At 68.3% G+C, this 215,445-nt stretch carries 238 protein-coding genes, 8 tRNA genes and 3 pseudogenes (2 of these 249 cut by a window edge); 117 read left to right on the plus strand and 132 right to left on the minus strand.

Features of this window, described 5'->3' with window-relative positions:
* Both NDI79_RS10470 and NDI79_RS10475 read left to right on the plus strand, forming a co-directional pair.
* A protein-coding gene (locus NDI79_RS10470; protein WP_310928410.1) for an acyl-CoA carboxylase subunit beta crosses the window boundary here: on the plus strand, positions 1–325 show its final stretch. The gene continues 1,220 nt to the left of window position 1, outside the view; 325 of the gene's 1,545 nt are visible here — the last part of the coding sequence; its start codon lies off the left edge, out of view; its stop codon occupies positions 323–325.
* Positions 322–591 carry a DUF8022 family protein gene (locus NDI79_RS10475; RefSeq protein ID WP_310928411.1) on the plus strand — a complete coding sequence of 90 codons (270 nt, stop codon included), beginning with the start codon at positions 322–324 and terminating at the stop codon, positions 589–591. The genes NDI79_RS10470 and NDI79_RS10475 overlap by 4 nt, the downstream gene beginning before the upstream one ends.
* A 35-nt stretch (positions 592–626) precedes the next feature.
* Here NDI79_RS10475 and NDI79_RS10480 read toward each other — a convergent pair whose 3' ends face one another.
* Positions 627–755 carry a hypothetical protein gene (locus NDI79_RS10480; RefSeq protein ID WP_310928412.1) on the minus strand — a complete coding sequence of 43 codons (129 nt, stop codon included), beginning with the start codon at positions 753–755 and terminating at the stop codon, positions 627–629.
* A 116-nt stretch (positions 756–871) separates the two neighbouring features.
* Between NDI79_RS10480 and NDI79_RS10485 the strand changes: the two genes are divergently transcribed.
* Positions 872–1,156 carry an amphi-Trp domain-containing protein gene (locus NDI79_RS10485; protein WP_310928413.1) on the plus strand — a complete coding sequence of 95 codons (285 nt, stop codon included), beginning with the start codon at positions 872–874 and terminating at the stop codon, positions 1,154–1,156.
* A gap of 55 nt (positions 1,157–1,211) precedes the next feature.
* Here the strand turns inward: NDI79_RS10485 and NDI79_RS10490 are convergent, their stop codons facing one another.
* The 5 genes from NDI79_RS10490 to cofD form a co-directional block, all read right to left on the minus strand.
* Positions 1,212–1,406 carry a 30S ribosomal protein S17e gene (locus NDI79_RS10490; protein WP_310928414.1) on the minus strand — a complete coding sequence of 65 codons (195 nt, stop codon included), beginning with the start codon at positions 1,404–1,406 and terminating at the stop codon, positions 1,212–1,214.
* A 113-nt stretch (positions 1,407–1,519) separates the two neighbouring features.
* Positions 1,520–2,134, minus strand: coding sequence for a DUF447 domain-containing protein (locus NDI79_RS10495; protein WP_310928415.1), 615 nt, complete (start codon positions 2,132–2,134; stop codon positions 1,520–1,522).
* Entirely contained in the window at positions 2,131–2,988 is an 858-nt protein-coding gene (locus tag NDI79_RS10500; RefSeq protein ID WP_310928416.1) for a triphosphoribosyl-dephospho-CoA synthase, read from the minus strand. The genes NDI79_RS10495 and NDI79_RS10500 overlap by 4 nt, the downstream gene beginning before the upstream one ends.
* Positions 2,985–3,794 (minus strand): tRNA-dihydrouridine synthase, encoded by an 810-nt coding sequence (locus NDI79_RS10505; protein WP_310928417.1) that lies wholly within the window; start codon positions 3,792–3,794, stop codon positions 2,985–2,987. Before NDI79_RS10505 ends, NDI79_RS10500 begins: the two co-directional genes overlap by 4 nt.
* Positions 3,791–4,798, minus strand: coding sequence for a 2-phospho-L-lactate transferase (gene cofD, locus NDI79_RS10510; RefSeq protein ID WP_310928418.1), 1,008 nt, complete (start codon positions 4,796–4,798; stop codon positions 3,791–3,793). Before cofD ends, NDI79_RS10505 begins: the two co-directional genes overlap by 4 nt.
* Positions 4,799–4,890: 92 nt before the next feature.
* On the opposite strand from cofD, the gene NDI79_RS10515 reads away from it, so the two are divergent.
* The 5 genes from NDI79_RS10515 to NDI79_RS10535 all read left to right on the plus strand — a co-directional run bounded on the left by NDI79_RS10515 (position 4,891) and on the right by NDI79_RS10535 (position 9,092).
* Positions 4,891–5,574 (plus strand): hypothetical protein, encoded by a 684-nt coding sequence (locus tag NDI79_RS10515; protein WP_310928419.1) that lies wholly within the window; start codon positions 4,891–4,893, stop codon positions 5,572–5,574.
* A 106-nt stretch (positions 5,575–5,680) separates the two neighbouring features.
* Positions 5,681–6,073 (plus strand): DUF5518 domain-containing protein, encoded by a 393-nt coding sequence (locus NDI79_RS10520; protein ID WP_310928420.1) that lies wholly within the window; start codon positions 5,681–5,683, stop codon positions 6,071–6,073.
* Positions 6,074–6,153: 80 nt separating this feature from the next.
* Complete coding sequence (locus NDI79_RS10525) at positions 6,154–7,380, plus strand: HD domain-containing protein (RefSeq protein ID WP_310928421.1); 1,227 nt, start codon at positions 6,154–6,156, stop codon at positions 7,378–7,380.
* A gap of 60 nt (positions 7,381–7,440) precedes the next feature.
* Entirely contained in the window at positions 7,441–8,454 is a 1,014-nt protein-coding gene (locus NDI79_RS10530; protein WP_310928422.1) for an amidohydrolase family protein, read from the plus strand.
* A gap of 98 nt (positions 8,455–8,552) precedes the next feature.
* A complete protein-coding gene (locus tag NDI79_RS10535) occupies positions 8,553–9,092 on the plus strand; it encodes a universal stress protein (protein WP_310928423.1) in 540 nt (179 codons plus the stop codon).
* A 1-nt stretch (position 9,093) separates the two neighbouring features.
* On the opposite strand, the gene NDI79_RS10540 is transcribed toward NDI79_RS10535, so the two are convergent.
* Entirely contained in the window at positions 9,094–10,113 is a 1,020-nt protein-coding gene (locus NDI79_RS10540; protein WP_310928424.1) for a biotin--[acetyl-CoA-carboxylase] ligase, read from the minus strand.
* 89 nt (positions 10,114–10,202) lie between these two features.
* Between NDI79_RS10540 and NDI79_RS10545 the strand changes: the two genes are divergently transcribed.
* Positions 10,203–10,775, plus strand: a complete 573-nt coding sequence (locus tag NDI79_RS10545) for a sugar O-acetyltransferase (RefSeq protein ID WP_310928425.1) — start codon at positions 10,203–10,205, stop codon at positions 10,773–10,775.
* Between the two features lie 50 nt (positions 10,776–10,825).
* Entirely contained in the window at positions 10,826–11,032 is a 207-nt protein-coding gene (locus tag NDI79_RS10550) for a hypothetical protein (protein ID WP_310928426.1), read from the plus strand.
* Between the two features lie 28 nt (positions 11,033–11,060).
* On the opposite strand, the gene NDI79_RS10555 is transcribed toward NDI79_RS10550, so the two are convergent.
* Positions 11,061–12,866, minus strand: a complete 1,806-nt coding sequence (locus NDI79_RS10555) for an acetyl-CoA carboxylase biotin carboxylase subunit (protein WP_310928427.1) — start codon at positions 12,864–12,866, stop codon at positions 11,061–11,063.
* Between the two features lie 198 nt (positions 12,867–13,064).
* Here NDI79_RS10555 and asd point away from each other — a divergent pair, with 198 nt between their 5' ends.
* Complete coding sequence (gene asd, locus NDI79_RS10560; protein ID WP_310928428.1) at positions 13,065–14,102, plus strand: aspartate-semialdehyde dehydrogenase; 1,038 nt, start codon at positions 13,065–13,067, stop codon at positions 14,100–14,102.
* A 254-nt stretch (positions 14,103–14,356) separates the two neighbouring features.
* Positions 14,357–15,601: an ABC transporter substrate-binding protein gene (locus tag NDI79_RS10565; RefSeq protein WP_310928429.1), complete on the plus strand. Its 1,245-nt coding sequence runs from the start codon at positions 14,357–14,359 to the stop codon at positions 15,599–15,601.
* A 149-nt stretch (positions 15,602–15,750) separates the two neighbouring features.
* On the opposite strand, the gene NDI79_RS10570 is transcribed toward NDI79_RS10565, so the two are convergent.
* Positions 15,751–16,716 carry a D-2-hydroxyacid dehydrogenase gene (locus NDI79_RS10570; RefSeq protein ID WP_310928430.1) on the minus strand — a complete coding sequence of 322 codons (966 nt, stop codon included), beginning with the start codon at positions 16,714–16,716 and terminating at the stop codon, positions 15,751–15,753.
* A gap of 138 nt (positions 16,717–16,854) precedes the next feature.
* Between NDI79_RS10570 and NDI79_RS10575 the strand changes: the two genes are divergently transcribed.
* The 3 genes from NDI79_RS10575 (at position 16,855) to NDI79_RS10585 (ending at position 21,723) form a co-directional block, all read left to right on the plus strand.
* Positions 16,855–18,600 (plus strand): sensor histidine kinase, encoded by a 1,746-nt coding sequence (locus NDI79_RS10575; protein WP_310928431.1) that lies wholly within the window; start codon positions 16,855–16,857, stop codon positions 18,598–18,600.
* A 54-nt stretch (positions 18,601–18,654) separates the two neighbouring features.
* A complete protein-coding gene (locus NDI79_RS10580) occupies positions 18,655–20,040 on the plus strand; it encodes an NAD(P)/FAD-dependent oxidoreductase (RefSeq protein WP_310928432.1) in 1,386 nt (461 codons plus the stop codon).
* A gap of 495 nt (positions 20,041–20,535) precedes the next feature.
* A complete protein-coding gene (locus NDI79_RS10585; protein WP_310928433.1) occupies positions 20,536–21,723 on the plus strand; it encodes an acetamidase/formamidase family protein in 1,188 nt (395 codons plus the stop codon).
* A gap of 15 nt (positions 21,724–21,738) precedes the next feature.
* Here the strand turns inward: NDI79_RS10585 and NDI79_RS10590 are convergent, their stop codons facing one another.
* From NDI79_RS10590 to pdhA, 5 genes are all read right to left on the minus strand, one after another.
* The gene (locus tag NDI79_RS10590; protein ID WP_310928434.1) at positions 21,739–24,138 is read right to left on the minus strand and encodes a xanthine dehydrogenase family protein molybdopterin-binding subunit; all 2,400 of its coding nucleotides are present in this window, start codon (positions 24,136–24,138) and stop codon (positions 21,739–21,741) included.
* Entirely contained in the window at positions 24,135–25,094 is a 960-nt protein-coding gene (locus tag NDI79_RS10595) for an FAD binding domain-containing protein (RefSeq protein WP_310928435.1), read from the minus strand. The genes NDI79_RS10590 and NDI79_RS10595 overlap by 4 nt, the downstream gene beginning before the upstream one ends.
* Before the next feature lies 1 nt (position 25,095).
* Positions 25,096–25,626 (minus strand): (2Fe-2S)-binding protein, encoded by a 531-nt coding sequence (locus NDI79_RS10600; RefSeq protein ID WP_310928436.1) that lies wholly within the window; start codon positions 25,624–25,626, stop codon positions 25,096–25,098.
* Positions 25,627–25,823: 197 nt separating this feature from the next.
* A complete protein-coding gene (locus tag NDI79_RS10605) occupies positions 25,824–26,792 on the minus strand; it encodes an alpha-ketoacid dehydrogenase subunit beta (protein ID WP_310928437.1) in 969 nt (322 codons plus the stop codon).
* Complete coding sequence (gene pdhA / locus NDI79_RS10610) at positions 26,782–27,861, minus strand: pyruvate dehydrogenase (acetyl-transferring) E1 component subunit alpha (RefSeq protein ID WP_310928438.1); 1,080 nt, start codon at positions 27,859–27,861, stop codon at positions 26,782–26,784. Before pdhA ends, NDI79_RS10605 begins: the two co-directional genes overlap by 11 nt.
* Positions 27,862–27,979: 118 nt before the next feature.
* On the opposite strand from pdhA, the gene NDI79_RS10615 reads away from it, so the two are divergent.
* Positions 27,980–28,393, plus strand: coding sequence for a hypothetical protein (locus NDI79_RS10615; RefSeq protein ID WP_310928439.1), 414 nt, complete (start codon positions 27,980–27,982; stop codon positions 28,391–28,393).
* Positions 28,394–28,469: 76 nt separating this feature from the next.
* A complete protein-coding gene (locus tag NDI79_RS10620; RefSeq protein WP_310928440.1) occupies positions 28,470–28,958 on the plus strand; it encodes a YciE/YciF ferroxidase family protein in 489 nt (162 codons plus the stop codon).
* A gap of 28 nt (positions 28,959–28,986) precedes the next feature.
* Here NDI79_RS10620 and NDI79_RS10625 read toward each other — a convergent pair whose 3' ends face one another.
* Entirely contained in the window at positions 28,987–29,664 is a 678-nt protein-coding gene (locus NDI79_RS10625) for a helix-turn-helix domain-containing protein (protein ID WP_310928441.1), read from the minus strand.
* 85 nt (positions 29,665–29,749) lie between these two features.
* On the opposite strand from NDI79_RS10625, the gene NDI79_RS10630 reads away from it, so the two are divergent.
* Positions 29,750–30,706: an alpha/beta fold hydrolase gene (locus NDI79_RS10630; RefSeq protein ID WP_310928442.1), complete on the plus strand. Its 957-nt coding sequence runs from the start codon at positions 29,750–29,752 to the stop codon at positions 30,704–30,706.
* Between the two features lie 41 nt (positions 30,707–30,747).
* Here NDI79_RS10630 and NDI79_RS10635 read toward each other — a convergent pair whose 3' ends face one another.
* On the minus strand, positions 30,748–31,452 hold the full coding sequence (locus NDI79_RS10635; RefSeq protein WP_310928443.1) for a YqjF family protein: 705 nt from the start codon (positions 31,450–31,452) through the stop codon (positions 30,748–30,750).
* 98 nt (positions 31,453–31,550) lie between these two features.
* On the opposite strand from NDI79_RS10635, the gene NDI79_RS10640 reads away from it, so the two are divergent.
* From NDI79_RS10640 to NDI79_RS10660, 5 genes are all read left to right on the plus strand, one after another.
* Positions 31,551–32,267, plus strand: coding sequence for a ferredoxin--NADP reductase (locus NDI79_RS10640; RefSeq protein ID WP_310928444.1), 717 nt, complete (start codon positions 31,551–31,553; stop codon positions 32,265–32,267).
* 143 nt (positions 32,268–32,410) lie between these two features.
* Complete coding sequence (locus NDI79_RS10645) at positions 32,411–33,112, plus strand: DUF998 domain-containing protein (protein WP_310928445.1); 702 nt, start codon at positions 32,411–32,413, stop codon at positions 33,110–33,112.
* Positions 33,113–33,344: 232 nt separating this feature from the next.
* Positions 33,345–33,539: a cold-shock protein gene (locus NDI79_RS10650; protein WP_310928446.1), complete on the plus strand. Its 195-nt coding sequence runs from the start codon at positions 33,345–33,347 to the stop codon at positions 33,537–33,539.
* A 125-nt stretch (positions 33,540–33,664) separates the two neighbouring features.
* On the plus strand, positions 33,665–34,093 hold the full coding sequence (locus NDI79_RS10655; RefSeq protein ID WP_310928447.1) for a DUF6069 family protein: 429 nt from the start codon (positions 33,665–33,667) through the stop codon (positions 34,091–34,093).
* 176 nt (positions 34,094–34,269) lie between these two features.
* A complete protein-coding gene (locus NDI79_RS10660) occupies positions 34,270–35,520 on the plus strand; it encodes an NAD(P)/FAD-dependent oxidoreductase (RefSeq protein ID WP_310928448.1) in 1,251 nt (416 codons plus the stop codon).
* A gap of 44 nt (positions 35,521–35,564) precedes the next feature.
* On the opposite strand, the gene NDI79_RS10665 is transcribed toward NDI79_RS10660, so the two are convergent.
* Complete coding sequence (locus NDI79_RS10665) at positions 35,565–36,347, minus strand: endonuclease/exonuclease/phosphatase family protein (protein WP_310928449.1); 783 nt, start codon at positions 36,345–36,347, stop codon at positions 35,565–35,567.
* Between the two features lie 138 nt (positions 36,348–36,485).
* Here NDI79_RS10665 and hisD point away from each other — a divergent pair, with 138 nt between their 5' ends.
* The 10 genes from hisD (at position 36,486) to NDI79_RS10715 (ending at position 43,523) form a co-directional block, all read left to right on the plus strand.
* A complete protein-coding gene (gene hisD, locus NDI79_RS10670; protein WP_310928450.1) occupies positions 36,486–37,799 on the plus strand; it encodes a histidinol dehydrogenase in 1,314 nt (437 codons plus the stop codon).
* A 6-nt stretch (positions 37,800–37,805) separates the two neighbouring features.
* Positions 37,806–38,588, plus strand: a complete 783-nt coding sequence (locus tag NDI79_RS10675) for a class I SAM-dependent methyltransferase (RefSeq protein ID WP_310928451.1) — start codon at positions 37,806–37,808, stop codon at positions 38,586–38,588.
* A gap of 105 nt (positions 38,589–38,693) precedes the next feature.
* On the plus strand, positions 38,694–39,059 hold the full coding sequence (locus tag NDI79_RS10680; protein WP_310928452.1) for a HesB/IscA family protein: 366 nt from the start codon (positions 38,694–38,696) through the stop codon (positions 39,057–39,059).
* 42 nt (positions 39,060–39,101) lie between these two features.
* Complete coding sequence (locus NDI79_RS10685) at positions 39,102–39,353, plus strand: DUF5816 domain-containing protein (RefSeq protein ID WP_310928453.1); 252 nt, start codon at positions 39,102–39,104, stop codon at positions 39,351–39,353.
* A 117-nt stretch (positions 39,354–39,470) separates the two neighbouring features.
* Positions 39,471–39,815 (plus strand): DUF7116 family protein, encoded by a 345-nt coding sequence (locus tag NDI79_RS10690; RefSeq protein ID WP_310928454.1) that lies wholly within the window; start codon positions 39,471–39,473, stop codon positions 39,813–39,815.
* Between the two features lie 97 nt (positions 39,816–39,912).
* Complete coding sequence (locus NDI79_RS10695; protein ID WP_310928455.1) at positions 39,913–40,599, plus strand: hypothetical protein; 687 nt, start codon at positions 39,913–39,915, stop codon at positions 40,597–40,599.
* Positions 40,596–41,252: a DUF2238 domain-containing protein gene (locus NDI79_RS10700; protein WP_310928456.1), complete on the plus strand. Its 657-nt coding sequence runs from the start codon at positions 40,596–40,598 to the stop codon at positions 41,250–41,252. The genes NDI79_RS10695 and NDI79_RS10700 overlap by 4 nt, the downstream gene beginning before the upstream one ends.
* 106 nt (positions 41,253–41,358) lie before the next feature.
* Entirely contained in the window at positions 41,359–41,565 is a 207-nt protein-coding gene (locus NDI79_RS10705) for a dodecin (protein WP_310928457.1), read from the plus strand.
* A gap of 47 nt (positions 41,566–41,612) precedes the next feature.
* Positions 41,613–42,998, plus strand: a complete 1,386-nt coding sequence (locus tag NDI79_RS10710; RefSeq protein ID WP_310928458.1) for a bifunctional metallophosphatase/5'-nucleotidase — start codon at positions 41,613–41,615, stop codon at positions 42,996–42,998.
* A gap of 105 nt (positions 42,999–43,103) precedes the next feature.
* Positions 43,104–43,523 (plus strand): universal stress protein, encoded by a 420-nt coding sequence (locus NDI79_RS10715; protein WP_310924154.1) that lies wholly within the window; start codon positions 43,104–43,106, stop codon positions 43,521–43,523.
* 42 nt (positions 43,524–43,565) lie between these two features.
* On the opposite strand, the gene NDI79_RS10720 is transcribed toward NDI79_RS10715, so the two are convergent.
* Positions 43,566–44,555 carry a mechanosensitive ion channel family protein gene (locus tag NDI79_RS10720; RefSeq protein WP_310928459.1) on the minus strand — a complete coding sequence of 330 codons (990 nt, stop codon included), beginning with the start codon at positions 44,553–44,555 and terminating at the stop codon, positions 43,566–43,568.
* A 104-nt stretch (positions 44,556–44,659) separates the two neighbouring features.
* Here NDI79_RS10720 and NDI79_RS10725 point away from each other — a divergent pair, with 104 nt between their 5' ends.
* On the plus strand, positions 44,660–45,400 hold the full coding sequence (locus tag NDI79_RS10725; protein ID WP_310928460.1) for a proteasome assembly chaperone family protein: 741 nt from the start codon (positions 44,660–44,662) through the stop codon (positions 45,398–45,400).
* A gap of 269 nt (positions 45,401–45,669) precedes the next feature.
* Positions 45,670–46,731 (plus strand): HTH-type sugar sensing transcriptional regulator TrmB, encoded by a 1,062-nt coding sequence (gene trmB / locus NDI79_RS10730; RefSeq protein WP_310928461.1) that lies wholly within the window; start codon positions 45,670–45,672, stop codon positions 46,729–46,731.
* Positions 46,732–46,735: 4 nt separating this feature from the next.
* Here trmB and NDI79_RS10735 read toward each other — a convergent pair whose 3' ends face one another.
* From NDI79_RS10735 to NDI79_RS10765, 7 genes and pseudogenes are all read right to left on the minus strand, one after another.
* Positions 46,736–47,602, minus strand: a complete 867-nt coding sequence (locus NDI79_RS10735; RefSeq protein WP_310928462.1) for a DUF8054 domain-containing protein — start codon at positions 47,600–47,602, stop codon at positions 46,736–46,738.
* A gap of 99 nt (positions 47,603–47,701) precedes the next feature.
* A pseudogene (locus NDI79_RS10740) lies at positions 47,702–48,844 on the minus strand (Gfo/Idh/MocA family protein); the annotation flags it as partial.
* A gap of 33 nt (positions 48,845–48,877) precedes the next feature.
* On the minus strand, positions 48,878–49,081 hold the full coding sequence (locus NDI79_RS10745) for a DUF8005 family protein (protein WP_310928463.1): 204 nt from the start codon (positions 49,079–49,081) through the stop codon (positions 48,878–48,880).
* An 82-nt stretch (positions 49,082–49,163) separates the two neighbouring features.
* Entirely contained in the window at positions 49,164–50,354 is a 1,191-nt protein-coding gene (locus NDI79_RS10750; RefSeq protein WP_310928464.1) for an ABC transporter ATP-binding protein, read from the minus strand.
* A gap of 4 nt (positions 50,355–50,358) precedes the next feature.
* Positions 50,359–51,327: a carbohydrate ABC transporter permease gene (locus tag NDI79_RS10755; RefSeq protein ID WP_310928727.1), complete on the minus strand. Its 969-nt coding sequence runs from the start codon at positions 51,325–51,327 to the stop codon at positions 50,359–50,361.
* Positions 51,328–51,343: 16 nt separating this feature from the next.
* Complete coding sequence (locus NDI79_RS10760) at positions 51,344–52,297, minus strand: carbohydrate ABC transporter permease (RefSeq protein WP_310928728.1); 954 nt, start codon at positions 52,295–52,297, stop codon at positions 51,344–51,346.
* A 119-nt stretch (positions 52,298–52,416) separates the two neighbouring features.
* On the minus strand, positions 52,417–53,967 hold the full coding sequence (locus tag NDI79_RS10765) for a substrate-binding domain-containing protein (protein WP_310928465.1): 1,551 nt from the start codon (positions 53,965–53,967) through the stop codon (positions 52,417–52,419).
* A gap of 318 nt (positions 53,968–54,285) precedes the next feature.
* Here NDI79_RS10765 and priS point away from each other — a divergent pair, with 318 nt between their 5' ends.
* From priS to bcp, 3 genes are all read left to right on the plus strand, one after another.
* Positions 54,286–55,440, plus strand: coding sequence for a DNA primase small subunit PriS (gene priS / locus NDI79_RS10770; protein WP_310928466.1), 1,155 nt, complete (start codon positions 54,286–54,288; stop codon positions 55,438–55,440).
* Positions 55,440–56,462: a DNA replication complex subunit Gins51 gene (locus NDI79_RS10775; RefSeq protein ID WP_310928467.1), complete on the plus strand. Its 1,023-nt coding sequence runs from the start codon at positions 55,440–55,442 to the stop codon at positions 56,460–56,462. Before priS ends, NDI79_RS10775 begins: the two co-directional genes overlap by 1 nt.
* Before the next feature lie 101 nt (positions 56,463–56,563).
* The gene (bcp, locus tag NDI79_RS10780) at positions 56,564–57,031 is read left to right on the plus strand and encodes a thioredoxin-dependent thiol peroxidase (RefSeq protein ID WP_310928468.1); all 468 of its coding nucleotides are present in this window, start codon (positions 56,564–56,566) and stop codon (positions 57,029–57,031) included.
* A gap of 271 nt (positions 57,032–57,302) precedes the next feature.
* Here the strand turns inward: bcp and NDI79_RS10785 are convergent, their stop codons facing one another.
* Positions 57,303–59,567: a CDC48 family AAA ATPase gene (locus tag NDI79_RS10785; protein ID WP_310928469.1), complete on the minus strand. Its 2,265-nt coding sequence runs from the start codon at positions 59,565–59,567 to the stop codon at positions 57,303–57,305.
* The gene (locus NDI79_RS10790) at positions 59,564–59,812 is read right to left on the minus strand and encodes an Hsp20/alpha crystallin family protein (protein ID WP_310928470.1); all 249 of its coding nucleotides are present in this window, start codon (positions 59,810–59,812) and stop codon (positions 59,564–59,566) included. The genes NDI79_RS10785 and NDI79_RS10790 overlap by 4 nt, the downstream gene beginning before the upstream one ends.
* Positions 59,813–59,976: 164 nt before the next feature.
* On the opposite strand from NDI79_RS10790, the gene NDI79_RS10795 reads away from it, so the two are divergent.
* Entirely contained in the window at positions 59,977–60,753 is a 777-nt protein-coding gene (locus NDI79_RS10795) for an alpha/beta fold hydrolase (RefSeq protein WP_310928471.1), read from the plus strand.
* Between the two features lie 4 nt (positions 60,754–60,757).
* Here the strand turns inward: NDI79_RS10795 and panB are convergent, their stop codons facing one another.
* Entirely contained in the window at positions 60,758–61,567 is an 810-nt protein-coding gene (gene panB / locus NDI79_RS10800; RefSeq protein ID WP_310928472.1) for a 3-methyl-2-oxobutanoate hydroxymethyltransferase, read from the minus strand.
* Between the two features lie 90 nt (positions 61,568–61,657).
* Between panB and NDI79_RS10805 the strand changes: the two genes are divergently transcribed.
* From NDI79_RS10805 to NDI79_RS10820, 4 genes are all read left to right on the plus strand, one after another.
* Entirely contained in the window at positions 61,658–61,903 is a 246-nt protein-coding gene (locus NDI79_RS10805; RefSeq protein WP_310928473.1) for a type IV pilin domain-containing protein, read from the plus strand.
* Positions 61,904–61,951: 48 nt separating this feature from the next.
* Positions 61,952–62,227, plus strand: a complete 276-nt coding sequence (locus NDI79_RS10810) for a DUF5822 domain-containing protein (protein ID WP_310924138.1) — start codon at positions 61,952–61,954, stop codon at positions 62,225–62,227.
* 76 nt (positions 62,228–62,303) lie between these two features.
* Positions 62,304–63,158 (plus strand): eIF2B alpha/beta/delta subunit family protein, encoded by an 855-nt coding sequence (locus NDI79_RS10815; protein WP_310928474.1) that lies wholly within the window; start codon positions 62,304–62,306, stop codon positions 63,156–63,158.
* Positions 63,159–63,221: 63 nt separating this feature from the next.
* Positions 63,222–63,608 carry a DUF7522 family protein gene (locus tag NDI79_RS10820; protein WP_310928475.1) on the plus strand — a complete coding sequence of 129 codons (387 nt, stop codon included), beginning with the start codon at positions 63,222–63,224 and terminating at the stop codon, positions 63,606–63,608.
* A 16-nt stretch (positions 63,609–63,624) separates the two neighbouring features.
* On the opposite strand, the gene NDI79_RS10825 is transcribed toward NDI79_RS10820, so the two are convergent.
* Both NDI79_RS10825 and NDI79_RS10830 read right to left on the minus strand, forming a co-directional pair.
* Positions 63,625–64,734 (minus strand): Gfo/Idh/MocA family protein, encoded by a 1,110-nt coding sequence (locus NDI79_RS10825; protein ID WP_310928476.1) that lies wholly within the window; start codon positions 64,732–64,734, stop codon positions 63,625–63,627.
* Between the two features lie 68 nt (positions 64,735–64,802).
* The gene (locus tag NDI79_RS10830) at positions 64,803–65,771 is read right to left on the minus strand and encodes a sugar phosphate isomerase/epimerase family protein (RefSeq protein WP_310928477.1); all 969 of its coding nucleotides are present in this window, start codon (positions 65,769–65,771) and stop codon (positions 64,803–64,805) included.
* 104 nt (positions 65,772–65,875) lie between these two features.
* Here NDI79_RS10830 and NDI79_RS10835 point away from each other — a divergent pair, with 104 nt between their 5' ends.
* Positions 65,876–66,163, plus strand: a complete 288-nt coding sequence (locus NDI79_RS10835; protein WP_310928478.1) for a GYD domain-containing protein — start codon at positions 65,876–65,878, stop codon at positions 66,161–66,163.
* 2 nt (positions 66,164–66,165) lie between these two features.
* Here NDI79_RS10835 and NDI79_RS10840 read toward each other — a convergent pair whose 3' ends face one another.
* Entirely contained in the window at positions 66,166–66,642 is a 477-nt protein-coding gene (locus tag NDI79_RS10840; protein ID WP_310928479.1) for a GNAT family N-acetyltransferase, read from the minus strand.
* A 143-nt stretch (positions 66,643–66,785) separates the two neighbouring features.
* Here NDI79_RS10840 and NDI79_RS10845 point away from each other — a divergent pair, with 143 nt between their 5' ends.
* The 4 genes and pseudogenes from NDI79_RS10845 (at position 66,786) to NDI79_RS10855 (ending at position 71,360) form a co-directional block, all read left to right on the plus strand.
* Positions 66,786–67,970: a DUF502 domain-containing protein gene (locus NDI79_RS10845; RefSeq protein ID WP_310928480.1), complete on the plus strand. Its 1,185-nt coding sequence runs from the start codon at positions 66,786–66,788 to the stop codon at positions 67,968–67,970.
* Complete coding sequence (locus NDI79_RS10850) at positions 67,967–68,380, plus strand: archease (RefSeq protein WP_310928481.1); 414 nt, start codon at positions 67,967–67,969, stop codon at positions 68,378–68,380. The genes NDI79_RS10845 and NDI79_RS10850 overlap by 4 nt, the downstream gene beginning before the upstream one ends.
* Positions 68,381–68,465: 85 nt before the next feature.
* Positions 68,466–68,783 (plus strand): annotated as a pseudogene (locus tag NDI79_RS23535) (RtcB family protein); the annotation flags it as partial.
* Positions 68,763–71,360, plus strand: a complete 2,598-nt coding sequence (locus NDI79_RS10855) for an RtcB family protein (protein WP_343218171.1) — start codon at positions 68,763–68,765, stop codon at positions 71,358–71,360. The pseudogene NDI79_RS23535 and the gene NDI79_RS10855, both read left to right, overlap by 21 nt.
* 27 nt (positions 71,361–71,387) lie before the next feature.
* Here NDI79_RS10855 and NDI79_RS10860 read toward each other — a convergent pair whose 3' ends face one another.
* The 3 genes from NDI79_RS10860 to NDI79_RS10870 form a co-directional block, all read right to left on the minus strand.
* Entirely contained in the window at positions 71,388–71,750 is a 363-nt protein-coding gene (locus tag NDI79_RS10860) for a hypothetical protein (protein WP_310928482.1), read from the minus strand.
* A gap of 58 nt (positions 71,751–71,808) precedes the next feature.
* Positions 71,809–72,216 (minus strand): DUF7969 family protein, encoded by a 408-nt coding sequence (locus NDI79_RS10865; protein WP_310928483.1) that lies wholly within the window; start codon positions 72,214–72,216, stop codon positions 71,809–71,811.
* Positions 72,217–72,299: 83 nt separating this feature from the next.
* Entirely contained in the window at positions 72,300–72,866 is a 567-nt protein-coding gene (locus tag NDI79_RS10870) for an HAD family hydrolase (RefSeq protein ID WP_310928484.1), read from the minus strand.
* Positions 72,867–73,095: 229 nt separating this feature from the next.
* On the opposite strand from NDI79_RS10870, the pseudogene cysE reads away from it, so the two are divergent.
* Positions 73,096–73,656: pseudogene (gene cysE, locus NDI79_RS10875) on the plus strand (serine O-acetyltransferase); the annotation flags it as partial.
* Between the two features lie 241 nt (positions 73,657–73,897).
* On the opposite strand, the gene NDI79_RS10880 reads toward cysE, so the two are convergent.
* Positions 73,898–75,043 (minus strand): acyl-CoA dehydrogenase family protein, encoded by a 1,146-nt coding sequence (locus NDI79_RS10880; RefSeq protein WP_310928486.1) that lies wholly within the window; start codon positions 75,041–75,043, stop codon positions 73,898–73,900.
* A 303-nt stretch (positions 75,044–75,346) separates the two neighbouring features.
* On the opposite strand from NDI79_RS10880, the gene NDI79_RS10885 reads away from it, so the two are divergent.
* On the plus strand, positions 75,347–75,709 hold the full coding sequence (locus NDI79_RS10885) for an avidin-fold protein (protein ID WP_310928487.1): 363 nt from the start codon (positions 75,347–75,349) through the stop codon (positions 75,707–75,709).
* A gap of 48 nt (positions 75,710–75,757) precedes the next feature.
* Here NDI79_RS10885 and NDI79_RS10890 read toward each other — a convergent pair whose 3' ends face one another.
* The 3 genes from NDI79_RS10890 to NDI79_RS10900 form a co-directional block, all read right to left on the minus strand.
* The gene (locus NDI79_RS10890) at positions 75,758–76,966 is read right to left on the minus strand and encodes an alanyl-tRNA editing protein (protein WP_310928488.1); all 1,209 of its coding nucleotides are present in this window, start codon (positions 76,964–76,966) and stop codon (positions 75,758–75,760) included.
* 68 nt (positions 76,967–77,034) lie between these two features.
* Positions 77,035–77,553, minus strand: coding sequence for a multiprotein-bridging factor 1 family protein (locus NDI79_RS10895; protein WP_310928489.1), 519 nt, complete (start codon positions 77,551–77,553; stop codon positions 77,035–77,037).
* A 201-nt stretch (positions 77,554–77,754) separates the two neighbouring features.
* Positions 77,755–77,839 (minus strand) — tRNA-Leu (locus NDI79_RS10900).
* Between the two features lie 133 nt (positions 77,840–77,972).
* On the opposite strand from NDI79_RS10900, the gene NDI79_RS10905 reads away from it, so the two are divergent.
* A complete protein-coding gene (locus NDI79_RS10905; protein ID WP_310928490.1) occupies positions 77,973–78,533 on the plus strand; it encodes a DUF420 domain-containing protein in 561 nt (186 codons plus the stop codon).
* 68 nt (positions 78,534–78,601) lie between these two features.
* Here the strand turns inward: NDI79_RS10905 and NDI79_RS10910 are convergent, their stop codons facing one another.
* From NDI79_RS10910 to NDI79_RS10930, 5 genes are all read right to left on the minus strand, one after another.
* Positions 78,602–79,105, minus strand: a complete 504-nt coding sequence (locus NDI79_RS10910; RefSeq protein ID WP_310928491.1) for a YciE/YciF ferroxidase family protein — start codon at positions 79,103–79,105, stop codon at positions 78,602–78,604.
* A 143-nt stretch (positions 79,106–79,248) separates the two neighbouring features.
* Positions 79,249–80,802: an amidophosphoribosyltransferase gene (gene purF / locus NDI79_RS10915; RefSeq protein WP_310928492.1), complete on the minus strand. Its 1,554-nt coding sequence runs from the start codon at positions 80,800–80,802 to the stop codon at positions 79,249–79,251.
* Positions 80,803–80,998: 196 nt separating this feature from the next.
* Entirely contained in the window at positions 80,999–81,181 is a 183-nt protein-coding gene (locus NDI79_RS10920; RefSeq protein WP_310928493.1) for a 50S ribosomal protein L37e, read from the minus strand.
* A complete protein-coding gene (locus NDI79_RS10925; protein WP_310928494.1) occupies positions 81,178–81,411 on the minus strand; it encodes an LSM domain-containing protein in 234 nt (77 codons plus the stop codon). The genes NDI79_RS10920 and NDI79_RS10925 overlap by 4 nt, the downstream gene beginning before the upstream one ends.
* A 54-nt stretch (positions 81,412–81,465) precedes the next feature.
* Positions 81,466–82,518, minus strand: coding sequence for a sensor histidine kinase (locus NDI79_RS10930; protein ID WP_310928495.1), 1,053 nt, complete (start codon positions 82,516–82,518; stop codon positions 81,466–81,468).
* Between the two features lie 343 nt (positions 82,519–82,861).
* Between NDI79_RS10930 and NDI79_RS10935 the strand changes: the two genes are divergently transcribed.
* From NDI79_RS10935 to NDI79_RS10950, 4 genes are all read left to right on the plus strand, one after another.
* A complete protein-coding gene (locus NDI79_RS10935; protein WP_310928496.1) occupies positions 82,862–84,214 on the plus strand; it encodes an RNase J family beta-CASP ribonuclease in 1,353 nt (450 codons plus the stop codon).
* Between the two features lies 1 nt (position 84,215).
* The gene (gene idsA3 / locus NDI79_RS10940) at positions 84,216–85,262 is read left to right on the plus strand and encodes a geranylfarnesyl diphosphate synthase (RefSeq protein WP_310928497.1); all 1,047 of its coding nucleotides are present in this window, start codon (positions 84,216–84,218) and stop codon (positions 85,260–85,262) included.
* Positions 85,263–85,546: 284 nt separating this feature from the next.
* Complete coding sequence (locus tag NDI79_RS10945; RefSeq protein ID WP_310928498.1) at positions 85,547–87,262, plus strand: glutamate--tRNA ligase; 1,716 nt, start codon at positions 85,547–85,549, stop codon at positions 87,260–87,262.
* Between the two features lie 11 nt (positions 87,263–87,273).
* A complete protein-coding gene (locus tag NDI79_RS10950; RefSeq protein ID WP_310928499.1) occupies positions 87,274–87,906 on the plus strand; it encodes a cyclase family protein in 633 nt (210 codons plus the stop codon).
* On the opposite strand, the gene NDI79_RS10955 is transcribed toward NDI79_RS10950, so the two are convergent.
* Positions 87,907–88,068, minus strand: a complete 162-nt coding sequence (locus tag NDI79_RS10955) for a hypothetical protein (protein WP_310928500.1) — start codon at positions 88,066–88,068, stop codon at positions 87,907–87,909.
* Positions 88,069–88,142: 74 nt separating this feature from the next.
* Positions 88,143–88,622 (minus strand): DUF456 domain-containing protein, encoded by a 480-nt coding sequence (locus tag NDI79_RS10960; protein WP_310928501.1) that lies wholly within the window; start codon positions 88,620–88,622, stop codon positions 88,143–88,145.
* Between the two features lie 114 nt (positions 88,623–88,736).
* On the opposite strand from NDI79_RS10960, the gene NDI79_RS10965 reads away from it, so the two are divergent.
* The 6 genes from NDI79_RS10965 to NDI79_RS10990 all read left to right on the plus strand — a co-directional run bounded on the left by NDI79_RS10965 (position 88,737) and on the right by NDI79_RS10990 (position 94,735).
* Positions 88,737–89,066 carry a 4Fe-4S dicluster domain-containing protein gene (locus NDI79_RS10965; RefSeq protein ID WP_310928502.1) on the plus strand — a complete coding sequence of 110 codons (330 nt, stop codon included), beginning with the start codon at positions 88,737–88,739 and terminating at the stop codon, positions 89,064–89,066.
* Positions 89,067–89,141: 75 nt separating this feature from the next.
* Positions 89,142–90,020: an electron transfer flavoprotein subunit beta/FixA family protein gene (locus tag NDI79_RS10970; RefSeq protein ID WP_310928503.1), complete on the plus strand. Its 879-nt coding sequence runs from the start codon at positions 89,142–89,144 to the stop codon at positions 90,018–90,020.
* Positions 90,021–90,022: 2 nt separating this feature from the next.
* On the plus strand, positions 90,023–91,783 hold the full coding sequence (locus tag NDI79_RS10975) for an electron transfer flavoprotein subunit alpha/FixB family protein (RefSeq protein ID WP_310928504.1): 1,761 nt from the start codon (positions 90,023–90,025) through the stop codon (positions 91,781–91,783).
* Complete coding sequence (locus NDI79_RS10980) at positions 91,780–93,447, plus strand: FAD-dependent monooxygenase (protein ID WP_310928505.1); 1,668 nt, start codon at positions 91,780–91,782, stop codon at positions 93,445–93,447. Before NDI79_RS10975 ends, NDI79_RS10980 begins: the two co-directional genes overlap by 4 nt.
* Positions 93,444–93,860 carry a DUF8055 family protein gene (locus tag NDI79_RS10985; protein WP_310928506.1) on the plus strand — a complete coding sequence of 139 codons (417 nt, stop codon included), beginning with the start codon at positions 93,444–93,446 and terminating at the stop codon, positions 93,858–93,860. Before NDI79_RS10980 ends, NDI79_RS10985 begins: the two co-directional genes overlap by 4 nt.
* 137 nt (positions 93,861–93,997) lie before the next feature.
* On the plus strand, positions 93,998–94,735 hold the full coding sequence (locus NDI79_RS10990) for a GNAT family N-acetyltransferase (protein WP_310928507.1): 738 nt from the start codon (positions 93,998–94,000) through the stop codon (positions 94,733–94,735).
* A 16-nt stretch (positions 94,736–94,751) separates the two neighbouring features.
* On the opposite strand, the gene NDI79_RS10995 is transcribed toward NDI79_RS10990, so the two are convergent.
* Together NDI79_RS10995 and tmcA are read right to left on the minus strand one after the other, a co-directional pair.
* Entirely contained in the window at positions 94,752–94,916 is a 165-nt protein-coding gene (locus tag NDI79_RS10995) for a DUF8014 family protein (RefSeq protein WP_310928508.1), read from the minus strand.
* A 53-nt stretch (positions 94,917–94,969) separates the two neighbouring features.
* On the minus strand, positions 94,970–97,243 hold the full coding sequence (gene tmcA / locus NDI79_RS11000) for a tRNA(Met) cytidine acetyltransferase TmcA (protein ID WP_310928509.1): 2,274 nt from the start codon (positions 97,241–97,243) through the stop codon (positions 94,970–94,972).
* Between the two features lie 262 nt (positions 97,244–97,505).
* On the opposite strand from tmcA, the gene rpl7ae reads away from it, so the two are divergent.
* The 5 genes from rpl7ae (at position 97,506) to NDI79_RS11025 (ending at position 99,452) form a co-directional block, all read left to right on the plus strand.
* Positions 97,506–97,868, plus strand: a complete 363-nt coding sequence (gene rpl7ae / locus NDI79_RS11005; protein ID WP_310924101.1) for a 50S ribosomal protein L7Ae — start codon at positions 97,506–97,508, stop codon at positions 97,866–97,868.
* A 6-nt stretch (positions 97,869–97,874) separates the two neighbouring features.
* On the plus strand, positions 97,875–98,099 hold the full coding sequence (locus NDI79_RS11010) for a 30S ribosomal protein S28e (RefSeq protein WP_021052342.1): 225 nt from the start codon (positions 97,875–97,877) through the stop codon (positions 98,097–98,099).
* Between the two features lie 3 nt (positions 98,100–98,102).
* On the plus strand, positions 98,103–98,309 hold the full coding sequence (locus tag NDI79_RS11015; protein WP_310928510.1) for a 50S ribosomal protein L24e: 207 nt from the start codon (positions 98,103–98,105) through the stop codon (positions 98,307–98,309).
* Entirely contained in the window at positions 98,306–98,785 is a 480-nt protein-coding gene (gene ndk / locus NDI79_RS11020; protein ID WP_310924097.1) for a nucleoside-diphosphate kinase, read from the plus strand. Before NDI79_RS11015 ends, ndk begins: the two co-directional genes overlap by 4 nt.
* 100 nt (positions 98,786–98,885) lie before the next feature.
* The gene (locus NDI79_RS11025) at positions 98,886–99,452 is read left to right on the plus strand and encodes a hypothetical protein (protein WP_310928511.1); all 567 of its coding nucleotides are present in this window, start codon (positions 98,886–98,888) and stop codon (positions 99,450–99,452) included.
* 34 nt (positions 99,453–99,486) lie between these two features.
* Here the strand turns inward: NDI79_RS11025 and NDI79_RS11030 are convergent, their stop codons facing one another.
* The 10 genes from NDI79_RS11030 to NDI79_RS11075 all read right to left on the minus strand — a co-directional run bounded on the left by NDI79_RS11030 (position 99,487) and on the right by NDI79_RS11075 (position 106,795).
* A complete protein-coding gene (locus NDI79_RS11030; protein WP_310928512.1) occupies positions 99,487–99,909 on the minus strand; it encodes a dCTP deaminase/dUTPase family protein in 423 nt (140 codons plus the stop codon).
* A gap of 71 nt (positions 99,910–99,980) precedes the next feature.
* Complete coding sequence (locus NDI79_RS11035; protein ID WP_310928513.1) at positions 99,981–100,370, minus strand: DUF8147 domain-containing protein; 390 nt, start codon at positions 100,368–100,370, stop codon at positions 99,981–99,983.
* A gap of 59 nt (positions 100,371–100,429) precedes the next feature.
* Positions 100,430–101,503 carry a methionine synthase gene (locus tag NDI79_RS11040; RefSeq protein ID WP_310928514.1) on the minus strand — a complete coding sequence of 358 codons (1,074 nt, stop codon included), beginning with the start codon at positions 101,501–101,503 and terminating at the stop codon, positions 100,430–100,432.
* Positions 101,503–102,510, minus strand: a complete 1,008-nt coding sequence (locus NDI79_RS11045) for a 5-methyltetrahydropteroyltriglutamate--homocysteine methyltransferase (RefSeq protein ID WP_310928515.1) — start codon at positions 102,508–102,510, stop codon at positions 101,503–101,505. The genes NDI79_RS11040 and NDI79_RS11045 overlap by 1 nt, the downstream gene beginning before the upstream one ends.
* 59 nt (positions 102,511–102,569) lie before the next feature.
* Positions 102,570–103,142, minus strand: a complete 573-nt coding sequence (locus tag NDI79_RS11050) for a HemK2/MTQ2 family protein methyltransferase (protein ID WP_310928730.1) — start codon at positions 103,140–103,142, stop codon at positions 102,570–102,572.
* Positions 103,143–103,171: 29 nt separating this feature from the next.
* Complete coding sequence (locus NDI79_RS11055; RefSeq protein WP_310928516.1) at positions 103,172–104,461, minus strand: mechanosensitive ion channel family protein; 1,290 nt, start codon at positions 104,459–104,461, stop codon at positions 103,172–103,174.
* Entirely contained in the window at positions 104,462–105,331 is an 870-nt protein-coding gene (locus tag NDI79_RS11060) for a 16S ribosomal RNA methyltransferase A (RefSeq protein ID WP_310928517.1), read from the minus strand. It abuts the gene before it with no gap.
* Between the two features lie 55 nt (positions 105,332–105,386).
* A complete protein-coding gene (locus tag NDI79_RS11065; protein ID WP_310928518.1) occupies positions 105,387–106,019 on the minus strand; it encodes a DUF655 domain-containing protein in 633 nt (210 codons plus the stop codon).
* Between the two features lie 118 nt (positions 106,020–106,137).
* Positions 106,138–106,494 (minus strand): RNA polymerase Rpb4 family protein, encoded by a 357-nt coding sequence (locus NDI79_RS11070; RefSeq protein WP_310928519.1) that lies wholly within the window; start codon positions 106,492–106,494, stop codon positions 106,138–106,140.
* 10 nt (positions 106,495–106,504) lie between these two features.
* Entirely contained in the window at positions 106,505–106,795 is a 291-nt protein-coding gene (locus NDI79_RS11075) for a 50S ribosomal protein L21e (RefSeq protein WP_310928520.1), read from the minus strand.
* A gap of 134 nt (positions 106,796–106,929) precedes the next feature.
* Here NDI79_RS11075 and NDI79_RS11080 point away from each other — a divergent pair, with 134 nt between their 5' ends.
* Positions 106,930–108,093 carry a cystathionine gamma-synthase gene (locus tag NDI79_RS11080; RefSeq protein ID WP_310928521.1) on the plus strand — a complete coding sequence of 388 codons (1,164 nt, stop codon included), beginning with the start codon at positions 106,930–106,932 and terminating at the stop codon, positions 108,091–108,093.
* Between the two features lie 74 nt (positions 108,094–108,167).
* The gene (locus tag NDI79_RS11085) at positions 108,168–108,455 is read left to right on the plus strand and encodes a glycine zipper domain-containing protein (protein WP_310928522.1); all 288 of its coding nucleotides are present in this window, start codon (positions 108,168–108,170) and stop codon (positions 108,453–108,455) included.
* Positions 108,456–108,482: 27 nt separating this feature from the next.
* Here the strand turns inward: NDI79_RS11085 and NDI79_RS11090 are convergent, their stop codons facing one another.
* The 3 genes from NDI79_RS11090 to NDI79_RS11100 are packed head-to-tail and all read right to left on the minus strand — an operon-like array spanning position 108,483 to position 110,282.
* Positions 108,483–108,749, minus strand: a complete 267-nt coding sequence (locus tag NDI79_RS11090; protein ID WP_310928523.1) for an elongation factor 1-beta — start codon at positions 108,747–108,749, stop codon at positions 108,483–108,485.
* A 2-nt stretch (positions 108,750–108,751) separates the two neighbouring features.
* Positions 108,752–108,937: an HVO_2753 family zinc finger protein gene (locus NDI79_RS11095; protein ID WP_008383064.1), complete on the minus strand. Its 186-nt coding sequence runs from the start codon at positions 108,935–108,937 to the stop codon at positions 108,752–108,754.
* A 46-nt stretch (positions 108,938–108,983) separates the two neighbouring features.
* Positions 108,984–110,282, minus strand: a complete 1,299-nt coding sequence (locus NDI79_RS11100; protein WP_310928524.1) for a tripartite tricarboxylate transporter permease — start codon at positions 110,280–110,282, stop codon at positions 108,984–108,986.
* A 224-nt stretch (positions 110,283–110,506) separates the two neighbouring features.
* Here NDI79_RS11100 and NDI79_RS11105 point away from each other — a divergent pair, with 224 nt between their 5' ends.
* Together NDI79_RS11105 and NDI79_RS11110 are read left to right on the plus strand one after the other, a co-directional pair.
* Positions 110,507–110,902 carry a cupin domain-containing protein gene (locus tag NDI79_RS11105; RefSeq protein WP_310928525.1) on the plus strand — a complete coding sequence of 132 codons (396 nt, stop codon included), beginning with the start codon at positions 110,507–110,509 and terminating at the stop codon, positions 110,900–110,902.
* A gap of 54 nt (positions 110,903–110,956) precedes the next feature.
* On the plus strand, positions 110,957–111,799 hold the full coding sequence (locus NDI79_RS11110; RefSeq protein ID WP_310928526.1) for a helix-turn-helix transcriptional regulator: 843 nt from the start codon (positions 110,957–110,959) through the stop codon (positions 111,797–111,799).
* An 85-nt stretch (positions 111,800–111,884) separates the two neighbouring features.
* Here the strand turns inward: NDI79_RS11110 and rpl12p are convergent, their stop codons facing one another.
* From rpl12p to NDI79_RS11135, 5 genes are all read right to left on the minus strand, one after another.
* On the minus strand, positions 111,885–112,223 hold the full coding sequence (rpl12p, locus tag NDI79_RS11115; protein ID WP_310928527.1) for a 50S ribosomal protein P1: 339 nt from the start codon (positions 112,221–112,223) through the stop codon (positions 111,885–111,887).
* 18 nt (positions 112,224–112,241) lie between these two features.
* Entirely contained in the window at positions 112,242–113,300 is a 1,059-nt protein-coding gene (locus NDI79_RS11120) for a 50S ribosomal protein L10 (RefSeq protein ID WP_310928528.1), read from the minus strand.
* The gene (locus NDI79_RS11125) at positions 113,297–113,935 is read right to left on the minus strand and encodes a 50S ribosomal protein L1 (protein ID WP_310928529.1); all 639 of its coding nucleotides are present in this window, start codon (positions 113,933–113,935) and stop codon (positions 113,297–113,299) included. The genes NDI79_RS11120 and NDI79_RS11125 overlap by 4 nt, the downstream gene beginning before the upstream one ends.
* Positions 113,936–114,205: 270 nt before the next feature.
* Entirely contained in the window at positions 114,206–114,682 is a 477-nt protein-coding gene (locus NDI79_RS11130) for a 50S ribosomal protein L11 (RefSeq protein ID WP_310928530.1), read from the minus strand.
* A gap of 119 nt (positions 114,683–114,801) precedes the next feature.
* The gene (locus NDI79_RS11135) at positions 114,802–115,866 is read right to left on the minus strand and encodes a M20/M25/M40 family metallo-hydrolase (RefSeq protein WP_310928731.1); all 1,065 of its coding nucleotides are present in this window, start codon (positions 115,864–115,866) and stop codon (positions 114,802–114,804) included.
* A gap of 180 nt (positions 115,867–116,046) precedes the next feature.
* Between NDI79_RS11135 and NDI79_RS11140 the strand changes: the two genes are divergently transcribed.
* From NDI79_RS11140 to NDI79_RS11150, 3 genes are all read left to right on the plus strand, one after another.
* Positions 116,047–116,811 carry a hypothetical protein gene (locus NDI79_RS11140; RefSeq protein WP_310928531.1) on the plus strand — a complete coding sequence of 255 codons (765 nt, stop codon included), beginning with the start codon at positions 116,047–116,049 and terminating at the stop codon, positions 116,809–116,811.
* 102 nt (positions 116,812–116,913) lie between these two features.
* Positions 116,914–117,930 (plus strand): mevalonate kinase, encoded by a 1,017-nt coding sequence (gene mvk / locus NDI79_RS11145; RefSeq protein WP_310928532.1) that lies wholly within the window; start codon positions 116,914–116,916, stop codon positions 117,928–117,930.
* Between the two features lie 4 nt (positions 117,931–117,934).
* Positions 117,935–118,702 carry an isopentenyl phosphate kinase gene (locus NDI79_RS11150; protein WP_310928533.1) on the plus strand — a complete coding sequence of 256 codons (768 nt, stop codon included), beginning with the start codon at positions 117,935–117,937 and terminating at the stop codon, positions 118,700–118,702.
* A 16-nt stretch (positions 118,703–118,718) separates the two neighbouring features.
* Here NDI79_RS11150 and NDI79_RS11155 read toward each other — a convergent pair whose 3' ends face one another.
* Positions 118,719–119,492 (minus strand): MBL fold metallo-hydrolase, encoded by a 774-nt coding sequence (locus NDI79_RS11155; RefSeq protein WP_310928534.1) that lies wholly within the window; start codon positions 119,490–119,492, stop codon positions 118,719–118,721.
* 145 nt (positions 119,493–119,637) lie between these two features.
* On the opposite strand from NDI79_RS11155, the gene NDI79_RS11160 reads away from it, so the two are divergent.
* Positions 119,638–122,442 carry an ATP-dependent helicase gene (locus tag NDI79_RS11160; RefSeq protein ID WP_310928535.1) on the plus strand — a complete coding sequence of 935 codons (2,805 nt, stop codon included), beginning with the start codon at positions 119,638–119,640 and terminating at the stop codon, positions 122,440–122,442.
* Here NDI79_RS11160 and NDI79_RS11165 read toward each other — a convergent pair.
* Positions 122,439–122,624 (minus strand): hypothetical protein, encoded by a 186-nt coding sequence (locus NDI79_RS11165; protein WP_310928536.1) that lies wholly within the window; start codon positions 122,622–122,624, stop codon positions 122,439–122,441. The genes NDI79_RS11160 and NDI79_RS11165 overlap by 4 nt on opposite strands.
* A gap of 92 nt (positions 122,625–122,716) precedes the next feature.
* On the opposite strand from NDI79_RS11165, the gene NDI79_RS11170 reads away from it, so the two are divergent.
* Together NDI79_RS11170 and NDI79_RS11175 are read left to right on the plus strand one after the other, a co-directional pair.
* Positions 122,717–122,962, plus strand: coding sequence for a hypothetical protein (locus tag NDI79_RS11170; RefSeq protein ID WP_310928537.1), 246 nt, complete (start codon positions 122,717–122,719; stop codon positions 122,960–122,962).
* 84 nt (positions 122,963–123,046) lie between these two features.
* On the plus strand, positions 123,047–124,738 hold the full coding sequence (locus NDI79_RS11175; RefSeq protein WP_310928538.1) for an SLC13 family permease: 1,692 nt from the start codon (positions 123,047–123,049) through the stop codon (positions 124,736–124,738).
* Between the two features lie 19 nt (positions 124,739–124,757).
* On the opposite strand, the gene NDI79_RS11180 is transcribed toward NDI79_RS11175, so the two are convergent.
* The 3 genes from NDI79_RS11180 to NDI79_RS11190 all read right to left on the minus strand — a co-directional run bounded on the left by NDI79_RS11180 (position 124,758) and on the right by NDI79_RS11190 (position 128,418).
* A complete protein-coding gene (locus NDI79_RS11180; RefSeq protein ID WP_310928539.1) occupies positions 124,758–125,159 on the minus strand; it encodes a tautomerase family protein in 402 nt (133 codons plus the stop codon).
* Complete coding sequence (locus NDI79_RS11185; RefSeq protein WP_310928540.1) at positions 125,159–125,647, minus strand: DUF6789 family protein; 489 nt, start codon at positions 125,645–125,647, stop codon at positions 125,159–125,161. Before NDI79_RS11185 ends, NDI79_RS11180 begins: the two co-directional genes overlap by 1 nt.
* A gap of 107 nt (positions 125,648–125,754) precedes the next feature.
* Entirely contained in the window at positions 125,755–128,418 is a 2,664-nt protein-coding gene (locus tag NDI79_RS11190; RefSeq protein WP_310928541.1) for an AAA domain-containing protein, read from the minus strand.
* Positions 128,419–128,660: 242 nt separating this feature from the next.
* Between NDI79_RS11190 and NDI79_RS11195 the strand changes: the two genes are divergently transcribed.
* From NDI79_RS11195 to NDI79_RS11210, 4 genes are all read left to right on the plus strand, one after another.
* A complete protein-coding gene (locus tag NDI79_RS11195; RefSeq protein WP_310928542.1) occupies positions 128,661–129,221 on the plus strand; it encodes a hypothetical protein in 561 nt (186 codons plus the stop codon).
* Between the two features lie 73 nt (positions 129,222–129,294).
* Positions 129,295–129,711: a nuclear transport factor 2 family protein gene (locus NDI79_RS11200; RefSeq protein WP_310928543.1), complete on the plus strand. Its 417-nt coding sequence runs from the start codon at positions 129,295–129,297 to the stop codon at positions 129,709–129,711.
* Positions 129,712–129,951 carry a hypothetical protein gene (locus NDI79_RS11205; RefSeq protein ID WP_310928544.1) on the plus strand — a complete coding sequence of 80 codons (240 nt, stop codon included), beginning with the start codon at positions 129,712–129,714 and terminating at the stop codon, positions 129,949–129,951.
* A gap of 216 nt (positions 129,952–130,167) precedes the next feature.
* Positions 130,168–132,570 (plus strand): response regulator, encoded by a 2,403-nt coding sequence (locus NDI79_RS11210; RefSeq protein ID WP_310928545.1) that lies wholly within the window; start codon positions 130,168–130,170, stop codon positions 132,568–132,570.
* 10 nt (positions 132,571–132,580) lie between these two features.
* Here NDI79_RS11210 and NDI79_RS11215 read toward each other — a convergent pair whose 3' ends face one another.
* Complete coding sequence (locus NDI79_RS11215) at positions 132,581–133,561, minus strand: zinc-dependent metalloprotease (protein ID WP_310928546.1); 981 nt, start codon at positions 133,559–133,561, stop codon at positions 132,581–132,583.
* Between the two features lie 137 nt (positions 133,562–133,698).
* On the opposite strand from NDI79_RS11215, the gene NDI79_RS11220 reads away from it, so the two are divergent.
* On the plus strand, positions 133,699–134,538 hold the full coding sequence (locus NDI79_RS11220) for a VOC family protein (protein ID WP_310928547.1): 840 nt from the start codon (positions 133,699–133,701) through the stop codon (positions 134,536–134,538).
* Between the two features lie 72 nt (positions 134,539–134,610).
* On the opposite strand, the gene rpsB is transcribed toward NDI79_RS11220, so the two are convergent.
* The 14 genes from rpsB to NDI79_RS11290 form a co-directional block, all read right to left on the minus strand.
* Complete coding sequence (rpsB, locus tag NDI79_RS11225) at positions 134,611–135,456, minus strand: 30S ribosomal protein S2 (RefSeq protein WP_310928548.1); 846 nt, start codon at positions 135,454–135,456, stop codon at positions 134,611–134,613.
* Positions 135,453–136,658 carry a phosphopyruvate hydratase gene (gene eno, locus NDI79_RS11230; protein ID WP_310928549.1) on the minus strand — a complete coding sequence of 402 codons (1,206 nt, stop codon included), beginning with the start codon at positions 136,656–136,658 and terminating at the stop codon, positions 135,453–135,455. The genes rpsB and eno overlap by 4 nt, the downstream gene beginning before the upstream one ends.
* 2 nt (positions 136,659–136,660) lie before the next feature.
* Positions 136,661–136,840 (minus strand): DNA-directed RNA polymerase subunit K, encoded by a 180-nt coding sequence (locus tag NDI79_RS11235; RefSeq protein WP_310928732.1) that lies wholly within the window; start codon positions 136,838–136,840, stop codon positions 136,661–136,663.
* A complete protein-coding gene (locus NDI79_RS11240; RefSeq protein WP_310924053.1) occupies positions 136,837–137,031 on the minus strand; it encodes a DNA-directed RNA polymerase subunit N in 195 nt (64 codons plus the stop codon). Before NDI79_RS11240 ends, NDI79_RS11235 begins: the two co-directional genes overlap by 4 nt.
* An 11-nt stretch (positions 137,032–137,042) precedes the next feature.
* Complete coding sequence (locus NDI79_RS11245) at positions 137,043–137,441, minus strand: 30S ribosomal protein S9 (protein WP_310924052.1); 399 nt, start codon at positions 137,439–137,441, stop codon at positions 137,043–137,045.
* The gene (locus NDI79_RS11250; protein WP_310928550.1) at positions 137,435–137,872 is read right to left on the minus strand and encodes a 50S ribosomal protein L13; all 438 of its coding nucleotides are present in this window, start codon (positions 137,870–137,872) and stop codon (positions 137,435–137,437) included. The genes NDI79_RS11245 and NDI79_RS11250 overlap by 7 nt, the downstream gene beginning before the upstream one ends.
* The gene (locus NDI79_RS11255) at positions 137,869–138,219 is read right to left on the minus strand and encodes a 50S ribosomal protein L18e (RefSeq protein ID WP_310924050.1); all 351 of its coding nucleotides are present in this window, start codon (positions 138,217–138,219) and stop codon (positions 137,869–137,871) included. The genes NDI79_RS11250 and NDI79_RS11255 overlap by 4 nt, the downstream gene beginning before the upstream one ends.
* A gap of 26 nt (positions 138,220–138,245) precedes the next feature.
* Positions 138,246–138,330, minus strand: a tRNA-Leu gene (locus tag NDI79_RS11260).
* Positions 138,331–138,491: 161 nt separating this feature from the next.
* The gene (locus NDI79_RS11265; protein WP_310928551.1) at positions 138,492–139,274 is read right to left on the minus strand and encodes a DNA-directed RNA polymerase subunit D; all 783 of its coding nucleotides are present in this window, start codon (positions 139,272–139,274) and stop codon (positions 138,492–138,494) included.
* A 9-nt stretch (positions 139,275–139,283) separates the two neighbouring features.
* Positions 139,284–139,679: a 30S ribosomal protein S11 gene (locus tag NDI79_RS11270; protein WP_310928552.1), complete on the minus strand. Its 396-nt coding sequence runs from the start codon at positions 139,677–139,679 to the stop codon at positions 139,284–139,286.
* A 6-nt stretch (positions 139,680–139,685) separates the two neighbouring features.
* On the minus strand, positions 139,686–140,213 hold the full coding sequence (locus NDI79_RS11275) for a 30S ribosomal protein S4 (protein ID WP_310928553.1): 528 nt from the start codon (positions 140,211–140,213) through the stop codon (positions 139,686–139,688).
* Positions 140,213–140,734 carry a 30S ribosomal protein S13 gene (locus NDI79_RS11280; RefSeq protein WP_310928554.1) on the minus strand — a complete coding sequence of 174 codons (522 nt, stop codon included), beginning with the start codon at positions 140,732–140,734 and terminating at the stop codon, positions 140,213–140,215. The genes NDI79_RS11275 and NDI79_RS11280 overlap by 1 nt, the downstream gene beginning before the upstream one ends.
* A gap of 20 nt (positions 140,735–140,754) precedes the next feature.
* A tRNA-Ser gene (locus NDI79_RS11285) sits at positions 140,755–140,839 on the minus strand.
* Positions 140,840–141,003: 164 nt separating this feature from the next.
* Positions 141,004–141,864, minus strand: coding sequence for an SDR family oxidoreductase (locus NDI79_RS11290; protein WP_310928555.1), 861 nt, complete (start codon positions 141,862–141,864; stop codon positions 141,004–141,006).
* Between the two features lie 111 nt (positions 141,865–141,975).
* Here NDI79_RS11290 and NDI79_RS11295 point away from each other — a divergent pair, with 111 nt between their 5' ends.
* A complete protein-coding gene (locus NDI79_RS11295) occupies positions 141,976–142,338 on the plus strand; it encodes a thioredoxin family protein (RefSeq protein WP_310928556.1) in 363 nt (120 codons plus the stop codon).
* On the opposite strand, the gene NDI79_RS11300 is transcribed toward NDI79_RS11295, so the two are convergent.
* Positions 142,335–143,234, minus strand: coding sequence for a universal stress protein (locus tag NDI79_RS11300; RefSeq protein ID WP_310928557.1), 900 nt, complete (start codon positions 143,232–143,234; stop codon positions 142,335–142,337). The two genes, NDI79_RS11295 and NDI79_RS11300, sit on opposite strands and share 4 nt — an antisense overlap.
* 65 nt (positions 143,235–143,299) lie before the next feature.
* Positions 143,300–144,307: a GTP 3',8-cyclase MoaA gene (gene moaA, locus NDI79_RS11305; protein ID WP_310928558.1), complete on the minus strand. Its 1,008-nt coding sequence runs from the start codon at positions 144,305–144,307 to the stop codon at positions 143,300–143,302.
* 169 nt (positions 144,308–144,476) lie between these two features.
* Between moaA and NDI79_RS11310 the strand changes: the two genes are divergently transcribed.
* From NDI79_RS11310 to NDI79_RS11320, 3 genes are all read left to right on the plus strand, one after another.
* Positions 144,477–145,523: an Mrp/NBP35 family ATP-binding protein gene (locus tag NDI79_RS11310; protein WP_310928559.1), complete on the plus strand. Its 1,047-nt coding sequence runs from the start codon at positions 144,477–144,479 to the stop codon at positions 145,521–145,523.
* Entirely contained in the window at positions 145,520–145,849 is a 330-nt protein-coding gene (locus NDI79_RS11315) for a DUF7976 family protein (protein WP_425499597.1), read from the plus strand. The genes NDI79_RS11310 and NDI79_RS11315 overlap by 4 nt, the downstream gene beginning before the upstream one ends.
* A gap of 209 nt (positions 145,850–146,058) precedes the next feature.
* Complete coding sequence (locus tag NDI79_RS11320; protein WP_425499598.1) at positions 146,059–146,691, plus strand: uracil-DNA glycosylase; 633 nt, start codon at positions 146,059–146,061, stop codon at positions 146,689–146,691.
* 33 nt (positions 146,692–146,724) lie between these two features.
* Here the strand turns inward: NDI79_RS11320 and NDI79_RS11325 are convergent, their stop codons facing one another.
* Positions 146,725–146,994 (minus strand): hypothetical protein, encoded by a 270-nt coding sequence (locus NDI79_RS11325; RefSeq protein ID WP_310928561.1) that lies wholly within the window; start codon positions 146,992–146,994, stop codon positions 146,725–146,727.
* Between the two features lie 72 nt (positions 146,995–147,066).
* Here NDI79_RS11325 and NDI79_RS11330 point away from each other — a divergent pair, with 72 nt between their 5' ends.
* Together NDI79_RS11330 and NDI79_RS11335 are read left to right on the plus strand one after the other, a co-directional pair.
* Complete coding sequence (locus tag NDI79_RS11330) at positions 147,067–147,828, plus strand: DUF2064 domain-containing protein (protein WP_310928562.1); 762 nt, start codon at positions 147,067–147,069, stop codon at positions 147,826–147,828.
* A 41-nt stretch (positions 147,829–147,869) separates the two neighbouring features.
* Positions 147,870–147,952 (plus strand) — tRNA-Ser (locus NDI79_RS11335).
* Between the two features lie 338 nt (positions 147,953–148,290).
* Here NDI79_RS11335 and NDI79_RS11340 read toward each other — a convergent pair.
* On the minus strand, positions 148,291–148,530 hold the full coding sequence (locus NDI79_RS11340) for a hypothetical protein (protein WP_310928563.1): 240 nt from the start codon (positions 148,528–148,530) through the stop codon (positions 148,291–148,293).
* Between the two features lie 90 nt (positions 148,531–148,620).
* Between NDI79_RS11340 and NDI79_RS11345 the strand changes: the two genes are divergently transcribed.
* Positions 148,621–148,944 (plus strand): DUF5785 family protein, encoded by a 324-nt coding sequence (locus NDI79_RS11345; protein ID WP_310928564.1) that lies wholly within the window; start codon positions 148,621–148,623, stop codon positions 148,942–148,944.
* A gap of 12 nt (positions 148,945–148,956) precedes the next feature.
* Here NDI79_RS11345 and udk read toward each other — a convergent pair whose 3' ends face one another.
* On the minus strand, positions 148,957–149,613 hold the full coding sequence (gene udk, locus NDI79_RS11350; RefSeq protein WP_310928565.1) for a uridine kinase: 657 nt from the start codon (positions 149,611–149,613) through the stop codon (positions 148,957–148,959).
* 179 nt (positions 149,614–149,792) lie between these two features.
* Between udk and NDI79_RS11355 the strand changes: the two genes are divergently transcribed.
* Together NDI79_RS11355 and NDI79_RS11360 are read left to right on the plus strand one after the other, a co-directional pair.
* Entirely contained in the window at positions 149,793–151,208 is a 1,416-nt protein-coding gene (locus NDI79_RS11355) for an ABC transporter substrate-binding protein (protein WP_310928566.1), read from the plus strand.
* Positions 151,209–151,326: 118 nt separating this feature from the next.
* The gene (locus NDI79_RS11360; protein WP_310928567.1) at positions 151,327–152,445 is read left to right on the plus strand and encodes an Ig-like domain-containing protein; all 1,119 of its coding nucleotides are present in this window, start codon (positions 151,327–151,329) and stop codon (positions 152,443–152,445) included.
* A 32-nt stretch (positions 152,446–152,477) separates the two neighbouring features.
* On the opposite strand, the gene NDI79_RS11365 is transcribed toward NDI79_RS11360, so the two are convergent.
* From NDI79_RS11365 to NDI79_RS11380, 4 genes are read right to left on the minus strand one after another with little or no spacing between them, the layout of a single operon-like run.
* Positions 152,478–153,287, minus strand: a complete 810-nt coding sequence (locus NDI79_RS11365; protein ID WP_310928568.1) for an ABC transporter ATP-binding protein — start codon at positions 153,285–153,287, stop codon at positions 152,478–152,480.
* Positions 153,284–154,171 carry an ABC transporter ATP-binding protein gene (locus NDI79_RS11370; protein WP_310928569.1) on the minus strand — a complete coding sequence of 296 codons (888 nt, stop codon included), beginning with the start codon at positions 154,169–154,171 and terminating at the stop codon, positions 153,284–153,286. Before NDI79_RS11370 ends, NDI79_RS11365 begins: the two co-directional genes overlap by 4 nt.
* Entirely contained in the window at positions 154,164–155,510 is a 1,347-nt protein-coding gene (locus NDI79_RS11375) for a branched-chain amino acid ABC transporter permease (RefSeq protein ID WP_310928570.1), read from the minus strand. Before NDI79_RS11375 ends, NDI79_RS11370 begins: the two co-directional genes overlap by 8 nt.
* Positions 155,507–156,613 carry a branched-chain amino acid ABC transporter permease gene (locus NDI79_RS11380; RefSeq protein ID WP_310928571.1) on the minus strand — a complete coding sequence of 369 codons (1,107 nt, stop codon included), beginning with the start codon at positions 156,611–156,613 and terminating at the stop codon, positions 155,507–155,509. Before NDI79_RS11380 ends, NDI79_RS11375 begins: the two co-directional genes overlap by 4 nt.
* A 198-nt stretch (positions 156,614–156,811) precedes the next feature.
* Between NDI79_RS11380 and NDI79_RS11385 the strand changes: the two genes are divergently transcribed.
* Both NDI79_RS11385 and NDI79_RS11390 read left to right on the plus strand, forming a co-directional pair.
* Positions 156,812–157,315, plus strand: coding sequence for a GNAT family N-acetyltransferase (locus tag NDI79_RS11385; RefSeq protein WP_310928572.1), 504 nt, complete (start codon positions 156,812–156,814; stop codon positions 157,313–157,315).
* 14 nt (positions 157,316–157,329) lie between these two features.
* Positions 157,330–157,403: transfer RNA gene (locus NDI79_RS11390), tRNA-Thr, on the plus strand.
* A gap of 37 nt (positions 157,404–157,440) precedes the next feature.
* On the opposite strand, the gene NDI79_RS11395 is transcribed toward NDI79_RS11390, so the two are convergent.
* On the minus strand, positions 157,441–157,767 hold the full coding sequence (locus NDI79_RS11395; protein ID WP_310928573.1) for a hypothetical protein: 327 nt from the start codon (positions 157,765–157,767) through the stop codon (positions 157,441–157,443).
* A gap of 251 nt (positions 157,768–158,018) precedes the next feature.
* Here NDI79_RS11395 and NDI79_RS11400 point away from each other — a divergent pair, with 251 nt between their 5' ends.
* Entirely contained in the window at positions 158,019–158,243 is a 225-nt protein-coding gene (locus NDI79_RS11400) for a HalOD1 output domain-containing protein (protein ID WP_310928574.1), read from the plus strand.
* A 36-nt stretch (positions 158,244–158,279) separates the two neighbouring features.
* On the opposite strand, the gene NDI79_RS11405 is transcribed toward NDI79_RS11400, so the two are convergent.
* The 4 genes from NDI79_RS11405 to NDI79_RS11420 form a co-directional block, all read right to left on the minus strand.
* On the minus strand, positions 158,280–158,585 hold the full coding sequence (locus NDI79_RS11405) for a phage repressor protein (protein ID WP_310928575.1): 306 nt from the start codon (positions 158,583–158,585) through the stop codon (positions 158,280–158,282).
* Between the two features lie 465 nt (positions 158,586–159,050).
* Positions 159,051–159,473: a DUF8133 family membrane protein gene (locus tag NDI79_RS11410; RefSeq protein ID WP_310928576.1), complete on the minus strand. Its 423-nt coding sequence runs from the start codon at positions 159,471–159,473 to the stop codon at positions 159,051–159,053.
* Between the two features lie 105 nt (positions 159,474–159,578).
* The gene (locus NDI79_RS11415; protein WP_310928577.1) at positions 159,579–161,384 is read right to left on the minus strand and encodes a hypothetical protein; all 1,806 of its coding nucleotides are present in this window, start codon (positions 161,382–161,384) and stop codon (positions 159,579–159,581) included.
* Positions 161,385–161,530: 146 nt separating this feature from the next.
* Positions 161,531–162,802, minus strand: a complete 1,272-nt coding sequence (locus NDI79_RS11420) for a DUF7345 domain-containing protein (protein WP_310928578.1) — start codon at positions 162,800–162,802, stop codon at positions 161,531–161,533.
* A 236-nt stretch (positions 162,803–163,038) separates the two neighbouring features.
* Between NDI79_RS11420 and NDI79_RS11425 the strand changes: the two genes are divergently transcribed.
* Positions 163,039–163,197 (plus strand): DUF7563 family protein, encoded by a 159-nt coding sequence (locus NDI79_RS11425; RefSeq protein WP_310928579.1) that lies wholly within the window; start codon positions 163,039–163,041, stop codon positions 163,195–163,197.
* Positions 163,198–163,206: 9 nt separating this feature from the next.
* On the opposite strand, the gene NDI79_RS11430 is transcribed toward NDI79_RS11425, so the two are convergent.
* The 7 genes from NDI79_RS11430 to NDI79_RS11460 form a co-directional block, all read right to left on the minus strand.
* Entirely contained in the window at positions 163,207–163,455 is a 249-nt protein-coding gene (locus NDI79_RS11430; protein WP_310928580.1) for a TrmB family transcriptional regulator, read from the minus strand.
* A gap of 215 nt (positions 163,456–163,670) precedes the next feature.
* Positions 163,671–163,767, minus strand: a tRNA-OTHER gene (locus NDI79_RS11435).
* Positions 163,768–163,862: 95 nt separating this feature from the next.
* The gene (locus NDI79_RS11440; protein WP_310928581.1) at positions 163,863–165,719 is read right to left on the minus strand and encodes an FAD-binding protein; all 1,857 of its coding nucleotides are present in this window, start codon (positions 165,717–165,719) and stop codon (positions 163,863–163,865) included.
* Between the two features lie 50 nt (positions 165,720–165,769).
* On the minus strand, positions 165,770–166,660 hold the full coding sequence (locus tag NDI79_RS11445; protein WP_310928582.1) for a succinate dehydrogenase/fumarate reductase iron-sulfur subunit: 891 nt from the start codon (positions 166,658–166,660) through the stop codon (positions 165,770–165,772).
* Position 166,661: 1 nt separating this feature from the next.
* Positions 166,662–167,039 carry a succinate dehydrogenase/fumarate reductase transmembrane subunit gene (locus NDI79_RS11450; protein WP_310928583.1) on the minus strand — a complete coding sequence of 126 codons (378 nt, stop codon included), beginning with the start codon at positions 167,037–167,039 and terminating at the stop codon, positions 166,662–166,664.
* Between the two features lie 2 nt (positions 167,040–167,041).
* Positions 167,042–167,434 (minus strand): succinate dehydrogenase, cytochrome b556 subunit, encoded by a 393-nt coding sequence (sdhC, locus tag NDI79_RS11455; protein WP_008383170.1) that lies wholly within the window; start codon positions 167,432–167,434, stop codon positions 167,042–167,044.
* A 184-nt stretch (positions 167,435–167,618) separates the two neighbouring features.
* A complete protein-coding gene (locus NDI79_RS11460) occupies positions 167,619–168,647 on the minus strand; it encodes a succinylglutamate desuccinylase/aspartoacylase family protein (RefSeq protein ID WP_310928584.1) in 1,029 nt (342 codons plus the stop codon).
* 120 nt (positions 168,648–168,767) lie between these two features.
* Between NDI79_RS11460 and NDI79_RS11465 the strand changes: the two genes are divergently transcribed.
* On the plus strand, positions 168,768–170,123 hold the full coding sequence (locus tag NDI79_RS11465) for a putative ATP-dependent zinc protease (RefSeq protein WP_310928585.1): 1,356 nt from the start codon (positions 168,768–168,770) through the stop codon (positions 170,121–170,123).
* A 59-nt stretch (positions 170,124–170,182) separates the two neighbouring features.
* A complete protein-coding gene (locus tag NDI79_RS11470) occupies positions 170,183–170,746 on the plus strand; it encodes a DNA-3-methyladenine glycosylase family protein (RefSeq protein WP_310928586.1) in 564 nt (187 codons plus the stop codon).
* Positions 170,747–170,763: 17 nt separating this feature from the next.
* Here NDI79_RS11470 and NDI79_RS11475 read toward each other — a convergent pair whose 3' ends face one another.
* The gene (locus tag NDI79_RS11475; RefSeq protein WP_425499599.1) at positions 170,764–171,378 is read right to left on the minus strand and encodes a DNA-3-methyladenine glycosylase family protein; all 615 of its coding nucleotides are present in this window, start codon (positions 171,376–171,378) and stop codon (positions 170,764–170,766) included.
* Positions 171,379–171,751: 373 nt separating this feature from the next.
* Between NDI79_RS11475 and NDI79_RS11480 the strand changes: the two genes are divergently transcribed.
* Together NDI79_RS11480 and NDI79_RS11485 are read left to right on the plus strand one after the other, a co-directional pair.
* Complete coding sequence (locus NDI79_RS11480) at positions 171,752–173,197, plus strand: chymotrypsin family serine protease (RefSeq protein ID WP_310928588.1); 1,446 nt, start codon at positions 171,752–171,754, stop codon at positions 173,195–173,197.
* An 8-nt stretch (positions 173,198–173,205) separates the two neighbouring features.
* Complete coding sequence (locus NDI79_RS11485) at positions 173,206–174,021, plus strand: hypothetical protein (RefSeq protein ID WP_310928589.1); 816 nt, start codon at positions 173,206–173,208, stop codon at positions 174,019–174,021.
* Between the two features lie 186 nt (positions 174,022–174,207).
* Here NDI79_RS11485 and NDI79_RS11490 read toward each other — a convergent pair whose 3' ends face one another.
* Entirely contained in the window at positions 174,208–174,726 is a 519-nt protein-coding gene (locus NDI79_RS11490) for a hypothetical protein (RefSeq protein ID WP_310928590.1), read from the minus strand.
* Between the two features lie 211 nt (positions 174,727–174,937).
* Positions 174,938–175,099 (minus strand): hypothetical protein, encoded by a 162-nt coding sequence (locus tag NDI79_RS11495; protein WP_310928591.1) that lies wholly within the window; start codon positions 175,097–175,099, stop codon positions 174,938–174,940.
* Between the two features lie 388 nt (positions 175,100–175,487).
* Here NDI79_RS11495 and NDI79_RS11500 point away from each other — a divergent pair, with 388 nt between their 5' ends.
* Both NDI79_RS11500 and NDI79_RS11505 read left to right on the plus strand, forming a co-directional pair.
* The gene (locus tag NDI79_RS11500) at positions 175,488–177,470 is read left to right on the plus strand and encodes a 3-hydroxyacyl-CoA dehydrogenase/enoyl-CoA hydratase family protein (protein WP_310928592.1); all 1,983 of its coding nucleotides are present in this window, start codon (positions 175,488–175,490) and stop codon (positions 177,468–177,470) included.
* A gap of 69 nt (positions 177,471–177,539) precedes the next feature.
* Positions 177,540–177,614, plus strand: a tRNA-Glu gene (locus NDI79_RS11505).
* A 201-nt stretch (positions 177,615–177,815) separates the two neighbouring features.
* On the opposite strand, the gene NDI79_RS11510 is transcribed toward NDI79_RS11505, so the two are convergent.
* Positions 177,816–177,977 (minus strand): hypothetical protein, encoded by a 162-nt coding sequence (locus NDI79_RS11510; protein ID WP_310928593.1) that lies wholly within the window; start codon positions 177,975–177,977, stop codon positions 177,816–177,818.
* On the opposite strand from NDI79_RS11510, the gene NDI79_RS11515 reads away from it, so the two are divergent.
* The 3 genes from NDI79_RS11515 to NDI79_RS11525 all read left to right on the plus strand — a co-directional run bounded on the left by NDI79_RS11515 (position 177,955) and on the right by NDI79_RS11525 (position 179,994).
* Positions 177,955–178,692 (plus strand): hypothetical protein, encoded by a 738-nt coding sequence (locus NDI79_RS11515; RefSeq protein ID WP_310928594.1) that lies wholly within the window; start codon positions 177,955–177,957, stop codon positions 178,690–178,692. The genes NDI79_RS11510 and NDI79_RS11515 overlap by 23 nt on opposite strands.
* A gap of 218 nt (positions 178,693–178,910) precedes the next feature.
* Positions 178,911–179,519, plus strand: a complete 609-nt coding sequence (locus NDI79_RS11520; protein WP_310928595.1) for a DUF7344 domain-containing protein — start codon at positions 178,911–178,913, stop codon at positions 179,517–179,519.
* Between the two features lie 43 nt (positions 179,520–179,562).
* The gene (locus tag NDI79_RS11525) at positions 179,563–179,994 is read left to right on the plus strand and encodes a disulfide bond formation protein B (RefSeq protein WP_310928596.1); all 432 of its coding nucleotides are present in this window, start codon (positions 179,563–179,565) and stop codon (positions 179,992–179,994) included.
* 7 nt (positions 179,995–180,001) lie between these two features.
* Here NDI79_RS11525 and NDI79_RS11530 read toward each other — a convergent pair whose 3' ends face one another.
* The 6 genes from NDI79_RS11530 to NDI79_RS11555 form a co-directional block, all read right to left on the minus strand.
* Positions 180,002–181,453, minus strand: a complete 1,452-nt coding sequence (locus NDI79_RS11530) for a DASH family cryptochrome (RefSeq protein WP_310928598.1) — start codon at positions 181,451–181,453, stop codon at positions 180,002–180,004.
* 70 nt (positions 181,454–181,523) lie between these two features.
* Entirely contained in the window at positions 181,524–182,129 is a 606-nt protein-coding gene (locus tag NDI79_RS11535; protein ID WP_310928599.1) for a DUF7344 domain-containing protein, read from the minus strand.
* Positions 182,130–182,215: 86 nt separating this feature from the next.
* A complete protein-coding gene (locus NDI79_RS11540; RefSeq protein WP_310928600.1) occupies positions 182,216–184,219 on the minus strand; it encodes a SpoVR family protein in 2,004 nt (667 codons plus the stop codon).
* Entirely contained in the window at positions 184,216–185,544 is a 1,329-nt protein-coding gene (locus tag NDI79_RS11545; protein ID WP_310928601.1) for a YeaH/YhbH family protein, read from the minus strand. The genes NDI79_RS11540 and NDI79_RS11545 overlap by 4 nt, the downstream gene beginning before the upstream one ends.
* The gene (locus NDI79_RS11550; protein ID WP_310928602.1) at positions 185,535–187,814 is read right to left on the minus strand and encodes a PrkA family serine protein kinase; all 2,280 of its coding nucleotides are present in this window, start codon (positions 187,812–187,814) and stop codon (positions 185,535–185,537) included. The genes NDI79_RS11545 and NDI79_RS11550 overlap by 10 nt, the downstream gene beginning before the upstream one ends.
* A 6-nt stretch (positions 187,815–187,820) precedes the next feature.
* On the minus strand, positions 187,821–189,893 hold the full coding sequence (locus NDI79_RS11555; RefSeq protein WP_310928603.1) for a PrkA family serine protein kinase: 2,073 nt from the start codon (positions 189,891–189,893) through the stop codon (positions 187,821–187,823).
* 520 nt (positions 189,894–190,413) lie between these two features.
* Between NDI79_RS11555 and NDI79_RS11560 the strand changes: the two genes are divergently transcribed.
* Both NDI79_RS11560 and NDI79_RS11565 read left to right on the plus strand, forming a co-directional pair.
* The gene (locus NDI79_RS11560; protein WP_310928604.1) at positions 190,414–190,881 is read left to right on the plus strand and encodes a DUF5820 family protein; all 468 of its coding nucleotides are present in this window, start codon (positions 190,414–190,416) and stop codon (positions 190,879–190,881) included.
* A gap of 33 nt (positions 190,882–190,914) precedes the next feature.
* The gene (locus NDI79_RS11565) at positions 190,915–191,364 is read left to right on the plus strand and encodes a UPF0179 family protein (protein ID WP_310928605.1); all 450 of its coding nucleotides are present in this window, start codon (positions 190,915–190,917) and stop codon (positions 191,362–191,364) included.
* Positions 191,365–191,392: 28 nt separating this feature from the next.
* Here the strand turns inward: NDI79_RS11565 and NDI79_RS11570 are convergent, their stop codons facing one another.
* The gene (locus NDI79_RS11570; protein WP_310928606.1) at positions 191,393–192,208 is read right to left on the minus strand and encodes a M14 family metallopeptidase; all 816 of its coding nucleotides are present in this window, start codon (positions 192,206–192,208) and stop codon (positions 191,393–191,395) included.
* 52 nt (positions 192,209–192,260) lie between these two features.
* Positions 192,261–192,746: a DUF309 domain-containing protein gene (locus tag NDI79_RS11575; RefSeq protein WP_310928607.1), complete on the minus strand. Its 486-nt coding sequence runs from the start codon at positions 192,744–192,746 to the stop codon at positions 192,261–192,263.
* 99 nt (positions 192,747–192,845) lie between these two features.
* On the opposite strand from NDI79_RS11575, the gene NDI79_RS11580 reads away from it, so the two are divergent.
* On the plus strand, positions 192,846–193,088 hold the full coding sequence (locus NDI79_RS11580) for a hypothetical protein (protein WP_310928608.1): 243 nt from the start codon (positions 192,846–192,848) through the stop codon (positions 193,086–193,088).
* A 71-nt stretch (positions 193,089–193,159) separates the two neighbouring features.
* A tRNA-Leu gene (locus tag NDI79_RS11585) sits at positions 193,160–193,243 on the plus strand.
* Between the two features lie 309 nt (positions 193,244–193,552).
* Here NDI79_RS11585 and NDI79_RS11590 read toward each other — a convergent pair.
* The 3 genes from NDI79_RS11590 to NDI79_RS11600 all read right to left on the minus strand — a co-directional run bounded on the left by NDI79_RS11590 (position 193,553) and on the right by NDI79_RS11600 (position 195,306).
* On the minus strand, positions 193,553–193,834 hold the full coding sequence (locus NDI79_RS11590; RefSeq protein ID WP_310928609.1) for a hypothetical protein: 282 nt from the start codon (positions 193,832–193,834) through the stop codon (positions 193,553–193,555).
* Positions 193,835–193,886: 52 nt separating this feature from the next.
* A complete protein-coding gene (locus NDI79_RS11595; RefSeq protein ID WP_310928610.1) occupies positions 193,887–194,525 on the minus strand; it encodes an RNA ligase partner protein in 639 nt (212 codons plus the stop codon).
* A gap of 496 nt (positions 194,526–195,021) precedes the next feature.
* Entirely contained in the window at positions 195,022–195,306 is a 285-nt protein-coding gene (locus tag NDI79_RS11600; RefSeq protein ID WP_310928611.1) for a DUF8101 family protein, read from the minus strand.
* Between the two features lie 187 nt (positions 195,307–195,493).
* Between NDI79_RS11600 and NDI79_RS11605 the strand changes: the two genes are divergently transcribed.
* Together NDI79_RS11605 and NDI79_RS11610 are read left to right on the plus strand one after the other, a co-directional pair.
* Positions 195,494–195,943 (plus strand): Lrp/AsnC family transcriptional regulator, encoded by a 450-nt coding sequence (locus NDI79_RS11605; RefSeq protein ID WP_310928735.1) that lies wholly within the window; start codon positions 195,494–195,496, stop codon positions 195,941–195,943.
* Positions 195,944–196,018: 75 nt separating this feature from the next.
* Positions 196,019–197,158: a DUF63 family protein gene (locus NDI79_RS11610; RefSeq protein ID WP_310928612.1), complete on the plus strand. Its 1,140-nt coding sequence runs from the start codon at positions 196,019–196,021 to the stop codon at positions 197,156–197,158.
* 29 nt (positions 197,159–197,187) lie between these two features.
* Here NDI79_RS11610 and NDI79_RS23765 read toward each other — a convergent pair whose 3' ends face one another.
* The 4 genes from NDI79_RS23765 to NDI79_RS11625 form a co-directional block, all read right to left on the minus strand.
* Complete coding sequence (locus NDI79_RS23765; protein ID WP_484494543.1) at positions 197,188–197,394, minus strand: DUF7835 family putative zinc beta-ribbon protein; 207 nt, start codon at positions 197,392–197,394, stop codon at positions 197,188–197,190.
* Positions 197,395–197,822: 428 nt separating this feature from the next.
* On the minus strand, positions 197,823–199,535 hold the full coding sequence (locus NDI79_RS11615) for a YcaO-like family protein (RefSeq protein ID WP_310928613.1): 1,713 nt from the start codon (positions 199,533–199,535) through the stop codon (positions 197,823–197,825).
* Between the two features lie 91 nt (positions 199,536–199,626).
* Positions 199,627–200,451: a transcriptional regulator TbsP gene (tbsP, locus tag NDI79_RS11620; protein ID WP_310928614.1), complete on the minus strand. Its 825-nt coding sequence runs from the start codon at positions 200,449–200,451 to the stop codon at positions 199,627–199,629.
* A 231-nt stretch (positions 200,452–200,682) separates the two neighbouring features.
* Positions 200,683–202,755, minus strand: coding sequence for a hypothetical protein (locus NDI79_RS11625; protein WP_310928615.1), 2,073 nt, complete (start codon positions 202,753–202,755; stop codon positions 200,683–200,685).
* 195 nt (positions 202,756–202,950) lie between these two features.
* On the opposite strand from NDI79_RS11625, the gene glyA reads away from it, so the two are divergent.
* Positions 202,951–204,198, plus strand: a complete 1,248-nt coding sequence (gene glyA, locus NDI79_RS11630) for a serine hydroxymethyltransferase (RefSeq protein ID WP_310928616.1) — start codon at positions 202,951–202,953, stop codon at positions 204,196–204,198.
* Positions 204,199–204,314: 116 nt separating this feature from the next.
* On the plus strand, positions 204,315–205,208 hold the full coding sequence (locus NDI79_RS11635; protein WP_310928617.1) for a bifunctional methylenetetrahydrofolate dehydrogenase/methenyltetrahydrofolate cyclohydrolase: 894 nt from the start codon (positions 204,315–204,317) through the stop codon (positions 205,206–205,208).
* 35 nt (positions 205,209–205,243) lie between these two features.
* Here NDI79_RS11635 and NDI79_RS11640 read toward each other — a convergent pair whose 3' ends face one another.
* Both NDI79_RS11640 and NDI79_RS11645 read right to left on the minus strand, forming a co-directional pair.
* Positions 205,244–205,477: a DUF7385 family protein gene (locus tag NDI79_RS11640; RefSeq protein ID WP_310928618.1), complete on the minus strand. Its 234-nt coding sequence runs from the start codon at positions 205,475–205,477 to the stop codon at positions 205,244–205,246.
* Positions 205,478–205,521: 44 nt separating this feature from the next.
* The gene (locus NDI79_RS11645; protein ID WP_310928619.1) at positions 205,522–206,232 is read right to left on the minus strand and encodes a DUF7117 family protein; all 711 of its coding nucleotides are present in this window, start codon (positions 206,230–206,232) and stop codon (positions 205,522–205,524) included.
* 112 nt (positions 206,233–206,344) lie between these two features.
* On the opposite strand from NDI79_RS11645, the gene NDI79_RS11650 reads away from it, so the two are divergent.
* Entirely contained in the window at positions 206,345–206,491 is a 147-nt protein-coding gene (locus NDI79_RS11650) for a hypothetical protein (RefSeq protein WP_008383228.1), read from the plus strand.
* A 385-nt stretch (positions 206,492–206,876) separates the two neighbouring features.
* Positions 206,877–207,173, plus strand: a complete 297-nt coding sequence (locus NDI79_RS11655; protein ID WP_310928620.1) for a PadR family transcriptional regulator — start codon at positions 206,877–206,879, stop codon at positions 207,171–207,173.
* A 26-nt stretch (positions 207,174–207,199) separates the two neighbouring features.
* Here NDI79_RS11655 and NDI79_RS11660 read toward each other — a convergent pair whose 3' ends face one another.
* The gene (locus NDI79_RS11660) at positions 207,200–208,474 is read right to left on the minus strand and encodes an AI-2E family transporter (protein WP_310928621.1); all 1,275 of its coding nucleotides are present in this window, start codon (positions 208,472–208,474) and stop codon (positions 207,200–207,202) included.
* A 103-nt stretch (positions 208,475–208,577) separates the two neighbouring features.
* On the opposite strand from NDI79_RS11660, the gene NDI79_RS11665 reads away from it, so the two are divergent.
* On the plus strand, positions 208,578–209,888 hold the full coding sequence (locus tag NDI79_RS11665; RefSeq protein WP_310928622.1) for an MgtC/SapB family protein: 1,311 nt from the start codon (positions 208,578–208,580) through the stop codon (positions 209,886–209,888).
* A gap of 60 nt (positions 209,889–209,948) precedes the next feature.
* Positions 209,949–211,298: a class-III pyridoxal-phosphate-dependent aminotransferase gene (locus tag NDI79_RS11670; RefSeq protein ID WP_310928623.1), complete on the plus strand. Its 1,350-nt coding sequence runs from the start codon at positions 209,949–209,951 to the stop codon at positions 211,296–211,298.
* Between the two features lie 33 nt (positions 211,299–211,331).
* Here the strand turns inward: NDI79_RS11670 and NDI79_RS11675 are convergent, their stop codons facing one another.
* From NDI79_RS11675 to NDI79_RS11685, 3 genes are all read right to left on the minus strand, one after another.
* Positions 211,332–211,925 (minus strand): hypothetical protein, encoded by a 594-nt coding sequence (locus tag NDI79_RS11675; RefSeq protein WP_310928624.1) that lies wholly within the window; start codon positions 211,923–211,925, stop codon positions 211,332–211,334.
* Between the two features lie 141 nt (positions 211,926–212,066).
* Positions 212,067–213,047 carry a flap endonuclease-1 gene (gene fen / locus NDI79_RS11680; RefSeq protein ID WP_310928625.1) on the minus strand — a complete coding sequence of 327 codons (981 nt, stop codon included), beginning with the start codon at positions 213,045–213,047 and terminating at the stop codon, positions 212,067–212,069.
* Positions 213,048–213,074: 27 nt separating this feature from the next.
* Complete coding sequence (locus tag NDI79_RS11685; protein WP_310928626.1) at positions 213,075–213,716, minus strand: GNAT family N-acetyltransferase; 642 nt, start codon at positions 213,714–213,716, stop codon at positions 213,075–213,077.
* Positions 213,717–213,789: 73 nt separating this feature from the next.
* On the opposite strand from NDI79_RS11685, the gene NDI79_RS11690 reads away from it, so the two are divergent.
* Together NDI79_RS11690 and NDI79_RS11695 are read left to right on the plus strand one after the other, a co-directional pair.
* Positions 213,790–214,392 (plus strand): class I SAM-dependent methyltransferase, encoded by a 603-nt coding sequence (locus NDI79_RS11690; protein ID WP_310928627.1) that lies wholly within the window; start codon positions 213,790–213,792, stop codon positions 214,390–214,392.
* An 87-nt stretch (positions 214,393–214,479) separates the two neighbouring features.
* Entirely contained in the window at positions 214,480–214,902 is a 423-nt protein-coding gene (locus NDI79_RS11695; RefSeq protein WP_310928628.1) for a DUF3054 domain-containing protein, read from the plus strand.
* Positions 214,903–214,953: 51 nt separating this feature from the next.
* On the opposite strand, the gene NDI79_RS11700 is transcribed toward NDI79_RS11695, so the two are convergent.
* Positions 214,954–215,445: the 3' portion of an MFS transporter gene (locus tag NDI79_RS11700; protein WP_310928736.1), read on the minus strand. The gene runs 807 nt beyond the window's last position; the window shows 492 of its 1,299 coding nt (coding positions 808–1,299); the start codon falls outside the window, past its right edge; the stop codon is at positions 214,954–214,956.

A 215,445-nucleotide genomic window follows, 5' to 3' on the forward strand; every position in this document is an offset into this window, starting at 1 on the left:
CGTGATGGCCTCGAAGCACCTCGGCGCGGACGTCAACTACGCGTGGCCGACGGCCGAAATCGCCGTGATGGGCCCGCAGGGCGCGGTCAACATCCTCTACAGCGACGAACTCGACGCGGCGGAGGACCCCGAGGCCCGCCGCGACGAACTCATCGAAGAGTACAGGGAAGAGTTCGCCAACCCGTACACCGCAGCAGATAGGGGATTCGTCGACGCGGTTCTGGAACCGACGGAGACGCGCGCGCGCCTCGTCGAGGACCTGGAGATGCTGCGCTCGAAGCGCAAGTCACTGCCAGACAAGAAACACGGCAACATCCCGATATGACCGTCGAAGACGTGGAATTGTCGATTCCGGAGACGGCCGACGAGGAGGAAGCGGCGGCCATCGTCGCCGCCGTCGGCGCGCACCTCCGCGACCGGCGGGCGGCCGCGGCGGCCGCCGCCGCCGCTTCGGACGGCGAGGAGTCGTGGGACGGCGAGAAGTGGTCGTTCGCGGGGCGACTGGACGGCGTGGGTCGGCCCGCCGCGCGCGTCCCGGACGGCGCCCCGCGCGAGAAGTGGAGCGCCGCCGGGCGCACCGACCGCTTCTGAGCCCCCACCGCCCACCGCGTCGCGTTCCGACCCGCTCAGGCGGTGAGCAGCGCCCACGCGCCGAGTAGGAGGACGACGGCGACGACGAGGGAGAACAGCTTCCAGACGGGATGCATCCCGTCGAACGCGTCGACCATCGGCTTGCTGGTGGAGTCGTTCGTCATCGTCCTCGCTCTGGGGTCGCCGAACAAATGTGTTCTCCCGCGGCGCCGCGGGCGCGGTCGGTCACCGCCGAATCGACGGTGGTACTTATCCGCCTCCGCCTCCAGTAATCGGACGTATGCCCGAAGAGACGCTCTTCAAATCCGAAAGTACGCAGGATAGAGAAGAAATCGCGTCGTATCTGCGGAAAGTCGCGGATAACCTCGAAACCGGGAAATCGCTGACGCTGCGCGCGGGCGACCAGACGGTGACGATGGACCCGCCGCCCCGACTGACGTTCGAGGTGAAAGCAGAACGCGAGGGTCCGACGGGGAGCCCCGGCGAACTGAGCGTGGAGTTCGAGTTGGAGTGGGACGAGGACGGCGGCGACGGGGAGAGCGGCGGCAGCCTCGAAATCGAGTAGTTCCGAAGCGGACCGCTCTCGGCCCGTCGATGTCGCGTCGAGAAAGCGCCCCCGTCTACGCCGTCTGCGCCGCGCCGCCCTTCTTTCGCGTGATGTAGCCCGCGATGCGGTTTCGGACTTCCTTCGACTCGACGTTGGTCAGTTGGCTGACGCTCTCTTTGTTCGTATCGAAGTCGGCGTTGAACGCCTGCGGATACTTCTCCAGCAGCAGCTTTCCGAGCTGTTTGACGTACTTGGGTTTGATAGCCATGCCCGACGGTATCCACAGAGCGCACTAAAACGATTCGTTCCGCGCCCGCCGGCGAGAGAGGGCGTGGCACGGGTCGTTCGGACGAGGGCGGCGTCCGTCGACCCCGCCGTCGGCTACGGCCGGTCCCGCCAGCCCGATACCGCGTCTATCGTCTCGAACGCCTCCTTCTCCGCCGGGCCGCCGCACCGTTCGACGGTGTCCGCGAAGTACTCGAGCCGAGAGAGCAGTTCGTCGGTGTCGTACGCCGGCACGTCGAGGCGCGACGCCGCGACGGTGGCGTCTATCACGGCGGCGAACCCGCGGTTGATGAGGGGAACCGTCTCGGAGACGACGCGCGACTCGGCGGGCCGGAGTTCCCACTGTTCCCAGCGCGTGCCGCCGCGTTCGCCGCCGTCGACGCGCCGGGCTTCCACTTCGACCCACGCGTGCGCGGCGTCGAGGACCGGGTCGTCCTCCTCGCGGACGGTCATGGCCGCCGAGACGAACTCGCGGGGGTCCGAGACGAACTGAACGACGCCGCCGCCGCGCCGGTGGAAGTTCCGCCGCGTCCGCGTGTTCCCCCACGTCGTCGCCGTCACCACGTCTCCCGGTTCCTCGGGGGCGCGCAGGCCGAGGGCGGCGACGTTCCAGCGGTCGTTCGGACCGAGCGTCGTCACCACCGACTCGGTGACGCCGCGGAGGGCGACGGGCCACCCGTCGGCCGCCCCCTCCGGTTCCGGACCGCTCACACCGACAACCCCCGTTCGAGGGCGACGAACGCCGCCGCGCAGACGAGGTCGGCCGTCGTTCCGGGGTTGATACCCTCCGCGACGAACTCCTCGGCCAGTTCGGCCACTCTCCCCTCGTCGCCCCGGGCCTCGGCCGCCCGGCGGCGCACCTCGGCGGCCGTCTCGGGGCCGTGCTTCGTCCGCACGAGGGTGTCCCCCTCGTCGGCGAGGCGGTCGACGAACGCGCGCGCGATTCGGTCCGGCGCGGGGCCGTCGTCCGCGCGGATGGCCTCCGCCGTCTCGAACGTGCCGGCGAAGCCGTCCGTCCACTCCGCGGCGTTGCCGTCGCCCTCGCTGGCGGCCATCACCTCGGACAGGGTCAACCCTCGCTCGCGGAGCGTCGGTACCGCGTCGCTCCCGCGGCGGACGTCGAGGTCCGAGAGGTCCTCCGGCGGGTCGTCGACGGCCACGTCGACGTGCTCGAACGCCCGGTAGAAGTCCGCGGCGTCCGCGACGGTGGTCGACTCGACGATTTCGGTGACTCCGTCGGGCGAGAGGTTTCCCGCGGCCGCCGCGCGCACGAGGGGGACGAGGAGCAGCAGACAGCCGAACTGCGTGTTGCCGCCCTCCTGGTGGCGCATCCCGCGCACGGCGCGTTCGAAGGCGACGCCGACGGGGGCGCCCGCCTCGGCCCGGCGGAGGCCCTCGCCCGACCCCACGGCGCCCGCGAGGAAGTGTTCGAACCGGAGGTCCGAGAGGTCGCGCGCGCGGTCGACGTTGCCGGGTTTCGGCGTCCCGGCGACGTCCAGTAGGAGCGCGAGTTGGGCGTTCTCGGCGGGGGTGCGGGGACTCGGACGCTCGGACGCGCCGCTCACGGTCGGCCCTCCGAGGCGTCGGGGGCCGTCTTCGACCCCGACTCGCCCGCTCGCTCCCCGTCGAACCAGCCGTCGACCGCCCGCCGGACGCGACGGAGGACGCGCGGGTCGGTGCTCGGCCGGCCGACGCTCACCGCGTCCGCGCCGTGCGCGAGGTACTCGTGGACGCTCTCTCGGCCTCGCACCTCGTTGTTGGCGACGACGAACAGGGGGGTCTCGGCCACCTCGGCGACGACGTCCTCGGAGTCCATCGCGTCGACGTGTATCAGCGAGGCGCCCGCCTCGGCGAGTCGCGCCGCCGTCTCCGCGAGGTCGACGCCGTCGACTTCGGCGCGGACTTTCGCTCCGACCGTCGCCCCCTCGTCGGCGGCGGCGGCGACGTACTCGCACAGTCTGTCGGTGTCGCGCAGAAGCGTCTCGCCGCACCCGACGGCGCGGAGTTCGTCCTGCCGGCAGTGGGCGTTCACTTCGAGGACGGCGCCGCGGTCCGCGCAGAGGCGGGCGGCCTCGCGCACCGGGTCGACCGTCGCGCTTCGGACGTTGACGCCGACCCGTATCTCCGCGTCCGCGAGGGCGTCGAGTTCCCCGGTGACGAACGCGAGGGGGTCGTCGGGCAGGAACTCGTTGCGGTCGCGCGCGACGAGTTCCCGCGCCGCGTCCCTGCTCTCCTCGTCCAGACTGACACCGCCGAGGAACGCCATCCCGGCGTGAGAGGCGGCCGCCCGCGCCCACGCGGCGTCGCTCTCGCCGCTGAGGCTGGCGAGGGCGAGGCGCGGTTCGAAGTCGAAGTTCGCGTCCGAGGTCATCGGGACGCCTCCGCCCCGACGTCCGCCAGCGCCGAGTCGACGGCGCGGGCGACGCGCGCGGCGTCCTCGGGGCCGTTCATCTCCGTGTCCGTCCTGACGACGGGTCGGTCCAACTCGGTGCCGTCCGCCGAGTCGAGGACGAACGCGTCGGCGAACGGGTAGGCGTCGGCGACGCCGCGGGTGGAGGGGTCGAGACCCACGCCGTCCATCAGTTTCGCCGCCGGCCCGGAGAACACGCGGTCCTCGACGAACGGCGAGACGGCGACGACGGGCGTCGATTCGAGGGCGTTCCGGAAGGCGTCCATCGCCAGCATCGGCCCGAGGCTGGTGACGGGGTTCGACGGGCCGACGACGACGGGGTCGGCGAGGGCGTCGAGGACGGCCCCGGTGGGTTCGGCGTCGCCCGCCCCGCGGAACTCCACCTCCTCGACGGCGGGTTCGGCGCGGCGGTGGACCCAGTACGCCTGAAAGTGCATCGTCCCCTCGTCGGTGTGGACGACGGTGGCGACGGGGTCGTCCGACATCGGAAGTAACTCGATTTCGAGACCGAACGCGTCCGCGAGCGTCCGCGTCACCTCGGTGAGCGCGTCCCCCTCGTCGAGGAGGGACGTGCGGGTGACGTGGACCGCTCGGTCCCGGTCTCCGATTTCCATGAACTCGGCGACGCCGGAGAAGCGGCGCCAGCGGGCGATGTCTCTCCCGGAGACCTGCGCCTCGTCGCGGAGGTAGCGCGGGCCGTCGTCGAGGCCGGCGGCGTCGGCGAGGCGGTGGAGTTCGTCGTCCGTCGCCGTCGTGTCGCCCTCGATGCCCCACCAGCGCTCGGTGTCGAGGACGCCGCCGCCGTGGAACAGGACGGTGTCGACGTCCGGGCAGACGAGGTGTCCCCCGAGTTCGACGTCGTCGCCGGTGTTGGCGACCACCGTCGTCTCCGCGGGGTCGAACACCTCGCTCGCGCCGTCGAGCAGTTTCGGGGTGCCCGTCCCCCCGGCGAGAAACGTGACCATGTCTCCGTAGAGGCCCACGGGCGGTTTCAAGGTTGCTCACCGCCGCGCGCCGACCGACAAGGACTATCCGACGCCGGGCCCAAGGCGCGACGATGTCCGACCGCTCATCCGGCGACCGCGTCCGCGTCGCCGCGGCCGCCCTCCTCGCCGTCCTCGCAGTCGTCGCGCCGGCGTACGGCGTCCTCGTACTCGCGGACGTCTCCGCCGGGGAGTTCCGCTCCTCGACGACCGGTTCGACCACGGCGGCGTCCGCGACGACGAACGGTTCCGCCCCGGCCGTGGCGAACGCGACCGTGGTGGTCCGCGCGCCCGACTCGGTCCGACCCCGCCTCGAACGGAGCCTCCGCGAGTCGTTCGCAGAGCGCGGGTTCGACGTGACCGTCGCATCGGAGATTCCCGACGACGGGTCGCCCGTCCTCGTCGTCGCCGTCGACTCGTGGGGCGCGCGGTGGAACCCGGCGACGCCCTCCGCGACGGTGGAGTGGCGCACCGCCTTCGACGCGAACGGGCACGAAGACCACCTAACGGCGGCACTCGCGGACGAACCCATCCGCTTCGACTCGCGAAACGGTTCCGACGTCGTCGTCGCCGGCGACTACCGACTCGACGACCGCGGGACGGGAATCGTCTCGCGGCCGGCGTACGACCGTCGCCTCGCGGCCGTCGTCGGCGAGGAGACGGCACGACGGACGCTGGAGGCGGTTCGGCGCGAGACGGCGGCGAACGGGTCGACCGCCGCCGCGGTCGCGGAGCGTCGGACCCGCTCGGGGAAGTGAGAACTCGAAAGCGGCTGAATTTCCGGGCGTAACGGACGAGAACGCGGACATTCCGACGGGCCCTCGAACTCGCTTATGGACTGAGAGGATGTACAGGTAACTGCTGATGAACTACAGAGCCATCCTATACGGTCTCGCCGCGAGCATCGTCATCGGACTGTTGAGCGGGTTGGGACTGCCGTACACCGATGCGAGCCTCCCGATCATCGGAGCCGGACTCTCCGGCCTCCTCGCGGGCGGCATCGCCGGCTACGTCAACCGCGGAACGATGGGCAGCGACGCCCTGCACGGCGGCATCGCCACCGTCGTCGGCGGCATCATCGTGGCGACGTTCCTGCTCGTGTTCGGGACGCTCGTCGCGGGCGTCTTCGGCCTCGCGGCCGGCGTCGCGGCGTTCCTCGTCGTCGCCGTGACGGCCGTCCCCGGCGCCCTCGGCGGCGCCCTCGGCGGGATGCTGGCCGATACGGGCGACAGCGAACGGACCAGGCCGGCCGCCTGAGCCGGTGAGGCGACCACGACCGGGCGCGACCCGACTCTCGCCCCCGACCCCTTTTGTACGATGACGGCCGACAATCCGGTATGACGACCATCAAGGACAGCGTCCACGACCACATCGAGGTCGAGGGCGTCGCCGAGGCCCTCCTCGACACGGAGGAGGTGCAACGGCTCCGGCACATCAAGCAGTTGGGGACGGTGCAACTCGTCTACCCGTCGGCGAACCACACGCGGTTCGAGCACTCGCTGGGCGTCTACCACCTCGCCTCCCGCGCCCTCGACCACCTCGGCATCGAGGGCGTGCAGGCCGAGCGAATCCGCGCCGCCTCCCTCCTCCACGACGTGGGGCACGGCCCGTACAGCCACAACGTCGAGAGCGTCACCCACCGCCACACCGGCAAGTACCACGACGACGTGCACGAACTCATCGCCGAGGGCGCGGTGGGGCGGGTCCTCCGCGACCACGACCTGAACCCGGACACCATCGCGGACCTCGTGGCCGGCGAGGGGAAGTACGGCCAACTGGTGTCGGGGGAGTTGGACGTCGACCGGATGGACTACCTCGTCCGCGACGCCCACCACACCGGCGTCCCCTACGGCACCATCGACCACGAACGGCTGATTCGGGAACTCACCTTCGTCGACGGCGAACTCGTCCTCGACGAGGGGAACGTCCAGACCGCGGAGTCGCTCCTCCTCGCCCGCGCGCTGATGAACCCGACCGTCTACCAGCACCACGTCGCTCGCATCTCGAAGGCGATGCTCAGGCGGGCGAGCGAGCGACTCCTGCGGCAACCCGACCTCACGGCCGACAGACTCCGCCGCATGGACGACCACGACCTCGTCGCCGCCCTCCGCATGACGCCCGAGACGAGCGCGTTCGCCGAGCGTCTCGCCAGCCGCGACCTGTACAAGCGGGCGGTGTGGGCCGAGATGGACGCCGTCCCCGACGACGTTATCGACGCCGACCACACCGTCTACCGCGACTTCGAGGCGGCCGTCGCGGACCGCGTCGGAATCGACCCCGGGTCGGTCATCGTCGACGTGCCCCCGCGGCCGTCGATGACCGAGTCGACCACCCGGGTGATGGTCAGCGGCGAGATACGACGGCTCGGCAAGCAGTCGCCGCTCGTCTCCGCCCTCAGGACCGCGCAGAGCCAGCAGTGGCGCTTCGGCGTCTACGCGCCCGCGGATGAGACGGCCGCCGTCGGCCGCGCCGCCGTCGAGGAGATGGGCCTCGACATCGACGGCGCCCTCGTCTCGGACGTCCGCCACGGCGTCAACGCGACGCTGGACGAGTTCGCGGAGTGAGGCGTCGGCCGAACGGAACGGGTCGGGAGTTTCAAGCCTCGTCCGAGGTGAGTACCGACCATGATCATCGAGGGGACCATCCTCCGCGGGCGCGACTTCGAACCGGTCGAGGGACGCGTCGTCGTCGAGGACGGCGAGATTTCGGCCGTCGAGGAGGCGAGCACGGATTCCGAGAACATCGTCCTGCCGGCGTTCGTCAACGCGCACACGCACATCGGCGACTCCATCGCCAAGGAGGCGGGGTCGGGGCTGTCGCTGGACGAGTTGGTCGCGCCGCCGGACGGCCTGAAGCACCGACTGCTCCGCGCGGCGAGTCGCGAGGAGAAAGTCGAGGCGATGCGGCGGTCGCTCCGCATGATGGCGGCGACGGGAACCGCGACGTGCATCGAGTTCCGCGAGGGCGGCGTCGAGGGCGTCGAGGCCATCCGCGCGGCCGCGGACGGACTCGACATCGACCCCGTCGTCCTCGGCCGCGAGACGGCCGACGCGATGCGCGCGTCCGACGGCTTCGGCGCCTCGGGCGCCCGGGACGCCGAGTTCGCCGACCTCCGCGAGGCGACGCGCGAGGCGGGAAAGCTGTTCGGCATCCACGCCGGCGAGCGCGATTCGCTCGACATCGACCCCGCCTTGGACCTCGACCCCGACTTCGCCGTCCACATGGTCCACCCCGAACCGTCGCATCTCGATAGAATCGAAGAGAGCGGGGTGCCCATCGTCCTCTGCCCGCGGTCGAACCTCGTCACGAACGTCGGCGTCGCCCCGGTGCGCGAGTTGGCCGACCGGACCACCCTCGCCCTCGGGACGGACAACGTGATGCTCAACTCCCCCTCCATGTTCCGGGAGATGGAGTTCCTCGACAAACTCGCGGACGTCTCCGCCGCCGAAGTGTTGCGGATGGCGACGGTCAACGGCGCCGAGTTGGCGGGGAAGAACTACGGCGTCGTCGAGGCGGGCCGGGAGGCGAAACTGCTCGTCCTCGACGGCGACTCGGACAACCTCGCCGGCGTGAAAGACCCCGTCCGCGCCGTCGTCCGGCGCGCGGGGCAGGCGGACGTGCGCGACGTACTGCTCTGAGCGACCCGTCCGCCGTCGCTCGGCACGGACTTTCGATTCGTAACGGTCTTTGGGGATAGAGTTATGCCTCCGAGCCGACTATCGTGCGGTGAGTTAACATGATGTACCAGCGTATCCTCGTCCCGACCGACGGTTCGGCCGGGTCCGCGCGCGTCCTCGAACACGCCGTCGGACTCGCGGCCGTCCACGGCGCGACCGTCCACGCGCTGTACGTCATCAACAGCGGGAGCTTCGCCGGCCTCCCGATGGAGTCCTCGTGGGAGGGGTTGGACGAGATGCTGCGCTCGGACGCCGAAGCGGCGATGGAGGAGGTTCGCGCCGTCGCCGCGGACGCGGGCGTCCCCGTCGAGACGACGGTCGCCGAGGGGACGCCGAGCCGCGAGATAGTCCGGTTCGCGGAGCAGGAGGGCTGCGACCTCGTCGTGATGGGGACGCACGGTCGCGGCGGAATCGACCGCCTGCTCCTCGGCAGCGTCGCGGAGAAGGTCGTCCGCGCCTCGGAGGTGCCGGTGCTCACCGTACGGGTGGGTGATGTCTCGACGGCGGAGGGGGCGAAAGAGGACGCGGCGGCCGAGTCGGACGTCGAAACGGAGTCCGAGGCCGACGCGGACGCCGAGACGGGCGTCGAAGCGGACTAACCTACTTCCCCTCGGACCGCGCGGGCCGGAGGTGCTCGCAGTCGCCCGCGTGGACGACGCGTTCGCCCTCGTCGGTCCGTACGACGAGCGCACCGGGCGTTCGCACGTCGACGGCCTCGCCCTCGACGACGCCGCCCGGCGTCTCGACGCGCACGTACCGCCCGAGCGTCGCGGCGTGTTCGCGCCACGCCGGGAGGACGGAATCGGGGTCGGCAACCAAGTCCGCGAACGTCTCTAAGACGCGCTGGCAGAACACCCGTAAGTCCGCGTCGCCGGCCTCCTCGCGGACGCTCGTCGCCCCCGCCGGAAGGTCGGCGGCGTCGACGTTGACGTTCGCGCCGATGCCGACGACGACCCACGACACCCTGTCCGCTTCCCCCTCCATCTCGGTGAGGACGCCGGCGAGTTTGCGGCCGCCGCGGTCGGATTCGGCGTCGGCCTCGTTCGTTTCACTCACGGGGACTCCATCGGACTCGTCCGATGTGTTCTCGTTCACTTCGTTCACGAGAACGTCGTTCGGCCACTTTATCGACGCGTCCACTCCCGCCTCGCGCGCCGCCCGTGTGACGGCGACGGCGGCGGCGAGCGTGTAGAGGGGAGCGTGCGCCGGCGGAATCTCGGGTCGGAGGACGAGGCTCGCCCAGAGGCCGCCGGCGGGGGCGGTCCACTCGCGGCGGAGTCGACCCCTGCTCCCGGTCTGTTCGCCGGCGACGACGACGACGTCCGAGGCGCCTTCGGGGGCGAGTTCGCGTCCCCGGTCGTTCGTGCTGCCGATTCGGTCGTGGTACTCCACCGCGTAGGGGGCGTCGAGGCCGAACGCGAGGGCCGCCGCGCCGTACTCGGGCACGTCGGTGACGCGGTAACCCCCCTCGCCGCTCTCGACGCCGAACCCCTCCTCGCGGAGGGCCTCGACCTGCTTCCAGACGGCGGCGCGGGAGATACCCAACTCCGAGGCGAGGGCCGGCCCCGTCGTCGGCCCCCCGGCGAGGGCGTCGAGGAGGGCGCGGCGCGTCTCGTTCATGCAGGGGGTGGGGCGAGCGAGGAGAAAAGCGCCGGGGATTCCCGCGGCGGCGCGCAAGAACGAAGTCGACCGGCGACGAGAGGCGGACGATGCCCTCCGAGACGGAGACGGAGACGGAGAAAGAGAAGATGCTCGCGGGGGAGCCGTACGACCCGATGGATTCGACGTTGGTCGAAGAGCGCCGCGCGGCGCGTCGGCTGACCGAGGAGTACAACGCGACGGGCGTCGACGAGGACGAGTACCGGGAGTCAATCCTGAGAGACCTCTTCGGCGCCGTCGGCGAGAACCCGCTCGTCGAACCGACGTTCAAGTGCGACTACGGCTACAACGTCCGCGTCGGCGACCGCTTCTTCGCCAACTTCGACTGCGTGATACTCGACGTCTGCCCCGTCGAGTTCGGCGACGACTGCATGCTCGCGCCCGGCGTCCACGTCTACACCGCGACGCACCCCCTCGACGCCGCCGAACGGGTCGCCGGCGAGGAGTACGGCAAGCCCGTCACCGTCGGCGACAGAGTGTGGTTCGGCGGCCGGGCCGTCGTCAACCCCGGCGTCACTATCGGCGACGACAGCGTCGTCGCCTCGGGCGCCGTCGTCACCCGCGACGTGCCCGCGGAGGTTGTCGTGCAGGGCAACCCCGCCGAAGTCGTCAAGGAACTCTGAGTTCGACCGCGGCCGGTGGGCCTTTCCCCGTCGTGGGCGTCGAAACGCCCATGCCTGACTTCGGAAACCCGGCCGGCTTCGACATCGCGACGGTCCTGACCGGTTCGGGAATCACGCTGCTGCTCTCCGCGGGAATCATGCGCTACGGCGAGCGGTTCCAGTACACCGCCGCCGAACTGTACGGCATCGGCGGCGCGGCGCTCATCGCCGTCGGCGTCGTGTTCGGCCTGATTCTCGTCGTCGCCGGCTACCGCTGACCGCCCGAAAGAAGCCGGTTCGCGGTCGCTACTCCAAGACGACCAGCACGTCGCCCATGTCGACGCTCTCGCCCTCGCCGACGAGCACCTGCGCGACGGTGCCGCCGCGTTCGGCGACCACGTCGTTCTCCATCTTCATCGCCTCCAGGACGCAGACCACGTCGCCGCTCTCGACGTCGTCGCCCTCCTCGACGTCGACGGAGAGGATGGTGCCCTGCATCTCGGCGGTTATCTGCTCGCCGCCCTCGACGGCGACGGCCTCCTCGTCGTCCCCCTCGGCCTCGTCCGGCCGAGCGCGGGTACCGCTTCCGCCCGCGCTTCCGCCGTCCGCCGGGACCTGCACGGCGGGCGCGCCGCGTTCTTCGAGGCTGACCTCGAAGCGCTTGCCGTTGACCTCCACCGTGAAGTCGCGTTCGGTGACCTCCTCGTCCCCGTCGGAGTCGCCTTCCGACTCGGCCGGTCCCCACTTCTCGACGGCCCGCTCGATTCTCGTCCTGTCCAGTTCCTCGTCGAGGTACTTCGTCGTGTGTTCGCCCGCGCGGAACGTCTCGTCGGTGAGCATCAACCGGTGGAACGGGATGATGGTGTGGAAACCGTCTATCTGGAACTCCTCTAACGCGCGTTCGGAGCGCGCGAGACACTCCTCTCTGTCCCCGGCGGTGACGATGAGTTTCGCTATCATCGAGTCGTAATCGGTGACGAGGTCGTCGCCCTGCCGGAGGGCGTCGTCCAGTCGGACGCCGAACCCGCCCGGCGGGTCGTACGTCTCCAGTTCGCCGCCGGGCGCGGGCGCGAAGTCGTTGGCGGCGTTCTCCGCGTTGATGCGGAACTCCATCGAGTGGCCTTCTATCTCGACGTCGTCCTGCGCGAAGCCGAGTTCCTCGCCGGCGGCGACCCGCAGTTGCCACTTCACCACGTCGATGCCCGTCACCTGTTCTGTCACCGTGTGCTCGACCTGAATCCGGGTGTTCACCTCCATGAAGTAGAACTCCCCGTCCTCCACCAGAAATTCGACCGTCCCGGCGTTCGTGTAGTCGGCGGCGTCGACGCCGCGGCGCGCCGCCTCGCCGATTCGCTCACGGAGGTCGTCGTCGAGGGCCGGCGAGGGCGCCTCCTCGATGACCTTCTGGTGGCGACGCTGGAGCGAGCAGTCACGTTCCCCGAGGTGCCGGACGTTGTCGTGGTGGTCCGCGAGAATCTGCACCTCGATGTGCCGGGGCGCCTCGAGGTACTTCTCGACGTAGACGGAGGCGTTGTCGAAGTACGCCTCGCCCTCGCGCTGTGCGGTTTCGAGTTGCTCTTCGACCTCCGCCTCGTCGTGGACGACCTTCAGACCGCGGCCGCCGCCGCCGCCCTCCGCCTTGATGGCGACGGGGTAGCCGTACTCGTCGGCTATCTCCTTGACCTCGTCGGCGGACTCGACGGGTTCGGTGGTGCCGGGGACGACGGGCACGTCGGCCTCCTGCATCAGCGCGCGCGCCTTCGTCTTCTCGCCGAGTCGCTCCATTGCCGCCGCGGAGGGGCCGACCCACGTCATCTCCGACTCCTCGACTTTGGCGGCGAAGTCGGCGTTCTCCGCGAGGAAGCCGTACCCCGGATGAATCGCGTCGGCGCCGGCCTTCTCGCCGGCCTCGATGACCGCCTCGTGGTCGAGGTAGGAGTCCGCCGCGCGGGCGGGGCCGACGTTGTACGCCTCGTCGGCGTAGCGCACGTGCCCCGAGTGCTTGTCGGCGTCGCTGTAGACGGCGACGGTGCGCACGCCCAACTCCTTGCACGCCCGCATCACGCGGACGGCTATCTCTCCGCGGTTGGCGACGAGAACCTTACTGAACATTTGCGGGAGTATACCCGAACGCGGCACCTCATTCTATCGGTTCGGTGCGGTTCCGGCTTCGACGTCCGTCGAAGCAGTCGCGGCGTCGGAGTGGACGAACGTCTTCCGAGCGGAAGAATACGGGCTCGAAGGTGAACGTTCGTGAAATACGTCCCGAATCCAAACGGCCTTATGGGTGTGCCACGGAAAGCCACGGCAATGGCAGTACGAGTCGGCATCCTCGGCGCGACCGGCGCGGTCGGACAGCGATTCATCCAACTCCTCGACGACCACCCGACGTTCGAACTCGCGGCGCTGACCGCCAGCGAGGAGAGCGCGGGCAAGACGTACGCGGACGCCGCGAAGTGGCGCGTGAACGCCCCCATCCCGGACGACATCGCGGACATGGAGGTCGGTCCGACGACGCCCGACGCCGTCCTGGACGACGTGGACCTCCTGTTCTCCTCGCTCCCTTCCGGCGTCGCCACCGAGGTCGAACCCGAGTTCCTCCACGAGGGCTACGTCGTCTCCTCGAACTCCTCGAACGACCGCATGGCCCCCGACGTGCCGCTCACCATTCCGGAGATAAATCCGGACCATCTCGACCTCATCGAGGTCCAACGCGACGAACGCGGCTGGGACGGCGCCCTCGTGAAGAACCCGAACTGCTCGACCATCACGATGGTGCCGACGCTGGCCGCCCTCGACGAGTCGTTCGACCTCGAATCCGTCCGCGTCTCCACCCTCCAGGCAGTCTCCGGGGCGGGCTACTCCGGCGTCTCCTCGATGGAGATAATCGACAACGCCATCCCGCACATCGGCGGCGAGGAGAACAAGATGGAGACCGAATCGAGAAAGCTCCTCGGCGAGTTCGACGGCACCGACGTCGAACTGCACGGGATGGACGTCGCGGCCTCCTGCAACCGGATTCCGACCATCGACGGCCACCTCGAGAACGTCTTCGCGGAGACGGCCGAGGAGGCGACGGCCGAGGACGCCGCCGAGGCGATGCGCTCCTACGAGGGCGTCGACCTGCACAGCGCCCCCGAACAGTTGATTCACGTCTTCGAGGACCCCGTCCGACCCCAGCCTCGTCTGGACCGCGAACGCGGCGACGGCATGCAGATTTCCGCCGGCGGGATTCAGGAGACGGGCACGGGTCTGAAGTACAACTGCCTCGCGCACAACACGATTCGCGGCGCCGCGGGCGCGTCGCTGCTGAACGGCGAACTGCTGGTGCAGGAAGGCTGGGTCTAGACGACCCCACCGTTTCGCGGGGTCGGGGTGCGCTCCGCGCGACCGCTCTCGCGAGACGCTTTGCGTCACGTGAATATCAAAAGCGCCTCGCCGAGCGGGCGCGGGTCGAAGCGGTATTCTAACTCCGTTTAGCTGCTCCGTCGCTGATAGTTCGTTGAAACTGTGTTGAACAGAGAGCGTGCATCGGTCACTCAGGTTTCAGATACCGTTTCCATACCGAAGCAGCTTTGGTTGTTTAGGCTGGCCTAAGAATTATGTCCGAAGATATCGGTGGGCGCGGGGCACCGACGCGCAGAGACTACGTGAAGTACGGTGGGACGGTCGTCGGCGGCGGACTGCTCGCCGGGTGTTCAGGGCAGTCCGGTTCCGGATCGACGCCGGTCGAGACGAACACCGACGCTGGCACGGAGACGACGACCGACGACGGCGGTTACACGGTCGAACTGTTTCCCGTCGGCGAGGTGGCGTTCGAGTCCGTTCCGGAGTCCGTGACGACGTACAACATGGGCTGGGCGGACATGGTCGTCTCGCTTGGGCAGGCTGACAAGCTACAGACGAACAGGCTGAGCGCGCCTACGCTCTTCTACGACCCGTTGGACATCGAGTACGACAACGACTGGCCCCCACTGTGGCAGGAGGGCGGGATGCCCAAGGAGGTCTTCTACGAACACGACCCGGACGTCTTCCTCGTCGACCCCAACATGATTCAGGCGTGGGACGACAACTGGAAGGATTCCGACGTTGAGGAGATCGAAACCAACGTCGCGCCGTTTTTCGGCTGTCACAACCGCCGCATGAGCAGCGATTGGCAGGAGGAGATGGGCTACCCCGACCGGGCGCCGACGATGCTGGAGGCCTTCGACAAGGTCGGAACTGTCCTCGACGAGCGCGCCAGAACCGATGCGTGGCTCGAACTCCACGAGGAGTTGCAGTCCGAACTGCAGTCACGGCTCCCGTCCGACGACGACACGCCGTCTTACGGCCTCATCAACTCCGGCTCCAGTCCGGACACCGGGGAGTTCTACGTCATGGACATGACGGACAAGGGCTACGAGAAAAAGCCCTACCGCGACGTCGGTGTCGTCGAAGACGACGCCTTCCAGCATATCGGGGGTGGCCAGGCCAAGGTAGACTACGAAACGATGCTGGAGGTCGATCCCGACGTCATCATCGTCCACTGGGGCATCACGACCGGCTCGGTGACGTTCGACGGCGACGGCGCGTTCGACGCCGAACAGTTCCGTGAGAACTTCGTCACGCCGATGGAGGACGACGACGTCGGGAGCCAACTCACCGCGGTTCAAGAGGGGCGCGTCCTCCCCGGACCGACCGCGGAACAGGGGCCGCTCGTCAACGCCTTCCAGACCGAACTGACCGCACGGCTGTTCTATCCCGAGGTGTTTGGCGAACCCGATCTGGACGCCCCGCTCGACGTACCCGAGGAAGAGCAGTTGTTCGACCGCCAGCGCGTCCGCGACATCGTCAACGGCGACCTCTGACTGCCGCGAGGCTCTCCTCACCCAGCACGGATATCCACCAGCTTCTAACGTTTCGACAGAACGACACCCTCCACGTCGAGGTCCTCGGGCGCGGGTTCGGCGATTCACACCGTAAAACGCGAGAGAACGACCCGAAATCAGTCGACTACCTACACCTGATTCCGCAGTTCTTCTTCACCGGATTCCAACCGCTCCAGATTCTCCTCGATGATGTCGGTCATGCGCTCCCAGTACTCCGGCGTGTGACCCGCGTTGTGCGGCGTGATGAGCACGTTGTCGAAGCCCCACAGTTCGTGGTCGTCCGGGAGCGGTTCGGGGTCGGTTACGTCGAGAGCGGCGCCGCGGACGGCGTTGCCGCGCAGGGCGTCCAGCAGGGCGTCGGTGTCGACGACGGGGCCGCGGCCGACGTTTATCAGCACCGTTTCGGGGTCCATCGTCTTGAACGCGTCCGCGTCGAGGATACCCCGCGTGGTGTCGGTGAGCGGACAGGCGACGACGACGTAGTCCGAACGGGCGAGGGCGTCGTGGAATCCCGACTCGTCCTCGAAGCCGACGACTTCGTCCGTGGGGCCGCCCTTCTCCGGGGAGTAGCGCACGCCGATAGTGTCGACGCCGAACGGTTCCAGACGGTCGACGACGGCCTGTCCGATGGCGCCGAGTCCGAGCACCGTCACCGTCGAGCCCTGTAGCTCGTAGGTAGGGTACGAGCGCCACTCGTTGCGCTGTTTCTGCCGCCAGCCGACGTGGAAGCGGCGGGAGAAGGAGAGGATGCCCCCGAGCACTTGCTCGGCGATGTTCGGCCCGTGGACGCCCGAGGCGTTGGTGACGGCGACGCCGCGGTCGTCGAGCGCTTCGAGGGGGAGGTGGCCCGTTCCCGCGAACACGCAGGCGAACAGTTCGAGGTTCTCCGCCGCTTCGAGTGCGTCCTCCTCGATGGAAAAGCCGGTCGCGACAGGCACCCGTTTCAGAAGCTCCCGCTCCTCCGCCGGCGTCCGCGCGAGGGCGATATCCTTCTCGGGAAGCCGCTCTCCGAGCGTCTCCGCGTACTCCTCGGCGGACAGTCCGTGAATCTTCTGTCGGAGCACCGCGATGTCGGGGGCGTCGTCTTGACTCATCGTTGGCAGTCCCTTCCGAAAGCGGCTACAAAGGACCACCTCATCCGGCGGGCGGTGCCGTTTCCGGTGGCGTCCGTCGTGTCGCTCGGCAGACGAATCAATTAAGGACGGACGAGGTGAGAGTTCACCGACAGAGTCGTGTTCGAAGACCCGACGACGGCGTACCTGTTCGCGCACCTCCTCTCGGGTGTGGTCGCGGCGTCGGCCGCCCTGTGGGCGCTCCGTCGGACGGACGTAACCGGGTCGCGGACGTTCGCCGCGCTGATGGCCGCCGACGCCGCCTGGGTGCTGGCTTCCGGGGTCGAGGTGCTCGCCCGCCGGCCCTCGCTCGTCGTCTCGGCGGCCGTCACCCGAACGCTGCTCGCCCTGACCGTCGTCGTGGTCTGGTTCCGCTTCGCCTCCGTCTACAGCGGACGGACCCGCGTCCGCCGCGACCCCGCGATGCTCGCCGTTCTCGCCGGCTACATCGCCCTCGTCGCGGCGGTGCTGACGGCGCCGGACCCGTTCCTCCTCGCGGACGCTCCGTTCCCGCACACCGTCGCCCGCGACGACCCGTCCTCGCTCGCCGGACTCGCGTACTCCGGGGTGTGCATCTTCGCCGGTATCGCCCGCCTCGGGTCGCTGTCGCTCCGGTCGCGGCACCGCTCCTCCGGCGCCGTCGCCCTGCTGGTCGTCACCGCCGTCGTCGCGACGCTCCCGCGGGCCGCAGAGGAGGCGGGACTGGTGCCCGTCCCGACGTTCGACCACACGGCCCTCGGTGTCGGGTTCTTCGTCGTCGGCGCCGCCGTCTCGGTCTTCGGACGCGGCTTCCTCAGCGTCGACCCCGTGGCCCGCGACGTGTTGTTCGAGGAGTTGAGCGACCCCGTCGTCGTCGTCGACGGGCGCGGCCGGGTCGCGGACTACAACGCCGCGGCCGCGGCGCTCTGCGACCGACTCGCCGACGGCGACGCCGTCGGCGACCCCTACGAGACGGCCTGCGCGGAACTCGCCGCCGTGGTTCCGCTTCGACTCGACGAGGGGACGGACGCCGGCGAGACGAGCGACGACGACGACGCCGAGGAGGTCAGCCTCCGGGTGGGCGGCGACTGGCGCCACTTCGCCGTCCGCCGTTCGACCCCCTCGACGGGGGCGAGCACCGGCCGCGCCCTCGTCTTCCAGGACGTGACCGCCCTCGTCGCCTACCGGCGCGAACTGGAGCGACAGAACGAGCAACTCGACCGGTTCGCCCGGACGGTCACCCACGACCTGCGGAACCCGCTGAACGTCGCGCAGGGCTATCTCGAACTCGCCGACGGCGACGTGGACGCCGCCGCGACCGGGACCTTGGACCCCGCGCGGGCGGCGTCCCTCCGGGAGCGATTCGACACCGTCGCCGACACGCACGACCGGATGCGCGACATCGTCGACGACCTGCAGACGCTGGCGCGGAAGGGCAAATCGGTCGAGGAGACCGAACGCGTCCGCCTCGGGGAGGCGGCGGAGGCGGCGTGGAGCACCGTCCCGACGGCGGGGGCGACGCTGGCCGTCGTCGCCGACGGCGTCGTCGTCGCGGACCGCTCGCGCCTGCTCAGCGTCTTCGAAAACCTGTTTCGGAACTCGGTGGAGCACGGGTCCGGCGACGGCCGAGGCGTCCGCATCGAGGTGGCGATAACGGACGACGGCTTCGTCGTCTCCGACGACGGCGAGGGCGTCGACCCCGTCGAACGCGAGCAGGTCTTCGAGTACGGCTACACCACCTCTCGGCGGGGCACCGGCCTCGGTCTCTCCATCGTCAGGACGATGGCCGAGTCCCACGGGTGGTCGGTGCGCGTCGACGACGCGGACGGCGGCGGGGCGCGGTTCGTCTTCACCGGCGCCGCGACCGTTCCCGACGGAGGCGAGTGAGGGCGCCGTCGCCGGTTCACCGGGTTTAATATCGAACCGAGAAGCAGTATCGGCATGGAGCGATTCGACGTCGTCATCGTCGGCGGCGGCCCCGCGGGGTCGGCCGCCGCGCACGCCGCCGCGGAGTCGGGCGCGTCGGCGGTGGTGCTGGAGAAAGGGGTGCCGCGGGCGGACCGCCCGGACCGCCTCGGTCCCGACTCGACGGACGCCGCGGGCATCCTCGACTACTGGGTCGACATCATGGGCATCCACCCCGACGAGATGCCCGAGGGGGTCGTCCTCTCGACGCTGGACCGCGCGGAGTTCGTCGGGCCGAACGAGTCGATGACGATGCGGACGACCGGGTTCGACGCCTCGTACGACCACTTCGGCTTCTGCATGCACCGCGCGCGCTTCGACGACTTCCTCCGCGACAGGGCGGAGGACGCGGGCGCGGAGTACCGCGTGAAGGCCTCCGTCCGCGACGTGGACACCGAGTTGGGAGCGAGTCCGCGCCACACCGTCCGCCTCGCGAACGGCGACGACGTGGCGGGCGAGTTCCTCGTCCTCGCGGACGGTCCGCAGCGACAGGTGACCAACCGGGTGCTCGACCGCTATCTCGACTTCGACGTCACCGACCGACTGGCGACGACGAAGGTGAACCACATCGCCTACCAGGAACACCGTCGCCTGCCGGAGGAAGTCGCCCGCGAGGTGGAGGGCGCCATCAAATTCTGGTGGGGGTACATGCCCGGCCACACGGCCTATCCGTGGATATTCCCGAACGACGACAACGTCGCCCGCATCGGGTTGACGATGCCCATCGGCATCGACCTCTCGGAGGTAGAGGCCAGAGAGAAGTACAAGCTTCTGCGCGACTCCGACGAGCGAGTCCCGCAGGGCAAGGAGTACGTCCGGCGACTGCTCGAACAGGAGTACGGCGACGAGTACGACATCGAGGAGGACTTCCCGCTCGTCGAGGACCGCGGGAAGACGAAGGGAACCGAGACGTACGCGATATCGTCGACCCGGCCAATCGAATCGCCGACGGCGGCCGGTATCGCCGTCACCGGCGGCGCGATGGGCGCCACCTCGGCGTTCCACGAGGGCGGCGACCACGTCGCCGTGCGCACGGGCGCCATCGCGGGCGAACTCGCCGCCTCGGGCGACCTCTCGGCGTACAACGACCGCTGGAAGGACGCCATCGGCGACGAGGTGCGGCGCAACGTCGCTTTCGCGGACATCGTCCGGGGGTACGGCCCCGACGACTGGGACGACGCGTTCGCCGCCGCGCGGAAGATGATGGCGGCGAGTTCGCCGGGGGAACTGTTCGACCTGAGCGCGAGCACCCTCAAGATGGGCCTCACCGTCGGCCGGTTCGCCACCCGGTACAAACGGGCCAAGCGCAAGTTCCGCGGCGACCGCTACGTCCAGCTATCGGAGGAGGAGTACGCGCTCTGAGCGAGTCGGAACGCCCTTTATCCTCAGCGTCGTACCCTCGGGTGCGCGCCGTTAGTCCCCGCCCGAGTTGTCCCGTCACGGGAGCGATGAACAGGCGGAGAACCCAGGTGCGCGACAGTTCCGGACCGTCCGCGCCGCAAAGACGGACCGCCTGACACGAGGGTTTCCCGGTCGACGCGGCACGCCGCCTCGGGATGAGACCGGCCGTTAGTGTCTCGGGCGACACTTTCCGTATCCGAGCGACACCCGCGAACGCGCTCTCCGACTACTCGACGAGCAGTCGATACGCCGGAGTCACTCCCAGTCGTCGCCCTCCGAAACGCAGGTCTGGTCTCGGTTCGGAGAATTTCCCGGGAGTATGCCAACGTGTGGGAGAAAACGTATCCGTTAGTTGGCTCAGAAGTAGTCAATAGGTCGTATTATCCAGATCGGGTCGCAAAACTCGCACAAACGGGCATTTACATCCACTTCCTGACACTTCGAGAGAACGTAGCAATGAAGAGACGAACCATGATGAAGGCGGCGAGCGCGTTGGGAATCACGGGTGCCGGGGCGGCCACCTTGGGAGAGAACGTCGACGTGACGGCGGCACAGGAGACCGAAACGGCGGAGGGAACCGAAACGGCGACCGACGGGGAAGACGAGGACTCCGAGGGCACCTACGAGGCCGACTACGTCGTGGAGTCGACACCCGAGAACGTCGTCTGGGGGGCAATCGACCCGACGAAAGAGCCGGTGCAGCGGGTGTCGTCGGGTTCCACCGTTCGAATCGAGACGATTTCGCACGAGGGAATCTTGGAGGACCAACCCGACCCCGAGGAGTTCTTCACGAACCGGGGCATCCCGGAGTCGGAGATTCTGGAGGACCAGGTCCGGGTGCACGACGAGGTTCCGCACGACGGAGCGGGACCCCACGTCGTCACCGGCCCGGTGTACGTCGAGGGCGCAGAACCGGGGGACGTCTTGGAGGTGGAAGTGCTCGATATCGAATTCCGCGTCCCGTACGGTGCGAACACCTTCCGGCAGGGGAAGGGAGGGTTGCCCTCCGAGTTCACGTGGAACGACAGCGAGGTCATCGAGTTCGACATAGAGCGCGGCGTGGCGTTGCTCGGCGACGACATCGAAATCCCGCTGACCCCGTTTCAGGGAATCATGGCGGTCGGCCCGAGTCCCACGACGGGGCGGGTGAACTCCGTCCCACCGGGTCCGTTCGGCGGTAACATCGACATTCAAGGGACGGGCACCGGGACGACGCTCTACTTCCCCGTGTTCACCGAGGGTGCCCTGTTCTTCACCGGCGACGGCCACGCGCTGCAGGGGAACGGCGAGGTGGACCTCACGGCGCTGGAGACGTCGCTGACGTCGACGTTCCGGTTCACCCTTCACAAGGACGCCGAGCAGATGGACTGGCCCGTCGCGGAGACGGACGAGGACGTGCTGGTGATGGGCATCGACGAGGACCTCGACCAGGCGATGGAACAGGCCCTTCGGGAGGCTATCTCCGTCCTCGTCCACCAGAAGGGGATGACGCCGACGGAGGCCTACCGCCTGTGCAGTCTGGCGGCCGACTTCAACGTTTCACAGATAGTCGACATCAACAAGGGAATCCACGGGAAGATTCCGAAGGGCGTCTTCGAGGCCGGATTCGAGGTGGACCCGACGAGCCTCGGCGAGAGTTTCTAACGGAGCGCCGCGTCCTCACGCGCCGTCGGTCTCGCGTATCGCGTCGAGGACGTTCTCCTCGGTCAGCGGCATGTCGACGTGCCGGATTCCGAGGGGCGAGAGCGCGTCGACGACGGCGTTCACCACCGTCGGCGGCGCGGCGATGGTGCCCGCCTCGCCGATGCCCTTGACGCCGATGGGGTTGCGCGGACTCGGCGTCACCGTCGCGCGCGTCTCGATGTCCGGGACGGAGGTGGCCCGCGGCAGGGCGTACGACAGCATCGAGTCGGTCAAGAGCGTCCCGTCGTCGCCGTACGCCGCGCCCTCGGAGCGCGCCTGTCCGATGCCCTGCGCGACGCCGCCGTGCACCTGCCCCTCGACGATGGTCGGGTTGACGCGTTCGCCGCAGTCGTCGACGGCGACGTACCGCTCTACTTCCACCGCGCCCGTCTCGGCGTCGACGGCGACGCGGGCGGCGTGCGTTCCGAACGCGTACGCCGTGCCGTCCGGTTCGTAGCGCGTCGACGCCTCGAAGGCGACGGCGGCGTCGCCGTCCGCGTCGCTCCCGTTCTCGCTCCTCGCCTCCCCCTCTTCGGATTCGACGGCGGCGCGCGCGACGGCCGCGAACGACACCGAACGCTCGGGCCGGCCGACGACGCGGAACGCGCCGGCCTCCGAGACGACGTCGGCGGCGTCGACGCCCAAGCGGCCGGCCGCGACGCTCCGGGCCTCCCGCAGCACGTCTCGCGCGCTCTCGACGACGGCGCTCCCGCCCGTAATCGTGCTTCGACTGCCGAACGTGCCCGTGCCGTCGGGCGTGTCGTCGGTGTCGCCCTCGACCACCTCGACGTCGTCGTACGGGACGCCGAGTTCGTCGGCGACGAGTTGGGCGTACGTCGTCTCGTGGCCCTGTCCGTGCGAGTGGGTGCCCGCGAAGACGACGACGCTCCCGTCGGGGCGGACGCGGACGACGCCGCGTTCGAAACCGCCGCCCGTCGACTCGGTGAAGCAGGCGACGCCGACGCCGCGGTAGCGGCCGTCGTCGGCCGGTTCGCCCGCCCGGTCGCGCGCCTCGTCGTACCCGATTGCGTCCAGCGCCTCGTCCAAGGCCGTCTCGTAGTCGCCGCTGTCGTAGGAGGCGCCGACGGCCGTCTCGTACGGGAACTCCTCGGGTCCGACGAGGTTCCGCCGCCGGAGTTCGACGGGGTCGATGCCGAGTTCGTCCGCGACGACGTCCATCAGTCGCTCGGTCACGTAGATGGCTTCCGGGCGGCCCGCGCCGCGGTAGGAGTGCACCGGCGCGGTGTTCGTGAAGACGGCGCGCGTCCGGCAGTGAATCGCGGGGATGCGGTACTGACTCGACAGGAGACGGCCGTACCACGCCGGCATCGAGGCGCCGCCGCCGAGGCCGTAGCCGCCGACGGCGGCGCGCGTGTCGACGCGCAGACCCCGTACCGAACCGTCGTCGTCGACGGCCAGTTCCGCGCTCGTCCGGTGGTCGCGGGCGTGCGCCCCCTCGCGGTAGTTCTCCGAACGGGTCGCCGTCCACTTGACCGGCCGGTAGAGTTCGCGGGCGCACCACGCGGCCATCGCCTCGCCCGGGTGGTGGTGTCCCTTGTGCCCGAACCCGCCGCCGACGCGCGGAACGACGACCCGGACCCGCCCCTCGTCGACGCCGAGCGTCTCCGAAAGCTTGCGCCGGTGGCCGTGCGGCGACTGACTCGTCATCTCGACGGTGAACTGCCCCCTGTCGGCGTCGTAGCGCGCGAGGGCCGCCCGCGGTTCGAGGGCGCTGGCGATCAGGCGGTTGTTCACTAACTCCAGTTCCACCACCCGGTCGGCGGCCGCGAACGCCTCCTCGGTCGCCGCCTCGTCCCCGAGTTCGGCGTCGAGGGCGACGTTGTTCGGAACCCCGTCGTACAGCGTCGGCGCCCCCGCTTCGGTCGCCTCGGCTGGGTCGACGACGGCCGGACGCGTCTCGTATCTCACGTCCACCGCCTCGACGGCGTCGCGGGCGACGTAGCGGTCCTCGGCGACGACGGCGGCGACGGGTTGGCCCTCGTAGCGAATCCGGTCGCGGGCGAGCACCGGGTGTCCCGGTACCTCGCAGTCCAGCGACTCGGTCCGGATGGGCAGGACGCCGGGCGACGGCGAGGCGTCGATATCGTCCCACTCGTAGACGCCGAGGACGTCTCCCATCCCCTCGGCCTCGCTCGCGTCTATCGACTCGATTCGGCCGTGACCGACCGGACTCCGGACGAACGCGAGGTGCGCCGCGTCCGCCGAGAGGTCGTCGGTGTACGTCGCCCGCCCGGTGAGCAGTTCGGCGTCCTCGCGGCGGTCGATTCTCCGCCCGACGAGTCGGTCCTCCGAGGACGACCCGGCCGACACGTCGGACGCGTCACCGCCGACCCGCCCGTCGCGCGCGTCGCTCACCGGCGGTCACCTCCGTCGGCCGCGGCGGAGCGATGCGGCGGTCCGGTCGGCGTCGCCGCCGCGCCCGTCGCCCGGTCCAGCGCCGTCTCCAACGCTCGGCGAACGTGGACGGAGAGCACCTCGACGCGGTACGCGCCGGAGGCGTACGCGTCCGAGACGGCCGCCTCCGGGTCGACGCCCTCGGCCGCCCGGTCGGCGGCGGAGTCGACGCTGTCGGCGTCCGCCGACTCGCCTTCGAGGGCGCTCTCGACGGGCGCGAGTCGCCGCGGCGGGTCGGTCACGCCGTCGACGGCGACGCGGGCGTCGGTGACACGCCCGTCTTCGACGGTTACGACGGCGGCGACGCCGACCAGCGCGTACCCCGACGCGGGGTGCGTTTTCTTGACATAGGCCCCGCCGACGGCCGCCTCGCGCTTCTCGGCTCCGTCCGCGGTCGGAAGTCGAACCTCGGTCAGAATCTCCCCGTCGCGCAGGGCCGTCCCGCCACCGCCCGCGAAGAACTTCGCGGCGTCGACCTCCCGTACTCCGTCCGGACCGCGAGCGACGAGCGTCGCCTCCGAGGCGAGGGCCGCCGCGGGCGGGTCGGCCGACGGGTCGGCCTGCGCGAGGTTGCCGCCGACGGTGCCGCGGTTGCGTATCTGCACGTCGCCGACGCGCGAGACGGCCTCCGCGAACGCCGTCGCGCGGGACCACAGCGCCTCGCTCTCCACCGCGTCGGCGTACGTCGTCAGCGCCCCGACGGCGACCGCTCCGTCGCCCGCCTCGACGTACCGCAGGTCGTCGATACCGCCGATATCGACGAGCACGTCGGGGGCCTCGCGGCCGGCCTTCAGGTCCGGCAGCAGACCGTGGCCGCCGGCCAGCACCCGCACGTCCCGGTCGGAGAACTCCGCAAGGAGGTCCACCGCCTCCGCGACGCTCCCCGCCCGCCGGTAGCCGAACTGCGGCGGAAACATCTCACCGGCCTCCCGTCGGGGCATCGAGGTTCCGCAGCGAGTCGGCGGCCGACTCGACGGCGTTCACGACGTTGTGGTAGCCCGTACAGCGGCAGATGTTTCCCTTCAGCGACGCGCGAATCGCCTCGCGCGAGGGGTCCGGGTTCTCTTCGAGCACCTGCGCCGCCGTCATCACCATCCCCGGGGTGCAGTAGCCGCACTGGAGGCCGTGCTCCTCGTGGAACGCGCGCTGGATGGGGTGGAGGGCGTCCGCGGGGTCGTCGACGCCGGCGGTTCCTCCTTTCTCCCCGGCCAACCCCTCGACCGTCGTCACCTCCCCGCCGTCCGCCTGCACGGCCAAGAGCGTGCAGGACTTGACCGCCTCGCCGTCGAGGTGGACCGTGCAGACGCCGCACTTCCCGCTCTCACAACCGACGTTCGGGCCGGTGTAGTCCAGTCCGTCGCGCAGGGCGTGGACGAGCAGCGTGCGCGACTCGACCGTCAGTTCCTCCGTCGCACCGTTCACCGTCAGCGTGATGTCGTGTTCGTACATGGGAGCGTGGGGCGCGGTCCTCGTCCGCGGACGGGTCGCGGCGTCGACGGGGGCGCCCCCGCTCGGCGGCGACGACGGGCGACCCGAACCGTGCTGTCGAATCCCACGGAGGCGACTCCCATTATCGTTTGGTCGGCCGGCGAGCGACGCTGGCCGACACGCGCCGACTGTCCGACTGCCCCTCCGCCCGCGCCGCCTCAGGCCTCGACGGCCCGGCGAATCCCGGCGGCGATGCGCTCCTCGTCCGGGAGGTAGGCGTCCTCGCGGGCGAACATCGGCACCGGCACGTCGTAGCCGGTGACCCGTTCGGGCGGCGCTTCGAGGTGGTAGAACGCCGTCTCGGTGAGGCGCGAGACGATTTCGGCGCCGAAGCCGGCCGTCCCCGGCGCCTCGTGGACGACGACGCACCGTCCCGTCTTCTTCACCGACTCGGTGATGGTGTCCGTGTCGAGTGGGTAGATGGTTCGCGGGTCGACGACTTCCACGTCCGCGTCGACGTCGTCGACGGCGCTCAGCGTCCGTTGGAGCATCGACCCCCACGCGACGACGGTCACGTCCGCTCCCTCCTCGGCCACCGTCGCCTCGCCCAGCGGAACCACGTGGTCGCCGTCGGGGACGGACTCGCGGAGCGACCGGTACAGCCGCGTCGGTTCCATGAACACGACCGGGTCGGGGTCCCGAATCGACGCCGCGAGCAGGCCCTTGCCGTCGGCGGGCGAGGAGGGAATCACCACCTTCAGTCCGGGAACGTGGGCGAACCCGGCCTCGAAGCTCTCGGAGTGGTGTTCGAGCGCGTGGATGCCGCCGCCGTACGGCGTCCGAATCGTCATCGGACAGGCGAACCCGCCGCGCGAGCGACTCCGGAGGCGGGCGGCGTGCTGCTGTAACTGCGCGAACCCCTGGTAGAGGAACGACTGGAACTGTATCTCCGCGACGGGCCGCATCCCGGCGGCGGCGAGGCCGACGCCGGTGCCGACGATGCCCGATTCGCCGAGCGGGGAGTCGTACACGCGGTTCGGGAACTCGTCCAGCAGGCCGTCCGTCGCGCGGAAGACGCCGCCCGCGACGCCGACGTCCTCGCCGTAGAGGACGACCGAGTCGTCGCGCGCCATCTCCTCGCCGAGCGTCGCCTTCACCGCCTCGACCAGTCGCAGGTCACTCGCCATCGGCCTCACCTCCCTCGAACGCGGCCGCCTGACGCTTCAGCCACGGCGGCGTCTCCGCGTAGGCGTACTCGAACATGTCGGCGGGGTCGGCCTCGGCTGCCGTCCCCTTCGCGGCCGCGATAGCGTCCTCGAGTTCGGCCTCTATCTCCGCCGCGAGTTCCTCGACCCGTTCGTCGGTGAGTATCCCGCGCCCGCGGAGGTACGCCTCGAACCGGGCGATGGGGTCTCTGCGGTCCCAGTCGACCTCCTCTTCCTCCTCGCGGTACTTCCGCGGGTCGTCGGAGGTAGTGTGCATCGACCGGCGGTACGTCAGCGCCTCGACCAACACGGGGTCGCCCTCGCGCGCGCGTTCCAGCGCCAACCGCGTCGCCTCGTACACCGCCAGGGCGTCGTTGCCGTCCACCTGAATCCCGTCGATACCGGCCGCGACGGCCTTCTGCGCCAGCGTCTCCGCGCGCGTCTGGTTCTCTCTGGGCGTCGAGATGGCGTACTGGTTGTTCTGACAGAGGAAGACGGTGTGCGCGCCGTAGGCGCCCGCGGAGTTCAGCGCCTCGTACACGTCGCCCGTCGACGTGGCGCCGTCGCCGAAGTACGCGATGGCGGCGGCGTCCTCGTCGCGTATCGCCTGCGCCCAGCCGATGCCGACGGCGTGCAGCGCCTGCGACCCGACCGGAATCGCCGGCGGGAGCGCCCGGTCTTCGGCCGAACTCTCGGCGCCCTCTTCGAGCCCCATCGCGTAGGCGAGGACGTTCTCCATCGACGCGCCGCGCGTCAGCAGGGCCGCCTGCTCTCTGAACGCCGGGACGACCCAGTCGTCCTCGGCGAGGGCGGCGGCGCTGGCCACCTGCGCGGCCTCCTGTCCGACGCCGGGCGCGTACGTCCCCAACTCCCCCCGTCGCTGGAGGGCGACGGCGCGTTCGTCGAGTCGGCGCGCGCGCCGCATCGTCCGGTAGATGTCGAACAGCGTCTCCTCGGAGAGCGAGGGCTCCAACTCCTCGTCGACGCTCCCGTCGGGGGCGAGGATTTCGAGCGACTCCACGGAGAACTCGGCGATAGTCGTCCTTGGCATACGCGGGGACTCTCACCCCGTCGAGTTGAATCCTCGCCCCGACGCGGTCGGCCGCTCTCGGTCACCGGGTCGGCGGGGCCGGACGGCTATATCTGCTCGGCGAGCGAACGGAACCGGCGTGCATCCGAGATTTCTCTTCGCCCTCGCGGTCGCCGTGTCGGCGGTGTTCGCGGGCTGTCTGGGCGGACTGACGGGCGGCGACGCCGTCGAACCGCGCGAGTACCCCGAACGACCCCCGACGCTCGACGCCGAGACGGTCGGCCCGTACGCCGCCGCGCACGAGGAGGTGTACCGCCACAACGCCATCGTCGAAGAAGAGACCGAGGAGTTGCGGGAGATAGTCGTCGGCGCCGGCGTGCAGTCGGTCGAAGAACGCGGCGACGGCTACGAGGTGGTCGTCTCCGTCGGCTTCTACTACACCTTCGGCGACGACGGGAGCGGACGGCCCACCGGCATCGCCGACGGTCGCCCGTACGAGGCGACCTACTTCGTCAACGAGACGGCGACCGAACGCCTCGGAGACACGCTCTGAGCGGGAGGTTCTCGGCATTTTCGGAGGCCGCTCGGGCCACAAGCGTATTCCGGCGCACGCCACTGTACGCATCCGCATGTCTGTCGCGAACGCGGACGAACTGTTCGAGCACGAACTGCAAGACATCTACTTCGCCGCCCACGAACTCACCACCGCGTACGAGCGGATGGCGGAGTCGAGCGAGGACGAGGAAGTCGAAGAACTGTTCCGCTCGCACCTCGACGAGACGGCGACGCACATCGACCGACTGGTCGAGGTGTTCGAGGAGTCCGGCGAACCGCCGCAGACCGAGGAGTGCGAGGGAATCGAGGGTCTCCTGACCGAGTGGGAGGAGTTCCTCGAGGAGGGCGACTCCGGTCCCCTTCTGGACTACTACAACCTCGTCACCGCGACGAAGACCGAACGGTACGAGCAGTCGGCGTACGAGAGCCTCGTCGCCCTCGCCCGCGAGAGCGGCCGCGAAGACGCGGCGGAACTGCTGCAGCAGAACCTCGACGAGGACAAGGCGGCGCTGGAGGAGTTCTCCGAGGCGACGTCGAACTACGACTACGACTCGCTGTCCTGAATCCCGTTCCGGGCGGCCGACCGCTCCCCTACCGAACACACCCGTTTTCGCCCCCGTCGAGCGACTCCCGCGACGTGAACTCGTCGACCAGCGCCGCCTCCGCGCGGCGGAGCAGTTCGCCCGCGGTGCTCTTCGCGCAGTCGAGTTCGGCCGCGACGTCCGCGACGGTGCCCGTCCGAGGAACGTCGTAGTACCCGACCGCCGACGCCGCCGCCACCGCCTCGCGCCGCCGGTCGGTGAGCGCCGGCGTCGACCCGCCCCGCCGGAAGTCGCGGACGCGTTCGACCCGCACGTCGACCAACTCGTCGAGCGTCTCGTAGAACTCGCTCAGCGCCGCGCGCTCGCCGACCGCTTCGACCGTCGCCGTCCCGTCCCCGCGGAACGTCACCGGCGGGAGGAACGCCACTCGCGCCCCCGCGACGGCGGCCAACAGGGCGTCGTCGAACTCGAAGCGCGTCTGGCGGACGAAGGCGTAGGTGCCGCCGTCCTCCGCAACGAGAGCGGTCGTCGCCGCCGACTCCACCGCCGCGAGCAGTCCGCGCGTCGTCTCGGGCGAGGTGTCGAACCACGACAGCGTCGTCACCTCGTCCGTCGGCCCCCACGCGAGCAGTTCCATCCGCGAGGCGTCGTCGACCCGCGTCAGTCGGCGGTGGAGCGGGTGGATTCGCTCCGGCGGGTAGGTGACGCCGAACGCGACTCGGTTCACGCCGGAGACGCGGGAACGGGAGAGTATAAAACGCCGCACTGGTCCGGGAGTACCGACTCCCTCCTCGCGGACGAACCTCCGAGCGATGAACGAGGGTCGCGGCGGTACGGCGGACGGGGAGGCGGCGTCTCGGACGGCGACGGGACCGACGGAAACGAATTGCCCGACCGACGGCGAGTCGTCGGCGGCCGACGGGCCGGCCCCCCGGTCGGTCCGCCTGCCGGACGGTCGCCGCGTCGCGTACGCCGAGTACGGCGACCCCGAGGGCGTCCCGGTCTGTTTCCTCCACGGAACCCCCGGGTCGCGCCTCCTCGGCGGCCTGCTGGCGGACCGGGCGTCCGAGGCGGGCGTCCGCCTCCTCGCCCCCGACAGGCCGGGATACGGTCGTTCGGACGCCGAACCGGCCCGGACGCCGGCGGACGCCGGGCGAGTCGTCGCCGCGGTGGCGGACGAGGCGGGCGCCTCGCGCGTCGGCCTCGTCGGCTTCTCCGGCGGCGGCCCGCGCGCCCTCGCCGCGGCGGCGACGCGCGCCGACCGCGTGCGTCGCGTCGACGTCGTCGCCGGCGCCGTCCCCCCGTCCCTCCGTTCGTCGCCCCCGCGGACGCTCCGCCTCCTGGAGACGCTCTGCGAGCGAGCGCCGTCGCTGGCGGCGCGACTGGTCGGCGCACAGGCCCGACTCGCGCGGCGCGCCCCGCCGTCGCTCGTCGCCTCGCAGTACACCTCCGTCGACGGGGACCTCCCGAACGGCGTCGCCGACCTGGTCGCGCGCGACTTCGCGGCGGCGTTCGCCCGTCACCGGCGCGGATTCGTCGCAGAGACGCGTCTGCTCGCCCGACCGTGGGAGTTCTCACCGGAAGACGTCGCCGCGCCGGTCGGTCTGTGGCACGGGGACGAGGACGCGAACGTTTCCGTCGGCGGCGCGCGCCGCCTCGTGGCGCGGCTTCCGGACATGGACCTGACCGTCCTCGACGGCGCCGACCACCTGCGCTCGCTTCTCCGGAGTCGCGTCCCCGTCCTCGAACGGCACGCGGCGGGCAGGTGAGAGCGGAGGCGACCGATCCGCGCCGCGCCGCACCCGCCGCCTCAGAGCACCTCGGACGGATAGACGGCCACGTCCGACCCCTCCGCGAAGATGGTGTGTCTCGGCTCCGCGTCGTTCAGGAACGCCCACTTCTCGCCGTACAGGACGCCGTAGTCGAGGTCCAAGGAGACGTCCACCGGGTCGTACGTCGCCCACTGCGGGTGGTCGACGCGGTAGCGCCTCGTCGCGCCGCGGTGGCCCTCGCCGAACCCCCACTCGTGCTCTTTGAAGAAGTACGCGGGCGTGTCCTCGGACGGAACCGACGGCGAGGCGTCGTTCGTCTCGACGGTGAACGAGTGCGTCTCGCCGCCGCGTCGGATTCCGAGCCAGTACGACCGGCGGCCCTCGCCGATTCGCTCGGCGCGCTTCATCGGCGCGTAGGTGTACGGTTCGTTGTAGATGCCGCGGGCCATCCACGCGACGAGGCGCTTCGGGACGTACTCCCCGACGAAGACGACGCCGCGTTCGCCCTCGTAGCGCACGTAGAAGCGGAGGTTCAGTTCGGGGAAGTGGCGGTAGCCGGGCCACGGGACGCCGAAGACGCGGGTGTCCTCGAAGTCGAAGCCGACCAGGCTGACGAAGCTCTCGCCGTCCTGCACCTCCAGTTCGACGCCGTCCGGGCAGTGCGGTTCCAGCGTCTCCGGCGGGACGGCGTAGGTGAGGTTGAGGAGGTTGCGCCAGCGGGCGGTGAGGAACGGTCGGGGCATCGGGAGACGGTTCACGGAGGAGGCTGATAGTTCTGTGTTCGGTGACCGTCCGACGGCCCGCCAGCACGCCTTTGCGCGTTCACTCCTAAGCCGGGAATATGACGCTCACGGTCACCGTCGCGGACGTACACCGGATGACGCCGGACGTCAAACAGTTCCGCCTGGTCGCGGACGACCACGCTTTCGAGTACGACCCGGGCCAGCACACGATGGTCCACTTCGAGGCCGACGGCGAGGAGGAGGCGCGTCCCTACACGGCGGCGAACCTGCCGGGGACGAACCAACTCGTCCTCGCCATCAAGCGCTACGACGACGGCACCGGCTCCGTCTTCATGCACGAGCGAACGCCGGGCGACGAGATAGAGGTAGAGGAGGTCGACGGCAACCTCCACGTGCGCGACTTCGACCGCGACGCCGTCTTCCTCGCCACGGGAACGGGCATCACGCCGCTGTATCCGATGGTCAAGCAGTACGCCCGCGAGGGCGAGGGCGACGCCCGCCTCGTGTTCGGCGAACGCGACCAGGAGCACCTCATCTTCCGCGAGAGCCTCGACCAACTCCGCGCGGAGGAGACGAACCTCGACGTCGACTACGTTCTCTCGGACGCCGAGAGCGAGACGTGGAACGGTCTGACCGGCCACGTGCAGGACCACCTCCCGGACGCGCTTGACGAGATGGACCTCGAAGAGACGGACTTCTACGTCTGCGGCGTCCCCGAGATGGTCGTCGAGACGGAGGACCTGCTGGTCGAGGCGGGTGCCGACGAGGACCGCGTCTTCACCGAGGGATGGGAGTCCGACGCCGCCGAGGAGTAGCGTCGGAGAGATAGCCGTCCGAGGAGGTACGTTCTGCGATTCCCCGGGTGTAGAGAGTGTCTGACTTCGGTATCATTTCTCGGACGGTAGGAAGCATCGTCGACGGCTATCCGCTTTTCCCGCGTCTAGTCAACCGACCGACGATGGCTACCACGACCACACGGACAGGCGACTACGAGAACGAAACCGGAACCGAGTCCGAGTACGGCTACGACCGGCGCCGCTCCCTCGGCGGCGCCCTCCTGTTCGCCTTCGGCGTCGTCGCCCTCATGGGCATCATCACCGCCGAGGCGTTCTACCCCGGCTACAACGCCGGCGTGCAGGAGATAAGCGACCTCGGAGCGACGGTTCCGCCGGACAGCATCATCCTCCAACCCTCGGCGACCATCTTCAACGTCACCATGATGGTCTCCGGCGCGTTGGTGCTGGCGGCGACGTACCTGCTCCGACCGACCCTCCGCGACCGGGCGTTCACCGTCGCCCTCGGCCTCCTCGGACTCGGCGTCCTCGGCGTCGGCGTCTTCGACGGGAGCGAGGCGCCCATGCACGGCCTGTTCGCCCTGCTGACGTTCTTCGCGGGCGGCGTCACCGCCGCCCTCGCGTACCGCGTCGTCGAGACGCCGTTCCGGTACGTCTCCCTCGGCATCGGCGCGTTCGTCCTCGCCCTGCTGGTGAGCATCTTCGCGTTCGGCCTCGCCGGCCTCGCGCACCCGCTGGCGTTCCTCGGACTGGGTGGGATGGAGCGCTACGTCGCCTACCCCGTTCTCCTCTGGACGCTCGGGTTCGGCGGGTACCTGATGGGGGCCTCTACGACCCCCGCCGAGAACGCCGCGACGGTCGAGTGAGCGCGTCGAGCAGGAATCGCGGCCTCGTCCCCGATTCGGAACCTCGGAACCTCCGATTCGGCAGAAGTACCCGTCGGAGCGACGGTTACTGCCGTCGATACCGTCGCTGAACCGACGAATCAGAACATTTGTCAGCGTTTTCGCGCTTTCGAAAGACGTGTGTCTACGAATCCCGCGTGGTAGATGATGCCTCGGAAGTCTTATCCGTACAACTCCGTTGTGTTGAAACGCAATGGCGAAAGGAAACGTTGATTTCTTCAACGACACTGGCGGTTACGGTTTCATCTCGACGGACGACGCTGACGAAGACGTGTTCTTCCACATGGAAGACATCGGCGGCCCGGACCTCGAAGAGGGAACAGACGTAGAGTTTACCATCGAAGACGCCCCCAAGGGTCCGCGCGCGGCGAACCTGACGCGGCAGTAATTCGGTTCTCGACGCCGCATCCCGCGGCCGAACGAACGCGAATCTTCTCTCCGATTTTACGACCGAGTACGACTGGCTAGACTACGACTGACTAGATTATCTCCTCGGCGCGCGTACGAGGAGTCATGCAATTCACCACTTCCGGAGCGGTTGCGCCGACGACGGCGGGTGACCTCGCCCGACAGACCGCGTTCGGCGTTCTGACCGCCCTCGTTCTCGTGTTCGCCGCCCGACTCGTCGTCGAACTCCTCGGCGTGAACGTCGGCGCGGCGGGGGCGATGAACCCCTTCGCCGCGGCCCCGATACTCGGGAGCGTCGTCGTCGCCGGCGTACTCGCCGCCGTCGCGTACGCGGCCCTCGACCGCTTCACCGCGCGTCCGACCCGGAACTTCGCCGCCCTCGCGGCCGTCGTCTTCGCGGCGATGCTCGTCCCGGTGCTGACCGTCGCCCCGTCGATGGGCGTCACGGCCGCCGGGCAGGTCGTCCTCGCGGTCTTCCACGTCCTCGTCGCCCTTCCGTTGGTGGCGTTCGTCGCGGGCACGGTCCGCCTCTGAGACCGACCGCGCGACTTCCGCGTCTTCTCGACTCCCGGTTCGTACTGACATCCGGAGCGACCCGTTTCCGGCGGGCGCGGCCCGTCCGGCGCGTCGTCGGTCGCCATCGAATCGCGGTACACCGACCAGGTCGCCGCCTCAGTGTCCTTTTTGCGCTTTCGAGTCTACGGTCGGACATGAGCGACTTCGACGAGTCGGACCCGTTCGTCTCCCGACTCGACCCCGCGACGCTCCGCGCCGCCCGCGAACGCGGCGGGTCGGCCGCCGTCGTCGGCGGGGCGATGGCCGGACTCGCCGCCGCGCACGCCCTCCGAGCGCTGGGGTGGGAGGTAACGCTGTACGAGCGGCAGTCCTACGCCAACAAGCGCGTCAACTGCGGCGAGGCGATGACCGACGCCGGGTCGATTCCGCTGCCCAAAGAACCCGCGCACGGCTTCGTCAACGGTCCGCCCGCCTTCGAGGTGGACATCTACACCGGCGACACCGACTCGCGGATTCTCGCCGGGCGGGGAGTGTTTCCCTCCGAGGACGCCTACGTGACCGACCGAAACCTCGTCGAGCGGTCGTGGGCCGAACTGCTGGCCGAACGCGGCGTCGACGTGCGCGAGTCGACGAGCGTGACCAAAGCCGAGTTCCGCGACCTCTCGACGGAGTTCGACCTCGTGGTGGACGCGACGGGTCAGCCGTCGATGACGAGCAAGGCCGAGGGGACGACCGACGAGTACGCCGGCCGGATGACGGCGCTGAACGCCGACGTGGAGGGGGATTTCTCCGACCGCTACCCGAACGCGCACATCCTGTTCGAGAACTACCTCGGCTACGCGTGGGCGTTTCCGAAGTCGGAGACGCGCGCGAACGTCGGCATCGGATGGGCGCAGGGGAATCTCCCCGAGGACTACTACGCCTCGTTCGTCGCGGCCTGCGAGCGCAACGGCTGGCCCGTCCCCGACCGCTCGGCGGCGAACGTCTACACCATTCCGCGCGGGCCGAGCCTCGACCCGGCGCGGACGTGGGACTCGGAGACCCGAACCGCCCGCGTCGGCGACGCCGCCGGCGTCGCCAACCGCTTCACGGGCAAGGGCATCTCGCAGGCCGTCGAGTCGTCCTACTTGCTCGCCGAACTCGTCGCCGAGGGACGGGTCGGAGAGTACCCCGAGGAACTGTACGACCGGATGAAAAACGAGTACCGACTGGCCTACGTCGTCCGCGGCGCCCTGGAGGACGGCCGGCCGGACATCCTCGGCGGCGTGATGGACGCCGTCTCCGGCATCGACGTGGAGTCGGTGGACCGCGACCCGAAGCGGGCGTTCTCTCGCCTCGCGCGCCGCCCCCTCCTCCTCGCCAAACTCGCCGCGAACCCGACGATGCGTTCGCGTCTGGTCGACGCCTACGCCGACGACTGGGAGTTCCGGCGGCGGGGTGCCTGAGTCGCTCCCTTCGCTTCTCCTCGCCTCCGCTCCGCTCTCCCCCGCTACTGCGGCACCACGTCGGCCGCGATGGGGAAGTGATCCGAGGGGTAGGAGTCGTCGTCGATGCGGTCGGCGAGCGTCGCGCTCAGTTTCACGTCGCAGTCGCGGACGAACACGTAGTCGATGCGCTCCTTCGGTTCGCCCGTGAAGCGGTGCATCGTCTTGTCCGGGCCGTGGTGGCCGTGTTCGGCCACCTGTTTGGCGTCGTCGAAGTACTCCGTGAACGCGGCGATGGGGTCGGAGTCGGGCGTGTCGTTGCAGTCGCCCGCCAGAATCACGGGGTCGTCGAGTTCGCGCAGGCGTTCGCGGGCGAGTTTCGCGCCTTCGAGGCGCGCCTCCGGCCCCTTGTTGTCGAGGTGGACGCTGGCGACGTGGAAGCGGTCGCCCGACTCGTCTTCGAGCGTCGCGCGCGTGAGGATGCGCGGCAGGTCGGCGTCCCACCCGACGCTGCCCACCTCCTCGGGCGTCTCCGACAGCCAGAACGTCTCGTCGTCGACCAGGGAGAACCGGTCGGCGTCGTAGCCGACGGGGACGTGTTCGTCGGTCACGTCCTCGATGTCCTTCTCGCCCGTGCGCGGCACGTCCACCCACTCGTACCCCTCCAACGCCTCGCGGAAGGCGTCCAGTTGGTGTTCGAGCGGTTCCTGCAGGCAGACCACGTCGGGACGGTGATAGCGCACGAGGCGGACGGCGTCCTCGCGGCGGTTCGGCCACGCGTCGGGGCCGTCGTGGTCGGTGTCGTACCGGACGTTGAAGCTGAGCACGCGAACCGGGTCGGTGGTCATCGACCGAGGTATCTCGCGGGAGACACAAGAGAGCGACGGCGGAGCGCGGATGAAGGGGCGGAACGGGCGGAGAGCGGAGGCGAGGAGGGAGACCGCGGTTCCGGAACGTCCTTACCCGACGCCGCCGAACCGCGGAGCATGCAACTCGACGTTCGGGAGGTGGCGGAACTCTCGCCGGCCGAACGCGCCGCGTTCTTCGAACGGGACGCCGGCGTCGCGGAGGCGCGGTCGGACGCGCGGGACATCGTCTCCAGCGTCCGCGAGGAGGGCGACGTGGCGGTGCGGAACTTCTGCCGCGAGTTCGACGGCGTCGAAGTGGGGAATCTGGACGTGACCGACGACGCCGAACGCGCCTACGAGGAGATAGGCGACGACGTGCGTGAGGCCGTCGAGGCGGCCGCCGAGAACGTCCGCGAGTTCCACGAACGGCAGATGCCCGAGGACTGGCGCGAGTCGTTCGATAAGGGTCGAGAACTCGGCCGCCGGTTCCGACCCCTCGACAGGGTCGGCGTCTACGCCCCCGGCGGGACGGCCGCCTACCCCTCCAGCGTGCTGATGGGCGTCGTCCCCGCGAAGGTGGCCGGCGTCGAACACGTCGCCGTCGCCACGCCGCCGGGCGACCCGGTGAACCCCATCACCCTCGCGGCGGCGCACGTCGCCGGCGCCGACCGAATCTACGGCGCCGGCGGCGCGCAGGGCATCGCCGCCCTCGCCTACGGCACGGAGACGGTCAAGGCCGTCCAGAAGGTGGTCGGGCCGGGCAACAAGTGGGTGACGGCGGCGAAGGCCGAGGTGCGCGGCGACGTCGATATCGACTTCCTGGCCGGTCCCTCCGAGGTGCTGGTGCTCGCCGACGACACCTGCGAACCGGAGTACGTCGCCGCGGACCTGGTGGCGCAGGCCGAACACGACGAGAACGCCTCCGTCGTCGCCGTCACCGACGACGCCGAGACGGCCGAGGCCATCGCCGACGCGGTCGGACGGCGGGTCGACGGGCGGGAACGAGCCGAGACGATTCGCGGCGCCTTGGAGAACGACGCTTCGGGCGTCCTCCTCGCGCGGTCGATGTCCGAGGCGGTGCTGTTCGCCGAGGAGTACGCCGCCGAACACCTCTCGATTCAGGCCGACGACGACGAGGCCCTTCTGGACAGAATCACCAACGCCGGGAGCGTCTTCCTCGGGCCGTACACGCCCGTCGCGGCCGGCGACTACGCCTCCGGGACGAACCACGTCCTCCCCACCTCCGGCGGGGCGAAGCGCTACGGCGGCCTCTCCGCGGAGACGTTCCTCCGCTCGTCGACCGTCCAGCGACTCGACGAGGGTGCGCTGTCGGACCTCTCCGGGACCGTCGAGACGCTGGCCGGCGCCGAAGGACTGGAGGCGCACGCCGAGAGCGTCCGCGCGCGGTTCGAGGGCGGGAACGGGGACACCGACGCCGCTGACGGCGAGTAACCCGAGATGCCGCCCCGCCCGCGTCCCCCGTCGTTCGCGGACGCCTGCGCCCGCGTGGTCGAGAACCCCGGCGCAGACCACTCGCTGACGACGACGCTGGCGCCCGTCCGCGCGCGGATAGACGTCTCCGAGGCGGCGTCCGCCCGGACGGATACGCGCGAAAGACTCCTCGCGGCGCGTCTCCCCGCGGACGTCGACCGGGTCGCCGAACTCGGATGCGGCACGGGGACGCTGCTGGACCGCCTGCGGGAGGAGTACGACGCCGTCGGCGTCGACCGCTTCCCCGCGTTCCTCGCGTTCGCCGCCGCGCGCGGCGCGCCCGTCGTCCGCGGCGACCCGGCGGCCCCGCCCCTTCGCGCCGCGTTCGACGCCGTCTGCTCGTTCGACGCGGTCGGCGCGTCCCGACGGGCCTCGCTCTCGGCGTTCCTCGCGGGGGCGTACGCGACGCTCAGACCGGGAGGTATCCTCGTCGTCGGCGCGTGCTCCGACCCGCGGGCGGTCGCGGAGTCGGGCGTCGAGACGTACCGCGGCGCGCGCTACGTGCTCGAACGCGCCGTCGACGTGGCGCCCGGCGAGTCGGTGGTCCACGCCGACTACCGCGTCACCGACCGCCGGACGGGCGAGACGGGCGTCACCTCCGAGGAGACGCCGTTCCGCGTCGTCGACGCGGGCGAGGTTCGCGCCGCCCTCGACGACGCCGGGTTCGCGGACGCGAGCGTCGCGGCCGACGCGGGCGTCGAGGGCGAAGTCGTGGCGACGGCGGTGCGGCCCGTCGAGACGGGCGGATGAGCCTCGATTCGGTCGCCGGCCGGCCGGTCGGCGGGGCTCCGAGCGGCCCCGGCGGGAACCGGGACCGGCGTCAACGTTAACAGGGTGTACCGGGTACGTTCCCCCATGAGTACCGAGACGGTCGACGGCGGGACCGACGCGGCCGTGACGGTGACGGAATCGGCGGCCTCACAAGCCCTGCAACTGATGGAGTCCGAGGGGATGGACACCGACGTGTCCGGACTACGGCTGTTCGTCCAGCAGGGCGGCTGTGCGGGGCTCTCGTACGGGATGCGCTTCGACCACGAACCCGAAGAGGACGACGCGATCATCGAGCAGAACGGCCTGCGGGTGTTCGTCGACCCGGCGAGTCAGAACTACATCGGCGGGTCCACCCTCCAGTTCGAGGGCGGCCTGCAGGGCGCCGGCTTCCACGTCCAGAACCCGAACGTCGTCAGCGAGTGCGGGTGCGGCGAGTCGTTCCGGACGTAGGGGAACGACAGGGTAAACCGCCCGGGGGCCGAACGACGGTCCATGGCTGCCGAACTCGAAGGTCGAGAGACCGAGGACGGACGGACCGTGTACGTCGACCGCGAGGAGGCCGAACGCGGTGCGCAGGGTCCGTTCTTCGTCGTCTTCGTCACCGAGGACCGCGAGACGCGGTGGGGCTACTTCTGCGGCAACTGCGACACCCTCGACACCGCGATGGACACGATGGGCCGCATCCAGTGCAACGTCTGCGGTAACATCAGAAAACCCGACGAGTGGGACGCCGCCCACGAGTAGACTCCTCCCGGCGCCGCCCCCTCGAAGCGACCTCGGAGACACGTCGCTCGCCGGACATTCTCGCGTGTGACAAGCTGTGCCAAACTTTATCTGGTGAGCCGTGGTATCGTTCGGTACATGCCCCCTGTCAGCATGCCTCCGTCGGAGGAAGCCCGGTCGATATTCAGTCGACTCGGATACACCGTCTCGGGCGACGGCCCGGAGTTCGTCGCAGAGCGCAAGTGGCGGACCGTGCAGGTGACCGTCCTCGACGCCGACTCGAAGTTGCGCGGCCGGCGCGCAGTCGCGGACGGCGGCGAGACACGGGAGTATCCGCTCCGATGTTTCGTCACCTGGAAGGAGGCCGCAGGGGATTTGCGAGGGCAGTTGAGCGAGGTCGACCCGGCCTACGAGTGGGCCGTCATCGGCGTCGACGGCCGGGACTCGGAGGAGTACGACGTGGTGCTCCCGGAGGCGCGCTGAGCGGCCCCGTTCTCAGTCCCGACGCCGGCACCGGCCAGACGTACCGACGCCGCGACCGTCGCGAACCGTTTTTGTTCCGTCCAACCTACGTATCCGTATGTCGCAGACAGGGCTGCGTAGCGTCGTCGAGAGTCAGCGGGTCAACACGATCCTCTCGTGGCTTCTCGTCAGCTTTCTGCTCGTCGCCGCCGCGGGTCAGTTCGCCGACGGCGAACTCCAGTGGGCGGGGTTCACCCTCGCCGTCGCCGCCGTCGCCCTCGTTCCGGCGATAGCGCTCAGAAACCCCACGTCGATGCTGCCGTGGGAGGTGCTGTTCCTCGCCGCCCTCCCCATCATCGCCCGCGCCCTCGTCACCGGCGAGACGGTGGGCGGGATGACGTTCACCGGGCGCGTCGCCACCTACCTCGCCGTCGCCGCCGTCGCCCTCATCGTCGCCGTCGAACTGGACGTGTTCACCTCCATCCGGATGAACCACTCCTTCGCCGTCGCGTTCGTCGTCGTCACGACGATGGCCGCCGCGGGCGTCTGGGCCGTCGTCCGCTGGGCCTCCGACACGCTGGTCGGCACCGCGTTCCTCTACGACGGCCGGGCCGAGGCGGTCATCGAGGAGGCGCTGATGTGGGACTTCGTCGCCGCCACCGTCGCCGGCGTCTTCGCGGGCGTCCTCTTCGAGTACTACTTCCGGCGCCTCGCCCGCCTGCACAGTCGCCTTCCCGAGGGGGACGCGGGAGCGCGCCCCGCCGCGGAGGCGTCGAACGAGAGGGAAACGGAGGCGCGACGGTGAAGCTCAGAGACGCCCTCCACATCTCCGCGAAGCGACAGCGACAGGCGAGCCGAGTCATGCAGGCGCTGTTGGGGCTGATGGTCGTCGTCGGTCTGGTCTCGCGGAACGGGGGCGTCGTCGTCAACGCCCTCGTCGCCTTCGCCGTCACCTTCCTGCCCGGCGTCCTCGAACACGACTACGACATCCCGATGGACGCCGGGTTGACGCTGTGGCTGACGCTGGCCGTCTTCCTGCACGGCCTCGGCACCGTCGCCCTCCCGTTCGTCGGGACTCCCTACGCCGACGTCTGGTGGTGGGACCACCTCACGCACGCCCTCTCGGCGAGCATCGTCGCCGCCGTCGGCTACGCCACCGCCCGCGCGTTCGACCTGCACAGCGAGGCGGTGTCTCTCCCGTCCCGATTCATGTTCGTGTTCATCCTCACGTTCACCATCGCGTTCGGCGTGTTCTGGGAGGTCATCGAGTTCCTCATCTCGCTGGCGGCGGCGGCGTTCGGCGTCGGCACCGTCCTCACCCAGTACGGCCTCGGCGACACGATGATGGACCTCCTGTTCAACACCCTCGGCGCCGTCGTCGTCGCGGTGTGGGGCGGCGGGCAGTTGAGCGGCGTGGTGACGGCGCTGACGACGCGGTTCGACCGGTCGCGGGTGTGAGCCGTCCCCCTCCCCGTCGCCGCCGCCAACTACATGATAATTCGGGCCCTCGTCCCCGTACGGGCAATTCGCGGACGAAGACTGCCCGCAACAGCGGACTATCCCAATGGTATACAAGAAGATCACACTCATCGGGCACAGCGACGAGAGTTTCGACGCGGCCGTCGACAACGCCGCCGACCGCGCCGAGGAGACGCTCGACAACGTCCACTGGATCGAAGTCGAGAGCATGGGAATGGAGATAGCCAGCGTCGAGGGACGCCAGTACCAGGCCGAAGTGGAAGTCGCCTTCCAACTCGAAGACGACGAGTAACCACCGGACCGACGGGTTCATCTTCTCCGCGGCGTCACGACCGGTGTATGCCGCGTCTCCTCCACTACTCCGACATCGAGAACGTCTACGACGACCCCAGCCGCGCGGGGCGTCTCGCGGGCCTCCTCCGCGCACTCGACGGCGACGACGCCCTCGTCTGCGGCACGGGCGACACCACCGCGCCGGGCGTCCTCTCGCTCATCGAACGCGGCCGCCAGTCGCTGGAGTTCTTCGAGGCGGTCGGCGCCGACTTCGACACGTTCGGCAACCACGACTTCGACTACGGCCCCGACGCGACGCGCGGTATCGTCGCCGACTCCCCGCAGACGTGGGTGTCTGCGAACGTCCGCGACGAGGACGGCGAGCGGTTCGCGGGGACGGTGCCGCACGCGGTCCGCGAGGTGGACGGCGCGCGCGTCGGGTTCGTCGGCGTCACCGACCCCGCGACGCCGTCGTTGAACCCGATGGCAGCCGACTTGACGTTCGAGGACCCCTACGAGGCCGCCGAGCGCGAAGCGGAGGCGCTCCGCGCGGCGGGCGTCGACCACGTGGTCGCGCTCTCGCACCTCGGCGGCGGCGACGACGAACTCGCCCGGCGCGTCGACGCCGACGCGATTCTCGGCGGACACGTCCACTCGGAGCGGCGCGAGTACGTCGACGGAACGCTGCTCCTGCGCCCCGGCGCGAACGGGCACGTCGTCTTCGAGGTGGAACTGGGCGCGGGCGGCGAGGGGAGCGCACGAGCGACGGCGACGCGCCACGAGACGGCCGACGCCCCCGTCCACGAGGCGCTGGCGGAGCGACTCCGGGGGCGCGTCGACGACGCCGGGTTGGACGAGGTGGTCGCCGTCGCCGACGAGCCGATGGACCGCTCGGAGGAGACGGTGTTCGGCGGCGAGTGCGCCGTCGGCAACTTCGTCGCCGACGCCTACCGCTGGTCGATGGACGCCGACGTGGGCCTGCAGAACAGCGGCGGCATCCGGAACGGCCCGCCCCTCGACGGCGAGGTGACCGTCGCGGACCTCGTGAGCGTCATCCCCTTCGAGGAGCGCGTCGTCCTCGCGGAACTGACCGGCGCGGAACTCCTCGCGGTCCTGCGCGAGTGCGCCGCCGCGACGGTCGACTTCGGCGAACCCGACTGGTGGCAGGGGCACCTCAGCGGCGTCGAACTCGTCTGGGACGACAGCGACGCCGACATCGTCTCCGCGCGCGTCGGCGGCGAACCGATCGACCCCGATGCGACGTACGAGGTGGCGACGGCCGACTACCTGCTCCACAGCGACCACGAGTTCCCGACCGTCGAACCGCGCCACCGGGCCGCCGAGGGGCGAATCCAACACGAGGTGCTGGCCGACTACGCCCGCGAGTTCGGTCTCGACGCCGGCGTCGACGGGCGAATCAGGCGCGTCTCGGGGCGCGCCGCGAACGACTGACTGGAGTCGACCGACGCCGACCGGAGCCACCTCGACGCCCCGCGCCGCCGGCGGACCGTGCCGAAGGGGAAACGTTCAGGCGGGCGGGCGTCGTCTCCTTCGACGATGACGCGAGTGGTGGTCCCCGTCAGGTACCCGCTGACGAAGCACTCGAAAGCAACGCTCTCGGAAGCCGTGCGCATCTCTGAGGAACGCGAGGCCGAACTCACGATTCTCCACGTCGACCTGTACCAGGAGAACCGCGGCGTGACGAGAGCCGAGTTGAAACGCGCGATAGAGCGGGAGTTCGGACGACTCGAACGGACGCGGTACGTTATCCGCCGCGGCTTCCTCGTCGAGGAGACTATCCTCGAGGAGGCGGCCGCCGAGGAGGCGGACATCGTCGTCATCGGGTCGAAGCAGGCGAGTCGCTGGCGGCGGATGCTGCGGCGCTTCCTCGACGACCCCGACATCGAGACGTACCTCAGACAGAAACTCGACTGCACGGTCATCACGGTCCGCCCGGACCAGAAGAGCGAGGCCTGAGGGTTCCTTGCTGAGGCCGGACGACGGGGTACCGGCCGGGTTTCAGTTCCGCTCGCCGTCGCGGCCGCGTCGGTCGATCCGCCCGCCGGCGTCGGACCACGACTCGTCGGGTCGCTCTCCCACCTCCGCGCGGAGCGACCCGCTGGTGTCGTCGAAGACGTGGTGTCTGTGCGGGTACGCCGCCTCCACGTCGGGTTCGTCTTCGAGCAGTCGGTACAGTTGCGACTGCACCCGCGAGCGAACGGTGAGAAGTTTGTACGGCTTCTTCGCCCAGTAGCGCAGGGTCACGAGGATGCCGCTGTCGCCGTACTCGTCGATGTACGCCGTCGGCCTCGCGGGGTAGCGCGCGCTCCCGACCCGGATGTCCGGCCCTCCCTCCACCACCATGTCGACGTCGCTGGCGGCCCGTTCGAGCAGTTCGCGCGTCCGCGGGATGTCCGACTCGTACGTCGCCAGAAAGCCGAGGCGGAGGCGGACGCGTTCGTCCTCCGCCGAGTAGTTCGTCACCAGACTGTCGCGGATGGTGGCGTTGGGGATGACGAGGAAGGTGTTGTCGAGCGTGAACATCTTCGTGTAGCGGATGGTTATCTCGTCGACGAACCCCTTCCGGCCGTCCTCGAGTTCGATCATGTCGCCGACCTCGTACGGTTGGTCGGCGAGGATGAACAGGCCGTTAATGGCGCTCCCGACGATGGGAGCGAGGACGATACCGACCACCGCGGAGAACACCCCGACGGAGATGGCGATGTTGCCGAACTGGAACCCGGCGACGACGGCGGCCGCGACGGCCGAGAGGAACAGCATCGTCGAGCGGACGAGGCGGAGGACGACCTGCGCGACGCTCTGCCGGCGGAATCGCCGCGCGACGGGCCGGCCGACGAGTCGGACGACGTACCCGGAGAGAGCGTAGCCGAGGAGGAAGATGAGCACGGCGGCGACGTAGTGTGCGCCGGGGAAGAACAGGACGTCGGGGAGCAGTTGTCGAACGAACTCCTCGCCCTCCGTAGGTGTCGGCGTCGGCGTCCCCTGCATACGCCGGACCACGACGGGGTCCGAGAAAAAGGGTCCCCACTCGGTGCCGTCGCGGCGTCGGACGCGGGTGAAGCGATAAGTCCCCGCCGGCCTTCGCCCCGAACATGCTCGGCCGCTTTAGACGGACGCCCGATTTCACCATCTCCTCCGACCAGTCGCCCGGAGAGACGCTGCTCGCCGGCTTCTCCACGTTCGGCCTCGCCGGACTGACGGCCGCGGACTTCGTCGTCGACCAACTCGAACTCGAAGAGATAGGCCACCTCACCGTCGACGGCCTGCCCGCGGTGACCCCCTTCGAGAACGGCCGGCCGCGACACCACACCCGACTGTTCTCGCGGCCGGACCTCGACGTGACCGTCCTCGTCGGCGAACTGTTCGTGCCGGCCGCCGCGGGCGGCCCGTTCGCCGACGCCGTCCTCGAGTGGACCGAGCAGCGGGGAGTCGACGAGATAGCCGTCCTCTCGGGCGTTCCCATCCCCCACAGCCACGCCGACCACGAGACGTACTTCGTGGCCACCGACGACTACCGGGAGCGACGGCTGTCGGACGTCGACATCCCGCCGATGGGTCGCGGCTTCTTCGACGGCACGAACGCCGCTCTGGTCGAACGGGGCGTCGACTCCTCGCTCGGCGTCTGCGTCTACGTCACGCCCGTCCACGCGCAGGTGCCCGACGTGGACGCCGCCGTCCGCCTCGTCGAGGCCGCCGAGGCGGTGTACGGGCTGGGACTCGACGCGGATCCCTTGGAGGCGTTCGCCGGCGAGGTGCGACAGCACTACGCCGAACTCGCCGAGCGACTCGAAGCGCGCGAGGAGGAGATGCCCGAGGACCGGATGTACATGTAACTCCAGCTTTTTGCAACGAGCGGGTCGCGTAGCGACCCCGAGTCAGCAAAAAGCTGGACCAAAAAGACGCCGCGAGGCTCGCGTTCGCTCGCCTCGCGGTGCGAACCCTTGGAACGGCCCCGCAGTCGGCAACGCCGCGAGTCGTCCCGTCGCCGGCGGACGAGTTGCCGTGTTTAGGACGTTCGTGCATTATATACCACCGGTTTCCGAAGGACAGTGCTACTCAATTAATAGTAAACATCAAGGGGGTCCACGGAGAGGGGTGAGATATGGCAGACGAACTGCGGACGACGATGGAGAGCGTCGGGGAGCGGTTCAACCTCGGGGAGTACGAGATAGAGGCGTACCTCGCCGTCCTCGAACACGGGGAACTCACCGCCTCGGAGATAGCCGACCGGACGGACATCCCGCAACCCCGCGTGTACGACACGGTCCGGAGTCTCTCGGACCGCGGCCTCGTCGAACTCCGCGAGTCGCGCCCGATGAAAATCGTCGCCGTCGACCCCGACGACGCGTTCGCGAACGTGAAGACCTCCTTGGACGACCTCATCTCCGAACTGGAGGCGCGCTACACCGCACCCGCCCGCGACACCGAGGCCGTCTCCCTCGTGAAGTCGCGTTCGACCATCCTCCGCTACATCGAAGAGATAATCGAGAACGCCGAGTACGAACTCGTCCTGTCGCTGACGCCGGACCTCCTGCGTCGCTTCCACGACGAACTCGCCTCGGCCATCGACGACGGCGTGAGCGTCGACCTCCTCATCACGCCGCTCTCGCGCGCCCCCGACCCGGCCGAGTTCGACTACCTCGAAGTCGCCACCATCGCGCGCGGCCGGCGGGGCATCACGACGCCCGTCCTCGCCGTCGCCGACGGCGAGTACTCCGTGTACGCGACGCAGGACGCCCTCCGCGACGACAAGGACCGCTACGGCGTCATCTTCAACCGCTCGGCGCTGGGCTTCCTCGTCAGCGGCTTCTTCGGCACCGTCCTCTGGACGACGGCCGAGACGCTGGCGGCCAACGGCAAGCGCCGCCCGTTCCCCCGTCGCTACGCCTCCATCCGCCGCGCCGTCAAGGACGTGCGCGAACTCGGCGGCGAGTTCTACGCCTCCGTCTCCGGCCGGCACGTCGAGTCCGGCGACGCCATCGTCGTCGAGGGGCGCGTCAGCAGGACCACGTTCGAGGAGTCCGAAGAGGTCGCCTCCTTCGAGATGGAAACCGAGGACGGCGTCCTCGAAATCGGCGGTCTCGTCTCCGCGCTCGAAGACGTGGAGGCTCAAGAGATCATCCTCGGCCGCGACGAGGTTCCGGACCGAAAACAGTTCGTCTGAACGGTTACCGCGCGGCGTCGGTGCCCGAACCGGCGCCCGCGTCCTCCCCGCCCGCTTCGTCCTCCGCCTCCTCCTCGAAGACGTACAGCGTCTCCCCGCAGTCCGCGCAGACCAACACCTCGTCTTCGGGGTCGTCGTACACGCCCATCGTCCCGCCGCAGCAGTTCAGCACCGTCCTCGTCTCCTCGGTCTGACCCCCGCAGAGCGGGCAGGATTCGAGGAACATCCGGAGCGGCGCCGTCGCCGGCGCGCGGACCGACTCGGGCACGTCGAACGCCGTCATCGCCCGCACCGCGGCGGCGTCGCTGACGGCGTGCGCCCGGGAGAGCCAGATGGAGTTTCGCTCGCCGTCGACGGTGATGCCGCCGTAGTCGACGCCGCCCTCGGCGTCGAACGGCGCGGCCTCGGCGACGGCGGCCGCCACGCTCTCGTCGTCTCGGTCGCGCAGCGACGCCATCTCCGCCTCCCACGCCGACCGGAACTCCTCGGAGAGGTAGAGCGCCCCCGCGTCGTCCTCGCGGAGGACGCGCGCCTCGAACAGTGCGAACAGCACTTCCTCGCCGTCCTCGTCGCCCAGTTCGTCCGACTGACGGACCTCGCCGCCGTCGGGGACGTGCTCGAAGAGGTGCGACAGACCGAGTCGGGAGACCACGCGGGGTGCGAACTCGGGCGTGCCGGGGACGACGTACCCCCGGAGGTAGACCAACGCCCCGCCGCCGACGGCGGTCAGGAGGGCGACGGTCGTCGAGAGCGGCCAGAGGACGACGGCGACGACGAGGAGCAACGCGGCGTTGACGGCCGTGCAGGGCCAACAGCGCCGCTCGCCCGTGTAGTCGGGGCGACGAATCGCGTCGAGAAGCGACGGTGACATAGCGTACTCTGGTGGCGAGACCGACTTATGGCTTTCTCGATGAATCGGACTCGACGCCGGGACCGGTTCGGGGTGGAATCGGGACGGGACCGGGACCGCTCAGTTCTCGGGCGAGGAGTTCTCGACGGGCGAGTCCACCTCGGCCAACTGGACGGCCCGCCCCGTCTCCGAGGAGCGGTAGATGGCGTCGATGACGCGTTGGACCTGCAACCCCTCGGCGACGGTGTTCATGCCGGGGTGCTCCTCGGTGCGCACGGCCTCCAAGAACAGCTTCTGTTCGGACTTGTGGGTGTCGTTGGCCTCCGTCTCCACGTCCGTGTCGGTGAGGTGGTTGTTGCCGCCGACGCCGGACTCGTAGAACGTCAGGTCGTGGCTCGCGCGGTCGTAGCGGGCGCCCGCCTCGGTGCCGAGGACGTAGAACTCGTCGTTCGTCGGGCGGTTCGACGCCCACGCGACTTCGAGCGAGACGGTTCGGCCGTCCGCACAGCGGATGAACGCCGTCGCGGAGTCGTCGACGTCGAAGCCCTCCGGGCCGATGTCCTCGCCCCACATCTCGACGAAGGCGTAGTCGTCGCGGTTGCCGAAGTCCGCGCGGGTGACGGCCGACACCTCTTCGACGGTCGGGTAGTCCAGGAAGTACAGCGAGAGGTCGATGGCGTGGACGCCGATGTCGATGACGGACCCGCCGCCGGCGACGTCCTTCGAGGTGAACCACGACCCGCGGCCCGGGATGCCGCGGCGGCGGACGTAGTTCGCCTCGATGTGTTGAACCTCGCCGAAGCGACCCTCGGCCTGGTAGCTCTTCAGGATGCGGACGGGGTTGCCGAAGCGGTTGTTGAACCCGACCATGCAGACGCCGTCGGCGTCTTCGGCGGCGGCGGCGATTCGCTCCGCGGACTCCAGAGAGTGCGCCAGCGGTTTCTCCAGGAGGACGTGCAGACCCGCCTCGAGGGCGGCGACGGCGTACTCCTCGTGGAAGCGGTTCGGCGTCGTGATGATGACGGCGTCGACCTCCTCGAACATCTCCTCTTTCTCCTCGTAGGTGGCGACGCCGTACTTCTCGGTGAAACGGTTTCGAGCGTCCGGTTGGATGTCGAGGCCGCCGCCGAGGTTCGCACCGATTTCGAGCAGGCGGTCGGCGTGGTAATGTCCGATGTTGCCGAGGCCGACGATGCCGACGCGCGTTTGGGTCCCGGAGGTCATATCTTTTAAATTACTATCGGGGTTGTTAAGTTTCTCGTTGCGGCATCGTTCCCGGGCTCGAAACTGTCACGTTCAGTACAGCTGGCGTTCGCGTTCCTCGCGTTCGCTCTCCTCTTCCTCCTGTTGTTTCAGCCGACGACGGCCGCGGACGTACTGTCTGGTCTTCGGGATGATGACGTTCTTCAGGTCGAGGAGGAACGAGACGATGCCGTACGCCCAGAAGAAGAACAGCAGGGTCATCCCGCCGATGTAGAACCAGCCGAGTTCGGTGACCATACCGGCTCAAGGACGTGGCGGCACTTAGGTCCCATGCAGAACTCCGAATCCTCGCGAAACGGCCGCGGAGGCGACTGCGAGACTAGTCGTCGCTCTCGGCGGACGCGCCGCTGTCGGCGCCCGAGGGCGGCGCCGTGGTGAGGCCGTGCTGAATCGCCTCGCCCGTCTCGGTGTCGAACAGGTGGACCTTCGAGCGGTCGAGGACGACGGACATCGACTCGTCCTCGGAGATGTCGGAGTCGGGGTCGACGCTCATCAGCAGTTGGTCGGACATCGCGCCGCGGGCGTCCTCGTCGAGGCTCACCGTCGCGTCCTCGTTGAGGAGGAGGTAGACGAATATCTCGTCGCCCATCGGTTCGAGGACGTCGGTGACGGCCTCTATCTCCTTCGTCGGCGTGCCGAGACCGTTGGTGTCGTCCACCGGGTAGACGTCTTCGGGGCGGATTCCCAGCGTCACCTCGTCGCCGACGGTGGCGCCGACGGAAGCGGGGTCGAAGTCGACTTCGATCCGCTCGTTTCTGAACCCGTTCTCGGTTATCTCGCCGTCGACGAAGTTCATCGCCGGAGAGCCGATGAAGCCCGCGACGAACAGGTTCGAGGGCTCGTTGTAGCAGACCAGCGGCGGGTCTATCTGCTGGAGTTGACCGGAGTCGATGACGGCGATTCTGTCGCTCATCGTCATCGCCTCCGCCTGGTCGTGCGTCACGTAGACGATGGTCGTGTCCAGTTCCTTGTGCAGGCGCTGGAGTTCCGTACGCATGTGGACGCGGAGTTTGGCGTCCAGATTCGCGAGCGGTTCGTCCATCAGGAACACTTCGGGGTTCCGGACGATGGCCCGAGCGATGGCGACGCGCTGACGCTGTCCGCCGGACATCTCGTCGGGCATCCGGTCGAGCATCCCCTCCAACTGGACGATGTCGGCCGCGCGTTCGACGCGGCGGTCTATCTCCTCTTGGTCGTACTTGCGGAGGCGCAGGCCGAAGGAGACGTTGTCGTAGACGTCCATGTGCGGGAACAGCGCGATGTTCTGGAACACCATCGCCACCCCGCGGTCCTTCGGCGGCAGGTTCGTCACGCGCCGGCCGCTGATGAACACCTCGCCGTCGGAGGGCATCGTCAGGCCGGCTATCATCTCCATCGTGGTCGACTTGCCGCACCCCGAGGGTCCGACGAGGCAGACGAACTCCCCGTCCCGAATCTCGAGGTTCATCTCGTCGACCGCCGTTACGTCTTCGTATCGTTTCGTCACGTCTTCGAGTGTAACTTCTCCCATTGGTTTACTCCTTGAGTGCTCCCGCGGTGAGTCCGCTGACGATTCGTTCCTGCGCGATGATGACGAGAATCGCGACGGGGAGAACCCCGACGATGCTCGCCGCCGCCATCAGGTTGTACGGCGTGTCGAACTGCCCCTGGTACTGGAGGATGCCCGCGACGATGGGCGCCCAACTGTCCGCCTGCCCGTTGTTCATCAGGAACGAGAAGAAGAACTCGTTGTACACGCTGATGAACGTGAGCACGCCCGCCGTGGCGACGCCGGGCGCCGACAGCGGGATGATGACGCGGAACAGCGCGCCGAGTCGGGTCGTCCCCTCGACGCGCGCCGCGTCCTCCAATCCGTCCGGAATCTGCCCGTAGAACGTCGTGAGGATGAAGATGGACAGCGGCATGAACAGCGCGCTGAACGGCAACACCATCGGGACGGGCGTGTTGAACAGGTCGGGTGAGGACACCGTCACCGGACCCATCACGATGTCGAGACCGCCGGTGAACAGCTCGAACAGCGGCAGCAGGAACGCCGCCGGCGGGAAGTACGAGATGGCGAGAATCGCCAGCATGAGCGCTCCCTTACCGGGGAACGTCAGCCGTCCGAAGACGTAGCCCGCGAGGCTCGCCAACAGGAGGACGATGATGGTCGTCGTGATGGCGAGCACGAAACTGTTGAACATGAAGTAGTGGAACGGCACCCGCTGGAACATGGTGACGAACACCTCGACGTTGAACCCCTTCGGCAGCAGCCCCATGTTGGAGATGAGCCGGTCGGGCGTCAGCGCCAGCACGAACAGCCAGTAGAACGGGAACAGCGTCGTCACGACGAAGAACACCGTGGCGACGTAGAACATCGCTTTGTACACCCGCTCGGGGCTCTGGATGGACCGGTCGACCCAGCGGCCGAGCGGTCCGCGTTTCATCTCCGCGTCGCCGCGGAACGGGTTCTCGCTCTCGTTGGCCGTCCCGCCGTCGGTCATAGTCTCTCTCGACATATCAGAAGCCTCCCTCCGCGCTCGCGAACTTCACGATGTACACCGAGACGACGACGCCGATGATGGCCGCGGTGACGAACGCGATGGTGGCCGACGTGCCGTACAGCGGTGCGTTGAACGTCTGAACGACCATACACGACAGCGACGGAACGACGGCGCATCCCGACATCGTCTCGATGATGCCGTACACCCGCATCGACGCGATGGTGCGGAACAGCATCGCCACCAGCACCGTCGGCAGGATGAGGGGGAACGTTATCATCTTGAACTGCTGCCAGTTCGACGCGCCCGCGACTTTCGCCACGTCGTACAGCGAGCGGTCGATGCTCTGCAGTCCCGCGAGGATGAGAAGCGCCATGAACGCCGACGTCTTCCACACGTCGGCGACGACGATGAGGAACAGCGAGTCCTGCGTGCTGGCCAGCGGCGTCGTCCCGATGAGACCGAGTTGGTTGAGAATCGCCGGGTTCTGCGCGTTCCCGACGAGGAAGCCGATGTTCGGCTGGAACAGCAGGTAGAAGATCATCCCCTGGATGACGATGGGCACCGCCCACGGGATGATGATGGCGACGCGGACCCAGCGGCGGCCGCGGAAGTCCTGGTTGAGGACGAGCGCCTGCCCGAAGCCGACGATGGTCTCGAAGATGACGCTCACCACCGTGAAGATAAGCGTCACCATCAGCGCGCTCCCGAGCACGTTCGTGACGTACGGGAACGACGAGGAGAACCCCGGCAGGAAGTTCGCCGGGAGCAGCGGGTCTTTCTGACCGGTCAGTAGCTGTACGTAGTTCTGTAGGCCGACGAACTCACCGAGGCGCGCCGCGCCCGTGAGTCGGTCGGCGAACAGAGACATCCTGAACGTCGAAAGGAGGGGGTAGATCGCGATGACGAGCAACAGCAGTAGCGCCGGTATCAACAGCAGATACGCGTACTGCGCCTCCGACAACATCTCCATGCGCCGGACGATGGAGAGGCCTGCCCCGGAGCGCTCGCTGTCACGGATACTCCCCGAAGAATCCTGTTCTGTACTCATGATAAACGATGATGTTCGGTGTTGTTAAGCGTATTGCCCCGTCAGACGCTCTGTTCGATCTGTTCGAGCGAGCTCTTGAGGTCGGACATCGCTTGCTCGGGCGTCTTGTTCTGGGCGTACGCCGCGTTGACTTCGCTGGCGATGCGGTCGGACTGCTGCGGCCAGACGACCGTCACCGGGCGCGGCACCGCGTTCTCGCCGGCCACGCGGAGCTGTTCGACGTAGCGGCCCATGACCGGGACCTGGCTCGCGCGGTCGGACTGCAGCAGTTCCGGGCGCGGGGGAATCCAGCCCATGACCTCGAACATCCGAAGCTGGAAGTCCTCGGACATCATGGCGCGCATGACCTGCGCCGCGGCGCTCTTCTGCTGGGAGCTCGAGTTCGGGTTCATCGTGATGTGCCAGCCGCCGAGGGCCGCCACGGGACCGCCCGTACCCTCGTACTGCGCTTCCTCCTGGGTGACGCCGTACGGGATGGGCATCACGCCGAGGTCCTCGCCGAAGTACTCCTCGGAGCCGTTCTGCGCGATGGCGTACGGCCAGTTGCGGAGCGCCACGGCGTTGCCGTTCGCGAAGGGGGCCATCGAGGGGTCCTCCACCCACTGGAGCACCGCGTCCGGCGAGATGTTCTGGTAGCCTTCCAACCCGTGCTGGTCGGGGCCCTCGCCGTGGATGAACGAGCGAATCATCCGGATGGACTGGAGCACTCCCTCCTCCTCGACGGTGATGGGTCGGTCGCCGACGGGGCCGAACAGGTTGTCGTGCGACCCGAAGTAGGCGCCGCCCCACGAGGTCATGAACTCGTTGAAGTCACAGCAGGACAGCCCCTCGTAGACGCTGGCCTGGAAGTTGAAGCCGAACTGGAGGTCGTTCTGCTGTTGGACGTCGGCGACCATCTCGGAGAACGCCTGCCACTGCATCGACTCGGTCGCCCAGTTCTCGCCCTCGGGGTCGTAACCCGCCTGCTCGACGAGGTCTTTCCGGTACTGGACGGTCGGGAAGTCCGGGAACAGCGGGATGCCGTACAGGTCGCCGGAGTCCGGGCTCTGCGCCGTCTGGACGCTGGCCTGGAAGTACGTGTCCTCGACCTCCGAAATCCACTCGGAGGGCAGCGCCGCCGAGAGGTTCTGGATCTGCTCGCGCGCGATGAACGGAATCGTCCACCCGCTGTCCATCATCAGGAGCGCGGGCTCCTCGCGGCCGCCGTTGAGCCACGTCTGATACTGGCTCTGCCGGTTGTCCGTCACCTGCGACCCGGAGAGAATCTCCACGGAGATGCTGTCCGGGAGACCGGCGTCTCGGAGCGCCTGCCTCAGCGCGTCGGCGTTGTCCGCCGCGCGGGAGTCCGCCGCCCACTGGATGGTGATATCTTCGGACGGCGCGGAGGTGTCGATCTGCTCGCCGTTGCCGTTTCCGGAACCGGTCCCGCCGCCGCTGCCGCCCTCGGTGCCCTCACCGTCGCCGCCGTTCGTGCTGCTGATGCAACCCGCCAGACCGACAGCAACACCGGAGGCCCCGGCCGCCTTCACGAAGCGTCGTCGCGAAACGCCGCTGAGCTTCCGCCTACCTTCGGATGAATCAGTATCAACCATTACAGTCAGTACTGTTAGAATCAGGATTATTTATAGTTTTGGTAGCAGTAACTACGGGAGTTGTAGTAATCTGGTTGTCACTATTCGAGAACGTCGAGACACCGCGAACGCGGTCCGATTCGGACCGCGCCGGAACCGCACGACCACACGGACGGGGATAAGGAGCTCTCGGCCATAACGCTTACCAATTGTTGGTTATCGAGTTCGTCGTTCGTTCGAACGGCTCGGTTCGTTCGGCGGGCCGTCCGGACCCGGCGGGCGTCCGCCCCGACGAAGACGCAACCGCTTTACTCCCGCCTTCGTTATCACCGCAGAGCTATGGAGGCACGAACGCGGGAGTACCTGGAGGGGCGGTTCGGCGACTACTACCGCCGTGCGGCCGTCTCCCTCCCGCCCGCCTCGGAGCGGCGCGAGTGGGGGTACATCCCGTGGAGCGCCGGCGGGACGACGATGGTCCGCCACCAGTCCATCCTCGACCTCGGGGACGTGAGCGACTTCCTCGCGCGGACGGCCCCCCGGCACGTCTACTTCTCCTCGGCGCGATTCGACGACCCCGGCGCGGGGACGATGGACGAGAAGGGCTGGCGGTCGGCCGACCTCGTGTTCGACCTGGACGCCGACCACCTGCCGGGCGTCGACCCCGAGACGACCCCGTACGCGGAGATGCTCGCGGCCTGCAAGGAGGACCTGCTGAAGCTTCTGGACTTCCTGGACGAGGACTTCGACTTCCGGGAGACGCAGGTCGTCTTCTCCGGCGGCCGCGGCTACCACGTTCACGTGCGCGACGAATCGGTGCGCGGACTCGACAGCGAGGCGCGCCGCGAAATCGTCGACTACGTCCGCGCCATCGACCTCGACGTGGAGGGTCTGGTCGGCACGGAGTCGAACCGCGGGACGACCCGGCGCGTCCTCCGCCGCCGCGGCGGGTGGGGCGCGCGCGTGCACGACAGGCTTCTGACGCTCGCCTCCGACCTCCGCGAGATGGACGAGGCGTCGGCGCTGGAGCGACTGCAGGAACTACAGGGTATCGGCGAGGGGCGCGCACAGACTATCCTCGGACAGATTCACGACAACTTCGACGCCATCCGCGAGGGTAACGTCGAGGCCGGCGGTCCGGGGACGCGAATCCTCGTGGACGCCCTGGCGCGCGAGGCCGTCGAGGCGGAGACGGCGCCCATCGACGAACCGGTGACGACGGACACGAAGCGGCTCATCCGCCTGCCGGGGAGCCTCCACGGCGGGTCGTCGCTGCGGGTGAAGGCGCTCGACCGCGACGAGGTCGACGGCTTCGAACCGCTCGAAGACGCCGTCGTCGACCGGTTCCGCGGGAACGACATCGACGTCCGCGTGACGGACCCGGGGCCGGTCGAGTTCGACGGCGATAGTTTTACACTTAGCGAAGGCGACCAGTCTCTGGAAGAGTGCCTCGGAGTCTTTCTCATGGCCCGAGGGCGCGCGGAGAAGATCAGATAATGGATTTAGACGAGTTACGGAGCGTCCGACGGACGGAACGGCAGAAGGACAGCCTCCAGCATCTCCGGGACTCGTTCTACGAGGACGTGGCCGACTACATCGCACAGCAGAAGGCCGAGCGGAAACGGGCCGCCGACCGCGCGGACGACCCGTTCTCCGACCCCGAGGTCGGTCGTCTCACGGACGAGATAGAGACCGCCGAAGACGTCGTCGAGGCCGTCTACGAACGCCGCGTCGGCAAGGTGGTCAAACTCGCCTCCTTCGCCGCGGCGGACATGAGCGCCGACACCAACGGCCTCACCGCCGAGGAGCGGAACCTGTTCGACGGGTTGGTCGACCGCATCAAGCGGAACCGCGAGACCGTTCTGGACGTCCTCGCGGGCAAACGCTCCGGCGCGGCGTCCGACTCCGACTCCGACGCTGTCTCCGCCGACCCCGTCGGACCGGCCGGCGAGGGGCCGACGCCGGAGGCGGACGTGGCGGACCCGGCCGACGGGTCCTCCGCGACCCGCGGGACGGGCGAGGAGACGGCCGCCGACCCGGCCGACGACGCGCCCCCGACCCCGCCGGACGTGAGCCCCGACGCGCCGACGGGCGGGTCGGGCGACGTGCTCGCGGACGCGATGGGCGGCGGGACGGACGCCGACGGAGCGGAGGGGGCGGGCGCGGAGGGCGCCACGGACGCCGCTTCGACGGGGAGGGACGTCGAGAGCGACGCCCCGGACGCGCCCGCCGACTCACGGCAGGCGGCCGCCGACCGTCCCGCGACCGAGGCGGACGCCGTCGCCGGCGACGGGGACGGTAACGAGGCGGATTCTGAGACCGAACCGGAACCTGACGACGCGGCGGGCGACGCCGACGCGGACACCGACCGCGTCACCCTCCGCATCACCCGCGACGTGGGACAGATACTCGGCGTCGACGAACGCGAGTACGACCTCGCCACGGAGGACGTGGTCACCCTGCCGGCGACGAACGCCGGTCCCCTCGTCGAACGCGGCGCGGCCGAACGGCTCGACTGACCTCGGTCCCGAATCTGTCGGCCCGACCAGTCCGACCCGACCCGCCCGACCGCTTCGCCGCGACCGGCGCCGTTTTGACGCTCCCGGCCGACGGACGAGACATGCTCAGCGTCGGCGACGAGGCGCCGGATTTCGAGTTGGAGAATCAGGACGGCGAGACGGTGTCGCTCTCGGAGTTCGAGGGCGAGTACGTCGTCGTCTACTTCTACCCCCGCGCGAACACGCCGGGGTGCACCACCGAGGCCTGCGAGTTCCGCGACGCCTACGACGAGTTCGGAGACCGCGGCGTCACCGTCCTCGGAATCAGCGACGACCCCATCTCGGACCTCAAGGCGTTCGAGGACGACCACGACCTGCCGTTCCCCCTCCTCTCCGACGAGGACGGGTCGGTCGCCTCGGCGTACGACTCCTACGGCGAGAAGAACATGTTCGGCGACACCTTCGACGGCGTCTTCCGCAACACGTACGTCGTCGGACCGGACGGAGAGATAGCGTTCGCCTACGAAGGCGTCTCCCCGGAGGGACACGCCGAGCAGATTCTCTCGGACCTCGACGAAGCGGGCGCGTAAGGCGCCGACGCGGGGTTTCCGCCCGACGTTCGAATTCGGTGGATTCGGTCGCCCCCGTCGGTCGGTTCGTCGAATCGCTCGCCGAACACACCGTATTTCCGGTAAAATAAACTCTCAACTGGTGGATTTCGTCTCTTCCCGGGAGAACGTATCTCTACGTAGCGGTGGGGTGCGCTAAAAGGTCGTCGGTCGGCCGGTCGAATCGTCGGGGAAAAACGGCGTCGAACGGCGGCGAGCGCGGTACGGCTTCGAGTTCGAGGGGTAGCGTCCCTTACTGGAACGTCCGGCCGACCTCGGCCTCGGGTTCGCGCTCCACGTCGCTCTTCTGGAACCGCTCTTCGATCTCCTCGTAGCGGCGGCGCGTCTCCTCCGTGACGCTCGGGGGAACCTCGTCGAGGGCCGTCTCGAAGTGCTCCATCGTGACGCGAACGTTGCCGATGGACTCCGTGACCTCCTCGCGACTCACGCTGCGGATGAACTCGCGGCTGGCGGCCATCGACGCCTCGCGGCAGACCGCCTCGATGTCGGCGCCGACGTAGCCCTCCGTCTTCCGCGCGAGTTTGTCGAGGTCGACGTCGTCCGCGAGCGGTTTGTGCTCGGTGTGGACGCCGAAGATGGCGCGACGGGCCTCCTCGTCGGGCACCGGCACGTGGACGTGCCGGTCGAGTCGGCCGGGGCGGAGCAGGGCCGAGTCGATGAGGTCGGGTCGGTTCGTCGTCGCGATGACGACCACGTCCTCGAGCGATTCGAGGCCGTCGAGTTCGGTCAGGAGTTGCGAGACGACGCGCTCGGAGACGCCCGAGTCGCCCGAGTTACGACCGCGTTCGGTGGCGATGGAGTCTATCTCGTCGAAGAACACCACCGTCGGGGCGTTCTCGCGTGCCTTCTTGAATATCTCGCGGACGCCCTTCTCGGACTCGCCGACGTACTTGTTGAGCAGTTCCGGCCCCTTCACGGAGATGAAGTTGGACTCGGACTCGTTGGCGACGGCCTTCGCGAGCAGGGTCTTCCCCGTCCCCGGCGGGCCGTACAGCATCACGCCCTTGGCGGACTGCATGTCCATCTGCTCGAACACCTCGGGGTACTCCAGCGGCCACTGGATGGTCTCGCGGAGGCGCTCTTTGGTGGCTTCGAGGCCGCCCACGTCCTCCCACGTCACGTCGGGGACTTCGACGAACACCTCGCGGAGCGCGGAGGGCTCGATGCCCTTCATCGCGTCCTTGAAGTCGTCGTCGCGGACCTCTAAGGACTCCAGCACCTCGGTGTCTATCTCGTCGGAGTCGAGGTCCAACTGCGGGCGGATGCGCCGCAGGGCGTTCATCGCGGCCTCCTTGGCGAGGCTCTCGACGTCGGCGCCGACGAAGCCGTGCGTGATGTCGGCGTACTCGTCGAGGTCGACGCCCTCGGCGGTGGGCATGCTGCGCGTGTGGACCTGCAGTATCTCCTTGCGGCCCTCGCGGTCCGGCACGCCGATTTCGATCTCGCGGTCGAACCGGCCGCCGCGGCGGAGGGCGGGGTCGATGGCGTCGACGCGGTTGGTCGCGCCGATGACGACGACCTCGCCGCGTTCGTCGAGCCCGTCCATCAGGCTGAGCAACTGCGCGACGACGCGTCGCTCCACGTCGCCGCCCGCTTCACCGCGCTTCGGCGCGATGGAGTCTATCTCGTCGATGAAGACGATGGCGGGGGCGCTCTCCTCGGCCTCCTCGAATATCTCGCGGAGCTGCTCCTCCGATTCGCCGTAGTACTTCGACATGATCTCCGGGCCGGAGATGGTGTGGAAGCTGGCGTCTATCTCGTTGGCGACGGCCTTGGCGATGAGCGTCTTCCCGGTGCCCGGCGGGCCGTGCAGGAGCACACCCTTCGGCGGTTCGATGCCGAGGCGCTTGAACAGTTCCGGGTGGCGCATCGGGAGCTCGATCATCTCTCTGACCTGCTCCAGTTCGCGGTCGAGGCCGCCGATGTCCTCGTAGGTGACCGACGGGCCCTCGCCGCTGCCGCCCTCGCCGGAGCCGTGAATCTCCTCGGCGGGCTTCTGGCTGATCTGGACCTCCGTGGAGTCGGTGATGACGACCGTCCCCTGCGGCTGCGTGGAGGCGACCTTCACCGGGACCGACTGGTTCGAGGAGGTCATGAAGCCGAACCCGAGGGGAAGCTGGATGCTCTGGCCCTTCGTGACGGGCTGACCCGAGAGCTTATCGCGGATGTACGTCCCGACGTTGCCGCCGATGCGGAGGTTCTGCGGGAGCGCGATGGAGACCGTCTTGGCGGGCTTGACGTCCGCGCGCTCGACCTGCACGCGGTCGTCGATGCCGACGTTCGCCTGCTGGCGGAGTCGGCCGTCGATGCGGATGACGCCCGTCTCGCGGTCCTCGGGGTAGCCCGGCCACACGCGCGCGATGGCGGTGCCGCCGTCGCCGTCGATGCGGATGTAGTCGCCGCCCTCTAAACCGAGCTCTTCGGCGGCCTCGCGGTCGATAGCCGCGAGTCCGCGTCCGGCGTCCTTCTGCTTCAGTGGTTTGACGATGAGTTTCATTTTTGAACGGTGATGGTGAGTACGCCGTTGTTCGTGGCGACCGCTACGTCCTCACCGGGGAGTTCGAATTCCGTCTCGGTAATTGTATCGCCCGATTCGGCGACGACGATGGCGGTCGTTCCGACCACGTCGACGCTCACGTCGCCGTCGAACGCGCCCGTGTCGGCGGCGATGACCCACTCGTTCTCGTACTCGTAGCGGCGGAGGAACCGCTCGTCTCCGCCGGCGAACTGTTGCGTACTCATGTTGGGACCTAACCATAGGTAATCTGCGAAAGAATATAAATGTTTCGTCGAAGAATCGGGGTACGGCAGCCGCTTCCCGACTGAACGGTCGTATTGTGGTTCACGGCCGAGCGGTGTGCGGGTCCCGCGCGGGCCTTTATCAGCGGCCGGCGTCAACGGTGGCTATGGATACCGTCACGCACCACGGCCGGGAGACGGCGTACCGGGTCACCGACCGCGGGGGGACCGGACCGACGCTCCTGTTCGTCCACGGCAGCGGGGGGACGCACGCCGTCTGGAAGTCCCAGTTCCGCCTCGCCGACGAGACGCCCGTCGCCGCCCTCGACCTGAGCGGACACGGCGAGAGCGGCGACGTGAACGCCGACTCGGGGTACGAGGCGCTGTCGGCGTACGCGGACGACGTCGTCGCCGTCGCCGAGGCGACGGGCGCGTCGGTGCTGGTCGGCAACTCGCTCGGCGGCGCCGTGGCGCTCACCGTCGCCCTCGAACGCGAGATTCCGCTCGACGGCCTCGTCCTCGCGGGCACGGGCGCGAGGTTGCGGGTTCTCGACGACCTGCTGCGGTGGCTCTCGGAGGACTTCGACCGCGCCGTGGAGTTCCTCCACCAGCCCGAACTGCTGTTCGCCGACCCGGACAGCGAGTACGTCGAGTTCTCGCGGGAGGCGATGCGGTCGGTCGGTCGCGCCGTCACCGAACGCGACTTCCGCACCTGCCACGCGTTCGACGTGCGCGAGGACCTCGGAGAGATTTCGACGCCGGCGCTGGCGCTGGTCGGCGAACACGACCGGCTCACGCCGCGGCGCTACCACGAGTACCTCGCCGAGGAGATGCCGGACTGCGAACTCGGCGTCGTCGAGGGCGCCGCCCACCTCGCGATGCTGGAGCGACCGGAGGCGTTCAACGCCGCCGTCAGCGACTTCGCGGAGCGGCGAGTGGAGTAGGAGGCTAGTACAACTCGTCCAGTTCGTCGGCGGTGTGGCCGTGCTCCTCGGCCGGGAACTCGCCGGACTCGACCGCCTCGCGGTACTCCGAGACGGCGTCGAGCATCTCGCTTCTGAGGTCGCCGAACTGCTTCGAGAACGGCGGCGACCGCTCGGAGAGACCGAGGACGTCGTCGACGACGAGCACCTGCCCGTCGCAGTCCCCGCCCGCGCCGATGCCGATGGTGGGAATCGAGAGCGCGTCGGTCACCTGCGCGGCGAGGTTGGCGGGGACGTGTTCGAGCACCAGGGCGAACGCCCCGGCGTCCTCGTGTCTGCGGGCCAAATCGAGTATCTCGTGGGCCTCGTCGCGAGTCGTCCCCTGCCGGCCGTAGCCCGTCTCCTTCACCCGTTGGGGCGTGAGGCCGAGGTGCGCCATCACGGGAACGCCGAGTTCGACGAGTCGTTCCGTGAGGTCGACCGTGCGGGGGCCGGACTCCAACTTCACCGCGTCGGCCTCGGCCTCCTTCAGCATCCGACCGCAGTTCCGAACGCTCTCGGCGTCGTCGACGCCGACGGAGAGGAAGGGCATGTCGGCGACGACGAGGGCGTCGTCGGCGCCGCGCGCGACGGCCGCCGTCCGCGACGCTATCTCGTCGACGGTGACCGGGAGCGTCGACTCGTAGCCGAGGTCGGTGTTGCCGACGCTGTCGCCGACGAGGAGCACGTCGATACCCGCGTCGTTCGCCACTCGGGCGGTCGTCGCGTCGTAGGCGGTCAGCATCGTGATGGGCGTCGCGCCCGCCATCTCGCGCACGTCGCGTACCGTCGTCATGCCCTATCCGACTCCGCTTTCCGTGTTAAGCGTCCCGTTGTCACTCATTCAATGAACTCGTTATGTTGGATGAGCGTGACTGACAGCTCGATGTCCCCGCTCGCGCGGACGACGGACCGCGGCGTCTCCCCCCGTTCTCGGGGGACGCTGATGCTCCTCGTCGTCGTCCTTCTGGCCGCCGTCCTGGGCGGTATCGCCTTCGGATTTCAGGACTTCCTCGTCGAACCCGGCCCCCGGGTCGCGTTCGACGTCGAGTACCACGCCGACGGGTCGACGTCGACGCTCCGCGAGATACCGATTCCGCGCGAACCCGTCTCGAAATCCGCCGACTGCTGAGGCGCGGAAACCGGCACGCATTACTCGCTCGCCCCGAAGGGCTACACCGTGTCACGCGTCGAACGGACCAACCCCGACGGAGTCGACTACGGGTGGGTGATGCAGACGACGTTTGTCGTCACCATCCTCACCGGGTCGCCCACCGTCGCCGCCCTCTCGGTCGCCTACGACCTCCCGACGTGGGCCGCGCGCGTCTCCTTCGCCGTCCGGGTCGGGGCGGTCATCTGGATTCTCACCGCCGTCGCCGTCTTCCTCTACGCGAAGCGGACGGACGCCGGGGACGGCGGCACCCCACCGGAGGCGGCGGTGGACGCCGACGACTGAGTCCGCGCGCCGCGTCCGCAAATCGCCCGCGGGCGATGCCCGGAAACTCTTTGTCCCGACTCCGTGACCTGCGGGTATGATTGACGACACGATAGAGGAAATCAGGGAGATGCAGACGCACAGTTCCTCGGTCGTCGCCATCAAAGCCGCGCGCGCGCTGACGGACCTCCTCGACCGCGACCACGCGACGGTCGAGGAGTTCGAACGCGACCTCGAACGCAACGTGGGCGCGCTGAAGCGTGCGAATCCGTCGCACGCGTCCCTGTACAACGCGATGCAGGAGATCGTCGACCGGGTGAAGGGGGAGGCGTCGTCGGTCGAGGAGGCGAAGGCGCTCACCGAGGAGTCCATCGAACGGGTCGTCGACGACGTCGAACAGGGGAAGTCCCGCGCGGCCGCCCACGCCGCGGATACGTTCGCGGACGGCGAGACGTTCCTCACGCACGACTACTCCTCGACGGTGCTCGACGCCGTCAAGGGCGCCGCGTCGGCCGGGACGAACCTCACCGCCTACGTGACGGAGGCCCGTCCGCGCTACCTCGGACGGAAGTCGGCGCGGACGCTCGCGGACATCGACCGGGTCGAACCGCACCTTCTCGTCGACGGCGCGGCGGGCATCTTCCTCGAAAAGTGCGACCGGGTCGTCGTGGGGATGGACTGCATCGTCGGCAACACCCTGTACAACCGCGTCGGCACGTTCCCCATCGCCGCCACTGCCAACGAACTCGACGTGCCCGTCACCGTCGTCGGGTCGGGCGCGAAGGTGGTCGAGAGCGGCTTCGTCTTCGAGAACGAGATTCGCTCCTCGGCGGAGGTGTCGCTGGAACCCGTCGAGAACGTCTACATCGAGAACCCCGCCTACGACGCCACGCCGATGACGCTCGTCGACCAGGTCATCACCGACGACGGCGTCCTCCACTTCGAGGTCTGACCCCGTTCTCTCTCGTGATAGACGGGACCGAGGGTTATTTCTCCGGGGCGGCGTCGAGGGCGTATGTCTATCGCAGAGCTGGTCGAGCGCCTCCGGGCGGAACTCCGCGGGGACCTGCGGTGCTGCGTGGAGTACGCGGACGCGGAGGTACACCCGCACTACCTCCGGTCGGACGTGGACCCCGCGACGGCGCGCGAGCACGCGCACCTCCTCCGACGGTTCTACATCGGACAGGAGTCCATCCGGCGCCACGAGATGCTACCGAGCGCCCCGGGCGAGCACCGAGGGTCGGTGCACTACTTCGAGGAACTCGTCGCGCTCATGGTCCCCGTGTCGGCGGGCGTCACCGTCGGCGTCTTCTTGGACGGCGACTCCACGGCGCTGCCGGAACCGCGACTCTCGCGGTGGTCGAGCGAGTGGTCCGCGGCGGCGGCCGACGAGACCCCGTGAACGGTCCGGCGCCCGCTCAGGGCTCGACCCACTCGCCGCTCTCGTCGGAGCGCTCGACGGCGTCGAGAACCCGCTGGACCTCGTAGCCGTCCCCGAAGGACGGGTGGAACTCCTCGCCGTCGCGCACCGCCGAGAGGAACTCGTAGTTCTCGTGGACGAACGTGTGCTCCCAGCCGAGGACGTGCCCCGGCGGCCACCAGTGGTCGAGGTACGGGTCGTCGCCGTCCGTGACGAGAATCGTCTCGTACCCCCGTCCGTCGCCGCGCTTGTACTCCAGTTCGTTCAGTCGCTCCAAGGAGAACTTCAGGCTCCCCTCCGTCCCGTGGACCCGAATCGTGTGGTCGTTCTTGTGGCCGTCGGCCACCCGAGAGGCCTCGAACGTGCCCATCGCGCCGTTCTCGTACTCCACCTGCGCCGTGTAGGCGTCGTCGACGGTCACCGCTCTGGTCTCGTCTTCGCCCTCGACCGGTCGCTCGTCGACGAACGTCCGGAGGTGGCCGGAGACGCGGTCTATCTCGCCCGCACGCTCGCCGACGAGGAAGCGCGCGAGGTCGACCGTGTGCGCGCCCAGGTCACCGAGGGCGCCGCTCCCGGCCAGTTCCTTCGAGTTGCGCCACGACCACGGCGCCTCGGGGTCGACGAGCCAGTCCTGTAGGTAGCGTCCGTTTATCTCCCGAATCTCGCCGAGTTCGCCGTCGTCGATGAGTCCTTTCGCGTACCGAATCGCGGGGACGAAGCGGTAGTTGAACGCGTTGCCCGCGGGGACGCCGGCGTCGGCGGCGGCGTCGCGCATCTCCTCCGCAGTTTCGAGGGTGGGCGCGAGCGGTTTCTCGCAGAAGACGGGCGTGCCGGCCTCCAGCGCCGCGATGGAGGGTTCGGCGTGGACGTGGTTGGGGCCGAGGTTGTAGAAGGCGTCCACCTCGTCTATCACCGACTCCCACTCGGTCGAGGTGTGCTCGAAGCCGAGTTCGTCGGCGGCGTCGGCGAGTGCCTCCTCGTCGCGGCCGACGAGGGTGTGTCGATTTATCTCCGGTGCGTCGGGGAAGAACATCGGCAGTCGCGCCAATGCGTTCGAGTGGGCTTTACCCATGAACCGGTAGCCGAGGATTCCGATGTCGAGCGCCATGCCGGCGCTTCACGCGGCGGCGGTTTAGCGTTTCATATCCGTCGGGTCCCCGACGCTTTGCGCGCCCCTCACTCCGCCCAGTAGGCCTCGCCCGGTTGCGTGTCGAACACGGCGCGGTCGAGGATGTCGACGGCCTTCTCCAGTCCCTCGTTCGAGGAGGTCAGCGAGTCCTCGTGTTCGATGGAGAGCGCCCCCTCGTAGCCCACCATTCGGAGCGTCGACACCACGTCCTTCCAGTGGCTCTCGCCGTGGCCGTAGCCGATGGAGCGGAACAGCCACGAACGGTTCGACTCGTCGGTGTAGTCGGTGGTGTCGAGGACGCCTTTCAATCTCGAGTTCCACGTGTACACCTTCGTGTCCTTCGCGTGGAAGTGGTGGATGGCGTCCTTCTCGCCGAGGAAGCGGATGGCGTGGCAGACGTCGATGTCCTGCCAGTAGAGGTGCGAGGGGTCGAAGTTCGCGCCGATGCGCTCGTTGGTCGCCTCCCGCAGTCGCATCATGCCCGAGGGCTCGTAGACGAGCATGTTCGGGTGCATCTCGATGCCGACGTTCACGCCGTGGTCGTCGGCGAACTCGGCCAGTTCGGACCAGTAGTCGACGGCCACCTCCCACTGGTAGTCGTGCGCGTCGGCGTGCTCCGTCGGCCACGGCGCGGTGATCCAGTTGGGCACCTCGTCGTTCGGCCCGCCCGCGGGAAGGCCGGAGAAGCCGGTGACCGTGTCCACGTCGAGGGCGTCCGCGAGTTCGATGGCCTCGCGCAGTTCCGTGTCGGCCTCCTCGGCCTGCTCTTCGTCGGGGTGCAGCGGGTTGTTATGCGTCGCCAGCGCGCTAATCTGCATGTCGTGTTCGTCGACCAAATCGAGCAGTTCCTCCTGTTTCTCCTCGTCGTCGAGGGTCGCCCGCCGGTCGACGTGGTCGTCGCCGGGGAAGCCGCCGACGCCGAGTTCGACGCCGTCGACGCCGATGTCGTCGAGGTACGAGAGCGCGTCGGGGAGCGATTCGCCGCCGAGCGGAACCGTGAGTACGCCGATGTACATACGCGGACCAAGAGGCGGCGTTCGATTAAAGGTTGAGGATGGGGCGGAAAGAGGACGGCGGCGGTACGCACAGCCTTTTGTTCCTTCGGCGTCCAGTGGGAATTATGCCGACGTATATCGCGCACGTCGACGTCGACGAGATGGAGTACCAGAACCCGCAGGAGTTCGCGTCCATCTGGGGCTCGATCCGCGAAGACGTCGAACAGGCCGGCGGCGAACTCCTCGACACGCACGCCGTCCTCGGCCCGTACGACTTCGACGTTCGCTTCCGCGTCGACGGCGACGACGAGGCGTTCGAGGTGACGCAACTCATCGAGCGTCACGGCCTCGACACCGAGACGTACCAGGCGCTCCCGGTCGACCGTCTCGGCGAAATCGTCGACGACGTGTAGGGCTACCGTCGGAACAGGTCCGAGAACTTCTCGCGGATGCTCGCTTTCTCGCCGAGGCGGAGGTAGTAGGCGTCGCCGCCGTCCTCGTAGTAGCTCGTTATCTCCCGTTTGACCTCGAAGCCGATGTTCTTGTAGAACGCCAACGCGCCCTCGTTCGTCGTCCGGGCGTGACAGGAGACCGACCGGTGGTCGCGGGCCACCTCGGCGACGAGTCGTTCGCCGTAGCCCTGCCCGCGCGCCTCGGGCGCGACGGCGAGAAAGAGGATGTAGCCGTCGCGCCGCGTCGAGGCGAAACCGATGAGCGTCTCGTCCTCGAAGTACAGGTGCGTCGTCGCGCGGCGGTAGGCGTCGATGAAGAAGCCGCGACGCTGCTTCAGCACGCCCTCGGACCGCCGGATGCGCTCTTTCAGCTCCCACGCCTGTTCGGCGTGTTCCGCGGACCCCGGTTGATCCACCCGTTTCTCCACGTTGACGCTCACGCCACCCGATAGAATGGTCACGAATATAACTCCTCCGTCGGGGGAACCGCCGTCGAGCGGAATCTCTCTCCTCGACGATACGTCGGGAACGGACGGGCCACGAACGTTTTGTACGGCTACCGCGAACGCGGCCTCGTACACCGATGTCCGAGACCGAAGGCGGCGTCTCGCGGGTGAAGCGCGTCCGCGGGTCGCTGCGGGCCCTGTTCAGGGAGGCGCTCATCAGCGGCATCGCCGTCATCGTCCCCCTCGTCGTCACCGCCGTCGTCGTCCTCTTCCTGTTCAACGCCATCTACCGCTACCTGAACCTCCTCTCGGACGTCGTCGTGGAGACGCCCGCCGTCACGGTCATCCCGGGCGTGCTGAACGTCTCCCGCGAGACGATGGTCGAACTGCTCGCGCCCGCTCTCCTGTTCGTCTTCGTCCTGTTCGTCGGCCTCGTCGTCAACAGTTCGCGGTACGGCGAACGGGCGGTCGGCCACTTCGACTACGTGATGACGCAGATTCCCGGCGTCGGGTCGGTCTACGACAGTTTTCGGCGCATGAGCGACGTGATGCTCGACAGCGACGCCCAGAACTTCCGCGAGGTGAAACTGGTCGAGTTCCCCCACGAGGGCGCGTACACGCTGGGGTTCGTCACCACCGACACGCCGGACGTGCTCAGCACGCCCGTCGGCCACCCCGACATGAAGACGCTGTTCCTCCCGTTGGCGCCGAACCCCGTGATGGGCGGCCACCTCGTCCACCTCCCCGCGGACCGCGTCATCGACGTGGACATGACCGTCGAGGAGGGCATCCGAACCGTCGTGACCAGCGGCGTCGCCGTCTCCGACTCGGGCGCCGGGTCGGACGCCGGCCTCTCGGAGTCCCAACTCCGCGATATCGCGGGCGCCGCCGCCGCCGACGGGCGGGCGCGTTCGACGCCCGAAGGCGACTACGGCCACCGGCGCGACCCCGTCGACACCGACAGGACGACGGCGTACGACCGGCAAGTCGACCCCGAGCACACCGACACCCCGAACCACCTCGCGGCGCGGGAGGGGGCCGACGCGGGTGCGGGGGCCGGCGAACCGCACGGCCCGCGCGACCCCCCGGAGGCGCGCTCCCGGCCGCCGGAAGAGCGGGAGTCCACCGCGGGGACGCCCGCGGAGATGGCGGGTCGGTCCGCCGACGAGGCCGAGGGGACGGACCGCACCCCGGCCGGCGTGACCGCCGACGACGCCCGCGAGCGAGCGAGCAACGACGCCCGCGACCGCTCGACCGACGACGCTCGCCCGCCCGCCGACCGAAAGCGGGACGGGGACGGCGACGAGGAACCCACGGCATGAGCTTCGAACTCCGCGACCACACCGCCGACGTGGCCGTCGCCGCGTCCGCACCGTCGCTGTCGGACCTGTTCGCCGCCGTCGCCGACGGCCTCGCCGCCGCCGGGTGCGAGGAGATTCCGGATGCCGGCGGGGAGCGCTTTCCGATAGAAGTGCGCGCCGAGGGCGTCGAGGCCCTCCTGTTCGACTACCTCGACCAACTGGTGTACGAACGCGACGTGCGCGCGGTCCTCCCCGTCGACAACGAGGCCGAAGTGAGAAGCGAGGGCGAGGAGTGGACGCTCTCGGGGTCCGCGCGCGGCGTCCACCTCGCGGACGTGGACGCCCGAGAGGTGAAGGCCGTGACGTACTCGGAGATGCGCGTCGCGGAGACGGACGACGGCTGGGAGGCGTACGTCGTCTTCGACGTGTAGCGCCGGTGGTTATCGAACCCGTCGCCCGTGACCCGCGCGACCCGCGGACGGAATCCTATTCACCCGCCCCGTCGAACTCACATCCATGACCGACGACGACGTGAAGGAGTTCGGCGACATTCGCCTCGAACGCGTCCGCGAGCACGTCTGGGAGATGCCGCGCGAAGGGGAGATGCGGGTCCCCGCGCGCGTCCTCGCCAGCGAGCAACTGCTCGAACAGATCCGACAGGACAAGACGCTCGAACAACTGCGGAACGCGACGCACCTGCCGGGGATGACGAAGTACGCCATCTGCATGCCCGACGGACATCAGGGGTACGGCTTCCCCGTCGGCGGCGTCGGCGCGACCGACACGGAGAACGGCTGTATCTCGCCCGGATCGGTGGGCTACGACATCAACTGCCTTTCGGGCGACTCGGAGGTGCTCTTGGAGTTCGGTCGCCGCCGTCCGATCCGGGAGTTGTGGCGGGACTTCGAGGAGCAACGAGCCGTCGTCGCCGCCGACGAGGACGCTCGCTCTCGGATTCGGCTGTTCACCGAGGAGGGAGACAAGACCGTCTACGAGGTGCGGACGAACGCGGGCGACGAGATAGAGGCGACGGCCGACCATCCGTTCTCGACGCCCGAGGGGATGCGGACGCTCGACTCACTCGAAGTCGGGGAGACGGTACGCACTCGCCCGTTCGTCGGACTGCCGGACGAGGACCCGCCGGAGTTCGTCGTTCTCGACGAGGACGACTTCGCGGGCGAGGACCCGCAACTCGTTCGCGGGCTGAAAGACCGCGGTCTGTTGCCCCTGAAGTCGACCGACGACGCGTTCAATCGCCTCCTGAAGCTGGTCGGGTTCCATACGGGCGACGGGTCGTTCAGCGGCAATCAGTCCTGGTTCTACGGGTCTCCCGAGGACCTCGAATCGATTCGAGCGGACATCGAAGCGGTCGGCTACACCGCCTCGAGAATCTACGAACGGGACCGCGAACACGAGATAGACGGGAATCGGTTCGAGCGAACCGAGTACAGCACTCGCGGGTCAGCGAAGGGATTCAAACAGTTGCTCGTCCGCCTCGGTGCGCCCGACGGGCGAAAGACGGAATCGGCGTTCACCGTCCCCGACTATCTCGACAGGCTCGCAGACTGGCAGAAGGCGCTCTACTTTTCGGCGTTCTTCGGCGCGGAGATGAGCGCGCCGGCCGCGATGGCGGCGAAGAACCTGTACTGCCCGTCGGTCTCTCACAATCGGGTCGCCGACCTCGAAGAGCACGGCGAAGCGTTCGTGCGGGGGTTGATGCGTCACCTGAACGAACTCGGCGTCCGGACGAACGCGCTGGAGGAGGTCGAGCGAACCGAGACGACGGCCGGCGAGACCGTTCGGTTCCGGTTCGGCGTTCAGAACGACTCCGAGAACCTCGTTCGGTTCTTCAGCCGCATCGGGTACCGATACAATCGACAGAAGGCGAAACGCGCGGCGCTGGCGACGGCGTACCTCCGACGGAAAGAACGCGTCATCGAAGAGCGAGCGCGAATCGCAGAGGAAGCCCGCGCGTTGGCCGACGGCGGCGTCGCACCGAAAGAGATCAAAGCGCGGTTCGACGTGAACGAGCGATTCGTCGAACGGAGTCTGTACGGCGGGCGTGAGGGGCGTCCGCGACCCCCAGCTGACTTCCCCGACTACGAAGCGTTCTGTTCGCAGCGAACCGTTCGAGACGACCTGACGGTCGAAGCCGAAATCGAGACCATCCGGGAGAAGGGTCGGAAAACGGTGTACGATATCGGCGTCACACACGACGCTCACAACTTCGTCGCCAACGGATTCGTCGTCTCCAACTGCGGCGTGAGAATGATGAAGACGAACCTCACGTACGCCGAGTTGGAGGGGAAGGAGGAGGAACTCGTCGACTCGTTGTTCGCCAACGTCCCCTCGGGTCTCGGCGGCGGCGGCATCGTGCAGGGCGACGTGGACGCCGTCGAGGGCGTCCTCGACCGCGGCGTGGACTGGGCGTTGGAGCACGGCCACGCCGTCGAGGACGACTTGGCCCACTGCGAGGACGAGGGCCGACGACCGGACGCCGACTCCGACGCCGTCTCGCAGAAGGCCAAGGACAGGGGGAAGAACCAACTCGGCAGCCTCGGGTCGGGCAACCACTTCCTCGAAGTCCAGCGCGTGACCGACGTCTTCCGGGAGGACGTGGCGGGCGAGTTCGGTCTGGAGGAAGACCAGATAGTCGTGCTCATCCACTGCGGGTCGCGGGGACTGGGCCACCAGGTGTGCTCGGACTACCTGCGGAAGATAGAGAAGGAGCACGGGGACCTCTTGGAATCGCTCCCGGACAAGGAACTGGCCGCCGCGCCGGCCGGGTCCCGACTCGCGGAGGAGTACTACGGCGCGATGTGCGCCGCCATCAACTTCGCGTGGGTGAACCGCCAACTCATCATGCACCGGACGCGGCGGGTGTTCGAGCGGGTGTTCGGCCGCGACTGGGAGGCGATGGAGATGGACCTGCTGTACGACGTGGCGCACAACATCGCCAAGAAGGAGGTGCACGACGTGGGGGGCGAGGAGCGCGAACTGTACGTCCACCGGAAGGGGGCGACGCGCGCGTTCCCGGCCGGGCGACCGGAACTCCCCTCGGCGTACCGCGACGTGGGCCAACCCGTCATCATCCCGGGGAGCATGGGCGCCGGGAGCTACGTCCTGCGCGGCGGCGAGCGCTCCTTGGAGCAGACGTTCGGGTCGACGGCGCACGGCGCGGGCCGGACGATGAGTCGGACGCAGGCCAAACAGGAGTACTGGGGCGAGACGGTGCGGGACGAACTCCGCGACCAGCAGAAGATATACGTCAAGGCGCAGTCGGGCGCCACCGTCGCGGAGGAGGCGCCGGGCGTCTACAAGGACGTGGACGAGGTGGTGCGCGTCTCGGACGAACTCGGAATCGGGGACAAGGTGGCCCGGACGTTCCCGGTGTGCAACATCAAGGGCTGAATCGGGGTTCGACCCCGAATCCGCGACTCACGCGCGAGTCGGGTTCGCCGGCGCGTCGGCGCGGTCCTCGCGGCGCTTGTAGAAGTAGTACGCGAGGGCCGCGAGACCGACGAACAGGGCGGCGACGCCCTCCTGCGGGACGCCGCCCGCGAGGAGCGTCGTCGTCACGTCGGCGAGACCGAGGGCCGCGAGCAGGAGGCCGCCGCCGAGTACCCACGCGCGGTTGTCGTTTCTGAGCTGCTGGTACTCGCCGGCCTCGATGAGCGCCATCTCCTTTTCGTGTTCGAGGCGGGTGAGGTAGAAGGCGAGGCCGAGAGCGCCGAGGGCGAAGACGGCGAACGGAACGAAGAACGCGGCGTCGCCGACGATGGACTGGATGATGAGAGTCATATCGCACTCTCAGACGCGCGCCGAGGAGATATACCCCGCGTGAGCGGTGCTGACTCCCCTACGGTCCGTTCGGTCCCTTCGGTCCGCTCGGCCCCCGCGGTCCCGACCGCGGTCCGCTCCCGATGTCGACGTACTCGGACTCGGGGACGGGGTCGACCTCTTGGCCGTCCTCGAAGCGGACGAACGAGAGGTAGAAGGGGCTCCCGCAGGGCGACTCCAGCGCCGGGTTCTCCACGTCGTCGGCCCCGCTCACCTCGCCCGTCCAGCGCAGGCCGTCGGCGTCGCTCTCGCCGCAGACGAGGCGGACGCCGTCGGCGTCCCCGTCCTCGAACGACTCGCCGGGGTCGGCGTACTCCCACCCCGTCAGCGGGTACGGCGTGACGGACTTATCGGAGAGGTAGCCGTCGCGTTCGAGTTCGACGACGGCCCCGCAGTGCGGGCAGTAATACCTGACCGGATAACTCATCGCCGGAGGTTGGCGCGTCAGCGACTTAACGCCCTCGTCGGCGCGGCGGGGCGCGAGGAAGTTCGACGCTCGGCGGCCGAAACTCAGACCTCGGACGGCCCGCCGTCGACGTAGCGGAAGGCGACGTTCGCCCGTTCGGCGGTCACCTCGTCGCGCCGCGAGTCGCCGACGAACACGGCGTCCGCGGGGTCGGCGTCTATCCGTCGGAGCGTCTCCAAGAGCGGTTCGGGGTCGGGCTTCCGCGTCGCCACGGTGTCGCGGCCGACGACGGCGTCGACGCCCGCCGTCAGGTCGTGCGCGTCGAGGGCGAGGCGACAGGCGTCCTCGCAGTTGAGCGAGCAGACGCCCTCCCGGTCGAACGCGCCGACTCGGTCGGCCGACGCGAGGCGCGCCGAGCGCCGCGCCCCGTCGCGTTCGTGGTCGGCGACGACCGCCTCGACGTCGTCCCGCATCCCGTGTTCGTCCGCGAGGTCGAGCATCGCCCACAGGTCCATCCCGCCGGCGTCGACGCCCGCCGCCCGGAAGGTCTCTTCCGCCTCCGCGGCGACGGCGTCCCAGTTCACGGCGAGGTGGACGAGCGTTCCGTCGAGGTCCCAGACGACCGCGTCGTACTCCGCCGAGAGTCCGAGCGGTCCCGTTTCGTTCGACATGCCCGAACTGTCGGCCCCCGCGCGAAAGACCGCTTCGGTCGGACTTTTCAGTGTGGGTCCCCCACGTAGGGTATGACCGAACTCGCCGGTCAACACGAACGGACCGCGTCCGACCGCCTCGACGCTCAGCGGCCGCGTTGCCGCCGATGCGGACGCCGTCCGGCGAGTTCCGACCCCCGGACCCGACCGCCGAACCGAACGGCGCCGACCGACCGACGAGCGGGGAATCATGGCTCGGCGTAGCGGACGCGAACGCGGACTGTTCGGCCGCCTCCGCGACGCCGTCGCCCGCGTCCGCGAGGACGTGGCGGCGATTCAGGAACGCGACCCCGCCGCGGGCGGGACGCTCGACGTACTCCTCTTCTACCCCGGCATGACGGCGGTGTGGACCCACCGGGTCGCACACGCCCTCTGGAAGCGGGACCGCCGATTCGCCGCGCGCCTGCTGTCGCACTCGGCCCGCCTCCTCACGGCCGTCGAGATACACCCCGGCGCGGAACTCGGCCGCCGCGTCACCATCGACCACGGCGCGGGCGTCGTCGTCGGCGAGACGGCCGACGTCGGCGACGACGTACACTTCTATCACGGCGTGACGCTCGGCGCGAACCAACCGCACGCCGGGAAGCGACATCCGACCGTCGAAGACGACGTCGTTCTCGGCGCGGGCGCGACGCTCGTCGGCGCCATCACCGTCGGGGAAGGCGCCTCTATCGGCGCCAGCGCCGTCGTCAGCAAGGACGTGCCGCCGGGCGCGACGATGGTCGGTAACCCCGCGCGGCGCGTCGACGAGGCGGACGAAGCCGAGGAAGCGGACCCCGAGGAGACGGACGGACCGCTGGAGAACGGCGAGTGCGCCGACGAGGCGGTGAGCGAGGGACACGCGGACGGAAGTGGGAAGGGAGACGACGGCGGGAGCGAGACCGAGTGCGGCGACGACTCCGAGGCGGACGCGGAGACGGCCCACTCCCGACAGCCCTGCTGAGTAGCCTAAGTAGCGTCGTCCGCGACCCGTCCGCGTCTCCCGGGAGCGGTCAGTCGAGGACGCCGCGCGCGATGATGTCCTTCTGTATCTCGCTGGTCCCCTCGTAGATGGTCGTTATCTTCGAATCGCGGTACATCCGCTCGACGTCGAAGTCGGTCGTGTAGCCGTAGCCGCCGTGAACCTGGACGGCCTCGTTCGTCACGTCGACGGCCGCCTCGCTGGCGAAGTACTTCGCCATCGCGGCCGCGGTGCGCGGGTCCTCCCCCGCGTCGTCCTGCCGGGCCGCCTCGCGGACCATCAGGCGCGCGGCCTGTATCTGCGTCGCCATCTCGGAGAACTTGTGGCGGACGGCCTGGATGTCCGAGATGGGGCCGCCGAACTGCTCTCGGTCGCCCGCGTACGCCTTCGCCTCGTCGAACGCCGACTGCGCGAGGCCGACGGCCTGCGCGGCGATGCCGACGCGCCCGCCGGTGAGGATGTGAAATGCGGCTGAGAGCCCCTTTCCCTCCTCGGTGAGTCGGTTCTCGGCGGGGATGCGCACGTCGTCGAAGACGAGCGCCGTCGTGTCTGAGGCGCGGAGGCCGAGTTTGTGCTCCTTCTTGCCCACCTCGATACCGGCGTCCTTCGGGACGAGGAACTGCGTGACCGACCCGGGGTCCTCGCGGTCCGTCTTGGCGAAGAGGATGCACACCTCTCCCCGTTCGCCGTTCGTGATCCACTGCTTCTTCCCGTCGATGACGTACTCGTCGCCCTCGCGGCGCGCGACGGTGGACATCTCCGCGGGGTTCGACCCGGCGTCGGGTTCCGACAGCGCGAACATCCCCACGGGGCGGCCGTCGACCATCTCCGGCAACCACGTCTCCTTCTGCTCGTCGCTTCCGAACTCCGCGATACACGAGGTGGCGAGACAGTGGACGGACAGCGCCGTCGCCACCGCGAGTTGGCCGTAGGCCACCTGCTCGTTCACGAGGGCGTACGTCGCCCGGTCGGCGTCGAAGCCGCCGTACTCCTCGGGGACGGTCAGGCCCGTCAGGTCGAGGTCGGCGAGGCCGTCCCACACCTCCTCGGGGAACTCCTCCGTCTCGTCGGCCTCCCGCGCCGTCGGGCGAATCTCCTCGACGGCGAACTCCCGGACCACGTCCCGAATCGCTCGCTGCTCGTCGGTGAGGGCCGAATCCGCGCCTGCGAGTGTCATGGCTCTCGTTTCGGTCTATGATGGAAAAAGGTGAGCGAATCGTCGCGGGGGAGATGCGACTTCGTCCGCCGAAGAGCCTTAGACGGTTGACAGCATATCGATGGCCGTGTTCACCTACGCCCTCCTCTGGACCGCGACACACGCCGCGGAACTCTGGTGTCTGCTCTGCTCGCTCTCGGTGTGAGAAGGTCGACTCCGTCCGTCGACGGCGTCACCGCGAGACGGAGGCCCGCGACCGCTGCCCATGTGACTGGCCGACACACCTGCGGCAGCGTTAGGTGCGCGCGCGACACTCATCGGCCCATGACGGAGATTTCGCTGGATGGCCGGACGCTCGCGGGCGTCGCCAACGGGGAGGACGGCGAGGTGAGCGCGGAGACGAGGTTCCGATTCGAACAGGACGGCGAGCGCATCTCCGCGACGTACGCGGGGGGAGACGTGGCTGACGGCTATCTGGTCGGCACGCTCGACGGCGGGGAGTGGGACGTTCGGTACGTACAGATGAACGCCGACGGCGAGACGGCCACCGGGCACTCGGTGGGAACGGTCACGCTCCTCGACGACGGACGCGTCCGCGTCGAAGACGTCTGGGAGTGGGAGTCGAGGGACGGCGCTGGCGAGTCGGTGTTAGAGGAGGTAGACGGCGCCCAACGGTCTCGCCGGTAGTCGCCGGTAGCCGGTCCGCCGCTGAACGGCGACGCGGCGCGAGCGAACTCAGACGTCTCGCAGGAACGCCGTCACGTCCACCGGGTCGGCGTCGAGGCCGCCGCCCTGCGCGAACGGCGGGCCGCCGCCTCCGCCGCCGCCGAACTCGTCGGTCGCTCCCTCGACGACGTCGCCGGCGTGGACGCCGCTCTCCCCGTCGGCGGTGACGACGACGTACGGTCGTTCGCCCGCGCCGACGACGGCCACCACGTCGGCGCCGCCCGCCTCGCCGACGGCCGACTTCGCCGCCTCGCCCGCGCGGTTGGCGTCGAAGCCGTCGAGGACGCCGACGCGCCACGTCGCCCCCTCCTTCGTGACCGTCTCGAACTCCGCGATTCGGTTCTCCAGCAGTTCGGATTCGAGTTCGCGGACCTCTCGCTCTAACCGCTCGTTGTCCGCCCGGAGCGACGCCGCCGCTTCGCCGACGTCCGCGACGCCGGTTTCGAGTTCGCGGGCGGCGTCGAGGGCCGCGCGGTGGACCGCCGCGCGCCGGTCGATGCCCGCCGCGCCGACGGCGAACTCCACGCGGGTGAGTCCCTCGCCGGGGTTCGAGCGTCCGAGGACGGTGACGGGGCCTATCTCCGCGGTGTTCGAGACGTGCGTCCCGCCGCAGGCGGCCACGTCCCAGCCGTCGACGGTGACGAGACGAACCGTGTCGGCGTCGTCCATCACGCCCTCCTCGGTCTTGGTGTTAAACGCCACCTCCGCCCGGTCGAGGGCCTCCTCGGTCGGAACCTCCTCCCACGAGACGCCGCGGGACTCCCAGACGGTGCGGTTGACGAGGCGTTCGAGTTCGACCAGCACCTCGTCGTCGATGTCGGTGGAGGTGACGAAGTCGACGCGCACCTTCTCGGGCGAGATGTCGAACCCGCCGTAGCCGAGGTCCGAGAGCACCTCCCGACCGGCACCGTAAAGAACGTGACTAGCCGTGTGTGCGCGCATGCAGTACGTCCGGAACTCGTCGTCGACGACGCCGGTCACCCGGTCCCCCGGCGAGAAGTCGGGGTCGGATTCGAGCGTGTGAACCACAGACTCCGTCCCCGCGTCCGTCTGCACGTCTTCGACCGGGACGCCGTCGAGCGTCCCCCTGTCGGCGGGTTGGCCGCCGCTCTCGGCGTAGAAGTACGTCCGGTCGAGCGTCACCGCGCGGCCGTCGACGCCCGTCACCTCGGCTTCGAACTCGCGAATCGTCGGCTCCGCGGGAGCACGCGTCAGCATGCTTCACCCGTGCGCCGCCGGCCGACAAAAGTGGTGTCGTCGCGTCAATCGAGGGCCGGAGGGGTCGCCTACTCGTCGACGAGTGTCACGCCCAGTCGCTCTTCGAGGGCGCGGACGAGCGACCCGCCGACGTCCGCGCGGGTGGCCCGCCCCTGTTCGACGGCGTCGACGTCGGACTCCTCGGCGTCGAGTTCCGCCGCGAGTTCCTCGACGGTCAGACCCGCCTCCTGGCGGGCGTTCGCCACCACGTCGCCGTAGTCGGAGACGAGGTAGGGGAGTCGGTCCTTCTCGTAGTTCGTCCCCTGCTCCCAGTGCTTGGAGTCGCCCTTCGCCTGGTCGTACATCTTCGCCTGCCGCTGGGCGGCGCGTTTCTTCCGGTTCGGCTCCCCGTCCGAGGAGGACGAACCGCCGGACGACGACCCGCCGCCCTCGTGCCGGGAGTCGTCGTGCGGCGCGCAGTCCGGGCAGACCAAGAGGTCGGCGCCGGCGACGTTGGCGCGGCGGAGTTTCGGCGTCGAACGACCGCAGAGTTCGCAGCTATCGCCGTCGTTCCCGCCTCCCCCGCCTCCGGTGGAGTACTTCGGCATACACCCACGTACCCGCTCTATCCTTTTAAAATGGTGGACGGTGGACGGAGTGTCGGCGGCGTGTGCAGACGCGAGTGAGACGTCCGGTTACGGAACGGAGAACTCTCTCCGGAAGTAGTGTCGGAAGGATTGTGCGTGGGTGATGTCCCGGAAGGGAATCACCTGCATCGATGTGAAGGTTCGTTGGAACCTCCCGTGCGATGCGTGGGACCGGATTTGAACCGGCGGACTCCTACGAGACAGCGCCCTCAACGCTGCGCCGTTGGCCTGGCTTGGCTACCCACGCTCGCTGTGTCGTGTTGCACTCCATCGTTGTTCGGGGTAATTTAAATGAGTTTCCTTTCGCCGCCCACGTGTCGGGCGTTCGCAGGCGCCACGCGGTCGGTACGGTTTTGGCCGCCGAGGCTCCCCCTTCGGACATGGAACTCCGCGCTCGAAACCACGTCCCCGCGGTGACGGCGGCGCTGAGCGCCGTCTCGCTGGCGCTCGTCTTCGGCACCGTGCTCGGCTACGTCCCGGAGTCGTCGCTCCCCCGCGCCTCCGAACGCACGCTGGCCGCCATCCCGCACCTGAACGCGGTGCTCAGCACGACGGCCATCGGAACCATCCTCCTCGGCGTGCGCGCGATACGCCGCGGCGACGTGAGCCGGCACCGGACGCTGATGCTCACCACGCTGGCGCTGTTCGTCGCCTTCCTCGTCTGCTATCTCTACCGTATCGCGCTCGTGGGAACGGCCGAGTTCCCCGGCCCCGCGGCGGTGTACCGCTTCGTCTACCTCCCGACGCTGGCTATCCACATCCTCCTGGCCATCGCCTGTATCCCGCTGGTCTACTACGCCGTCCTCGTCGCCGTGACCCGACCGGTCGCGGAGATATACGACAGCGCGCACAGGCGGGTCGGCCGCGTCGCGGCGTCGCTGTGGCTCGTCTCCTTCTTCCTCGGCGACGTGGTGTACCTCCTGCTGTACCACGTCTACTGACTGCTGGTCCGGCGGTTCGGGGGACGACGTCGATTAAGAAACGAATCGCGGGGCGGGCGTTCGAGCGTCTACAGCAGGTTCCGGATGGCCTTCTTGATGCTCGAACCCTTCTGTATCTTCTCGAGCGACCGCAGCGTGTCCTTCTCCTCGTCGAGGTTCGCTTCGAGCGGCCCCTTCACGTCGCCCTCGAACTCGAGTTCGTTGGCGAGCGTGATGAGCGACTGGTACGCCGTTATCTCCACGCGCTCGGTCTTGATGCCCGCCGTGAGGTTGAACGGCGTCTTGAGGTCGTCCGACCCCACCTCCCGCTCGAACTCCTCGCGGTCGCGCAGCAGACCGTCGAGGACGCCGCTCTCGGCCTCCTCCGGCGTCTCGCCGAGTTCTCGGAACACCCGTTCGAGGCGTTCCACCTGCTGCCGCGTCTCGTCGCGGTGAGACGAGAAGCCCTTCGCGAGTTTCTCGTCCGGCGTCTCGGCGGCGAGTTCGTCCAGCACGTCGACGAGTCGGTTCTCCACGTAGTACATCTGCTTGAGTTCGTGCACGAACAGGTCGCGTGACGTTTCGAGGACCATCGTAGTACGGACGTGTCGCGCGACGCGGATAAGCAGCACCGGCCGCGAGGCAGACTGTCGGTCACAGTCTGGTATCGGGGCGACACTGTCGTCTCGGAGCGATTCGTCTCGGACCGGTGGCGGGCGAACGCGAACCGGTCGCGTCAGTCGTCGGCGAGCGTCGCGTCCTCGGAGATGGCGGGTCGGGAGACGTCGCGGTCCGTCGCCTCCCCGTCGATGTCGTAGGGGTACTCGCCGGTGACGCACCCGAGACAGAGGTCCGTCCGCGACTCGCCGAGCACCTCGCTGATGGCGTCGATGGAGAGGTACGAGAGGCTGTCGGCGCCGATGTCGTCGCGTATCTCCGCCGTGGTCTTATCCGAGGCGATGAGTTCCTCGCGCGTGGCCATGTCGATGCCCATGTAGCAGGGGGCGACGATGGGCGGCGCGCCGATGCGGACGTGCACCTCCTCCGCGCCGGCGTCGCGGACGAGTTGGACGAGTTGTCGGGAGGTGGTGCCGCGGACGATGCTGTCGTCGATGATGGTGACCGAACGCCCCTCGATGGTGCTCTTTATCGGATTGAGCTTCAGGCGGACGGCGCGTTCGCGTTCGTCCTGCGTCGGCATGATGAACGTCCGACCGACGTAGCGGTTCTTCATCAGGCCCTCGGCGAACTCGACGCTGTCCTCGCCCTCGCGGGGGTCGCCGTCGGGCGTCGTCTCGTTGGCCGCCTCGGCGTACCCGGAGGCGAACGCGCGGCCGGAGTCGGGGACGGGCATCACCACGTCGGACTCGACGCCGGACTCCTCCCAGAGCTTTCGACCCAGGTCGCGGCGGGCCTCGTAGACGAGGGTGTCGTCGATGACGGAGTCGGGGCGGGCGAAGTAGACGTGCTCGAAGAAACAGTGGGCGGTGTCCTCCCGTTCGACGAGTTGGTAGGTGTCGTAGCCGGAGCCGTCGGCGTCGAGGACGACGAGTTCGCCCGGTCGCACGTCGCGGACGAGTTCGCCGTCGAGGGTGTCGATGGCCGCGGACTCGCTGGCGAGGACGTAGCCGTCCTCCAGTTCGCCGATGCAGAGCGGCCGGTTGCCTTCGGGGTCCCGGACGCCGAGCACCGTCTCGTCGTGCATGATGGTCAGCGAGTAGGAGCCGTGGATGCGCGTCATCGTGTGTTTGACGGCGCGGACGAGGTCCTCTTCTAAGAGATTCCGAGCGAGTTCGTGGGCGATGACCTCCGTGTCGCCCGCCGAGGTGAACGCGTGCCCGAGGTCCTCCAGTTCCGCGCGTATCTCGTCGGCGTTCACGAGGTTGCCGTTGTGCGCGAGGCCGAGCGACCCCGACTTGAACGAGACGGAGAACGGTTGGGCGCAACAGGAGCCGAGACCCCCGGAGGTGGGGTAGCGGACGTGCCCGATGCCCGTCGCCCCCGCCAGCGAGTCGAGGTCGGACTCGCCGAACACGTCGCCGACGAGTCCCGTCTCGACGTGGCTGTGCTGTTGGAACCCGTCGTGGGTGACGATTCCCGCCGACTCCTGCCCGCGGTGCTGAAGCGCGTACAGGGAGTAGTACAGGGGCCGCGCGGCGGCGCGGTCCGAGAGGGCGACGCCGACGACGCCGCACTTCTCGGTGGGCCCCGAGAGGTCCGCGGCGGTCGGTTGCTGTCGGCCCGCGTCGCGTCCGGGTGTGGGGGTCTGAGCGTCCCGCCCGTCTGACATACACGAGAGTCCGGCGCCGAAGCGTAAAAAACCCGTCCTTGTGCCTTCTTTGCCGGTTCTAGAGGCGATTATGTGCACATTCGTGCATTATCTGACGCGGTCGGACTGGAGGGGTTACTCGACGGCGAGTCGATGATACGGACGGCACTGCTGCTCGGGGAAAGGAGAGAAGAGACGAGAGAGAGGAGAGGCCGCTTCAGTTACCGTGGTCGCCCGACTTCGACTGCCACTCGTAGTCGCGGCGTTTGGCGGACTTGCCGAACCCGCACGAGGAGCACTGCTTCTTCTTCACGTGGTAGGACTTCTCACCGCAGCGACGGCACTTCACGTGCGTCGTCTTGTTCTTCTTTCCTTGGCTCGGGGTTCCTGCTCCCGTCATGCTTTGATCGTGACGACGTTATCGCCGCGTATAATGGTTGTGTCTTCCACCGGCGTCACTTCTATCTCGCCGAGGATGGTCTCCTCTTCGTCGGCCGGCGCCTCGAGGACAACGTTCATGTGCTGGTCGTAGCCCGCCAGAGTTCCGTGGTAGGAGCTCCCGTCTTTCAGGTTGACGGTCACGGATTCTTCCAGCGAAGCCTCGAGTACGTCGAGGGGTCGTCCGCTCATGGCAACAACGCATCGGGTTTCGGTATTAAAGGTGCCGAACGCACGTCCGATTCCTCATCGGTCGTTGACAGCTCCGACCGAGGCGACGGGCACTCGCACCGTCACGACGCTGCCCTCCCCGTCGGCGGCGTCGCCGACGTCGAGTTCGCCCCCGAGACGCCGGACGACCGTGCGGACCAGCCAGAACCCCAGTCCGCTCCCGTGGACGAGCGACGTCTCCTCGCCGTCCCGCAGCACCGCGCGCTCGTGGTCGGGGATGCCGGGCCCCTGGTCGGTCACGGTCACCTCGACCCACTCCCCCTCGCGCGTCGCGGCGACGGTGACCGTCGGACGCTCCCGTTCGGCGTGTTTGACGCCGTTCTCGCACAGTTCTTCGAGGGCGACGCCGAGGCGCGAGGAGACGGGGACGTCGTCGTCGGCCGGGCGTCCGATCCGAACGGTCGCCGACGGCCGCGCGAGTTCGACCGTCGTCTGCGTCTCCCGCAGCAGCGCCGACAGCGGCGTCGACCGGGTGGGAAACTCCTCGAAGGCGCGCTCTATCTCCGCGACTTTCTCCGCCAGCGACAGCCAGTGCTCGACGGTTCGGCCGATCACCCGCGCCGACGCCGCCACCGCCTCGTCCTCGTGTCGGGCGAGCGTCGTCGCGTGGCCGTGCAGCAGGTTCAGGTCGTTTCGGATGTTGTGCCGCAGCACGCGGTTGAGAACCTTCACCTGCTGTTCGCGCCACTTCTGTCTCGTCACGTCGACGTACACCGCGACGACGCCGACCACCGTCCCGTCGACGCGGCGCGGCGTCGCGCGGACGACGGTGGAGACGACGTTGCCGTCGGCGGTGAGAAAGTCCCGCTCCTCGCGGTCGTACGTCCCCTCGCGGGCGCGTTCGTACCCGCCGTTCCGGTGTCGCTCCGCGGAGTCGGCGGTGTAGAACGCCGCGACGCGGCGCCCGACAACTTCCTCGCGGGCGTAGCCGAGTCGGTCGAGGAACCGCCCGTTGCAGTCCTCCACGACGGGGTGGCCCGCCTCGTCGGGACGCGTCACGAGCAGCATCACCGGCAGATACTCGAAGGGGTCCGCCTCCACCTCCGCCGCGAGTCTGCTCGTGTCCATACGTGTCCGGAACAGGACACCTTCGATATTTAATCTTTCTTATGAGTTGACTAGACCCCGCGAGGTCGGCGCGGAGGCCGCCGGACGCGGCGAGGGTCGGACGAGCGGCGTAACCCACGTAGTTTTTAATACCCCAGTGTGTAGCCCCACTTACTGCTACACCCGCGGGTAAGTGTGACGGCGCCGGGCCGTCGCACGCGGGGCCGACGACCGACGTGCTGTAAGATGCCGGGGCCGTTCAGTCCCGTGACGCGGACGCGCCTTCGCCGGCGCGTCCGGGAATCGGCGGGGCGTTTGAGTGAGCACCTTCGCCACAGTTGTGGCTTTCAATGCTCGGAAAACCATGGAAATCGAAATCGCAACCATAGGCGGATACGAAGAAGTCGGTCGCCAGATGACGGCGGTACGTGCGGGCGACGACGTCGTCGTCTTCGACATGGGCCTGAACCTGAGTCAGGTCCTCATCCACGACAACGTGGAGACCGAAAAGATGCACAGCCTCGACCTGATCGACATGGGCGCCATCCCGGACGACCGGGTCATGTCCGAACTCGAGGGCGACGTGAAGGCCATCGTGCCGACGCACGGCCACCTCGACCACATCGGCGCCATCTCGAAACTCGCCCACCGCTACGACGCGCCCGTCGTGGCGACGCCGTTCACCATCGAACTGGTGAAACAGCAGGTCGAAGGGGAGAACAAGTTCAACGTCGGCAACGACCTCGTGAAGATGAGCGCCGGCGAGACGATGTCCATCGGGGACTCCGGCAACGTCGAACTGGAGTTCGTCCACGTCACACACTCCATCATCGACGCCATCAACCCCGTCCTCCACACCCCCGAGGGCGCCGTGGTCTACGGCCTCGACAAGCGCATGGACCACTCGCCGGTCCTCGAAGACCCCATCGACATGGAGCGCTTCCGAGAGATCGGTCGCGAGGGCAACGGCGTCCTCGCCTACATCGAGGACTGCACGAACGCCGGCCGGAAGGGGCGCACCCCCTCCGAGTCCGTCGCGCGGCGCCACCTGAAGGACGTGATGACCTCCGTCGAGGACTACGACGGCGGCATCGTGGCGACGACGTTCTCCTCGCACATCTCCCGCGTCTCCTCCATCGTCGAGTTCGCCAAGGATATCGGCCGACAGCCCGTTCTCTTGGGCCGTTCGATGGAGAAGTACTCCGGCACCGCAGAGCGCCTCGGCTTCGTCGACATCCCCGACGACGTGGGGATGTACGGCCACCGAAAGTCCGTCGACCGGACGTTCAAGCGCATCATGAAGGAGGGCAAGGAGAACTACCTCCCCATCGTCACGGGTCACCAGGGCGAACCGCGCGCGATGCTCACCCGCATGGGCCGCGGCGAGACGCCGTACGAACTGGACGACGGCGACAAGGTCATCTTCTCCGCGCGGGTCATCCCGGAACCGACCAACGAGGGCCAGCGCTACCAGTCCGAACGCCTGCTGAAGATGCAGGGCGCGCGCATCTACGACGAGATTCACGTGTCGGGCCACCTCCGCGAGGAGGGCCACTACCAGATGCTCGACGCGCTCCAGCCGCAGCACGTCATCCCCGCTCACCAGAACCTCAAGGGCTTCGCGCCGTACGTGGACCTCTGTGAGTCGCAGGGGTACGCGCTGGGGCGCGACCTCCACGTGACGCGGAACGGCAACATGATCCAACTGGTGGAGTGAGATGAACTCGGAAGCGACGGAGGAGCGGGTGCTCGAAGCCGTCCAAGAGCGGCGGCAGCTCGTCAACGACGCGCTCGACGAGGACGTGCCGATGGCGGAACCCGAACGGCTGTACGAGGCCACGCGGTACCTCCTGCAGGCGGGCGGCAAGCGGCTCCGCCCGACGGTGACGCTTCTCACCGCCGAGGCGCTCGCGGACGTCGAACCGCTCTCGGAGGAGTACCGGGCGTTCCCGGGCGTCGACGGCACGACGGTCGACGTGATGGCCGCCGCCGTGAGCATCGAGGTCATCCAGTCGTTCACCCTCATCCACGACGACATCATGGACGACGACGACCTCCGTCGCGGCGTCCCCGCGGTGCACAAAGAGTACGACACCGAGACGGCCATCCTCGCCGGCGACACGCTGTACGCGAAGGCGTTCGAGCTGATGACCGACACCGGCGCGGACCCCGCCAACGGCCTCGAAGCCGTCCGACTGCTCGCCACCACCTGCACCAAGATCTGCGAGGGACAGGCGCTGGACGTGGAGTTCGAGCGCCGGACGGAGGTGGTGCCCGACGAGTACCTCGACATGGTCGAACTGAAGACGGCGGTGCTGTACGGCGCCGCCACCGCGACGGCCGCGGTGCTGATGGGCGCCGACGACGAGACGGTCGAGGCGCTCTACCGCTACGGCATCGACTCGGGGTGCGCCTTCCAGATTCAGGACGACGTGCTCGACCTGACCGTCCCCTCGGAGAAACTGGGGAAACAGCGCGGGTCGGACCTCGTCGAGGACAAGGAGACGCTCATCACCCTCCACGCGCGCCAGCAGGGCGTCGACGTGGACGGACTCGTCGAAGCCGACACCGTCGACGGCGTCACCGAAGACGAGATAGACGCCGCCGTCGCCGAACTGGAGGCGGCCGGCTCCATCGACTACGCCCGCGAGACCGCACAGGAACTCACGGACCGGGCGAAGCGCCACCTCGAAGTCCTCCCGGACAACGAGGCGCACTCGCTGCTGGAAGACATCGCCGACTACCTCATCACCCGCGGCTACTGACGCCCCGGACGCGGCGCTGATGCGGCGCGGACGCCGCGCCGACTTCTCCGATTTCTCCCGACCTGCAGTTGCGCTCTCACACTGCACGGCCGCGAAAGCGATATATGCTATCCGTGCCAAGAGTTAACGCACCCCTACCCGTGTGCCCGCGGCGTGGGTGCGGGTCGCGTCGTCGCCGCGTCGCCGCCGGTCGAACGAGGCCGTCCGGCCGGGGGCGGACGCGGGCGGCGCGCGCGTGCCCCAATCCGGGCCTGTTTTTAGGCGGCGGGCGGAAGCGGACGGTAATGGACGACGAGTTACGAGCGCGCGTCGAAGAGGAGGCGGAGAAGCACGCTCTCCTCAACGCGGTCAAGTACGACAGCGACGCCGACGTGGGGGCGGTCATGGGACCGCTGATGGGCGAGAACCCGGATTTCAGACCCCACGGCGACGAGATTCCGGGCGTCGTCGGCGGCGTCGTCGGGCGCGTGAACGACCTCCCGCCGGACGAGAAACGCGCCCGACTGGAGGAGTTGGCCCCCGAGGAACTCGCCGAGATGGAGGCCGAGGAGGAGGCCGACGACCGGACGCTGCCGGACCTGCCGAACGCCGACGACTACGAGGAGGTCAGGATGCGCGCCGCGCCGAACCCGAACGGCCCGTGGCACATCGGCCACGCGCGGATGCCCGCCGTCATCGGCACCTACAAGGAGATATACGACGGGTCGTTCGTCGTCCGCTTCGACGACACCGACCCCGAGACGAAGCGGCCCGACTTGGACGCCTACGACGCTATCTTAGAGGACATCGACTACCTCGGCTTCGAACCGGACGAGGTCATCCGCGCCTCCGACCGCGTGGAGACGTACTACGACCACGCCCGCGAGGTCATCGAGATGGGCGGGGCGTACACCTGCTCCTGTTCGGGCGAGGCGTTCTCGGAGTTGAAGAACGCGGGGGAACCCTGCCCGCACCGCGACAAGGACGCCGAGACGACCCGCGAGGAGTTCGAGGCGATGGTCGACGGGGAGTTATCCTCCGGGGAGATGGTGCTCCGAATCAAGACGGACATCGAGCACAAGAACCCCGCCCTGCGCGACTGGGTGGCGTTCCGCATGATAGACACGCCGCACCCGCGCGAGGAAGCGAGCGAGTACCGCTGTTGGCCGATGCTCGACTTCCAGTCCGGCGTCGACGACCACCTCACGGGCGTCACGCACATCATCCGCGGCATCGACCTGCAGGACTCGGCGAAGCGACAGCGGTTCCTCTACGACTACTTCGGCTGGCAGTACCCCGAAGTCGTCCACTGGGGGCACGTGCAGGTGGACGCCTACGACGTGAAGATGTCCACCTCTACGATAAAGGAGAAGATAGACGCCGGCGAACTCGACGGCTGGGACGACCCGCGCGCGCCGACCATCAAGAGCCTCCGCCGCCGGGGGATTCGAGGGTCGGCCATCGTCGACGCGATGCTCGAACTCGGCACCTCCACCTCCGACGTCGACCTCTCGATGTCGGCCATCTACGCGAACAACCGCGATATCGTCGACGACGAGGCGGCCCGCTACTTCCTCGTCCGCGAGGGCGAACGGTTCGCCGTCGAGGGCGGCCCCGAGGCGGGTCATCCGGCGATTCATCCGGACCACGAGGACAGAGGGGACAGAACCGTCCCCGCCGCGGACGGCGTCGTCGTCGAACCCGCGGACGTCCCCGAAGAAGGCGAACGCGTCTGGCTGAAAGGATTCGGCTGCGTCCGCCGCGAGGACGACTCCTTGGTCCACACCGACGACGCCATCGAGGCCGTCCGCTCGGGCGACGTGGACGTGGTTCACTGGGCGCCCGCCGAGGACAACGTTCCCGTCCGGATGCGGACGATGGACGGCGACGTGACGGGCGTCGCCGAACCCGACTTCGCCGACTCGAAGGTGGACGACGTGGTGCAGTTCGAGCGCATCGGATTTGCGAGAGTCGACTCGCAGGGACCCGACGAGTCCGTCGTCTACTGGGCGCACGAGTAGGGGGCGCGACGATGACCCACCTGGTCGACCTCACGCGCCGCGTCGAATCGGGGATGCCGACGTACCCCGGCGACCCCGCCGTCGACGTGACGCCGCACGCGACGCACGGGGCGGACGGCTACCGCGTCTCGCGCCTCGAACTCGGCACGCACGCGGGGACGCATATCGACGCCCCCGCGCACACCGAGGCGGACGGAGCGACGCTCGGGTCGTTCGACGTCGACCGGTTTCGTTTCGACGCCCGCCTCGTCGACTGCCGCGGCGTCGGCGCGAACGGAGAGATAGGCCCGAACGCGGTGCCCGAGAGGGACGGGAACGGAGATGAAGAGAGGGAGATGCTCGTCTTCCGCACCGGGTGGGAGACCGAGTGGGGCACCGACCGGATGACCGACCACCCCTACCTCGCCCCGAAGACGGCCGAACGGTGCGCCGACCGGGGGTTCCACGTCGGCACCGACGCGCTGAGTCCGGACCCGACGGGCGCGGAGTCGGTGCCCGCGCACCGCGCGCTCCTCGGGTCGGAGAGGCTGATAGTCGAGAACCTGTGTAACCTGGGTTCGGTTCCCGAGCGGTTCGAGTTGCTTGCGCTCCCCCTCCGCGTCGACGCCGACGGCGCGCCGGTGCGGGCCGTCGCGCGGGCGTGACTACCCGAGGTCCGAGACGAGAGCGGCCGAGAGGAACACCGGCAGCATCGCGGCGACGCCGAACGCCGTCGAGACGCCCGCGAACCGGTAGGCCGTCGTCACCCACTCCGCGAGGAGGAAGAGGAGCACCGCGGACAGCAGCGAGTCGGTCGAGTGCGACACGGAGCCGAATATCTGACCCGTGATGTAAACGCTGTCGGACTCGACTCGATTCGACTCGACGCCTCCGCTCGCCCTCAGAACAGCACCGCGAGGACGAGGACGACGAGCATGGCGCCCGTGAGAAGCACCTGCATCACCGTCGAGGCGAGGACGCCCGCGGTGGCGTAGAGGGCGACACGCGCGCTCTGTTCGGGGTCGTTGTTGCGCACGAACTCCACGACGAACACCGTGGCGGCGATGCCGAGCAGGAAGCCCACCGGCCCCGTGACGACGAGGAGGACGAGGCCGACGACGACGGCGGCGGCGGTGGTGAGCGAGGACGCGCCGCCCGCCCGCGCCGCGATGGCGCCGCCGAAGTAGTCGATTATCACCGTAAAGAGGCCGACGGCGGTGAGCGTCACGAGCACCGGCAGCGATGGGTCGGCGTACCCCGTCGACCACCAGTAGAGGTAGACGCCGACCAGAGAGAGCAACGCACCCGGGAGGAGGGGGACGACGACGCCGACGACGCCGATTGCGGCGAGTGCGATGGCGAGAAGCGCGATGGCGTCCATGGGGAGTCCTTCGCTCGGCCGGGGGAAATAGGCGGTGCCCGGTCGACGGCGGCGGTCGTCGGTCGGCGGTCGGTCGACTGTAAGTTTATGCGCGTCGCCGTCCCACCTTACCCTATGCCGATAGACCCGAACTTCGAGAAGAACCGGGAAGCGGTGGACGAAGAGGACGGCGTGACGGTGTGGGGACCGGTCGACCCACCGGAGAAACTCGGAATCCACGGGACGCACGTCGCCGTCGACTTCGACATCTGCATCGGCGACGGGGCGTGCCTCGAGGACTGCCCGGTGGACGTGTTCTCGTGGGTCGACACGCCCGACCACCCCGAGTCGGAGGTGAAAGTCGAACCCGCCCGCGAGGACCAGTGCATCGACTGCATGCTCTGCGTCGACGTCTGCCCCGTCGACGCCATCGACGTCGACCCCGGCCGCGCGGGCCGCGTGTGAGCGCCGCACGCTCACTCTATCAAGAATAATTGTTAAGGAATCGGTAGTCCATCGTCACCTAGTGGTGAGTCAACGATGCACACACTCACGCTGACGAAGGGCGTCCCCGACTTCCGGGAGGGGAAGGTGTCGTTCGACGAGGACGGCCACCTCGAACGCGGGAAGACGCCGACGGTGATGAACCCGAACGACGCGTACGCGCTGAACGCCGCGTTGCAGACGCGGGTCAGACACGGCGGGCGCGTCTCGGTGATGAGCATGGGCCCGCCGGGGTACAAGGAGGTGCTCCGGGAGGCGATGGCGACGACGTACGCCGACGACCTCTACTTGATATCGGACCGCGAGATGGCCGCCGCCGACACGTGGGCGACGGCCATCACGCTCAGCGCCGCCATCGAGGAGATGGGCGTCCCCGACCTCGTGTTCGCGGGGTTCAAGACGGCCGACGGGGAGACGGGCCACACCGGCCCGCAGACGTGCTGGTGTCTCGATATGCCCGTCGTGACCCACGTCACCGCTCTCGACATCGACGAGGAGGAAGAGCGGCTCCGCGCGCGGCGGCTGGTGGAGGGCGACCTCTCGGAGACGGAGACGGTGGAGACGGACCTCCCGGCGTTCGTCGTCGTCGACCCGGAGTTCGAGCCGTCCTATCGGACCGCGCGACACCGCCTGACGCTGAAGGACCTGCGCGAGACGGCGCGCGAACGCGCCGAGAGCTACGAGGACGCGTTGACCGTGTGGGACCACGCCGACATCAACGTCGACCCCGACTACATCGGCCTCGACGGGTCGCCCACCATCGTCTCCTCCGTCGACCCGATTCCGAAACCGCCGGCCGAACGCGAGGCGACGATGGTCGACCCGACCGACGCCGAGGAGATGCGCGACGTCCTCGACGCGATGCGACCGCTGGCGGGCGACGCGGGCGACGCCGCGGCCGCGGGGGGTGACTGACCGTGACGCTCGACCCCGGCGAGTACGACATCTCCGAACTCGGTCCGGCGATAAAGGACGTAGACGACGTCGAGGAACTCCGCGAGATTCTGGAGGCCGAGCAGTCCGGCGAGAACCGCGCGGGCGCGGTCGCCCTCGTCGAGAGCCGCATCGAGAAGTTCTCCGAGGACGACGAGGAGGGCGTCGAGGAAATCGACCTCTCGGCGATGTCCGCCGCGGAGGTCGGCAACGCCCTCCAACGCGTCGACGAGGCGAACGAACTCGAACGCCTCCTGCGGGAGGAGACGGAGGGAGAGGACCGCAGCGCGGTGAAGCGCCTGATTCAGCGCCGACTCGACGCCGTGCAGGGGAGCGAGGAGGGAGAGGGCGAGGAGACGGAGGTGGACGACCGTCCGCCCGAGGAGCGACATCCGGAGCTCTCGCACCCGACGCGCGACAAGCGGCACGTTCGGTCGCTCCGGGACGGCCGCTACCGCGACATGTGGGTGTACTGCGAGACGCAGGGCGGCGAACTCGTCTCGGTGTCGAAGGAGATGCTCGGGAAGGCCCGCGAGTTGATGGACGGCTACAACGACCGCTACGCGGGCGGCGAGGGCGGGGACGATGGAGACGAGGAGGAAGAACGCGTCGTGGCGGTCCTCGTCGGCGACGACGTGCGGAGGCACGCCGACGACTGCATCGCCCTCGGTGCGGACGTCGTCGTCGTCCGCGAGGACGACCGCCTCGAACGCTTCCGGCACAAGCCGTACGCCGAAATCGTCGCGGACATGGCCCGCGCCGGGGCGGAGCACGCGGGCGGCGAAGCCGTCGGCGGCCGCGAGGAGGCGTGGCGCGACTACGACAAGCCCCGCTACTTCCTCTTCCCGGCGACGAACAACGGCCGGGACCTCTCGGCGCTGGTGCAGGCCGAACTCGACTCCGGCCTCGCCAGCGACTGCTCGGGGCTCTACATCGACGAGGAGGTCATCTCGAACCCGGTGAAGACCGGCGCCGCGGGCGAGAAGCGGACGTTCGACCGCGTCCTGCACATGAAGCGCCCGGACTTCTCGGGCTTCGAGTACTCGACCATCCTCTGTCTGGACAACCCCCGACGCGAGTTCCACCCGCAGAGCGCGTCGGTCATCCCCGGCAGTTTCGACGTGCCCGACCCGGACCCCGAACGCGAGGGACTCGTCGTCGACCACGAACTCGGCCTCGACGAGGCGTGGTTCCGCGTCGCCGTCACCGACCACGAGCGCTTGGACGAGGGCGTCGACCTGTCCGGCCGCGACGTCGTCGTCGCCGTCGGACGCGGCATCGGCGCCGACCCGACCCGCGGGATGGAACTGGCGCTGGACCTCGCGGAGGCCTTCGAGGACGCCGACGTCGGCGTCTCCCGCGGCATCGTCACCGGGTCGTACGCCTTCGAACCCCACGTCGAGCGGTACGCCCGCGAGGAGCGACAGATAGGCGAGACGGGGCAGGTCGTCGCGCCGAAACTGTACGTCGCCGCGGGCATCTCCGGGGCGGTCCAGCACAAGGTCGGCATGGACGAGTCCGACACCGTCGTCGCGGTGAACACCGACCCCGAAGCCCGCATCCGCGATTTCTCGGACTTCTTCGTCGAGGGCGACCTGTTCGAGGTGCTCCCGGCGCTGACAGAGGCGGTCCGCGGAGGGACGTTCGAGGCCGGCGCCGTCGCGGGAGACGCGGCGGCGACGGACGGCGGGAGAGTCTCAAAATCACCCGATACCGACGCGGCGACGGGAGGTGAGGGCGAATGACCGAGCGCGAACGCTACGAGGCGGTGGTCGTCGGCGCCGGTCCCGGCGGGGCCGCGGCGGCCGCGACCCTAGCCAGATACGGCGTCGAGACGCTCGTCTTAGAGCGCGGCGCCGAGGCCGGGTCGAAGAACGTCTCGGGCGGTCTCATCTACGCCGAGACGTCCGCCCCGGTGACGATAGACGACCTGTTCCCGGACTTCCGCGCGGAGGCCGCGGAGCGTCCGGTGACGCGCTACTACCTCCACAACGTCGCGGGCGACCGGGTGGAGACGTTCGACTTGGGGGCGCTCCACGAGCACGACACCGAGTGGGCCGACGCCGTCCTCCGGCGGAAGATGGACGCGTGGCTGGCGGACCGCGTCCACGAGATGACCAGAGAGACGGGCGGCGGCCTGCTGACGGGCGTCCGCGCGAACGGCCTGCTCCGAAGCGAGAGGGGGGAGGTCGTCGGCGTCACGACGGACGAACTCGACCCCATCGAGGCCGACGTGATAATCGCCGCTGACGGCGTCAACTCGGAGTTGGCGCGCGACGCCGGCCTGATGGACTGGGCGGACCCCGACGAGTGGTTCCAAGGGGTGAAAGCGGTCGTCGACGTGCCCGCCGAGGCGGTGAACGACCGCTTCGCCATCGACGAGGACGAGGGCGCGGCGCACCTGTTCTCCGGCGACCTGTTCTCGGACGTCCGCGGCGGCGGCTTCCTCTACACGAACGAGGACTCCCTCTCCGTCGGGACGGTGTTCCACCTCGACAGCCTCGTCGCCGAGCGGGCGGAACCGCACGAACTGCTCGACGCCCTGCTGACGCACCCCCTGCTGGCGCAGTGGTTCGGTGACGACTACCGGGAGAGAGAGTACGCCGCGAAACTCGTCCCCGACTCGAAGAAGGCGGCGCTGCGCGAACCTCACGCCGGGCGACTGCTCGTCGTCGGCGACGCCGCCGGGCAGATGCAGGCGCAGGGCCCCATCATCAAGGGGATGAACCACGCCGTCACCGCGGGGGCGCTGGCCGGCGAGGCGTTCGCGCAGGCGCGGGGGCGCGGGCGGCCCGAGGACGCCGGCCGCCTGTACGCCGAGAAACTCCGCGACGAGGGCGTGATGCGCAAGCTCAGACCGCGCGGCTACGACCTCGTCCGGACCGTCGCGGAGCGGGACGGCGTGACCGACACCGTCGACTCCCTCCTCACTTCCCGTCTGGGCCGCCTCGGTATTCGTGCGCTGAGCGGTAGCCTCGAAGGCTTGTACGGGTCTCCCCGGCTCTCCGCCGTCGTGCCGGACACCCGGACGCCGTACGTGACGCTCCCGACGGTCATCGCCGAGGAACTGGGGACGCGCGTCGCGGACGAGAGCGGCGTCGAACCGCCGAGTCTGGAGGAGCGCATCGGCGAACTGACGTACGACACCGACGTGGGCAACCCCCACATCACGCTGCGCGACGACTCCTACGCGGCCAGCGGCGCCGCCGTCACCGCCTGTCCCGTCAGCGCGAAGGACTTCGGCGGGGGCTGTTACCGCGAGGAGGTCGTTCGGACGAACGGGAGCGAGGAGCGCGTGGTGAGCCTCGACACGCAGCCCTGCGTGGAGTGCGGGACGTGCGCCGTCGTCGCCGACACCGAGTGGCGCCACCCGCGCGGCGGCAAGGGGGTGGCGTTCGACCAGGGATGACGGGCGAACGCGCGGAGGGCGGGAACGCGGGGTCGGAAGCCGCCGAGCGGTCGCCCTATCACCGGGAGATTCGGGCGCTGGCCGCGGCGGCCCGCGCCGAGCGTCTGCGGTTCGAACCGCCGGCGGACGGGGAGGAGACGGAGCGAGCGCTGTCGTACGTCCGGGGGGGCGTCGCGCCCGTGACCGGCGTCTACCTCGAAGCGCACACCGGCGGGCGGAACGTCCGCTTCTCGGCGGCGGAACTCGACTCGCTCCACCGCGCGCTGAACGACTGGCTGACGCTGTACGCGCGGTGCTACGGCGTCCGAATCGACCCCGACGCGACGGTCCGAACGGCGGCTGAGATTCTGCTCCAGACGCACGACGCCCGAGAGGTGGCGCGACTGCTCACCGACGCGCCGCCGCGACGGTGAGCGAACGAAGAGGATGGAACCGGCCCCGACGACGCCGCAACCGGAACCGCGTTTGCTCCCGGACGATGCTGTTCGGCGCTCGAACGTTCAAACAATAATTAAAAAACATTAACTTTCGGTGCGTGGTAGTCGCTGGCATGGACGTAACGAAGTCGCTCGCGTTCGACCACGCGGACCGCAAAGACATCTACGACTACATCGAGAGCCACGGCATCGTCCGCGAGGACGACGTCCGCCGCGCGCTCAACTTCGAACCCGGCGCGCTCGGCGCGCACCTGAGCGTCCTGCGACGGGAGGGGTATATCCGGAAAGTCGACGACAAGGTGCAGGTGGCCTACGAGAAGGACGACGCGGAGGTGTTCGAGACGGACGACGGCGAGGGGTTCACCATCCGGACGGCCCAGCAGGTGGACTTGGAGGCCCTCGTCGAGGCGATTCGCGAGGTGGCCGAGGAGGGGACGTACATCGAGGCGGAGACGGTGGGAGACATGATAGACCACGAGGAGGTCGTCCTCCGGCACAACGACGCGCGCTCGCGGATGGTGTTCGTCGCCACCGTCGACGACGAACTCGCCGGGTGGTGTCACCTCGACCTGCCGGAGACGGCGAAACTCCGTCACACGGCCGTCCTCACCGTCGGTCTCCGACCGGAGTTCCGCGGGCGCGGGATGGGGAGTCGCCTCCTCGAACGCGGCGTCGAGTGGGCGCGCGAACGCGGGTTCGAGAAGCTGTACAACTCCGTCCCGGCGACGAACGAGGACGCCATCGCCTTCCTGGAGAGTCACGGCTGGGGCACCGAGGCCGTCCGCGCGGATCACTACAAAATCGGCGACGACTACGTCGACGAGATGATGATGGCGGTCCGCATCCGCTGAGTCCGGTCCTCCTCTCTCACCGCCAGTCGTCGCCCGCCCCCTCCAAGGGTTCGGCGACGACGCCGTCTTTCTGAACTAGCGCTCGCGCGTGACCCGTGCAGACGTCTCTGTCCTCGTCCCACGGTACGTAGACGCGGACGGCCGCCGGGTCCGAGCAGCCGTCTTCGGCGCACTGCGTCATGGTCGAGAGAGGTCGGCGGGCGACTTCGAGGTGTCGCCCGTCGGCTTCGCCGCCTACCCCTCGAACCGCCGCCGCTCCGAAGCGACCGCGTCGGCGTCCGCGCCGTATCGCTCGACGACCGAGGCGTAGGCGTCTCCGAGCGCCTTCATCGCGTTCCGCGGCGAGTGGTGGCCGAGTTCGTCCGCCACTGTCGGCCACGGGTGACCCTGCAATACCTTCCGCACGAGCAGTCGCTCTTCTCGCTCGGTACAGGGCGGGTCGTCGTCGTTCAGGGCGCGGAGGGCGAGTTTCCTGAACGCGTCGGGCGCGGTGGTGTACATCCCCGGTCCGAACGACGCGCCGACGACGACGCGCCACTCGCGGTCCGACAGGTCGACCGGCGGGACGGCGCCGCAGGCCCGCACCGCCGCCCGGACCACGTCCGGGTCGGCGTCGCGCAGGGGGTCCGCGAGAACGCCCGAGAGGCGGCCGAGGAACCACCCGGCGTGCCTGTCGCGCAGGTCCGTTCCGGCGTCGGTGAGTGGGTCGAGCATCAGCGCGGAGTACTCCCCGCTGGTGTCGTTGCGGGTCGTCGAGAGGTGGACCGCCGAGTAACCGTTCTCGCGCCAGAAGGAGAGGAGTTCGGGCGTCGCGCCGTAGCCGACGCCGAGGTAGTCCACGGTCTCTTCGCCCTCCTGCACCTCCGCGCGAATCTCGGCGAGCAGTTTCGAGCCGAGACCCGAAGAGCGGGCGGCGTGGTGCGTGGCGATGCGGACGACGCGGTAGCCGACGGGCACGGCGGCCTCCTCGTCGCGCAGTTGGCTCGTGAACACGTCCGGCAGCATGTTGCCTCGCACTCGCTCGCCCTCGTACATCGACCGGCGGGTGTCGGCGTCGAGGCCCCCCTCGCGTGCGAGGAGGGCGACGCTGACGACGTGGCCCTCGTGGGTCAGCGCCCGCACGGAGAGGTTCGGCGCGTCGAGGAGGCGGGCCAGGTCGTCCGGTTCGGTCCGGTAGTGCGCGAGGACGAGGAGGCCGAACGCCTCGTGCAGGAGATGGTCGTCGTCCGCGAGTTCGTCCTTCGAGCACGCGCGGTACTCGGTCGATTCGGGCGTCGCGTCGGCGACGAGGGGGTCGACGGCGGGCCGGGCGTCCAGCAGGAGGGCGCGGAACGACCACGACTCGACGGGGTCGCCGCGGGCGTAGCGGATGGGGTCGTCCATCCGCACGTCCGTCGCCGACAGGTCGCTCTCGGAAAGGCGGTCCCGGAAGCGCACGGAGAACCCCCGCCCCGCCCCTTCGTAGCCGTGGACGGTGGTGAAGAAGCCGACGGACGGCGCGTCGAGGAAGGACGAGAGGAGACGGACCGGGAGCGCCGCCGCCTCGTCGACGAGGACGACGTCGGGGTCCTCGGGGAGCGTCGCGGCCGTCGGCGGGTCCGCGAAGCGGACGCGGCCGCCGTCGACGGCGCGGACGACGTGCGCCGCCTCGTCGTGCGCGTCGAGCGACCCTATCTCGTCCAAGAGCGCCGCGGACCGGACGAACGCCTCGCGCGCGTTGGCGTAGCCGGGGGCGGTCACCAGCACGTCCCGCCCCGCGGCGGCGAGACTGCCCGCGGCGAGGCCGGCGGCGCTCGACTTTCCTCTCCCTCTGTCAGCCTCGACGACGACCGCTTCGCCGGGGTCGCGGAGGCGTTCGAGCGTCGAGAGCGCGCGCGACTGGTCGGTCGTCAGGCACGCCTCGTAGGCGGCGCGGGGGAACCGGTGGTTCCGCGGCGGGGCGGGCCGGCGGTCGGCGCGCGCGGAGTCGTCGCCGACCCCCGGCCCGCCGTCGTCGTCCGAGCCGTCGCGTTCGACCGTTCCCGATTCGAGGTCGGCTATCGCGACGCCGGGGTGCGTCCGGAGCGTCTCGGCGAGTCGGGCGCGGAAGCGCCCGCCCACGTCGGCGCGGGAGAACGGCGGAACGGCCAGCGACCCCTCGAAGGAGCCGTCGGTCTCGGGCCACTCGTCCAAGGGCGGCGTCAGGAGGACGAACAGGCCGCCGCCGTCGACGACGCCCGCGAGGCGGCCGACGACGTTCGCCGAGAACTCCTCGTGGGCGTCGCAGACGACGACCGTTCTGGTGGTGCCGAGGAGGTTTCCGGCGCGTTTCGGTCGGACGCGCTCGAATCGAAACCCCTCGCGGGCGGTGACGAACGTCACCTCGTCGTCCGGCGCCTCGGCGCCGGCCACCGCGTCGAAGGCGGCGTCGAGGCCGGCGTCGCGGGGGCCGGCGAGGACGAGGAGTCGGCGCTGGTCCGTCCGTCGCGCCGCCGACCGAAGAGTCCGGGCGAGAGCCGCGATGTCCATGCGCTCGTTATCGGAGGCGCCGTAAGGAGTGTTCCGCTCGCGTCCGACGGTCGTTCGACCGCGGTGAATGTGCCGATAACGGCCGTGCGGACGGGTAACACGCCAGGGGAGCATTGAAAGCGTTTTTATGGGGTCCTGAGCTAACTGACTGTACAGCCTGCCCGGGGTTGATGAACGCTCCTCGCCGAGAGGGAACGACCGCGACCAGCAGTGGTCCGCCGGCGAGGATGTCGAGCCCGCGAGCAGGAATTAGGTGAACAACATGGCAGTATACGTAGAATTCGACGTCCCAGCCGACCTCGCAGAGGACGCCCTCGAGGCGCTCGAGGTCGCACGAGACACAGGCACGGTAAAGAAAGGTACGAACGAGACGACCAAGTCCGTCGAGCGCGGCAACGCCGAACTCGTCCTCGTCGCCGAGGACGTCTCGCCGGAAGAGATCGTGATGCACCTCCCCGAACTCGCAGAGGAGAAGGGCATCCCGTACATCTTCATCGAGACGCAGGACGAAGTCGGCCACGCGGCCGGTCTCGAAGTCGGCTCCGCCGCCGCCGCCATCGTCGACGCGGGCGAGGCACAGGAGCAGGTCGAAGACATCGCCGCGAAGGTCGAGGAACTTCAGTAATCGACCATGAGCGCAGAAGAGACCGCCAGCGACTCGACTTCGGCTGAAGTCATCGAGATCGTTGGCAAGACCGGGATGCACGGCGAGGCCATGCAGGTCAAGTGCCGCATCCGAGAGGGGTCGAACCAGGGCCGCATCATCACGCGGAACGTGCTGGGCCCCGTCCGCGAGGGCGACGTCCTCCAGTTGCGCGAGACCCAGCGCGACGCGGACTCCATCGGAGGTCAGTAACCAATGGTAGAGACGCGAACCTGCGATTACACGGGTGAAGAGATCGAGCCCGGAACGGGCACGATGTACGTTCGGAACGACGGCACCATCCTCCACTTCAAGGACTCGAAGGCCGAGAAGAACTACTTCCTCGGCCGCGAGGCGCGCGACCTGGAGTGGACCGCCGAAGGACAGGCCGCCAGCGGTCCCGCCGGAGGCGACGAGCAGTGAGCCACCACGACGAGCGCACGTTCGTGATGGTCAAGCCCGACGGCGTCCAGCGCGGACTCGTGGGCGACATCGTCTCCCGCTTCGAGGAGCGCGGCCTCAAACTGGTCGCCGGCAAGTTCATGCAGATAGACCGGGACCTCGCCGAGGAGCACTACGGCGAACACGAGGACAAGCCGTTCTTCGACGACCTCGTCGGCTTCATCACGTCCGGCCCCGTCTTCGCGATGGTCTGGCAGGGCGCCGACGCGACCCGACAGGTCCGTTCGATGGTCGGCGAGACCGACCCCGCCGAGTCCGCGCCGGGTACCATCCGCGGCGACTACGGACTCGACCTCGGCCGCAACGTCATCCACGCCTCGGACCACGAGGACGAGGGCTCGAACGAACGCGAAATCGACCTCTTCTTCGACGACGACGAACTCGTCGACTACGACCGCGTCGACGAGACGTGGCTGTACGAAGAAGAGGACCACTGAGTTCCGACGCAGTTTTCGTTTTTCGTCACTCCCGTCAGCGACGCCGACGGTCCGCCCCACCGCGAGCAACCGCTATATCGTCCGTGAGCCAACGTCTCGCATGGAACTCGACCTCCTGCTGTGGCTCCTCGGCGCGTTCTTCCTCGCGGCCGCCGTCTTCGGCGTCGGCCTCCTCGCCGTGACGGCGTGGACCGCGACGCGCGTCGCAGAGCGCCTGTTCGCGGCCGTCGCTCCCGTCCGCACCGGACCCCCGGCGTCGATACGCGAGGTGGAGGCGCGCCTCGGCGCCCTCGTCGCCGCCCCGCACGTCGATTCGGGCGTCGTCCGCGCCGTCGTTCCCGAGTCGCGTCGCGGACGCGCGTCTGGCCGACTGCACCGCCTCCGACGGACGCCGGGCGTCCGCTTCGACGTGGTGCTCCCGTTGGAGGGCCGCGACGCGACGCTGCCCGTCTGGACGCCGGTGCCGACGCGTCTGACCGGGCGGACGGAGTTCGAACGCGTCGCGGCCGCCTGCGGCGTCGCCCCCGAGCGAATCTCCGACGCCGTCGGCGAGGAGGTGTCCGTGCGGCGCGTCGGCGACGACTGGGTGCTCGGGGCGGCCGGAGCGGCGGACACGGCGGGCGTCGAAACCCGGCGCGCGCGGAGCGTCGAGACGGACCGGATCTGAGCCCGGTATCTGCTCCGCCCGCGTCTCGACGGACTCAGGGCGGTTCGAGCAGCGTCGACACGCGCGCGTTCTCCTTTAGTCGGAGGCCGCCGCTCGGGACCGACAGCGGGACCGTCCCGAGCGAGTCGGTGAACAGCGTCGGGTGCGAGCCGCCGCGTTCGCGCAGTTCCGTCCGCGGTTGGAGGACGAGGGGGTCACCGTCCGTCAGCGTCTCGTTGTACGAGAGCAGGTACGTTCCTTCTGTCAGATTCCACCAGCCGTAGTCGTCCTCGGCGTTCCGCTTCCCCGTCTCCACCGGCGAGGACTCGGCGGCGGTCAGTTCGCCGCCGCCGAAGTCGATGCGACCGGGTTCCTCCACGACCGAAATCTCCGCGGCGGTGAGGTCGACGCCGCGCACCGTGACCTGCGTGTCCGCGTGGACGATACCCTCGAGTCGGTCGGCGACCGAATCGGTCATGGTGAGTGGTGGAGCGCAATCGCGGAAAAAGGTCCGGGCGGGGAGGGCACCCGAGCGGCGTCCGTCGACCCCTACCGCGGCGGTCCCCGAGCGACGGCGCGGTCCGACCGCCGGAACCAGAGGACGGCGCCGACGGCGGCGGCGACGCCGACGGCCACAGCGACCGGGAGCGCCCGCGAGTTGCGGAACCCGGCGAGGGCGACGAGCGAGAGGAGCGTTCCGAGGAAGAACACGCCGAACCCCGCGAATCCGACGCCGCGGCGCCGCACTCCGGCGTCCTCGTCCCCGAGCCACCGATAACAGAGCAGTCCGAGTACGCCGCCGGCGACGAGTCCCGCGGGCAGGCCGAGCAGCAGGGAGAACTCGATAGCGTCGGCCAGCAGTTCCGTCACGGCCGCCGTCACGACGACGAATCCGGCGACGGCGACGACTGCTCCGAGGAGGCCGTCTCCGAGGCGCATGTCCGGGTCGACGCCGGTGCGGGACTAAGCGATTGGGGCCGGAGGGGAGACCGGAACGCTCAGTCGGCCTTCGGCGTCGGCGCGGTGACGTCTATCTCGCCGGCGTCGAGTTCGGCCTCGACTTCGCGGGCGGCCTCTACCATGTTCTCCATCTTCCGGCGCGCCACCTCGCGCGGGAGGAGTTTCACGCCGCAGTCCGGCGAGACGGTGAGTCTCTCCGGCGGGACGACTTTGAGTCCTTCGAGGATGTTCTCCTTTATCTCCTCGACCGATTCGACCTCGGCGGTGTGGACGTCGACGACGCCGAGAGCGAGGTCCGGTTCGAACTCGGGGTCGGTGAACACGTCTATCTGCTCGTAGCCGCCGTTGCAGAGTTCCACGTCGAACTCGTCGATGGGGAACTCGTTTATCTCGGGGTAGATGCGCGAGTAGTCGCCGTAGCAGACGTGCAGACCGATACGGACGTCCTCGGGGATGCCGTCGACGATGCGTTCGAGACACTCGCCGACGATCGCGTGGTCGTCCGGCGTCGTGGCGAGGGCGGGTTCGTCTATCTGGACGTACTTCGCGCCCGCCTCGACCAACTTCTCGACTTCCTGATTCACGAGGTCCGCGAGGTCGTAGGCGAGGTCGGCCTCCGTGTCGTAGGCCTCGTTGAACGACCAGCGCGCGAGCGTGTACGGACCCGTGATGGGAACTTTGACGGGCTTCTCGGCGACGTTCGAGGTGAACTCGAACTCGTCCACTAACCAGGGTTCGTCGTACTCGACTTCGCTGGCGACGGAGGGCTTGTCGAAGTAGTTGTGCCCCCATACCTTCACCGGGCCGTTGAACTCGTAGCCGGGGATGCGGTGGGCGAAGTACTCCACCATCTCCTCGCGGCGCATCTCGCCGTCGACGACGGTATCGAGGCCGGCGTTCTCGTGTTCGTGCGTGATGACGCGCGCGGCGTCGTCGTACGCCTCCTCCAAGTCGTCGTCGTCGAACTTCGACTCCTCGTCGGCCGCGAGTTCCTTCGAGCGGTTGAGCCACTTCGGTTTGGGGTAGCTTCCGACGACGGTGGTGAGCAGGAAGTGGTCGGTCTCCAGTCCGTTCGGGCGGAACTGCTCGCGGTTCTCGGCGTTCCGGGACATTACGCCTCCACCTCCGATTCGAGGTCGGCGGCCGCCGCCAACGCGGCGAGTTTCTCCTTGTGCTTGTTCACGGGCAGGTAGAACGGTTCGGTGTTGGTCGTCACGTAGGCGGTGTCGAACTCCGAGGCCTGAATCTGGCCGTTCACCCAGTCGACGCGTTCGCGGACGGTCTCGGGGTCTTCGACGAGGGTGTTCTGACCGTCGGCGAGGCCGAGGGCAACGTCGTCTTTCGCACCGTACTCGTTGAGGTTGTACAGCGTCTCTTCCCTTCCCCCGGCGACGAAGTCGAGGCCGATAGCCTCGACGTCGGCGTCCATCAGGTGCGCGTACGTCTTCTCGTCGATGGCGCCCCAGTAGGTGTGGACGACCACGTCGGCGTCAGTCGCGCCGGCGACGGCGTCGATGGCCTCGGGGACGAGTTCCGCGAGGTCCTCGTCGGGCGCGTCCGTCACGAGGGAGGGGTCGAGGAGGAACAGCGTCTCGTGTTCCGGGAACGCCTCCACCTCGCCGGCGAGGAAGTCGCCGACGGCCGAGAGGAACTCGGCGTCGTCGCCGTAGTGCTCGTCGCTGGCGAGTTCGGCCAGCGAGTACGGGCCGGGGAGGACGGCCTGAAGCGGCGTCTCGCCCGCGAGGTCCGCGGCCGCCTCCAGTTCCGCGGCCACGTCGCCGGAGAAGTCGAGTTCGCCGACGACGCGCGGGTCGCGGTAGAAGTTGTTGTTGTCGTAGTAGCGGACGATGCCACCCGTTTCGACGTTGTCGTGGACGGTCAGGGGGTGTGCGAGCATGTCGTCCCAGCGGAGTTGGCCCTCGACCACCCGGTCGAGGCCCGCGTCGAGTTGGTCCGAGACGACTTCCTCGCGCGCCTCCTCGTAGACGCCGACGATGGCGTCCGACTCGTCGCCGGAGATGAGGTCGTCCTTCTGGTGCCCTTTGAGGTCTGAGAGGTCCGACTTCGCCCAGTCCGGGAGGGGAAAGAGCCCGGGCGAGGTCGCTACCAGTTCGGTCATCAGCCACGGCTACGAAATGCCGACGCTTAATATTTGCTGATGCGTTCTATTACCTATAGTTATTTCAGTTCGAGCACCGACAGCACCTCGAACGGGTAGGACTCCTGCACCACCGTCTCGTGGGCGAACCCCCGCGCCTCGACGCGCGCGACGACTTCGTCGTACCCGGTGAGCGAACTGACGAGGAGGAGGACGCGCCCGCCGTCGGCGAGCACGCGCCCCACGCTGTCGACGAACGGGTCGAGGAACTTTCGACCGGTCTCGCCGCCCGAGAGCGCCTGCTCCATCCAGTCGTCCCACTCGTTGTCGGGGTCCGTGGGCAAGTAGGGCGGGTTGAACGCCACCGTGTCGAACGCGTCGTCGGCGAAGGGGTCCACGAGGTTCGCGCGCACCGCCTCGATAGCGAGGTGGCCCTCGTCCGCCGAGCGTTCGCCGCGTTCGCGGGCGCTCTCGCAGGCGTGCGGGTTGACGTCGCTGGCGACCACTTCCGTCACGTCCGCCTCTCGGGCGGCCCGTTCGGCGACCCACCCCGACCCGGTGCCGACTTCGAGGAACCGGCCGCTCGCGCGGTCGACGACGGCCTCCGCGAGGAGCGCGGAGTCCTCGGCGGGTTGGTAGACGTTCGTCTCCATCCCGCGGCGCTCGGCCAAGTCGCGCCCCGTCACGAGTCCTCACCGTCCGGGGAGTCGCCGCCGTCGCCCTCGGGCGTCTCCGCCCCTTCGTTCTCTTCGCTCTCCGCGCTCTCTGCACTCTCGTCCTCGCCGTCCCCGCCGTCGGTCGTCGCCGTCGGCGAGTCCGGCGCCGGACTCCGGTCCCGCGGGGCGGCCGCTCGCTCGCCGCCCGAGACGACGAACCCGTTCTCCTCCTCTCGACCCATGAGTTCGCGTTGCGGGTAGGGTATCTTGATACCCTCCGATTCGAACGCCTCCTTTATCGCGGAGATGACCGCCGTCTGCGTCCGCCACTTGCGGCGCGCGCTGGGGCGGTCGATCCAGACGCGGACGCCGAGCACGACGGCCGAGTCGGCGAAGCGCTTCAGCACCACCTGCGGCGTGGGGACGCTCAGCGGTTCGTCCAACCGCTCGACGGCTTCCAGCGCCACGTCGGCCGCGCGCTTCGGGTCCGCGTCGTAGTCGGCGCCCACGTCGACCTCGATGCGGAGGCGCCCCTTCCGACTGCGGTTGACGAGGCTCTCCGAGGAGACGACGTCGTTCGGCACCATCACGTACTCGCCGTCGAACGTCTGGATGCGCGTGTTGACGATGGTGATGTCGGTGACGATGCCCTCGTGGTCGCCCACTTCGACCCAGTCGCCTATCTCGAACGGCCGGGAGAACATCAGGACGAACCCCGCGAGGAGCGCCCCGAGCGTCTGTCTGGCGGCCATCCCGACGACGATGCCGAGGAACCCGGCGCCGACGAGGATGCCCCCGAGGTCGACGTTCCAGAGGGCGAGCACCATGGCGACGCCGACGACGTAGAGGAACACCTGCGCGATGCGGTAGGCTATCTCGCGTTGGTGCTGGCTCACCGCGGGCCGGGCCTCCGTCACCTCGTCGACGAGTCGGCGGACGAGGCTCGTCATCGTGTACGCGCCGACGAGGATGAGAATCGAGAGCCCGAGGTTGACGAACGACCGGTAGCCGAAGTCGTACCCCTCGAACACCTCGGCGACCTGCGTCGCCTGCCCCCAGACGCCGACGATGACGGCGGCGCCCCCGACGGTCACGGACATCGTCGTCAGCGTCACGAGCAGGCTCCACAGCGCCGCCGGGACGTGTCCGGGGTCGGAGTCGTGAACTCGGTCGCCGCGCGCCAAGAGCGCCGTCACGATGAGGAGGATGACGCCGGTGACCGCCACGCGACCGGCGAACGACGGCACGAGCGAGGCGAGTTCGTCCAGCGGGGAGACGCCGCTCTGTAGCGGGACGAGGAGGGACGCGGCGCTCATCTATCGACCGTGTTCGTCGGCGAGTGCCGCCAGCGCGGCGAACTCGCTCGGGGCCATCTTCCCCGCGCGCTTCCGGAGCGTCTCCTCGTCGGCCGCCTCGACGACGGCCTCCGGGTCCGACAGCCCGGAGATGTGCGCCGTGTTGCGGATGCCGTTTCGGATGGTCTTTCGCCGCTGGGTGAACAGCGCCTTCACGAAGTCGAGGAAGAACGCCTCGTCGTCCACCTCGTAGTCGGGGTCGCGCGGCGTCACGCGGACGACGACGCTGTCGACGGCCGGCGCGGGCGAGAACGCCCCCTTGGGGACGGTCTCGACCACCTCCACGTCGCCGTAGTGCTGGGCGCTCACCGACAGGCGGCCGTACTCGCTCGTCCCCGCCTCGGCGGCCATCCGCTCGCCGAACTCCTTCTGGAACATCAGGACGAGGGGGACGCCGCGCGGGAGCAGTCGGAAGGCTATCGCGGAGGAGATTCCGTAGGGGAGATTCGAGACGCAGGCGGTGAACTCGGGGAGGTCGAGTTCGACGGCGTCGCCTTCGAGGACGGTCAGTCGACCCGATTCGACCTCGTCGACGAACTCCTCGCGGAGGAAGGCGGCCAGGCGCGCGTCGCGTTCGACCACCGTGACGCGCCCCGCGACGCGGAGCAGGCGGTCGGTCAGCGCACCCGTCCCGCCGCCGACTTCGAGCACGTGCGAGGTGTCGGCGCCCTCCGGCAGGTAGTCGGGGATGCGGTCCAGAACGCGGTCGTCGACGAGAAAGTGCTGGTCCTGGTCGGGGTCGCCGCGCAGGCCAGCGCGTTCGATCAGTCGGTCCGGGTCGCGCGGCGGGCGCGCCGCGGCCTCCGGCGTGTCCGGCTGCGGCTCGGTCATCGGCCGAGGTTTCGTCCGCGCGGGTGTAAACGTCTCGGGTCCGAGTTCCCTCGGCTCAGTCGTCGCGGCCGACGAACGTCTTGTACTTCAGGTCGTCGTCGCGCAGTTCCTCCATGACGCGTTCGACCAACACGTCGCGGGCGTGGTGGAGCCCGGAGACGCGGTCTTCGACGTCCTCGAAGCTCTCGAACGGGCCGCGCTTGCGCTCGTCGAGGATGTTGTTCCGCAGTTTCTTGCCGATGCCCGGCAGGAGGTTCAACTGGTGGAGGCGGAGCGTGATGGGCTGGGCGTCGTTGTAGAAGTCGACGAACCGACGCTCGTTCTCGGTGACGATGTCCTCGACGACGTACTCCAACTCCGAGTGGGCCGTGTTCGAGAGGTCGTCGTACTCCACCTCGCGGAGTTCCTCGACCGCCGTGCGCCTCTCTGCGGGGAACAACACCACTCTGTCCCCGATGGACGTGTCGGAGTCGTCTCCCAGCCGAAGCTCGAAGAGGCGGAAGTTCCGCTCGCCCAAGGCGTACGCCAACGGCGACTTCTTGTACCGCGGGCGGTCGTCGTCCGGCCGCCCGTGGGGGAGGTGGTCGAGGACGATGGCGTACTGTACCTCCTCCTCGGCGTCGGCGCCGCTCTCGGTCTCGTCGACCGGCGAATCGGGGTCGGCGTCTCCGCTCTCAGCGCTCGTCATGTCATCCGATACGCCGAGGGCGTATTTAAACAGTTGGCCGTTTCGGCGGGCGGGCGGCGTCGCTCGCGGTTCGTCTTCGGGAGCCGTCGGCGGAAAAGGACCCGACCGGTCTCGGAACTCAGACGTACTTCGCGACGACGTTCAGCACGTCGTCGAGTTCGTCGCCGCTCAGGGCGTACCGCTCTTGGGCGTAGACGGCGCGGAGTTCGTCCCGGCTCTGGGGCAGGAGGTCCGCGATTTTGAACGCGGTCGTCTCGTCCACCTTCTCCAGTTCGAGGAGTTCCTCGACGAGTTCGCGCGACTCCCCGGCGTCGAGGACGGCGAAGCGGTTGACGTGTTCGATGGCGCGGGCGAGTTCGTAGCGCAGTTCGCGCTCCTCGTCCGCGGCGCGTTCGGCCTCGACGTCTTCGAGCAGGTCTTTGACCTCGCTCGTGGTGAGGTACTCCTCGTGTACCTTCTCTTTGAAGATGGTCATCGCGGGGGAGTTACTGCTGGGCGCGCAGGTGGGCGGGGCGGACGACGAGTATCTTGTCCTTGCCGCCGTCGTTGATTTCGACTTTGAACGCGCGGCCCTGCTTGCCGACCACTTCGCCCGTGTGGCCGTTGAAGCGCGGGTGGAAGCGGCCCTTGCGCACGCTGGGGTCTATCTTCAGGTGGACTTTCTGACCCTCGTCGTACTCCTGAATCGCGCGCTGCGGCGGGGAGGTCCCCCGCTCGCGGGGGTTGTTCGAGAGCTTTCCTCGCGTCCCGTGAAGCGGACCGTTTGAGCTCGGCATAGTCGTGAGGCAGTCTACTGGTGACGGAGGTATAAAACGCACGTTCCTGTTCCGCGGCCGTGCGAGGGGCTCGGGGAGCGACGAAAACGGGCGGAAGGGGAAGAGTCACGCCGGTCGCGCGAGAGGGGCCCGACATGGACGACAGCGACGACCAGCGCATCGAGACGCGCGCGATTCACGCCGGACAGGACCCCGACGCGGAGACGGGCGCGCTGATGACGCCCATCCACGCCAACTCGACGTACCAACAGGACGGCCCGGGCGAGCACCGCGGCTACGAGTACTCGCGGACGGGCAACCCCACTCGGACGGACCTCGAATCGAACCTCGCCTCGCTGGAGGGCGGCGCGCACGGCCGCGCGTTCTCCTCGGGAATGGGCTCCATCAACACGGTGCTCAACCTCCTCGAAGCGGGCGACCACGTCGTCACCGGCGACGACGTATATGGAGGAACGCACCGCATCTTCACGCAGGTGTACGAGCAGTACGACCTCTCGTTCGACTTCGTCGACACCACCGACCACGACGCCGTCGCCGACGCGATGCGCGAGGAGACGGCCCTGCTGTGGGTCGAGACGCCGACGAACCCGTTGATGCGCGTCAACGACATCGGCGCGCTGGCGGACCTCGCCGACGAGTACGACGCGCTCTGCGCCGTCGACAACACGTTCGCCACGCCGTACCTCCAGCGACCGCTCGAACACGGCGCCGACATCGTCTCGCACTCGCTGACGAAGTACCTCGGCGGCCACTCGGACGTGGTCGGCGGCGCCCTCGTCACCGACAGCGAGGAACTCGACGAGCAGATCGGGTTCTACCAGAACGCCGTCGGCGCGACGCCGTCGCCGTTCGACTGCTTTCTCGTCCTCCGCGGGACGAAGACGCTCCCGGTCCGCATGGACCGTCACTGCGACAACGCCCGCGAACTCGCCTCGTGGCTGGAGGGCCACGAGCGCGTCGACCGGGTGTACTACCCCGGTCTGGAGTCGCACCCGCAGCACGAACTCGCGGCCGAGCAGATGGACGACTTCGGCGGGATGCTCTCCTTCGAGGTGGACGGCTCGCTGAGTCAGGCTTCCGACGTCGTCTCGGAGACGGAGGTGTTCACGCTCGCGGAGAGTCTCGGCGGCGTCGAGAGCCTCATCGAACAGCCGGCGGCGATGACGCACGCCGCCATCCCGCGGGAGGAACGGGTCGCGGCCGGCCTCGCCGACGGCCTCGTCCGCGTCTCCGTCGGCGTCGAACACGTCGACGACCTGAAAGCGGACCTCGACAGGGCGTTCGACGCCGCGTTCTAACGGCTCCGCGGCGGAGTTCCCAACCGTCGGGAACGAGGTAAAAGGATACGCTCTCGGCGGGCGTCTCTTCGTACATGGTTCAAGAAGTCACCGCGGGGGACAGCAGGCGTACCGTCGACGAGCAGGTGATGCAGTACGACGTCGACTCCGTCGAACCGCCGCGGCCGGGCGGGGTGCCGAGCCACCTCGGCGAGCGGTTCGGTCTGGGCCTGTCCGCGACCATCCTCCTCGGCGCCGTCGTCGGCGTCGCCCTCACGTGGGCGCTGGGCGGGGGCACGCTCCTGCCGCTGTTCGTCGCGCTCGGCGCCGGGTTTATCCTCTCGCCGCTGGCCGGCCTGCTGGCGGTGGAGCTGAGCGACTGAAAAGGAAACTCGAGTCGGCGCCGCGGTTCAGATGCGGCCGACGTTCTCGACGGAGACGCTCTCGACGCCCTCGACGCCCGTGAACGCCTCTTCGACGGCCTCCGTGCCGCCGGCGTCGTCGGGGACGATGACCGTCGGGAGGAGCGCGACGAGGCCGAACGCCACGTCGTCGCGCTCGAAGCCGTTTATCTTCGCGCCCTCGGGAAGCGAGTCCTCCAGGCGCTCCTGAAGCTCGTCGAGGTCCATCTCGGGGCTGTCCGGCATGACCTTCATCTTGGCTGCGACCTTCCCCATCGTTACGGCCCCATGAAGCCGCAGTCGGGACACTCGTAGAGGTTGCTCTGCTTTCGGCACTTCGCGCAGCGCGAAATCTCGGTGCCGCACTCCGGACAGCTGAACGTCGCGGCGCTCATGCCGGAGATGTTGATGCCGCAGGACACGCACTGTCTGGCGTGTCGCTGCTCGGAGTCGGATTGGCTCATACGAATACCAACCCGGCGGCGACTTTTAACGATTGTCTTTTCGGGCCTATCCGAGCGACCCGAGCGCGACGGGCGCTAGCAACACTCCCATCAGGTGGACGCGCCGGACGCCGAGACGCGGCGGTACGAGGCCGACCAGCGCCGCGAGGGCGAACGCGCACAGGCCGGCCCATCCGGCGAAAGCGGCCGCCAGCGCCCACAGCAGGACGAGGACGGCCAGCGAGAGCGGACGGTGGGGGAGTCGACCGACTAAGGACAGATAGCGGTCGCCGACGAGTGGGACGAGCACCGTTCCGACGCCCGCCGCGAGGACGACGACGGCGAGCGCCGAGAGGGAGCCGAACGGCGACCCGCCGCCGCCGACGGCGGAGAGGGCGACGGCGACGCCGCTTCGCTCGTCGCCGAGGACGGTCAGCGCCGTCGCCGCGAAGACGGCCGTCGCGGTGTCCGCGCCGCTGGTCGCCACGACGTACGCGCGGTCGGTCCGCTCGCGTCGGCCGCCTGCGTCCTCTTCCGCCGTCCCCGCTCCCGACTCCCCGCCGACGCCGCCGAGTGCCAGCACCGTCGCCACGCCCGCTGACACGCCGGGGAGGTAGCCCACCAGGGCCCCGCCGCCGACGCCCGACAGCGCCGCGCGGAGCGTCGTCCGGGGGGAGAGAGCGACGCCCCGCCCGACCTGCGGCGGTATCGCCCCGCGACCGGAGAGCGCGTCCACGAGCACCGGCGCCCCGAACAGACCGGCGAACAGCGGCGCGAGCATCGACGCCGCCGCCTCCGGGGCGAGCGCCCCCGCCGTCGGCGCGTCGAGGGCGAGGAACCCGAGCGCCGCCGCGAGGCCGAAACAGCCGGTCCCGGCGAGGCGCCGGGGCCACGTCGGTTCGGCGGCGACGAGGAGGCAGACGACGGCGGCGAGTAAGAGTGGGAGCGCCGCGTCCAACTCCGCGCGGCCGGCCGCGACGAGGGCCGACAGGGGGAGCGACAGCGGTACCGCGACGGCGACGGCGACGCCGCTCCCGAGAGCCGAGAGCCTGAGCGCCTCCCTCCCGCGTCCGGCGAGGACGAGGCGGTGTCCCGGCAGCGACCCGGCCGCCGTCGCCGCGTCGGGGACGCCGAGGACGAGGGCAGGGACGACGTCGAGGAAGGTGTGGACGACGCCCGCCGCGAGGACGGCCGCGCCCGCCGCCGCCGGCGGTCCGGGGAGCGTCGGCGCCGCGGCCGCCAGCAGGAGGGCGAGGGCGTTGACGTGGAGCCCGGGAATCAGGCCGCTCGCGGTTCCGAGCAGGACGCCGCCCGCGACGAACCCGACGGTCAGGAGGGCGGTATCGAGGTGGGACGGTGCGACCATCTGCGCGTGCTGGCCGCGCTCTCGTATATGAACGTGCGGTCGGGGCCGTGCCCGCACCGTGAATCTCGCGGGGAGCGGAACGTCGTTCACCCGGTGAAAATATTCACGGAATAACTACACGTTCTCCGGAACCGTCGGTCGACACGTCGAGAGGTGGCCGTGACGGGTCCTCTGTGTTGGGACCGGTCGCGTCGCGGTCGGTCTCTCGGCGGAAGGTGGACGAGATGAGACAAGACAAACGCGACATACCGGTCAGAGTCGACACACCAGACGCAGTCGCTCGTCAGCAGACGGGCTTCGGTGACGCGAGCGGGTACGGGGAACTCAGCGGCGAGTACTTCACGTTCGCCGCTGAGACGGACATCACGCCGCTGTTGGCGGGTCTCGAAGACGACCACTGCCAGTGTCCCCACTGGGGGTACGTCGTCGCGGGACGCCTCGGCGTCGGCTACGCCGACGGGAGCAGCGAGGAGACTCGGGCGGGCGAACTGTTCTACTGGCCGCCGGGACACACGGTCCGAGCGCACGAGGACTCGGAAATCGTGATGTTCAGTCCTCAGGAGGAGCACTCGGCCGTCATCGAACACATACGGACGAAGATAGCCGAGAGCGCCGAGTGACGGCGCCCTCGAACTCGACTGAAATATTTTACGTCATCTATGCATAGTGCTAGCATGGGAGACGCGACCCAAGCGATCGAGTTCCTGGCGCGGTCGGAACACCGCGTCGCGGTGCTGGAAGCTCTCGCCGAGGAGCGGCACGACCGGCGGGACCTGCGCGAGTCGACCGGCGCGTCCGACCCCACCGTCGGACGCGTTCTCCGGGACCTCGAGGAGCGTTCGTGGATCGCCCGCGACGGACCGCGCTACGAACTCACGCCGCTGGGCGAGTTCGTGACCGAACGGTTCCTCGAGTTGCGAGCGGGGATGGAAACCTGTGAGACGCTCCGGGAGGTCTGGCGGTGGCTTCCGCGGGAGATGGAGGGGTTCGCCGTCGAGAGCTTCGAGGACCTCGTGGTGTCGTATCCCGGGCCGAGTTACCCGTACACGCCCGTCGAGCGGGTCAGCCACCTGCTCGAATCGACCGACTCCATCCGCGGGCTCGGGACGACGATATACAAATCGGGCAACCTCGAGGTGTTCTGTCGGCGCGTGCTGGAGGGGATGGAGATGGAGTACATCTACTCGCTTCCCGTCCTGCGCGCCATCGTGGACTGGAACCCGGAACTGACCGCCAGAGCGCTCGAACGCGACAACTGCACCGTGTTCGTCCACGAGGACCTCCCGGACGGCGACCGATGCGGGCTCAACGTCATGGACGACCGCGTCGGAATCTGCGGTCACGACCCCGAAACCGCACAGCTCGAAGCCGTCATCGACACGAAGTCCCCGGACGCCCGCGAGTGGGCGGAGGCCGCCTACGAGCGGCACCGGCGGGAGGCGCGGCCGTTCGAGGTTCGAGAGCTACTCACTCCCGACTCCCGGCGGGAGTCCCGACTCCGCGTCGAACCGGGGTAGCCACTGCGCGACGGGTTTCAGAAAAATTTCAGGATGTACTGACGATTCGAGGTGCGACGTCCGGACGGACGCGCGAACTCCGGCGTTAGCCGAAGAGTTCGCCGAGGCCCTCGCCGGAGGACTCGTCTTCTTCTTCCTCGTCGTCCTCGTCGGCGGCGGCGTCCTCGTCGCCACCCTCGTCCTCGTCGTCGTCGTCGGACGTCTCGACCTCGCCACCCGAGCTACCGCCAGCGGCGGGCGCGGGAGCGGCGGCGGCCGTGTCGACGGCCTCCTCGATGTCGACGTCCTCCAGCGCGGCGACGAGCGCCTTGACGCGGGATTCCTCGACGTCCACACCGGCGGCGTCGAGCACCGCGGTGACGTTGTCTTCGTTGATCTCTTCGCCCGATTCGTTCAGGATGAGAGCTGCGTAAACGTATTCCATTGTCGTGTTCCTCGTTGATTATCCGAACATCGCGCCGAGGCCGTCGGCACCGTCGCCGTCGTCGTCGTCGTCGTCATCAGCGTCGGCGTCGGTGTCGTCGGCGTCGGCTTCTTCTTCGTCAGTCGATTCGTCTGCGTCCGCCTCGTCGGCGGATTCGTCGGCCGCCGGCTCGGGCGTCTCGACGCCGCGGAGCTCCTCCGGCAGGGCCTCCTCGTCGTCGATCTGCGCCGCGAGCGTGCGGAGCTGCGCGTCGGCCTTGGCGATGAGGTCCGGAACGAGTTCGGGGTCCTCGATGGCGGCGAACAGGCCGAGGGCCTTCGCCTCGCCGGCGGCCTTCGCGAGCATGGTGGGCGCGGTCTGCGCCGTCGGGTAGCCCGCGTTGATCGAGAGGTTGCGGGCGCCCGCCGCGGCGGACTGGATGTCCGCGCGGTACTCGTCGACGTCGATGGCGAGCTCGTCGGGCTCGAACAGGACGCCCTCGGAGTAGACGCCGCGGAGGTCGAGACCGACCTCCTTCGGCTCGATACCGAGCTCCGCCAGAACGTTTGCGAGTTCCTCGGAGACGGCCTCGCCCTCGTCGAGCACGTGGGAGTCCTCGGTGACCTTGATGGAGCCGTCCATGATGCGGGCCGACGCCCCCACCTGCTGGAGTTCGCCGACGAACGGACCGGGGTCGACGCCGGTGTCACCCTCGGGGATGACGATGTCGTTCGGAGCGACCTCGCCCGCGTTGATCGGCGCGGGGGTCTTCGAGGCTTCGAGCTCCTTGTACAGGCCGAACGGGTTGTCGTTCGTCCCGACCAGGGCGACCTGCCCGTAGACGAACTCGGTCAGCTGTTCGAGGCCGTCGTTCACGTCCTCCAGCGCGCGCGTAAGGAGCGTGTTTCGGCTCATCCGAAGCGCGGCGCTACCGTGCAGTTCCCGCCGCATGCTCTGGAGCTGGCGGCTCGGGATGCCGGTGACGCTGACGACGCCGACGGACTGGTACTCTTCGAGGAAGTCGGTGAGCTCACCGACCTCGATGCGTTTCCACTCGGGGATGGTCTCGGTCTTGCGGACGCTCTCGCTCTCGCTCATGCTTCGACCTCCACCGATGGCCCCATCGTCGTCTTCACGAAGACCCCGTCGATGTTGAGGGGGCCCTTCTCGAGCGTCGCCTCGAGGCGACGCACGATGACGTCGATGTTCTCCGCGATTTCGTCGGCGGACATGTCCTCGGCACCCACGCGGGTGTGGAACGTCCGGCGGTCACGACTGCGGAGTTGGACCGTGTTCTTCATGCGGTTCACCACTTCGACCACGTCGTCGTCCGGTTGGAGCGGCGTCGGCATCTTACCGCGAGGACCGAGGACGGTCCCGAGGTAGCGGCCGATATCTTGCATCATGTCGGCCTCGGCGACGAAGAAGTCCGTTTCGTCGGCGAGGTCCTTCGCGGCGTCCGAATCGTCTCCGAGGTCTTCGAGGTCGTTACCGTCCATCACCTGGTCGGCAACGTCCTCTGCCTGGAGCGCGGTTTCGCCGGTCGCGAAGACGACAATCTGCGTCTCCTGTCCGGTGCCGGCCGGGAGCACGATGCTCTCGTCGACACGCTTCGACGGGTCGTTTAGGTCGAGGTCGCGCAGGTTGATAGCGAGGTCGACCGTTTCGCGGAAATTCCGCTGCGGCGCCTCGTCAAGTGCGCGAGAGACTGCGTCAACTATCGTATCTGCCATTATTCACCTCCGTAGTACGCAGGATTGCTCCTACGGGTCAGTGAAACAGGCGTCTGCCTGCCTCGTCGGAGCAAATGGGAATGGCGGCCTTAAGTCCGTCGAAGCAGTTCCCGCAGAAAGCCGGTATCCGACCGCTACGCGGCGTTTCCGTGCCACCGGCACACAAGCGCGGCGGACGCGGTGAACGTCGAGAACGCGACGGACGCGTCGCTCCGACGGTCGAAACGAACTCGAAGGAGGGAGTTGTCCCCGGAGCGGTCGTCGAGCGGTCTACGCGGCGAGTTGGTCGTCGTACTCGCCGTCGTCGATGCGCTGTTTGAACTCGCGGGGGTTGTTCCCCTCGATGGTGACGCCGAGGGAGGTGCAGGTACCGACGACCTCTTTCGCGGCGTTCTTCGTGTCGTACGCGAGGAGGTCCGAAGACTTCTGCTCGGCGATTTTCTTCACCTGATCGAAGCTCAGGTCCGCGACGAAGTTCTCCTGGGGTTCGCCGGAACCGGTCTCGAACCCGGCCTCGTCCTTGATGAGTTCGGCCGTCGGCGGGACGCCGACCGAGATGGAGAACGACCCGTCGTCGTCGTACTCGACCGTGACGGGCACTTCCATGCCGTCGAACGCGGCGGTCTGCTCGTTTATCTCCTGCACGACGTCCTGCACGTTCACCGGCGTCGGGCCGAGTTCCGGTCCGAGCGGCGGACCGGGGTTGGCCTCCCCGCCGGGAACGAGCACTTCGATAGTTCCAGCCATACCCCAAATCACCCTTCCGCGACTTTTAACGGTTTTCTTTCGCGTCAACGCCCGTGCGAGGGCGGGTCACGCGGGCGGCCGTCGCGGCCGGATTCGCGCTCGGGTTCGCGTCCGCCGGGTCAGATGTCGACGGCGAACGGCGCGGCGTCCGCGGTACCTTCGGCCATCGCCCCGAGCAGCGCCGCCACGCCGTCTAGGTCCTCGGTGTCGACGACTTCCACCGGCGTGTGCATGTAGCGGTTCGGGATGCCCACGTTCAGCGAGGGGATGCCGCTTCTGGACGTGTAGAAAGCGTCGGCGTCGGTACCCGTCCTGATGCCGGCGGCCTGCAACTGCACGTCAATCTCCGCGTCCTCGGCGGCGTCGCGGGCGAGGTCGACGACGGCCGGGTGGTTGGCGCTCCCGCGAGTGACGACCGGGCCCGCGCCGAGTTCGACGGGGCCGCGGCGCTTGCCCGACACGTCGGGGTTGTCCGTCGCGTGCGTGACGTCGATTGCGACGGCGGCGTCGGGGTTCAGGTCGTAGCTGACCATCTTCGCACCCTGCACGCCGAGTTCCTCCTGCACCGTGCTGACGGCGTACACCGTCGCGTCGACGTCCGCCTCGACGGCGTGTCGGAGGGCCTCCGCCGCGGCCCACGTCCCGACGCGGTTGTCCATCCCGCGGGCGGCCATTCGAGAGCCGTGCAGGTCGCGGACGCGCGTCTGGACGGTCAGCGGGTCGCCCACCTCGACGAGTTCGCGCGCCTCCTCCTCGCTCGTCGCGCCCACGTCGACGAACTGCTCGGTCAGGTCCTCGTGCTCCTCGTTCCCCGTCTCGCGCAGGTGGATGGCCGTCTGGCCGACGACGCCCGGCACCTCGTCGTCCCCGGCGTACACCGTGACGTGCTGGCCCTTCGAGACGGTGCGGTCGGCGCCGCCGATGGCCTCGATGCGGAGGAAGCCGTCGTCGGTCACGTCGCGGACGATGTACCCTATCTCGTCGGCGTGGCCCGTGAACGCGATTTCGGCCGCGTCCTCGGCGCCCTCGTGGACCGCCACGGCGTTGCCGTAGGCGTCGACGCGCACCTCGTCGGCGAACTCCTCGACGTGCGACACCCACACCCGCTGGCCCGCCGTCTCGAACCCGGAGGGACTCGGGGCGCGCAGCAGGTCGGTCAGAAACGTGCGTCGCTCTTCGTCCATACGCGAGGCGACGGCCAGTTCGCACCTCAAAGCACCGATACCGAGGCCGTCGCCGCGCGATTCCCGCGCCAGTCGGCCCTCGCGGCGCTCACTCGCCGGTTCTCGCTCGCTCTCGTCGTCGTTTCGTTCCGTTCGAGCGGGCACAACGATTATTCCGGTCGTCGGCGTACTGCGAATGCTATGGGAGACAAATCGTTCACGCTCTTCGAGATAAATCTGCACGAGCCCAGTTTCAGCGCGTCGAACTCGGCGCCGGGCATCATTCGAAACCTGGCCGAAGAGGCCACCGAAGCCGACGAGGACGGCGACGGGGACGGCCTGTTCCAGTCCATCGACGTGGTCGGCGGTGACGCCGAGGACGCCCTCGACGAGGGGGCCGACGCCGACGTCGAGGACGACCTCGACGGCGAACTCGACGACGTCGAGACCGACGACGACTCCGGGTCCTCCGGACGCGGGAAGGGGAGCACTATCATGGGTCTCCTCCTCCTCGCGGCCCTCGCCGTCGCCAAGAAGGTGCTGAGCGGCGACGACGTCGACGAGTTGGCCGACCTCGACGACCTCACCGATATCTCCGTCGACGACGCGGGCGACGCCGTCGACGCGGTCGAGGAGGCGGAGGACGCCGTCGACGTCGAAGACGACGCCGACGCAGACGACGTCGAGGACGACGGCTCCTCGTCGGGTCGCAGCAAGAGCAGCATCCTCGTGGCGCTCGTCCTCCTGGGTGCGCTCATCGTCGCGCGGAAACTGATGAGCGGCGACGACGAACTGGCCGAACTCGACGACCTCTCCGAGACGGACGACGACGGTCACGACGCCGCCCTCGACACGGACGCGAACGACGAGGCCGCGACGAACATCGTCGACGAGGAGACGGACGCCGACGAGGACGAGGGCGACCACGACGCCGCCCTCGACGAAGACGAAGAAGACGAGGAGTAAGCCGCACTGTCCGGTCGACCGCTTTTCTTTCGCACCTGCCGCCCGCTCCCCGGAGTGCCGACAGTCGGACAGCCTTAAGCGCCGTCCGGGGAATCCTCGGACATGACCGTTTCGAGCGCCCCCGGGAAGGTGTACCTGTTCGGGGAGCACGCAGTCGTCTACGGCGAACCGGCGGTGCCCTGCGCCGTCGAACGCCGGGCGACCGTCTCCGTCGACGCCCGCGAGGACGACCGGGTCCGCGTCACCGCCCCCGACCTGAGCCTCGACGGCTTCACCGTCGAGTACGGCGGCGACGGCGACGACAGACCCGACGTGAACGTCGCGCAGGGACTCGTCGAGGCCGGCATCGCCTACGTCGCCGCGGCCGTCGAACAGGCCCGAGACGCCGCCGACGCCCCGAGCGCCGGCTTCGACGTCACGGTCGAGAGCGACATCCCCCTCGGCGCCGGACTCGGCTCCTCGGCGGCCGTCGTCGTCGCCGGCATCGACGCCGCGACGCGCGAACTCGGCGCGCCCTTGGACCCCGAGGAGGTGGCCGAACGCGCCTACCGCGCGGAGCACGACGTGCAGGACGGGCAGGCCTCCCGCGCGGACACGTTCTGCTGCGCCGTCGGCGGCGCCGTCCGCGTCGAGGGCGACGACTGCCGGCGCATCGACGCGCCGAACCTCCCGTTCGTCGTCGGCTTCGACGGCGGCGCGGGCGACACGGGGAAACTCGTCGCCGGCGTCCGGTCGCTCCGCGAGGAGTACGACTTCGCCGCCGACACCGTCGGGAGCATCGGCGATTTGGTCAGGAAGGGCGAGTCGGTGCTCGCGGAAGCGGACCCGACCGACGACCCGCCGGAGTCGGTGCTGGCCGAACTCGGCCGCCTGATGGACTTCGACCACGGCCTCTTGGAGGCGCTCGGCGTCTCCTCGCGTTCGCTGGACAACATGGTCTGGTCGGCCCGCGAGGCGGGCGCACACGGCGCGAAACTCACCGGCGCGGGCGGCGGGGGCTGTATCGTCGCCCTCGACCGGACCGAGGAGACCGAGACGGCACTTCGGTTCACGCCGGAGTGCGAGGACGCGTTCCGCGCCGAACTCGCGCGCGGCGGGGTTCGGGTGGAGGAGGAATGACGAGATGACGACCACCACCGTCCTCAAACTCGGCGGGAGCGTCCTCACCGACAAGTCCGCCCCGGAGACCGTCGACGACGGCGCCCTCGACGACGCCGTCGGGGCGGTGGCCGAGGCGCTGGCGGGCGACGGCGACGGGGCGGACGCCCCACGTCTCGTCCTCGTCCACGGCGGCGGGAGCTTCGGCCACCACCACGCCGCCAGACACGGCGTCAGCGACACCGACGGCACGCGCGACGCCGAGGCGGCCTTCGCCGTCCACGACGCGATGCGACGGCTGAACGACGCCGTGGTGACCCGACTGCACGAGGCGGGCGTCGACGCCCTCCCGGTCCACCCGCTCTCGGCGGCGACGCGGGACTCGGAGGCCCGTCTCTCGCTTCCCCTCGGCCCGACGGCGACGATGCTGGAGGAAGGGTTCGTCCCCGTCGTGCAGGCCGATATGGTCGCACAGGCGGGCTCAGGAACGACGGTGCTGAGCGGCGACGAACTCGTGACGACGCTCGCGCGCGGCCTCGACGCCGACCGGGTGGGACTGTGTTCGACGGTGCCGGGCGTCCTCGACGCCGACGACGCGGTGATTTCGGAGATAACGGCGTTCGAGGAGGTCAGCGACGTGTTGGGCGGCAGCGACGCGACGGACGTGACCGGCGGGATGGCCGCGAAGGTGCGCGCCCTCCTCGACCTCGGCGCGCCGGCGCACGTGTTCGGCCCCGACGCCCTCGCGGATTTCCTGGCCGGCGAGGACGCGGGGACCGTAATTCGCGGGTAGTCGACGGGTCGACCGCTCAGACCTCGAATCGGAGGCCGTCGCGCGCGAAGCGCACGTCGCCGTCGTACTGCCTCGCAATCGACGCCAGCATCTCCTCGTGTTTCCCTTCCGTGTGCGGGTAGAGGTGCGTCAGGTAGACCCGGTCGATATCGCGGCCGGCGAGGGCGGCGCCCAACTGCGACGGCGTCGGGTGGTTCGAGACGTCCACCTCGTCGGGGAACGAGCAGTCGTGCGCGAGGACGGCCGCGCCGTCCGCGAAGTTGGCGAGGCCCTCGAACGCCTCGGAGTCGCCGGAGAAGACGAAGTCTCCCGTCTCGCTGTCCGCCTCGTCGCCGTCGCCGTCACCGTCACCAGCGAACCGGTAGGCCAGGCAGTCTACGGAGTGGCGCGTCTCCGTCGCCTCCACTTCGAACCCGCCCACCTCGAACGACCCCGACGTGACCTCTCTGACCTGCAGGTCCACGCGGTCCCGCATGTAGTCGTAGACGTCGAGGAGGCCGTCGAGGTGCCGTTTCGTGCCCGCCGGGCCGACGACTTCGAGGTGCGTCTCCCCGGCGAGCCACCGCGCCTTCAAGAGGGGAAGGAGGTCCGAGACGTGGTCGAGGTGGTGGTGGGTGAGCAGGACGGTGCCGACGCCCTCGTACCCCGTCTCGGTGCCGGCGAGGCGGCCGAGGACGCCGCTGCCGCAGTCGACGAGGAGCGAGCGGTCGCCGGACTCGACGAGGAGGCCGGTCTGCGCCCGGTCGGGGAGGGGCATCGCGCTTCCGGTGCCGAGGAAGGTGACGCGCATGGTCGCCGTAGGCGGCGCGGGTATAAGTTGGCGGCGTCCGCCGCGTCACGGAGCGGACTCGACGGCGGGCCGTCGGCGCGCCGTCCGCGAGTCGCACGCGGGCGCGGGCGCAACCCACTTACAGGCGCGCCCCTCACTGCAACCAATGAGTAGCGGTGGTCGACGCCTCCTCCGCGAGGCGGCCTCGCGGGCGGCCGACGGGAACGAGAGCGAGGGCGACGAGGGGCCGTTCGCGTTCGACCCCGAGACCGTCCCGCTGGCCGACGAGGGCGTCCTCGACCGGTTGGAGCCCGCGGTCCGGGAGTGGTGGGTCGACCAGTTCGGCCGGTACGTCGGCGGCAACGGCGGCTTCTTCACCCCGCCGCAGCGGGAGGGTATCCCCCTCATCGACGAGGGGGAGAACGCCCTCGTCTGCGCGCCCACGGGGTCCGGCAAGACGCTCGCCTCCTTCACGGCCATCCTCAACGACCTCTTCCGCAGGGACCGAGAGCGCGAGGAGGGGTTGGAGAACTCCGTCTACTGTCTGTACGTCTCGCCGCTGAAGTCGCTCGCCAACGACATCCACCGGAACCTCACCCGACCGCTCGAAGGAATCGCCGAGCGAATGGGCGAACGGGGGGAGGAGGTATCGGTCAGACACGCCATCCGCCACGGCGACACCGAGAGCTCCGAGCGGCAGAAGATGCTGGAGACGACGCCGCACATCCTCAACACGACGCCGGAGACGCTCGCGATTCTCCTCAACTCCCCGAAGTTCAAGGAGAAACTCCGCACCGTCGAGTACGTCGTCGTCGACGAGATTCACAGTCTCGCGGAGAACAAGCGCGGGACGCACCTGTCGGTGTCCCTCGAACGACTGGAGGAGATGTGCGACTCCTCCCCCACCAGAATCGGCTGTTCGGCGACGGTCGAACCCCTCTCTACGATGGCGGAGTTTCTGGTCGGCCGGGACGATTCGGGCGAGGCACGCGACTACGAGATAGTCGACACGCGGTTCGTCCGCGACTTCGACGTGCGCTTGGAGTGTCCGACCGACGACCTCATCGACACGCCGCGCGGCGTCGTCCAGGAGGGGTTCTACGACCGTCTGGACGAACTCGTGCGGTCGCACACGAACACGCTCGTGTTCACGAACACGCGCTCCGGCGCCGAGCGCGTTCTGCACAATCTGAGAGAGGAGTACGACGGCTACGACGAGTCGAACTCGGGGTGTCACCACGGAAGCCTCTCGAAGGAGCGTCGGGGGGAGATAGAGTCCCAACTCAAGGCCGGCGAACTAGACGTGGTGACCACCTCCACGAGCCTCGAACTCGGTATCGACATGCCGCACATCGACCTCGTGGTGCAGGTCGGTTCCCCGAAGTCGGTCGCCTCTCTACTACAGCGAGTCGGCCGCGCGGGCCACCGCCTCGGCCAGACCGTCGAAGGGAGGGTCATCGCCCTCGACAGGGACGAGTTGGTCGAGTGCGCGGTGATGCTGAAGAAGGCCGAGGAGGGGTTCGTCGACCGGGTGTTCGTCCCCGAGAACGCCCAGGACGTGGCCGCACAGCAGGTCTACGGAATGGCCATCAACGCGGTGCGGCGCGAGGAGGACGTGCGGGCGACGCTCCGGCGGGCGTATCCGTATCGGAACTTCTCCGACGCCGAGTGGGAGCGACTGCTGTCCTACCTGACGGCCGACTACGAGGGTCTCGAGGACAAGAACGTCTACGCGAAGGTGTGGCGCGACACCAACGACGCCCCCGACGGCGAGCACCACTACCCGGAGTACGACGTCGGCGAGCACCTCCTCGGCAAGCGCGGACGGATGGCGCGCGTCATCTACATGACGAACATCGGCACCATCCCCGACTCGTTCACCTGCGACGTGGTGACGCGGGGGGGCGACGAGTGGGTCGGGCAGTTGGACGAGAACTACCTCGACACCCTGGAGAAGGGGGACGTGTTCGTCCTCGGCGGCGACCGCTTCGCCTACCGCTACCGGCGCGGGTCGAAGGTGCACGTCGACCGGACGAGCGACCGGCCGACGGTGCCGTCGTGGTTCTCCGAGCGCCTGCCTCTCTCCTACGACCTCGGCCGCGAGATAGCCGCGTTCCAGGGCGAACTCCTCGACCGACTGGAGTCGGGCGGCGCGCCCGGCGTGCGGACGTGGCTCAGGGAGTACCCGATGGACGAGAACAGCGTCCGCGCCGTCACCCGGATGTTCGACGAGCAGGTGCGCTACGCCGGCGCCGAGAGCGTCGCCACCGACGGCCGACTCGTCGTCGAGGAGCAGTTGGACCGCGCGGCGTACCGCCGACATTTCTACGTCCACTCGAACTACGGGCGGCGGTTCAACGACGGCCTCTCGCGCCTCGTCGCCTACCGCTGCGCCCAGCGGTCGAACGCGAACGTTCAGGTGGCCGTCGCGGACAACGGCTTCTGCCTCTCGATGCCGCTGAACCGGAAGGTGGACGTGGAGGCCGCCCTCCGCGACGTCGACCCGGCGGACGTGGACGCGGACCTGCGCGCCGCCATCGACGGCACCGACCTGCTGAAGCGCTACTTCCGCATCAACGCCGCGCGCTCGCTGATGATTCTGAAGCGCTACAAGGGCTACGAGAAGACCGCGGCCCAACAGCAGGTGTCCTCCGAGATGCTGCTGTCGTTCGCGCAGGGACTCGACTCCTTCGCCGTGATGGAGGAGACGTACCGCGAGATTCTGGAGGACAAGCTGAACGTCGCCGCGGTGAAGGACGTGCTCGGCGACGTCCGGGCGGGCGATATCGACGTCGTCTCGCGCACCGTCGACTCCCCCACGCCGCGGGCGTTCGGCCTCGCGACGCTCACCGCCAGCGACGTGGTGCTCGCCGAGGACGAGAGCGAGGTGCTGCGGGAGTTCCACGCCCGCGTGCTGGACGAGATAGAGGGAGAGGAGCCGGCAGTGGCCGCCGGTGAGGACCGTTCTTAGCTCACCAGCAGCCAGAGGGCGACGAACGTGACGCCCCCGACGAAGATGGCGATGAGGTAGTCGCCGGCCGTCGACGCGCCGAGGAGCGTGAGCACCACGCCGGCGAGGCCGCCGGAGACGGCGCCGAGGACGCCCCGTCTGAACGCGTCGGACTCGTCGAACCGGTCTCGCAGCGAGGTCATGACTGGCTAGCTGGTCGCCGGAGGGCAAGAACGCACCGACGCGCGCCGGGCATCCGCATGCGTTTTGTGCGAACAACCGTGAGAGTCACTCGATGGCCGCCACCTCCTCCGTCGACGTCGCGGAGCTCTCCCCGCGGGCGTGGCGACTGCTCCGGGTCGCCGCCGGCTACGACCAGCGGACGGTCGAACGCGAAGTCGACGACGTCCTCCAAGCCCACGTGTCGATGCTCGAATCGGGGGCGCGCGCGCTGTCGCGGTCCCGCCGGGAGGAACTGCTCGACCTGTACGCCGCCGAACTCGACGCCGACCAGGTCGAAGCGCTCGCGGAGCACTTTTAATCACGACGAGCGTGTGATACGGTAACTCTCCTATCCCGTCTCCGAAAGTATTAATCGTGGAGTTTCGTAATCGGAGGTGTATCAATGATACAGCTGGGTAACTCGCGCACGCAGCGGCGGCTGATACTGTTCGCCATCGCGGTGGTCGGCACCGCGCTCGTCGCCGCCGGCCCCTCGCCGGAGGGGCTGTCGGTGAGGGGGCAGTACGCGATGGCGACCATGTTCTTCGCCGGGTTCCTCTGGGTGACCGGAGCGCTCCCCCTGGCCGTGACGGCGCTGGCGATACCGTTCGTGCTCACCGCGTTCGGGGTGTACGCGTCCTTGGACGAGGCGTTGGTCGGATTCGCGGACCACCTCATCTTCCTGTTCATCGCCGGCTTCATGCTGGCGAACGCGCTGCAGAAGTACGACATCGACCGCAGAATCGCGCTGTGGATCATGTCGAAGATGGGGTCGTCGCCGCGCCGACTCGTCGCGGCGGTGATGCTCGCCACGGCGTTCCTCTCGATGTGGGTGTCGAACACGGCGACGACGGCGATGATGACGCCCATCGCCCTCGGCGTCCTCACGCAGGTGCTCGGACGGGACGAAGTGGCCGCGGCCGAAGCCGACCCCGACGCGGACTTCGACGCCGACGTGGCCGGCGACGAGACGCGCGGGGAGTCCGGAACCTCCTCGGACACGATGTCCGACGGCGGCGCGGGCGTCGGGTCGGCCGACCTCGGCGACGGGGCCGGCGAGGACTCCTTTACGAACATTCAGATTTCGATGCTGCTCGGCACCGCCTACGCCGCCAGCGTCGGCGGCGTCGGCACGCTCATCGGCACGCCGCCGAACGCCATCCTCGCGGCGCAACTCAACGAGATTCTCGGCTACGAGATCGGCTTCGCGCAGTGGCTGCTCATCGGCATCCCCATCGTCGTCGTCACCCTTCCCCTCGTGTGGTACCTCCTCACGTACCACATCTACCCGCCGGAGATAGGGAACGTCGAGTCGGCCCGCGAGGAGGCCGCGCGCTACCTCGAAGAGGAGGGCGAACTGAGCACGCGCGGCAAGCGCGTCGCGTACATCTTCGCCGCGACGGCGGGACTGTGGGTGCTCGGCGGCCTCGGCGACTTCGTCGGCCCGTACCTCCCCGCGGCGTGGGCGACGACGGTGTTCGGCGGCGACGGCGCGACGGTGCTCGGCGTCGAGGGCCACCAGGGACTCCTCTACTACGTGATGGTCGGTCTCGCGGCGATTCCGGTCCTGGTCCTCGCGGACACGATGGAGTGGGACGAACTCGTCGACATCGACTGGGGCACCATCCTGCTGTTCGGCGGAGGTATCGCCCTCGCGGACGCCCTCGCGGCAACGGGCGCGACCGACTGGATAGCCAACTCGGTGTTCGGTTCCCTGACCGGCGCGCCCATCGTCCTCGTCGTCGCCGCCGTCGTCCTCCTCGTCATCTTCCTCACCGAGATGACCTCCAACACCGCGACGGCGACCATCATCGTCCCCATCCTCATCGGCATCGGCGGCGTCTTCGCCTCGACGCTCGGCCTCGCGGAGGTGTCGGCGGCCGTCTTCCTCTCCGTCTCCGGCGCCGTGGCGGCGAGTTTCGCCTTCGCGCTCCCGGTGGCGACGCCGCCGAACGCCATCGTGTTCGGGTCGGGCTACATCGAACAGAAGCACATGATGCGCGCCGGCGTCATCCTCAACCTCGTGATGACCGTCGTGCTGACGGGCCTCATCTGGTTCATGTTCCAGTTCGTCTGGCCCATTGTGTTGTGGTAGCGTAGCCCGATAGCCCGACTCAGTCGGAGTCGGACTCGGACTCGGACTCGCCCTCCGACCACTCCCCGCCCACCCGGTCGACGCCCATCAGTTCCTCGCCGGCGTGCTCGGTGAACGACACCTTCAGGTTCGCCTCGGGTATCGAGAACCGCTCGGCCGCCAGTTCCATCGCCGCCAGTGCGAACGACCGCTTGCGCTCGAACGACCGCCCCTCCCTGATATCGGCGCTCAGAAGACACAGCGGCCCCTCCTCGGCGCGACCCAAGGAGAGGTTCGCCGGGGGGTGCTCGCGTATCACCACGGCGACGTGCCCCGTCGTCGTCGCCATCTCCTCGGCGTACAGGTCGGTCACCGCCGCGGTGAACCGCTCTCTCTCCTCGGCGCTCGCCTCAACCGACGTGTCGAACTGGAGCAACGGCATCAGACGTCGTAGACCGGGATGGTCGCGTAGCGGCCGTAGACGGTGCCGAGGACGTAGCCGTAGCCGACGTGCGCGGCGAGCGTCAACAGGAGGTACAGCGCCAGCGTCAGACCGGTCTGCTCGGACCAGAAGGCGACGGCGAACCCGGTCCAGACGATGGCGTTGAAGACGGCGCCCTTCGTTCCCATGCTCTCGCCCGGCATGAACACCGCCAGCGAGGCGAACAGGAGCGGAATCGTCGTCATCCCGCCGCCGACGAAGATTACCGCGCCGAGCAGGAAGCTCTCGCCGAGTCCGACGATGCTCGCCAGACCGGCCACAGCCGAGAGTTCGAACGCCCCGAGCAGCCACGCGACGCCGAGAAGCGGGAGCATCACCGCCATCCCCGCGAGTCCGGCCGCCGCTCCCAGCGCCGCCTGTCTGATCCCGAGCAGTTGCCCCTGCGAGTCGGCCTCCGGTCGGGACATCGGCGTCTGTCTCCGCGACATATGGGAGGGTTTCGCACCCCACGAGGAAAAGCGTTCTCGCGCGGTCCGCGACGCCTTCACCGCCGTCGGACCGATGGCCCGACGAGGCTCGCACGTCTCCGACGCCCTCACCGCCGCGCCCAGTCGAGCATCCGCGCGTAGAAGGGGTCCGAGGCGAGGGCGTCGGCGTCGCCGACGAGGACGAGCGCCTTCTTCGCGCGCGTGAGGGCGACGTTGGTTCGGCGGTGGTCCTCGAAGATGGGGCCGTCGAGCGTCCCGGTGGCGACGAAGGAGACGAGAATCACCTCCTTCGAGGAGCCCTGAAAGCGGTCGACGGTGTCGACGGTGACGTCGGTCCGCTCGCTTATCTCCGCGACCTGCGCGCGGAACGGCGCGATGACGCCGATGTCGTCGGGGTCGACGCCGGCGGCGACGTAGGCGTCGACGAGTTCGGCCACCCGGTCGGCCTCTCTCGGGTTCGTGTTGCCGACGCGCGACCCGCCGGGGTCGACGAACGACACGGGGTCGCGGAGTACTTCTGGTAAATCGGACTCCGCGACGCCGAGGTCGGAGAGCCGTTGCGCGGCCACCTCGCCGCTCGCGGGCCTGAGCGCCCCGCCGTAGAACTCCGCCGAGGAGAACGCCTGGATGCGCTGGCTCATGCGGTACTGGCGGTCCAACATCACCGACGCCTCGGGGTAGCGGTCGACGAGTCGCTCGAACAGCGATTTCTGTAGGTCGTTCTCCGCCCGAACGACCGGCGGCAACTGCTGGTGGTCGCCGACGAGGACGAACCGGTCGGCGAGGTTGACGGCCGCGAGCGTACTGGGTTCGGTCAACTGCGACGCCTCGTCGACGAGGGCCACGTCGAAGGACTGCTCGCGCATCATCCGCGACCCGCAGGAGGAGGTAGTGGCGGCGACGACGGGCGCGCCGTTCAGTTCCGCCGCGCGGTCGTTCGGTTCGCCCGCCGTCTCCAGACGGAGGTCCATCATGTCCTCGCGGACGCCGTTCTCGGTGCCGACGCGGACGATTTCCGACACTCCCTGTTCGCGGAGGGCCTCCAGGGCGTTGTCGACGGCCCGGTTCGTGAACGCCGAGAGGAGGACCCGCTGACCGTCGTCGAGGAGGGCGCGGACGGTGCGCGCGATGGTGTGCGTCTTACCCGTCCCCGGCGGGCCGTGGACGAGGGCGGCGTCGTCGGCGTCGACGGCGAGTCGCACGGCCCGGTTCTGCGCCTCGTTGTTGTCGACGTACGTCTCGGCGCTGCGATTGGAGAACTCGGGGTCGCGCCGGCCGAACAGCACGTCCTTGCGCTCCTCCGAACCCTTCAGCAGGGCGTCGTGGACGGCGGTGAGCATCCGCGAGACGGATATCTCGGAGGGGTAGACGTCGAGACGGCGGAGTTCGACCGGTTCGTCCGCCGTGACGACCACCTCGTCGCCGAGTTCGCGGATGCGACAGAGTTCGGCGTGCCCGCCCACCGGGTCGCCGTCGCTGGCCAGGCAGATGTCGCCCTCGCGGAGTTTCGACACCGCGCCGTCGGGCCGCCGCGCACGGAGTTCCCAGCGGCCGCCCTCGATTTCGCGCTTGTCGAGGTAGTCCAGGTCGATGAGAGCCCTGTCGTCGTCGGCGCGTTCCTCGGCGGACTGCTCCCACAGTTTGCGGTACTCCTTGTGCGTCTCGCGTCGCTCCTCCTCGATGGCGCGGTAGAGCCGGTCGAAGTACTCGCGTTCGTCTTCGGGGAGCGATTTACCGATTTGGCCCGCCTTCGACTCCTGGTTCAGACGCCCGGAGACGACCATGCAGGTGTCCTGCTCGAAGCAGTACTCGCACTTCGCGTCGGCCTCGAACCCCGTCGGCACCGAGAAGTCGAACTCCATCGCGGCTATCTCGTTGCGCTTGCGGACGACGAAGTCGAGGAGGCCCTTCCCTATCGAGAACTCCTTCGCGGGCGAGAGGTCGCCGGACTCCTCGTTGCGTTCGAGGGCGGTGTTCTTGGTGTACAGAAGCGTCGCCGTGTCGGCGGGGACGCCGCGTTCGGCGAGGACGAGGGCGTACGCGGCGGCCTGAATCTTGTCCTGAAACCGCGGGTCGCGCTTGAGGTTCTTGCCCGTCTTCAACTCCACGGGCATCCCGCGCCGGAGGGCGTCCGCGCGCCCCTTGATTCCGAACGTCGGCGAGATGAGCGTGTACTCCGAGCGCCACCCGTCCTCTTCTGTGAGGGTCCCCTGCGCCAACCAGCCCTCGATGGCCGCCGCGTTGCGCCGCACCTCGTCTCGCACCTCCTCGGCGTCGTAGCCGAGGAGGCCGAGTTGCAGGCCCGCCTCGGCGACGCGTTCGTCGATAGAGTCTTCGAGGTCCCGCCCCCGCAACAGGTCGCCGAACACCTCGTGGACGACGGTCCCCTTCACGACGGGGTAGTTCAGCGGGATGCCCGAGAGTTTGTTCAGGTAGTACATCCGCGGGCACTGCACCCACGAGCGCACGTCCGTTACGTCGACGAGGAAGTCGGGTTCGAGGACGACGTACGACTCCTTCGAGGTGGAGTAGGTCGTCTCTCCCCGATACTCGGACTCCTCGGCGTCCGTAACGAGGAGGTCCATACCGGTCTCGGCGAGGTCGGCGGTGTGGGTCCACTTCCCCCAGAGCGTCATCCGAACGGTCGCGTCCGGCGCGTCGACGTCTCCCCCCTCGGGGCGGAGCGACATCTCCGCGAGCGACCGCGTCCCGTACTGCGTCTCCACTTCTCGTTCGTCGCCCACCTCGACGAGACGGCCGCGGAGGTTCACACCGAGTGGTCCGCGCCGGCGCGAAAAACGCTGTCGGTCGCGGGAATCGGGACGGAGGCGACGACGTGCGGAACGATTACGAGACGGACGACGACCGGCCGAACGACCGCTCCGGGTGGGATTGGAGGGGGCCGGGGGCTTCCGGGAGAGTCGGAGCACCCGTTCTACCGATGGTCGTCGTGCCGAACAGTAACGTCACAACCGGCACGCTCATCCGAACCGCCGTAGTACACGGCGAGTATATGCGCGTCAGGGACTGGAAGGACGTACTCTCGGACGTTACCGAGTCGGGCGCGGACCCCGACGGCTGGCGGGCGGTCGCCGGCCATCGAGAGGAGGGCCTCGGCGAGGAACTGTTCCTCGGACACCCGAGCGTCGGCGTCTACGAACTGAAGACGTACGCGAAGAACCCCTTGGAGGTCCGCGGCGTCGGGTCGCGCGTCGCCCGCCGAATCGACGACGACATCGAACCGCTGCTTCCCCGCCGCGGCGACGGCGGCGACGGCGGCCTCTTCGCCGTGCAGTCGCCGCCCGAGGACGACGAGCACGCGAAGTCGATGGCGACCCGACTCGAAGAGACCGTGAAGGTCCACGCCGAGGCGCCGACGACGCCGGAGGACTTCTTCACCGACCTGATGGACGCGGTGGACAGTCCGGCGTTCGGCCCGATGGAGTACGAGTTCGACGGCCGGCCCGACCGACTGGACGAGTTGACCGAGGAGTTCGCCGACGCCGACGCCCTGTTGAACGAGGACTTGGAGGATCTCGTCGACGAGGACGAGGTCGGCCGCGGGTTCCAGTAGCGGCGTCCGAGCGTCGTCGCCGCCCGCGGCGCGGAACCGTGTTTTCAAATCCCCTCGCGCCGACGTGTCGAACATGAGCGCACGGGCGACCGTCGAGGACTACTACGAGGCCCTCCGCCGCGGAGAGCCGCTGTACCCCTACTTCGCGGAATCCGAATCGGTGACGAAGTTCGGGGTGGGCGAGACGCTCGTCGGCTACGACGCGGTCGCCGAGGGACTCCGCGAACAGACCCGGACGACGACGGACTGGACCGTCGAGAGCGGCGACCTGCGGGTCGTCGAACGCGACGACCACGCCGCCTTCGCCGACGACGTCCGGATGGCGTGGACCGACACGGAGGCGGGCGAAGACCGGTCGTTCGAGACGCGGTGGAGCGGGACGCTCGAACGGCGGCCGACCGACGACGACCCGGACGCCGACCCCGAGACCGACGAGTGGGTGTTCCTCGGGATGCACGTGAGCGTCGCGCACGACACGGAGGACGGCTGAATGGTCGGGCCGAGCATGAGCGAGGAGGAACGGGCCACCGCGAGCAGTCGGCTGAAGGTCGGGTTCGTCCTCCTCGTCGCCGTCTCGGGCGCGCTGGTCGCCTTCCAGTCCGGCGGCTCTCCCGTCCTCGTCGGCGGCGGGTTCCTCGCCGGACTGCTCGTCGGTCTGATCCTCATCTTCTTTCTCGTCCGCTGGTGGGCCGACTTCCTGGCGACGACGAACCGCGGCCGCAGTCGGTGAGCGCGGGGCGCCGTCGGCCGAATCGGAGTCGCTCGCGGGGGTTTCGGGACGAACGTTTATCCGACAGCCACCGGAAGCCCCGGAGGACGAACGCGGGTCGGCCGGACGCCGCGACCCGTCCCGACGCCGAAGACACCAACCAATGACACCGAACCGATGTGGCCGGACCGCCGCGTCCGAGAGCGCGGGAAGGCCGGCCCCCGAGGGGACCGACCGATGAACGAGTTCGCGGGCGTCTCGTCGCCGTCGACCGACCGAATTCGAGTCCTCCACGTCGACGACGCGCCGGACCTGAGCGAACTGGTCGCGGCGTTCCTCGAACGGACGGACGACCGGTTGACGGTGGAGACGGCGACGAACGTGGGCGAGGCGCTCGACCGACTCGCCGAGGAGGCGTTCGACTGCGTCGTCTCCGACTACGAGATGCCGGAACGGACCGGAATCGACCTCCTCGAAACCATCCGGACGACCCGGCCGGACCTTCCCTTCATCCTCTACACCGGGCGGGGGTCCGAGGAGGTGGCCAGCGAGGCCATCACGGCCGGCGCGACGGACTACCTCCAGAAGGAGAGGGGGACCGACCACTACGCCGTCTTGGCGAACCGAATCGTGAACGTGGTCGAACGAGAGCGCGCGCGGGCCTCGATAGACGAGATACAGCATCTGTTCTCCGAACTCGTCGACCGCACCGACGACGTGCTCTGGTTGTTCTCGGGCGACTGGCGCGAGGCGGTGTTCGTCACGACCTCTTACGAGGACGTCTACGGACAGTCGCGAGCGGCGCTTCGGGAGGACCCCAGCGCGTTCCTCGACGCGGTGCATCCCGAGGACCGGGCGCGGGTCGAGCGGGCGATGAGGGGCCTCTCGAACGGCCGGCCGGTCGACATCGAGTACCGCGTCAACGAGGCCGAGGGCTACGAGCGCTACGTGTGGGTCAAGGGCGAACCGATAACCGACGCCGACGGCCGGGTGACGCACGTCGGCGGGTCGACGCGCGACATCACGCGCCGTCGGACCCGCGAGGCCGAACTCGCCCGCGCGGAGCGCCAGTACGAGGCGGTGTTCGAGGACCCGAACGTCCTCGTGGGACTGCTCACCCCCGACGGGACCGTTCTCGACGTCAACCGGACGGCCATGGAGTACGTCGACGCCGACCGCGAGGCGGTACTCGGCGCGCCGTTCCGCGAGACGCCGTGGTGGGGCGACGACGACTCCCTCCGCGACGACGTCCAGCGGTGGGTCGACCGTGCGGCGTCGGGCGAGTACGTCCCGTTCGAGGCGGAAATCGTCGGCTCCGGCGGGAATCGCATCGTCAGCGGCGTGTTCAGACCGGTGACGGACGACGACGGCGAGGTGACCGAGATAATCGTCTCCGACCGCGACATCACCGACCGCCGGACGCGCGAACGCGTCCTCCGGGAGATGTACGAGATAACCGCCGACCCCGCGCTCCCCTTCGAGGAGCGCATTCGGAAGCTTCTCGCACTCGGCCGCGCGCAACTCGGAGTCAGATACGGGACGCTGTCGCGGATTCGGGGCGAGGAGTACCGCTTCGAGGTGGTCGACGCGGCCGACGACAGCATCCGCGAGGGGGACGTCGTACCGGTGTCGGCGACCAACTGCGAGATAGCCGCCGCGACCGAGGAGACGCTCGTTCTCGAAGACGTCGCGCGCGACGCGCCGGAGGAGACGGACCGGGCCGGCTTCGCCGAGTGGGGCATCTCCTGTTACCTCGGTACCCCCGTTTTCGTCGACGACGGCGTCTACGGGACGTTCTGCTTCTACGACACGGAAGCCAGGAGCGAGCCGTTCTCGGAGTGGGAAGTCACGCTCGTGGACCTGATGAGCCGCTGGGTGAGTTCGGAGCTCCAGCGCCGGCGGGCGAGCGAGCGGTTACAGCGGCAGAACGAGCGACTGGGTCGGTTCACGTCTATCGTCTCGCACGACCTGCGGAACCCGCTGAGCGTGGCGATGGGGTCGGTCGAACTGGCCGCGCAGACCGAGGACCTGAGTCACTTGGCGCCCGCGCGGCGCGCCCTCCGACGGATGAACGGGCTCATCGACGACCTGCTCGTACTGGCGCGGTCGGGTGACACCATCGACGACCTCTCCGCCGTCGAACTCGACTCGGTCGTCGAGCGGTCGTGGGCGAACGTCCCGACAGCCGACGCGACGCTGCGAGTCGAGACCGAGCGGCGGATTCGCGCCGACGAGGCGCGACTCCGGCAACTGTTCGAGAACCTCCTCCGGAACGCTGTCGAACACGGTTCGACAGGCCACCGGACGAGGTCCGGTGACGCCGTGGAACACGGCTCCAGAGGCGAACAGACGGAAGCGGAGTCCGGGAGTGACGACCGACCGGTGACCGTCTCAGTCGGCGACCTGACCGACGGCTTCTACGTGGCCGACGACGGACCGGGGATTCCGCCGGAGAACCGCGAGCGCGTGTTCGAGAACGGCTACTCGACGGACCGGGACGGAACCGGGTACGGGCTCGCAATCGTCGGCGAGATAGCCGACGCGCACGGCTGGGCGGTTCGCGTGACCGAGAGCGACTCGGGCGGCGCGCGGTTCGAGGTCACGGGCGTCGACATCGTCGACGTCGTCGACGCCGAGTGAGCCGCGCGTCTCAGAGCCGCGATTCGGGGTTCACTCGGGCGACCCACTTCCACGGGTTCTCCAACTCCTCTTCGGTCGGGAGGTTCTCCGGGCGCTCCCACACCGTCGAGGCGGCGGCGACGCCCCGTTCGTCCGCGACGGTCTCGAAGAACTTCGCGCCGCGTTCGTACTGGCGGCGCTTCATCCCGAGGCCGAGGAGGCGGCGCGCGAGGCGAGCGACGGGACCGCCGCCCTTGCGTCGGGCGTCGAGTTTCTCCCGCAGGTCCTCGTACTCCTCGTCGAACGCGCGGTCCATCAGCAGTTCCGCGTACCCCTCGACGGCCGTCATCGCGGTGTCGAGGTCCGAGAACGCCTCGCGGTCGAACTCCCCGTCCGCGAGGGCGTCGAGGCCGTCCTGCATCCGGCTTTCGAGGTGGTCGGAGAGCCACGGAGCGGCGCCGAACTCGGCGGCGTGGGACACCTCGTGAAAGGCGATCCAGCGCCGGAATCGGGCGAAGTCGACGTCCAGCGACTCCGACGCGGCGACGATGTTCGGGTGGACGAAGTAGAGGCCGTGCTCCTCGTCGCCCTCGGCGAGGAGGAGGGGGTCGTACTGCCCGAGAACGTTCTTGCCGAGGAACGACAGCATGAACGCCATCGTCCCGGTGTTGACCACGCGGGTGACGCCGGGGAGGGTGACGCGGCTCTGCTCCTCGATGGGTCGCATCACGCGCTCGAACGTCCGGATGTTCGCGTCGATCCAGTGGTGACGGCTCTGCACTTCGACGGTGTCGGGGAGGTCGAACTCGACGTCGCCCACGTCGCGGAGGCGGCGGCGGGCGTCTCGCACGTCCGTCGCGTACCCCTCGCGGTCGGCCTCGGAGAGCGTGAGGTCGCCGGGGTCGGTCACGTTCTTCGCGGCGTCGGCGACGGCGACCCAGTCGATGGCGCCGGTTCCGGTGCCGTCGCCCGAAGCGGTCGCGACCGCGTGGACGCTACGGAGGATATCCATACAGGACGGTAGAGGTGGGGAGACAAAACCCTTGTTCTGGCGGCCTGCACCGCGGCACGCCGGTCTGAAGGCCGACGCCGGCGTCTCCCGACGGTCCCTCCTCCCCGTTTATGCGCGCTCGGGTCGACGTGCGACCGATGCTCACCATCGACCACGTCGCCTTCGCCGGCCTCGACTTGGACGACCTGCGCGCGGTCGCCGAAACCGTCGGCCTCCCCACAACATACGGCGGCCCGCACGGAACCGGAACGACGCACATGGCCGTCGTCGGTCTCCCCGACGGCTCCTACCTCGAACTCGTCGCCCCGACGGAGGGCACCGACCCCGCCGACGCCGGGTTCTGGCCCGCCCACCTCGCCGCGGACGCCGGCCCCGCCGGGTGGTGTCTCGACGCCTCCGACGCGGCGAAGTCGGCGAAGTCCGCCATCGACCGCGGCGTCCGCGTCGACGGCCCGCACGAGGCCTCGCGCACCCGCCCCGACGGGACGCGCGTCGAGTGGGACATGTGCTTCGAGGGCCCCGACGGCGACGAACGCCTCCCGTTCGTCGTCGCCGACCGGACGCCCCGGTCCTACCGGACGACGCCCGACCCCGACCTCCGCGACTCACCGCTTCTCGGCACCGCCGCCGTCGTCCTCGCCGTCGAGGACGCCGACGCCTCGGTGGACCTCCTGGCCCGCCGCCACCGCCTGCCGACGCCCGTCGACGCCGACGGCCCGTTCGACCGCCTGCGCGTCTGTCCGGGGGCGCCGGTCGCCCTCGCGGAGGCGGGGACGGACGGAGCGCTCCGGGAGCGAATCGAGACGGTCGGCGAGGGGCCGTGCGCGTACCTCCTCGGCGTCGACGACTTCGAGGCGGCCCGCGAGCGCTTCTCGCTCGGCGACCCGTTCGCGTTCGGACAGACGCGCAGGCGGGCGGCGTGGTTCGACCACGAGCGATTCGCGGGGCGACTCGGCGTCGTCGAGCGGTCGGACTGAGCGGTCGCTCGGCGTCGTCGCTCGCCGGCGAGAGAAAGGAAAACCGTCGCGTCGGTCGAAAGCGGGGTCGAGTTAGACTTCGGCCTCGAAGTCTTCCAGCGCGTACACCTGATCGGTGCCGCGGCGGTCGAGCGTCTCGTTGGCGAGGAGCCAGTAGACGACCGACAGGGCGCGTCGACCCTTGTTGTTCGTCGGGACGACGAGGTCGACGTTCGAGGTCTGGTTGTTCGAGTCGCACATGGCGATGACCGGGATGCCGACCGTGATGGCCTCCTTGACCGCCTGCGCGTCGCCGATGGGGTCGGTGACGACGACCACGTCGGGTTCGATGTAGCCGGCGTAGTCGGGGTTCGTCAGCGTGCCCGGGATGAACCGACCCGTGCGGGCGCGGGCGCCGACGGCGTCGGCGAACTTCTTGGCCGGGAACCGACCGTACTGGCGCGAACTCGTGACCAGAATCTGCTCGGGGTCGTAGTTCGCGAGGAAGTCCGCGGCGGTGCGGATGCGCGAGTCCGTCTGGCTCACGTCGAGGACGTACAGACCGTCGTCGCGGACGCGGTGGATGAACCGCTCCATGTCCTTCGTCTTCTGCTGCGTCCCGATGTGGACCCCGGCGCCGAGGTAGTCCTCGACGGGGATGAGGAGGTCGGCCTCCTCGTCCGGCATGACGTCCTCGTCGAACGCCGGCCCGGTTTCTTCCTCGTCTTCCTCGAGCGTTTCGGCCTCGGCCTCGTCCTCGTCCGCCGCCGGAGCCTCCTCGGTTTCGGCTTCGGCGTCGGCTTCGGCTTCTTCGGCCTCGGCGACTTCTTCTTCGGTCGTCTCGGCCTCGGTCGTCTCGGCGGCGTCGGCGTCGGCGTCTTCGGCCTCCGCGACGTCCTCGTCGACGACTTCGACCGCTTCGTTGTCGTTGTCTGTCATACTGCGTCGTCCGCGATGCGGATGAGTTCGTTCAGTTTGGCGGTTCGCTCGCCCTGCACCGCCCCCGTCTTGATGAAGGCGGCGTCGGTGGCGACGGCGAGGTGTGCGATGGTAGTGTCCTCCGTCTCGCCGGAACGGTGCGAGATGACCGCGTCGTAACCGTTCCGGACGGCGAGTTCGACGGCGTCGAAGGCGTCCGAGAGGGTGCCGATCTGGTTCGGCTTGATGAGGATGGAGTTGGCGGCGCCCACGTCGATGCCGTCCTGCAGGCGTTCGACGTTGGTGACGAACAGGTCGTCGCCGCAGATGAGCGTCTGCTCGCCCACCCGTTCCGTTAGCTCCGCGAAGCCCTCGTAATCGTTCTCGTCGAGGGGGTCCTCGACGTAGACGAGGTCGTACTCGTGGACCATCTCGGCGACGTAGTCGACCATCTCGTCGGTCGACTTCACCTCGTCGCCGAAGACGTAGCCGCCCTCCTCCTCGTCGTACAGTTCGGCCGCGGCGATGTCGAGGCCGAACCCGATCTCGAAGCCGAGGTCGTCCTCCACGTCGGAGACGGCCTCGTCGACCACCTCGAACGCCTCGGCGTCCGAGATGGGCGGCGCCCACGCGCCCTCGTCGCCCTTCGCGGCGGGGACGTCGCGGTCGTCGAGTATCTCGGAGATGCGGTCGTGGACCGCGGCGTTGGCGAAGACGGCCTCGGAGACGCTCGGCGCCCCGACGGGCGCGGAGAGGAACTCCTGGATGTGCGTGGCCTCCTTCGCGTGTTCGCCGCCGCCGACGACGTTGCCGAGCGGCGTCGGGAAGTTCTCGCCGCGGAACGCGCCGCCGAGGTGCTGGTACAGGGGCGCGCCCAACACGTCGGCGCCGGCCTTCCCGGCCGCCATCGAGATGGCGACGGCGCTGTTGGCGCCGATTTCCGAGAAGTTGTCCGTCCCGTCGGCGGCGCGCAGGGCCCCGTCGACCTCGCGCTGGTTGCCCGCGTACACCTCGTCGACGAGGCGCGGGATGGCGTGGCGTCGGGCGGCCGCGATGGCCTCCGACGGCGGGAGTTCGATAGCCTCGTACTCGCCGGTGCTCGCGCCGCTTGGCGCGGCCGCGCGGCCGAAGCCGCCCGACTCGGTGAGTACGTCCGCCTCGACGGTCGGGTTGCCCCGGGAGTCGAGGACGCGTCGGAGTCTAACGTCGGTGATGAGTGTCATGTTCACTTACCCTCTCGCTTGACCGTGAACGGCAACACGCCGGCGTCGTACTCCTCGGCCGCGATGAGGATGGGTTCGCTCTGGTCCGTGTCGAGGAGGACCGGCGCCCCGTACGACACCTGCAGCGCTCGCGCGCCGAGGATGCGTGCCTTCTCGTATCGGTTGTAGCGCTGTTGCATTATTGGTACGGTGCCACCACGTCCACGAGGTCTTTGTGCGAGACCATCATGCGCCGACAGCAGTGGCGCTCGACGCCGAGTTCGTCGAGGACCTCGGCGGGGTCTTCGTCACCCTCGCGGGCGCGGGCCTTGAACTCGTCCCAGTGTTCACCGACGACGTTGCCGCACGTGAAACACCGGACGGGAATCATCATGGTTGGATCACCTAACGGTAGGACTTCTGGTAGCGCGCTCTCGCGCCCGGTCCGCCCCACTTCTTCGACTCGGACTGGCGAACGTCGTTCACCAGGAGCGAGCGGTCGAAGTCCATGTAGGCGTCGCGGAGTTCCGCGTCGTTGAGATGCTGCACCAGACCGCGCGCGATGGCCGTGCGCGTCGCGTCCGCCTGCCCGGCGAAGCCGCCGCCGGACACGGTGACGTCGATGTCGACCTGCGAACGGAGGTCCTCGCCGGCGATGCGGAACGGTTCCAGCATCTTCAGGCGGGCCATCTCCGGTTCGGTCAGTTCGACCGGTCGGGAGTTGATACGGACGCGGCCCTCGCCCTCGCTCACGGTGGCGCGGGCGATGGCCGTCTTCTTCTTTCCGGACGTGTTCGTTACCATGTGACGTTAGCACCCAGTTTCTCGGAGACCTCTCCGAGCGAGATGAACTTGATGTTCGAGAGGCGGTCCAGCGAAGTGCCGTCGACGACGTCGCCGTCCTCGTCGAACGGGTTGCCGACGTAGACGCGGACGTTCGAGAGCGCTTCGCGGCCCTCGTCGGTCTTGTACGGCACCATCCCGCGGACGGCGCGCTTGAAGATGCGGTCCGGCCGCTTGGGGTAGTACGGACCCTGGTCGGAGCCGACGTCCACGCGCTTGCGGTAGACGCCCATCACGTCGTCTTCCGAGCCCGTAATGACGGTGTCCTCGGCGTTGACGATGGCGACCTTCTCGCCGGCGAGCGCCTTCTGAGCGACCTCGCTGGCGACGCGACCCATGATACAGTTCCGCGCGTCGACGACCACGTCGGCGTCGAACTCTGCGAGACTCATCGGATCACCCGTACGTCGGAGCCCTCGGGGTTCTGTTCTGCGATCTGTTCGAGCGTCACCGTCGAACCGACCTGCTCGATCTTCTTGCGGGCCGACGACGAAAAGTCGACAGCCGCGACGGTGACGTTCTTCTCCAGCACACCGCTGCCCAGCACTTTGCCGGGGACGATGACCGTCTCGTCTTCCTTGGCGTACCGTTCGATACGACCGAGGTTGACCTCTGCGTGGGTGCGCCGGGGCTTCTCCAGACGGTCCGCGACGTCCTGCCACACGTTGGCTCCGGAGTCGCGCGAGGCCGCCTTTAGCTCGGCGATGAGACTGTTGAGTCTCGGGTTAGTCTTACTCATTGTCTATCTGTTGAGAGAAAACGGAGTGCAGGGAGCAGGATTCGAACCTGCGGACCCCTATGGGACGGCGCCCTGAACGCCGCGCCGTTGACCAGACTTGGCTATCCCTGCGCGCACTCCGACGTACTGCGTGCCCCTTCAAACCAGTTTCGGTCCGACGGTTCCCTGCGAGCCGTTGTCGCGGCTCCGCGACCGTCAGGGCGGCCGGTCGGGCGACTCTCGCGGCGGGCGCGGCGAGTCGTCGTCGGGTGTGGTGAGGGGCAGTCATGGTTCTATATCGCGACTTTCTCTTCGAGTTCGGCCGCGCGGTCCGAGATGCTCTCGACGGCGCGGCGAACGAGTTCCTCGACGGTGAACGACCCGTCCGTCTCCACGTGGAAGACGAACGCGCCGGGGACGTCGTGGACTTCGACCTCCTTTCCGGGGTACCGCTTCGTGAGGTCGTTGTCGAACGCCTCGGTGGGGACGAGGTCGCCGTTCTGCGCGCCCTCGTCGGCGGCGTGTTCGGCCGCCTGCTCCTCGATGACGCCGCGCAGGATGTTCGGTTCCTGCTCGTCGAACTCGCTGGCGTCGCCGACGACCTCCACGCGGTGGAGATGTCGGTAGCCGACGGCCACGCCGCCTTGATGCTTGGCGTGTTCCTTCCCGCGCCCGAGGACGGCGTCGGCCTCCAGTTCGAGGCGTTGACCCTCCTTCAGTTCGATGATGGGCACGTTCTGGTCGGCCGGTTGGACGAGTCCGTCGGACGTCTCGATGTCGCCCGAGTAGGCCGTCGCCGGCCCCTCGACGTCGAGGGCGAGGGTGACGACGTCACCCTCCTCGAAGTCGTCCAGGTCGGTCGTCAGCGGAACGAGGCCGAGGCGCAGACCGATCATCTCGTCGAACATGACCGAGGAGTTCTCGACGAACCGGACGGTGTCGACGCTGAACGTCGGCACGTCCGCGATCATCGCCCGGCGGATGCCGTTGGCGACCGCGGGGGTCATCCCGCGGACGAGGAAGCGAGCCTTCCGGTCGTCGCGTTCGATGAACTCGACCTCGAAATCTTCTGCCATGGTTGTGGGTTAGAGTCGGCTGTTTTTCGGCGCGCGCGTCCCGTCGTGCGGGATGGGCGTGACGTCCTCGATGCGGCCGATTTCGAGTCCGGCGCGGGCCAGCGCGCGAATCGTCGCCTGCGCACCGGGGCCGGGGCTCTTGTTGAGGTTGCCGCCGGGCCCGCGCACGCGAACGTGCAGGGCGTCGATGCCGGCCGCTTTGATCTCTTCCGCGACCGTGTCGGCCATCTGCATGGCCGCGTACGGGGACGCCTCGTCGCGGTTCTGCTTCACCACGGCGCCGCCGGACGACTTGGCGACCGTCTCCGCGCCCGTCTGGTCGGTGACCGTGATGAGGGTGTTGTTGAACGATGCGTACACGTGGGCGATGCCCCACGTCGTGCCGGTATTCTCGGATTCGCTCATGGGTTGTTACTCCTGTCCCTCCGCGCGTTCGGGGTGTAGTTCGTCCGCGAGGGGGCTGCCCTCGTCGAACGCGACGCGGTCCTCCTCGACGGCTTCGACCTTCTTCGAGGGGCGCGTGACGCGGCCCTCACCGACGACCACGTGGCCGTGGACGATGAACTGCCGCGACTGCTGCGGCGTGTGACCGATGCCCTTCCGGTAGGCGACGGTCTGCAGGCGGCGTTCGAGGATGTCGGTCACGTCGAGACCGAGCACCTCGCTGATGTCGGCGTCCTCCGAGAGGATGCCGTAGCGGCGGAGTCGGTCGAGGAACTCCTCGCCGAGTTCCTCGGCGGCCTCCATGTCGCCCTGCGCCTCGCCGATGAGGCGTCGGGCCTCGCGGCGGTAGTCGCGCAGTTCGGACTGGGCGCGCCAGAGTTCCTCTTTGTTCTTCAGCCCGTAGCGCCCGAGGAGGTCGGCCTCCTGCGCGATACGTTCGCCTTGGAACGGGTGGTTCGGCGTCTCGTAGAACTTGGTGTTCTTGCCGGTCGCCATTATTCGTCACCCTCCTCGGCTTCGGCGGCCTGTTCTTCCTTGATCGCTTCGACGTTCACGCCGATGGTCCCCTCGGTACGTCCCGTGGACTTCGTGCGCTGTCCGCGCACCTTCTGTCCGCGCTTGTGTCGGACGCCCTTGTAGGAGCTGATCATCTTCATGCGGTTGATGTCGTGGCGGCGCTTCTCTTCGAGGTCCGAGCCGGTCTTGTGGCTGGTCTCGCCGCTGTAGAAGTCGTCGCGGCGGTTGATCATCCACTCGGGGGCGTGGTCGGTGAAGTTCTCGACGACGTCGACGACCGAGTCGATTTCGTCTTCGTCGAGAAGCCCGAACGTCGCCGTTCGGTCCACGCCCGCGGCGTCGGTAACGATGCGCGCCGTGCGCTTGCCGATACCTTTCATGTCGGAGAGACTCCGCTCTACCGACTTCGTGCCGTCCAGGTCGGTCTGACCGATTCGGACGAAGTATCGGAGGTTTTCCTCCTCCTCGGGAGCGTCGTCTTGTGGTTCTTCTGCACTCATGACTGGAAAGTCGGGGCGAGCGTTGCGGCGGGGATTCGAACCCCGGAGGCGATATGCCACAGAGTTAGCAACCCTGCGCCTTGGGCCAGGCTTGGCTACCGCAACTCGTGCTCTATTACTGTCGCCCTTTCGGACTCGGGACCGGTGCCCCTACAGCGTATTGCAGTCGGAACAAAACGTGGACCCTACTTAAGCATCACGATAGGGCGGCCGGGTGAGAGCGGCACACACGCCCCGAAGCGGGCGGTTCCGCCCGAACGCGCCTCCGCTCACCGCCACGCGTCGGCGTAGTCGGCGGCGAACGTCGCCACGTCCCGGGGCGGCCGTCCGAGCACCGCCGACGCGTCGGGTTCGACCCGCCCTGCGAGGCCGAACCGCGCCGTCGCGTAGATACCGAGCATCGCGACGACGAACCCCCAGTCGTGCCCCCGGCGACGCATCCGACGCGCGAACGCCCGGGCCGACGGGTCGACGTACTCGACGGGCCGCCCCAGGACATCCGAGAGGACGGCCGCCACCTCCTCGTACGTCACCGCCTCCGGACCGGTGAGGTCGTAGGCGACGTTCGCGTGCCCCGGTTCGGTCAGCGTCGCGGCGGCGACGGCCCCCACGTCGCGGGCGTCGACGAGGCTGGTCGCGCCGTCGCCCGCCGGGACGAACAGTTCCCCGCGTTCGCGGACGTCGGGGGCGTGGACCTCCGCGAGGTTCTGCATGAAGTAACTCGCGCGGAGGAAGGCGTGCGTCGCCCCCGCGCCCGCGTCGGTGTCGTCGGTTTCGAGGTGGCGTTCGACCCGTCGATGCGGGAGCAGGGGGTTCCGCTCGGCGCCGAGCACCGAGAGGAACGTCACCCGGTCGACACCACACCGGACCGCCGCGTCCGCCGCCGGGAGGAGGCGCCGCGACACCCGCGTCGTTGTCGGCGGCCGGAGGAGGAACAGCCCTGTCGCGCCGTCGAACGCCCGTCCCCACGTCTCGGGGCGCTCGAAGTCGAACTCGACGGTTTCGGTCCCCGCGGGGACCGACGCCGCCGAAGGATTCCGAACCGCGGCCCGCACGTCCGCGCCGCGCGCGAGCAGCGACTCCACGGTCGGTTCGCCCACCGTCCCCGTCGCACCGGTGACGACTATCACGGTGGCGCGTTCGTCGCGGAGCGCAAAGTACGCACGGCCCGTCGTGCGGCCGTGCGCCGACGGCGACACCCCGCCGAAGCGATATAGCCGCGGCGACCCCACTAACCGGGTGTGAGTGCAGAGTCACCCGCGACCGACGCCCCGAACAGACCGATCACCGTCGAATCCGAGGCCGAACTCGACGAACTCGTCGCCGCGAACGGCCTCGTCCTCGTCGACTTCTACACGAAGGGCTGCACGCTGTGTCAGAGCATCGAGCCCGTCCTCGGCAACGTCGCACGCGCGCACGAGGAGTTAACTGTCGCCCTCTGCAACCCCCGAAACGATATCGGCCTCGTCGACCGCTTCGGCATCAGGAGCGTCCCCACTCTCATTCTGTTCGAGGACGGCGAGCGGGTGGGAACGCTGGCGGAGGGGTTCCAGGGCGGCGCGGCCATCGACGAGTTCGTCGCCGAATCGCGGTCGAACGACTAGTTCACCTCCGAGTCGCGGACGACCAGCACCGGCACCTCGCTCCGGCGGACGACGCGCCGAGCGACGCTCCCGAGGGGGACGGCGTCGAGTCCGCGGCGCCTCCGCCCGCCGACTGCGACGAGGTCGAAGCCCCCCTCCGAGTCGAGGACGCGCGCCGCCGGGACGCCCGTCTCGACGACGGCGTCGACGGCGACGCCTCGTTCCGCCGCGTCGACGGCGACGGCCCGGACCGTCTCGCGGGCCGCGGATTCGAGCGACGCTCGAAGCGCCGAGGGCCGAGCGAACCGCTCGTCGACGACCGACAGCGCCGTCACTTCGGCGCCGTACGCGGCCGCCAGCGACACCGCCGCGTCCGCGGCGCGGTCCGCGCCCCCCTCGCCGTCGACGGCGAGGAGGAGGCGGCGGTAGTCGGGCGTCGGGTCCGGTCGCTCCCCGGTCGCCGGCACCACCAGCACCGCGGCGTCGACGGCGTCCACGACGGCCTCCGCGACGCTTCCGAGGAGGAAGCGGCCGACTCCGGTGCGGCCGCGCGTGCCGACGACGACGACGTCGGCCTCCACGTCGGCGGCGAATTCCGCGACGACGGCCGCCGGTCGCCCCTCCTCGACGGCGGTCAGGGCGTGGACGCCCGCCGCCGTCGCCCGCCGCGCCGCGGTGGCGGTGGCCTCCTCGCCCTCGACGGCGGCGCGCGTTCGCTCCCGCCGACGCATCCGCTCGGTCGAGAACGAGTCGGCGTGTCTGTCGTCGACGACGGAGAGAACGTGCAGCGTCGCGTCCGTCCGCGCGGCGAGTTCGACGGCGTGCGCGGCGGCCGCCTCGGCGCCGGCGCTCCCGTCGGTGGCGAGGAGGACGCGGGAGACGGAGAAGGGGTCGGGAGAGTCGGAGGGGGGTGTCATGCGGCTGATACGCCGCGAGGGGAGATATACTGTCGGTCGATCCGGAAACGAGTGAGACGACCCGTTCAGGCGCCGATGTACTTCTCGTTGACGACCCACTGGTCGTCGTCGTCCTGCACGAGGTACTCGCCGTAGTAGGGAACGCGGTTCTCGACCGTCTCCCGGTACGTCTCGCGAATCTCCTCCCGGGTCATCTCGCCCATCGAGCGCAGGTCGTCGTTGCGGTTGAGACAGCCCTTGAGGTAGCCCTCGTGGGTGACGCGGACGCGGTGGCAGTTCGCGCAGAACTCCTCGTTCTCGACGGGGTCGACGATTTCGACCATCCCGGCGCCGTCGCCGTCCGCATTTGTGCTCCCGTCCGAGTCGGGGTCCGTGCTGCTGACCCAGTAGCGCTTGCGGTCGTGCATCTCGCGGTGTTCGACCCGGTCGGCGATGTCCGCGAGCCAATCGTGGACGCGCTGGATATCGATGTTCCACTCGGGGCGACCGGTCAGTTCGGGCATGTACTCGATGAGCTGGAGCTGAAGCCCCTCGTTCTCCGCGACGTAGTCGACCATCTCGTCGACGTAGCCCGCGGTGTGCTCGAAGACGACCATGTTGAGTTTCACCGGCGAGAGGCCGGCGTCGACGGCGGCCCGCACGCCCTCCATCACCTGGTCGTACGCGCCGGACTGGGTTATCTCGGCGAACTCCTCGGGGTCGAGGGCGTCCTGCGAGACGTTCACCCGCGAGAGGCCCGCGGCCTTCAGGTCCTCGGCGCGGCCGGGGAGGAACGTTCCGTTCGTCGTCAGCGACGTCTCCATCGACTCGGGCGTGCGTTCGAGTATCTCCTCTAAGTCCTGCCGGAGCATCGGCTCCCCTCCCGTGAATTTCACCTTCTCGACGCCGAACTCCTCGGCGACTTCGAGGAAGCGGACGACGTCGTCGGCCGACATCTCGTCGTCGTCGGGGTCCATCGGGCCGCGCGTGTCGCCCAACCCCTCGTTGTGGCAGTAGACGCAGTCGAAGTTACACCGGTCGGTGAGAGAGACGCGGACGCCGGTCACCTCGCGTCCGAAATCGTCCTCGAGCATGTCTCGAAACTGGGAGCGAACGCTGATAAATTCGCGGCCCGCCGAACTCGAATAGTAACGACGAGCGGTTACGCGAGCGGGCTCACGTGTCGACGCCGAGTTACGGCCGTCGGCTCCGCGACGGGCCCCTTCAAAACCCTTATTCGGCGCACGGACCCATTCTCGCGGCATGAACGACGAAGCGGTACGCGACCGCCTCCGAGCGGTCGAAGACCCGGACCTCGGCGACGACATCGTCTCGCTCGGCCTCGTCAACGCCGTCGAGGTGGACGACGACGCGGGCGTGGTCCGCATCTCCGTCGCCCTCGGCGCGCCGTACTCGCCGCACGAGACGGACGTCGCCGCGGAAATCAGAGCGCAGTTCGCGGACACCGACTACGAGGTGGACCTCTCGGCGTCGATTCCGGGCGGCCTCTCGGCCGACGAGGACGTCCTGCCCGGCGTGAAGAACGTCATCGCCGTCGCCTCGGGGAAGGGCGGCGTCGGCAAGTCCACCGTCGCGGTGAACCTCGCGGCGGGCCTCTCGAAACTCGGCGCGCGCGTCGGCCTGTTCGACGCCGACGTGTACGGGCCGAACGTTCCGCGCATGGTCTCCGCCGACGAGGCGCCGCAGGCGACGGGCGAACAGCAGATCGTTCCGCCCGAGAGGTACGGGGTGAAACTGATGTCGATGGCGTTCCTCGTCGGCGAGGACGACCCGGTCATCTGGCGCGGCCCGATGGTCCACAAACTGCTGACCCAGTTGGTCGAGGACGTGCAGTGGGGCGAACTCGACTACATGATTCTGGACCTCCCGCCCGGCACCGGAGACACGCAACTGACCGTCCTCCAGACGCTCCCCCTCACGGGCGCGGTCATCGTGACGACGCCGCAGGACGTGGCCATCGACGACGCCCGGAAGGGCCTCCAGATGTTCGGCAAGCACGACACGAACGTGCTCGGCATCGTCGAGAACATGTCGTCGTTCCGGTGTCCCGACTGCGGGTCCTCCCACGACATCTTCGGGACGGGCGGCGGCGAGGCGTTCGCCGCGGAGAACGACCTGCCGTTCCTCGGCGGGATTCCGCTCGACCCCGCCGTACGGACGGGCGGCGACGGCGGCCGGCCGGTCGTCTTAGAGGAGGACAGCGAGACGGCCGACGCCTTCCGCCGACTGACAGAGAACGTCGCGGACATGGCGGGCGTCGTCCGGCGGCGAGAGGCCTCGGGGCGATGAGCGAGGGGGGAACGACCGACCGACCGGCGTCCGAAGTGCGGACCGACGGCGGCGCGCCCGAGGAGTCGGACGCCGACGACCCCGACTGGGAGATGGCCCCCGACTCCGAGGCCGAGTTCGAACCGGACGCCGACCGCCGGGAACTGCTTCGCGAGGTGGCCGAGGAGGTGTACGGCGACTCCTCGGAGAGCCGACAGCTCTCGGCCGTCCTCTACCGCGTGAGCGACCTGTACGACCCCGACGAGGACACCTCCCCCGAGGAGATATATCTGAACGTCCGGCACATCATGGACATCAAGGAGCAGGGCGGCCTGCGAACCGAGTAATCGCTTCACTTCCGCTTTCGGCGTGACGGCCGTTTCTCACACTTCGGCCTCGAACCCGCCGCACGTCGCGTCTGTCCCGACGTTCACTTTCACCGTGCACTCCACTCGTCGGCCGTCGTCTCTCGTCGGCCGTTCGCGAACCCGGCGCGACGGACGGCGTCGACGGACCGAGAGCGACCACTTTTCACCGTCGCGGCCGAGGGGCGAACGTGGACGCCGAACAACACACCCTCGAGAACCCGTTCAACATGGACCCCGACTGCGAGAACTGTCCGGGCCTCTGCGACGTCCGCGAGAACGTCGCGCACGGGTACGGGGACGTGGGCGGGGAGTTCCTGTTCATCGGGGAGCGACCCAGCGAGGGCGCCGACCGGAACGGGATTCCGTTCACCGGCGAGTCGGACGAGCGACTCCAGCGCATCCTCGGCGACCTCGGCTTCTCGCGGTCGCCGCCGGACAGCGACCGGCCGGACCTCCAGAACGCCTTTCTCACCTACCTCACGCGCTGCCGGCACCCCGACCGGCGGCCGACCGACGAGGAGGTGCTCACCTGCGAACCCTATCTCAACGCCGAGGTGCGGATGATAAACCCCGAGATAATCGTCCCCGTCGGTCAGCGGCCCCTAGAGGAGTTGGCCATCGACTACACGACGCGCGCGCCGGACAGTTTCGACGTCGAAGCCGAGCACGCGACGACGATTCGCGGGCGCGGCTTCGAACTCGTCCCGATGCTGTCGCTGGACGAACAGACCGACGAGGACACCGAGGCGTTCGTCGACCACGTCCTCGAATCGGTGTTCTCGCGGGACTATCGGCAGACGAAGGGGCGGCGGAGTCGCTGAGGCGGGCGGCGAGCGACGGTTCGGTTTCGAAGCTCAGGTCCGCCAGTACGGCGTCGCCGTCTTCCTCGCTCGCCGCGCGCCGTACAGCACCGCTCCGGCGACGGCGACGAGGAGCGACGCGCCGACGAGGAGCGACCACGCCTCCGCGGCGAACAGCCAGTACAGGCCGGCGGCGACGCCGAGGAGGACCACGAGGGCGGCGCCGAGAGACGAGAGCGCGCGCGTGAGTCCCGAGGCGGCCGGTCCGTCCGTCGGCGGTCCGTCTCTCGGTCGGACGTTGTCGGTCCGATGGTTCGGGGGCACACCCTCCCTTGGGTCGGGGGACACTTGAACCGAAACGGCGAGTTGAAGGGTCGCCCTCTCCGAGGGTGGGACATGACCGTCGTCGTTCTCCTGGCCGACCCGCCGCGCCCCGGACTCGCGCTCTCCGAACTCGCCGCGACGAGTCCGCTGTCGGAGGCGGAGGCCGCGGACCTGCACGCCGCGATGCTGAAGGACGCGATGGTCGCCGTCTCGCGTTCCGGCGGCGACCTACTCGTGAACTACCCCGCCGAGGAGCACCTCCCGGAAGCCCACCGGAAAGAGGAGGGAACGGCGGAGGCCGAGATGCGCGCCCTCGCCGTCGACGCCCTGGAGGACCCCGACGAAGTCCGCTTCGAGGTGCAGGTCGGGTCGTCGTTCGACGCGCGCGCGGGGAACACGATACAGCACCTCCTCCGCGACGAGGACGTCGCCTCGGCGGCCCTCCTCCGCGGCGACGCCCCGTTCTTCACCCGCGCGAAGTTGGACACCGTGTCGACGAAACTCCGGACGAGCGACGTCGTCATCGGTCCGTCCAGCGGCGGGCGGTGCTACGTCGCCGGCTTCTGCGAATCCGTCGACTTCGCGGGGGCCTTCGAGGCGCCGGAACTGCAGACCGTCACCGACCGAGCGACGGACGCCGGACACGGCGTGGCGTTCGCGGAGTTCCAACCGACCGTCCGGACGGGCGCGGACCTGCTGACGCTCGTGCCGATGATTCGGGCGCGCTGGCGGGCGAGCAGTATCGTCCCCGGTCACACGGCCGAGTTCGTCGTCGAGGAGGGCCTCCGGGTCGTCGACGACGGGGGCGACCCGACGCTGGTCCGCGAGGACTGACCGACAGGCCTTAGAACGACCCCCGAGAAGCACGGTCCGTTGGTGGGATGGCAGAGTGGACTATTGCGCCGGTCTTGAAAACCGGTGGCCTTCGGCCTCCTGGGTTCAAATCCCAGTCCCACCGCATTCTGACGCGAGCACATCAGCGAGCACCGCGTAGCGTGTGCTCGCTCTCCCCGTGAGCGTCGAATCGAATACGCTGGCGATTTGAATCAGGGAGCGACGTGAACGGAGTGAACGAGCGACCGTGGTTCAAATCCCAGTCCCACCGCGTTTTGCGAGCGAAACCACACGCCGCAGTCTCGTCTGCGGCGTCCGCGTGAACGAGCAAACCGGAGACGGCTGGGATTTGAGCAGCGAGCAACGCGAAGCGTTGTGAGTGAGTTCAAATCCCAGTCCCACCGCATTCTGACGCGAGCACATCAGCGAGCACCGCGTAGCGTGTGCTCGCACTCTCCGACGTCACTCCACCGACAGGCGAGTCGCGACGTAGCGCAGACAGGAGTAGACGGCGAGGCCGCCGACGCCGGCGACGAGAACGGCTTCGCCGACGGCGAATCCGGCGCCGGTCAGCGCCCATCCCGCGAGCAGTCCGCAGGCGAGCGCCGCGGCGGCGAGCAGCAGGGGGGTTGACGCGCCGCCGGAATCGCGGCCGGAGTCGGGACCGGACGCGTCGCCGCGGTCGGACGAGGAAGGCGTCACGGGCCGACGTCGGGTCTCCGACGACAAATCCCTGCCGTCGGCGTCCCCGAGATGCGTAACGGCTATGGGTCGCCCTCCCAACGTCGAACCATGGACTGGCCACACGACCCCGACGGCGAGGAGGGAAGCGAGGGGATGCGGAAGTACGGGCAGGCGATCATCGCGAAGAAGATAGACGAGGAGGAGGACTTCCCCCTCTCGCGCGACGAGTTCGTCGAGGCGCACGGCGACGAACCGATTCGAATCGACTACCAGACGGTCGTCCCCCTGCGGGACATCTTCGAGAACGTCGAACAGGAGGAGTTCGACGCGTTCGTCCCGTTCCACAAGGCCGTCGGACGGGCGATGCGCGAGTCGGGCTACTGGTTCTACGAGGGCGCCGACCAGTTCGTCAGCGGCAAGAAGAGCGCCTGAACGACCGGAAAGCTATCGCTCCGGCGCCGGACGCTCCCAGTCGCGCACCGCGTCGCCGTGCACCTCCGCCATCACCTTCTCCTCTAAGAGGTTCACCGCGACGCTGTTTGCCCCTTCGGGGATGATGAGGTCGGCGTGCTTCTTCGAGGGTTCGATGAACTGCTCGTGCATCGGCTTCACCGTCGAGAGGTACTGGTCGATGACGCCCTCCAGGTCGCGCCCGCGTTCGATAACGTCGCGTTCGATTCGGCGGAGGATGCGCACGTCGGCGTCCGTCTCGACGTAGAGGCGCAGGTCGAACATCTCGTTGACGTCCTCGTCGTACAGCGCGAGGATACCCTCGACGATGATGACGTCCGTCGGTTCGACCGTCGTCGCCTCCTCCTTGCGGTTGTGTATCTCGAAGTCGTACACCGGCATCTCGATGGGTTGCCCTTCCAGCAGCGTCGAGAGCTGTTCTCGCAGGAGGTCCCACTCGAACGCCGAGGGGTGGTCGTAGTTGACGTCCTCGCGTTCGGAGAGGTCGAGGTGGCTCAGGTCCTCGTAGTAGTTGTCGATGGGGATGCGCGTGACGGACTCGCCGACGTTCTCCGTGATGAGTCGCGCGACGGTTGTCTTGCCCGCGCCGGTCCCGCCAGCGATACCGATGACGAACGACGGGATGGTCATCGGTGGAGAACGCGTCCGCGCCGATTTGAGCGTGGCGGTTCGCCTCCGAAACGTCTCAGTTGCTCCCTCGTGTGTCAGTAACAACCACCAACGTTTCGCGGGTGTCAAACGTGCGAATTCGAGTCATTTTGGCGAACCGAAGGGTAGATTTATAAACGGTAACTGCCTTTGCGAGTCACATGGCACGTGATATCGTACGGCGTGACTTTCTGAAAAGAGCGGGTGCGGCCGGGGCAGTCGGCGTGGTGGGGCTGTCGGGATGCATCGGAAGCCCGGACAACGGCGGGACCGAGACGCAGGGCGAGACCGAGACCGACGCCGGGTCGGGTACCGACGGGGGCGGCGAGACCGAGACCGAGGGTAGCGGCGGCGGCGGCAGCGGCGACGGACCGGACGGACTGGTCGTCATCGGCTACCCCGAGAGCGGGATTCAGCTGTTCCGCGACTACTACAGCCAGTCCGACGGGGCCGAGGCCATCCTCATCCCCGACGGCCTGCGCGACGGGGCGCTCCCGGCGCAGGTCGGCAACGACATGGAGAACGTGACGGGGACGGCGCCGGCGGCCGGCGGCCCGAACCAGGAGGCGTTCGTCTCCCTCTTCCAAGAGGAGTACGGCTCCGCGCCCGGCGTGTTCACCTCCCAGTCGTTCGACTCGGCGGCCATCGGCATCCTGGCGAACGCCGCGGCCGGCGAGAACAGCGGCCCCGCCATCAAAGAGCAGATGCGTCGCATCGCCAACCCCGGCGGGATGGAGGTCGGTCCGGACAACTTCGTCGAGGGCGTCGAGGCCGCCGCCAACGGCGAGGACGTCAACTATCAGGGGGCCTCCTCGTCGACGAACTTCGACCAGAACGGCGATCCCGCCTCCGCGGCGTACGCCATCTGGGAGTTCGAGGGCGTCGACTCGCAGTCGACCACGACCATCGAGACGCAGTCGTTCCAGGGGCAGAACCCCAACGGCGCCGGTCCCGCGGCGGACAGCGCGCCGGGCGGCAGCGACCGCGAGATATCGCTCGGAATCCTCCTGCCGGAGACCGGCGACCTCGCCTCGACCGGCCAGCCGATGATTCAGGCCGCGCAGATTCCCGGCATGCTGGTCAACGACGCGAACCCGGCGGGTCTGTCCGTCAATCAGCAGATAGAGGACACCCAGACCTCGCCGAGCGCGGGGGTCTCCGCGGCGCAGTCGCTCGCCAGCGCGGGCGTCCCGTTCGTCTGCGGGACGGCCTCCTCGGGCGTCAACGTTCCCGTCTCCCAGCAGGTGTTCATCCCCAACGAGATGATCGGCTGCTCGCCGTCGTCGACGGCGCTGTCGGTGTCGAACCTCGAGGACAACGACTACATCTTCCGGACGGCGCCGTCGGACCGCCTGCAGGGCCGCGTGATGGCGCAGGTGATGGCCGAACGGCTGAACGCCTCGACGGTGTCGACGCTGTACGTCAACAACGACTACGGTCAGCAACTCTCCGAACGCTTCTCCGGCGTCTTCGAGGACAGCTTCGACGGCGAGGTACTCACGCAGGTGGCGTTCAACATCGGCGAGTCGTCGTACTCCTCGGTCATCGAGTCGGCGCTGTCCGGGTCGAGCAACTGAGCCGGCCGAAATCAGATTTTTTGCGTCCACTCCGCGAGCGACGGCGTTTCGGCGGGGCCGTCTGGAAACTCGTTCCCTCGACAGAAGATACTCGTACTGTCGAATAGACGACCACTCGATGAAGCGCCGCGCCCTCCTCTCCGCGCTGAGTTCTGCCTCGGTCTTCGGGACCGCGGGCTGTCTATCGGATTCGAACGGTTCGACCCCCTCGTCGGGGGCGACGAGTACGGCGACCGGAATCCCATCGACGACGGGAACCGAAGCGTCCACGCCGGCAGCGACGGAGGCGAGCACGCCCCCCGAACCGGACGACCGAGTCGGAATCGGCGTCCTGAACGAGACCGAGACGGCGCACACCCTCTCGATTCGACTCGCGGACGCCGAGAGGGGGACGGAAATTCTCGCCGAGACGCTCGACGTCCGCGACGGAATCCATCGAGGCGTCGACGGGAGCGAAGTCGGCGAGGGGACCTACAGTGTCGTCGCCGACGTCGACGCCGGCGCGACGCTGGAGTACGAGTGGCGCGTGACTCCGCAACTCCGCCAACTCACCTTGGTCCTCACGGAGGATGGCGGACTCGAACCGCGCCAACGAGCGACTGCAGACGTCGACGACGACCTCCCGTACACCGTCGACGGTGCGTCGAGCATCCACGCGCCGCCGCACGCGGAAGTGAGGAACGACGGCGACGCGGACGCCGTCTTGACCCTCGCACTCGAACGCGAGGGCGAGCGGTTCTTCGAACACGCATTCGAGGCGACGACCGACCGGGAAATCCACACGCCGCCGCTCGTCGCCTCCGCGGGGACGTACGACGTGGTCGCGGAGGCCGACGACGGCCGTCGGGCGACTTACGAGTGGGAGATACCCGAGAACTATCACTGGCCGCTGTTGGCCGTCCTCGTCGACGAGGACGGCGTGCTGAGAGTCGGCTGTTCGTTCTCACGGGAGGCGCCCGTCTCGGTGGAGAACCGCGACGGAACCGACCGCGAACTCACGCTCCGACTCAGTTCGGGAGGGGATATCGTCGCCGAGGCGACGGAGTCCGTGCCGCCCGGCGGCCGAATCATCGCGCTCGATACCCCTATCGGCGGCGAGTACGAGTTGCACGCGGAGACCGCCGAGGGAACGGCCACGGCCGACTATTCGACGTGTTACTGTTACAGCACGGATACGAGGGTCAGAATAGACGAGGGAGTTCCGAGTATCGACTCGCCTCGACTCGTCTGTGAGTGACTCTACCGAAGGGGAAGCGGCACCGGGTCGGGCTACCCGCCGAGGAAGTCCCGGCGGACCTGCTCGTCCTCTAAGAGCGCCCGGCCGGAGTCGACGTAGCGGTTCTCGCCGTTGGCGAGGACGTAGCCGCGGTCGCAGCGCCTGAGCGCCTCCTTGGCGTTCTGCTCGACCATCAGTACCGCGGTGCCGGCCTCGTTTATCTCGTCTATCTTGTCGAACATCTCCTCGACCAGGTCCGGCGCGAGGCCGGCCGACGGTTCGTCGAGGAGGAGCAGCGACGGGTCGAGCATCAGCGCGCGACCCATCGCGAGCATCTGCTGTTGCCCGCCGGACATCGTGCCGGCCTTCTGGTCGTCTCGTTCCTCTAAGATGGGGAAGCGCTCGAACACCATATCGAGAGCGTCCTGCGGCACCTCGTCGAGGATGTACGCGCCCATCTCCAGGTTCTCGCGGACCGTGAGCGAGGCGAACACGTTGTCGTTCTGCGGCACGTAGCCGATTCCCTCGTGGATGATGTCTTCGGGCTGTAAGCCGGTGACGTCCTCGCCCTCGAACGTCACCGTGCCGCCCATGAGGTTGGTGAGCCCGAAGACGGACTTCATCAGCGTCGACTTGCCCGCGCCGTTGGGGCCGACGATGGTGACGTACTCGCCGTCGTGGACGTCCATGTCGACGTCGGTGAGAATCTGTAAGTCGCCGTAACCCGCGTCGAGGTTCCGGACGCGGAGCAGTTCGGCGCCCTCGCTCTCGGGCGTCGACTCGGCGGTGGCGGCGCCGGCCGACGAGTCGGAGTCGGGCGACTCCGCGGCGTCGGTGTCGGCAGCGTCGGCGTCGGTGCTCATACGTTCCCCCCGAGGTACGCCTCGATGACGTCCTCGTTCGATTTGATGTCCGCGGGCGTCCCCTCGGTGAGGACGCGCCCCTGGTGCAGTACGATGACGTGCTCGCAGTTCTCCATGATGAGGTCCATGTCGTGTTCGACCAGGAGGAAGGTGTAGCCCTGGTCTTTCAGGGCGTGGATGTGTTCGAGCAGGCGCTTCTCCAGGGAGGGGTTGACGCCCGCGAACGGTTCGTCCAAGAGCAGCATGTCGGGGTCCGTCAGGAGCGCCCGCGCCATCTCCAAGAGTTTCCGCTGCCCGCCGGAGAGGTTGCCCGCGTACTCGTCGGCGATGTGGTCGATGTCGAAGAACTCCAGGACGTCCCAGACCCGGTCGAGGAGTTCCTCCTCCTGTGCGATGACGTCGTCGCGGACGCCCGGCGTCACCGACCGCCAGAGCTTCTCGCCGCGCTGTCCCTTCGGCGCGAGCATCATGTTCTCCAAGACCGTCATGTCTTCGAGTTCGCGCGCTATCTGGAACGTCCGGACGAGCCCCTTGTTCGCGATGGCGTGCGGTTCCATCCCGGTGATGTCCTCGTCGTTGAACGTCACCGTCCCCTCGTCGGGCGTGAGCATGCCGGTGATGAGGTTGAACGTCGTCGACTTACCGGCGCCGTTCGGGCCGATGAGCCCCGTCAGCGTGCCGCCCTCGACGGAGAACGACGCGTCGTCGACGGCGGTGATGCCGCCGAAGGACTTTCTGAGCCCCTCGACTTCGAGCGGGCGCTCCGCCGTCACGTTCGGTCCGCCGCCGCCCAGAATGGGCGCGTCGGCCGGCGGTTCGGTCGCGTTCGGTCCCGTCTCGGTCGCATTCGCGTTCGTGTTCGCGTCGTTCTCGGTCTTACTCATTGCGCTCGCCCCCGTCTCCGTCGTCGCTCTCCGTCCCGCCGTCCGTCGCGGCGGCCCGCGCATGGTTCGCCGTGAGCGGGATGCCCGCGGCCGTCTCCTTGCGGTGGCCGAGCATCCCCTCGGGGCGGTTGTGCATCAACCAGATGAGCACCAGCCCCATCAGGACGAGCTGTAACTGTCGGATGCTGTCGACGGTGTAGTAGAACAGCGGCGCCGGGTTGAGATTCGAGATGAGCGGCGCCACGGCCGGGCCGAAACTCGACGGCGCGTTGAACGCCGGGAGCGCCGTGTCGACGAGGTTCTTGAAGTAGCGCGGCCCCTGGTACAGCACCGCCGCGAAGACGGCGCCGCCGAGCACGCTCCCCGTGTTCGACCCCGCGCCGCCGATGATGAGCGCTATCCAGACGAAGAAGGTGATACGCGGGCGGAACGTGTTCGGCGTCACCGCCCCCTGCGTCATGAACCAGAGGATGCCCGCCAGTCCCATCAGCGCGCACCCGAGCATGAACGACTTGATCTTGAACTGGTTCGTGTTCTTTCCGAGGGAGTTCGCCACGTCCTCGTCCTCGCGGATGGCCTTGAGGACGCGGCCGAACGGCGACTCGCCGGTGCGCTTCAACAGCCAGTAGTACGCCGCGACGAACAGGAGTAAGACGAGACCGTACACCAGTCCGTCGACGACCGGTTTCGGGTTGGTCGGGACGATGGCGCCGAACGCGTCGACGAAACCGAGGTAGGCGCCCCACAGCCCGAACGTCTCGAAGAACGCCTGTAGGGGGTCGGTGAAGTCGAGGATGAGCCCCGACCCGCCGCCGAAGCCGACGCGGTTGCCGAACAGGGTGAACTGCTGGAACTCCCCCGAGAGGAAGCTGAAGCGAACGATTTCCGACATCGCGATGGTGACGATGGCGAGGTAGTCGGCCCGCAACCTGAGCGCCGGCAGGGCGACCACGAGTCCGAGCAGTGCCGCGGCGACCATGCCGACGGCGATGCCGACGACGAGAGGGAGGCCGAGGCCGCCCACCTGCGCCGCGCCGCCGGACTGGTAGACCGGCTTCGACACCAGCGCCATCACGTAGATGCCGACGGCCATGAAGCCGACGATGCCGATGTTGAAGAGTCCGGTGTAGCCCCAGTGGAGGTTCAGCGCCAGCGCCAGCATCGCGAAGACGCCGATGTAGAACGTCAACACCGCGACGGTGTTGAGTTGGCCGCGCAGCGAGTAGCCGAGGCCGACCCCGGCGAGCACGTACGCGGCGTACAGCACCACGAGGGCGGCGACGATGAGGCCGGCGTCGCCGCCGGGCACTCGGTCCGCGAGGTCCTCGCGGACGCTCATGCGGTCGACCTCCCGCTGAACAGTCCCGACGGCTTCACGAGCAGGATGACGATCATCACGAAGAACGCCGCCGCGCGGGCGAACGCCGAGGGAATCCAGATGACCGACAGCGACGCCGTCAGTCCGATGACGAGGCCGCCCGCGATGGCGCCGTACACCGACCCGATGCCGCCGAGGATGACGGCCGCGAAGATCAGGAGGAGAAGCAGCCAGCCGTCGTTGAAGCCGAGCGTCCCCTTCCAGAGCACGAACATGTAGCCGGCGACGCCGGTGAGGCCGCCGCCGATGATCCACACCGCGCGGACGACCCGTTCGGTCGGGATGCCCGTGACGCGCGCGAGGTCCTCGTTGTCGGCCATCGCCCGCATCGCCTTGCCCAGTTTCGTCCGCTGGAGCAGGAGGTGTACGCCGAGCATCAGACCGCCGGCGACGACGACGAGCGTCAGGTCGTGCATGTTGATGCGGACCGCCCCGTCGACGAAGTACGCCGAGACGGCCGGCGGTTGCGCCGTCGTCCCGCGCACGTCCGACCCGAAGACGAACTGCATCATGTAGCGGAGCGCGAACGCGACGCCGATGCTCGTGATGAGCAGCGTGATGCCGTCCTCGTCGCGGATGGGCCGGAAGATGAACCGGTCGACCCCCAGCGAGAGGGCGATAGTGAACGCTCCGGCGACGACGAGGCCGGCCACGACGGCTATCGGCGTCCCCGTGATACCGATACCGAGCGCGCCGCCGAACACCGACCCGCCGGCGCCGACGAGCAGCAGCGACCCGATGTCGGCGCGCCCGAGGCCCGCCAGTAGGTAGGTCGTCCCCCACCCGGAGAACGCCCCCGCGGTGATGTAGTCGCCGTGCGCGAAGTTCGCGAAGTTCAGGATGCTGTACGTCATCGAGAGTCCGATACCCGCTAACCCGATTACCAGCCCACGCATGAGGCCGTCCCATACCAGTGACCCCACGTCACTGAATGCAGTCCGCCCGGAGGCGAGACCGGCGACGAGGTCTCCGAAGAGGAGAACCCCGACGATGGCCAGAAGAAGCGCCCCGGGTCTGTCGACTGCGAACCGGCGACCGCGTGAGTAGGTCTCAGCGATACCCATTGATAACTATCCTCACGGTATTTGCGGACGTGAAACGATGATAAGTCTTTCTTCATTCACCGAACACTGAAAGCGAGATTCACGGGCGAGCGAACGGCCCGAGCGAATCCGTCTGCACGGACGGTCACTCCCGGCGGCCGCCGGTCGCCGGGGCGGGCGGGGAGTAGTTCTTTCGCCCCGGAAGACGTATCGTAGTCGATGGATCACACCGACGAATGCGCGGTGCGCATCGGTCGTGCCGGGACGGACAGCGTCGACGTCCTCGCGGACCTGTGGGTCGAACTCGCCGACGACCAGCGGTCCTACCGCTCGCACCTCCGGGCCGACGAAAACCGCGAGCAGATACGCGAGGCGATGGCCCGGCACGCCGTCACCGGCGGCCTCCGCGTCGCCCGCGCCGGCGACGAAATCGTCGGGTTCGTGATGTTCAGCCTCGAACGCGGCGACTTCGAACAGGACGGCGTCCGGGGCGTCGTCCGCAACCTCTACGTCACGCCCTCCCACCGGGGCCGCGGCGTCGGGTCCCGACTCCTCGAAACCGCCGAGGCGGCGCTGGCCGACGCGGGCGCGGCGCGCGTCAGCCTCGAAGCGATGGCGCGGAACGACCGCGCGCGGCGGTTCTACGAACGGCACGGCTACGCCGTCCACCGGGTCGAGTTGGAGAAGGCGGTCGAAAGCGATACACACTCAAAGGAGGACTGACTACTCGGAGTCGCGCCAGGAGAGCATGGGCGGTTCATGCACTCGACTTGTAATCGAGACTTCGTGGGTTCGAATCCCACTCCTGGCTTACGAGCCGATCGCCTCCTCCCGAAAGCCGTCGACGGTTACTCCGAATCCACCCACACGTGCCGTATCTCGGCAAGCACTCCTTCTCGCTCGTCTCGCGCCTCCGCGATGAGACTGCGACCGGAGTCGTGGAGCGTGACTCCGACCGTCCTCGGGTTCGCGTCGGGCAGCGGCGTCCGTTCGAGAACCGTCGTCCGGCCGTCGCCCTCGTGGACCAGTCGGAATCGACCCCGGCGGAGTTCGGCGCGATAGTTCAGATACTCGTCGCTCGGCGGAGTCCGAGGCGCTCCGCCGAACTCGGTCGCCAGAACCCGTTCGAGTCGTATCCGCAGATCGTCGAAAGAGAGTCGCCTTCCGAACCACATCGTATATCGAGCCCAGCCACACGAGATAGAAAAGATACATAGTTGTGTACGAAACCCCTTCTTGTGTCTCTCGGTGCCTCGCGGCGACGCGAGAACGAAAGCGGTTCGAGTCGGTCTCCCCGTTGAGACGACTCAGCGGTCCTGAAACGCCTCTTCAGGAGACGTCCGCGAGTCGGCGAGAAGGCCACAGCTCGGAGGAAATTCACAACCGAGAGGTTCTTCTGCTTCGGCGTCGCCAGTTTCGACGCGCGATGGCACCTCAGGACCCGCTCAGTATTCGGCTCGTGACCGAAATATCACGACTGGAAGGTGTCGAACCGTTCGAACTCCCGCCGCTCGAAGACTACATCGACACGGAATCGCTCGACAACCTGTTCGGACGCCCGGACACGCCGTTCTACGAGGGCGAGGTCAGATTCCGCTACGCGGGGTACGACGTGACGGTCACGCACGCGGGCGAGTTCGATATCTCGTGAACGCGGACCCCCGGACCGACCGGGTCGGAGTCCGGGCTACTCTTCGGCCGCCTCGGCGGCGCTTCCGGCGGTATCGGCGTTCTGCGTGGTCCGAAGCTCCTCGTCCAGCAGCGACTCGAACTCCACCGAATCGTCGTCGTATCGCTCCCGGTAGGTAACCGCCAGTTCCCCTCGCTCCGTGAGTTCGTACAGGCCGCCGTTCTCACTCGGTCCGACCCGACGGACGAGTTCGAGCGACGCGAGTTTCGAGAGCTGGTTGTTGACGTACCCGCGGTTTCGGTCGAGTTCGAGCGCGAGATTCGCACCGACGTTCCGGCCCTCGCGTAGCCGGTCGAGAATCATGAAATCAGTCGGGCGAAGTTCCACTTTGAATCACTCACTAGTCCGATTAGGCTTCAAGGGGAAATATCTTTTCGACGATTCGGTTAGGTGAAATTAATTTCGAGGGCTCGCGCAACCGGGACCGGGCGCGCGTTCCCGCACGTCGACGTTGGGCTACGGCGGCCGCGCGACCGCGAGAGCGAACGGGGTGGAGATGTCGAGCGTTCGGTCGGGCGTACTGACCGGAAATCGGCGCGCTACAGGGATGCTACGTACAGTAGAGGCCGCCGGGGGGAGGCGGCCTCGGGAGGGCCGAACGTCGGCGGGGAGTCCGACGGGCCGCGGGAGTGGGGGTGGGGGAAAGGGGTCCGCGGTGTCCGTCCCGTCGGTTCGGGCGGGCGTTCTCTCCTACGGCGGCGTCGTATATAACCACGGCGTATACTCAAAGAACCGTTTGACCGACCGCGACGGGCGGTGTGCGGCGAATCAGCGCGAGGAGTCGTTCTCCCGCGGCGCGAGGAGGATGAGCGCGCCGGGGATGGAGAGCGCGACGAGTTTCAGCGGGTTCTGTCTGATGTCCACGTCCGGGTCCAGCGGTTCGCTCTGCACGTCGGTGATGCGGAGACACGAGTAGTAGACGGTGACGTGCGTGACGACGTAACCGAACAGGAACGGGACGACGAGCGGGTAGGTGAGCCCCACCTGCGTCGCCAGCAGGTCGAACAGGATGGCCGTCGCGGAGGCGACGGCGACGAAGTCGCCCACCTGGAGGGTGACGCCGGTGAAGGCGGTGACGAGCGAGTCGATTCGGGAGGACGTGTACGGCGTGTAGACGAACGCGGTGAACACGCTCACGGCGACCAGACCGGCGCCGAGGAACAGTCCACCAACGGGGTACACGTACTCCATCTCGTTCGCGCGGAAGACGCGGGGGGGTATAGCTCTATCTTCCCGACTATCAGAACTGAAGATAGGTAGTTCGAAGCGGGCGGTTCGATGCGCCCTCGCGGCCGTTCAGAGGACGTTCGATGCGGAGAAGAACGCCAGCGTCCCGGTGAAACCGTCCGCGGTCCCGGCCCCCTCGGCCGCGTCGGTCGGGTCGTCCGAAGCGTCTGACGACGGTTCGTCTTCGGTCGGGGTTTCGGTCTGCGTCTCGGTTTCGACTTCGGGTCCGGTCTCGACGGCCGCCTCGGCGGCGTCGCTCGACTCCTCGGAGGCGTTCCGCGCGTCGTCGGAGGCCTCGGACGCGGGTTCGTTCTCCGCTTCCGTCTCGGTCTCAGTGGGTGTCTCGGTCGGCGCGTCCGTCTCCGTCGTTTCGGGTGCGGCCGAGTCGGTCGGCGTTGCAGTGTTCGTCGGCGTTTCCGAGTCGGTCGGCGTTGCAGTGTTCGTCGGCGTTTCCGAGTCGGTCGGTGTCGCGGTGTCTGTCGGCGTCTCCGAGTCGGTCGGTGTCGCGGTGTCTGTCGGCGTCTCCGAGTCAGTCGGCGTTGCGGTGTCCGTCGCCGTCTCCGAGTCAGTCGGCGTTTCGACGTCGGACGGCACCGGCGCGTCCGTCACCGGAGCCCCCGTCCCCGCGTCGGTGCCGGTGGTCGTGCCGTCGCCGGCGTCGGCACCCGGTGTAGTCGAGCGGTTCGTCTCCTCCGCGTCGCTCCGACCGGGGGCGTTCGCGGAGTTACCCGGCGCCGAACTATCGCCGTCGTCCTCGTCGTCCCCGTCCCCCCCGTCGTCGTTCCGGTCCGAGTCTCCGGCGTCGTCCCGCGGGTCCCCGTCCGCGGCGGGGGACTCGGAGGCGTTCCCGGCGGTGCGGTTCCCGACGGTCGCGTTCTCGGCCGTGAGGTTCCCCGTCGTGCCGTTGCCGACGGTCGCGTTTCCGGCGGTCGCGTTGTTCTCACCGGCGAGTCCCGGCGCCCCCGTCGCGTTTCCGGTCGCGTTCGACCGGTTGCCCGCCCCGGGAGCGTCGCTGGCGTTTCCGACGGTCGCGTTTCCGCAGGGGCCGACGCCGGACCCGGCGCCGCCGGAGGCGTTCGCCGGCCCCGTTAGGGAGCCGTTTCCGGACGCTCCGGAGCCGTTTATGCTCCGGTTTCCGCCGTTCGCGGCGGCCGAGCAGGTGTCGTCGTCGACCACCTTGCTCTCGTTGACGACGTCCCCCGGGGCGAGGCCGTTACCCGCGTCCGGGCCCGAGATGTCGCGCGCCGCGGCGGCGGCGCTCGCCGCCGAAATCTCCTCGACGCCGTTTCGGAGCCGCGACAACCGCTCTCGGCCGATGTCGTTCGACCGCCGCGTCTTCGCGGAGAGGTCGGCCGCGGTATCCTCGGTCTCGTTCAGCATCCGCCGGACGGACCGGACCTCGGCGGAGAGGCGCGCCGCCTCCGCCCGGTAGCGGCCCTCCGAGATGTTCCCCTCGCGGCGCGCCGCCTCCAGTTCGCCTAACCGCTGTCGGAGGTCGGCCAACTGCCCGTCGATCCGGTTCAGTTGCCGCGAGACGACGTCCGCTTTCGACGCCTCGCTCCGCGACGTCGTGATCTGTACCTCGTAGGCGCGCTGTTCGAGTTCGCCGTCGATTTCGGCCTGCTGGACAGCGATGACGCCCGCGAGTTGCGCCCCCGGCGAGAGGCCGCCGGAAGCCCCCGCGGCGCCGTCGCTCGCGTTCCCCGCCGACCCTCCGGTCGCGTTGCCCGACGATGAGGTCTCGGAGGCCTGAGAGGCGACCGCGCCGGGACTCGCCGTCCCATCGGTCGGCACGGTCGCCGCCGCGGTCGCGACCCCGAACGGGGTCGCAGTCACGACGAACAGTAGCACGGCGATGACGGCGACGCGTCTCATTCTGTCTCCTCCTTCCGGAGCCACCCACGTATAATCCGCCGACGCTCGCGTCGGATTGGCCCGAATCAACGACGTTTCACGGTCGCCGCCGTCTCCCGATTCCGCGTCTCGCCGCCCCCCGTCTCGGGTGAACAGTCGAAACATATTTATCCATCCTCCCGGTCGGCGTCCGCGTCGGGGAGTACGAGGACGTTCTCCCGGCCGAGGCGGAACGCGTCGAGTTCGTCCGCCTCGCGCATCCGGCGGACGACCTGACTCGTCTTCGCGTCGGTCCAGTCGAGCGTCTGGGCGACCTCCTGTTGCTTCAGACGCCCCCCTTCGTGCTCCATCAGCGCGAGGACTCGCTCCTCGTTGCTCAGAAGTTCGTCCTCCCACGGCGGCGTCCCGCCGTCCGCCCCCGGCGCGGCGGCCGTCGACCCCTCCTCGGGGTCCGCTCCGGTCTCGGGGGAGTCCTCCCCGGGGGCGGTGGCGCGGTCCGTTCCGGCCGGCGCCGATTCGGCGTCCGCCCCGGCCGGCCCGTCGCGCGCCGGTGCGGCGGCGGCCTCGGTACGGGTCGCGGCGCCGGTATCGGCGCCGTCCGCCGGGTCGTCTTCCCCCCGTCTGCGGTAGAGCGCCCAACCGCCGCCGACGACGGCCGCGGCGACCAGCAGTCCCGCCCCTCCGAGCCACAGGTTCGAGCCGTCCCCACCGGCCGGCGAGAGGCCGCCGCCCTCTCCGCCCGCCGTCGCCGGCCCGTTCGTCGTTACGCCCGCTCCCGCCTCCGCCTCCGCGGACCCCTGCGCGGCGACGACCACGGAGGGTTCGCCGGGGCCGAAGTCGAGCGGCCCGTTCCAGACGACGGTCCGCGTCCGCTCGTCGTCGGGCGCCGGCGCGGCGTCCTCGACGACGTACCCCTCGGGCCACGTCACCAGAAGCGACGTCTCGTCGTCGAGGAACAGTCCCCGGAGGGCGTCGCCGGCGCGGATGCTGTCGCCGTCGACGACGGCGAAGTTCACCCAGACGAACCGGTACGTGAGCACGCCGTACTCCTGCGGAAGCTGCTGTCTGGAGGCGCTGACGCTCACGTTCTCGATGGCCATCTCGCGCCCGGTGGCGTTCTCGGCCGTCGCGGCCGTCGACTGCATCCGGCCGCGGAACTCCGAGGAGTACTCCGACCCGTCGGCCTCCACGTCGCGTCTGACCGACTCGAACGCCGTCGTCGTGTTCTCGTCGTCGAGGAGGACGCGGTACTCCACCGCCCACTCGGCGGTGCCGTCCTCGCGGATGTCGATGCGGAGGGAGACGTCGTCGGGGGCGAGTTGTGTCCCGGCGATGGTGCGCGTCGACTGGCCGGCCGCCGGTGCCGCCGCCGCGCCGACGAGGACGAAGAACAGGACCAACCAGAGGACGCAGATACTGCGGGAAACGAGACGACTCATTCGGCGGTACCCACGGCTCCCTCCGACAAACAACTTCCGAGTGCGACCGAGAACTATCCGATTCGACACATCTTCGCCCGGTCTCGCCGCCGTTTCGCGTTCGGCCCCTGTTCCTGTCGTCGCCGCCCCGCCGCCGACTGAACGCGGTGAAGGAGACGGGCGCGGCGAGACTCGAAGCCCTCGGCCGGGGTCCCGTCACAACGTTTATGACACACAGCTCTCGTCAGTTAGACGCCATGCCCGAATGTCAGAACTGCGGTTCCTTCGTCACGACGGCGTACGCCCGGGTCTTCGCCCCGGACGGCATGGACCGCCCGCGCGTCTGTCCGAGCTGTGAGGATATGGTTCGCGACGGCGCAGAGGTGAGAAAAGCGCGCTCGGCGCGGAACACCTGAGACGCCGCGTCAGGCGATTCGGTAGCGCTCGGCGTCCTGGTGGACGAGGCCCCGGTCGGACAGCGTTCCCAGGATGCTGTACAGGGAGATCTTCTTCATCTCCAACCCGTTCTGGAGGTCGGTCACGGACGACTCCCCTCGGACCGACAGGAAGAGGTAGACGAGCTTCGCGCGCGGCGATTCGAGTTCCGCGGGGACGGTGGGAACGGACTCGGAGTCGGCTCCGGCGGCGGGTCGCGGTTGAACAGTGCCTTGCATTGTTGTTGTCTGGTCGTCGGGTTCGACGATAATAAAACTCATCCACGTTGATTGTCGAACTCCCGCGAACCGAGTTCGGGCGCGGCGGGCGCCGAGACGGTCGTACGGCGAAACTGTAAGGATCGTTAGTAGTCGAACGGCTCCGTTCGGCGGCGTCCGTTTTCGACTTCTGACGAGAATCGGCGTCGATTCGGCCGTTGGACTCCGACCGGAAGCGGAAGGGGCGGGATTCGAACCACGCGAAGCCGTAAACCCGGGCGACCCGAGGGTCGCTGCCGGAAATTTATCGCTCTACCACTGAGCCACCCTTCCGTGTCGACGTACGCTACGCCCCGGTAAATAGGCGACGGCGCGAGCGGAGGACGGACGAGGGGGCGGAGAGCGGACCGCGCGGCGGACGGACCGAATCAGTAGCTACGGACTTTCGGTTCGTACGTCTTGTTCTCGCCCTCGAGGACGACCGGCCGGTACCACAGGTCGGGGCGGCCGTCCTCCCACGACAGCATCGTGTGCTTGAGCCACACCTCGTCGCGGCGTTCCTGGTTCTCCCTGCGCCAGTGGGCGCCGCGGAACTCGTCGCGGGCCAACGCGCCGAGCGTGATGGCCTCCGCGAGGTCGAGGACGTTCCGCGTCTCGATGGTCTGGATGAGGTCGGTGTTGAACGTGCTCGACTTGTCGGCGACGTACACGTCCTCGTACTTCTCGCGCGCGTCGCGGATGTCGCGGAGCGCCTGCTTCAGCCCGGACTCCTCGCGGAACACGTTCACGTTCCGCGTCATCGACTTCTGCACGTCGGCGCGAATCTCGGCGTGCTGTCGTCCTTCTTCTTTCTCCAGGAGCGACTGGACGCGTTCGCGTTCGACGTCGAGGGCGCGCTGGACGTACTCGTCGGGCGAGAGCGACCCGCCCGAGGAGGCGGCCGTGCCGCCGCTGCCGTCCGCGACGACGTCCTCGCCGGGCGCGGAGACGTCGCCGGGTTCGACGGGCGTGTCGACCTCGCCGACTTCCCAGTCGCCGCGCTTGCCCGTCTCTATCTTCGCCGTCCCGAGGTCACCGCCGGCGGCGTGCCGGCCTGCGCGCTTGCCGAAGACGGTGAGTTCCGGGAGGGCGTTGCCGCCGAGGCGGTTCGACCCGTGGACGGACGCGCAGGCGCACTCGCCGGCCGCGTACAGCCCCGAGATGCACGTCTCGCCGTTCTCGTCCGTCTCGATGCCGCCCATCGCGTAGTGCTGGCCGGGCTTGACCGGCATCGGCTGTTCGAGGGGGTCGACGCCCTCGAAGTCCTCCGCGAGGTGGACGATGTTCTCCAGTCGGTCGATGATGCGCTCCTCGCCGAGGTGGCGCATGTCGAGGTGGACGTACTCGTCCTCGATGCCGCGCCCCTCGTTCACCTCGGTGAGTTCGGCGCGCGAGACCACGTCGCGGGAGGCGAGTTCGCCGTCGTTGTTCGCGTAGCCGTGCTCGAACATGAAGCGCTCGCCGTCCTTGTTGTAGAGGATGCCGCCCTCGCCGCGAACCCCCTCGGTGATGAGGACGCCCGTCGAGGGGAGCGTCGTCGGGTGGAACTGGATGAACTCCATGTCCTCCAAGGGGACGCCCGCGCGGTAGGCCATCGCCGGCCCGTCGCCGGTGTTGGCGACGGCGTTGGTGGTGTGGTCGAACACCTGACCGGGGCCGCCGGTGGCGAGGATGACGCCGTCGCGCGCGTGGAAGGCGTCGAGGCCGCCGGATTTGATGTCGTAGGCGACGACGCCGTGACAGTCCCGCTCGGTCGGGTCCTCTTCGTCGGAGACGGCGAGGCGGGTGACGTACCACTCGTCGTACACCTGGATGCCCCGCTTGACCAACTGCTCGTACATCGTGTGCAGGAGCTGATGGCCCGTCTCCGCGCCCGCGTACGTCGTCCGCGGGAACGACATCCCGCCGAACGGGCGCTGGCTCATCCGGCCGTCCTCGTCGCGGGAGAACGCCAGCCCCCAGTGCTCCAGTTGGATGACCTCCTCGGGACTGTCCTGACAGAGCGTCTCGATGGCCGGGGCGTCGCCGAGGTAGTCGGACCCCTTCATCGTGTCGTAGGCGTGCTGCTCCCAGGAGTCGCCCTCCCGGAGAGCGGCGTTGATGCCCCCCTCCGCCGCGCCCGTGTGACTGCGGACGGGGTGGAGCTTCGAGACGATGGCCACGTCGGCCCCCTCTTCTTGTGCCGCGATGGCCGCGCGGAGACCCGCGCCGCCCGCGCCGACAACGATAACGTCGTGTTCGTGCATGGTGTGAGTGTTTGTCGTGGGTTAGGACTGGCTGAACTTATGCTGCCCGTTCACCAGAACTTCAGGTTGTTCTTGACCGCCTCGCGCTTCAGCTCCTGGATGTGCTCCGTGAGCGGGATGTCCTTCGGGCACACCTCGGTGCAGGAGAACTGGGTCTGACAGCGCCAGACGCCGTGTTCCTGCTCCAGAATCTCCATCCGGTGTTCCTTCATGTCCTCGCCCTCGCGTTCGTCCATCGTGAAGCGGTACGCCTTGTTGATGGCCGCGGGGCCGAGGTACTTGTTGTCCCCCGCCGCGATGTTACACGAGGACGCGCACGCGCCGCACCAGATGCAGCGCGTGGACATCTTGATCTTCTCGCGGTTCTCGCGGGACTGGAGCTGTTCGCCCTCCGGGAGGTCGTTCGTCTGGAAGTACGGTTCGACCGCGTGCATCTGGTCGTAGAAGTGCTCCATGTCCACGACGAGGTCCTTGACGACCTCCTGGTGGGGGAGCGGTTCGATGCGAACCGGCTCTTCGAGGTCCGACAGTTGGGTCTTGCAGCCGAGCCGTTGACGGCCGTTGACGAACAGCGCGTCCGACCCGCAGACCGCCTGCCGACAGGAGTGTCGGAAGGTGAGACTGGAGTCGTACTCGTCGCGGGCGTACATCAGCGCGTCGAGGACGGTCATCCCCTGGTGGTACGGGACGTGGAACTCGTCGAACCGCGGTTTCTGTTTGCCCTCGACTTCGGGGTCGTAGCGGAACACCTTCAGGAGGTAGGTGTCGTCCTCGCTGGACGCCTTCTCGGCCTCTTCGGCCTCCTTCTGGCGGTCGCGCTCGGCGGCCCGGTCGCGCTTCTTCTGCATGCGCGCCTGCTGTGCGGCCGACTGGGACTGCGACTGCGATTCGGTGTCGGCGGACGATTCCTCTTCGGTTTGTTCCGGAACTTGCGTGCTCATGTTAGAAGGGGAGGAGACTGATTCCCGCCCACGCGTTCGCCGTTCGGACGCCCTGTACGATCAGGAGGAGGCTGGCGGCGACCAGCGTCCACTTCACGGCCGTCTTTCGCGTGCCTTCGAGTCCCTGGTTCACCAAGGCGTTGAAGACGCCGTTGACGCCGTGGAACGTCGCGGTGACCAAGAACAGGATCATCAGCGAGTAGTAGGTCCACTGCTCCATCCGCGCCGACGACATGGCGAAGGTCACCTCGTCCGCGTGGTGGACGAAGTGGAGGAGGAAGAAGTGGAAGGCGAGCACTATCACGAGGAACACCGCCGTGATGCGCTGCCAGAGCCACCGCCTCCCGCCGCGCTCGAACGAGGAGTAGTGTTCCGCCATCGTCAGAACACCCCCGCGAGGAACGTCGGCACGCTGGCGACGACGATAGCGCCCGTCAGGGCCAGCGAGGCGTAGAAGCTCTTGTCCTGTGCGTGAAGCCCCACGCCGAGGTCGACGAGGAGCAGGCGGAGGCCGTTGAGGATGTGGAAGACGGCCACCGCGAGGAGGCCGACTTCGAGGATGCGAACCACAAGCAGACTCTCGAGAGTCTGGATGGTCTCCGTGTACGCCGCCGCGCCCGTCAGCGCCGTCGAGAGGACGGCGATGTGGGTGAAGAGATATCCCACCAGCACCCAGCCGGTGAACTTGTGGAAAATCCAGGCCCACATCCCCGCGGAGAACTCCTTCCATCGGCCGAAGTCCTCGATGAGGCCTCGATTGTAAGACTGACTCATGCTCCCTTGAGGCTCGGGAGCGCGGTAGTATAGAACTTACGTGTACGGCACGAGTCGCGAGAAAAGAATCGGCAGCCCGTGCCGCGAAGTCGGCGCGGCCGACCGGGTTCGTTTACCGCCGTGCGAGTACCGATTTCGGCGGCGCGGGGAGTCCTCGCGCTCGCTCCGTGGGCGCCGCTTCGACTCAGGCTCTGACGGTGTCGCCGTCGGGCGACTGCTCGCGTTCGACGACGCGGCGGACGCGCTCTTCCAGTTCGACGAGGTGACACAGCGGGTTGCCGGGGTAGACCACGGGGTTCTCCAGGACGCCGACCATCAGTCCGGTGAAGGGCGCTTCCACCGTCACGTTGTCGTCCTTGAACGGGTTGGTGATGGTGCAGATGCGGTCGCCCTCGTGGACCAACGCGCCGCGGTCGTAGTGCATGTCGACGATGCCGCCCGCGTCGGCGCGAATCCACGTCTTCTCGTTCTCGTCGTCGATGACCGTCCGCCACCCGGGCCAGCGGACGGCGGTGTCGTCGTACAGGCCGTACTCCGCGAACACGCTCTCGACGCCGGCCAAGGCCTCGTCGATTAGTTCGCGCTGGAAACGGTGGGCCTCGCCCATCTCGACGGTGATGGCGGGGACGCCCGCCGCCGTCGCCTCCGTGCGGAGCATCCCGTCCCCGCCCCCGCTGGCGATGATGACGTGCGAGCCGAACGCGTTGGCGAGGCGGGCGGTGCCCGCGTGTTCCATGTCGGCGCGGACGTGGAGCATGTTCGTCCGCCCGCGCGTGGACGTGTGGAAGTCGATGCCGAAGTCGCAGGGTAGGATGAAGTTGTCGAAGATGCGGGCGGCCATCCGCTTGGCGCTGGTCGAATCCTCCCGCCCGGGGAACGAGCGGTTCAGGTCGCGGTCGTAGATGGGGAGGTACCGCTGCTGGGCGAGGAAGCCGGGGACGTTCAGCACGGGCATGCAGACGAGCGTCCCCGCGAGGTCCGAGAGGTCCCACTCGTGGGCCACCTCGCGGACCACCTCGATGCCGTTGAGTTCGTCCCCGTGGGCCGCGGCGGTCAGAAACGCCGTCGGTCCGTCGCGCTCCCCGTTGATGATGGTGACGGGGATGCGCACCGGGTCGCCGAGATACGTCTCGCTGATACCGTACCGAACGTTCTGCGTCTCACCGCGTGCGACCTTCCCGCCGTTGTACGTGAAGGCCCCGTCGTCGCGCATACCCGGGTCTGGGTGAGGGACGTATATAAACACCCCATACCGCGCTTCCGACACGCGAACGTCCCTCACGGCGACGAGACACCGGCATATCTTTGAAACCCGCCTCTGTTAGGTTGCTGTATGTCTGACGACGGTGATTCGGTTCGCGTCGGGGTGTTGTCACTACACAACAGCAAGGAGACGAAGGCCATTTTGAACGCGGTCGACGACCTCGGCCACGAGGGCATCTGGCTCCGCCGGGAGAACACGGCGATCAGCGTCGAGGACGGCGACGTGTCGGTCGAACCCGAAGTCGACATCATCGCCAACCGCCTGCTGCTGTCGAACACCGAAGAGCCCGCCGAACTGCTCGGCCTCGCCACCACCTTCGAGCGCATCCGGCCGATGCTGAACGAACCGGCGTCGGTGCTCACCGCCGTCCACAAGTTCGCCACCGCCGCGACGCTCGCCAACTGGAACATCCAGGTGCCGGACGCGCTGCTGGCGCTCTCGAACGAGCGGCTGAATCAGGGGCGCGACCGGTTCGGCGACGTCGGCGTCTACAAATCCGCCATCGGAACGCACGGCGGCGGGACGTGGAAGGTCGACCTCACGACCCCCGTCAACCCGAAAGTCGGTAACCGGCAGGCGTTCCTACAGGACCTCATCGAACGAGACGAGAACGAGCACCGCGACCTGCGCGTCTACATCGTCGACGGCGAGGTCATCGGCGCGATGTACCGCTACGCCCCGGAGGGCGACTGGCGGACGAACGTCGCCCTCGGCGGCGACGTGGCCGACGCGACGGGCGAGATGCCGAAAGAGGCCAAGGAGACGGCGCTGTACGCCGCCGAGGTCATGGGTCTCGACTACGTCGGCGTCGACCTCATCGAGGGCGACGACGGCTGGTTCGTCCTCGAAGTCAACCCGACGGCCGGCTTCAAGGGGCTGTACAAGGCGACGAACCGCTCGCCCGCCCCGTACATCGCCAAACTCGCCATCGAACAGGCCGGCGGACGCGTCGAGGAGGACCGCGTGGCCGAACTGGCGGCGACGCTGGACGACTCCGAACCGGCGAGCATGCCGCGCGTCGACCCCGGACCCGAGGGCGAGTTGCCGCTCATCGGTTACATCGAGGAAGTCGTCGTTTCGGGCACCAGCGGGTCGACGCAGGCGCTGGCGAAGTCGGACACGGGCGCGACCCGGACGAGCATCGACACCTCGCTCGCGGCGAAAATCGGCGCCGGCCCCATCAAGAGTATGACGCGCGTGAAGTCGGGGTCGGTGAAGTCCGGGAAGGCCCGCCCCGTCGTCGACCTCGTCATCGGCATCGGCGGCACCCAGCACACCGTCACCGCCAGCGTCGAGGACCGCTCGCACATGGACTACCCGCTCCTCCTCGGCCGCGACATCCTCCAGCACTACCGCGTCGACGTGCGCCGCCGCGTCGACGAGGGCGGCAAGGACGGCGACGAAGAGGAGATGCTCGAAGAGTAGAGCGGTCTCCTCCGCCGGGAGCGACGCCCCTATGCCTCCGGGCGACGCACCCGACGGACATGGACCCGATACGGAACGACGACCGACTCGCCGAACTCGTCGCGGAGCACGGCGAACTCGCCGTCGAACCCGCCGAGGACGAGTTCGAGCGGTTCGTCGTCTCCATCGTCAACCAGCAGTTGTCGACGCAGTCGGCGGCCGCCATCCGGGACCGCCTGTTCGAGCGCTTCGAGGTGACCCCCGAGGCGATGCTGGCCGCCGAGGAGGACGCCCTCCGCGACGTCGGACTCTCCTCGCAGAAGATATCGTACGTGCGGAGCGTGGCGACGGCGTTTCAGGAGGACGACCTCACCCGCGAGGGTCTCGCGCACCTGAGCGACGAGGAGGCGCTCGCGCGCCTCACGGAGATTCGCGGCGTCGGGGACTGGACGGCGAAGATGTACCTGATGTTCGTCCTCGCGCGGGAGGACGTCTTCCCCGTCGAGGACCTCGGGATTCGAAAGGCGATGGCGAAGCTGTACGGCATCGACGAGGACGACCGGACGGCGATGGTCGACCGGGCGGAGGCGTGGCGACCCCACCGGACGCTCGCCTCGCGGTATCTCTGGCGGTCGGTGGACTGACCCCGGCTTCCACTCCGCTATCCGTCGTCGGCCATGTACTCGGCCCAGATGTACCGCGTCGCCAGCGACCGGTACGGCCGCCACCGCTCGGCGATATTCCGCATCTCCGCCCGCGTCAGGTCGCCGTCCTCCCCGTCTCCCTCCCCCTCCCCGTACAGGTCCTCGATGCCGCGCCGAACCGCGAGGTCGCCGAGGGGGAGCACGTCGTCTCGTTCCAGGACGAACAGGAGGAACATCTCGGCGGTCCACTCGCCGACGCCGGATATCTCGGTGAGCGTCTCGACCACCTCCTCGTCCGAGCGGTCGGCCAACGCCTCCCGCGAGAAGTCCGACTCCCGGAAGGCCCGCGCCGCGTTCCGGACGTACTCCACCTTTCGCGCGGAGAGTCCCGCCTCCCGGAGCGCCGACTCGTCGGCTTCGAGTGCGCGTCCGGGCGTCACCTCCCCGCCGAGCGCCTCGAACACGCGCTCCGTGACCGCCGCGGCGCTGGCCGTCGAGACGCTCTGGTAGGCGACGGCGACGACGATGCGCTCGAAGGGCGCCCATTCGCGTTCGGTGTAGGGGTCGTGTTCCTCGACCAGTCGCCTCATCACCGGGTCTCGACGGAGAACCACCAGGCTGTTGTCAGTCATCGTCCACTGGTCTGAATACGCGACGCTCTCGGGTATGACCTCTGGTCGAATCGCCCGGGAGGAGGGGTCACCCGTCGGTCACTTTGGCGACACATAGATCCTCGTCAGATACTACATAGTATTTATATTACCAGTATCGAAACAGAAGACTAGTGGCAGAAACTTTTTATTTAATGTTCCGCTCCTGATGTGATCCTATATCTCCGATTCAGACGATAAAATCCAATTCTATGGATAGTACTGATGGATGGACTGGTGTTCAATACTCAAGTACACTACGTGATTATATTATCCGTTCTAGGTAGTTCTGTCAGCTTTGAGAAAATATTATTTATCTGACAATCTTCGTCCCAGCCGGCGGTAGGAGAGAAAAATGGTAACGAAACTTCGCAAATCCATTCCACGAGAGATAGAGGACGAACTGCTCGGACGGGCGAACGTCGTCGGCGTCGGTCGCGGCCCGAAGCGGATCGACGGAAAGTCGCAGGGTGAGGAGACGATCGTCGTCTTCGTCTCGCAGAAGCTTCACAAGGAGGACCTGGACGAGGACGATATCGTCCCCGAGACGGTCTCGATCCAGGAGCAAGAGATCGAAACCGACGTCCAGGAGTCGCCGGGTGGGTTCTTCGCCCAGCACCGACAGCGACAGATGCAGACGTCCGCGGCCGGACAGTCCGCGCAATCGACGCGCTCGCCGCGTGCCGAAGCGGGACTCTCGAAACAGATGATGCGGGCGCAGGACGCCGCCATCCAGTTCGGCGAAACCCGAAAGGACCGCTGGCGGCCGTCGGTTCCCGCCGGTGTCTCGATCGGGAACGAGAACAGCAACTCCGCCGGAACGAACGGGACGCCGCCCCTCCGAACCGAGAACGGTGACGTCGTATTCCTGACGAACGCACACGTGGCCGCTCCGTTCGGGAACTCCGCTCCGGACGACGCGATACTCCAACCGGGCGTGTTCGACGGCGGGGTCGCCCCGGACGATACCATCGGCAGACTGTTGGAGGCGGTCGAACTGTCCGAAGAGGAGGATAACACCACCGACAGCGCGCTGGTCGAGATAACCGGCAACGTGGAGAACGACATCCTCGGCGTCGGGAAGCTACAGGGGTGGAAGACGGCCACGTACGACGTCGACCACTACAAGAGCGGGCGGACGACGGCGACGACGAGTTCGCGACTCGTCGCGCGCGACGTCACCGCACGCGTCAACTACGGGGCGGAGTTCTCCGAGCCGCTCACGTTCGTCGGGTTGGACGTGTTCGAGGCGTTCAGCGCGGCCGGCGACAGCGGGAGCCTCATCGGCGTCGAGGAGAGCGACGGGTTCCACGGTACGGATCTCCTCTTCGCCGGCAGCACCGCGTACACGCTCGGTATCCCGATGGACGCCGTCCAGGACGAACACGGCATCCTCGAACCCATCGAGGCGGAAGACGACGAAAACGGCGTCGGCAGCGCCGGTGAGGAGCAGGGTCAGCCGCAACTTCCCGGAGCCAACCCCGAGGGACCGCCGGAACTCGAACAGTCCGCCTCCTCGTCGGTCAGCGCCGAGTTAGAGGCGGAGGCACAGGCGACGTACACGGCGCTGACCGGATACGTCGCCGGGAACAGTACCGTGTATCGCTGGCACGGCGCGTGGAACCCCGGTTACACCGTTCACTACTCGGTTCGCCCGACGACGAACGGCCAGTTCATCCGCGGTTCGGTCTACTACACGTACAAAGACGGGGATGGGAACCTCTGGTACCTCGTTCAGATACAGAACCTCACCAGTTCGGCCAGCTACTACGACGTCCGCGCGTCGTACGAGTACAGCTAACGACAGCCATGGACGTACCACCGACCAATCCGAACGCGTTCGGCACGGTTCTGCCGGACGCGCAGTCGATAGCCCGAGAGCAGCCACAGCAGTCCGCCGAACAGCACGAAATCGAACGGATGCAACCCCAACAGATCCCACAGATGCAGCAACCCCAGGAACTCTCACAGCCGCAGATACAGTCCCACGAACAGCAGACGCAACCGCAGCAGCCCCAGCAGCAGATGCAACCGCAGCAACAGCCCCAACAGCAGATACAACCGCAGCAACAGCCCCAACAGCAGATGCAACCGCAGCAACAGCCCCAGCAGCAGCAACCGTCCCAGCAGCAACCGCAGATGCAGTCGCAGCAACAATCCCCGCAGCAGCAACAGCAGTTCCCGCAGGCGCAATCACAACAGCAGTCCGGACAGCAGACCGCTCCGCCGGACCCGATGCAGTTCGAGCAGTCCGGACAGCAACTCTCTCAGGGGCTGAACATCGAAGGCGTCTCGCCGCCCGGGTTCGACGCCGCTTCCATGGGGACGCAGTCGTCCGCCATCGAAGCCGGTGCCGAGTTAGAGGCGGAAGCGCAGGCGACGTACACGGCGCTGACCGGATACGTCGCCGGGAACGACACCGTGTATCGCTGGCACGGCGCGTGGCACCCCGGTTATACCGTCCACTACTCGGCTCGCCCGACGACGAACGGTCGATACATCCGCGGCTCCGTCTACTACACGTACAAGGACGGTGACGGGAACCTCTGGTATCTCGTCCAGATACAGAACCTCTCCAGTTCGGCCAGCTACTACGACGTCCGCGCGTCGTACGAGTACAGCTAACGCGAGTCGGTAGAGCGCGTCCGCTCCGGATGCCGAGGACGTGCGTCTCGGTTTCGGAGGACGGCTCGCCACCGGTCCGTCGGTGGAACGCACTACTCGCGTAAGGCGACAGCGACTGCCCGGCGTGCGACTGCGAGGCCCCCGCGCAGTGAGGGCGCTCGTAGCGTTGGTCGGAAACGGTCGCGGTCAGGCCGTGTCGTTCCCGACCGCACAGAGGCGGCGACGAATCGCCGCTTTCGCCGTCTCGCGGTTCTTTCCGTCTCGCTCGCGGGACAGTAACCGTTCGAGTTCCTCCGTCGTCGTCACGTCCGGGAGTCGGTCCCGGAGTTCGTGGACCGTGTACTGTTCGGGGTCGAACGTCGTCTCCGTCGGCTTCTCCTCTGCGACAGTCTCCGTCGATTCTGGAGGCGCTTCGTCGCCCGAGGCAGTGGGCGGTAGTGTCTGCGTGTCGGCGGCCGGTGGCGTGGGCTGCTCGGTCGAGAGCGCCGTCGCCAACTCGTCGGACGGGGGCAGCGACGGCCGGGCGGGCGGTGTCGACGGTCGATCCGACGGCGGTTCCGCGGAGGCGGGAGCTGCCGGTTCGGGAGACGGTGGTTCGGCGTCGTTCGGTGTTGCGGAGGTGGTGGCGTCGACACGGCCACCCGCCTCGATTTCCGTCCCGTCAGTCGGGACTCCGCGCCCGTCGTCGACGTCTCGCAGTGCCACCAGAACCTCCGGCGGCGGGACTAATCCGTCGACGCCGTGCACGCGCGGATATCGAGTGTCGAGAGCGGCGTTCTTCGCGGCTCCGTGCGGCGGGGCCGGTGGCGGGTTCGTTTCGAGAGCGACGGGGTTCGGGTTCATGATCGGGGGATGTCCGCCCCGTTCTCGGGCGGACGTCCGTAAAATCCGAACGACGGATCGGACCTGCGGTCGCCTAATCGGCGACGCACACGTCCGATTTCACGTGAACCTCGACGATGGGCGCGGCGACGCTCGTGAACACCAGCCATCGCTCGTCCCCGTCCTCGTAGGTTCCGGTCTGTACCAGTTCGTCGCGCTGTGCTCGCGTGTCGGTCCGCGGGAGATCCTCAGTCACGGTGCTCCTCCGTCAAAAGCCGGTCGTGTCGACCGTTAACCGAGTCAACCGAGTGTTCATCGTGCGAACCGATGACGTTAGTCATCACCCCTCATATCAGATAACGGGATATAGCTCTTTTTGTAAAATTTCCGTCTAGTTACTACTGTCCGAACTCCGACAGAACGGTCCAGTCGTTCGCAGAGTTCTCCTTCGACGCCCGGACGTCTTCGATTCTCTCGTCGTCGCCGCCAGCACGCGTTCGAACGTCGACTAGCGGCCATACCTCGCTGTCGGGCCGTGCGAACGGCGAGCGGCGGCCCGTCTGAACAACTACGAATAAACGCATTAAGAGTTTCAAGAGTACGCTAGGGAAACGTTGAAACGCCTCGCAACCGAGATTCCGGGTATGGAATTAGACGATATCAACACTATCACGGTTCTCGGTGCCGGTAACATGGGTCACGGCATCGCCGAGGTGGCGGCGCTGGCGGGCTACGAGGTGCACCTGCGCGACATCAACGAGGAGTTCGTGGAGAACGGCTACGACCAGATCGAGTGGTCGCTCGGGAAACTCGCCGAGAACGAGCAGATATCGGACTCCGACGCCGACGCGGCCCTCGAACGGGTGAGCACGTACGTCGACCTCGCGGAGTCCGTCTCGGAGGCCGACGTGGTGATAGAGGCCGTCCCCGAGCGGATGGACATCAAGAAGGACGTCTACACCGAGTTGGAGGCGGCCGCCCCCGAGGAGACGGTGTTCGCCACGAACACCTCCAGCCTCTCGGTCACCGAACTCGCCGAGGTGACCGAACGCCCCGAGCGGTTCTGCGGGATGCACTTCTTCAACCCGCCCGTCCGGATGCAACTCGTCGAGGTCATCTCCGGGGCGGAGACTTCTGAAGAAACGATGGACCTGATAACCGACCTCGCCGAGGCGATGGGGAAGACGCCCGTGCGCGTGATGAAGGACAGCCCCGGGTTCGTCGCCAACCGCATTCTGGTGCCCCTGATGAACGAGGCGGCCTGGATCGTCGAATCCGGCGACGCCACCGTCTCGGAGGTCGACTCCACGACGAAGTACGAGATGGGCCTCCCGATGGGGAGCTTCGAACTCGCCGACCAGGTCGGTATCGACGTGGGCTATCACGTCCTCGAGTACATGCACGAGGTGCTGGGCGACGCCTACGAACCCTGCCCGCTCCTCGAAGAGAAAGTCGAGGCGGAGAACCTCGGGAAGAAGACCGGGAAGGGCTTCTACGACTACGAGGACGGCGAGGGCGCGCAGGTGCCCACCGACGAGGTCCGCGAGGACGTCGCCCGCCGTCTGACGGCCGTGATGGCGAACGAGGTGGCCGGACTCCTCGGAAACGAGGTGGCGACCGTCGACGACGTCGACCGCGCGCTGAAACTCGGGGGCGGGTTCCCCGACGGCCCGGCGAAGATGGCCGACGACGCGGGTCTGGAGACGCTGGTCGAGACGCTCGACGACCTGCACGAGGAGACGGGCGCGGAGCGCTACGAGGCGGTCGACTACCTGCGCGAACTGGCCGAATCGGGCGATAACTTCCACGGGAGCGCCGACGAGGGCGACGGCGCCGACCCCTACGACTTCGAGAACGTCTCCGTCGAGGTGCGAGACGGGGTGGGACATCTCGAACTCGACCGTCCGCACCGGCTGAACACCATCAGCGACGACCTCATCGCGGACTTCTCCGACGCCGTCGACGCTCTCGCCGCGGACGACGGCGTGCGCGCCATCCTTCTCACGGGGGCGGGCGACCGCGCGTTCTCCGCGGGCGCCGACATCCAGAGCGCCGCCGGAAGCGCCGGCGACCCCAACCTCGGCGCGGAACTCTCGCGGCAGGGTCAGCACACGTTCGGCAAGCTCGAAGACTGCGACAAACCCGTCGTCGCCGCCATCGACGGCTACTGTCTCGGCGGCGGGATGGAGTTGAGCATGTGTGCGGACCTGCGCGTCGCCTCGAAGCGTTCGGAGTTCGGTCAGCCCGAACACGACCTCGGTCTCCTGCCGGGGTGGGGCGGCAGCGTCCGCCTCCAGCGCATCGTCGGCACCGGCCGCGCGAAGGAGATCATCTTCACCGCCGACCGCTACGACGCGGAGACGATGGCCGACTACGGCTTCGTCAACGAGGTGTACGACAACGACGAGTTCGACGAGGAGGCGTTCGAATACGCGAAGCGGTTCGCCGGGGGACCGCCCATCGCGCAGAAGTACACCAAGCGCGCGATGCACAGCGGATGGGACGACACGGACGCCGGCCTCGAAGTCGAATCGCAGGCGTTCGGCCTCCTCTTCGCCACCGACGACCTGATGGAGGGGATGACGGCGTTCATGGGTGACCGCGACCCCGAGTTCGAGGGCAAGTAAGAGACTCCCTCCCGCGGCTACTCCGTAACGGAATCTTTAAACGAATTAGCCCACCACGATAGAGTGCAGGCTCGGTTGGTGTAGTCCGGCCAATCATCTTGGCCTTTCGAGCCGAGGACCAGGGTTCAAATCCCTGACCGAGCATCCCCACCGTACTCTCGTCTCCCAATTTTCACACGTGGCATAGCACGAACCAAACCCTATGTCACAGGCCGAGTCGATTCACTCGACCTCAAACCCCGACCCCGTACCGCGATTGGCGTTCGTGTCGGACTCAATTCAGAAGTCGGCGGGCTCTTCGGGAGGTCTCGAACTCGAAGACTTCCCGTTCGTGACCGAAACGTCTTAGCCGACCGAGCGGCGTTCCTCGGCGTGTTCGTCCACGAACTCGCAGGTGCCGGAGCGCCGTTCGGCGACCGGACTCGAAGATTGGAGAAGACGCTCGCGCCGTCGCTCGAACGAGTCGTCGGAGCGCGTTCCTGAGATGGGGACGCTCGTACTCGACATCGAGACGGCGAGTCCGTTCGGCGAACCGCCCGAGAACGCGAACGAGACGGAGCACTACGAGTGGGTCGCCGTCGGCCTCGCGTACGCCGACGAACTCGACGAGACGCCGGAGACGGAGGTGCTGTTCCGTCGGGGCGACTGGGACGACGCGTACACCGTCGACCTCTTCGAGCGACTGTTCGAGTGGTGCGACGAACGGGCCGTCGACCGGGTGCTCACGTACAACGGCACGTGGTTCGACGGGAAACACCTCCTCAACTGGGCCGACGAACTCGACGCGTCGACCGACCGCGAGTTCCGGCGACGCATCGAGGCACTCTTCGAGAACCACGTCGACGTCGCCCTCGCGGCGGCCGACGAGTACGCGGACGAACTCTGGGACGACCAGTACATCCTCCCGGACTGGAAGGCGTACGACCTCGCGGGTATCGACAACGACAGCGTCTGGTACGACGACTACGACTTCCCCGACGTCTACCTCTCGGAGATAGACGGACCCGCCGTCCAGGGTAAGCACGTCGGACGGATACTCGGAGCGCGGTACGTCGAGAACGTCAGCGTCGGTATCGAGGCCACCAGCGTCCACCGGGAACTCGCGCGCCTCCTCGAAGACTACTCCGAGAGCGACGTCGCGGACCTGATCGAACTCTACGCCGCACTCGGCGGTCCCGCCCTCGACGAGACGTACCGCCGGTCGGCTCGCGAGATTCGATAGCGGTCGGTCCTCCTCCCCGCCGGCCGACGCGGCCGGAGTTGAACCGCCCGACTTGATTATCAAATGTTATTTCTCTGCCGATAGAATTTTATCTAAATGGAGAAAGTCTGAAGCGTGAGTCATACACGGATCTCCTCGGAAGACGCAGCCGTTCGGGGGGGACCGTTTATACCGTCGCACGGAATAGATGGACGTAGTCGGTGGGGAGGGGTAACGAGGTGAGCGTACAACGCGTGTTCGCAGACGACGAAGCCGAGCGGTTGACGAAAGACGACATCTACTCGATGTTGAGTAACCGTCGGCGCCGGTTGGTGCTCGACCATCTCCGCCGAATCGGAGAGGAGGTGTCGGTCCGCGACCTCTCGGAGGAGGTGGCGGCGTTAGAGAACGGTATCGACGCGAAAGAGGTGACGTACAAGCAGCGAAAGCGCGTCTACACGTCGCTCCACCAGACGCACCTGCCGAAACTCGACGACGTGGGCGTCGTGGTGTACGACCGCGACCGCGGCACCATCTCGTTGACGCCGCTGGCGACCGAACTCGACTCCTTTCTGGTGGACGACAGCGAAGACGAACCACCCCGTTCGACCCCGTGGCCGATGTACTATCTGGGATTGTCGGCGCTGTCGATACTACTCGTGACGCTCGCGTGGACGCGGCTCTTCCCCTTCTCGTTGCTACCGGACCTCGGGTACGGGCTCCTCATCGGGTTCGGGTTCGCCGTTTCGGCCGCCCTGCACGTCTACACCGAACGCCGGGGCGGGGCGGGCGAAACTCCCCGCGCCGTCGCCCTGCTGACCGACCCGCGGCGGCGGGACGGCGACTGACCGACTCCGACACGTTCAAGCCGTCCGCTGTCGGGGTCCGAACATGGCGTCTTCGACACGCGGCGTCCTCGCCCTCTCGACGCTCGTCGCCGCCGTCGCCACCGCGGGGAGCCTGTTCTTCAGCCTCGGCCTCGGTCTGGTCCCGTGCGAACTCTGCTGGTACCAGCGCATCCTGATGTACCCGCTCGTCGTCGTCCTCGGCGTCGCCGCCGCGGAGGAGCGAACCGACGTCTACCGGACGGCGCTGCCGCTGTCGGTGCTCGGCATCCTCGTCTCCTCGTACCACGTCTACATCCAACTGTTCCCGGTGTCGACGGGGTGCACGCTCGGCGGCGGGTGTTCGTCCATCCAGTACCCGATGCTGGGCGGTCTGTTGACCATCCCGCGACTCGCGCTCATCGCGTTCGTCCTGATAACCGTCCTCGTCGGCGTTCTCGCCTACCGGGAGGATGGGGCGGGCGCGTGGGGTCGCTAACGGCGCGCTACCCGTCCGGTCGAACGACCGGTTCGGGGTAGTCGACGCCGAGTCGGACCCCGGACGCCTCCTGTTCGGCTTCGCTCATCGTCCACGGTTCGTGCGCGCGTTCGGGTGAAAGCGCGTCGAGTTCCGGCAGCCACGTCTTCACGTACTCGGCGTCGGGGTCGTACGTTCGCGCCTGTCCGAGCACGTCGAACGACCGGTCGCGCGAGTCGTTGCCGACGCCCGCGACGTACGCCCAGTTGCCGTAGTTCGAGCAGGGGTCGTAGTCGACGAGGTGCGTCTCGAAGAACGCCGCCCCGCGCCGCCAGTCCACGCCGAGGTCGTTCGCGAGGAACGACGCGGCGTTCTGCCGCCCCCGGTTCGACACGTAGCCCGTCTCCACCAGTTCGCGCACGTTCGCGTCGACGAACGGGACGCCCGTCTCCCCCGCTTTCCAACGTCGCAACCGCTCGCCGTCGCCGCGCCACGCGAGGTCGGTCCGCTCGCGGATGCCTTCCCGGCGGAAGAACGCGCCGCCGTGCTTCCTGCTCTGAAATTGGAAGAAGTCGCGCCACAGGAGTTCGAAGAGGAGCCAGTACGTCGACTCGTTGGCGACGCGTTCGTCCTCGTAGCGGCGCACCTCGCGTTCGACCGCGCGCGGCGAGAGACAGCCCTCGTTGAGCCACGGCGAGAGCTTCGAGGAGTAGTCGGCGCCGAGCATCCCGTTGCGCGTCTCCTTGTACTCGCGGAGGTGGTCGCCGCGCCAGAGGTACTGCTTCAGTCTGTCGCGGCCGGCGCCCTCCCCGCCGGGGAACGAGTGGACCGCCCGTTCGTCGGGCGTCGGGTCCGAGAGCGCCTCGTCCAGGTCGACCGGCGACGGAATCTCCCCGGCGGGGACGCGACCGCTCCCGACCGATGCCGGGGGCGAGGGCAGGTCCGGGACGCCGACCGGGTCGCGGACGGACGCCTCCGCCTCGACGGCCTTCCGGAACGGCGTGTACGTGTCGTCGACGGCGGTGAACGGCGTCGGGAGGTCGGCGACGTGATACAGCGTGTGCGTCCAGAAGCGGTGGACCGCGAGACCGCGGTCGCGCAGGGCGGCGGTCGCTCGGTTCTCGACGGCGACTTCCTCCGGCGCGGGAAGCGTCTGCGCGAACACCCGGTCGGCGTCGACCGCCGCGGCGAGTTCGGGGAGCACCTCCTCCGGGCGGCCGCGCCGGACGACGAGGCCGGACCCGCGCGCCGAGAGCGATTCGCGCAGGTCCGCGACGGACTCCCGACGGAAGCGGACGCGGTGGCTCCCCGTCTTGCGGAACCGAAAGGAGCGCTCGCCGCCGTACTCCCGGAGACCGTACTCGCGGGGGTCGAAACAGTACACCGGAATCAGGCGGTCGGCGTCGGCCGCGGCCGCCAGCGTCGGGTTGTCGCGGACCCGGAGGTCCCGTCGGAACCAGACGAGCGCCGTCTCGGTCATGTCGTCAGGTAGGTCGGCGGTCGCTTGAAACGCTCGCCGCCGGCGGTCGTTCGTCCCCGTTCGGTCCCGCTCAGTCCTCGTCGGCCGTCGCCGCCTCGAACTCGGGGGTGTCGTCCGCGCCGAACCGGTGGAACACCGAACTCCGCTGGTCCACCAGTTGGTACGTCGAGGAGACGACCAACAGGAGGAAGAACACGCCGCCCAGGACCGCCGGCCCCGCCGCCGAGAGCGTCGGGACGCCGATACCGGAGCCCAGTATCGAGAGCAGACCGAGCAGTCCGAGGCCGAGGTAGTACTCCGCCCAGGAGATGCCGTACTTCGGGACGACTTCCATGTACACCGTCACCTCGTCGGCCGCCTCGGCCAGGGCGACGGTTTTTCGGTCGCTGTCGTACGTCACGATACCTAGCTCGTCCAGTTTCGGCAGGTGCGTCTGGTGAAGCGAGACGTAGACGCTCTGCCGAACGTTGCGCGGCGGGGGCGACTCCCCCGACTCGACCGCGCCGATGTACTCGGCGAGGTCCGCGACGGTCTCCGCCTCCTCTGACGACTGCAGTCGTTCGATGACGTGGCGGCGCCTGTCGTTGCGCAGTACGTCGTGTATATCGGACTGGTCGAGGCTGTCTTCGTCTCCGCGCCGGGTTGTTCCCACCGTCCCGGCCCCTCCCGTGTGCATTACACCCCTCCTTTCGACCGGAGGAACATCAACTTATCTGTGTACTATAATTTCTGATAAGCAGGATTTTTCGAAATCAGAGACAGTCACGAGAGCCACTCGTCGGGCTTCGTGTCGTAGTCGACGTCGGTGGCTTTGATGCGCGCTTCGATATCGGCCGCCAGGTCGAACAGTTCGAACTCCTCGCCGTCGTAGCGGATGCGTTTCCCCACTTCGACGGGCGTCGGTTCGCGGTTGCGGCGGCGGGCCACCTCCACGTCGTGGTCGTCGTACTCCTTGACGATGGTCGCGATGTTCACCGGGCGACCCCAGAGGTCGTAGATGCGTTCGAGGACGCCGCGCGCCTGTCCCATATCGAGCATGATGCCGTTGTACTGGTGGGCCAACAGCAGTTCGCCGCGGTTCTCGAAGTTGCCGTCGAAGACGACGATGGTGGGCTTGCCGAAGTTCGTGAACTGCAAGAGCAGTTTCTTCTTGACGTCCTCGTAGTCCACGGAGGCGACGCGGTACTCGCCCGTCGACTGCGTGAACTCGTAGGTGAAGTAGTGGTTGTCCTTGACGAACTCCTGGGTGAGGAACGCGTCGATGAACGTCACGTCGTTGTGGCTCTCGCGTATCTCGCGCATCCGGTCCCACCCGACGGAGTAGTCCACGTCGGCGATGGCCTCCTCGACGGTGTCGTACACCTCGTCGTCGAACATGTACCGCGAGAGGCGTTCGAGTTCCGACCGGCGCACCCGCCGGAGGAACCCGCGGTTCTGCGGTTTCACGAGCGAGAAATGCCGTTCGACGAGGCCCTCGTAGGTGAGCACCTTCCACGGGTAGGCGTCGACGTCGACGTCCTCGCCCGACAGCGCCCGGTCCAGCGTCTCCCAGTCGACGCGCGGGTCGTCCTCGTCCAGTTCGGCGAGGAGGTCCAGCGTGTCCGAACGGACGCCGTCGATGGCCGGGTCCGGCGCGAGCAGTTCCTGCACCTCCTCGAAGTCGATGGCGTCGTGGAAGTTGCGCCACGAGACGCCCTTCACGCGCAGGAGTTTGTCGGCCACCTCCCGCCGGTTCGTCGTGTTCTCGATGTACTCCCACAGCTCTTTGCCGAGTTTGTACGGGTTGAGGCCCGGAGAGCCGAGAACGCGCGCCTGGTGGTCGGCGTAGGTGAGGAACTCGTCGGTGCCGGCGAACCGCTCTTCGCCCATCATGAGCGACTCCCAGTAGGCGGCCCACCCCTCGTTCATCACCTTCGTCATCTTCTGGGCGGCGAAGTAGTACGACTCCGTCCGGAGCATGTCGAGGACGTCCTTCTGCCACTCCTCCATCTCGACGGCCTTGCCCTCCTCCTCGTCGTAGTAGGTGCCGTGCTCGCGCAGGTACGCCAGCACGTCCCGGCGCGGGGCGTCGAGTCGCGCCGCCTCCGCCTCCACCTCGGCGAGTTCGTCCAACCACTCCTCTTTGAACACCTGTCTGCGGACGTCCTCGGAGATGTCCATCTCGTCCAACCGTTTGCGCAGGTCCTCGGGTTGGACCCGTTCGCGCCCGTCGGCCGCGTCCGCGATGGTGCGGTGCTGGTCGATGTTGTCCTCGAGACAGAGCACGGCGTCGATGAACCGCTCGACGTCCTCCCTGTCTATCTCCGGGTCGTCCGTGTACCCCTGGATGGTCTCGGCGTGCCGTTCGAGCATCGCCGCCGCGTCCAGGTCCGACTCGCCGGAGAACATCCCGAACCACTCGTTGTTGGCGAAGAAGTCGGCGTGCGCCTCGACGTGCGTGATGACCGCCTTCTGGTCGGCCAGCGAGTTCGACTCCTGGAGGAAGGCGTGGGAGGGGTTGTCGTTGTTGACGATCTCGAACGCCTTGCCCATGCCGAACTGGTCCTGTTTCTGCTGGCGGTCGTACGACATCCCCCACCGCCAGTGCGGATACCGGCGCTGGAACCCGCCGTAGGCGATGAGTTGGTTCATGTCCTCGTAGTCGACCACCCAGTAGTTCACCGGGTACGGGTCGAGGCCGAGTTTCCGGGCGAGGTTACCCGCCTCGCGGACGGGTTCCTCCAGTTGCTCGGCCGCCTTCTGTGCGATGTGTCTGAATCGTCTCATGGTTGTGCTCGCGGTTTCTCCGCCTCGGTACTGAGGATGGAGTAGATGGCGTCTATCACGTCCTCGGGTGAGGAGACGTGCGCGACGACGACGTTGTCCTGGTCCTCCAAGGCCTTCTCCACCTCCTCGGCGTGCGTGGCGTTGATGGCCGTGCCCCCCGGTTGGGTCTCCACGTAGGCGTGGAGGTTCGCGTCTATCTCTCTCATCAGGGGGACGACGTTCTCCGTGGTGTCGTTCGAGGAGTTCTCCGAGTCGCCGGCGGCGAACACGTAGCGGTTCCACTCCGCCCACGGGTACTGCTCGTCGAGAATCTCCTTGGCGAGGGCGTACGCCGACGAGATGCGGGTGCCGCCGCCCGAGCGGATGCCGAAGAACTCGTCGCGGTCGACCTGCCACGCCTCGGCGTCGTGGGCGATGTAGACGAACTCGGCGTTGTCGTACTTGCCCGTGAGGTACCAATCCAGTGGCGTGAACGTCCGCTCGACCAGTTCGCGCTTCTTCTCGCGCATCGACCCCGAGACGTCGCGGATGTTCACCACGACGACGTTCTTCTCCTTCTCCTCGATTATCTCGGGGTGGCGGTAGCGCTCGTCGTCGCGGCGGAACGGGATGTTGCGCAGGCCGTCCCGGCGGATGCGCTGGAGCGTCGTCGACCGCTCGACGTTCTCCTCCATCTCCTCGAAGGAGGCCCACGTGTCCCGTTCGTCGTCGGGAATCTTCCGCCACTCGTCCTCGATCCACGGCAGCGACACGAGGATGTTCTGCTCGCGGCACCACTGGTAGACCGACTGGGCGTCCTGGCCCTCGACTTTCATCGCCTCGCGGACGAAGTCGTCGTCGAAGTCCATCGCGAGTTTCCGCTTCAGTCCCTCCTTGAACAGGTGTTCGAAATCGAGGGTGCTGTGCGGCCCCGTCCGGGTGATGTCCGTGAAGTCGCCCTCCTTCTCCTCGACGACTTGCTTGCCCTTCGGTTCGAGGTCGAGGCCGAGTTCCTCGTCGAGTTCCTGGGCGAACTCCTCGGGGTCCATCTGGTAGTACTCGTGCTCGCCGCCCTCCTCGCCGGGGTCGCCGTCCTCGTCGCCGTCGCCGGGTTGGGGCTGGCCGACGGGTTGGCCCACGTCGGGCGTGCCGCCCTTCCCCTGCCCGACGCCGCCCTGATCGAGGCGGTCGTACTCGAACTTCGGGAGGTCGACGACCTTGATGGGTATCTTGATGCTGTTCGGGCCGGACCCGCCGAGGTCGCCGTAGCTGATGAACTCCTCTAAATCCTCGCGGCGGTCCTCGCCGACCTCACGGAACCGTTCGATGTCCTCTCTCAGTCCCATCGATGGCGCACCTCGTTCATGACCGCCCGCGAGGTGAGTTCCGCGGACGCCGGGGAGTAGCCGCTCTCTACCATCTCCGCTATCGTTCGTTCTTTCACGCGTGCTGTCTCGGTGTTCGTCGGCGGGTCGTCCCACTGGGCGGGGTCGAAGTCCTCGAACAGGCGGCGGACGTCGTCCCAGCCGTGGGTCTCAAGCACCGTCCGGATAACGGGTATCTCCGAGAGGTCCACGTCGGCGACGGTGAACCCCTCGTCTCTGTTCTCCCACGCGAAGCGGTTCAGCGCGGTGATGACCTTCTCGCGGCGGAACCGCTCGACCGCCTCTGAGGGGTCGTTCCCGGCGTAGTCGCTCTCGGCGAACCGTCCGAGGTGTTCGACCTCGAACAGTTTCATCAATAGCGCGTCGGGTTCGACCGGGCCGCGGTCGGTCTCTATCTGGTCGCCCGCGTCCCACGCGTACACGTGCTCGACGTACTCCTCGACGGTCTCCTGTTCGACGTGCTTGTCCGCGAGGATGGCCGCGAGCACGTCCTCCTCCTGCTGGTCGAACACGCGGTCTTTCACGACGGCGACGCGGCCCTCGTACTCGGTTCGCTCGGCCCGCGAGAAGACCGGCGCCTCGTGGAGGCCCTCGGCCATCGCCTCCAGCAGGTCGTCGGGCATGATGACCGTGCCGACGTCCAACTCGGGGTGGTGTCTGTCGCGGTCCTCGTGCAGGAGGTCCGCGATGACGTCGCGGGTGAACGTCACGGGAATCCCGTGGGTGCCCTCGTCGTCGGTGTCGAAGTCGAACTCCTCGATGCCCTCGCGGACGTCGCCGTCCTGGAGGTAGCCGCGGTCGAACAGCATCGCCTTGTCGACGAGGCTGTAGCCGTCGGGCACGTCGTCGCCGTCGAGGCGGGAGACGACCGAGTACAGCGCCGCCGCCTCGACGGCGTGCGGCGCGAGTTCGCGTCGCGTTATCTCGCCGGGCCCGCCGCGCACGTCCACGAACAGTCCCTCGCGGATGCGCGTCTCCAGTTCCCGACGCTCCTCGACGTCCCACACGTCCGTCTCGTTGGTCAGTTCGCGGCGGATGAGTTCGGTCTCCAAGGAGACGTTCGTCAGGTACCGGAACTCGTGTTTGTCGAGGCGGCGCTTCAGCGCCTTCAGCGGGTCGCGCCCGTTGCGGTCGGAGTACTTGTCGAGTTCCACGTCCAGGTCCGGGTTCGAGATGATGAGCAGTTGCGTGTCGATGTCCATCCCGATGCCCTTGTCCAGTTTCACGTGGCTCTCGTCGGGCACGTTCAGGAGCTTCTGCAACAGGTCCGCGTGCTGCGTCGCGTCCTCGACGATGGTGAGCAGGCCGTTACCCTGCGAGAGGACGCCGTCGTAGCTGAACGCCTGCGGGTTCTTCCGCCCGCGCGAGTCGAGTTCGCGGAGCATGCTCGGCATCCACGACCCGACGAGTCGCTCCTTCGGCGTGCCGTCGTCCTCGGAGTGGAGGACGCCGATACCGCGTCCCACGTCGACGACGTAGTTCTTCACCCGGAGGTGTTTCGGGTCGCTGACGGCGCTGAACAGTTCCCGCTTGCCGTCCCGGCGGTACTTCTCCTCGAGGTAGTCGTACGCCTCCCGGCAGAACGGGTCGAGTTCCTCGTCCAGTGAGGCCGGGATGTGGTCGGTCGCGGCGTCGTTCAGGTCCGCCAAGAGGTCCCGGCGCACCTCCGCGGGAAACACCGACAGCGGGTGCGACTGCACCGGACTCTCGTACCAGTCGGCCTCCTCCTCGGGGCCGTCCATCTCGCCGCCGTAGGAGAGCCCCCTGCTGTCGGAGGCGGTGTTGACGTTCCACTCGACGGTGTAACGCCGCCCCTCTTCCGTCTTCGAGTACTCCCGCAGACCGTTGATGAGACAGCGTTTCAACTCGGATTTGCCCGTCGCCGTCGGCCCGTCGAACCAGATTATCTTCTCGCTCTTGCCGCGTTCGGCGGCGATGGTCCGCAGGTCGTCGACGAAGCGGTTCAGCACCTCGGTGTTGCCGAGGACGGCGTGCTCGCCGTCGTTGGCCGGGTCGTCGAAGAAGCGGTAGCGCTCGCGCTCCTCGCCCTCCTCGATGACCGTTCGGGTGCCCGCGGCCTCGATGGCCGAGAGGAGGTACTTCGAGGCGTGCGAGGCGATGGCCGGCGACTCGAACGCGGCGTCGACGTACTCCGCGAGGCTCATCGGCTCCTCGTAGGTGCCCCGGAGGCGCTCGTCCGCCCGACGGATGTAGTCTCTCGTTGGCGTCATGCTATGCTACCCTTCCAACTCGGTCTTTGCCACCTCCGCGCCGGCGAACTCTAACACCTCTCTCGCGCCGTCGCGCGAGTAGCCCTGTTCGACGAGGGCGTCCACCCACGCGTTGCGCTCGTCGTCGTCCAGTTCGTTGGCGCTGACCAGCGCGGAGAAGTTGATGTTGTGCTTCTTGTCCTCCCAGAGTTTGCGCTCGAGGGCGCGGCGGAGTCTGTCGTTGTCCTGCGGGTCGAACGCCTGGCCCTCGCGGGCGCGGCGGGACACCCAGTTCGACACTTCCTGACGGAAGTCGTCCTTCCTGTCCTCGGGGATGTCGAGTTTCTCCTCGACGGAGCGCAGGAACTTCTCGTCGGGTTCCTGCTCGCGGCCGGTGAGTTCGTCCTGCACGGTGGCGTCGTCGATGTAGGCCATCACGTGGTCCATGTACTTCTCGCCCTGCCGCTGAATCTCGTCCAAGTCGTAGGCGAGGGCGTGGCGCACGTCCTCGATGGCGCGCTCTTTGTACTCCTCGCGGACCATCTCGAGGTAGCGGTGGTAGCGTTCGAGGTTGTCCTCGGGGATGGAGCCGTGGTTTTCGAGGTTCTCGCCGAAGTGGGTGAACACCGACAGCGGCGAGAGGTAGCCGCGGCCGCGGTGCGTCGAGTCCATGATGGCCTCGGCTATCTCGTCGCCGATGAAGCGGGCGGAGACGCCCTCCATCCCCTCGCCGATGTCCGTCTTCGATTCGGCCTCCTCGCGGAGTTTCTTCACGTCGACGTCGTCGCCGTCGTCTATCTCGCCGTTGTACGCCTTTGCCTTCTGCGTCAGCGTGATGTTCCCGCCGTCGGGTTCGACGATGCGGGTGAGCACGCCGAACAACCCGGCCATCTCCAGGGTGTGCGGTTCGATGTGCATGTCGGGCACGTCGGCGTTCCGGAGCATCTTCCGGTAGATGTCGGACTCCTCGGAGTACTCCAGGACGTACGGGAAGTCGATGCGTTTCGTCCGGTCGTTGAACGCCTCCATCTTCTCGTCGCCCTTCTTCTCGCGGTACTCGGGCATGTTCGTCCGGCCGACGATGACCTGGTCGATGTCGATTCTCGGGTTATTTTTCGGTTTGATCGTCTGCTCCTGACTCGCGTGCAGGAAGTCGTACAGGAACTCCCGCTGGAGTTTCAGCAGTTCCTCCCCGGAGAACAGCCCGCGGTTGGCGTTGCAGAACGCCCCCGAGTAGTCGAACGCGCGCGGGTCGGACTCGCCGTAGACGGCCAGTTTCGAGTAGTTGACGTCGCCCGTCAGTTCCGTCTCGTCCTGGTTCTTCTTGTCCTTCGGCTCGAACGTCTCGACGCACTGGCGCTTGTTCTCGCTGGCGACGAGGCGGATTATCTCGATGTGGTTCTCGACGACTTCCTGTAAGTCGTCGTCGTAGTACGCCAGCAGTTTGTCCATGTAGAACTCCGAGGCGGGGTCGAGCGCCTGGTCGTTCCGGATGGTGTACGGCGCGTCGAGCGCCTCGTTGAGTTGCTCGATGACCATGTCCCGTTGTTCCTGCGGGAGGAGCACGATGGGGTCTTGGTTCATCGGCGAGGTGACCACGTCGTCGGCGGGGTCCTGGTCGCGGATGACGTCGGTGAGGTTGGTCCACCGGAACGTGTACATCCGGCCCTCGTCGCGCATCGTGTAGTCCTCGAAGTAGCGCCGGACCATCCAGTCGAAGTGGGACTTCCCGGAGCCCACCGGTCCGAGGAGGAGTTTGATGCGTTTCTCGGGGCCGAGTCCGCGGGCGCCCGATTTGACCTTGTTGACGAACTCGTGGATGGACTCGTGGACCTCCCGGCCGTAGAAGGTGTTCTCCCCGTCGTGGATGGGGTCCTCGGAGGCCATCTCGTACTCGACTATCCCGGCGTCCTCGTCGTACTCGGTGCCGTAGTAGTCGAACATGTCTGCGACGCGCTGGTGCGCGTTGCGGGCAATTCTCGGTTCTTCGTAGACCTCGTCTAGGTACCACCCGAAGCTCTTCGCCTCGCGGAGGTCCGCGGGAACGGAATCTTTGTAGTGCTTGCTCAGCCCTTCGAGGGTTTCGATATCGCCATTCATTGTTGGTGTCGGGTGTTGATAGAGCGACCACGCGCCTCCCGTATCTCTCGTGCCTCGGGGCGGCCGACGGTCGAACCGTCGGACCGCGTCCGGTCGGACGCGGTCGGTGGTCGGTCGTATCGAACCGCCCGGTACGCGCGCGGGTCACGACCAACGGCGGCATAATCGGCGGCGAACGACGAGTCGTCGAGTGTTCGGCGGACGGTGCGCGGAGGGACGGTCGCTCGGTCCGGTCGACCGAGGCTGTCTGTGTGTGAGAGACACACACGTATAAGTCTTCCTCGGATGTCTGACACCGTTATCGAACGACGGGACGGCGAAATGACGTTTCTAGCGATACCAGACAATATGAGGCCTCTAACTGTACTTCAAGAATGAATGAAGGTAACATTTAGCATATGTGCGGTTCGTGTGAGGAACGAAATCAACCGGGTCCGTCCGCCCGGGGGCCGACCGTCCGGCGGCGGCGCGCGGCGGGCGAACCGAAGCCCATTCACCGCTCGCGGCGGTACGCTTCGGTATGAGCGACGACGCGGCCGACGACCCGGAGACGCCGGAATCGGCGCCTGCGGGGTGGACGGTGTGGAACGACGAACCCGGCGGCCGGCGCATCCTCGCGTTCCGACCGGACGTGTTCAACGAGGGCAACTTCCACGCGGCGTATTTGCCGACCGTGTTCGTCTGGAACGGGTCGCGGGCGAACCGGCCGGGCGCCTCGCAGGTCCGGACGGAGACGTGGCACGCCGTGCTCCGACTGGAACCGGACGTGGAGGGACCAGTCGAGGAGTTCGACACGCGCGAGGCGGCCGTCGACGGCGGAGACGAACTCGCGCGGCGGTTCGCCGACGGCGAAATAGAGTACCGGGGGCTGTATCAGGTTCCGCCGGAGGCGTACCTCGACAGACTGGACGAACTCACCGGCCGCGGCGACGCGGCCGAGAGGGAACACGAGGCCGACGGGAGCGACGGCGGCCCCGCCGACGAGTAACGTTATCCGACCGGACCGATTACGGTTCCCACTATGACCACCGTCACCCTCATCGGCGACCGACTCGCGGAACCCGGCACGCAGTTCGTCTACCGCGGTCCTTCCTCCGGATGCGAAGGCTGTCCATACCGGAAGCAGTGTCTCAACCTCGAATCGGGCGTCCGCTACGAGGTGACCGACGTCCGGGAGAACGCGCAGTTGCTCGACTGCGCCGTCCACGACACGGGCGTCCGGGCGGTGGAGGTCGAACCGGCGCCCGTCGTCGCCAACGTGCCGGCGAAGGGCGCCTACGCGGGGAGCAAGTCGAGTCTCGCGGGGCCGTGCCCGCACACCGAATGTCCGAGTCACGAGTACTGCGTCCCAGAGGGCGCGGAGTTCGACCGCGAGTACCGCATCAGCGAGGTACGCGGGGACCCGCCGCACGAGTTCTGCTACCTCGACCGGGACCTGACTTTAGTGGAGTTCGCGCCGGAGGGCGAGTAGCGCCGGGAGTCGGAACCGAGCGCCGCGTTCAGTCGAGCGTGCCGATTCTGTCGGCGGCGTAGCCGAACACGTCCTCGTAGCCGTACGCCGAGAGGAGAACCGGGTAAAACGGTCTGTCGGCGGTGAACGTCCGGTCGTCCGCGGCGGCGAAGCGGTCGCCCTCCTCGACGAGTTCGAAGTTGTTCACGAACACCTCGTACGTCTCGGCGGGTTCCTTCGGGATGCGTTCGAGCATCCGGTACACCGTCACTCGGTCGTCCTCGCGCGTGCCCAGGGTGATCGGCGACTCCTCGTCGTCGACGGGCGCGGAGACGACGCCCGTGGCGGCGAGGAACGACCGGATGACCCAGTAGGCGTTCTCCTCGGCGTCCGCCGAGCCCTGAAGCCCGCACTCGACTTCGACGGTGTGGGCGTGGTCGATGAGGCGGCCGCCGGCGAAGTCGCCCGTCTCGACGAGTTCGTCGATAGGGAGGTGCGGGCAGATGGACCGGGAGACGGCGTCGACGTCGCCGACGAGGGCGAACGGCTTGGCGTACGACTGCGTGGAGTGAAGCGCGAGCGTCGTGCATCCGCGGACCTCGCGGACCAAGTCGGCCGCGAGGCGGCCCTCGTGGCTGTCGGCGTTCGCGTCGCCCGGGAACGCGCGGTTGAGGTCCTCGTCGAGGTATCGAACGCCGGCGTCGAGAGCCTCCTCGTTGGCGACGATGAGTTTCACGGGGCGTTCGACCGCCGGTTCCGCGGCGACGAACCGCTCGACGGCGCGCGCACCGCAGGGTTCGTCGCCGTGGATAGAGCCGATGACGGCGACTTCGGGGGTACCCTCCCCGAGTTCGTATATTCGCATGACCAAGTTCACGGGGGCGAGAAGGAAAACCGGTTCGAATCGAGCCCCGTCGTTAGTGGTCCAACTCCTCGGCGTACTCGTAGTCGGCGGGGTAGGCCGCCGTCCGTTCGCCGTCCAGTTCTATCTGCCAGCCGTGCAGCACCGCCGGGTCGTCGAGCGCCGCCCGGAGCGTCTCGCGGACGTCGTCGACGTCGACGCCGTAGAAGTCCGAGGGCGTCCCTCGCAGGTAGTTCAGCGCCGTCTCGAACAGCGAGCGCATGCCGCCGTCGTCCTCGAAGTCGAAGTGCTTGTACGCGCCGGCGGCCACCTGCACCATCCCGTGGAGGAAGGCGCTCTCCGTCGTCCCCCTCCCGTAGTTGTACCACTCGACCTCGAAGCAGTCGTGCGACTCGTGGAAGTCGGCCGCGTTGAACAGTCGCACGCCGTGTTCGGTGGCGCGGCGGAGCGTCGCGTGCTCCCACTCGCGGCGCTCGGCCCGCCACCCCGACGGGTCGCCGAGCGGAGGCGCGACGCTCGGGTCGCGGGTGTGGTCGTCCATACGAACCGTCACACGACGGAGCAACCTAACGGCATCGCCGGCGCGGGCGGGGGCCGCGGCGGCCGTAGCTATATCCCCGCCGCCGCCGTCCGTCTCCGCATGAGCAACGGACTCAGCGAACTGCCGGGGGCGCTCGCCGCCTACGCGACGGGCGTCGCCGCGGCGGCCGGACGCGGCGCGTTCTACGCCGCCGTCTTCCTCGTCGTCTACCTCGGGATGGGGCTGTCGCCGTTCGGGATGGGACTGGTTCTCGTTCTCCTCTGCATCGCCCTGCCGGCCATCGGCGCCGCCCTCGTCCTCGAAGTACCGCCGCGGCTGAAAGCGCGGTTCGGGCCGTCGTAGCGGACGGCGAGTTCGGGGGCCGCGGCGCAGTTCGGAACGTTTTAGCGGGGCGGTGTCCGAAGGGGTAACGCGCGAGGGTGGCCGAGTCTGGAAAAGGCGGCGGACTCAAGATCCGCTCTCGTAGGAGTCCGTGGGTTCAAATCCCTCCCCTCGCATCGCTTCTGCGAACGGCAGTGAGCAGAGCGATGGCTACGAAGGGATATGGACCAGCGAGCAAATTTCCGATTTGCGAGTGAGGTTCAAATCCCTCCCCTCGCATTTTCGTCGACTCGAACGAACGTGAGAGTCGCAAAAATCGCACGGAGGAGATTTGAATTAGGGAGCAGCTCGCTGCGACCGTGGTTCAAATCCCTCCCCTCGCACTGCGTCTGTGAACCGCCGGAGCGGTTGCTCCGAACGAGGAAAAACGCGAAAAGTTCGAAGCCGTCGCTACCGGCGTCGCGGCCCGCGAGAAGGGAACCGCTTCAGTCCTCGGCGTCCGGGCCGCCGTCGGTCAGCATCCGGCCGTTCTCGGTGAGTACGTCGTCGGCGACGACGCGCGCGCGGTCGACGGACGGGCGGGACTCCTCGGTGAACTCGCCGCCCAACGTCTCGACGACGTCCATCACGTCGGCGAGTTCGCCCTGCTCGACGACGTCGGCGAACACGTCGTTGTAGGCGTGCGCTTCCCAGTGTTTGACCTGGTAATCGTCGGTTTGCGAGGCGACCGCGTACTGAAGCTGTTTTGCCGCGTCGGCGGGGCGCATATTCCACACGATGAGCCGTGAATACTAAAGTGTACTCCGACTCGGAATCGAGTTAATCCAGCGGGTCGTCCCGCCCCGTTCCCGAGAGGTAAGCGTCGAGGAGGGGGAGGAAATCCCGGCCGCGGAGGTACCGGAGACCGAAGTCCTCCGCCCAGTCGACGATGCCGGTGTCCTCGGTGACGACGCCGGCGTCGAGTTCCCGCGCGAGGATGAGGAGGTCGAAGTCCTCCCCCGAATCGAGGACGCCCTTCCGGAGTTCCGTTCGGTACTCGGTGCGCAGGTCCGAGACGACTCGTTCGGGGTCCTCGCCGTCCTCGCCCGCGCGCCTGACCGCCTCCTCGGAGACGCGCAGGCCGCGGTTCACCCGGTCGGACATCTCGTGGACGAACTCGTGAACGACGGCCGCGGGGACCATCACCTCGTAACGCGCGGGGTGTTTCTTGATCACCCACGTGTTCAACTGCGTCTCTATCTCCCCGTCGATGCCCCTCTCGTGCAGGATGCCGATCAGTTCGGCGTGCACCGACGGCGCCATGTAGCAGGAGATATCCAGTCGGAGTTTCGCCCGCGCGATGGCGTCGAGCAGTCGGTACAGGGCGGCCTCCAGCGTCTCCCCCTCGGTCCGTATCTCCTCGGAGAGGAACAGCGAGGTGTCGAGGACGAACCGCTGCTTGGGCGAATGGTCGGCCATTGGGCCGCCCTACGGCGGCATCCTATATGAGGAGTCGGACGGGAGAGCCGGTCCGGACCTCGCGACTCGACCGCCGCGAGAATATCACGAAAGAACCAGATAGATTTATCTCCTCGGGAGGCATCTACGATAGTTGCTGGTGCGCGAGGGCGTACCGGGCGACCGAACCGAACCTTCGGAAGGAGGAGCGGAACGGCGTCGACGCAAACACCGAGCTGTCCGTTACAGGAACGTGAGGTCAACGCGTCGAAGGAAGACCGCGACGACCCGTCGCCGTCCCGAGAGGACGGGGCGAAGTCCAAGTACCGGACCACGCGAAAGCGGAGTTCGGGAAATCGGAAGACCCCCTAAGAAGGGAGCCCCGAAAGAGACGTGCGGGTCGAGGAAAACGCATCCCGCCCGGGCCCTAATCGCGCCTCAGTTTCCGTCCTTTTCACCGCAGAGCCACGCGAACCCCCTCCGAATCCCCGTTTTCACCGCGGAAGCGCCTTCGTCTTCAGTCCGAGCCCTCGGACTCCTCGGCGTCGACGACCCGCCGCATCGCCTCGAAGTACGCCGCCGCGACCAGCGGTTCCGACTCGCGCGTCGCCGCGACGCGCCGACAGCCGTGCAGCAGCACCGCCCGGGTCTCCTCGTCGGCGACTTCGTGGTGAGCAAGCGTCTCGACGGAGTCGACGACGCCCTCGACGGCCGGTTCGTCGCGCCGGCGGGCCGCGTCGGTCCCGCGGTCCAGCAGGTCCGAGAGGTTCTCGCGCACGTCGGCGGGGAGTTCGTCCGACACGTCTCCCCTCAGTGCCGGGATGAATAAAACGTGTCTGAAACGCGCCCGCGCGGCGGACCTCGCCGCCTCCAACGGAACGGTCCACGACGCGGTGCTGGGGCGGCCCGCGAAATCGACGGGCGCGACGGCTGAGCCACCCGTCGAAGGCATCCGCAAGCGAAAAGAGGCCCGTTTCCCACCCTCCTGCATGGAACTCGACGAGACCGACCGCGCCATCCTCCGAATCCTGCAGGCGGACGCCCGGACGCCGTTCAGCGAGATAGCGCGGCGCATCGACATGTCGAGCGCGACGGTCCACGACCGGGTCGGTCGGTTGGAGGACGCGGGGGTCATCGAGGGCTACCACGCGAAGGTGGACCCGCGGAAGGTCGGCTACGGCACGTCGGCGCTCGTCGGACTCCGCGTCGAGCAGGGTCGCGAGGAGAACGCCCTCGAACGCCTGCGGGAGATAGACGGCGTCACGGAGGTCCACCTCACGACCGGCGAGTGGGACGTGATGCTCCGCGTGTACGCCGAGGACACCGACGCGCTCCGCGACCTCATGTTCGACGAAGTCGCCGAGATGGAGGGGTTCGCCCGGTCGCAGACGATGGTCATCCTCGGGACGGACTTCGAGGACCCGTCGCTGCCGGTGTAGCGCCGCCTCGCGTCGGCCCGTCCCCGCGTGCGGGAGACCGGAATCCTCAACACGCCTCACGCCGGGGATTCGGGTATGGCTACGGTTGCAGAGCGCGTCGGCGTGGACCCCGAGCGACTGTGGGGCGGCGCGGCGCTCGTCGCCCTCGTCGCCCTCGTCGGCGGCTCTATCGCCTTTCCCGAACTCGTCTACGACCGATTCATCTGGCACTACTTCTGGGGGCCGGTGCAGGCCGACGCCAACTCGGCCGTCTGCGCCGTCCGGTCCGGCGGCGTCACCGAGTACCTGAACAGCGCGACCGCCTGCGCCGCGGCGGCCGAACCCGTCGCCTACCCCGGCTACACGCTCGTCTCGGAGGTGGGCTACATGCTGACGCTGCTGTTCGCCCTGACGGGCGTCGTCTTCCTCATGCGCCGTCTCGACATCGGCCGGCGGCGGAGTTTCTTCTACGCCCTCCTTCCGTTCATGTTCTTCGGGGGCGCCCTGCGCGTCGTCGAGGACGCCAACGACACGCCCGGGGCGGCAGAAACGCTCATCTCCTACCCGTGGAACGCGCTCGTCATCAGTCCCATCATCTACTTCACGGTGTTTCTCATCACGCTCGCCGCCGTCGTCGCCGCCGTCGCCCTCGAACGGGCGGGGACGGTACCCAAATACGAGCGACCGCTGTTCGGAATCGGCGTCGTCGTCCTCGCTGTCACTCTCGGCTACCTGTTCTGGCTCGCGTTCTCGGGCGCGGAGGGCGTGGAGTTCTACCCGCAGGTGCTCGTCGTGATGCTCGTCGGTGCGACGCTCGCCGCCGGGGTGACGTGGTGGCTCATCGAGCGGTTCGCCCCCGAGATAAACGCCGGGACGGAGACCATCGGCTTCGTCGTCATCTGGGGACACGCCGTCGACGGCGTGGCCAACGTCGTCGGCCTCGACTGGATGACGGCGCTCGGCGCGGGCCCGAACCTCGTTCCCAAGCACCCGGTCAACCAGTTCGTCGTCGACTTCACGGCGAGCACGCTCCCCGCTTCCGTCCTCGCCGTCACGGGCGACGCGTGGCCGTTCCTCCTCGTGAAACTCGTCGCCGCGACGTTCGTCGTCTGGGTGTTCGAGGAGGGCATCTTCGAGGAGAGTCCGCGCTACACGATGCTGCTCCTCGTCGCCGTCCTCGCCGTCGGCCTCGGCCCGGGGACGCGCGATATGCTCCGCGCGACGTTCGGCGTCTGAAAAAGAACGGGTGGCCGCGCCCGTCGGGTTTACTCCACTTTTCTCGCCGTCGAACGCCCGCAGTCGGGGCACCGATACACTACGTGCGGCCGCCGCGAGAACTTCTCGTTCTCGCCCCGGACGTCGTCTCGCGTCGTTCCCTCCCGTATCGAAATCGACATTTCGTGCGCTTTCACCTCGCCGCAGCGAACGCACCGTCTCTGGGGGGTTCGAGAGGGTATCTCAGGGTCTCGCATTGAATCCCCTCGCAGATTTGAGACTTCGACGCCACAAATAATTTTTTCAGTTCCGAAATACTGTGTCGGAAGTCAGACGTTTGAAGCGAGAACTGCGTTCCGCCGCCGGAACGAAGAGTGACACGGGAGGCGGGAGCTCATCGCGAATAATTTACAATCTCTCACAGCTCAAATTGCACCCCCCTATCGTCACGTATTTTAGTCTCCGGTCCGTACGGTTCGACGGCGGGAAGCCTTCACCTGACCACACCCCACGACTTCCCGCTCGACGGGGGCCACCCTCCGGTCGTCTCGCGTCTCTCGGCTTTCGAGGGCGCGAGCGCCGGCGTCCCCCCGAAAGCGTAGTTCTCCCCACCCCACCACCCACACCACCCTTTTGCCGCCGCTCGACGACCGCGGCCGTACAGCCTCGCCCCCGAGAGCCGTCGCTACGGGAAGGGGTGGTACGGTCGGTCCAACGCCGCCTCGAACCCCAGTTCCGCGGGTACCGTCTCCGCTCGCTCCCCGAAGAACGGGTCGCCTTGGAACAGGGGTTGCGCCTCGGGTATCAGGACGCGGACGGCCTCGAAGCCGAGTTCGGCCACGTCCTCCGTGGTCGTCCGGACGGCGTAGGCGTCGAGTCCGGCCTCACTGACGCGTTCGAGGACGGCCGCGAGTTCGTTCTCCCCCGCCGGCATCTCGTCGGGGCCGACGCTCTCGGCGGGCACCGCCGTCCCCGCGTCCACGAACCGCCGGGCCGCCGCCGGGAAGTCGGCGTACTCGCCTATCGCCCCCTCCTCGGCGGCGGACCGTTCGGGCCCCATCGTCCGCAGTTCCATCCAGTTCTGTAGCGCCTCCGCGAGGGCCGAACGCGCGGCGTCCGCCGGGTCCAGCGACGCGTCCGACCCCGCGGCGAACCGCGGCCACTCGCCCTCCCGGTGGACCACCGCGGCGACGACGGGCACGTCCACGTCCTGCGTGACCAACAGCGCCGTCGCCGTCAGGTCCTCCGCGCGGGCGCGCTTGGCGAGTTCTCGGTAGCCCTCGTCGGCTACGTCGAGCGCCAAGGGGTCGAACGAGGAGTACCACGACAGCATCGTCGCGTCGCGCTCTATCACCTCGTACAGCCCCGACAGCAGCGCCTCCGCGCCGGAGTTGCCGAGCCCCAACCCGGTCGTGATGGGCGGTTTGTGCCGCGCGTCCGGCGGCGGGTGGTGGACGAACTCGGCGGGCACGGAGACGGCGTCGCCGGCGGCGAGATGTTCGCCGTCGACCCACGGAATCGGCTCCTCGGGGTCGGGCGCCCGGTAGCTCTCGGGACGGACGAACCGCGACGGCGAGACGGGGCGCGCGCGGGTCCGTTCGGGGGCGACGGTGAACTCCGCCGAGCGATAGACGCCTGCGCAGTAGCGTTCGAGGGCCTCCCCGAGCGCTTTCATGAACGCGGCGTCCCAGTCGGCGTCGACGCCGGCGGCGAACTCGGCGGCCCGAGCGTCGCTGAAGCCGCGCGTGTCCGCCGTCTGCGCGAGGTAGTACGGTACGGGGAACGACTTGCGTTCGCCCACCTGCGCGACGAGGCCCGTCCGGTCGTCGAGGGCGCGTTCGGCGCGGGCGAGGGCGTCGTCGACGGACGCCTCGCGGTAGTCGCGGCTGAGTTCCCGAGAACGGTCGGTCGGATTCGGAACCGGGAGGACGGGTCGTTCGGCGGCGACGCCGGTGCCGGCCACCTCCGCGACGGTTCCCGCCACCGAGTCGTCGCCGGTCAGGAGGGCGACGGCCCGGCGGCCCGCGAGGGCGCCCGCGAACCGGACGGCGCTCCGGTCGCCCGACGGCGACCCCTCGGCCTCCGTCGTGGCGGCGACTCTCGTCCGCAGGTCGGCGTAGCGGGTCGACCCGGAGAAGACGGAGACGGCGGCGTCGAGGGCGGGGACGGGGACGCCGCCGACGCCGCCGAGTTCGACGACGACGAGGCGGTCGACGCTCCCGTCGACGGTCCGCGGCGCGGCGGCGCCGGCGGGGGCGACGACCACCGCGAGGGCGCTCTCGCCGTCGACGCCGTCGGGCGTCGTCTCGGTCGCCTCGGCGTCGCAGTCCGCGAGGGCCGCGCGGACCGCCTCGGCGGCCGGACCGCTCCCGACGAGTGTGATGTCGTGCGTTGTCACGGTCGGGCAGAGGAGAGAGCGAAGGAAAAATCGAGGGGATACGGGTCGAGGCGGCGCTCCGCGCGTCGGTGCGCGGGTCAGCGAAACCCCGCTACGTCAGGAGGCTCTGTGCGACGCCCGCGAGTTGGTCGGGGTCGGAGTTGACGAGTCGGTCCTCGCCGAGTTTGAGGCGGAGGCGGGGTCGACCCACGTCGATGGGCACCTTCTCCGTGGCGATGAGGCCCATCTCTTCGAGTTTGGTCTTCGTGCGGGAGAACGTCGCCTTCGAGGCGATGCCGACGTCCTCGCCCCACTTCGAGATGTCGTAGAGCAGCACCTCGTTCTTCGCGGCGACGAGGAGGCTGATGGTCACCTCGTCGAGGCCGTCGCCGTCGCCGCGCGCCGTCTGCAGCGACGAGAGGACGGCGTCGAAGTCCGTCCGGGCGTCGGGGCTGATCTCCGTTTCGAGGCTGGCGCGCACCTGCGTGATGGGCGGGGTCCGGAGTTTGTACTCCGGGGCCTCCTCCCACATCGTGGTGTAGGTGCCGCGGGCGGCCTCGACGAACTCCTCGTCGGTCGTCACCAGGCCGGCGACGTGGTCGCCGGCGGTGACCAGCGAGACGACGGCCTCGTCGGTGACGAGGAGGGCGTTCTCCGCTCTGTCGCCGGAGGTCCGCATCGACAGCGACCCCTCGTCGACGAGGTCCGCCGCGTTGCTCGCGACGATGAAGTCGTCCATGACCTCCTTCAGGGTCGATTCGTCGGCGACGAGTCGCATCTCCGGAAGGTCGCCGTCGTGTTCGGAGGCGACGGTAACCAGCGTGTCGATGACGTCCGACGTCGGATCCACCACTAGCACCTCGCCCGTGCCCGAGTCGAGAACCGTCCGAAGGATGCTCTCGACCCCCTCTGTGAGCATGTTCGAGCTGATGGTCATGACTTAGAATAGAGCCGCGAGAATATTTAATATTAACGCAAACCGACTATCAGAATCAACGGGTAGCGCCTTATATCAAGCAGTCTGCAAAGGAATTGCGAATATTCTCTCAGAATTTATACCAGATTCATTCCATTGAATAAACGTCGGCTCCGCCTGTATCAGTCGTCGCGTCGAGCGTAACGAACTGACGTCCGGCGTTTCGGGGGACGCCGGGAGTCGGAACGCTTCTCAGGTCAACTCTCGATAGAGGTCCCCCGACCAGTGGATGTCGCCGTCGTAGATGACGGGGATATCGGTACGGTCGAGGAAGTCCATGAGGTCCGACGCGTCGAGGTCCGTGCGGCGCGAGGTGCCCAAGAGGTGCGAGCGTTCGTCCTCGGGGAACGGCGGGGCGTAGATACCGCCCGCGACGCGCGGGGAGTTCGTGTCGTACTTCAGGCGGTAGGAGCCGTCGTCGTTCTCGTCGATGGTCGCCACCGCGGGCGCCGGGATGCCCGGTTCCGTGAGCACGTGCGTCCCGTCGCCGACGACGGTGTAGTCTTTCCCCATGATGATTCGGCGGCGGGCGAGCGCCAGCGCCCGTTCGAGGCTGAAGCCGTTGATAAGTAGGCGGACGAACGTCGTGCCGACGCGGGCGGCGTGGCCGTCGAGCACCTTGTCGAACGTCACCGCGCCCGCGACGCTGCCCTTCTCGACGAGTTCGAGCCCCTCGTAGTAGGAGCCGCAGGCGTTGAGGAAGAACGTCTCGACGTTCGACTCCTCGATGTTCTCGATTGCGAGGTTGCCGTCGACGCACCGGAGGCCGGACTCGTCGCAGTGGCCGATGTAGTGGACCAGGTCGTGGTGCGTCTCGAACACCTCGGCGAGTTCCGCGCGGGTGGTCCGCTTTTTCACCTCCACCTCGATGTCGAGGCCGGCGGGACCGGACTCGTAAATCTCCGCCGCGTCGGTGTACTCGTCTATCATCCGCTTGTCGTTGAGGACGGCGACCACCGACAGCGACTGGGGGTCCTCGGGGTACCGCGAGCGGTGCTCGTACGCCTCCGGAATCGACTTGAACACGTCGATGGGGACGCCCTCGGCCAACCAGCCGTGGACGCGCCCCGCCCCGAGGACGGGTTTCACCGGATTCACGTCCGGGGCGTCGCCGGAGGCGGACCGGTTCCGGTCCCCGCCCTCCGGGTCGCCGGCGCGGTAGAAGTCGTCCAGCGACCGCGAGAGGCGCTCGTCGGTCCCGAGCGGTTTCGCCTCCGGGAGGAACACGTTCGGCACGTTCGGCAGCAGGTACGGGAGCGTCCGGACGTGGTCGTACGTCGGCGAGACGTACATCGACAGGTGCCAGTCGGGCAGTCGGTTCGACACCGCCTCGAACGGCGCGTCGAGGTAGGCCTCCAGTCGGGTGCCGGCGTCCGCGCGGTACAGCGACTCGGCGTCGAGGTCCACCTCCGACAGGAGGTCGGTCTCGGCCACGTCCCGGCCGTTCGGTCCCGCGCCGCGGACGAGACAGTCGAAGAGGAACGCCCGACGGAGGATGCGCGCTACCTCCGCTTGGTAGCCGGGATTCGGGTCGAACTCGCGTTCGAGGTTCGCCGTCCGGAGCGTCGGCCACGCGTCCTCGTCGTCGGCGATTCGCACGTCGGCGCCGAGATAGTGGACGAGCGACGACGCCGGGACGAGGTAGTCGAGACTGGGCGGCAGTTCGAGCACGACCGAGGCGTCCGGGCGCCGAGCGACGACGCTGTCCGGAATCGAGAACTGCTCGCCGTACTCGATGCGCGGCGGGGGCGCCCGCATCTCGGGGAGCGACCGGTCGGGCGTCGCCGTCAGGTGGCCGGCCGGCATCACCGACAGTGCCGTCGCCACTCCCTCCGGCGACCGGGGGACGGTGACCGTCTCCGGCCGCTCGGAGCGGTCGCCGACGCCGACGGTGACGGCCCGTCGCTCCGGGAACGAGAGGACGGGCGCGCCGCCGGCGTCGGTCAGCGTCGCGGCGCCGTCGAAGCGGACGAAGACGACGGCCGCCCCCTCGACGCGGAGGAGGTGGGGGGCGTCCGGAAGCTGTACGGTCCCCTCCGCGGGTGCCGTCGGCTCCTGCTCCGCCTCCGAGTCGACGCGCTGGAGTCGGAGCAGCCCCGGCGGGAGTCTGAGTGCGGTCGCCTCGCCGCCGGCCGCGTCGACCGCGGCGCGCGGGAGGTCGTGCTGCGGGTCGCTCGCCGCCCACCCCTCGGCGGCGACGACCGCAGAAGCGGTGCCGGGACCCACCGCTTGGACCCCGGCGTCGGTCGCCTTCACCTTGACCATCAGGTACACTCGAAAGCGGGGTTTGACAGGTTTATGTCTATCGCCGAAATGGGCCGAGTGAGCGGCTGAGACGCCTCTACTACGACTTGAATGTTGTGGCCGAATTCGCGAGCGTACGCACGAGCGTGCACAGAGACGGCGGCCGAGACTGCCAAGGTGGACACATTTATTGGGAGCACGGACGCCGGTTGGAACATGGACCACAGCCACGTCCGCGGCGTCGACCCCGCGGTCGCCGACGCGTTGGAGGGCGAAGCGGAACGACAGCGAAACACGCTGGCCATGATCGCCAGCGAGAACCACGTGAGCGAAGCGGTGATGCAGGCGCAGGGGAGCGTCCTCACGAACAAGTACGCCGAGGGCTACCCCGGCTCTCGCTACTACGCGGGCTGTGAGTACGCCGACGAGGTGGAGGAACTCGCCGTCGACCGCGCGAAGGAACTGTGGGGCGCAGAGCACGTCAACGTCCAACCGCACTCGGGCACGCAGGCCAACATGGGGGTCTACCTCGCGATGCTCGACCCCGGCGACAAGATACTCTCGCTCGAACTCAGCCACGGCGGCCACCTGAGCCACGGCCACCCGGCGAACTTCACGGGGCAGACCTACGAAGTCGAGCAGTACCACGTCGACCCCGACACCGGCTACATCGACTACGACGCTCTCGCGGACCAGGCCGAGGAGTTCGAACCGGACATCATCGTCTCGGGCTACTCCGCGTACCCGCGCGTCGTCGAGTGGGAGACCATTCAGGACGTCGCCGACGACGTCGGTGCCTACCACCTCGCGGACATCGCCCACATCACCGGACTCGTCGCCGCGGGCGTCCACCCCTCGCCGGTCGGCGTCGCCGACTTCGTGACGGGGTCGACGCACAAGACCATCCGCGCGGGTCGCGGCGGCATCATCATGACCACGGAGGAGCACGCCGACGCCGTCGACAAGGCCGTCTTCCCCGGCGCGCAGGGCGGTCCCCTCATGCACAACATCGCCGGCAAGGCGGTCGGATTCAAGGAGGCCTTGGAGCCCGAGTTCGAGGAGTACGCCGAGCGCACCGTCGCGAACGCGCGGGCCCTCGCGGAGACGTTCGAGGACGAGGGCATCGAAGTCGTCTCCGGCGGCACCGACAACCACCTCGTCCTCGCCGACCTGCGTCCCTCGCACCCCGACACGACGGGGAAGGACGTCGAGGCCGCCCTCGAAGAGGCGGGCATCGTCCTCAACGCCAACACCGTCCCCGGCGAGACGCGGTCGGCGTTCAACCCCAGCGGTATCCGCGCGGGCACGGCCGGTCTGACCACGCGCGCGTTCGACGAGGACGCCGTCCGCGAGGTGGGCGAACTCATTGCCCGCGTCGTCGACGACCACGACGACGAGGAGACGGTCGACGCCGTCTCCGACCGCGTGCGGGAACTCTGCGAGGAGCACCCCCTGTACCCCTGAGGCGCCGAGCGCGACCCGCGGATTGTATGCACGTGCATGGTTATCGAAGTCGCTTTTACCGACGGAGTATGCACGAATCCGCGTGATTGAAGTGCGGCGGCCGCGGCGGTTGAGACATGACGGAGATAATCGACGGCGACGCAGTCGCCGCCGAGGTGCGAACCGGTCTCGCCGACGCGATGGACGCCCTCGCCGACGCGGGCGCGACGCCCTGTCTCGCAACCGTCCTGATGAGTAACGACCCCGCCAGCGAGACGTACGTCTCGATGAAACACTCGGACTGCGAGGAGGTGGGCATCGAGGCGCGTGACTACGAGATAGACCCCGAGGCGCCCGCCGACGAACTGTACGCCACCATCGACGAACTGAACGCCGACCCGTCGGTCCACGGCATCCTCGTGCAGATGCCCCTCCCGGGCCACGTCGACGAGCGAGAGGTGCTCCGGCGCGTCGACCCCGCCAAGGACGTCGACGGCTTCCACCCCGAGAACGTGGGCCGCCTCGTCGCGGGACACCCCCGATACAAGCCCTGCACGCCCCACGGCATCCAGAAGCTCCTCGCCTCGGCGGACGTCGAGACGGAGGGGGCGGACGCCGTCGTCGTCGGCCGGTCGAACATCGTCGGCAAGCCGATGGCGAACCTCCTCCTGCAGAAGTCGGAGACGGGCAACGCGACGGTGACGGTGTGTCACTCCCGCACCGAGGACCTCGCGGCGAAGACGCGCGCCGCGGACATCGTCGTCGCCGCCGCGGGCGTCCCCGAGATGATAGACGGCGAGATGCTCTCGGAAGGCTGTACCGTCATCGACGTCGGTATCAACCGCGTCGAGGCGGACACCGAGAAGGGCTACGAACTCGTCGGCGACGTCGAGTACGAGTCGGCGAAGGAGAAGGCGGGCGCCATCACGCCCGTCCCCGGCGGCGTCGGGCCGATGACGCGCGCGATGCTGCTGTGGAACACGGTGAAGGCGGCGGGCGACGCCGAGGGCGTCGCCGTCGACCTGCCGTAGCCGCGACTCCTCAGCTCCCGCCACGTCGCCGCCGTCTATCGGTGCGTACAGACGACCAGTCGCTCCTCCTCGCGCGCGACGCAGAACCGCGCGTTCTCGCCCACGTCGAAGGAGTGCGCCCCGCGTTCGGTGAGGAGGAGGCGGTCGAAGGCGTCGCCGCAGGCCGGACAGGGGACGCCCTCGCGGTTCTCGTACAGCGTCACGTCGCCGTCGTCGCGGAGCAGTTTCATCCGGTGGCGGGCGGCGTGTTGGTCGAATCGGTCGGCCATCGGCGGTGAACGGGGGCCGGGAACGAAAGGCGTTGCCCTCCCCGCTACCCGAGGCGCGACAGTCGGTCCCGGGCGTTCGCCAGCGCCGACTCGTCGCCCTCCCGGGCGTAGGCGGCGAGTTCGCGGGCGGCGCGGACGAGCGCTTCCGAGTGCTCGACGGGCACGTCGCCCTGCAGGGCCTCGGCGCGCTTGAGGTGCTCGCCGAGCGTCGAGAGCGTCCGCCGGGCCTCGGGGCGCGACTCCCCCTCCAGCCACGTCGAGAAGTCGCGTCGGAAGGCGTTCAGCGACTCCGCGTAGGCGAGTCCGCGCGCGGCCGACATCGTTTCGGGGACCGCCTCGGGCGCCGGCCGGTCGCCGCGTTCGACGCCGTTCAGGAGCGAGAGCACGTACAGTTCCGTCGCCTCGTCGGGGTCGCGGCGGCGGCCGTACACGTCCATCGCGTGCAGCAGTTCGCGCGCCGCGAGGTAGGTGTCGTCGGGGTCGCGGAGTTCCCCGCCGCTGATGAACCCGCGCGCCCGGAGGTAGCTCCGCAGGTCGGTCTTCAGGTCGTCGGCGACGGCCGCTATCGACTCCGCCTCCGCCGCGGCGCGGTGCGCGGAGAGGTCGAGTTCCTCGGCGCTGTCGGTGTGGCGCGCTCGCCCGCCGACGCCGACGCTCCGCATGCTGCCGCAGGCCGGGCAGGCGACTTCGCCCGTGTCGTAGTACGACCACTCGTGCCCGCAGGACTTGCACCGCCGGCGACCCCGAATCTCCATGTGCGGACGTGCGCGGTCCCCGGACAAAAGCCCGACGCCGCGAGCGGCCGGGGGCGATGCTCGACCGCCTCCCCCGCATCAGGTTGATGGGTCCGACGGCCCTACCCGCTCTATGCGCTCAGAGGAGGAGATCAGAGAGCAGTACGAGTTCCTCGCCGAGGAACTGGCGTCCGAAGAGATGCGCCACAGCGGTGTGAGGGAACTGTTCACACACTACAAGCGCGCCCTGGGGTGGGTTCTCGAGGAAGAGCACATGTGAGCGGGTCAATCACGACAAGGGGCAATCCTCACGCGTGCCGATATCTTTAATACAGGCAAGTGAATAAGTACAGGTGACGCTTCGCTTTGGAGGGCCGAAGCGTCAGCGGGGACCAATTCAGGGCGGCAAGCATCCACGCGATTTTCGCGTGGCTTGCTTCCTTTTCCGATACTCACGTTCCGGAGCGACTGCGTTCTCGACGCGGGTCGTCGCACGAACCCGAGAGCGACGGCGTCGACTTCCGAAATTCGGTACGAGTGGTACGACCGCCGACAGAAACTGGCGGCCAGAACGGCCGGATTCACCGCGTACACGTGCGGTGCCGGTCGTTCCGCTCCGATATACTTATTCCAGCCAGACAATAAGGAACCAATCGAAAGTACCGATGTACGACTTGACAGGATTTCAGCGTGACCTACTGTACGTCATCGCCGGCCTCGACGAACCGCACGGCCTCGCCATCAAAGAGGAACTCGAAGAGTACTACGAGAAGGAGATTCACCACGGTCGGCTCTATCCGAACCTCGACACCCTCGTCGAGAAAGGTCTCGTCGAGAAGGGACAGCGCGACCGGCGAACCAACTTCTACACGCTGACGCGCCGCGGCCGCCGGGAACTGAAGGCGCGCAAGGAGTGGGAGGCCAACTACGTCGACGTCGAGTACGGCGGCGCCCGCGTCTGAGCGGAACTCTTCTCGAACGGTAGGTCTCAGGAGGGCGTCGACCCGTCTTCATTCACGGTCCCCGCACCCGAACCCGGCCCCGCGTCCGCGGAGGCCCCCGTCTCCCTCTCCGCGGCGGGGTCGCCCGTTCCTTCCGACTCGCCGCCGGACGACGCGTCCGTCGGTACCGGCGGTCCGGCGTCGCCGGCCTCCGTCTCCGTCTCCGCGGCGGGGTCGACGGCGTACGGTCGGATGGGCGACCCGACGACGAGTTCGGGCAGGACGTATCGCGCGAAGTTGGCGACGAGGACGAGTATCATCGGCGCGAAGAAGATGCCGTACCACCCGAACAGCAGGGGGCCGAACGTGTACGCGATCATCACCGCGCCGACGTGGAGGCTCCGTCCGGAGACGTACGGTCTGAGGACGAGGTCCGGAATCGTGTCCACGACGACGAACGAGATGGCGGCGAACGCGAAGACGAACCAGATGGCCGCCGGGTTCGTGAAGTACGCCACCGCGAGCAGGTAGGAGGCGACGGGGACGTAGACGAGTTTCATGCCGACAACGGGGATGAGACTCGCTACCCCGGCGAGGAGGCCGACGAGGGCGGCCGCCGGAATCGCCATCTCCGGCGGCGCCACCGCGTTCAGCGCGGAGTAGGCGATGACGCCGATGGTGCCCGTGAGGACGGCGTTGAGGATGTTCCCGAAGAAGATGTTCTGGAAGTCGCGGTCGACGGCCGTGAAGTACGCTTCCATCACGCCGCGGTCGTCCGCGAACTGCGTCCGGAACCAGCGGGCGAAGCGGTGGTCATCGCGCAGGAGGTAGAACGCCAGCGCGATCATGACGAACAGGTGGATGGCGCCGATGCCGAAGAACGCGAGCGTGTCGGCCGCCGACCCGAGCGACCGGAGTATCTGCGACACCTGCGCTTCGGTGATATCGGAGAGGTCGAACGCCAAGAGGGCGCTCAGGTCGGTGAAGCGGGCGAGTTGCTCGGTCGTGATGGGGTACCGCGAGAGGTCGAAGAAGCCGTCGCTCGTCAGTTTGGCCACCTCGCTGGCGACGATGGCGAACGCGTAGGCGACGAGGGCCAACGCCGGAAGCGCGAGAGCGAACAGGGCGATGGCGGCCGCGAGACTCGGCGGGCGGATGCGACGATTGAGGCGGCGGTAGATGGGGCGCGTCGAGTAGTAGATGAAGATGCCGAAGACGAAGGTGCCGACGAACGAGTAGAAGACGAAGGCCAACGCCGCCGCGAGAACGGCGCCGACCGCCCACCACGCCAACCGGGCGCGGTTCATATCGAGGAGGGACATATCTGAGAACGGACCCCCAGACGGCAAAAGTCTGTCGTGAATTCTAACGTGTTTCGGGGGAGCCACAACGGAATTAAGGACGTCGCTCCACGAACGAGCACCGATGCCGTTCCCGGTCCTCTCGTCTCTCGCTCTGCAGTCCGGTGATCTGCTGTCCGCGCCGCTGTCGAACGACGTCGTCAGACTCGTGCTGGCTGCGCTCCTCGGAATGTTCCTCGGGTTGGAGCGCGAGTGGTCCGAGAAGTCCGCGGGAATTCGGACGTTCAGCCTGACGAGCCTCGTCGGCGCGGTGTTCACCCTCCTCGCCGAGGAGTCCAACCTCGGCGTCTCCCTGCTCGCGCTGGGGGGTGCCCTCGTCATCGTGCAGGGCATCCTCCTCGCCGTCGACGGCCTCCTCAACGAGGGGACGGGCCTCTCTCTGACCACTTCGATGTCGCTCATGGCGGCCTACGGCGTCGGGGTTCTCGTCGCCCTCGGCTTCACCCTCCAGGGGGTCACCGTCGCCGTCGTCTCGTCGCTGTTGCTCGTCCTGAAGCGCGAACTCCACGGGCTGGCGGGGCGGTTAGACCGAGAGGAACTCCGCTCGATGACCGAGTTCGCCATCCTCGCGTTCGTCGCCTACCCCATCCTGCCGGCGGAGTCCTACACCGTCTACGGCGTCACCATCGACGACCCGCGGGTGGCGTGGCTCATGGTCGTCACCGTCGCCGGCATCGGCATGGTCAACTACGTCGTCGTCCAGCAGTACGGCGGCCGCGGCATCGCGGTCACGGGCTTCTTCGGCGGCCTCGCCTCCTCCTCGGCCGTCGTCGGGACGATGCTCGACCACGTCCGACAGCACCCCGACGCCTACCGCTACGGCGTCGCCGCCGTCCTCCTCGCCGACGCGGCGATGGCCGTCCGCAACCTCGTCATCGCGCTGACGTTCACCGCGACGAACCGGGCGCTCGTCGGGGTGGCGCTCCCCCTCGGCTGTCTGATCGTCGGGAGCGTCGTCGCCGCCTGGTTCTCCGCCGACTGGAGCGAACGGGTTGACATCCCCTTGGAGAGCCCGTTCTCGCTGCGGAACGCGCTCACGTTCGGCGCCGTCTTCCTCGCCATCCTGGTGGTAGGAACCGTCGCGCAGAGCGAGTTGGGGACGCTCGGCCTCTACGTCAGTTCGTTCGTCTCGGGGTTCGTCTCCTCGGCGGGCGCGACGACGACGGCCATCCTGCTGTACCGCGGCGGGAGCATCGACTCGACGGCCGCCACGCTCGCCATCCTCCTCGCGACGGCGTCGAGCGTCGTCGTGAAGGTGCTGCTCTCGCTGGCCGGCCCCCGGCGGTTCGCCCGCGCGGTGGCGCTGTGGTCGGCGGCGCTCCTCGTCGGCGTCGGCGCCCTCACCGGCGCGTTCGTCGCCTTGGGCGTCCTATGAGATTCGGTGTACGTCACCACCGAGCGAACTTCTTATCGTGGGGGTTGCCGTAGGGCGGTCATGGACCGAGAGACGGCCACGCCACGAGTCGACACCCTCCCCGGCGAGAAGGCGCGCGAGTGGGTGGACTACCACCGCTCGAACGCCGCCCCCAGCACCTACGTCTACGACTTCGTCTGGGACGTCTCCGCCGACGCGGAGGGGCCGTTCTGCACCGACGTGGACGGTAACGTCCTCCTCGATTTCACGAGCCACGTCGCCGCCGCCCCCCTCGGCTACAACAACCCGAAGATACTCGACCGCCTCCGCGAGTTCGACCTCGTCGACCCGCTGAAGATAGCGGGGCAGGACTTCTACGTCTCCGACGGGCAGCGACCCGGTGAGGAGCGCTTCCCCGGCCCGGCCGGTCTGATGGAGCGACTCGTGGAGGCGACGGACCACTACGGGATGGACACCGTCTTCCTCTCGAACTCCGGCGCGGAGGCGGTGGAGAACGCCATCAAAATCGCCTACGACGAGTCCGGCGGCGCCAAGTACGGCGTCACCTTCGAGGGCGGCTTCCACGGGCGGACGCTCGGCGCCCTCTCCTTGAACCGCTCGAAGTCGGTCTACCGCCGCGACTACCCCGAAATCTCGGGTATCGTCGACATCCCCTACTGCGATTCGCGGGCCTGTACGGCCGACACCTGCGACTGCGGCTTCTTCCCCGACGACTCCGGCGCCTCGCGCCTCCGGAAGAAACTCGACCCCGAGAAGGGGCACGTCCACCCCGACGACGTGGCGTTCGTCGTCCTCGAACCGATACAGGGAGAGGGGGGCTACCGCATCCCCTCGGAGGCGTTCATGGACGAGATGGCGGCGCTCTGTTCGGAGTACGACATCACGCTCGTCGCCGACGAGATTCAGACCGGCGTGGGCCGGACGGGGAAGATGTGGGGGTCGGACCACTTCGCCATCGAACCCGACATCATCACCTCCGCGAAGGCGCTTCGGGTGGGCGCGACGGTCTCCCGGCGGGACGTGTTCCCCGAGGAGAAGGCGCGCATCTCCTCGACGTGGGGCGCGGGCGACATCATCTCCTCGCTGCAGGGGGCGCTCACCATCGACGCGATTCACGACTACGACCTGATGGACAACGCCGTCGAACGGGGCCGGCAGTTCCAGGAGTTCGTGCGCGACGCCGACCTCGCGCCCGTCGCGGACGTGCGCGGACTCGGTCTCATGCTCGCGGTCCAGTTCGACTCGAAGGAGCGGCGCAACGACGTACAGGAGGCCTGCCTCCAGAAGGGCCTTCTCACCCTCGCCTGCGGCTACGACGTGATTCGAATCCTTCCGCCGCTGGACGTGACCGAACGAGAGGTCGAACTGGGCGCGTCGCTGTTCTGCGAAGCGGTCGAGGCGTGCGCCTGAGTCGGACCTCGGACGCCGCTCTCCTCTCCGTCCTCACCCGCCGAAGTCGCACAGCACGGTCGTCGACCGCACCGCGGCGTCGACGCCGCCGCCCGGTCGGACCGCCACGACCGTCTCCGACCCGTCGCAGTCGATGAACGACCGCGGGACGCCGAGGCGCCGCGCTCCCTTCCCGTCGGCCGCGACGGCGAGGACGTAGTCCGTCGGGTCGAACAGGCGCATCTCGAAGGCCTGGTACGCCGGAAAGCGCATCTCGGCGTCGACGACGGTTCGGTCGGCGTCGACGTCGTGGAGGCGGACCGTCACCGTCCGCTCCTCGGGGGCGGCGTTCCAGACGACGACGCGGTGGTGGTACTGCTCCGCCGCGCCGACCGACACGCGGTCGAAGACGCTCGCGGGGTCGAACTGCGAGACGGTCCCCGCGCTCGGCGGCGGGAGGCCGACCTCCCCGGTGCGCTCGAAATCCTCGGCCGTCCCGTCCGCGCCCAGTGCGTTCTCGTCCGCCTCGACGCTCGTCGACCCGTTCGAGGAGGCGTCCGAGAAGGGGATGCGGTCCGCGACGTCCCGCGCGGCCGCGCACCCCGACAGCGCGGTGGCGACCCCGACGAGGAGCGAGCGTCGTTTCATTGTCAGGTCCGACGGCGTGGGGGATGTTACTTGTATCGGTGACTCAAACGGGTACTGTATCGACGGTTCGGCCGGCGAGCGCACGGGCGCGCCGGGCGGTTGACGCAGTCTACGGGCCGCCGGGTCCGCGCCGCCGACGCGTCAGGTCCACTGGTCGAGTCCGGTCTGGACGACGGACTCCTCGATTCGCTCGAACCCGCGGTCGACCTTCTCGGCGGGGATTCCCCACTCCTCGGTGACGAACGCGCGGGCCGCCTCGACGTCCGGCGAGAGGTCCGTGTCGAACTCGTAGTCGTCTGTGACCGGCGGGTCGAAGAACAGTTCGCGCACCCGGTCGGCGTTCTCGATGTACGCGTCGCGCGCTTCGAGGACGGCCCACAGGTCGCCGTGCGCTTTGACCTCCTTCAGCGCCGTCTTCGGGCCGACGCCGGAGAGGCCGTCGTTGAAGTCGGTGCCGCAGAGGATGGCGATGTCGACGAGTTGCTCGTGGGTCACCTCGAGGTCCGACAGCGTCGCGTCGAGGTCCATCAGTTCGGGGTCGCCCTTCGAGGTGAGTTGTCTGAGCGTGTACGGCGCGCCGAACAGCAGCGTGTCGTAGTCCTCGCTGCCGACGTAGTCGGCGTCGCCCCGCTTGGCCATGTGCGACGCCTGCGCCTCCCCCTCCGCGGGCGCCTCGACGACGGGCACGTCCAGCAGTTCCAGCAGTTCGCGGCTCGTCTCCTGAATCGTCTCAGTGAGTCGCTGCGTCCGCGCCTCCAACCGCGACGCGGCCAGGGCGTCGCCGCGCTCCTCGGCCTCGCGTTTCAGCTCCTCGGCCTGTTCGCGTCGCGCCCGGCGCTCGGACACCTCGGCGTCCTTCAACTCCGTGACGCCGCCGTCGAAGACGAATATCGGAACGAGGTCGTGCTCGAAAAACTTGGGAAGCCCTTGCACGATGCCGACGAGGTTCGCCACCTCCTCGCCGTCGGCGGTGGTGTAGACGTCCTCGCGGGTGAACTTGACCGTGGTCGTCAGGTACCGGTACAGCCAGTTGTGCGCGTCGACGGCGACGACGCTCCCCGCCACGTCGTCGAACGACACGTCCGAGAGGGACGCCAAGGTCCGCAGGTCTGCGTTGCCCATTACCCGCCGGTTGGGTCGCGGGGCGCTTTAACGTCCCGCGTCTGCCGTGTCGTCGGCGTCGTCGGCGTCGTCCCCGTCGCCTTCTGTCTCTCCGATTTCGACGCCGTCGAGGAGGGCCGGCGGGTCCGACCCCTCCCGTGCGGAGAGAAAAGCCGTCTCGGCGTCGCCGAGGTCCCTGTCGCGGTAGTCGTCCAATCCCGCCTGGTACGTCTCCCGCGCCCGCCCCGCGGGCGCGTCGGCCGGCCGTTCGAGGACGAGTTCGGCGAGTCCGGTCGTCTCGCCGGTCCACGCGAACCCGGCCTTGTGGAGCGCCTCGTAGGCGAACGGGTTGTTGACGGCGATGGCGAGCGTTTCGTAGCCCGCACCGCGGGCCGCGTCGGCGACGAACGCGCAGAGCCGCGGTCCCAGCCCCCGCCGCTTGCGGTCCGAGCGGACGGTGACGTAGCGAATCCAGAGCGTCGACTCGTCCGTGCGGTCCTCGTTGAACGCCGCCGCGGCGGCCACGGCCGAGTCGTACTCCTCGGAGGGGGCGGCCGTCGGGTCCCACCGGTCGACGACGACGGCCTTGCCCGTGTTCGACATGACGAACTTCCCGGCGTAGGCGAACCGACGGTAGTCCAGACGGAGCGTCGGTCCGTCGTCCGCCCATCCGAGGACGACGAACTCCATGGCCGAACGAGGGGGGCCGCGCGGTTGAGTGCGTCGGTCAGCCTTATTCGCCTCCGGGGCCGTAGCCGACGGTATGGCGAGCCTCCACGGCCGGGGCGACGTGCGCTTCTTCGACCGCGTCGCCTCGCTGTACGACCGTCTGATGCCCTCCGCGGACGCCGACGCCCTCCGCGCCGGCCTCGCGTTCGCCCGGCGGGACGTTACGCGCGTGTTGGACGTTGCCGGCGGCACCGGCCGCGCCTCGCGGGCGCTGGCGCGCGAGGGGTTGTCTGTCGACCCCGTCGTCGTCGACTTCTCGCGGGGGATGCTCGCACGGGCGCGGGCCGACGGGCACCCGGTCGTCCGCGCCGACGCCGGGTCGCTGCCGGTCCGCGACGGCGGCGTCGACGCCGTCGTCGTGGTGGACGCCCTCCACCACCTGCCGGACCCCGAACGGGGCCTGCGGGAGGCGGCGCGCGTCGTCGGCCCCGGCGGGGTCGTCGTCGTCCAGGAGTTCGGCCCGCGGACGCTCCGCGGCCGCGGCCTCGTCCTCGCGGAACGCGCCGTCGGCTTCGACTCGACGTTCTGGACACCGACGGACCTGTGCGCCCTGCTGTCGGCGGCGGGACTGGAGCCGAGAATCGTCTCCGAGGGGTTCGAGTACGTCGTCGTCGGACGCGTCCCGGCGGAGGGCTAGAGCGGGCGACACACGGGCGAACCCCTCGCTCGCTCGAACCGACACCGAAACGGGAGAGTCATGTAGGACGGTCCGAATCCAACGGACATGGGAACCTCGAACAGTTCGTTCCTCGACGAACGGGTGGACGCGGACGCGTTGCCCCTCGCGGTGGGGGATTTCCTCGCGTTGGCGCTCGTCTTGACCTACGGCGTGGTGAACCACAACGGCGTGGAGTACCTCTCTTCGAACCCCGCGGGGTGGATTCTGACGATGGTGCCGTTCCTCCTCGGGTGGGCCGTCTGCGGGACGCTCATCGGCGCGTACTCGGCGGGGGCGGCGGAGAGCGCGAAGTCGGCCATCCCGCTGGCGATTCGCGGGTGGATTCCGGCGGCGCTCGTCGGCCTCATCCTGCGGTGGACGGCGATATTCGAGGGCGGCGTCGAACTGGTGTTCGCCGTCGTCATCCTCGTCGCCGGCCTCGTCGCCCTCGTCGCCTGGCGCTGGCTGTACTTCAAGATTGTCGGGTAGTCGCGGTCTCTTTTCTGTCGAGTTCGGTTCGAGTTCGATTCTGCGAAGCGCTCAGTCCGAGGCGACTTCGGACGCCGCCGACTTCCCGCTCCGCCGCGCGAGGTAGAGACCGAACCCCGCACCGGCGGCGGCGATGCCGGCCAGCGTGGCGAACAGCGCCGCCGGCGTCGCGTACGTCAGGATGGCGCCGGCGAGGGCGCCGCCGAGGGCGCCGACGCCGAACACGCCGAGGTAGGTGTAGCCGTAGGAGAGGCCGCGCGTGCCGGCCGGCGTGTACTCCGCGACGGTGGCCTGGTAGAACGGCTGGATGACGAACAGGAAGAAGCCGAGCACGGCGCCGAAGGCGAGGAGGGGGACGAGGCCGGCGTTGACGACGGGCAGGAAGAGGACGGCGAGGACGGCGAGGGCGCCGAAGGAGCCGACGAGGCCCCACTCGACGGGCAGGCGGTCGGTGAGTTTCCCGCCGGCGTACTGCCCGAGGACGCCGACCATCAGCAGCCCCGAGTAGAAGTAGCGCTCGGGCTGAAGCGTCTGCCCGGAGTC

Origin of the sequence: Halogeometricum sp. S3BR5-2 (assembly GCF_031624635.1) — an archaeon.
GTDB classification, from domain to species: Archaea; Halobacteriota; Halobacteria; order Halobacteriales; family Haloferacaceae; genus Halogeometricum; species Halogeometricum luteum.

Bases quoted from the DNA above. Each gene is read 5' to 3' on its own strand.
- NDI79_RS10475 (WP_310928411.1), top strand. From the start codon at position 322: ATGACCGTCGAAGACGTGGAATTGTCGATTCCGGAGACGGCCGACGAG.
- NDI79_RS10480 (WP_310928412.1), bottom strand. From the start codon at position 755: ATGACGAACGACTCCACCAGCAAGCCGATGGTCGACGCGTTCGACGGG.
- NDI79_RS10485 (WP_310928413.1), top strand. From the start codon at position 872: ATGCCCGAAGAGACGCTCTTCAAATCCGAAAGTACGCAGGATAGAGAA.
- NDI79_RS10490 (WP_310928414.1), bottom strand. From the start codon at position 1,406: ATGGCTATCAAACCCAAGTACGTCAAACAGCTCGGAAAGCTGCTGCTG.
- NDI79_RS10505 (WP_310928417.1), bottom strand. From the start codon at position 3,794: ATGACCTCGGACGCGAACTTCGACTTCGAACCGCGCCTCGCCCTCGCC.
- cofD (WP_310928418.1), bottom strand. From the start codon at position 4,798: ATGGTCACGTTTCTCGCCGGGGGGACGGGCACCCCGAAACTGCTCGAC.
- NDI79_RS10515 (WP_310928419.1), top strand. From the start codon at position 4,891: ATGTCCGACCGCTCATCCGGCGACCGCGTCCGCGTCGCCGCGGCCGCC.
- NDI79_RS10520 (WP_310928420.1), top strand. From the start codon at position 5,681: ATGAACTACAGAGCCATCCTATACGGTCTCGCCGCGAGCATCGTCATC.
- NDI79_RS10525 (WP_310928421.1), top strand. From the start codon at position 6,154: ATGACGACCATCAAGGACAGCGTCCACGACCACATCGAGGTCGAGGGC.
- NDI79_RS10530 (WP_310928422.1), top strand. From the start codon at position 7,441: ATGATCATCGAGGGGACCATCCTCCGCGGGCGCGACTTCGAACCGGTC.
- NDI79_RS10535 (WP_310928423.1), top strand. From the start codon at position 8,553: ATGATGTACCAGCGTATCCTCGTCCCGACCGACGGTTCGGCCGGGTCC.
- NDI79_RS10540 (WP_310928424.1), bottom strand. From the start codon at position 10,113: ATGAACGAGACGCGCCGCGCCCTCCTCGACGCCCTCGCCGGGGGGCCG.
- NDI79_RS10545 (WP_310928425.1), top strand. From the start codon at position 10,203: ATGCCCTCCGAGACGGAGACGGAGACGGAGAAAGAGAAGATGCTCGCG.
- NDI79_RS10550 (WP_310928426.1), top strand. From the start codon at position 10,826: ATGCCTGACTTCGGAAACCCGGCCGGCTTCGACATCGCGACGGTCCTG.
- NDI79_RS10555 (WP_310928427.1), bottom strand. From the start codon at position 12,866: ATGTTCAGTAAGGTTCTCGTCGCCAACCGCGGAGAGATAGCCGTCCGC.
- asd (WP_310928428.1), top strand. From the start codon at position 13,065: ATGGCAGTACGAGTCGGCATCCTCGGCGCGACCGGCGCGGTCGGACAG.
- NDI79_RS10565 (WP_310928429.1), top strand. From the start codon at position 14,357: ATGTCCGAAGATATCGGTGGGCGCGGGGCACCGACGCGCAGAGACTAC.
- NDI79_RS10570 (WP_310928430.1), bottom strand. From the start codon at position 16,716: ATGAGTCAAGACGACGCCCCCGACATCGCGGTGCTCCGACAGAAGATT.
- NDI79_RS10580 (WP_310928432.1), top strand. From the start codon at position 18,655: ATGGAGCGATTCGACGTCGTCATCGTCGGCGGCGGCCCCGCGGGGTCG.
- NDI79_RS10585 (WP_310928433.1), top strand. From the start codon at position 20,536: ATGAAGAGACGAACCATGATGAAGGCGGCGAGCGCGTTGGGAATCACG.
- NDI79_RS10595 (WP_310928435.1), bottom strand. From the start codon at position 25,094: ATGTTTCCGCCGCAGTTCGGCTACCGGCGGGCGGGGAGCGTCGCGGAG.
- NDI79_RS10600 (WP_310928436.1), bottom strand. From the start codon at position 25,626: ATGTACGAACACGACATCACGCTGACGGTGAACGGTGCGACGGAGGAA.
- NDI79_RS10605 (WP_310928437.1), bottom strand. From the start codon at position 26,792: ATGGCGAGTGACCTGCGACTGGTCGAGGCGGTGAAGGCGACGCTCGGC.
- pdhA (WP_310928438.1), bottom strand. From the start codon at position 27,861: ATGCCAAGGACGACTATCGCCGAGTTCTCCGTGGAGTCGCTCGAAATC.
- NDI79_RS10620 (WP_310928440.1), top strand. From the start codon at position 28,470: ATGTCTGTCGCGAACGCGGACGAACTGTTCGAGCACGAACTGCAAGAC.
- NDI79_RS10630 (WP_310928442.1), top strand. From the start codon at position 29,750: ATGAACGAGGGTCGCGGCGGTACGGCGGACGGGGAGGCGGCGTCTCGG.
- NDI79_RS10635 (WP_310928443.1), bottom strand. From the start codon at position 31,452: ATGCCCCGACCGTTCCTCACCGCCCGCTGGCGCAACCTCCTCAACCTC.
- NDI79_RS10640 (WP_310928444.1), top strand. From the start codon at position 31,551: ATGACGCTCACGGTCACCGTCGCGGACGTACACCGGATGACGCCGGAC.
- NDI79_RS10645 (WP_310928445.1), top strand. From the start codon at position 32,411: ATGGCTACCACGACCACACGGACAGGCGACTACGAGAACGAAACCGGA.
- NDI79_RS10650 (WP_310928446.1), top strand. From the start codon at position 33,345: ATGGCGAAAGGAAACGTTGATTTCTTCAACGACACTGGCGGTTACGGT.
- NDI79_RS10655 (WP_310928447.1), top strand. From the start codon at position 33,665: ATGCAATTCACCACTTCCGGAGCGGTTGCGCCGACGACGGCGGGTGAC.
- NDI79_RS10660 (WP_310928448.1), top strand. From the start codon at position 34,270: ATGAGCGACTTCGACGAGTCGGACCCGTTCGTCTCCCGACTCGACCCC.
- NDI79_RS10665 (WP_310928449.1), bottom strand. From the start codon at position 36,347: ATGACCACCGACCCGGTTCGCGTGCTCAGCTTCAACGTCCGGTACGAC.
- hisD (WP_310928450.1), top strand. From the start codon at position 36,486: ATGCAACTCGACGTTCGGGAGGTGGCGGAACTCTCGCCGGCCGAACGC.
- NDI79_RS10675 (WP_310928451.1), top strand. From the start codon at position 37,806: ATGCCGCCCCGCCCGCGTCCCCCGTCGTTCGCGGACGCCTGCGCCCGC.
- NDI79_RS10680 (WP_310928452.1), top strand. From the start codon at position 38,694: ATGAGTACCGAGACGGTCGACGGCGGGACCGACGCGGCCGTGACGGTG.
- NDI79_RS10685 (WP_310928453.1), top strand. From the start codon at position 39,102: ATGGCTGCCGAACTCGAAGGTCGAGAGACCGAGGACGGACGGACCGTG.
- NDI79_RS10690 (WP_310928454.1), top strand. From the start codon at position 39,471: ATGCCCCCTGTCAGCATGCCTCCGTCGGAGGAAGCCCGGTCGATATTC.
- NDI79_RS10695 (WP_310928455.1), top strand. From the start codon at position 39,913: ATGTCGCAGACAGGGCTGCGTAGCGTCGTCGAGAGTCAGCGGGTCAAC.
- NDI79_RS10705 (WP_310928457.1), top strand. From the start codon at position 41,359: ATGGTATACAAGAAGATCACACTCATCGGGCACAGCGACGAGAGTTTC.
- NDI79_RS10710 (WP_310928458.1), top strand. From the start codon at position 41,613: ATGCCGCGTCTCCTCCACTACTCCGACATCGAGAACGTCTACGACGAC.
- NDI79_RS10715 (WP_310924154.1), top strand. From the start codon at position 43,104: ATGACGCGAGTGGTGGTCCCCGTCAGGTACCCGCTGACGAAGCACTCG.
- NDI79_RS10720 (WP_310928459.1), bottom strand. From the start codon at position 44,555: ATGCAGGGGACGCCGACGCCGACACCTACGGAGGGCGAGGAGTTCGTT.
- NDI79_RS10725 (WP_310928460.1), top strand. From the start codon at position 44,660: ATGCTCGGCCGCTTTAGACGGACGCCCGATTTCACCATCTCCTCCGAC.
- trmB (WP_310928461.1), top strand. From the start codon at position 45,670: ATGGCAGACGAACTGCGGACGACGATGGAGAGCGTCGGGGAGCGGTTC.
- NDI79_RS10735 (WP_310928462.1), bottom strand. From the start codon at position 47,602: ATGTCACCGTCGCTTCTCGACGCGATTCGTCGCCCCGACTACACGGGC.
- NDI79_RS10745 (WP_310928463.1), bottom strand. From the start codon at position 49,081: ATGGTCACCGAACTCGGCTGGTTCTACATCGGCGGGATGACCCTGCTG.
- NDI79_RS10750 (WP_310928464.1), bottom strand. From the start codon at position 50,354: ATGGGAGAAGTTACACTCGAAGACGTGACGAAACGATACGAAGACGTA.
- NDI79_RS10755 (WP_310928727.1), bottom strand. From the start codon at position 51,327: ATGACCGACGGCGGGACGGCCAACGAGAGCGAGAACCCGTTCCGCGGC.
- NDI79_RS10760 (WP_310928728.1), bottom strand. From the start codon at position 52,297: ATGGAGATGTTGTCGGAGGCGCAGTACGCGTATCTGCTGTTGATACCG.
- NDI79_RS10765 (WP_310928465.1), bottom strand. From the start codon at position 53,967: ATGGTTGATACTGATTCATCCGAAGGTAGGCGGAAGCTCAGCGGCGTT.
- priS (WP_310928466.1), top strand. From the start codon at position 54,286: ATGGAGGCACGAACGCGGGAGTACCTGGAGGGGCGGTTCGGCGACTAC.
- NDI79_RS10775 (WP_310928467.1), top strand. From the start codon at position 55,440: ATGGATTTAGACGAGTTACGGAGCGTCCGACGGACGGAACGGCAGAAG.
- bcp (WP_310928468.1), top strand. From the start codon at position 56,564: ATGCTCAGCGTCGGCGACGAGGCGCCGGATTTCGAGTTGGAGAATCAG.
- NDI79_RS10785 (WP_310928469.1), bottom strand. From the start codon at position 59,567: ATGAAACTCATCGTCAAACCACTGAAGCAGAAGGACGCCGGACGCGGA.
- NDI79_RS10790 (WP_310928470.1), bottom strand. From the start codon at position 59,812: ATGAGTACGCAACAGTTCGCCGGCGGAGACGAGCGGTTCCTCCGCCGC.
- NDI79_RS10795 (WP_310928471.1), top strand. From the start codon at position 59,977: ATGGATACCGTCACGCACCACGGCCGGGAGACGGCGTACCGGGTCACC.
- panB (WP_310928472.1), bottom strand. From the start codon at position 61,567: ATGACGACGGTACGCGACGTGCGCGAGATGGCGGGCGCGACGCCCATC.
- NDI79_RS10805 (WP_310928473.1), top strand. From the start codon at position 61,658: ATGTCCCCGCTCGCGCGGACGACGGACCGCGGCGTCTCCCCCCGTTCT.
- NDI79_RS10815 (WP_310928474.1), top strand. From the start codon at position 62,304: ATGATTGACGACACGATAGAGGAAATCAGGGAGATGCAGACGCACAGT.
- NDI79_RS10820 (WP_310928475.1), top strand. From the start codon at position 63,222: ATGTCTATCGCAGAGCTGGTCGAGCGCCTCCGGGCGGAACTCCGCGGG.
- NDI79_RS10825 (WP_310928476.1), bottom strand. From the start codon at position 64,734: ATGGCGCTCGACATCGGAATCCTCGGCTACCGGTTCATGGGTAAAGCC.
- NDI79_RS10830 (WP_310928477.1), bottom strand. From the start codon at position 65,771: ATGTACATCGGCGTACTCACGGTTCCGCTCGGCGGCGAATCGCTCCCC.
- NDI79_RS10835 (WP_310928478.1), top strand. From the start codon at position 65,876: ATGCCGACGTATATCGCGCACGTCGACGTCGACGAGATGGAGTACCAG.
- NDI79_RS10845 (WP_310928480.1), top strand. From the start codon at position 66,786: ATGTCCGAGACCGAAGGCGGCGTCTCGCGGGTGAAGCGCGTCCGCGGG.
- NDI79_RS10850 (WP_310928481.1), top strand. From the start codon at position 67,967: ATGAGCTTCGAACTCCGCGACCACACCGCCGACGTGGCCGTCGCCGCG.
- NDI79_RS10860 (WP_310928482.1), bottom strand. From the start codon at position 71,750: ATGACTCTCATCATCCAGTCCATCGTCGGCGACGCCGCGTTCTTCGTT.
- NDI79_RS10865 (WP_310928483.1), bottom strand. From the start codon at position 72,216: ATGAGTTATCCGGTCAGGTATTACTGCCCGCACTGCGGGGCCGTCGTC.
- NDI79_RS10870 (WP_310928484.1), bottom strand. From the start codon at position 72,866: ATGTCGAACGAAACGGGACCGCTCGGACTCTCGGCGGAGTACGACGCG.
- NDI79_RS10880 (WP_310928486.1), bottom strand. From the start codon at position 75,043: ATGACACTCGCAGGCGCGGATTCGGCCCTCACCGACGAGCAGCGAGCG.
- NDI79_RS10885 (WP_310928487.1), top strand. From the start codon at position 75,347: ATGACGGAGATTTCGCTGGATGGCCGGACGCTCGCGGGCGTCGCCAAC.
- NDI79_RS10890 (WP_310928488.1), bottom strand. From the start codon at position 76,966: ATGCTGACGCGTGCTCCCGCGGAGCCGACGATTCGCGAGTTCGAAGCC.
- NDI79_RS10895 (WP_310928489.1), bottom strand. From the start codon at position 77,553: ATGCCGAAGTACTCCACCGGAGGCGGGGGAGGCGGGAACGACGGCGAT.
- NDI79_RS10905 (WP_310928490.1), top strand. From the start codon at position 77,973: ATGGAACTCCGCGCTCGAAACCACGTCCCCGCGGTGACGGCGGCGCTG.
- NDI79_RS10910 (WP_310928491.1), bottom strand. From the start codon at position 79,105: ATGGTCCTCGAAACGTCACGCGACCTGTTCGTGCACGAACTCAAGCAG.
- purF (WP_310928492.1), bottom strand. From the start codon at position 80,802: ATGTCAGACGGGCGGGACGCTCAGACCCCCACACCCGGACGCGACGCG.
- NDI79_RS10920 (WP_310928493.1), bottom strand. From the start codon at position 81,181: ATGACGGGAGCAGGAACCCCGAGCCAAGGAAAGAAGAACAAGACGACG.
- NDI79_RS10925 (WP_310928494.1), bottom strand. From the start codon at position 81,411: ATGAGCGGACGACCCCTCGACGTACTCGAGGCTTCGCTGGAAGAATCC.
- NDI79_RS10930 (WP_310928495.1), bottom strand. From the start codon at position 82,518: ATGGACACGAGCAGACTCGCGGCGGAGGTGGAGGCGGACCCCTTCGAG.
- NDI79_RS10935 (WP_310928496.1), top strand. From the start codon at position 82,862: ATGGAAATCGAAATCGCAACCATAGGCGGATACGAAGAAGTCGGTCGC.
- idsA3 (WP_310928497.1), top strand. From the start codon at position 84,216: ATGAACTCGGAAGCGACGGAGGAGCGGGTGCTCGAAGCCGTCCAAGAG.
- NDI79_RS10945 (WP_310928498.1), top strand. From the start codon at position 85,547: ATGGACGACGAGTTACGAGCGCGCGTCGAAGAGGAGGCGGAGAAGCAC.
- NDI79_RS10950 (WP_310928499.1), top strand. From the start codon at position 87,274: ATGACCCACCTGGTCGACCTCACGCGCCGCGTCGAATCGGGGATGCCG.
- NDI79_RS10960 (WP_310928501.1), bottom strand. From the start codon at position 88,622: ATGGACGCCATCGCGCTTCTCGCCATCGCACTCGCCGCAATCGGCGTC.
- NDI79_RS10965 (WP_310928502.1), top strand. From the start codon at position 88,737: ATGCCGATAGACCCGAACTTCGAGAAGAACCGGGAAGCGGTGGACGAA.
- NDI79_RS10970 (WP_310928503.1), top strand. From the start codon at position 89,142: ATGCACACACTCACGCTGACGAAGGGCGTCCCCGACTTCCGGGAGGGG.
- NDI79_RS10980 (WP_310928505.1), top strand. From the start codon at position 91,780: ATGACCGAGCGCGAACGCTACGAGGCGGTGGTCGTCGGCGCCGGTCCC.
- NDI79_RS10985 (WP_310928506.1), top strand. From the start codon at position 93,444: ATGACGGGCGAACGCGCGGAGGGCGGGAACGCGGGGTCGGAAGCCGCC.
- NDI79_RS10990 (WP_310928507.1), top strand. From the start codon at position 93,998: ATGGACGTAACGAAGTCGCTCGCGTTCGACCACGCGGACCGCAAAGAC.
- NDI79_RS10995 (WP_310928508.1), bottom strand. From the start codon at position 94,916: ATGACGCAGTGCGCCGAAGACGGCTGCTCGGACCCGGCGGCCGTCCGC.
- tmcA (WP_310928509.1), bottom strand. From the start codon at position 97,243: ATGGACATCGCGGCTCTCGCCCGGACTCTTCGGTCGGCGGCGCGACGG.
- rpl7ae (WP_310924101.1), top strand. From the start codon at position 97,506: ATGGCAGTATACGTAGAATTCGACGTCCCAGCCGACCTCGCAGAGGAC.
- NDI79_RS11010 (WP_021052342.1), top strand. From the start codon at position 97,875: ATGAGCGCAGAAGAGACCGCCAGCGACTCGACTTCGGCTGAAGTCATC.
- NDI79_RS11015 (WP_310928510.1), top strand. From the start codon at position 98,103: ATGGTAGAGACGCGAACCTGCGATTACACGGGTGAAGAGATCGAGCCC.
- NDI79_RS11025 (WP_310928511.1), top strand. From the start codon at position 98,886: ATGGAACTCGACCTCCTGCTGTGGCTCCTCGGCGCGTTCTTCCTCGCG.
- NDI79_RS11030 (WP_310928512.1), bottom strand. From the start codon at position 99,909: ATGACCGATTCGGTCGCCGACCGACTCGAGGGTATCGTCCACGCGGAC.
- NDI79_RS11035 (WP_310928513.1), bottom strand. From the start codon at position 100,370: ATGCGCCTCGGAGACGGCCTCCTCGGAGCAGTCGTCGCCGTCGCCGGA.
- NDI79_RS11040 (WP_310928514.1), bottom strand. From the start codon at position 101,503: ATGTCCCGGAACGCCGAGAACCGCGAGCAGTTCCGCCCGAACGGACTG.
- NDI79_RS11045 (WP_310928515.1), bottom strand. From the start codon at position 102,510: ATGACCGAACTGGTAGCGACCTCGCCCGGGCTCTTTCCCCTCCCGGAC.
- NDI79_RS11050 (WP_310928730.1), bottom strand. From the start codon at position 103,142: ATGGAGACGAACGTCTACCAACCCGCCGAGGACTCCGCGCTCCTCGCG.
- NDI79_RS11055 (WP_310928516.1), bottom strand. From the start codon at position 104,461: ATGAGCGCCGCGTCCCTCCTCGTCCCGCTACAGAGCGGCGTCTCCCCG.
- NDI79_RS11060 (WP_310928517.1), bottom strand. From the start codon at position 105,331: ATGACCGAGCCGCAGCCGGACACGCCGGAGGCCGCGGCGCGCCCGCCG.
- NDI79_RS11065 (WP_310928518.1), bottom strand. From the start codon at position 106,019: ATGACGAGCGCTGAGAGCGGAGACGCCGACCCCGATTCGCCGGTCGAC.
- NDI79_RS11070 (WP_310928519.1), bottom strand. From the start codon at position 106,494: ATGACCATCTTCAAAGAGAAGGTACACGAGGAGTACCTCACCACGAGC.
- NDI79_RS11075 (WP_310928520.1), bottom strand. From the start codon at position 106,795: ATGCCGAGCTCAAACGGTCCGCTTCACGGGACGCGAGGAAAGCTCTCG.
- NDI79_RS11080 (WP_310928521.1), top strand. From the start codon at position 106,930: ATGGACGACAGCGACGACCAGCGCATCGAGACGCGCGCGATTCACGCC.
- NDI79_RS11085 (WP_310928522.1), top strand. From the start codon at position 108,168: ATGGTTCAAGAAGTCACCGCGGGGGACAGCAGGCGTACCGTCGACGAG.
- NDI79_RS11090 (WP_310928523.1), bottom strand. From the start codon at position 108,749: ATGGGGAAGGTCGCAGCCAAGATGAAGGTCATGCCGGACAGCCCCGAG.
- NDI79_RS11095 (WP_008383064.1), bottom strand. From the start codon at position 108,937: ATGAGCCAATCCGACTCCGAGCAGCGACACGCCAGACAGTGCGTGTCC.
- NDI79_RS11100 (WP_310928524.1), bottom strand. From the start codon at position 110,282: ATGGTCGCACCGTCCCACCTCGATACCGCCCTCCTGACCGTCGGGTTC.
- NDI79_RS11105 (WP_310928525.1), top strand. From the start codon at position 110,507: ATGAGACAAGACAAACGCGACATACCGGTCAGAGTCGACACACCAGAC.
- NDI79_RS11110 (WP_310928526.1), top strand. From the start codon at position 110,957: ATGGGAGACGCGACCCAAGCGATCGAGTTCCTGGCGCGGTCGGAACAC.
- rpl12p (WP_310928527.1), bottom strand. From the start codon at position 112,223: ATGGAATACGTTTACGCAGCTCTCATCCTGAACGAATCGGGCGAAGAG.
- NDI79_RS11120 (WP_310928528.1), bottom strand. From the start codon at position 113,300: ATGAGCGAGAGCGAGAGCGTCCGCAAGACCGAGACCATCCCCGAGTGG.
- NDI79_RS11125 (WP_310928529.1), bottom strand. From the start codon at position 113,935: ATGGCAGATACGATAGTTGACGCAGTCTCTCGCGCACTTGACGAGGCG.
- NDI79_RS11130 (WP_310928530.1), bottom strand. From the start codon at position 114,682: ATGGCTGGAACTATCGAAGTGCTCGTTCCCGGCGGGGAGGCCAACCCC.
- NDI79_RS11135 (WP_310928731.1), bottom strand. From the start codon at position 115,866: ATGGACGAAGAGCGACGCACGTTTCTGACCGACCTGCTGCGCGCCCCG.
- NDI79_RS11140 (WP_310928531.1), top strand. From the start codon at position 116,047: ATGGGAGACAAATCGTTCACGCTCTTCGAGATAAATCTGCACGAGCCC.
- mvk (WP_310928532.1), top strand. From the start codon at position 116,914: ATGACCGTTTCGAGCGCCCCCGGGAAGGTGTACCTGTTCGGGGAGCAC.
- NDI79_RS11150 (WP_310928533.1), top strand. From the start codon at position 117,935: ATGACGACCACCACCGTCCTCAAACTCGGCGGGAGCGTCCTCACCGAC.
- NDI79_RS11155 (WP_310928534.1), bottom strand. From the start codon at position 119,492: ATGCGCGTCACCTTCCTCGGCACCGGAAGCGCGATGCCCCTCCCCGAC.
- NDI79_RS11160 (WP_310928535.1), top strand. From the start codon at position 119,638: ATGAGTAGCGGTGGTCGACGCCTCCTCCGCGAGGCGGCCTCGCGGGCG.
- NDI79_RS11165 (WP_310928536.1), bottom strand. From the start codon at position 122,624: ATGACCTCGCTGCGAGACCGGTTCGACGAGTCCGACGCGTTCAGACGG.
- NDI79_RS11170 (WP_310928537.1), top strand. From the start codon at position 122,717: ATGGCCGCCACCTCCTCCGTCGACGTCGCGGAGCTCTCCCCGCGGGCG.
- NDI79_RS11175 (WP_310928538.1), top strand. From the start codon at position 123,047: ATGATACAGCTGGGTAACTCGCGCACGCAGCGGCGGCTGATACTGTTC.
- NDI79_RS11180 (WP_310928539.1), bottom strand. From the start codon at position 125,159: ATGCCGTTGCTCCAGTTCGACACGTCGGTTGAGGCGAGCGCCGAGGAG.
- NDI79_RS11185 (WP_310928540.1), bottom strand. From the start codon at position 125,647: ATGTCGCGGAGACAGACGCCGATGTCCCGACCGGAGGCCGACTCGCAG.
- NDI79_RS11195 (WP_310928542.1), top strand. From the start codon at position 128,661: ATGCGCGTCAGGGACTGGAAGGACGTACTCTCGGACGTTACCGAGTCG.
- NDI79_RS11200 (WP_310928543.1), top strand. From the start codon at position 129,295: ATGAGCGCACGGGCGACCGTCGAGGACTACTACGAGGCCCTCCGCCGC.
- NDI79_RS11205 (WP_310928544.1), top strand. From the start codon at position 129,712: ATGGTCGGGCCGAGCATGAGCGAGGAGGAACGGGCCACCGCGAGCAGT.
- NDI79_RS11210 (WP_310928545.1), top strand. From the start codon at position 130,168: ATGAACGAGTTCGCGGGCGTCTCGTCGCCGTCGACCGACCGAATTCGA.
- NDI79_RS11215 (WP_310928546.1), bottom strand. From the start codon at position 133,561: ATGGATATCCTCCGTAGCGTCCACGCGGTCGCGACCGCTTCGGGCGAC.
- NDI79_RS11220 (WP_310928547.1), top strand. From the start codon at position 133,699: ATGCTCACCATCGACCACGTCGCCTTCGCCGGCCTCGACTTGGACGAC.
- rpsB (WP_310928548.1), bottom strand. From the start codon at position 135,456: ATGACAGACAACGACAACGAAGCGGTCGAAGTCGTCGACGAGGACGTC.
- eno (WP_310928549.1), bottom strand. From the start codon at position 136,658: ATGACACTCATCACCGACGTTAGACTCCGACGCGTCCTCGACTCCCGG.
- NDI79_RS11240 (WP_310924053.1), bottom strand. From the start codon at position 137,031: ATGATGATTCCCGTCCGGTGTTTCACGTGCGGCAACGTCGTCGGTGAA.
- NDI79_RS11245 (WP_310924052.1), bottom strand. From the start codon at position 137,441: ATGGTAACGAACACGTCCGGAAAGAAGAAGACGGCCATCGCCCGCGCC.
- NDI79_RS11250 (WP_310928550.1), bottom strand. From the start codon at position 137,872: ATGAGTCTCGCAGAGTTCGACGCCGACGTGGTCGTCGACGCGCGGAAC.
- NDI79_RS11255 (WP_310924050.1), bottom strand. From the start codon at position 138,219: ATGAGTAAGACTAACCCGAGACTCAACAGTCTCATCGCCGAGCTAAAG.
- NDI79_RS11265 (WP_310928551.1), bottom strand. From the start codon at position 139,274: ATGGCAGAAGATTTCGAGGTCGAGTTCATCGAACGCGACGACCGGAAG.
- NDI79_RS11270 (WP_310928552.1), bottom strand. From the start codon at position 139,679: ATGAGCGAATCCGAGAATACCGGCACGACGTGGGGCATCGCCCACGTG.
- NDI79_RS11275 (WP_310928553.1), bottom strand. From the start codon at position 140,213: ATGGCGACCGGCAAGAACACCAAGTTCTACGAGACGCCGAACCACCCG.
- NDI79_RS11280 (WP_310928554.1), bottom strand. From the start codon at position 140,734: ATGAGTGCAGAAGAACCACAAGACGACGCTCCCGAGGAGGAGGAAAAC.
- NDI79_RS11300 (WP_310928557.1), bottom strand. From the start codon at position 143,234: ATGACACCCCCCTCCGACTCTCCCGACCCCTTCTCCGTCTCCCGCGTC.
- moaA (WP_310928558.1), bottom strand. From the start codon at position 144,307: ATGCTCGAGGACGATTTCGGACGCGAGGTGACCGGCGTCCGCGTCTCT.
- NDI79_RS11310 (WP_310928559.1), top strand. From the start codon at position 144,477: ATGAACGACGAAGCGGTACGCGACCGCCTCCGAGCGGTCGAAGACCCG.
- NDI79_RS11315 (WP_425499597.1), top strand. From the start codon at position 145,520: ATGAGCGAGGGGGGAACGACCGACCGACCGGCGTCCGAAGTGCGGACC.
- NDI79_RS11330 (WP_310928562.1), top strand. From the start codon at position 147,067: ATGACCGTCGTCGTTCTCCTGGCCGACCCGCCGCGCCCCGGACTCGCG.
- NDI79_RS11345 (WP_310928564.1), top strand. From the start codon at position 148,621: ATGGACTGGCCACACGACCCCGACGGCGAGGAGGGAAGCGAGGGGATG.
- udk (WP_310928565.1), bottom strand. From the start codon at position 149,613: ATGACCATCCCGTCGTTCGTCATCGGTATCGCTGGCGGGACCGGCGCG.
- NDI79_RS11355 (WP_310928566.1), top strand. From the start codon at position 149,793: ATGGCACGTGATATCGTACGGCGTGACTTTCTGAAAAGAGCGGGTGCG.
- NDI79_RS11360 (WP_310928567.1), top strand. From the start codon at position 151,327: ATGAAGCGCCGCGCCCTCCTCTCCGCGCTGAGTTCTGCCTCGGTCTTC.
- NDI79_RS11365 (WP_310928568.1), bottom strand. From the start codon at position 153,287: ATGAGCACCGACGCCGACGCTGCCGACACCGACGCCGCGGAGTCGCCC.
- NDI79_RS11370 (WP_310928569.1), bottom strand. From the start codon at position 154,171: ATGAGTAAGACCGAGAACGACGCGAACACGAACGCGAATGCGACCGAG.
- NDI79_RS11375 (WP_310928570.1), bottom strand. From the start codon at position 155,510: ATGAGCGTCCGCGAGGACCTCGCGGACCGAGTGCCCGGCGGCGACGCC.
- NDI79_RS11380 (WP_310928571.1), bottom strand. From the start codon at position 156,613: ATGGGTATCGCTGAGACCTACTCACGCGGTCGCCGGTTCGCAGTCGAC.
- NDI79_RS11385 (WP_310928572.1), top strand. From the start codon at position 156,812: ATGGATCACACCGACGAATGCGCGGTGCGCATCGGTCGTGCCGGGACG.
- NDI79_RS11395 (WP_310928573.1), bottom strand. From the start codon at position 157,767: ATGTGGTTCGGAAGGCGACTCTCTTTCGACGATCTGCGGATACGACTC.
- NDI79_RS11400 (WP_310928574.1), top strand. From the start codon at position 158,019: ATGGCACCTCAGGACCCGCTCAGTATTCGGCTCGTGACCGAAATATCA.
- NDI79_RS11405 (WP_310928575.1), bottom strand. From the start codon at position 158,585: ATGATTCTCGACCGGCTACGCGAGGGCCGGAACGTCGGTGCGAATCTC.
- NDI79_RS11410 (WP_310928576.1), bottom strand. From the start codon at position 159,473: ATGGAGTACGTGTACCCCGTTGGTGGACTGTTCCTCGGCGCCGGTCTG.
- NDI79_RS11415 (WP_310928577.1), bottom strand. From the start codon at position 161,384: ATGAGACGCGTCGCCGTCATCGCCGTGCTACTGTTCGTCGTGACTGCG.
- NDI79_RS11420 (WP_310928578.1), bottom strand. From the start codon at position 162,802: ATGAGTCGTCTCGTTTCCCGCAGTATCTGCGTCCTCTGGTTGGTCCTG.
- NDI79_RS11425 (WP_310928579.1), top strand. From the start codon at position 163,039: ATGCCCGAATGTCAGAACTGCGGTTCCTTCGTCACGACGGCGTACGCC.
- NDI79_RS11430 (WP_310928580.1), bottom strand. From the start codon at position 163,455: ATGCAAGGCACTGTTCAACCGCGACCCGCCGCCGGAGCCGACTCCGAG.
- NDI79_RS11440 (WP_310928581.1), bottom strand. From the start codon at position 165,719: ATGCACGAACACGACGTTATCGTTGTCGGCGCGGGCGGCGCGGGTCTC.
- NDI79_RS11445 (WP_310928582.1), bottom strand. From the start codon at position 166,660: ATGAGCACGCAAGTTCCGGAACAAACCGAAGAGGAATCGTCCGCCGAC.
- NDI79_RS11450 (WP_310928583.1), bottom strand. From the start codon at position 167,039: ATGGCGGAACACTACTCCTCGTTCGAGCGCGGCGGGAGGCGGTGGCTC.
- sdhC (WP_008383170.1), bottom strand. From the start codon at position 167,434: ATGAGTCAGTCTTACAATCGAGGCCTCATCGAGGACTTCGGCCGATGG.
- NDI79_RS11460 (WP_310928584.1), bottom strand. From the start codon at position 168,647: ATGCGCGACGACGGGGCCTTCACGTACAACGGCGGGAAGGTCGCACGC.
- NDI79_RS11465 (WP_310928585.1), top strand. From the start codon at position 168,768: ATGTCTGACGACGGTGATTCGGTTCGCGTCGGGGTGTTGTCACTACAC.
- NDI79_RS11470 (WP_310928586.1), top strand. From the start codon at position 170,183: ATGGACCCGATACGGAACGACGACCGACTCGCCGAACTCGTCGCGGAG.
- NDI79_RS11475 (WP_425499599.1), bottom strand. From the start codon at position 171,378: ATGACTGACAACAGCCTGGTGGTTCTCCGTCGAGACCCGGTGATGAGG.
- NDI79_RS11480 (WP_310928588.1), top strand. From the start codon at position 171,752: ATGGTAACGAAACTTCGCAAATCCATTCCACGAGAGATAGAGGACGAA.
- NDI79_RS11485 (WP_310928589.1), top strand. From the start codon at position 173,206: ATGGACGTACCACCGACCAATCCGAACGCGTTCGGCACGGTTCTGCCG.
- NDI79_RS11500 (WP_310928592.1), top strand. From the start codon at position 175,488: ATGGAATTAGACGATATCAACACTATCACGGTTCTCGGTGCCGGTAAC.
- NDI79_RS11515 (WP_310928594.1), top strand. From the start codon at position 177,955: ATGGGGACGCTCGTACTCGACATCGAGACGGCGAGTCCGTTCGGCGAA.
- NDI79_RS11510 (WP_310928593.1), bottom strand. From the start codon at position 177,977: ATGTCGAGTACGAGCGTCCCCATCTCAGGAACGCGCTCCGACGACTCG.
- NDI79_RS11525 (WP_310928596.1), top strand. From the start codon at position 179,563: ATGGCGTCTTCGACACGCGGCGTCCTCGCCCTCTCGACGCTCGTCGCC.
- NDI79_RS11530 (WP_310928598.1), bottom strand. From the start codon at position 181,453: ATGACCGAGACGGCGCTCGTCTGGTTCCGACGGGACCTCCGGGTCCGC.
- NDI79_RS11535 (WP_310928599.1), bottom strand. From the start codon at position 182,129: ATGCACACGGGAGGGGCCGGGACGGTGGGAACAACCCGGCGCGGAGAC.
- NDI79_RS11540 (WP_310928600.1), bottom strand. From the start codon at position 184,219: ATGAGACGATTCAGACACATCGCACAGAAGGCGGCCGAGCAACTGGAG.
- NDI79_RS11545 (WP_310928601.1), bottom strand. From the start codon at position 185,544: ATGGGACTGAGAGAGGACATCGAACGGTTCCGTGAGGTCGGCGAGGAC.
- NDI79_RS11550 (WP_310928602.1), bottom strand. From the start codon at position 187,814: ATGACGCCAACGAGAGACTACATCCGTCGGGCGGACGAGCGCCTCCGG.
- NDI79_RS11555 (WP_310928603.1), bottom strand. From the start codon at position 189,893: ATGAATGGCGATATCGAAACCCTCGAAGGGCTGAGCAAGCACTACAAA.
- NDI79_RS11560 (WP_310928604.1), top strand. From the start codon at position 190,414: ATGAGCGACGACGCGGCCGACGACCCGGAGACGCCGGAATCGGCGCCT.
- NDI79_RS11565 (WP_310928605.1), top strand. From the start codon at position 190,915: ATGACCACCGTCACCCTCATCGGCGACCGACTCGCGGAACCCGGCACG.
- NDI79_RS11570 (WP_310928606.1), bottom strand. From the start codon at position 192,208: ATGCGAATATACGAACTCGGGGAGGGTACCCCCGAAGTCGCCGTCATC.
- NDI79_RS11575 (WP_310928607.1), bottom strand. From the start codon at position 192,746: ATGGACGACCACACCCGCGACCCGAGCGTCGCGCCTCCGCTCGGCGAC.
- NDI79_RS11580 (WP_310928608.1), top strand. From the start codon at position 192,846: ATGAGCAACGGACTCAGCGAACTGCCGGGGGCGCTCGCCGCCTACGCG.
- NDI79_RS11590 (WP_310928609.1), bottom strand. From the start codon at position 193,834: ATGCGCCCCGCCGACGCGGCAAAACAGCTTCAGTACGCGGTCGCCTCG.
- NDI79_RS11595 (WP_310928610.1), bottom strand. From the start codon at position 194,525: ATGGCCGACCATTCGCCCAAGCAGCGGTTCGTCCTCGACACCTCGCTG.
- NDI79_RS11605 (WP_310928735.1), top strand. From the start codon at position 195,494: ATGGAACTCGACGAGACCGACCGCGCCATCCTCCGAATCCTGCAGGCG.
- NDI79_RS11610 (WP_310928612.1), top strand. From the start codon at position 196,019: ATGGCTACGGTTGCAGAGCGCGTCGGCGTGGACCCCGAGCGACTGTGG.
- NDI79_RS23765 (WP_484494543.1), bottom strand. From the start codon at position 197,394: ATGCGAGACCCTGAGATACCCTCTCGAACCCCCCAGAGACGGTGCGTT.
- tbsP (WP_310928614.1), bottom strand. From the start codon at position 200,451: ATGACCATCAGCTCGAACATGCTCACAGAGGGGGTCGAGAGCATCCTT.
- NDI79_RS11625 (WP_310928615.1), bottom strand. From the start codon at position 202,755: ATGGTCAAGGTGAAGGCGACCGACGCCGGGGTCCAAGCGGTGGGTCCC.
- glyA (WP_310928616.1), top strand. From the start codon at position 202,951: ATGGACCACAGCCACGTCCGCGGCGTCGACCCCGCGGTCGCCGACGCG.
- NDI79_RS11635 (WP_310928617.1), top strand. From the start codon at position 204,315: ATGACGGAGATAATCGACGGCGACGCAGTCGCCGCCGAGGTGCGAACC.
- NDI79_RS11640 (WP_310928618.1), bottom strand. From the start codon at position 205,477: ATGGCCGACCGATTCGACCAACACGCCGCCCGCCACCGGATGAAACTG.
- NDI79_RS11645 (WP_310928619.1), bottom strand. From the start codon at position 206,232: ATGGAGATTCGGGGTCGCCGGCGGTGCAAGTCCTGCGGGCACGAGTGG.
- NDI79_RS11650 (WP_008383228.1), top strand. From the start codon at position 206,345: ATGCGCTCAGAGGAGGAGATCAGAGAGCAGTACGAGTTCCTCGCCGAG.
- NDI79_RS11655 (WP_310928620.1), top strand. From the start codon at position 206,877: ATGTACGACTTGACAGGATTTCAGCGTGACCTACTGTACGTCATCGCC.
- NDI79_RS11660 (WP_310928621.1), bottom strand. From the start codon at position 208,474: ATGTCCCTCCTCGATATGAACCGCGCCCGGTTGGCGTGGTGGGCGGTC.
- NDI79_RS11665 (WP_310928622.1), top strand. From the start codon at position 208,578: ATGCCGTTCCCGGTCCTCTCGTCTCTCGCTCTGCAGTCCGGTGATCTG.
- NDI79_RS11670 (WP_310928623.1), top strand. From the start codon at position 209,949: ATGGACCGAGAGACGGCCACGCCACGAGTCGACACCCTCCCCGGCGAG.
- NDI79_RS11675 (WP_310928624.1), bottom strand. From the start codon at position 211,925: ATGAAACGACGCTCGCTCCTCGTCGGGGTCGCCACCGCGCTGTCGGGG.
- fen (WP_310928625.1), bottom strand. From the start codon at position 213,047: ATGGGCAACGCAGACCTGCGGACCTTGGCGTCCCTCTCGGACGTGTCG.
- NDI79_RS11685 (WP_310928626.1), bottom strand. From the start codon at position 213,716: ATGGAGTTCGTCGTCCTCGGATGGGCGGACGACGGACCGACGCTCCGT.
- NDI79_RS11690 (WP_310928627.1), top strand. From the start codon at position 213,790: ATGGCGAGCCTCCACGGCCGGGGCGACGTGCGCTTCTTCGACCGCGTC.
- NDI79_RS11695 (WP_310928628.1), top strand. From the start codon at position 214,480: ATGGGAACCTCGAACAGTTCGTTCCTCGACGAACGGGTGGACGCGGAC.